Here is a 230,686-nt window from a genome sequence, read left to right on the forward strand (position 1 = left end):
GATGCACATAAAAAAGTAAATTTAACATTGTCTTTTAAAGGCCCTTATGTTATAATGTCAAAGGTATGAAAACACACCCGATGACGAGTGCGTTGAAGTTGCCGAAAGGTCTCTTCGTACGATGACTGTCGGGGCGGTTAAAAACAAATTTTAGGAGGAAAAAGCATGTCAGTAGTATCAATGAAAGAATTGCTTGAAGCCGGTGTACACTTTGGTCACCAAACGAGAAGATGGAACCCGAAAATGGCTGAGTACATCTTCACAGAAAGAAACGGTATTTACATTATCGACCTTCAAAAAACAGTTGGTAAAATTGATGACGCTTACAACTTCATCAGAAGTGTAGCAGAAGAAAACGGTACTGTTTTATTTGTAGGTACAAAGAAGCAAGCTCAAGAAGCAATCGAAATGGAAGCTAAAAGAGCAGGCATCTACTATGTTAACCAAAGATGGTTAGGTGGTATGTTAACCAACTACAAGACGATTAAGAAGAGAATCGACTTGTTGTTCAAATTAGAAAAAATGGAAGAAGACGGCACATTTGAAGCGCTTCCAAAAAAAGAAGTTCTCAAATTAAGAGCCAATAAAGAAAGATTAGAGAGATTCTTAGGCGGTATTAAAGAAATGCCTAAATTGCCAAGTGCAATTTTCGTGGTAGACCCTAAGAAAGAAAGAATTGCGATTAAAGAAGCTAAGACATTAGGTATTCCAGTTGTTGCAATCGTCGATACAAACTGTGACCCGGATGAAGTTGATTACGTAATTCCTGGTAATGACGACGCAATCCGCGCGGTTAAATTAATTGCAGGCAGAATGGCAGATGCTGTAATCGAAGCGCGCCAAGGTGAGCAATTAGAGCCTGCTGCAACTGAAGAAGAAAACGCTTAAGGTCAAGTCATATAAAAGAGAGGTAAGAGTGCGCTCTTACCTTTTTTAAAACGATTTTTAAGGAGGAATTACAATGGCTATTACTGCAGCTATGGTAAAAGAGCTAAGAGAAACAACAGGCGCAGGCATGATGGACTGTAAAAAAGCGCTCGTTGAAAAAGAAGGAAACATGGAAGAAGCGGTGAAGTTCTTAAGAGAAAAAGGCATTGCTAAAGCCAACAAAAAAATGGACAGAATCGCAGCTGAAGGTATTGTTGCCTCATACATCCACGGCGGTAGAATCGGCGTTATCGTAGAGATTAACTCTGAGACAGACTTCGTCGCTAAAAACGAAGAGTTCCAAGAGTTTGCAAAAGACGTTGCAATGCAAGTTGCAGCAGCAAACCCTCAATATGTAAAAATCGAAGAAGTACCGCAAGAAGCGATTGAAAAAGAAAAAGAAGTTCTTAGAAACCAAGCGCTTAACGAAGGCAAACCTGAAAAAATCGTTGAAAAAATGGTTGAAGGTAGAATTGCAAAATACTACAAAGAAGTTTGTCTGTTAGAGCAACCGTTCATCAAAGATCCAGACAAGACTATCGATCAACTTTTAAAAGAGAAAATCGCTAAGATCGGCGAAAACATCTCTATCAGAAGATTTGCAAGATTTGAAGTCGGCGAAGGTTTAGAGAAAAAATCTGAAAACTTTGCTGAAGAGGTTGCGAAGCAATTACAAAGCTAATAAAAAGCACCAAGTGGACACGATGTCTTAGGGCGATGTGATTTCACACCATACTTGCAAACGACAACATTTTGTGTGTTAAGACACTTGAGTTCATTGCATTTTGCTTCTAAGTGTTGCGAAATGGTTTTGAGCTCAAACCTTGTTGTTTAAATAAGAGAGAACACAGCTGTGTTCTCTTTTTTAAGGAATAGAGAATCTTTCTTGAACGTTTATGAAAGTTGCTGTAAAATAGAATAAGGAATGGAGGGTTTATTTTGGATCTTAAATATAAGAGAGTCGTTCTTAAGCTTAGTGGAGAAGTCCTTGCAGGCGGAAAAGGCTTTGGTATTGACGGCGAAATGGTCAACCGCATTGCCACGCACATCAAGACGATGACAGAAAAGGGCGTGGAAGTGGCAGTTGTCATTGGCGCAGGTAATTTTTGGCGCGGCAGAAGCAGTCAAAATATGACGAGAACGACCGCCGACTACATGGGCATGATGGGAACAGTTATGAATTCCCTCGCTATGGCGGATGCGCTTAAATACAACAATGTCCCCAATGTGGTTATGAGCGCTATAGCTATGACGCAGTTGGCAGAATCTTATAATAGAGAACGTGCGGTGTCTTATTTGAGTGAAGGCAAAGTCGTGCTGTTTGCAGCCGGTACAGGCAGTCCGTTTTTCTCAACGGATACCACAGCGGCATTGAGGGCGGCGGAGATGGACGCAGAGCTCATATTGCTGGCTAAGCGCATCGACGGTGTGTACGACGCCGATCCAATGATAAATCCAGATGCTAAAAAATACGACAAACTAGATTACTCAGAAGTGCTCAATAAAAAACTTGCGGTTATGGATTTCACGGCCATTACGTTGTGTATGGACAATTTGATTCCAATCGCAGTCTTTGACTTGAATCAGCCTGAAAACATTCTTAAAGCGTGTTCAGGTGAAAATGTAGGTACTATAATCGAGGAGGCAAATTGATGAAAAATTCAGTTCACGTTCAACTAGAAGAGAAAATGAACAAGACCGTTAGCGTGCTAAAAGATGAATTGACACACATTAGAGCCGGTAGAGCCAACCCGCTTATTTTAGACAAGGTAAAAGTTGAATACTATGGCGCAGAGACGCCAATCAAACAATTGGCGAGTATTTCAGTGCCGGAACCTAGAATTCTTCAAATCCAACCTTATGACGCCACAGTGCTCACCGATATTGAGAAGGCGATTCAGATGGCCGACCTCGGTATTAACCCGGCAAACGATGGGAAAGTCATTCGTTTGGTTATCCCGATGCTCACAGAAGAACGTCGTAAAGAGCTCACTAAAACAGTAAAAAAACTTGGCGAAGATTCGAAAATCGCTTTGAGAAACGAGAGAAGAACAGCCATCGATCAGCTTAAAAAAATGGAAAAATCAAAAGAGATTACCGAAGATGAGTTGACTTCAGGAGAAAAAGATATCCAGAAGATGATTGACGAAAAGGTTGCTGAAATCGATACATTGGTTTCAACTAAAAGTGAAGAAATATTAGAAGTGTAGTAAAAGGGAATGGTTTTCGTGAATAGCAATTCGGAAAACCATTCTTAATTAGGAGAAGTTAGCCTATTGTAACGTCTATAGACTTTACCGCCCATGTCAAATGATGCAAGTTGGCGCTTGAAAAAACACGTGGCACTGAGCATTTGTTGAATAAGTCACCATATGGGGCATTTAAAGCTACTGGACGTGCAGCACACGCGTGTCGGCGACACTTTGAGGTGATGTATGTTTTTTAAAAAAAAGAAAAGTGTGCGCTTGACAGAACTGCCAAGACATGTGGCTTTTATTATGGATGGCAACGGTCGGTGGGCGAAAAAAAGGGGCCTCCCCAGACTTTTCGGACACAATGCAGGGACAGAAGCGCTGAAGAAAATCGTCATTGAGAGTCAAAAACTCGGAATACCCTATATCTCCTTTTATGCTTTTTCGACGGAAAACTGGCGTCGTCCTGCTGAAGAGGTGGAGGGGTTGATGAAAATTTTGGTCAAGTTTTTGCGCTCTGAAATCGATGAAATACATGAAAATAACGTAAAGATCAACATATTGGGTGATTATACCAAACTGCCGGCTTTTCAAGTGGGTGAAGTCGAAAAAGCACTTGAAAAGACAAAGAACAACGACGGTATGAACTTTAATATTGCCTTGAACTACGGGGGGAGAGATGAGATATTAACGGTGACAAAGGCAATTGCGGCCTCTGTTGAAGCGGGGGAAGTGGATGTAGAAGCCATTGACGAAGCGCTGTTTGAATCCCATCTCTACACAAGTGGCATGCCTGAGCCGGACTTGCTTATACGGACAAGCGGCGAACAGCGCCTTAGCAATTTTATGTTATGGCAAATGGCGTATACCGAGTTTGTCTTTGAAGACGTTTTTTGGCCGGACTTCACACCAGAAGTCTATCGAAAAGCACTTGAGAGGTATGGGGGACGGCATAGGCGCTTTGGTGGCGTTTAGATAGGGGAGTAGAATGAAGACACGTATCGTATCGGCTTTGGTGGCACTGCCATTGCTGTTTATTGTATTGATTAAGGGCGGCACTTATTTGCTCGTGGCAACAGTGCTGCTGAGTCTGATCGGATTGCACGAGTACCTTAAAATTTTCACAGACCAAAGAGTTGCTAAAAAGTTACCTATGGCGACGACACTTTTATGGTTCGTAGGACTTTACATGAACTGGGGAGAAGCTTATTTTACATTTCTTATTACATTCTTAGTGCTCTTCCTCATGGGAATGACTGTGTTTGACCGCCTTTCATTGACTGGTGTGGCTTTGACCTTGCTCGGCTTTTTTTACGTCGTCTTCAGTTTGGCACACATTGTTAAGATAGACCGTGTGGGTGACAACTTCTTCTTGTGGTACCCATTCATTATTGCTTTTGTTTCCGACACCTTTGCTTATTTCACGGGCAAACTCATTGGCAAAACGCCGCTTATTAAAAAGGTCAGCCCTAATAAAACCGTGGAAGGCTCTGTAGGGGGTGTTGTATTTGCAACACTTGCTAGTGGCATCTACGCTTATATTTTGAATCCGGATTTTTTAGTATATGCCGTCGTCCTCGGATGTTTCGGTAGCATCCTTTCACAGATGGGCGATTTAATGGCTTCAAAAATTAAACGCGTCTATCACATTAAAGACTTTGGCACAATTATGCCCGGCCACGGCGGTGTGCTCGATCGTTTTGACAGCATAATTGTCACCATGCCACTGGTGTACTACACCATGGTATTGTACATGACTTTTACGGCGTAACATTTTTGAACGGATGTCAAGAAGCGCGTCAGAACGTCATGGGTTGCTTGTTGTTCGTCAACAACATTTGCCCCACCTACGGTGTATCAAAGCGCGTTTCGCTGACGTCTTCACGCGTTAAACACTCGCGAGAAGACTTTTGGCTCAACGCTTGTTGTTCGTCAACAACATTTGCCCCACCTACGGTGTATCAAAGCGCGTTTCGCTGATGTCTTCACGCGTTAAACACTCGCGAGAAGACTTTCGGCTCAACGCTTGTTGTTCGTCAACAACATTTGACCCACCTACGGTGTATCAAAGCGCGTTTCGCTGACGTCTTCACGCGTTGAACACTCGCGAGAAGACTTTCGGCTCAACGCTTGTTGTTTAAAAGTTTAAGATAAAGTTACGTTATGAATAGAGAAAAGAATGGTATAATAAGAGCAAAATTGTTATGCCTCAGTTAGTTGTGTTGTTGTAAAAGTCGATATGTGACTTGTTGCAGCAGTCTTCTTGCCACTGTATTCTAAGTGGGCTGAGCGCATAGTGTTGTGCTCTTTTTATGTATTTAGGATAAATGAAATGAGAGATAAAATGAAAAAGATAGTCGTATTAGGTGCGACGGGTTCCGTCGGAACTCAAGCGCTTGAAATTATTGAAGAAAGTGCGCGCTATGAGATCTTTGGCATCACTTGTTACAATCGCATAGAGCGCGTTATTGAACTGGCAAAGCGTTACAAGCCGAAAGTGGTTGTCGTCTATGATGAAAATCAGTACGAGGCCCTCACAGAAGCCTTAAAAGGTCTGGGGATTACCGTTGCCGCCGGGCTCAACGGAATTCTGGAGTTGGTTGCACACGAGGCTGTAGACGTCGTGGTAACGGCGATTGTAGGAAATGCAGGTTTGCTTCCTACTGTTAAGGCCATTGAAGCCGGAAAGACCATAGCACTGGCAAATAAAGAGACACTGGTAACAGCGGGGCATCTGATTATGCCTATGGCACAAGCTGCAGGCGTTCCTGTGATTCCTGTAGACAGCGAGCACAGTGCCATCTTCCAATGTTTAAATGGCGAACCGCCTGAAGCAGTGGATAAAATCATTCTCACGGCGTCAGGTGGGGCGTTTAGGTCGTTTACAAAAGCCGAAATTGCCCAAAAGACTTTTCGAGAAGCATTGAAGCACCCCAATTGGTCCATGGGCGCTAAAATCACTATTGATTCGGCGACGATGATGAACAAAGGCCTCGAGTTTATAGAAGCGCGCTGGCTCTTTAATGTACCCCCTTCTCAAATAGAAGTGTTGGTACACCCACAGAGCATCGTCCATTCGATGGTTCAGTTTAAAGACAGTGCTGTGGTGGCACAACTCGGCGTACCGGATATGCGTTTGCCTATTATCTATGCCTTGGACTACCCAGAGCGGCATCCCAACAGCATTCCCAAACTGGACTTTGGGACGATGGGTGCTTTGACGTTTGAACGACCGGATTTTGAGCGCTTCCCGTGTTTGAGCTTGGCCATTCAGGCCATATCAGAAGGCGGTGCACTGCCAACGGTTCTCAACGCGGCCAATGAAGTGTTGGTCGAGGCCTACTTAAAAGAACAAATCGGTTTTTATGACATTGCAACCGGGGTAGAAAAAGCGATGACCCGTTATGAGACGAAGTCGTGGCCGTCCCTTGAAGAAATACTTGAAATCGACGCCGAAGTTAGAGCGTACACAAAAAGACAAATAAAGTAGAATAGGAGAAGCTTATGATATTGACCTTAGTGAGTTTTGTCATTATATTTTGCATCCTCGTCATTGTCCACGAGTTTGGACATTTTATAACGGCGCGGTTATACGGGGTTCGCATTCACGAATTTTCAGTGGGAATGGGACCGGTAGTTTTGAAAAAGCAAGGCCCTGAAACCTTGTACGCTTTAAGGGCTATTCCTCTTGGCGGTTACGTCAAAATGGAAGGTGAAGATGAAGAATCGACAGACGAACGCAGTTTTAGCAATAGAAAACCTTGGCAGCGTTTGATTATCTTGGCGGCTGGTGCCATTATGAACTTTGTACTGGCCTTTGTTTTGCTTCTGATTTTAGGCATTGCCATCGGCGCGCCGTCTAATACGGTAGGGGCCGTTGTTCCCGATGCACCTGCCGCTGCTTCGGGCTTGGTTGCCGGTGACAAAATCACTTCCGTGAACGAGATTCCCGTCGACAGCTGGGAGGGGTTAACAGAAGCGATACAAACTTCAAAGGGCGAGGGGCTCGTACTGGATGTGGTAAACGGCACTGAGCGTAAAGTTGTGGAGATACAGCCGGAAAAGGATGTCAACGGTCGCTATGTTATCGGTATACAGGCCAAGTACGAAAAAGATTTTGGAAAGGCATTTGAAAATGCCGGTAAACAGTTTAAAACGTTTTTTATGGGCATTTTTGAATTCTTATCCCGTTTAGGTGAAAAAGAAATTAGAGAAGGCGTTTCAGGCCCAGTGGGTATTGTAAGTGCCATTGGTCAAGCCTCTAAAATGGGCATCTTAAATTTAATCCTCGTAGCGGCGTACATTTCTGTGAACTTGGGCATCTTTAATTTGCTCCCATTTCCAGCGCTAGACGGCGGCCGCATTGTGTTTGTCTTAATAGAAATGATTAAAGGCAAGCCCATCGATAGAGAAAAAGAGGGGTATGTTCATTTTGTCGGCATCGTCCTGTTGCTGATGCTCACCGTATTCCTGACTTTTAGAGATATTCAGAGATTTTAACAGGGGGCAATTATGCGTAAAACTGTAACAGTGGGCAATGTGGCCTTAGGTGGTGGTCATCCAGTTGTCATTCAGTCTATGACCAATACAAAAACGGAGGATGTTAAGAGCACCGTTGCACAAATTTTAAGACTTGAAGAAGCGGGGTGTGAACTCGTTCGCGTCGCCGTCCCCAATATGAAAGCTGCCGAGGCCATCGGCGAAATAAAAAAACAGATACACATTCCGCTGGTAGCGGACATCCACTTCGACCATCGCTTGGCCTTAGCGGCAATTGAGCAGGGCGTCGATAAAATTAGGATCAATCCGGGTAATATCGGTAGTGAAGAAAAAGTAAAAGCGGTTGTCGACGCTGCGAAGTCAAAAGGCATTCCCATTCGAATCGGCGTCAACGGCGGTTCTTTGGAGCGCAGCATCTATGAAAAATACGGCGGGGTTACAGCTGAAGCGCTGGTTGAGAGCGCCCTTTATCATGTGCGCATCTTAGAAGCACTGGATTTTGAAGACATTGTTATTTCTATTAAATCTTCTGATGTTCGAATGACAGCAGAAGCCTACCGGATGCTTCACAAAGCGACGACGTACCCGCTTCACTTGGGCGTCACTGAAGCGGGCACTGTGTTTACGGGGACCATTAAGTCTGCCATTGGCATCGGTATCCCCCTGTACGAAGGCATTGGCGATACGATTCGCGTCTCCCTCGCCGGGGAACCCGAGCGAGAAATCGATGTGGCCAAGCGCATCCTCGAAGTGCTGGACATTCGCCAGTTCGGTGTAAAGGTTATCGCCTGCCCGACTTGCGGGCGTACACAAGTCGATCTCGTGACCATTGCAAACCTCGTCGAAGAGCGCGTTAAGCACATTGACAAGCCGCTGACAGTTGCTGTTATGGGCTGCGCGGTCAACGGGCCGGGTGAAGCCAGAGAAGCCGATATCGGCATCGCCGGCGGAAACGGGGAGTTTCTGCTCTTTGAGAAAGGCATGGTCATCAAAAAAGTAAAAGAATCAGAAGTTGTTGAGGCCCTTTTAGAGGCCATTGATAAGTACACTATAGAAAGGTGAGCGTTTTGAGTAGAATGCCCTTTGATCAATTGATCCAGAAAAATTTAAAAGTCAGCAGTTACGAAGTGCATCGAATACAGTACGAGGAAGCCTCGCGACATCTCAATATCCAACTCAGCTCAGATCAGATTATCCCGTCTGCCAATGTGACGCGCTTTAAAAACACCATTCTTAAACATCTCTCTTTTGTGAATACCTGCGACGTGCGCGTGGACTTCACCGGGGAACCCCTCGGGGTCGGCGCCTATTGGGACAGTATTTTACAAGTTGTCAGACGTAAAAACCCCGCTGTGGCCAGCATATTAAAACGCTCTGAAGTTTCTTTCCCAGAGGGGGGCATTCACATCGAGTTTGAAGACCAAGGGCTTGAAAACACCTTTCATCAATACGATACGGAATCGCTGATTAATACGATTTGCGAGAAAAATCTCAACCGGAAATACGCCATTACCACCTCGTCAAAACACGCCGATGTAGACGGTCTTAAAGCCTATGAAGAAGCTCGTGAAGAGGAAATCAAACAATTGGTTAATGAGAACACTGTAGCACAACCGGTACCTTCACCCGCTAAGTCGACGTCATCTGCCTCGGACCGTCCAAAGGGCAATGTGTTGTATAAGAACAAAATCAAGCGCGGTACGACGCCTGTTGACGATATTTGCTTAGAAGAAGAAACCTATGCCATTGAAGGCAAGCTGCTCGCCTATGAGTCGCGTGAGATTAAAGGCGGCAAGTTTATTTTAAAGCTCTTTCTCTCAGATTTGTCCAACGCCATTGCCTGTAAGGCTTTTTTAAAGAAGAAAGACTTTGAGTCCATTGAATCGGAGTTAGTTAAGGGCAACTGGTACATTGTGGAGGGCGTCAATCGATACGATGCGTTTGACAAAGAGCAGGTGCTCAACATCTTGTCGATAAACAAGGGACATGAAGAAATTCCGCGTGTGGATACCGCAGAAGAAAAGCGCGTTGAACTGCATTTACACACGAACATGAGTGAAATGGACGGGATGACGTCGGTTAAAAAAATTGTCAAACGCGCCATTGAGTGGGGGCATCCTGCTATAGCGATTACGGATCACGGTGTCTTACAGGCTTTCCCGGATGCTGCAGATGCCGCAGGGGACGACATCAAAGTCCTGTATGGCGTAGAAGGCTATCTTATTGACGACGTCACCGATATGATCGCAGATGCCGACGGGTATGCCCTCGACGAGACCTATGTGGTATTCGATATCGAGACTACCGGGTTTTCCTATTGCAACCATACGATTATTGAAATCGGTGCTGTAAAAATCCATAAAGGGGCCGTTATCGATCGCTACAGTCAGTTAATCGACCCGACGTACAACATTCCGTCTAAGATTACAGAACTCACCGGTATCACCGATGAAATGGTCAAGGGGATGCCGACACTTGACAAAGTGTTGCCTGAGTTTATGGCCTTTGTAGACGGTGTCCCCGTCGTCGCACATAACGCGACTTTCGACTGCGCGTTTATCAGACATTATTGTGGTGTTTACGAGATTCCCTTTACTTCTAAGATTCTCGACACATTGGCACTGAGCCGACTGTTGTTAACGGCCATAAAGAAACACAATCTAAAAGCGGTAACTAAGTTTTTGAAGATTCCTTTACACGATCACCATAGAGCGGTTGCCGATGCAGAAGCGACAAGTCGCGTGCTCGTCAAGTTTTTCGAAATGCTCAAGGAAGCTCAAGTAGAGACACTGGAAGGTATCAACGCGTACGCCCGATTGAACTTCCCCTATCAAATGCGCGATATGAATCACATTATTATTTTAGCCAAAACGCAAGTCGGGCTAAAGAACCTTTACGAAATGGTTTCGCATTCCAACTTGAACACGTATTATCGAAAGCCGCGTATCCCGAAGAGCCTTCTCATTGAAAAAAGAGAGGGACTTATCTACGGCAGTGCTTGCGAAGCGGGGGAGCTGTATAAGGCGATGATGAACAATCTGCCGGAAGCGCGTGTGCGTGAAATTGCAGACTTCTACGATTACCTCGAAATACAACCCCTTGAAAACAACGGATTTATGGTGGCAAACGGTCGCGTGCGCGGCTACGATGAGTTAGAGGCAATCAACAAGCGTATTCTAGCACTTGGTGACGATCTTGGGAAACTCACAGTGGCCACTTGTGACGTCCACTTCTTAGAACCGGAAGATGAAGTGTACAGGCGCGTACTCATGGCGGGGAACGGCTTTAGTGATGCAGACAATCAGGCGCCGCTTTATTTTAGAACCACCGATGAGATGCTGGCGGCATTTGACTACCTTGGCGACCGTGCAAAAGAAGTCGTTATAGACAATCCCAAGCGCGTGAGCGAATGGTGTGATGCCATTTTGCCCGTGCCAAAGGGCACATTCCCACCAGTCATCGAAGGGGCTGATGAAGAGTTCAGAACCATGTGTGTGGCGAAAGCCAAGCGTATCTACGGGGAACCCCTGCCGGAAATTGTCGAAAGTCGTTTGGAGCGAGAACTGACTTCTATCATCGGCAACGGTTACGCCGTTATGTACATCATTGCGCAAAAGCTTGTTACAAAATCGTTGGAAGACGGTTTCCTCGTCGGATCGAGAGGGTCCGTCGGGTCGTCATTTGCGGCGACAATGAGCGATATTACAGAGGTTAACCCTCTGCCGCCGCATTATATTTGCGATCACTGTAAATTCTCAGAGTTTATAACCGACGGTTCATACGGTGCCGGTGTCGATATGCCGGATAAAATTTGTCCGTCTTGTGGCAAACCACTTATCAAAGAAGGACACGACATACCGTTTGAAACCTTCCTCGGCTTCGACGGCGATAAGGAACCGGATATCGACCTTAACTTCGCCGGAATTTATCAGGCCAACGCACACAAATACTGTGAGGTGCTCTTTGGTAAAGGGAAGACGTTTAAAGCGGGCACCATTGGCACCATCGCTGAAAAGACTGCCTACGGCTACGTTAAAAAATATTTTGAAGAGCGCAACATCAATGTCCACCGCTATGAGGTCGAACGTCTGGCACAAGGACTCACCGGTGTCAAGCGAACGTCGGGGCAGCATCCCGGCGGGATTATGGTCGTGCCGCAGATAAACGACATACACGAGTTCTGTCCGATTCAATACCCGGCCAACGACGTGAACTCCGACGTCATTACGACGCACTTCGACTACCACTCCATCAGTGGCCGCCTGCTGAAACTGGATATACTGGGACACGATGTGCCGACGATTATTAAGTACCTGGAAGAGCTTACCGGCGTCAATGTATTTGATATTCGTCTAGACGATCCCGATACCATGGCAATATTTACAACCACCGAAACTCTTGGGATTCAGGATGATACGTACAGCATCGACATCGGCAGTCTCGGCATACCGGAGTTTGGAACGAAGTTTGTAAGGCAAATGCTCAAAGATACAGAACCCAAGACTTTTTCAGACCTCGTGCGCATCTCGGGGCTATCGCATGGTACAGATGTATGGCTCAACAACGCACAGGACTTGGTGCGCAACAACGTCGTAACCATTAAAGACGTTATTGCGACGCGAGACGATATTATGAACTACTTGATTTTAAAAGGCCTCGAACCGCTGACGTCGTTTAAAATTATGGAGAGCGTTCGTAAGGGCCGTGGTTTAAAGGACGGAGACATTGAAGTGATGAAGCAAAACAACGTGCCGGATTGGTACATCACGTCGTGTCAAACCATCCAGTACATGTTCCCCAAGGCACATGCCGTCGCTTATGTCATGATGTCTGTGAGAATCGCTTATTTTAAAGTGCACCACCCGCTGGCGTTTTATGCGACTTATTTTACCACTAAAGTCGATGATTTTGACGCTGATCTCATCTGTAAAGGCGCAGAGGTGATTCGCGCCAAGATGAAGGAGCTCGAACAGCTTGAAAAGCCGACGAAGAAAGAACTCGATCTATACGGTATTCTCGAGATTTCAGACGAAATGTACTCGAGGGGGCTGTCATTTATGAAAGTGAGCATAGAGCACTCGCATGCGACGCAGTTCAAAATACACGAAGGGAAGATCTTGCCGCCGTTCTTGGCGCTTCAAGGCGTCGGCGCATCTGCGGCAGAAAGTATGATGGAAGTGATTAAGGAGAATCATGAGTTCTTGTCAATCGAAGACTTCAGACGCCTGACCAAAGTATCCAAAACGGTTATCGAAGCAATGAAAGTACATGGCTGTTTTGACGATCTGCCGGAGGACAACCAGTTGTCGCTATTCTCATTTGCATAAAAGAAATGGGTATGTTATAATAAAACGGTGAATAGATGTGGCAACAAAGAGTGGGCTAAAATCCCACTCTTTGTTATTGTAAATACCTCTCGAGCGCATTGAGAGATGAAAACGATTCAACAACGATGTTATGTGTTAAAGATAAAGATTCAATTTATAGAGAAAGAAGGTGTGCACAGTTATGAAGAAGAGGAGAGTCGTTGATATTGTCGAAGACATATTAGCACCTTACGTCAAGACGCAAAGTATTGAACTCGTCGACGTGGAATTTGTCAAAGAAGGGCCCTATCGTTATTTAAGAGTAACTATTGACAAGGAAGAACCGGTGACGCTAGACGATTGTCAACTGGTCAGCCAGTATTTAAACGGGAAGCTGGACAAACTCGATCCCATTGAGGAACAGTACTTTTTAGAGGTGACTTCCCCAGGCGTAGAACGCGTTTTAAAAAAGGACTCAGACTTTGAGAAGTTTAAGGGGAAAGAAGTTCAACTTAAACTGTTTCAACCGTTTGACGGCCAAAAAATGATAACGGGCGCGTTAGAGGGATTGGTAGACGGTCATGTCGTTGTTACACATGAAACCATGGGCAGAATTGAAATACCTAAAAGCAAAGTTTCTGTGACAAAACTTGTCGTCCATTTTGATCAAGAGGAGGGAGAACTGTGAAGACAGAATTGTTACTCGCTTTAGAAGAGCTTGAAAAAGAAAAAGGTATTTCAAGTGAGATGCTGTTCGATGTCATTGAAGACGCAGTCGTAAAAGCTTATAAAAATAACTTTGGTGCCACACATAATGTTGAAGTTGAACTCAACAGAGAAACGGGTGAAATCAACGTTTACTCTGTTAGAATTGTCGCTGAAGAAGTGCTGGAGGAAGGGGTTCAAATAACGCTTGAAGACGCTAAAAAAATTGAACCTTTTTACGAGATTGGCGACATTGTAAAAGAAAAGGTGACGCCGAGAGATTTCGGTAGAATTGCGGCGCAATCGGCAAAACAAGTGGTCGTTCAGAAGATTAGAGAAGCTGAACGCGGCGTGATTTACGAGGCGTATTCCAATCGCGAATCTGAAATCGTCAACGGTGTTATTCACCGCGTTTCCAAAGGCATCGTCTACATCACATTGGGGAGAACAGAAGCGTTGATGGCGCAAAATGAACAAATTCCCAATGAACAGTATATCCAAGGTGCGCGTATTAAAACGGTTATTACAGAAGTTAAAAATTCCACAAAGGGACCACAGATATTCGTATCGAGAACACATCCAGCTCTTGTAAAGCGCTTGTTTGAGTTGGAAGTTCCCGAAATTTACGACGGTGAAGTCGAGATTAGAGGCATTTCCAGAGAGCCGGGGTCGAGAACAAAGATCTCGGTTTACGCGAGTAATCCAGACCTCGATCCGGTGGGGGCATGTGTCGGCCAAAAAGGCAGCCGCGTGCAGAACATCGTCGACGAACTCCAAGGTGAAAAAATCGATATTATCGAGTGGCATGAGAACCCGGCTATTTTGATTTCAAATGCGCTGTCGCCTTCTAAGGTGATGCGCGTTGAAGTCGATGAAGACGAAAACTCCGCCCTCGTAGTCGTTCCAGATTACCAGTTGTCACTTGCCATCGGTAAAGAAGGTCAAAATGCGCGTTTGGCTGCGAAGTTGACCGGGTGGAAAATCGATATTAAGAGTGAGAGCCAGTACATCGAGTATCTTGAAGCCGAAGAAGCTGAAGTATATGAAGAAGTTGACGTATACGAAGAAGCTGAGGTATACGAAGAAGACGAAGTGGATGGAGATGACGTGTAAATGAAAAAAATACCTATGAGGAAATGCATCGCCTGTGGCGTACAAAAGCCTAAAAAAGAACTTGTTCGCGTCGTCAAAAACAAAGAAAATGAAATCTTTGTAGATTACACGGGCAAGCAAAATGGCCGAGGCGCTTATATATGTGGCACAAAAGCTTGTTTTGATTTGGCAATTAAGAAAAACGCCTTCAATCGAGCACTTGAATGTAAAGTAGAAGACACAGTCTTTGAAGACCTCAAAGAAAGGTTAAAAGAAGATGCATAAAATTTTAACTTTGCTTGGATTTGCAAAAAAATCGGGCAGTCTCGTCTGTGGTGAAACCCTCTGTGCGGAAAACATCAAGAGACACAAGGTCTCTTTGCTTATTATCGCTGAAGACATTAATGAGACCACCCGAAATAAGATGGTACAGCTTTGCGAATCCGAACAAATAAGTTATAGAATTTTAGCTTCGAAGGAAGCGCTTTCCGAAGCAATTGGGAAGCACAACTATGGACTGTTCGGCGTGACAAACAAAAAATTTTCCAGAGCGTTGATAGAGAAAATTGACGCTCTATAATTCGGAGGTGAAGCTATGTCTAAAACCCGAATCCATGAATTGGCAAAGGCATTAAACATCAGCAGCAAAGAACTTATCGATACAGCTTCTAAAATGGGCATGGATGTGAAAAATCATCTGAGTGCCTTAGAGGACTCGGAAGTTTCTAAACTAAAAGGCAGATTTTCGCCTAAAAAGCCCGTTGATAAAAAGACAAATGGCGAAAAGAAAACACATAACAAAATTATTTACGATCGTACAAAAGAAGTAAAAGCGGAAGAACGCAACAGAAACCAGTCTAACCGCAATTACAAGAATAGGTCGCAAGGGGATCGACCACAAGGCGATCGTCAGCAGAACAACCGTTCGCAAGGCGACCGTTCTCAAAGCAATCGCCCGCAAGGGGATCGACCGCAAGGTAACCGTTCTTATAGTGATAGACCGCAGGGCGACCGATCACAAGGCAACCGACCACAAGGCAACCGTTCGCAGGGCAATCGCTCATATGGCGACAGACCTCAAGGCAATCGACCGCAAGGTAACCGCTCGTATGGTGACAAACCACAAGGCGATAGGCCTCAAGGCAACCGTTCGCAAGGGGACCGTTCCCAGGGCAACCGCTCATACGGCGACAGGCCTCAAGGCAGCAGACCGCAGGGGAATCGTTCGTATGGTGACAGATCAAAGCCTCAAGGGGATCGTCCTTACAACAACGACCGAAACAAAAGTGGTGGTTACAACAAGGACAACAAAAAAGACTTTAGAAAAGACACGCGCAACACTAAGAAAAAAGATGAATTTCCAACGATTGAGATCGCTGAAAAGACACCGAGCAAAAAGAAAATGGCCAAAAAGGAAAAAACAGTGGTCACTTTCGACAAAGACCGCTTAGAAAACAAGTCTAAAAAAGCGACGAAGATCAAGAAGGAGCAAATGACCTACAGCAACGATTCAGATAGACGCAAGAAGTTCGACTTCGGCAAAAAGAAGAAGCAAAAGAGCGGTAAGTACAAAGACAAAAGTGAAAAAGAAAAGTTGGAACGCTTAGAAGAAAAACTGACGCGAGAAACCATCTTTGTGCCGGCTGAAATGACGGTCAAAGACTTTGCAGAGGTTATTCATAAGCAACCGAATGACATTATTATGAAGCTGATGGGCATGGGCATTATGGCCACGCTCAATCAAAACATCGACTTTGATACAGCGGCACTTGTGGCACTGGAGTACAACATCACACTGGAAGTAGAAGTCATTGAAGAAGAGAACCACGTCGAGGCGTACGATCTCGAATTCGAAGACGATCCGAAAGATTTGGTGAAACGTGCCCCTGTAGTAACGGTAATGGGCCACGTCGACCACGGTAAGACATCGCTTCTCGACGCCATTCGTCACACGGGTGTGGCCGATGGCGAAGCCGGCGGTATCACGCAACACATCGGTGCGTCAGAAATCGTTCACAACAACGAAAAGATCGTCTTCTTAGATACACCGGGTCACGAGGCCTTTACATCGCTACGTGCACGCGGCGCAAAGGTAACAGATATTGCGATTCTCGTAGTGGCAGCAGACGATGGTGTTATGCCTCAGACCATTGAGGCCATTGACCACTCTAAAGCAGCTGGTGTCCCGATTATCGTCGCGATTAACAAGATGGATAAGCCGGGTGCCAACCCCGACCGCGTGAAGCAAGAACTCGCTGACAGAGGCATTGTTATTGAAGAGTGGGGCGGCGATGTCATCGCGGTACCTGTATCGGCTAAAACAGGAGAAGGTCTTGAAACCCTGCTTGAAATGGTCTTATTGGTATCCGAAATGCTTGAACTCAAAGCCAATCCGGAGCGTTTGGGTATCGGTACAGTTGTCGAAGCCAAAGTCGTTAAGGGTAGGGGAACCGTATCGACCATTATCCTCGAAAAGGGTGCCATGTCTGTGGGCGACCCAGTTGTCGCCGGTACAACCTACGGTAAAGTCAAGGCGATGTACAACGACCGAGGTAAGAAAGTCAAGAAAATCGGCCCGTCTTCAACAGTTGAAATCGACGGCTTGACGGACATCCCACAAGCAGGTGAAAAGATTTATGTAACGCCTGATGAAAAAATAGCGCGTTTAATTTCTGAGAAGCAAGCAGCGGATTACAGAGAAAAAACGCTTAACAAAAACATGCACGTTACACTTGAAGACCTGTTCTCTAAAATACAAGAAGGGGTTATTAAAGACCTTAACATTATTATTAAAGCAGATGTCCATGGTTCAGTTGAAGCCATTAAGCAGTCGCTTCTGAAACTGAGCACGGAAGAAGTACGCGTAAACATCGTTCACGCCAACGTCGGGGCCATTTCAGAATCTGATGTCATCTTGGCCTCCGCTTCAGACGCGCTCATTATCGGATTTAACGTCAGACCGTCTGGAAACGTTATGGCAACTGCTGAGCAAGAAGGGGTCAACATCCGTACGTACAGCATTATCTACGAGGCCATCAACGATGTTCAAACAGCGCTTAACGGTATGTTAGATCCTGAGTTTAAAGAGGTGGTTCTGGGTAGAATACAAGTAAGAGCAACCTTTAAAATTCCTGGCGGTGTCATCGCAGGTGGCTACGTCCTCAACGGAAAAGTGCCTCGTAACGCAAGTGTTCGCGTTATTCGAGACGGTATCGTCATTCACGAAGGCAAAATTTCGTCTCTAAAACGCTTTAAAGACGACGTTAAAGAAGTGGCGACCGGTTACGAGTGCGGCGTCGGCATCGAAGGTTTTAACGACCTCATCGAGAACGACGAAATCGAAGCATTTGTACTCGAAGAAATCAAACGAGGCTAAAGATTTATTTGAAAGAAGGTGTACTTATGTCAGCAGGACGCACTAAAAAAGTAGCTGAAGAGATAAAGAAAATTGTAAGTACCTTGATGCTGCAACAAATTAAAGATCCTAGAATTTCTAAGTTGTCGTCGATTAATTACGTCGAGGTAACCGGTGATTTTAGGTATGCAACCATTTACGTGAGTTGCTTTGATCCAAAACACAATGTGGATATGACCATTGCCGGACTCAACAGCGCAAAGGGCTTTATCAGAAAGGAACTCGGTAAAAAGCTTAAGTTACACTACACGCCGGAACCTATCTTTAAAGCGGATCACTCTGTGGAGCACGGTATGCACATCAACGATATTTTAACTTCTCTCGACATCAAGCACGATGAAGAAGAGAGCGAGGAAGAAAAAGAGGATTAAAGTATGCAATCAAACGAGAGAATAAAGGCTCTTGTCCAGTCGGTTTCAAACGCTTCCGACGGTGCGATTTGCATCTTACCGCATTGCTTTCCAGACGGCGACACTTTGGGCTCTGCCATCGCCGTCTGTGAATGGCTTAAACACCACAATAAAAAAGGGTATATCGTCTTAGAGGACGCTATACCCTCTAATTTATTGTTTTTGTTCGACGGGTTGGAAACGCCGATGACTGTGGAGGCTGCAAAGTCGAAAGAATGGGCGCTTGCCATTGCTGTGGACTGCGGTGAAACGAAGCTCTTTTACGACAGATTGGACATTTACGAACGCGCGGCTGTTAAAGTCGCCATCGACCATCACTTAACACATTCAGATTACGCCCCGCTTGCCATTGTAGACGCTTCTGCGTCATCTACCGGTGAAATCGTCGCGGGCATGTTTGAAACCTGTGGGTTCCCTTTTAACGAGACGACTGGCAAAGCACTGTATACGGCTATTGTAACGGATACGGGGAACTTTAGATATTCCAATACAAAGCCGTCTACATTTAGAATTTGTGCAAAGTTGATGGAGAGCGGTTTCGATTTTAATGCAGTCAATGTAGCGCTCTTTCAAAACAAATCATTTGAGAAAGTGACCTTGCTGAACAAAGTCTTTGAGACCCTCGAACTTCATTACGACAACCGACTGGCTTTGGTCGGTCTGGAAGCGTCATTGATGGAAAAACTCAGTTACGATACCTATGACACAGATGGCATCGTCGAATACGTGAGAGATATCGCCGGCGTTGAAGTCGTCGTTTTTATCCGGTACATTGGCGGAGGCAGCCACAAAATTTCAATGCGTTCTAAAAACGACATTGATGTCAGTGCAGTTGCACAGGCTTTCTCAGGTGGTGGGCACATGAAAGCGGCGGGCTTTAAATCGGACAACTCTTTTGAAACGATTAAGACGGCGCTGATTTCACATTTTGGAGATGTATTTAAATGATTCAATTAAATGGCGTCCTCGTTATCGATAAACCTCAAAATATGACGTCTCACGATGTCGTCGCCATTTTGAGAAAGCAGTTGAAAACGAAAAAGGTCGGGCACACGGGGACACTAGACCCAATGGCAACCGGCGTTTTGCCCATCTGCATTGGCAAGGGGACTAAAATCGTCGATTTCCTTACAGATCAAAAAAAGCGCTATGCGTGTACAATGGCACTTGGAGCAATGACCGATACGCAGGATGTGTGGGGGACGGTGCTCAAAATGGCGCCGACGGCACATATTGATGCGTCGACTTACAAAGAGGCTATCATGAGTTTTGTCGGCGATATCCTGCAAGTGCCGCCGATGTACAGCGCCCTTAAAGTCGGCGGAGAAAAACTCGTTGATTTGGCACGCAAAGGCATCGTTGTGGAAAGGCCCCCTCGGCCGCGCACCATATACGCTATAGAAAATATCACGATTTTCGGCGAACGGGCGCAGTTCGATGTGACGTGTTCAAAGGGAACCTATATACGCACTTTGTGCAACGACATTGGTGAAAAACTTGGTACACACGCCCATATGACAGCGCTCAAACGCTTGGCATCGGACCCATTTGAGCTGGAAGATGTCATAGACGTTGAAACGGTGAAAGGCATGACTTACGAAGCGCTCACGGCAAAAATAGTTCCAGTAGATAAAGCGCTTTCCTTTATGGGAACGGTTGAAGTGCCGTCAGATCCTGTGTTTGTCAAGAAGATTGCCAATGGCGTGAAAGTGAATCTTCAACCGTTTTTGAAGCGAGACGGTTTGAGCACTGAGCGGTTTTACCGCGTGTATGTCGACGGGACCTTTTACGGCATCGCCGAAAAGACGTCGTCCGGCATCTATATAAAGAAACTGATGGTGGGATAAAAATGAAACTGTATTTTGAACTCGAGGCAATTGAAAGAGATGAAAAAGGGACTTCGGTAGCTTTGGGCACTTTTGACGGCTTGCACATTGGACATATGGAGATTATCAAAGATACCATTGCCGTGGCAAAGGCCCGCGACCTCAAGTCTTTTGTCTATACCTTTTCCAACCACCCGAGAGCACTTTTGACGCCGAACAATCCCCCGGCTAAGATTATGGACATAGACGAAAAAGTTCAGATTTTCTCACATGTCGGTCTGGATTATTTGGCGCTTCTAAAGTTCGACGACTTTCAGATGACCATTGAACCGGAGCGCTTTGTCAAAGAAGTACTCGTCGATAAGCTCAATATGAAACATCTCACTGTGGGCTACGATTACCGTTTTGGCAAAGAAGCGCGTGGAAATGTCGATATGCTTTTGGCGCTGGGCGAGCAATACGGCTACAGCTGCGATATCGTCCAGCCCATTATGCGCAACGATGTACGCGTGTCTTCGACGTTAATTCGAAAGTTGCTCGAACAGGGGCGCGTGGAAGAAGCCAATTTCTACTTGGGTAGGCGACACTTTATCAAAGGCAAAGTCATCCGCGGAAAAGGCAAGGGCAAGACATTTGGTTTTCCAACAGCCAATATGCAGATTAAAGAAAATATCAGTACGTTGTGTTCTGGGGTGTATATTACTGAAACGCTGATTCAGGGAACCTTTTACCCAAGTGCGACCAATGTCGGCTACAACCCGACGGTTGAGGATACGGGACTTCACATGGAGACTTTCGTCTACGGCATCGACCGACCGCTCTATGACGAACACATTGAAGTCCACTTTATCAAGCGCTTGCGCAACGAGATGAAGTTCGAGTCTGAACAGGCTTTAATCGAAGCCATGCAAAACGATGTGGCACAGATGAAAGCGTATTTCGACTTAAAATAACCGTTTACTTTCGTAGCAGAATATGGTACTATAGTGTAGTTGATAAACGACCAATCGCTTTGTTCACCGTGACGCCAACGGTTTACTAGGCTTTTGGCTAAAATTAAAATGGAGGCGAATTAAATGATTACTAAAGAAGTAAAAACCGGCATTATTGAAAAGCACAAGACACATGCAACTGATACGGGATCAGCAGAAGTACAAATCGCAATCTTAACGCAAAGAATCAATGAGTTAAACGATCACCTTAAAATGCACAAGAAAGATCACCACTCAAGAAGAGGTCTTTTAAAGATGGTCGGTAAGAGAAGAAATCTTCTCAACTACCTCAAAGATAGAGATATCGAAAAGTACAGAGCGCTACTTGTAGAACTGAACTTAAGAAAATAATGACTGCAAGGACTTGGATTTCTCCAAGTCCTTTTATCTTGCAAACATGGCAGTTCAAGCAGGTAATATTGTAGAAAAGATGTGGATTTCGCTTTAACTTTACCTGTAACTTTAGTATAATAGTAAAGGACGTTCAAATTTATCTTCAAATCCTACTTATTTGAAGTGAGGGCTTTACAAAGCGCTGACTTGAAATAAGTAGGATAAATCTGAACGCCGCATTTTAAAAGATTTAGGAGGCACTATATGAGTGAAAAGACAATGAGCGGCGACAATCGACGCGTGTTTGAAAAAGAAATCGGCGGTAGAACGCTGAAAGTTGAGATCGGTAAATTTGCCAATCTCGTCAACGGTTCAGCGATGCTACACTATGGCGATACAACAGTACTCGTCACGGCAGCAGGCGTTAAGAAGCCAAAAGAAGGCCTGGACTTCTTCCCGTTGACAGTAGAATATGAAGAAAAACTGTATGCAGTCGGTAAAATCCCAGGTGGTTTTATCAAGAGAGAGGGTCGACCGTCAGAACGTGCGACACTTACAGCACGTTTAATCGACAGACCGATTAGACCGCTCTTTCCAGATGGCATGAAAAACGAAGTTCAAGTGGTGGCAACTGTTATGTCTGTCGACCAAGACTGTTCGCCGGATACAGTGGCGATGAACGGCGCGTCTATTGCCTTGGGAATCTCGGATATTCCGTTTAACGGTCCTGTTGCCGGTGTAACTGTTGGTTATATCGACGGCGCATACGTCATCAACCCAACTGTGGCTCAGAAAGAGCAATCGACGCTTAACCTCGTGGTTGCCGGTACAAAAGATGCCGTCGTTATGGTTGAAGCCGGCGCGGAAATCTTACCGGAAGAAGTTGTTTTAGGTGCGATTATGTACGGCCATGACGTCATCAAAGAGATTTGTGCGTTTATGGAGATGATAAACAACGAGCTGGGTAAAGAAAAGTTCGCGCTCACATTACCGGAAGTCGATGCGGCATATGTCGCTGAGATCAGAGCGTTTTTAGAAGAGAAAATGGACAAAGTCGTGCGCATCGAAGGTAAGAGCGAAAGAAACGACGCCCTTTCGGAGCTTAAAGACGCCTTAATTGAAGCGTTTATCGAAGCGCATCCAGATGACGAAGGCTTCCTCAAGGATCAATTTAAAGCCGTTGAGAAAGACGTTGTGAGAAAGATGATTATAAAAGAAGCGGTACGTCCTGACGGCAGAGGCCCGAAAGACATTAGACCGATTTCCTGCGAAGTTGATTTGCTTCCGAGAACACACGGTTCAGGACTCTTCCAACGCGGTTTAACGCAAGTTCTGACAGTGACGACACTTGGCGCTCTCGGAGAAGCACAGCGCATCGACGGTCTCGGACTGGAAGATACGAAGCGTTACATGCACCATTACAACTTCCCGCCGTTTTCTGTTGGTGAGCTCGGGTTTGCTCGCGTCAACAGACGTGCCATCGGTCACGGCGCTTTAGGCGAACGTGCTCTATTGCCGGTATTGCCGTCTGAAGAAGAGTTCCCTTATGCCATTAGATTGGTTTCGGAAGTGTTGACATGTAACGGATCGAGCTCACAGGCTTCTATCTGTGGCAGTACGTTGTCGTTGCTTCACGCCGGTGTGCCGATTAAAGATTCTGTTGCCGGTATTGCAATGGGCTTGATTCAAGAAGAAGGCGACATCTCTATTCTAAGTGATATTCAAGGGATGGAAGACGCTTTAGGCGATATGGACTTTAAAGTGGCAGGTACTAAAGAAGGCATCACTGCCCTACAGATGGATATTAAAGTCGACGGTCTCAGCAGAGAACTTCTCGAAGAAGCGCTTGAACAAGCGCGTATCGGTCGTCTCCACATCCTCGGCTGCATGAACGAAGTGATTTCAGAGCCAAATGCGGAAATGTCCCCATACGCACCGAGAGTCTTTACCCTTAAAATCGATCCTGATAAAATCAGAGACGTCATTGGACCTGGTGGTAAAGTTATCACGAGAATTACAACAGAGCACAATGTTAAAATCGATATTGAAGACGACGGTACGGTGCTGATTACAGCTGTTGACGGCGAAGGCGGCAAAGGTGCTCGTGAAGAGATCGAAAATATCGTCAAAGTGCCTGAAGTGGGTCAAATCTATACGGGTAAAGTAACGCGCATATTGAAGTTTGGTGCATTTGTAGAAATAGGCCCGGGAAAAGAAGGTATGTGTCATATTTCACAACTGGATACAAAGCGTGTCGGAAAAGTAGAAGATGTCGTCAACATCGGCGATGTCATCACAGTTAAAATCATCGAAATCGACGATCAAGGTCGCGTGAACTTGTCGAGAAAGGTTTTACTCGATAACAAGGCGTAAGACGGCGCACCCCATTGCGTCCATTTCGAATAATTATCAGTGGCAAGTGAGAGAGTACACCTGTACTGTCTCATTTGTCATATTGTAGAAAATTAAAGACGGGGTGAAAAATTGCATCATAAATACAAATTAGACAACGGTTTGACTGTTGTCCATCAGCCACTTGCGGGCTATCAGTCGTTGACAGTGGGCGTGTGGATAAAAGTTGGCGCGGCCAATGAAACCGAAGCGAACAACGGTATTTCTCATTTCATTGAACACATGTTGTTCAAGGGGACTGAAACGTATTCTGCAAAGGAAATTTCGCTGACCATTGACAAAATCGGCGGTGAAATCAACGCTTACACGGCAAGAGAGTGCACGTGCTATTATACCAAGACTTTGGGAGAACACATTGAGACAGCGTTTAAATTGCTTTCGGACATGGTGTTCTTTCCAACGTTTAAAAGCGCGCACATCGATGTTGAAAAAGTCGTTGTTGAAGATGAAATCAACATGTACGAAGACGCTGCAGAAGAACTCGTCGCCGATGTGTTACAGGCGATTACTTTCAAAGAACATGCGCTGGCCATGCCGATTCTGGGTACAAAAGAGAGTGTTAAGCGCTTCGATAGAGAGGGCATCTTGTCCTTTTATCGCACGCATTATCGTCCAGAAAACATGGTGCTTGCCGTAGCGGGTCAATACGACCCCGAGGAACTGGAAGCCCTTGCACGACATTATTTTGATGTAGAGCGCCTAGGTGACGGTCAGGTGTTTACACCGGAGGTGCCGACGTTTAACAGTGGTTGCACTTGTGTCTACAAAGAAAATGAACAAGTTCAAGTCTCGATAGACTTCCCGGGGATTCCGTTTGAGGATCCGAGGAGTTACGATATGACGTTGTTGAGCAATGTGCTGGGTGGAACCAACTCTTCGCTGCTGTTTCAATTGGTGCGAGAAGAAAAGGGACTGACCTACGGCATCTATTCAGAGCCGAGTTTTTACGATCAAATCGGTACGTTGAACATCTCTTTTGGCGCCAGCAAAGAAAATGTTATGCCTATCGTCGAGGCCATTGCCGAGACCATTGGCACACTAAAGGAAGCGCTCACAGCGGAAGTCGTGGAAAACGCCAAAAACCAGCTGAAGGGCAGTGTGATGCTCGGCCTGGAAGGCAGTGAACACGTGATGGAATGGATTGGTCGCGTCGAGATGTTTGCACATAAAGAAAAAGACTTGGAAGCGGTTATTGAAAAAATAGACGCTATAGAATTGGACAATGTAAAGAACTTGTACCATCAGCTTTTTGAAACGGGACAATGTGCCATGGCCGTTGTCGGAGAAATGTCTGAATCGGAAGTACAAGCGCTCTATGAACGAATTGTAAGAGGAGAAACACATGAAAGTTAAAATCGTAAATCAATCAAAGAACCCTTTGCCGGAGTACAAAACGTTGGGGGCGTCAGGACTGGATCTGCTCGCAGACAACGAGACGCCCATCGTCTTAAAGCCGATGGAGAGAACACTGGTGCCGACGGGACTCTTTGTTGAAATCCCCGTGGGTTATGAAGGACAAGTGAGAGCTCGAAGCGGACTTTCTATAAAAAACGGCATTACACTGGCCAATTGTGTAGGGACTATTGACAGCGACTACCGCGGCGAGCTTAAAATCCCGGTAATCAATCTCGGCGATGCTGCGTTTACCATCGCTCGTGGCGATCGTATTGCTCAGCTGATTATCGCCAAGTACGAACGGATAACATGGGATGCTGTGGAAACTGTAGAAGATACTGAAAGAGGGGCTGGGGGATTTGGTTCCACCGGTGTCTAGCGTTAGGTTCTAAATGAAAGGGGGCAGATGTGCAGAAAAAAAGCGTAAAAAAACCGACGAAAAAGACACCGCCGAAAAAAACGCCTCCGAAAAAGAAAAAGACGACAGGGGCTAAGACGCAAAAAGAGCATCTTAAAAACTACAAAATCAAGTATGAGCTTAAAATTATCGGCCTTATTGCCTTTACTTTGTTTTTAATGTTGTGTCTCTATACCAGTGCGGTAGGCGCGTTGGGGATTTGGGTAAAAGAAGTGCTCTTCGGCTTTTTCTCCTATGTCGCGTATGTGATGCCGCCAGTGGTTTTTGCCTTTGTCTTTGTACGGTTAAATCCGAATTTTAAACCTGCTGTAAAGCGGATTACCATCGGCACAACCCTTGTGCTCGTCGGCATGGTACTCGCCGCTACGTTAATTCAATACCAAGACGATTACCGTCAACTGCTGAACACGACGCCTTTTTATACATTTGAACACTTAAAGACAGTGTACCAAAGCGGTGTCGCCTATGAGGGCGGTGGCGTCTTTGGTGAAATGTTGACATACGCTTTTTTAAAAGCCGTCGGCTTTGCGGGAACGGTGCTGTTTATACTGGTGGCATTTATCGCCGGGTTTATTGTGTTTACCAAGGTTTCTCTTCAAGAGCTTTGGGAACATAAACGACAGCAGATGCTTTCTAAGCGCGCTGAAAAGGCAGCGAGCCGCGAGGAAATGGAGACGTTGTTGAAGCAGGAAAAAGAGGCAGAACGGCTGATGCTGGAATCCATGCAGGCTGAAAAAGCCCTTGAAGAAGTGAAGACAACGGTTAAGAAAAAAACAACGCCTTCTAAAGAAAATGATTCAACGCAGTTTTTAGCGAAATTGGATTTGGCCAAAAAAGCGTCTCGAAAAAAAGATGTCAAAGTTTTCGACTACGATTATTATGAAGGTAAAGAGACTGTTAAAGAAACGCCTTCTCAAGAACCTGTTGAAACACCAATAAGTAGAGACCCATTGCCATCGGAACCTGCAGTGGTAGAGCCCGCTGAGGCAGAACCTGCACCTGTTCCTCAGGAGGCTTTTGAAGAGACTGAAGCCATAAGGGCGCCTGAAACACCAGCAGTAGAAACACCGCCTCAAGAACCTGCTAAAAAAGCGCAAAAGCAAGCGGATGAAGAGGTGGTCGACGAAGCGCAAGTACAAGAAGAAATCGAGTCTGGAAGCAAGCGGGTCGTTCCGGAGTACGTGTTGCCACCGATGGGTCTTTTAGCAGACCCCAAAGGCGGTGCCGCCTCAGAAGACCGTTCTGAGTTTATGAAGATGGCGAAACGTTTGGAAGAGACCCTTCAGAACTTTAATGTGGATGCCAGTGTGGTTTCTGTCAAACAAGGGCCCTCTATTACGATGTTTGAAGTTCAGCTGAGTCCGGGGATTAAAGTGAGCAAAGTCGTCGGCCTGAGTGAAGATATTGCTTTAAACCTCGCAACCAGCCAAGTGCGTATTGCACCGATTCCGGGGAAAACTGCTATTGGAATCGAGGTGCCCAACAAGACCAAGTCCATGGTAGTGATGAAAGAAGTGCTCGAATCAGAGGCCTTTAAACAATCGTCGTCAAAGCTTTCGGTGGGCTTGGGTAAAGACATCTCGGGGAATCCGATTATCGGCGACTTAGCCAGTATGCCTCACTTGCTCATTGCAGGTGCTACCGGCTCCGGGAAATCGGTGTGCGTCAATACGATTATCAGCAGTATCCTACTAAATGCCAAGCCCGATGAGGTCAAATTTTTAATGATTGACCCTAAGGTCGTAGAACTTAGCAACTACAACGGGATACCTCATCTCATTCTCCCTGTGGTTACGGATTCAAAGAAAGCGGCCATTGCCTTAAACTGGGCGGTGAACGAGATGACCCGTCGCTACAAGCTCTTCGCCGATTCTTCGTCGAGAGATATGAAAGGGTACAACAAAAAAGCTGAAAAAACAGGTGAAGAATTGTTGCCTCAAATCGTGGTTATTATCGACGAGTTGGCCGACCTCATGATGGTGGCGCCAAATCAGGTGGAAGATGCCATCTGCAGATTGGCCCAAATGGCCCGTGCAGCGGGGATTCACTTGATTGTCGCCACGCAAAGGCCGTCTGTAGACGTCATTACGGGCCTTATTAAGGCCAATATCCCGTCGCGTATTGCATTTTCTGTTTCTTCGGCGGTGGATTCCAGGACGATTATCGATATGGGCGGCGCTGAAAAGTTGCTGGGCAAAGGGGACATGCTCTACTACCCTGTGGGTGCGTCAAAACCCAAGCGCGCACAAGGGGCGTTCATGTCGGATGAAGAAGTTGAAGGTTTGGTGACGTTTATAAAAGAACAGTCGATTGAAGTTCAGTACAGGGAAGAAATCTTGGATGAAGTGCCGAAAGGCGTTGCTGAAGGGCAAGAGGTCGACGAGTACTTAGAACAGGCCATAGAGTTTGTGGTCACTTCTGAGCAGGCGTCTGCATCTCTTTTACAGCGGCGATTTAGAGTGGGTTACAACCGAGCGGCGCGTTTGATTGAAGCAATGGAGGAACGCGGTATCGTCGGCCCACCTAGGGGGAGCAAACCAAGAGAAGTGCTTATTACAGCGGAAGCGCTAAATGAAGCGCCTGACGAAGCTGCTGTTGCTGAGGAGACGGCGGTAGAAGCGACGGTAGAGGCGACAACGGTGCAAGAAAATGAATTGGAGAGTTAGGTGAAAGAGGTAAGATGAAGAAAATTTATATTGAAACACTGGGGTGTTCTAAAAATGTTGTGGATAGTGAGCAAATGCTCGGTTTGTTGGATGATTCGTTTGCGCTTTCAGAAACGCTTGAAGAGGCTGAAATTGTCATTGTCAACACGTGTTCCTTTATCAATGATGCAAAAGAAGAGTCTATCGATACGATTTTAGAGATTTCCGAACTGAAGCATACGGGCAATCTTGAAAAACTTTTGGTTACCGGCTGTCTGTCGCAACGCTATCCGGAAACGCTTCTCGACGAAATTCCCGAAGTTGATGCCGTTGTGGGAACAGGAAGCTTTTTTAAAATTGTCGAAGTCATCGAGGCGCTTTTAAGTGGGAGTACGCAAAAAGTCTTTATGGAATCTGTGGATTTGGTCGTGCCAGAAGACATACCGCGCATCTTGACGACGCCTAAGAACTACGCGTACTTAAAGATTGCCGAAGGGTGTGACAACCGATGTACGTATTGCATTATTCCAAAATTGCGCGGCAAGTACCGTTCGCGCGAGATGGATGAAATCGTCAAAGAAGCTGAAGACCTCGTGAAGATGGGCATCAGCGAGTTGATTGTCATCGCTCAAGACACGAGCCGCTATGGCGTCGATTTGTACGGAACCTCTCAACTGGATGTCCTACTGACAAAGCTTTCGGCTGTGGAAGGCGTCAAATGGATTCGCGTTCACTACGCGTATCCCGATATTTTGGACGAACGGCTTATTGACGGCTTTTTCAAAAACGAAAAAGTGGTCAACTACTTCGATATTCCCGTTCAACACGCGAGCAATGCCGTGTTAAAGCGCATGAACAGACGGACATCCCAAGAAGACATCAGACGCGTGGTCGACCTCATCCGATCGAAAGATGCTGACGCCTGTATTCGCACGACGGTTATTGTCGGATTTCCTGGAGAGACTGAGGAAGACTTTAATGAGTTGCTCCGTTTTGTAAAAGACATTCGCTTCGATCGTCTCGGTGCATTCGGCTACTCAGACGAGGAAGACACACCGGCTGAAAAGTTGGACGGTAAGTTAGACGAAGAGGTCATTGCGGAGCGCAGGAATGCCCTTATGGCGGCGCAAATGGAAATTTCTGAAGCGCTTTCTTTGAGCAAAATCGGTAAGACTTACGAGGTAATCGTTGAAGAAGTAGCAGACAATTCCAAAGAAGAAGGCTTTATTTACGTTGGGCGGACCGCTTACGATGCGCCTGAAATTGACGGTGTGGTATATGTGCACACTACAGAAGAACTGCCGTTGAACGACTATGTTAAAGTGCGCGTAACCGATGCACTTGAATACGATTTGATTGGGGTGGTAGTCGATGAAAATGAACATTGCTAATCAGTTGACGATTTTAAGAATTCTCTTGATTCCTTTTTTCATTTACTTTTTGCTAGAGGGACAGATGGTGGTGGCGGCACCGATTTTCATCATCGCCTCTCTAACGGATTCATTAGACGGGTATTTGGCGCGCAAGTACAACTTGATTACGAATTTCGGTAAGTTTATGGACCCACTTGCCGATAAACTTCTCGTAACCAGTGCGCTCATTGGCTTTGTGCAACTTGGTAAACTCAGTGCTTGGGTCGTTATCATCATTTTGTCCAGGGAGTTTATCGTCAGTATATTCAGAGCCATCGCCGCTTCAGAAGGTATTGTTATCGCCGCGAGTTGGTGGGGAAAAGCCAAAACCATCTCTCAAATGGTGATGGTCATCTTGCTGTTAATCGACAACATCCCTTTTGCGTGGGTGAACATTCCAATGGATCAGATTTTCATCTATCTTGCAACGGCGCTAACGGTTATTTCAGGGGCGGACTACATTATTAAAAACAAGGCGGTATTGACACAAGATACGTAACCGACCGGATGAAGATACGATAAAAGTTGACTTTATGTCAACTTTTTTTGGAGGGTATTATGAAAGCAGGAATTTTAGCAATAGGAACAGAGTTACTGATGGGACAAACCGTGAATACCAATGCCTCTGAGCTCAGCAGGGCACTTGCTGAATGCGGTGTCGGCGTCTACTATCACTACACCGTGGGCGATAACGAAGAGCGGATGGCCGAACACCTAAAAGCGCTGATGCGCACATGCGATCTCGTGGTGACCACCGGCGGCCTAGGTCCGACGCAAGACGATATAACCAAAGAGGTGTTGGCAAAGGTACTGGGCGTCGAAATGGTTTTAGACGCGGCGTCACTGGCGCATGTCAAAGCGCGTTTTAAGAAGTTTAACCGAACCATGCCCAAGAGCAATATTCGACAAGCGTATTTTCCAGAAGGCGCTATTGTGCTTGAAAATGCCAAGGGGACGGCGCCGGCGTGTCTCGTAGAGGCAGAGGGATGCACAGTTGTGGTCTTGCCGGGACCGCCGAGGGAGATGCGCTATGTTTTAGAGACCCATCTCGTGCCCTACCTTAAAGCAAAGACGTCGCAGCAGATGTATTCAAAGTATTTGAGCATCTACGATATGGGGGAGTCCACTGTCGAGGAACAGCTGATGACTTATATCGAGTCTCAGACAGATCCGACTTTGGCCACTTACGCCGGTGACGGGAAGGTGTTGCTCAGGGTGACGGCTTCAAGTGGCGATTACGATGAAAATGTCGCAGCTGTCGAGGCGATGGTTGCAGGTGTTAAAGAGCGTATCGGCGCATATGTGGTCTCTGATAGCGGCGCTTCTCTTCAAGCCGTACTTATTGAAAAACTCCGCGCAAAAGGACAGACCATAGCATTTGCCGAGTCGTGTACCGGTGGGAAAATTACCGCTTCGCTCATAGAAAACAGCGGTGCCTCCGATGTGGTTCACTCCGGTGTGGTCAGCTATTCAAACGATGCTAAAATACGCTTCTTAAACGTTCCAGAAGCGCTTTTGTCTCAATGCGGTGCCGTTAGTCCGGAAGTATGCAAAGCCATGGTAGAAGGCGTTTTAAAAGCAACTGGGGCGACAGTCGGCGTTGCAGTGACGGGGATAGCGGGACCTGGAGGTGGTAGCGAAGAAAAGCCTGTGGGACTGGTATACATTGGCGTCGGTACTGCAGAGCGCATTGAAGTATCTGAGCACCGCCTCTACGGCGACCGGGTTCAAATTCAAGACCGCGTAGTGGTCAGAGCGTTAAAGCAGGTCTATGACACACTTGTTTAAAATACGAGTTGACATAAAATACCAAATAAGTTATCCTATTTTTAAGTTGAAAAACGGATGAGATATGGTATAATAAAACAGAACAAACGTTCTATAAAAGAAAGCAGGTGTATGATGACGGAAAGAAAAAAAGCGCTGGACAGCGTATTGGGACAAATTGAAAAGCAATTCGGAAAAGGCTCTATTATGAAACTCGGTGCAGAGACGAGAATGAATGTTGAAAGCATTCCAACGGGGTCAATTGATTTAGATATAGCTCTTGGCATCGGCGGTATTCCAAAAGGCAGAATCGTCGAAATTTACGGACCGGAATCTTCAGGTAAAACTACGGTAACCCTGCATATGATTGCCGAATGTCAAAAACAAGGCGGTGTTGCAGCTTTTATCGATGCTGAACACGCCCTCGACCCAGTTTACGCCAAGAGCATTGGCGTCAATATCGAAGAACTTGTCGTATCGCAACCGGATACAGGTGAACAGGCACTCGAAATTGTGGATGCCCTTGTTCGAAGCGGTGCCGTCGACATCGTCGTCGTCGACTCCGTTGCGGCGTTGGTGCCTAAAGCGGAGATTACCGGCGAGATGGGTGACTCTCACATGGGCCTTCAAGCGCGCCTCATGTCTCAGGCACTGAGAAAATTGACGGCTATTATCAATAAATCACACTGTACGGTTATCTTTATCAATCAGCTGCGTATGAAGATCGGCGTGATGTTTGGAAATCCGGAGACGACCACCGGTGGAAACGCGCTGAAATTCTACTCTTCTGTTCGATTAGACGTTAGAAGAATTGACTCTATTAAAAAAGATTCAGAAGTTATCGGCAACAGAACCCGCGTTAAAGTTGTCAAAAATAAAGTGGCGCCGCCGTTTAAGCAGGCAGAATTCGATATTATGTACGGCGAGGGGATTTCCAAAGTCGGCAGCATTCTCGACGTGGCGGTTACAGCGGATGTGGTAAAGAAATCTGGATCGTGGTACAGCTATCAAGACAACAAAATCGGGCAAGGTCGCGAAAATGCAAAAGAGTTCTTAACGCAGAATCCTGAGATGTGTGAAGAAATAGAACGTACAATTCGAGAAATACACAGTTTGAATAAAGCGGCTGAAAGCACTGAGCAAGAGGGTTAATCCGTCGTTCATAAGCCTTGACATCCCCCTGAAAAAAATATAAAATGAAGTGTATAAGTGTATGTATTTGCTAAGTGTAAGACGTTTATGGAATACTTTCGAAAATCATGCTTTATTTAACATTTTTTACAATCAATTACATTTTATAACAAAAGTGTTGATAGAGGGATTTTCTTCTCAATGGAACATGAAGTAAACCGTTGATATTAGCTTACGTTTATACTTGAAAATTAAAAGTTGAACATTGGAAACAGTGAATAAGGCAAGGGGGTGAACGACATAAACGTACCAGTTATTGTTACTGTACTCATTACTGGCGCTGCTCTTGCAGTTGGTGTAGGACTTGGTTATGTTTTCAGAAAGAAAACCGCTGAAAAAGTCATCTTAAGTGCTGAATTTAAAGCAAAGGAAATCATAGCAGAGGCTACAAAAGCTGCTGAGTCTGTAAAAAAAGAAAAAGTTTTAGAGGCGAAAGAAGAAGCGCTACAAATTAGAAAAGAAATTGACAAGGAAACAAAGGACAGACGTGCTGAAATTCAAAAGTTAGAGAGAAGAAATCTTCAGAAAGAAGAGTCGCTCGAGAGAAAGTCGAGCAACTTGGAGAATAAAGAAGAAAAGCTCTCGGCAAAACTGAGAAAAATTGAAGTACGTGAAGCCGAAGCGGAGTCGCTCTACGAAAAGCAGATTGCTGAACTCGAGCGCATCTCTGAACTCACAACAGATGAGGCAAAATCGCAGTTGCTTGCAGATGTCGAAAAGGACATTAAGCACGATGCGGTATTGCTCATAAAAGACATAGAGGGAAAAGCAAAAGAAGAGGCGACGAAAAACGCCAAAGACATCTTGGCATATGCTATTCAAAAATGTGCTGCCGACTATGTCGTTGAAAACACCGTTTCATTGGTGAATTTACCAAATGATGAGATGAAAGGTCGAATCATCGGTAGAGAAGGTCGTAACATTAGAGCGCTAGAAACGCTAACAGGCGTCGACCTCATCATCGACGATACGCCGGAGGCGGTTATTCTATCGTCATTTGATCCGGTGAGAAGAGAAATTGCACGATTAGCACTGGAAAAATTAATAATCGATGGCCGTATTCATCCAGCTCGAATTGAGGAGATGGTGGAGAAGTCTAAGAAAGAAGTCGATCAGTTGATTAAAACGGAAGGTGAGAACGCCACATTTGAAGTGGGTATTCACAACCTACATCCGGAGTTAATCAAACTCGTAGGACGCTTAAAATACCGTACAAGCTATGGTCAAAACGTCTTGAAACACTCGATTGAAGTGGCACATTTGGCGGCGTTAATGGCGGCTGAAATAGGCGCTGACGTCAAAATAGCAAGACGCGCCGGCTTGTTGCACGATATTGGAAAAGCTGTAGACCGCGACCTCGAAGGCACGCATATTGAACTCGGGATGCAAATCTTGAGAAAGTATCGCGAATCAAAGGCGGTTATACACGCCATGAGCACACACCACGGCGATTATGAGCCAGAATCAATTGAAGCCGTTCTCGTTACAGCAGCAGATGCTTTATCAGCCGCTAGACCAGGTGCAAGAAGAGAGGCGCTAGACACGTATATCAAACGCCTTGAGTCCTTAGAGGGGATTGCAAATGGCTACGATGGCGTTGAAAAATCATTTGCCATTCAAGCGGGTAGAGAAATTCGCGTCGTGGTTATTCCAGAAAAAGTCGATGACGACAGTATGGTTTTACTGGCTAGAGAAATGAGTAAAAAAATCGAGTCGGAGTTAGATTATCCTGGACAGATTAAAGTCAATATTATCAGGGAATCTAGAGTGACTGATTACGCAAAATAATGATATAGAGTTATTGACGAAAACAAGAAGAATTCATTCGTGGATTCTTCTTTTTAATTTAACAACATTAGTAATGCCGGAGGCGTTACTAATGTTGTTGTCCACTTTGATGCGATTCCATTTTAACAGGTGGCAGCGTTAAAAAATCCCCTTACTGCCTAAGCAATAAGGGGATTCGCAAACTGTGCAGAGGGGGACTCTACAAGTCTGTGTGACATTTAATCAATTCGAGTACCAGCTGTGAAGCCGCTACCAAATCTTTAATGTGTAGATGTTCCTCAAGGGTATGTGGCTTACGCTCGCCAATGCCAAAGTTAACAGCGGTGATGCCGTTGGCGTTGAGGATGTTGGTATCGCTACCGCCGCCAGAGGCTTTGGTAAACGGCTTCAAACCGGCATTTTCGCAGGCTTTAAAAGCGACTTTTACAATGTCAGCCTCTGGATCCACGTGGAATGCAGAGTACATGCGCGTTACTTCAGCTTCGACTTTGCCGCCGAAGAACGTCGCTGCTTCTTCAAAGCAAGCCACCATGTGGTCGGATTGCTTTTGAAGCTTATCGTTGTCTAGGCTTCGCGCTTCTGCTGCAATGGTCACCTCTGGCGTGACGATATTGGTTGCGCCACCGCCTTCGATTTTACCAATGTTGGCAGTGGTTTCTTCATCGATGCGAAGCAATGTCATGCGGTCGATGGCTCTTGAAGCAATCATAATAGCGCTGATGCCCTCTTCAGGACAGACGCCGGCATGTGCCGGCTTGCCGAGCACTTTAAAGTTCAACTTATCTTGCGCCGGGCCGCTGATAATAACTTCCCCAGGGTCGCCGCCGCTGTCTAGGACAAAGGCGCGCTTGGCTTGGAATTGACTGTAGTCGAGGTTTTTGGCACCGTGTAAACCGCCTTCTTCGTAAATGCTGAAGACGACTTCCAAATCGGCGTGGTCGATGTTGTTTTCTTTAATAACTCGAATGGCTTCTACGATGGCTGCGATACCTGCTTTGTCATCGCCACCGAGAATGGTTGTGCCGTCGCTGTAGATCGTACCGTCTTTAATGTGCGGTTTGATATCGACACTTGGAGAAACTGTGTCCATATGACAGCTGAATAAAATTGGTGTACCGGCTTTTGTGCCCTTGAACCTTGCAATGACGTTACCTGAGTCGCTGCCAACTTTTGAACCGGCATCGTCCATAGTGACTTCTGCACCGAGTTCTTTTAAAACCTTAGTGATGTAGTCGGCAAATTTGCGCTCGTGTTTCGTCGGGCTGGAAATTTGGACGTAGGCCATAAAGGCGTCGACCACTCTGTTTTGATTAATCATATATGCCTCCTTAACGTATTAGTGACTGTGCTACATGTATTATAACATAGATGAAAGCTTCATCTGCAACGAATGCGGATGAAGCTTTTGTAATGTCTGGATTAGTGCATAAATGCGCCTGGTCCAATTGGAAGCCCTGTTACGTACCAAACGATCATCAAAGCAATCCAACCGACTAAGAAGACGAGGGTGTACGGCAGCATCGAAGAAATCAATGTACCGATACCGGCATCTTCATCGTACTGTTGTGCAAACGTTACAATAACGGCAAAGTACGACATCAGCGGCGAAATGATATTGGTTGTGGAGTCACCGATTCTGTAGGCGAGCTGTGTGAACTCAGGTCTTAAACCGAGTTCCATCATCATTGGAATGAAAATTGGCGCCATAATGCCCCATTTAGCTGATGCAGAACCGATAAAGAGGTTGATAAAACCTGCGACAATGATAAAGCCAACCATCAACGGCAAACCTGTAAAGCCGATGGACTCAAGGAGTTCTGCACCGTTAACCGCTAAGATAATTCCGAGGTTCGTGTACGTAAAGTAAGCGATAAACTGCGCTGCTGCAAAGGCGAGTACCATGTAGCCACCCATGGAGGACATCGCCTTGCCCATGCCTTTAACGACGTCTTTGTCGTTTTTAATGGAACCGGCGAAGATACCGAAGACGATACCCGGAACTAAGAACATAATCATAATGGTTGGAACGAGACCGGCGTGAATGTAAGCGTCTAATGTCATTTGACCTTCTGCATTCATCGATCTTAAAACACCTGATTCTGGGAACGCCATAAAGCCAAATATTGCTGCAACAACGAGAAGTGACAGACCGGCAGCTTTAAGGCCACGGCTTTCTTCTTTAGTAACTTCCATAGACTGTTTCTTGGCAGCACCTTTGTATTCGCCAAGTCTTGGTTCGACAATCTTATCGGTTACAATACCACCTAAGAATGTGAGCAAGAATGTGGAAGCAATCATAAAGTACCAGTTGGCAGTAGGTGCAATGGTTACTGTAGAACCGCCAATTTTAATCGCTTCGTTGGTGATACCCGCTAAGAGGGGATCGAGTGTCCCTAGTGCTAGGTTGGCAGAGAAGCCTGCAGAAACACCGGCAAAAGCAGCCGCAAGACCTGCAATTGGGTGACGACCGAAGCCCATAAATACCAGTGCGCCTAATGGTACAAGTACAACGTAACCGGCATCTGAAGCGACATTTGACATAATACCGGCAAAGACGACGACATATGTGATAACCGATTTAGGCGTAGAAAGAACCAACTTCTTAAGTGCTGCACCGATTAAGCCTGTACTTTCGGCGACGCCGACACCGAGCATAGCGACCAACACTGTACCCAGTGGCGCAAAACCAGTGAAGTTTGTAACTGCTGAGTTAATCATGTAGCGTATGCCTTCAGCGTTTAACAGCGAGATGGCTTGTACAGACGTTTCAGCTTTTGCCTTTGCGTTGTAGAAAGTGACGTTCCAATCCAATCTTACACCCAGCTCAGAAATTAAGATAACCGCCAGAGCCAGAATGAAGAAAATGGTGACTGGATGTGGGAGCCTATTGCCCGCGCGCTCCACAAAGTTTAGAAAGCCACCAAAAATACCTCTTTTTTGATTCGTTTCTGTGTTCATTAATTACCCTCCCCGTAAATATTAGAGACTGTCGTCTCATTTTCACACGACTCTTAATTAGCGAATAAATCAAAAACCGGTGAAAAGAATTTAGAAATTTATCAAATTCTTAATTTCTATTATAACGGGAAAGCGCTCTTGTATCTTTTTTTTAACTTTTTTCTCTGTTTAAATAACGGTATTTATTTTTCGGTCGTCCGAGAGAACCGTAGACGGGAATCACCTCGATATGTTCGCGTTCCAACAGAAACTGTACATAACGGTGAACTGTCTGGTAGGCGAGGCCCACAGCTTTTGACAGACCGTCTATTGTAAACTCTTCTTCAACACTGCGCAAGTGCTTTTCTATAAGGTCTAACGTGGCAGAAGAAATCCCTTTTTCAACAAACATATTCTCTTGTCTTTTCAGCAACTCGTATTGTATTTCAGAAATTTTAAGATTGACGTTTATCCGTGCGATGAGATCCGGTGCTTTAATGGGTTTAATGGCGAAGTCCGTAGCGCCGGTTTTGATAAACTCGTCGGCGATTTCTTGACGCTCGTCTACTGTGAGCACTAGAACAGATACGTGTTTGTTCACCGACCGAATTTTCTTGAGTGTGGTTAAGCCGTTCCACCCCGGCATATGGTAATCCATTATAACGAGATCGTAATGGCGTTCTTTTAACTTCGCAAAACCTTCTTTGCCACTGGGAGCCGTTTCACCTTCCAAACCTGCAAAGCTACAAATTTCGCTGATGGTAAACAGGATGTCGCGATCGTCGTCGATTATTAATACGTTTTTATTAGGCATGTTGTTCCCCTTCGTTGTAAATTGGTAGTTTTATTTCAAAGCAGGTGCCGCCGACGGCACTCTTTTTAAGTGTCAGTTGACCCTCGTGGTCTTCTATAACTTTCTTGGCAAAGGCGAGCCCGAGGCCGGTTGTCCCCTTTGAAGAAAAGCCGATTTCAAATATTTTGTCTTGGATGCTCTCCGGTATGCCGACGCCGTTGTCCTCAATAGCCACGTTTAACGTTTGATCAGTGGTTTCTGTACGAATGACGATTTTCTTCTCAGCCTCCAAACGCTCTACCAAAATGGCGTTTTCCACAATGTTGATGAACGCTCTGACAATCCGTACTTTATTGACCCAAAGTGTCACCGGCTCTTCAGGGAGAAGCAGAGCGAAGTCCAGTTCTTTATCGTGAACGGGCAACTGTGCCCGCAAGGTCTCAAAGAGTTCTTGTATCGTGAGTTTTTGTCTAAAAGTATCGTAGAGAAAGCTCGAAATCATATCGGACATTTTGATGGTGGCGGATTCGATGCGGTCGGCATACAGCGTGATTTTTTCACCATCTTTTGAGAGGGCAAGCAATGAGGCGAGTCCCTGAATAGTTACCAATGGCGTCTTCAAATCGTGTGTCAATGCATTGACTTCTTCAAAGACGCGGTTCTCCAGTACCTTTGCGCGCATTATTTTTTCATTTTCGAACTGGCGCTTGCTGACCCTCAGATAGCGGTCAAAACTGACAAAGAGCACAACCGTCAAGAGGGAAGAGCCCAAAAGGCCTAAAAAGAAAGAGAGGCCTAGAAAATCCAATATAAAATCGTTTTCGAGATACAACGCAACGCGCTTGATACTCGTCGCTGTGTCAGTGCTTCCAAAACCGAAGCGCGCCAGTACGGAGATGACGTTGAGCCACTGAAAGGCAAAGAAGATTTGTAGGGTCAGAATAAAATTCTTTAAAACCGACTGGGTCAACGACTTGCTCCGAGTGGGGAGTGTCATAATGAGTAAGACGGCAAAATACTGTGTTAACCAATCGAACTCGAGATCGTGAAAAGTATAAAATCCAATTGCAAAAACAGCGTAAAGTGCCAAAAGTACAATGTAATGGTGGAGCTTTGAAAACGGGTGTTTAAACAAGCAATAGAGACTGACAAAGGCACACATAAAAATCAGCGTATTGACCATGGCGTTAATAACAGTCAACATGGCAGAAGCTATAATCAGCGGACCGCTGTCATGGGTGTGTACCGCGTCTCGAACCTTGACCATCATGTCGAACCAGTAGCCGTCGAGGAAGAACCCCAGTGTGAACACAAACGCTGAAAAAACCAGCAACAATCCGATAAGCAGTGTTTTTTTCTTCATTAGTGCCCCCTTTATCTAAAAATACTGGCGAGGGGCTCGCTCACATTTTTAACGTCGTCACAACGGGTGATAGGGCGGCCTGCTTCTTGAGCTAGGGTGTATAAAAATCGGTCTTCATCGCCATCGACTGTGGTGATGATGTAGTCGCTTATGGGCAATAGGGCAGACAGCATGGCGTCTGTCTCCGTACCGCGTCTGTTCTTTCCGCCTATAAAGACAGTTGTAATCGACTGACCGCCGGATTTGGCGCTCTTGATAAGGGCGCGTACGCGGTCGATTTCCTCTTCTGCTGTAAAAGTGTTGAGTTTATCGCTGGTGTGGCTGTAGCCGACGACGACAATAACCGATTGCGTTTTGGTTAGATCAGCTTCTGTGGCGGTTGGCATAAAGTAGTTGTGAATAAGCAACTCGTTGGCCATGTCTTTAACGATATAGGTGTCCATGCTTTGGCCGGCAGAGGTAATGAGCACCGTTTCTTCCCCAATGGGTTGGGGGAGTGACGGGATGGTGTCCAACATTTCAGAGGAGGCTGTTTGGGCGCTCAACACGAGAATGTAAACACTGATGATTAAAATAATGATAAAAAAGAGTCTATTGTTCATCGTCGCTCCTTAAATCGATATCGTAGAGCCAATGGTGTCCAATGGCATTGGGCCTGTAGTTCAGTACTTCGTAGTAAACGGCTGTTAAACTCATTGTGTGGGCCAGCGGTATGCCGACAGCATCTGTTTTTATGCGTTCTTGGATGTCTCTATAAAGCGCATTTCTAAAATCGTCGTTAAGTGTGTGGCGCGCTTGTAAGAGCAACTTGTCCATCTCATCATCTCTGTAAAAAAAGTAGTTGAGCGCAATTTCCCGTTTGGCGTTTTCTGAATGAAACAATGTGAAGAGAAAATTGTCGGGGTCAGTTGTATCGCCGTTCCACCCTGTGAGCACCATGGGGTGTTCGCCCGTTTTTATTTTTTCTAGAAACTCAGCCCAGGGGAATACTTTTACAGTGACGTCAATATTGGCTTTGGCCAGCTGTTTCTTTACGGCGTAGGCCGTACTTACAGGGTTGGTTAAGTAGTCTCTCGATGTGGCGCTGACCCACAGTTCGGTTTCAAAGCCGTTGGGATAACCGGCATTTTTCAATAGGCGTTTAGCTTCTGCAACGTCTACAGTTGCCAGGTCGATGCCTTCGTGATAGCCACTGGACTGCGGCGGTAAAAAAGTCGATGCGGGCTTAGACAGCGGGGTCAACGCTTCTGAGATAATGCGCTCTCTATCAATCAAGAGGTCGATAGCTCTGCGCACTTCAAGTGCATCAAATGGCTCGACTTCGTGATTGAGGCCTAGATAGGCGATGTTGGAGAGCGGTTTGTAGCGCAACAGCACCTTGTCCATAGCCTCGACTGTCGTTTTGTTGTCCCAGTGGACGCCTTCTATAATATGGACTGCCCCGTTTTCCAGTAAGTTCATTTCGTCGCTGTTGTCGTCTATAACGATGAAGTCAATGCTGGACACCTTTGCAGGTGTATTCCAATACGCTGTATTTCGCGTTAAGTGAATGCGCTTGCCCATTGACCACGACTCGAAGACAAAGGGACCTGTCCCCACAGGATGCGCCCATAGGGTATCGTTGTATGTTTTAATGGTTTCCGGACTGGCGATGCCAAACGGCGGGAGAGACAACACCCCTAGAAACGGCGCGTAAGGTTCGTTCAATGTAATCTCCAGTGTGTAATCGGAAAGGGCGACAACGCTTTTGACTATGCCGGGGAAACCACCGAAGCTGTGATTCCAGTAACTGAATTGTCCGGTGTGGTAGAGGTTGTCCTCATTCATCCAACGTTGGAAGTTAAAAGCAATCGACTCAGCTGTGAGTGCTGTGCCATCGTGAAAAGTGACATCCTTCCTAATTTTGAAGAGCCAGGTTAGGCCGTCTTCACTGCTGCGCCAAGTTTCTGCCAATCCCGGGAGGATGGTTTTGCCGTCGCCATCGAGGCGTACAAGGGTTTCAAATATATTGACTGTTACTTGGAAAGATTCAGAATCAGTAGCTATGGAGGGGTCTAATGTTAAGGCGTCGGTGTAGCGCCCCACGACGAGTGGTTTATCGAGCAATTCGGACGTCGACGTGTCTAAACGGCTGTACAGGCTGATACTGAGAAAAACGATGACAAGTATAAGGCCGGTTAAACCGGCTCTCTTGATGTTGGGGTTCATAAGCAGCTCCTAAAATAGAATTTACATTAACCATTATACCATTGTCCGTTAAAATATGTAGGCGTAGAAATGAAAAGAGTCACTTTGTAGACGTCTGCGTTTGCTGAACACTTGCAAAAAGGTTTGAGACTCAACGTTCGTTGCTGAAACAACATTCGCGGTAAGCCTTTCGGCTCAAATCTTGTTGTCAAACAACATTAGTAACGCCTCCGGCATTACTAACCGATTTTCGCTGACGCCTTTCCGCGCTGAACATTCGCGGTAAGTCTTTCTGCTCAAATCTTGTTGTCAAATCAAAAAAGAGACGCGTGTTTGCGTCTCTTTTGAAGCTGATAGCTGTTATGACTGTACGGTACATTACCCTTGGCGCATAGCGCTGAGGAACCAGATGTGTTTGTTGTAGCTGGCAATGTGATCTTCAAACATCGCAACGGCAATAGGGTCACCAGATTCATCTGCGACTTGTCGGATGTCAAGTGCGAGCTTGCGCATTTCACCGAGGTCGTCGATTAAAATGTCGAGAACTTCCTTAGCGCTGAACGCCTTTGGCTCAATTTCTTTGAGAGTTGCGTGCTCGAGATAATCCGCGATTCGGCTAAGTGGCATTTCACCTGACATTTTCAGATGCTCTGCAACGGCGTCAAACGATTCGAAAACTTCGTCATAAAGAGACTCGGTAAAGTTGTGGATAGCCACGAAATTGATGCCGACGACGTTCCAGTGCAAGTTGTGTAATTTGGCATTGAGTACAGATAGGTTGGATAGGTACGTGTTCATTGCTTGTAAATGTTTCATAAATAAGCCTCCTTTAATAAGAATAATTATTATTTTCAACGTCTAGGTGTTTACCTTTGCCCTTATTATATGCTATACTCAAAACTACAAAAAGACACAAATTTGTTACTTAACATTGCCTTGTAAAAATACAAAAGTGGGGTATGTATAACTATCTTGGAGGTCAACTGTGAAGAAAAAGACGACGACTAAAATGACGGAAGGGTTTCATATGATTCACGATATGGTTAAACTTAGATGGGTGCCGGAAATTGTCGCTTCTATCCATCAGGGGAACCATCAGTTCAACGATATTTTAAGATCGATTAACTATTTGAGCAACACGGAGCTCTCTAGAAAACTTTCGGTGCTCGTAGAAAGGAACGCCGTTTTCAAAGAGGCTTCTGAGGATCCTTTCGCCGGCTATTTTTTAACTTCATTTGGCGAAGATCTCGAGCATATTTTTCACCATTTTGAAGAAATGAGCGAAAAATATCTTGTTAAAAAAAACGCATAAAAATTAGTTGCTTAATTAAAGGTTAAGTGATATAATTAGTTCAGTACAATGGCGTGCTAGAAAAGCGAGAGCATCGAAGCTTGTGGTATCTTACGGGATAGCTGCAAGTTTTTTTTGTTGTAGGAGGCGTCAGTGGAAAAAGAAAAACAAAGAATGGTACAAGAGTATGTCCCTGGAAAACAGGTGACGTTGGCTCATTTAATAGCGAACCCGAGAAGGGATGTCTGTCAGAAACTCGGTCTTTCTGAAGAGCACACAGGTGCTATTGGCATCTTGACGATTACACCAAGTGAAGCGGCTATTATCGCCGCTGACGTGGCGACGAAATCGTCAGGTGTGAGCATCGGCTTTTTAGATCGCTTCAGCGGTTCACTCGTACTCGTCGGCGATGTCGGCAGTGTAGAGGAAGCCCTCAAGTCGGTTCTGGGGATGCTCAGCGGCATATTGAATTTCACGCCTGCTGTGATTACGAGGTCCTGATGAAGGGTATTATATTCGTAGGCAAGCAGGGGGCGGGGAAAACGACCCTCATACAGGCCCTATTAAATGAAGAGCTTAAATATAAAAAGACACAAAGTGCTGAGTTTTATGGTAAAATGATTGATACACCGGGGGAATACATTGAAAATCCACGATTTTACAATGCCATCATCACACTTTCGTTTGATGCGGACCTCGTCGCACTGGTACACGATGCGTCGAGTGGGGACAATTATTTTCCGCCTGGATTTGGTACGATGTTTAACAAAAAAGTGATTGGCATAGTGACTAAAGTAGATGTAGAAAATGCCGATCCGGAGCGCTCCAAAGCTTGGCTGAAAGCGGCGGGTGCTGAAACGATATATGAGGTAAGCGCTTACGCCAATGAGGGTGTGGAGCACATTGCCGCATTAATTGCATAGCATGAAATAATGGAGGAACAATATGCGTAAGAGGATAGTCATCGCTGACGATGAACCGATTACTAGAATGGATGTTGCGGAGATGCTCGAAGAAGCGGGCTACGATGTCGTAGGCAAAGCTTCAGATGGGTTTGACGCAGTGGAAATGTGTAAAAAAAGTCGACCGGACCTCGTGATTCTCGACGTTAAGATGCCGCTCTTAGACGGTTTGATGGCGGCGAAAATCATCAGTGAAGAGAGTTTGGCCGGGGGGATTGTTCTTTTGACGGCTTACAGCGGTCAAGAGTTTGTTGAAAAGGCTAAAAATGTCGGGGTGATTTCCTATCTCGTCAAACCGGTTACAAAGCAGGCTTTGTTGCCCGCTATTGAAATCGCTATGCACAAGGGTAAAGAGATTATCGACATTAAAAAAGCGCATCAAAAAACCAATGAACGCCTAGAGGCACGCATTGTCATCGATCGCGCTAAGAGCATTCTCATGACGCGAGACGGCATGGATGAAGAAGAAGCTTACAACTACATTCGAAAAATGAGCATGGACAAACGTTGTACGATGAAAGACATCGCCAACATCATATTGATGAGCAAAGAGGCTTAACTATGATTAAGAAACTTTGCAAGGAATACACGTTTTTAAAAGACGCCGATATTAAGCAACTTGAAGAAGTGGCGTCTCAGATTCAGGTGATGGCCAACTTGACAAGGTCGGATATTTTTATCGACGTCATGACGCGAGAAAACGGTATCGCAGTCGTTGTGGCAGAAGCCAACCCCTTTTCTTATCAGTCGCACTACAAAGACACTGTTGTAGGGGAGTTTGCCTATAGGCACAATGAACCCGCGGCTATTCGAACGCTGGAGTTGGGCATGCCGACGCGTGACCTCAGAGCGATTACGCAAGAGGAACAGATGGTGCGTCAAAATGTCGTGCCGATAAAAAACGCAGACGGCAACACCATTGGGTGTCTGATTATGGAAAGTGACGTGTATGAAGCGGAACAAGAGCATGCGAAAATACAGATGCTCACAGAAACCGCAGAACATTTGTCCGAGTCGCTTATGGGCAGTATGCATGAAGAAATTTTACTTCAGCCCTATCTCAACGATGGGATTGTCATATTCGATAAATACGGGGTTTCACAAAGCCTCAACCCAATCGCTTCTCAAATGTACAGACGTCTCGGCTACCTCGACGAGCTCGTGGGCATCCCGTTTGACAACTTGGTGCTCGACGGCAAGCGCTTTGAGGAAGTGAGCAAAACGTCTAATGTCAAGATTTCAGAAGTCAGCATTGGAAATATGACTTTAAAAGTAAAATACGCCACTCTGTCGTTTAAAGACTCAGGCTTAGTAGGACTTGTAATGGTTATTAAAGACATCACAGATGAAAAAGCAATAGAGAAAGAACTGATAACCAAATCGATGGCAATGAGAGAAATTCACCATCGGGTTAAAAATAATCTTCAGACCATAGCGAGTTTGTTGCGGCTTCAGTCGAGGCGGATTTCTTCAAATGAAGCAAAACGCGCATTCTCAGAAAGCATCAACCGCGTGGTCAGTATAGCGGTCACCCACGAAATATTGGCGCAAAACGGCGTCGATGAAGTGGAGATTAAGACCATTTTAGAACGCGTTGTGTACAACGCCATGAGCGTGCCTTATGAAGACTGTCGAGTCAATCTCGAAATTACAGGAGACACGTTTGAAATCAGCTCCGACCTCGCCACGTCTATTGCGTTGGTTGTGAACGAGTTGGTTCAAAACAGTATGCAATACGCATTTGTCGGTCGTAGTGAAGGCCGCATTGAAATTAAGATTGAAAAAGGTATACAATATTCGAACGTCTTCGTCAAAGACGACGGCGTCGGGTTTGATATAACAAACACACGAGCGGGAAGCCTTGGAATGAGCATTGTCAAAAGCATTGTAGAAGACAAACTCAAGGGGTGCTTTTCACTTGAGTCCGGTCAAAAGGGCACTAAAGCCATGTTTGACTTCAGGATGAAAAAAGAATAAACCTTCGCACGAAGAGGTGCGATATGATTTTAACAAAGACGTTAAAAAAGCTCTGGAAAGGGTTTTTTTAGCGTTATTTTTTTTGAAAGGGGCATGAGAGATGGCACAATCTTTGATGAGTGTCGGCATCGATATAGGCACCAGCACCACACAACTTGTCTTTTCAAAGATTTACGTGGAGAATACAGCGTCGGCTTGGACGATCCCCACGGTGAAAATTGTCGGAAAAGAAGTTGTCTATAGAAGCGAAATCTACTTTACACCGCTTTTAAGTCCTACGGTCATCGACGCCAAGGCACTGAGAAATATCGTAGAAAAGGAATACATTAGAGGGTATATGACGCCGAGTTCCATCGATACAGGCGCCATCATTATAACCGGCGAGACCGCGCGTAAGGAGAATGCTAAAGAGGTACTGAAAATGCTCAGTGGCTTTGCAGGGGACTTCGTCGTCGCCACAGCTGGACCGGATTTGGAAGGCATTTTGGCCGGCAAAGGCTCCGGTGCTTGCGCGTATTCGAAAGAGCACAGTGCAACTGTTATGAATTTCGACATGGGTGGCGGAACGACAAATATCGCCGTGTTTAAAAACGGCAAAGTTGTCGACAGCGCGTGTTTCGACATCGGGGGACGTCTGATTAAACTTGAAAAAGACGGTACCGTCCACTACATTTCTAAAAAAGCACAAGCCCTAATTGAAACCCTTGGACTCGATATTCGCATTGGCGCAAAAGCGGCCAAACGCGACTTGGAAGTGTTTGTGGAAGCCATGGCGAAAGCGGTTGTGGAAATAGCTAATACGGGCTCTGAAGACCCAATTTACAAACTTTTAATTACCGATCACGACATGCGTATGACCCATAAAGTCGACGCCGTGTTCCTATCTGGCGGCGTGGCGGACTGTGTGGGCAACGTAGAAGCGGATTGGCTCAAATACGGCGATATCGGCATTTTACTCGGTAGTGCCATTAAAGAGGCACTGGCGGCGACAACCCATCGCGTTATCGCAGGTGAAGAGACCATTAGAGCCACAGTCGTCGGTGCGGGGAATCACACAACAGACATCAGTGGCAGCACTATCCACTACGACTTGAATCAGCTGCCGATTAAAAACATCCCCATCGTACACCTGACGACTGAAGAAGAAGCACAAACGGGGACCGAAAGACAACAAGCCATTTCGAGCCGTATCGACTGGTTGGTAGAACAATCCGATACACCGCTCGTGGCTCTTGGATTAAAAGGCGAACGCGGCTACGGCTTCGATGCCATAGCGGCATTAGCCGACGATATTATCGTCGGTATGAAAAAGATGGTCGATCAAAAATTACCTTTGATCGTGCTCATCGAAAGTGATTTTGCCAAATCACTCGGGCTCTGCTTGAGACAAAAGCTCAAGGCAGATGAACCCGTGATTTGTATAGATTCTGTCAGCGTAGACAACGGCGACTACATTGATATTGGGGTTCCAATTGCCGGAGGGCAGGTTGTACCAGTGGTGATCAAAACGCTGCTGTTCGGCTACTAAAAAGTAATGAGAGGAGTACAATATGAGACTTAAGACTTCACTATTTGGACAAGTTTACTCGTTCAACAGCGTGAAAGAAGTATTGGCAAAAGCCAATGAAGAAAAGTCTGGTGATCGTTTAGCTGGTGTAGCGGCAGAAACGGTAACAGAACGTATTGCGGCTAAAGAAGTACTTAGCCACTTAACACTTGAGGACATCTACAACAACCCTGTAGTGCCTTATGAAGAAGATGAAGTAACGCGTATCATCTACGATGACCTCAACATGAGCATCTATGGTGAAATGAAGCACTGGACCATTTCACAACTCAGAGAGTGGATTTTAGACGAAGAGACAACAGGCGACATGATAAAAAGAGCCTCTAGAGGTTTAACTTCTGAGATGGTTGCCGCTGTCACTAAGTTGATGAGCAACATGGACCTCGTACTCGGGGCACAGAAGATTGTTATTACAGCACACTGTAACACGACAATCGGTGAACCGGGCGTCCTCGCATTTAGACTTCAACCTAACCATACAACAGACAACCTCGACGGTATCATGGTGTCGTTGATGGAAGGCTTAACATATGGCGCAGGCGATGCCGTACTCGGCCTCAACCCTGTTGTCGATACAGTTGAAAGCGTCGGCAACGTCTTGAAGATGTTCGACGAGTTCAAACGCAAGTGGGAGATTCCAACTCAAACATGCGTTCTCGCACACGTTACAACACAAATGGAAGCTATCAAAAAAGGCGCGCCTTCAGATTTGATTTTCCAATCTATTGCAGGTTCTGAAAAAGGAAACGAAGCCTTTGGTTTAAGTGTTAAGACATTAGAAGAAGCACAAGAATTGATGATGAGACACGGTACAGGTACTGGTCCAAACGTCTTCTACTTTGAAACAGGACAGGGTTCTGAACTTTCAAGTGACGCGCACCACGGTGCAGACCAAGTGACAATGGAAGCGAGATGCTACGGCCTCGCAAGACACTTTAAACCGTTCCTCGTCAACACAGTTGTCGGCTTTATCGGTCCTGAGTACCTCTACGACAGTCAGCAAGTCACACGCGCCGGTCTTGAAGACCACTTCATGGGCAAACTTTCAGGTATTCCTATGGGCGTTGATGCTTGCTACACCAACCACATGAAAGCAGACCAAAACGACATTGAGAACTTAGCGGTTCTTCTTGCAACTGCCGGCTGTAACTACTTCATGGCGATCCCTGCAGGCGACGACATCATGCTGAACTACCAGTGTACAGGTTACCATGAAGCGCGTTCGCTCAGAGCGATTTCTGGTAAGAAGCCGATTAAAGAATTTGAAGCTTGGCTTGAAAAAATGGGCTTCATTAAAGACGGCAAATTAACAGAGCGTGCAGGCGATGCATCTGTATTTATGAAGTAGAGAGGAGGTGTCTAGTATGAATGAAAATCAACTGAAGTCTATAATTGAAGAAGTTTTAAAAGAGCTTGGCTCAAATGAAAAAGCCCCTGCGGCAAGTGCTGTAGCGGCAGCAGTAGAAAAAGTCAACGTGGAAGAAACTTACGATGGCAAGAGCATTACCGATTACGAGATGGAAGACTATCTTGCAGTTCCAAATCCTGAAAATCCGGATGCTTACAAAAACTACAAGAAATCGACACCGGCGCGTGTTGGTATCTGGAGAGCTGGTCCGAGATATACCACAGATGCAATGCTCAGATTTAGAGCAGACCATGCCGTCGCTCAAGACGCTGTTTTCACAGACGTACCAGACGAGTTTATCGAGTCAAAAGGTTGGCCGAAACTTCAAACGGTTATTCAAGATAAAGACGAGTATTTAACACGCCCTGACCGCGGCAGAATCTTAGATGAGGCATCTGTTGCCAAGTTGAAAGAGTTGACGCCAAAAGCGCCAAAAGTACAAGTTTATATTTCTGATGGTCTGTCTTCAACAGCTGTTGAAACCAATGCTTACGATGCGTTTAAAGCCATTGAAATGGGCCTTAAAAACCACGGCATTGAAGTCGGCGCACCTTTCTTCGTGAAGTATGGTCGCGTGCCTTGTATGGACCATGTTTCAGAAGTGACAGGCGCAGAAGTTACAGCGGTTCTCATCGGTGAAAGACCTGGTCTTGCAACAGGTGAGTCTATGAGCTGTTATATGATATACAAAGGTAAAGTCGGTAACGCAGAATCACTTAGAACCGTTATCAGTAACATTCACAAAAACGGTACGCCAGCCGTTGAAGCCGGAGCACACATCGCAGATATCATCAAACGTATTTTAGATGAAAAGAAAAGTGGCGTCGATTTAAAATTATAGGAGGCAGTCATGAGATACGATCCATTGAAGGTCAGTGTATTAAGTGTCAAATTAATACCAAATGTAGACGAAGGTATGCGCAAGCACCTAGGACTTCCAGACAGTCACCGAGCAGTCGGCATGATTACAACAGATTGTGATGACGTCGGCTACACGGCACTCGATGAAGCGACAAAAAAAGCCGATGTTAAAGTGGCTTATGCAAAGTCATTTTACGGTGGTGCAGCTAATGCCAATACCAAACTCGCCGGTGAGTTTATCGGTATTCTTTCAGGTCCGAGCCCGGCAGAAGTAAAAAGCGGTCTAAACGCAGCTATCGATTTCATTGAAAACGATGCGTGCTTCTACAGTGCAAACGACGATGATTCTATTGCGTACTATGCGCACTGTGTTTCAAGAACAGGGTCTTACCTTTCTGAAGTTGCAGGCATTAAAGAAGGCGAGGCAATCGCTTACCTGATCGCACCGCCGATTGAAGCGATGTACGCTTTAGACGCGGCGCTTAAAGCGGCTGATGTTGAACTCGTAGCGTTTTACGGCCCACCATCAGAAACCAACTTTGGCGGCGGTCTTTTAACGGGCTCTCAATCTGCTTGTAAGGCAGCTTGTGATGCGTTTGCAGACGCTGTTATTCAAGTTGCAGACAACCCAGTGAAATACTAGGTGCCGCTTATGGGGAAATCTATTGGACTTATAGAAACCCATGGCATGGTGGCAGCTTACGAAGGTGTCGATGCGGCACTTAAGGCAGCTGCAGTCACTTTAGTATCTAAAGAACTTGCCACAGGCGGTCTCGTGACCATGACCTTTGAAGGCGATGTCAGCTCGGTTAGAGCAGCAGTAGACGCAGGCGTTGCCGCTGTGAAGAGACTGAACCGTCCGGTAACGGGCCATGTTATAGCTAGGCTGGCTGATGGCTTAGAAGACATCATAAGTGGGGATTCTGTAGAAAGTGTCCCAGAGCGCGTTGAAACGCTTACGAAAACAACCGAAGCGATTGAGCCGGAAGCAGAAATAGTCGTAGAAGTCGAGGCCTCCGTTGAACCGGAGCAAACAGTAGAAGTAGATAAAATTCTAGAAAATGGTGAAGCCATTACTTTTAACGGCAAAACGTACTCGGTATTTAAAAAGGGCGGTATCGACCGATTAAAAGTCGTCCAGTTGAGACAACTGGCAAGAGAATTAAGGATAGATAGCATGGACAGAAGCAAAATTAAGTTCGCCAACAAAACAGAACTGATAAGTGCTATTAGGAAACACATGAGAGGAGGCGAATAGCGTTGACATTAGTAGATAAAGATTTGGCATCGATACAGGAAGTGAGACATCTTGTACACGACGCTAAAGTTGCACAAAAGGATTACGCTAGATTAACTCAAAACCAAATTGACGCTGTCGTAGAACAACTGTACAAAGCGGCATTTGCACACGCAGAACGGTTGGCCAAACTCGCCAATGAAGAAACCGGTTTCGGTAAGTGGCAAGATAAAATGGCTAAAAACGTTCTCGCAAGCGAAGCGCTTTGGGCATCGATGAAAGACGTTAAAACCGTTGGTATTTTAGAAGAAGATACAGTAAAAAAAGTGGTAAAAATCGGCGTGCCGATGGGCGTGGTCGCAGGTCTTATCCCGTCGACAAACCCGACATCTACCGTTATTTACAAGTCGCTGATTTCGTTAAAAGCGGGGAACAGTATTGTTTTCAGCCCACACCCATCAGCACTTAAGTGTATCACTGAGACGGTTAATGTACTGAAAGACGCGCTGGAAAATGCCGGCGTATCGAGAAACCTCATCGGTTGCATCAGCTTGCCGACAATGGAAGCAACTAGCGCACTGATGAAACACGACGACGTCAATATGATTATCGCAACAGGCGGATCCGCTATGGTAAAGGCGGCGTACAGCTCGGGAACACCTGCGCTTGGCGTCGGTCCGGGCAACGTACCGGCCTTTATCGAAAGAAGTGCCGATATCGAAGATGCTGTTGAAAAAATCTTTAGATCTAAAGGCTTTGACAACGGTACAGTCTGTGCTTCTGAACAGGCGATTGTTACAGAAGCGTGTGTAGAAGCACGTGTTAGAGAAGAAGTTGCAAAGCGCGGCGGGCACTTCCTGAGAGGCGAGGCACTTGAAAAAGTGAAGCGCGTGATGGAAAGACCAAATGGCGGCATGAACCCTGCAATTGTAGGGCGTTCAGCAGAGTATATCGCAAAGCTTGCGGGCATTGAGATACCTGCCGGAACGACACTGCTTCTCAGCGACGAGCCAGGCGTCGGCAGAAACTTCCCATTCTCAAAAGAGAAGTTGACACAGCTCATGGGCTTTTACGTTGTCAGCGATTGGGAAGAAGGCTGTCAGCTTTGCTACAAGTTGCTTGAAAACGGCGGTTTAGGTCATACGCTCTCAATCCACTCAAACAACGAAGCGATTATCAGAGAGTTTGCACTTAAAAAGCCCGTGTCTAGATTTTTAGTGAACACGCCGTCGACACACGGCGCCGTCGGATTGAGCACCGGTCTTGCACCGTCGTTCACACTCGGCTGCGGTACAGTGGGTGGCAGTGCCACAAGTGACAATGTAACGCCTCTCCACTTGATCAATACAAGATGGATGGCTTACGGTCTTGAAGAAAAGAAAACGCAACAAGCTTGTCAAAACACTTCAGAAGAAGCGGTTGACATCGAAAAAATTTGTGAAATGGTTGTAAACCAACTTAAAAATTTAAACGTATAAATTAGGAGGATTATCTTATGGCAACTTTAAATGCACTTGGAATGATTGAAACTAAAGGTTTAGTAGGCGCTATCGAAGCAGCAGACGCTATGGTTAAAGCGGCAAACGTCGTATTACTCGGTAAAGAAAAATCAGGCGGCGGTCTTGTAACTGTTCTCGTTAGAGGTGATGTAGGCGCTGTTAAAGCAGCTACTGATGCCGGTGCAGCTGCAGCTGAAAGAGTGGGCGAGCTTATTTCTGTTCACGTTATCCCACGTCCACACAACGAAGTGGAAGTTATTTTACCAAAAGGTAACGTTGCTGAGTAATCGGTAAACTGTGTAGGAAAGGCTGGGCGTCCTTTGACGCTTAGCCTCAACTCAAGATGTCACTCGATGCGTGTGCGTCGGGAGGACGGAAGAAGGAAGGCGTCATACGATGAGTTTAATTACTGAGGCGTCATTACGAGAGCAGTTTAAAAAAAATCCAGACTTCGTACCTGAGATGACGTCAAAGGACATCATCACCCCTTCGGCGCGGCAGTTTTTACGTGAGAAGGGCATTGAGATCAGCGTCGATAGAGCGCCGAAGAAAGAGGCGACACCGAAAGTTGAAGCTCAAAAGTCCGAGACAAAAGTGGTGGAAAATCACTACAAGCCGTTTGAGACGCTCGAAGGTCAGTTTAAGCCTAAATTCGTGTCGAATTACGATGGGGGCTTCTACGAAGTCAAGCCGGAGTACATGACGCATTTAAAGGGCAATCGTCTGGTTTTTAAAGACGATCAGCGTATTGTTTTTAGAGGTAAGGTCGACAGCCTACAAAGCTTGATATTAGAAATTCAATGGCAGTTAAAAGAGTCGCCTCACAAAGGCCTGATCGAAGACATCGGTGCATTACTCGATGTGTCGAGAAACTTGCTGAGAGCAGAAGTGTTAGAAGAACCTTATCAAATAGGCACCCTTTTTGGACTCGACGATGCCGCTTTGCGCGCGCATTCACACGATCCTAAAACGCACTACGGCGTCGCACATTTCTTGCCAAATGTTGAAATGGGCTATGAAGTCGTCCTCCTCAACAAATTGAGAACGGCTGTTCGCGAGCTCGAATTAACAGCAATGGCAACTTTTAGACAGGGCGCTGTTGTCACCAGAGAAGACCTCGTAAGAGTCCTCAACCGGATGAGCAGTGCAGTGTATATCTTAATGTGTAGAATTAGAGGGAATTACTATGGATAAGTCGATTATAGAAACAATAGTAGCAAAAGTACTGGAGCAGCTTAAATCGGAGAGCAGACGCTTTATGGTGGAGGCTTCAGGTAGACATGTGCACCTCAGCAAAGAAGATGCTATTGCACTCTTCGGCACAGCTGAGTTGACACCTGTGAAAGAACTGTCACAGCCCGGTCAGTACCTTTGCAAAGAAAAAGTGCGTGTCATCGGACCGAAGGGCGACTTTAAAGATGTTGCTGTACTCGGACCGGTAAGAGGCAAGACGCAAGTTGAAGTGTCGATGACTGATGCACGTGCGCTAGGCGTTAAGGCACCGGTTAGAGATTCAGGTGACACTGAAGGCGCACCAAGTGTGTGGATTCAAAGTGGTGACACGATGCTCGAAGCAAAAGCATCGACTATCGTCGCAAGACGTCACATTCATATGTCGGAAGACGACGCGGTGAAATACGGCGTGAAAAACGGCGATGAAGTCAATGTACGCGTGCACGGCTCGCGCAAGGTCACTTTTGAAGATGTACTGGTTCGCGTTAACCCACGCTATGCACTGAGCATGCACATCGATTACGATGAGGCCAATGCCGTTGGTCTGGGTAAAGATGCCTTTGGAGAAATCCTGTAAGGTGCAGCAGTAGAGCAAGACATTGTAACACTAAAGGAGGAAATCGTGAATCTAGAGATTGATGCGATTGTCAAAGAAGTGCTTTTTAGACTCGGTCATACAACCAAAACGCATGTCATACAAGGTATGACATATCCCGAGATTGACATTAAAGACTTTGGTTATACGCAGTGGATTGCATCTAGAGAGGCGCTCGAAAAAGGAATGATTTTATGGCTTCCCGGATTGACCGGTCCGCAAATGATGAGCGTGGCCGCCGGCATGCCGATAGATGAACTCAGTACGTGGTGTTTAGAGGCCCTTTTAAAGGGCGTCGAAGTGCATGTTAAAAAAGAGCGACTCGGATTTAATCCCGATGCGTGTGTGCCGTCACCACTTGTGAAAAAGCACGTCGAAGCTTTGGCGCTCCTCATGAACAGCGGCTTAAAAGTTGCTGAGGACGTCCAGCGCGGCACGGCGACAAAATATTACGACGGCAGCTTGCTCTGTGAAAAGGAAGTTTTGAACTGGAGCAGGGCGTCTGTTGAAGAAGTTGTTCTAAGTAAGCACACATTGCTAACCCCTGCTGCAATGGATGCCCTTAGAAGCGAAAAGATAAAATGGCGTAAGGAGTGATGGGATGTTTATAGGAAAAGTGATCGGAAATGTCTGGGCGACGCGAAAAGAACAGTCGCTCAATGGCCTTAAAATGTTGGTAATTAAACCCGTAAACCATCACGCCGGCGCGTCTAGACCGGAAGTTGTGGCAGCGGATGCCGTCGGCGCAGGCGTCGGCGACGTCGTGCTCGTGGCAACCGGAAGCTCTGCTCGCAGAGCACTTGATAGAAAAGACAGTTCGGTCGATGCCACTGTTGTAGGCATCGTGGACGAAGTTGAAGTCAATGCGCAATTAGACGATTAGGAGGACTCATGGCGTTTTTAGATACAGTTAAATCCTCAGGAGTTGTCGGTGCCGGCGGTGCCGGATTCCCGACACATGTCAAATTGAATGCACAGGCGGAGACTTTAATCATCAATGGTATTGAATGTGAACCCCTATTAGAGACGGACAAGTACTTGATGCGCCACGAAGCTGACGCACTGGTCAGCGGCGTTATGGCTATCGGAGAGGCCATTGGCGCAACGCGGAAAGTCATCGCCATTAAAGGTAAAAATAAAGAAGAAGTCAAGGCCGTTCAATCGGCTATAGAAAGAGCGGGCGCTGCAATCGAGGTTTTTGAAACCGGCAACTTCTACCCCGCAGGTGATGAGCAGATGCTCCTCAGAGAAGTGGCTGGCGTAACGTTGTTACCGGGACAGATCCCCCTTTCAGCGGGAATTGTCGTGACAAATGTCGCAACGGTCATCGACGTCGACAGACAAAACCCCGTGACGCATAGACTCGTAACGGTGACAGGCGCAGTTTCAAACCCTACCCTAATTCGCGTTCCTGTCGGAACACACCTCAAGGCTTGCATAGAGCTCGCCGGCGGTGCAACCGTTCCAAAATTCAAAGTGATACAAGGCGGCCCTATGATGGGAAAGCCTTGTGAAATGAGTGAAATTGAATCAAAAGTGATTACCAAGACCTCTGGTGGTTTGATTGTATTGCCTGAAGACCATGTGATTTTAACAAGACATGCGCTTTCGGTAGATCATATTATGAACCGAGCTGCCAGTGCTTGTATTCAGTGCAGAATGTGTACAGACCTCTGCCCGCGTTTTTTAAACGGACACCCACTTTACCCGCATAAAGTGATGCGTGCCGTGGCCGCAGGCGACAAAAGTGCCGATTCTTGCATGAGTGCGCTTCTGTGCTGTGAGTGTGGGGTCTGTGAACTCTACGCCTGTCCGATGGGGCTTTCGCCAAAAACCATCAACCAGCATGTAAAAGGCGCCTTTATGAAAGCCGGTGTCAAATGGCAGAACCCAGAAGGGCTGATTTGCGACGTCCATGAGATGAGAGACTATAGGAAAGTACCAACTGACCGCCTAATTAAACGTCTTAATCTTTCAGATTATGTGACGCATGGCCTGGAAACGGTCATTGCCTACGAGCCGGAAAGCGTTAAAGTGCCGTTAAAACAGCACATCGGTGCACCTGCCGTCCCCGTTGTAAAAGACGGAGATTTGGTGGAAATCGGTACGTTAATCGGCGCCATTCCGGAAGGCAGCTTAGGTGCCGCTGTTCACAGCAGCATCGCAGGCGTCGTTCGGTTAAATGGCGACAGCATAGAAATTGTGAAAGAAAGATAGTGGAGGGGTTATGATTAGAACATTAGGACTTATAGAACTGAACAGCATCGCAAAGGGCTACGATGTAGCAGACGCTATGTTAAAAGCAGCCGATGTGACACTGATAAAAGCCCACTCCATCTGTCCGGGCAAGTTCATTGCGATGGTTAGCGGCGATGTCGGTGCTGTTAAGGCTTCTGTCGAAGCAGGGCTTGAAATCGGCAGAGAGCACGTTGTAGACGAACTGGTGCTTCCGAATCTGCATCCCGGGATTATACCCGCTATCACCGGAACGACAGAGGTGACACCAGAGGATTCCCTCGGCGTACTCGAATTTTTTGCAGTGGCCAGTGCCATTGTTGCAGCGGACTACGCGGCGAAAGCAGCTGATGTCCAGCTAATTGAACTCAGACTCGGCTTCGCAGTCGGCGGCAAGGCATTTGTAACCTTAACAGGTGATGTCAGTGCCGTGACGGCGGCAATTGAAGCCGGCGCAGAGTCAGCGCTTAAAAACGGTCTATTAGTGAACAAGTCCATTATTCCTAGACCGCACAGAGCGTTGATGGATGTGATTTCCTAGAAAGGGGTGATTGCTATCGGAAAGATACTTGTAACGGTTAAAAATATCGCGTCTTACATGGAGGCGGGCTCGACGGATTTCGTCCTCAAAAAAGACATGATCCTCTCACCGGGTGCAAAAGATTATCTTAGAAATCGTAGCTACACCATATGTTACGAGGGGGACGTCAAAGTACCTCTTGAAAAGCAGATTACCAATCTTTTAATAAGAGACTATGGCTTGACCGATGCAAATCAAATCGCAACGGTAGTCAAAGCCGTCATTAAAAAGCTTAAGGGCTAAAATTTAGGAGGGGCTATATGAGTATTAATGATATTATTCTTTATATCATGGTTGTATTTATGGCGTTGGGTGCGCTTGACAAAATTATCGGTAATAAATTTGGAATGGGTGAAAAGTTTGAAGAAGGTATTATGGCAATGGGTGCACTTGCAGTGGCAATGGTGGGGGTTATCTCACTAGCACCAGTACTGGCCGATTTGTTAGCGCCGGTTGTCGTACCTGTTTACGAAGCACTTGGTGCTGACCCGTCGATGTTTGCGACGACGTTACTTGCAAATGACATGGGCGGTTACCCGTTGGCGATGGAACTTGCAAAGACACCAGAAGCAGGTCTATTTGCCGGATTAATTCTAGGCGCTATGATGGGGCCAACGATTGTCTTTACAATTCCTGTGGCACTGGGCATCATCGATAAAAACGATCACAAAGCCCTTGCTCAAGGTATCTTAGCAGGTCTTATCACGATTCCATTAGGTTGTTTTGCAGGTGGTTTAGCTGCAGGTTTCGACCTTTCTATGATCTTAGCTAATCTTGTACCAATCATCATCGTGTCATTAATTCTCGCAGTAGGTCTCGCAGTAATTCCTGAAAAAATGATCAACGGCTTCGTTTGGTTCGGTAAAGGTGTTGTCGCGGTTATCACATTTGCATTAGCGGCAATCATTATCGAAACATTGACAGGTCTTGTGATTATCCCTGGCATGGCGCCGATTTCAGAAGGTATCGAAATCGTCGGTTCTATTGCCATCGTACTGGCGGGTGCGTTCCCAATGGTACACTTCATTACAAAAGTATTCAGCAAGCCGCTTATGAAACTCGGTAAGCTTTTAGGTATGAACGACGTATCTGCAGCAGGTATGGTTGCAACGCTCGCAAACAACATTCCAATGTTCGGCTTAATGAAGGACATGGATGAAAGAGGTAAAGTTATCAACGTCGCTTTCGCTGTTAGTGCTTCGTTCATTTTAGGTGACCACTTAGGCTTTACTGCCGGTGTTGCCAAAGAGATGATTTTCCCTATGATCGTAGGTAAATTCGTCGGTGGTGTTACGGCTGTTGTCGTTGCGATTGTTTTCTTAAACCTTATCAAGAAAAAAAGCGCAAAAGCATAGGCCTTTCGTGAAAGGAGCTCGACATGCAAAATATTACGCATCAAATGATCGAAGAAATTGTTAAAAAAGTCGTTGCAGAGCAAATGGGCTCTGCAGTTGACCAAAACAGACACGTGGATCCAAGTGGCGTTATCAGTGTTAAAGCCGGCAACATCGTTGCCGAGCCTTTTGACACAGGCAAAGCAGGAGATAAAGTAGGGTTAACAGATCTGTTTTCACTAGGAGAGAGTCCTAGACTCGGCGCCGGTATGATGGAGCTGGATCACACGACTTTCGACTGGACGCTCAACTACGATGAAGTGGATTACGTCATCGAAGGAACGCTTGAAATCATTATCGACGGTAGAAAAGTTGTCGGTCATGCAGGCGACGTCATTATGATTCCGAAGGGATCGACCATTCAATTTTCTACACCTGACTTCTGTCGTTTCTTATATGTTGTATACCCTGCAAACTGGGCAGAACAAGCTTAGACTGGAGGCATAGTATGCACACTTTCGCAATGAAAACCAAGATTTTATCAGGAGACGGTAGCCTTGACTTTGTCAAATCGCTCAAGGCCGACAGTGTATGTGTCGTCACAGATGTGACGATGAGAAAAATCGGCGTCGTGGACGAAGTAACTCGCGTGCTAGAAGAGGCCGGTATCCCTTACCGTCTCTTTGACAGTGTCGAGGCAAACCCTAGCCTTGAAACAGTACAAAAGGGACTTCACCACATTATAGAAAACAAACCGGAAGCGTTAATCGCTGTGGGTGGGGGCTCTGTTATTGATGCAGCCAAAGCCATTATGTACTTCTGCATCAAGACAAAAGAGGAACTCGTCCATAAAACAGAGATTCATAAACCCCTGTTTATAGCCATACCGACGACAAGTGGTACGGGCTCTGAAGTAACTTCGTTCTCTGTTATAACGGACCATCAAACCCATACGAAAATCCCGCTTACAGATGAGTTAATGCTACCGGATGTGGCGATTTTAGACGCGCGCTTTACCCTGAGTGTGCCGCCGTTCGTCACTGCCGATACGGGCATGGACGTTATCACACACGCACTTGAAGCGTATGTGGCAACAAGTGCCAACCCGTTCTCAGATGTCTACGCAGAAAAGGCACTGGACCACGCATTTAGAAGTCTTTTAAAGGCGTTTGAATCCGGTGATGATATCGTTGCAAGACAGAGCATGCACGACGCTTCGTGTATGGCGGGCATCGCCTTTACCAACGCAGGATTGGGCATCAACCACAGTTTAGCCCATGTGATTGGCGGGCGCTTTAGAATCAGTCATGGCCGTGCCAATGCGATTCTTCTGCCACATGTTATCGCCTACAACGCCGGCGTTTTAGACGGCTGTGAAGACACTTACGGCGAGCGTTACGACGCAGTTGCAATACGACTTGGCTTAAATATGCCGACGAGAAAGGCACGTGTGCTTGCGCTTATTGAGCTGATCAAACGTTACAATGAGAAGCTTGAGATACCCTCTACATTCAAAGCATTTGGTTTAGCGGAGGAAACATATATGAACGGTCTCGAAGAAATGGCGACCATCGCCCTTTCCGACGTGTGTACCGGATCAAATCCTCGTCGAGCGACGCGTGAAGCGCTTGTTCAAATTCTAAAGAGTGCTTATTAAAAAGCTGTCTCTTTTACAGCGCGTTTAATTTATCAAACGTCACGCCACGCCATGGCGAGGTCGACCCCCATTTCTGATGAAGTGGGGGTTGTTTTATTTAACAACATTAGTAAGCAAGCGTTGAGCCCAAAGGCTTCTCGCGAATGTTCAACGCGAGAAGTCATCAGCGAAAGGCGTTTTGGTGCGCTGAAAGCGAACCAAATGTTGCCAGCAAGCAAGTATTTTCTGCGGTTTGTATGCAAGAAGGCGAACGACAGTTGACAGAGTGGCTACAACTGTATAGTGTAAGGATATGGCTTGTTAAAAATAGCGTTATGCCGGTTAAGAAGTTTTAATTTACATAGGCTGTTTTAATCTCATGACTTTTGTACTATAATAGTAGGAGTGACTATAGGATTGGAGACAAATATGAGTTTGAGTTTTGAATCATTTAATTTAAGAGCCGAGTTATTAAAGGCGATAGAAAAAATGGGGTATACGAGCCCGACAACGGTTCAGGCGGAGGCGATCCCAATTGTACTGGGCGGTCGCGATGTCATCGTTAAGTCCAAGACGGGCAGTGGCAAGACGGCTGCTTTTGGAATACCGCTGTTAAACAGGCTGACGGGGGAAAGTGGTCAAAAACCACGAGCACTTATTATTACACCTACGCGGGAACTCGCTGTACAAGTCGATGGTGAGCTCGGGAAACTGTCGCAGTGTTTGCCGTATAAAACGACGGCAGTGTACGGACAGCACAATATTAATAAAGAGTACGAGGTGCTCCAAAAAGGTGTGGACATCGTAAGCGGTACTCCGGGACGCGTTATCGACCACATCAAGACGGGGAACCTTCTAACGGAAGAAATCGAATATTTTTGCATTGATGAAGCCGATAAAATGCTGGATATGGGCTTTATCGATCAAGTGGTAACGATTATTGAAGCGTTGCCTAAAAAGCGTATGACTTTGCTGTTTTCAGCGACAATGCCTTTAGAGATTCAGCACATTTGCAAGCAGTATATGAACGCTCCTGAGACCATAGCTATCGCGTCTGAAACAGAGACTGTGGATGCCATTGAGCAAATATACCACCGCGTGGAAAGAGATGAAAAACGCACCCAGTTAAAGCGCGTTTTGTCGGCTGAAAAGCCACGCAGCTGTATGGTGTTTTGTAACACGCGCTACGCTGTGGATCGGGTATGTGAAGATTTAAAGCGAAGAGGGTATGCAGCGGCACCGCTCCACGGCGCGATTTCGCAATCGAAGCGCCTTCACACCATCAACGATTTTAAAAAAGACAAATTTTCTGTTTTGGTAGCAACTGATGTTGCGGCGCGCGGTATTCATGTAGATGACTTGGCGCTTGTAGTCAATTACGATGTTCCGGTGGAAAAAGACAGTTATGTCCACCGTATAGGCCGTACAGGTAGAGCCGGTAGTGGGGGAAAAGCCATAACTTTAGTTACTAAGGATGATTTGATGTCTCTTTACGAGATTGAAGAACATATTGGCGTTCTAATTGAAGAAGTGGCCCTACCGAAGCCAAAGGCAAAACCGAGACCTACGTCTCATCAAGTCGGCAACAAAACCGCCAAGCAACCGAAAGCGTCCGGCGACATCAAGCGACAGCCCAAACAGAAGCCTAAACACAAGCAACAGAGAGAAGCGACGCCGGCTGTTTCAAACTTTAAGCCTCAACGAGTTGTCACAGTAGATCCCTCTGCGCCTGTTGCTGAGACGAAGGCACCGGAAGTTGTTGTGGTTAAGCCGTGGTACAAGCGCCTCTTCAGCTGGATTAAAAAATAACATTATTGACTGGTGCTGAATTTTGCACCCTCATCAGTTTACAGAACACTAAAAGCAGAGCGCTCTCTGCTTTTTTCTTTTGCTCTAATATGACTTGCCTTTAAAGAGATGAAAGAGCCTATGGGGCATTGTTAATTAAATCTCACGAGACAGTACACTGGAGTCACTACCTGCAAGCTCCCACCTCAAAATATAGAAATATTGTGACATTTCAGAAAGTATGGGTACAATATTAGTGTGTCACTTGTATGTACAGAATGAGGAGGTATTGAAAAATGATCATTAAGCACCCTAAAGGAAAATATGAGCTCAAAGTAGATCAAAAGAGACGGATAGTCTACGAGAGTTTCGACGGCTTGCTCAAGCCAGAAGACATTAATCAAATGCACGACGATTACTTAAAGAAAATTTACCCGATGTTTAGAGGCAAGCAGTGGACAAAGTGCTCGGATTTGAGGAATTACCAGACGTCTCAAATTGTAGATGAATCGGACAAACACTTACACTGGTGCCACGACAACGGTATGGTGCCAGGCGCTATCTTGGTAGACAGTACCATTGTTAAATTTCAGATGAAACGCGTTTCAAAAGACAACGATTTAATGCCAACACCGTTTTCCAGTATGGAAGAGGCAGAAAACTGGCTGAAAGGACAAGGATTTTAATAAGGCTTTAAACCGACCTCTGAGGGGACTCAGGGGTTTTTTTGACTGATGAGGTGAAGAGTAATGTACGAAACCATAGAATCTGTATTCCACAAAATCGAACAGTTGGCACCCCTTGATGAAATCGCGTATCTCGCCATAGAAGGCGGCGAGCTGATTCCGGTCTATAAACGCGATACGACGGCGCTAACTAACGCAGATTGGCGGGCGTTTCACAGTGTATATCGATCTTTTATAAAGGACAGCCCCTTTCTTGAACGCATGGTTGCCACCGGCGAGCCGGCAATTATAGAAAATACCGATGCGCTGTCCCAGAAACCCATCGAGTTTCAAAAGCTCGATATTAAAAGCATCTACTTGTTTCCCGTTTATAGGGGAGAGGTGGTGGTGGGGGTGCTCGATATGGCGTATCGCTTGAGGACACATCGGCTTCCAAAGGAAGTGATAAGCGCCATTACGGCACTTGTGCAGCGCGAAGGCGCTTTACTGGAAGGAGGCGGTCATGAGAGTTTGTGATGCAATAACGGCGTACCTCAGCGCCAATGGTGTGACTTGTGCCTTTGGCTTGCCTACGGCTCAAATATCGGGGTTTAACGACGCGCTGAACGATTATCCGATAGAATATGTTGTTGTGAAAAATGAGGCAGCTGCCAGTTACAGTGCGGGGCGTTACGCAGAAGTCTCCGGTGCTTTAGGTGTCTGTATCATCGGTGGGTGCGTCGGTGTCAACAACGCCATCAACGGTATTGCCGATGCGCAGCGCAACAAGTTACCGGTGTTGGTTCTAAGCAGCGTCGTGTCCGAGGCGCTCCGTGGAAAAGGGGCCTTACAAGAGTTGGAAACGGTGCCCATTACGGCATCTATTACAAAGTGGTGTAAGACGGTAACTCCTGAAGATGATCCCGTCATGCTGTTAAAAGAGGCGCTTGTGGCAGCTTTGACACCGCCATTTGGGCCCGTCCATTTGTCGGTGCCTATAGACGTTCAAAAATCACTTTACACTGGTGCGTTGCCTGATCCTATAATACGCGAACATCTGTCTATCACAGGAGATGAGAAGGCACTGGAGGATGCTGCAAAACTGATGGCGACATCGCAGAGGGGGCTCGTCGTCGTCGGGCGAGGTGCTAAACCGTACGCCGATGCTGTGCGCCAGTTATGTGAGCATCTCGATTGGCCTTTGGTGACGACGCCCAATGCCAAAGGAACAATCGCATCAGATTACAAATACCACCTGGGGAACTACGGGTGGTGTACTGTGGAAGGCGCTTGCGACTACGTCGACACGGAGGCTATAGACACGGTGTTGGTATTGGGCTCTTCTTTGGGCCAAATGGCGACACGTGCGTACAACGAGGCGCTTGTGTCGGGACGAAAAGTCGTGCATATCGACTGGGATGAACAGGTGTTCAATCGTGTTTTTAAAGCCGATGTTGCCGTACGTTACCCATTGGAAGGCGCACTTGACAAACTTGTAGCACAGCTTCCTAAGCGCACTCAAACATTTTCTAAACCTGTGAACCAAGTGCCCTATACAGGCAACCACACGGGGTTGTCCCTCAAGCGGTTTTACGAAGTATTGAGTAATTACGTCCCCAAACGCACGTGTTTTATTCAAGATATGGGGGAACATATGAACTTTGCATTTAAGTACTTGACTTTAAAAGAGGGGATGGATTATGTAACAAGCATTCACTATGCTGCCATGGGGACGGCAATAGGCGGTGCAGTAGGGGCATACTATGCGGACAAATCCAGGCGCTATGTCGTTCTCGCCGGCGATGGCTCATTCTTTATGAACGGTTTAGAAGTGCTGACGGCTCGCGAGTACAACTGTCCCATAGTCTATATCGTCGTCAACAACAGCATGCTCGGTTTGGTGGAGCACGGCGGCGAATACGTTTACGGTAGAAGGCATAAGGGGCGAAACAGTTTTAAACGCGTCGACATTGCAAAGATGTGTGATGCCATGGGGATTTATGCGATTCAAATACGGTCGGAGGCCGACTTCTGCAAGTTAAATGACGCCTTTGATCAAGCTGGCGGCCCTGTTGTCGTCGAGGTCGTAACGGACGGTAGCGAGGTGCTGCTGGACACCGATCGATGGCAAAAACGCAAGTAAGTCTCGTTGTTCTGTCAAGCTGTGAAGGCGAGGTACTCAGCCAAAACTGAATGTTGTTGAATTAAAATTCGGCCTCTTGATTACAAGAGGCCGAATCGATTGGAATAAGGCATGAAGCCTATGATGGTGTGTTTGCCGTTTTGACTTCCATAGAAGTATTGATTTGACTTGCGTATCGACCCCATAGACCAAATGCAAGGGATAAAACCAGTGCCGGCGTAACCCATGCAAATCCGAAACTCGCCATCGGCAAGTGGTCGACAAGGTTGTAGACCGGTTGAAGGGTTGCGTTAATTGCCTCGAAATTGAGTGCTTTAACGGCATCTACTGCACCGATTAGGCCCGCACCTAGAACGGCACCCTTGTACGCCGCTGCGTGTGGCAAAAAGCGGTCGACTAAGTTAAATACAATCAGTACCATGGCGATTGGGTAAACAAGCACCAATAGAGGTACTGCAATTTCGACGATGGTATCGACACCGACGACGCTCATCACAGCACTGAACGCACAGACGAAAATAACGGTTGCCTTGTAGGGAATTTTCCCACCGGATACTTTTTCGAAGAAATTGCCGACAATAGCCGTAAGGCCGATAGAAGTGGTTAAACATGCAGCGGAAACCGCTATAGAGATAACCAACAAGCCGTTGGGACCTAAAATAGATTGTGTAATTTCCAGTATCAACGCCGTTTTTCCAATATCCTGTGCGACATTTGGGCTGATGGTCGCCCCTAAGAACAATAGGCCGCCGTATATCAGCGTCAGAATCGTACCTGACATCAGACCAGCTACTGTGGTCATTTTCATTTGCTTTTTAGGATCGTTATAGCCTTTCTCAATTAAAGCGGCTAAGATAATCCCGCCCATTACAATTGCACCTAATGTGTCCATTGTTTGGTAACCTTCTAAGAATCCGAAAGAAAAAGCGCTTTCGAGTTTGGAAACAATAGGTTGTGCAATTGGGTGGACAATGCCTGAGACAATGACAGTACCAATTACCAGCAATAAAATAGGCGTTAAGACTTTTCCGATTTTGTCTACAATCCCCGAAGGCTTGATAACAAAGAAAAGCGTAACAGAAAAATAGATGACCGATACCAACAGTGGGTTCACAGACCCGAGAGGTGCGACGCCTATTTCGTAGACAGTTGCACCTGTTCTTGGAATCGCCAACAACGGCCCAATGGCCAAAATGACAATCGTACTAAACACCAATGAAAATTTAGGACCGACTTTGTTTGCAAACTCGCTGATGGTGCCACCGGCTTTAGAGACCGCAAGTACTCCGAGCACAGGCAGACATATACCTGTAAAGAAAAAGCCGATTAAGCTGAATAGCCATTTATCCCCGCTGGCTAAACCGATTGCAGGTGGAAAAATCAAATTACCTGCACCAAAGAACATCGCAAACAATGCTGCACCAAGTACAATAGAATCCTTCATTTCTCGCTTCATAAAATACCTCCTCCTCATCGTGCTCTATATAACTGCAAAACACGTGCCAAACTAAAGTGGCAGTGGGAAATAATATTCGCACGTCTATTTTTCGTTAATAATATCACAAGACAAAAGCCCTGTATAGGGCTTTTTTTTGAATAAATTATGATGAAATCGAAACAGTTATTTCGGAAAAGTAAAAAGGTTTAGACAATTCGGAAAAGCTCTAATATCAATGGTTTTGGGTTGTTTTAACACGATAAAAAGCCTTGTCAATAGAAAAAATAGTGCATCTTATTGAAGTGGTTGTAGGATTGTATACATGTATTATCGTTAAAAACATCACAAAATATACAAAAAGTTTATAAGTTTAATCTGTTCTTTACAAATAAAAAGCGCGAAATACATTTCGCACCATTCGGAAATATATTTCGCGCTCTATTTTTTTTCGATCTCAAAAAGTTTGATTTTGTTTTGAAGTTGTCGTCGGGTAATGCCGAGAACTTCGGAAGTTTTGGTGACGTTGTACTGATTTTTTTCAAGGATAGAAGTGATGTACCGCTTTTCCAGAGCGTTTCTAAAGTCTTTGAGCGTTTGGTCGCCGGCATCGGTAGAAAGGGCATCGTTTTTTAAAAAGAGATGTTCCGCGTTGATAATGCCGTCGTCGCTGAAAACAACTAGGCGTTCCATAATGTTTTTGAGCTCCCGTACGTTGCCCTTAAAATCATATGCGGTAAGGTGTTCCCAAACTTCCTCTGTAATGGTATGGACGGGCTTGTGCATTTGTTTTGAAGCGCTGTGCACAAAGTGTTCTGCCAAGGGACGAATATCTTCCTTTCGTTCTCTTAGAGGCGGAATTTCAATTTCCACAGTATTAATGCGATAATAGAAGTCTTCTCTAAACTTGCCACTTTGAACCATCTGCTTTAAAGAGCGATTGGTGGCTGTAATCAGTCTAAAGTCCACGGGAATGTTGGTGTTGCTGCCGAGTTTTTCTATTGAACGCGTTTCTACGACGCGCAGGAGCTTTACTTGGATGGAAAGCGGCAAATCGGCAATTTCATCGAGGAAGAGCGTCCCGCCATCGGCGGCTTCGAATCGGCCGACACGCTCTTCTGTAGCACCGGTATAGGCGCCTTTTTTATGGCCGAAAAGCTCTGATTCGAGAACGCTTTCCGATAGGGCCTGACAGTTGACGGCTACAAACGGCTGTTCTGAACGCTCGCTTTCTTGGTGAATCAATCTGGCAAACACTTCTTTCCCAGAGCCCGATTCACCGATGAGCAGTATGTTGACAGGGGTTTTGGCTGCTTTAACCGCCATATTGATTGCCGCTTGATAGGCTTTGTTGAGGGTTTTAACCATTGGGCTGTAGGGCGAGTTAATGGGACTTTCGATTTTAAGAATGGCCTTGATTTCCTCAATGAGAGACTCTACGGGATTGCCTTTGACGTAGTAAGACGCCGCACCGATTTTCATCGCTTTCACAGCGTTTTCAACAGTGGCATACGCGGTCATTAACAGCACTTTCGTTCCGTAGTGATTGGCTTTAATGGCTTCCAGTAGCGCAATTCCGTCCATTTTTCCCAGCATGAGGTCCGTGAGGACTAGGTCGTAGAGGTTTCTAGAAAGCCGAACCAGCGCTTCTTCGGCGGAATGGGCGATGGTGACGGCGTACCCTTCCAGTTCCAATATTTCTTTTAAGCCCAAAGCGTAGTCTTTTTCATCTTCAACGACGAGGATTTGATGGTTCATGAGAAAGCTCCTTTTGTTCTGTAGTTAATGTCAATTTAAATTGCGTACCTTTTGTACTGGTGGCCTCTACTTTGATATGTCCACCGATTTTTTCTGCTTCATTATAGGCGATGTACAGTCCTAGCCCTGTGCCCTTTCCTTGAGGTTTTGTTGTGAAAAAGGGATCGAAGACAGTGTCTACATGCTCGGGAGCGATACCGCCCCCCGTGTCTTTCACCCTCAAAATAAGTAGGGAGGGCCCTGTTTCAGCAGAGAGGGTCAATGTGCCACCACTTGGCATGGCGTCTTTAGCGTTGTCAATAAGATTGATGAGAATATGTTTTAAAGGCTCCGCAAAAATAGGTCGCTCAAGTGTAGGATCTATGTCTAGGACGACGTCGATGTCGTTGTCCTTAAAACCCTTTTCATTGAGTTTAACGATATTAGATACAAATGCGCTGACGTTTAACGACATTTGCTCGTAGTCTGAAATTCTAGAGAAGTTCAGGAGGTTGTCGATAATTTTGTTGGCGCGCGTCGTGGCATTTTCGATTGTTTCCACAGAGTTCAGCGCTTTTTCGTCTGAGGACATGCGCTTTAACAGGTAAGCGGAGTTTCGTATAATTCCCAGTGGCGTGCGCACCTCGTGTGCGATACCCGCAGAAAGCTGTCCTATGGCCGCCATTTTACTCGACTGTCTCAACTGGCGTTCGGTTAACGTGCGTTCTGTAATGTCTTCGAACATCAACAAAATGCTTTTTCGCCTATCAATATCCGGTTCGAGTGGGTAAGCCTGTACAGTAAACAGCTTGTTGTTGAATTGAATATCGCGTATGCGGATGTCTTGTGTTTCAAAGCAGTTTTTAATTAGGCAATCGGTACATGATGACCCGAGGAGGCCCTCGACTTCATGACAGTGTTTGCCGATGACCTCTTGGCGCTTAAGTCCTATTAAGCCACAAAAAGCGTTGTTGGCTTCTACGACGTGACAGTTTTCGTCGACGAGTAAAAGAAGGTGGTTGGTCAATCCGTTAAAAGTGGTTTCCAGTACGTTGTTTGACTGCCGTAGGGCAAAGGTCTGACGGGAGACTTCTTTTTTCAATTCGATGTTCCACAAATAAAAAAATAGACTGATGGCAACGGCGATGAGAACTGTGTAGAGTACCAACTTGGTGACCGCTTGTGTCCGGTCGCCTTTTGTAATCAACGGTGACCACTTGTTATTGATGCGATTCATCGTTTGGTTGCGCTCGAGGTTGCGGATACTTTTGTTTAAAATGCTGAGTAAGATCTCGTTGCCTTTTTGAACGCCGAGAACGGCTTCACGCTCGTATAGAAAGGCATCGAGCAGTTCAAATCGGTTGGCGAGGTTTTCGTTGACGATAAAATAGTGCATCACGGACTCGTCGCCGAGGACGGCGTCAACTTCGCCTTTGGAGAGGGCTTCGATGGCTTGTTTTAGATCAATGTGTTCCCGAATCTCAACCTCTTTGTAAGTCGCTTTGACATGTTCGATAACGTAGTCGTCTTTTATAGCGGCGATGGTCACGCCTTCGAGGTCGTCGGGCGTCTGAATGCGTTTCTGTGAGCGGTTGACCAATACGGCACCGCGCTGATGGTAGATTGGGATCGTGAAATCAAAGTATTCTGAACGGGCTTTTGAAGGGTGCATATCGCAAAAGTCGATCTGGCCGTTTTTCAACGCTTCCAGCGCCTCATGCCAAATCATCGGTTTTGTTTCAATATTGGTGCCGAGCTCGAGTGACAAAGCATTGAGATAGTCAATGACGATGCCCTCGTATTGGCCGGTGGCGTCGTTGACACTTCTAAGCGGTGGTGCGTTGTAATCGGCACCGTAGGTCAGCGCCCCACGTGTTTTTAAGTAGGCGACTTCCTCGTCGGTTAGCTTTTGGTTGTCAAAATAGTAGCCGTATAGGCCGACACCATATTCTACAGTATAGTAGCTGTTAACTAGCAAGAGAACAATAAGTCCAGCCAGTGCCATCATAATCCCTTTTTTGATCATATAAAGTGCTCCTTCGCATGTGGTCATGCTTATCATATCAAAAAAAGTGTTTAATGCCTACTGATAAAAATGTGGTTGTACTATTAACACAACGGGTATGAAACAGTCAGAGTTTGGAGGTGCGTCATGATAAAAAGAAGGCTGTCCTATAGGATATCTGTTTATATACTGTTGATGTTGGCACTGGTATTTCTCTTCGTCGGTGTTCAAACATATCAGAAGTTAAAAGCGCAAATGCTGGAAAATGCACTGGATGAAACGGCACTTCAGGCTGAAAATGTCTCAATACAAGTGCGCTACATATTTGACAAGGCGTCTCTCTACGCGTATCAAATGGCGCTGAACCCCGACATCGTAGCGTATTTGAGCGATGTGTCCGAACGCTCGGACATTCGGACACACGAGAAGTACGAAGCGGTTTACGCCTACTTGATTCAGATCAAAGAAAGCAGTGAGTTGCATTATCTGGCATGGATTGCCAATGAAAAAGCCAATTTTTATCTCGACAGCAACGGCGTCGTTCCGGAAGAGGGCTACGACATCGCTAGTCGGCCTTGGTATGAAGCGGCCATGACACACGGCGGCGCTGTATTAACCAAACCTTACATCGAATGGTCGTCGAAGCGCCGAGTGATTTCATCCATCTACCCGGTAACAGTAGCCGATGCTGTAAAAGGCTTTACAGTTGTCGACCTCAAACTCGATACATTGCCGCTGATTTTAGAGGGCTCAAAGTCCAACCCGAGAGACTTGAGTTTTCTCGTAAGTCAAGATGGCGACTATCTATACCATCCCGACAATGTCAATGTGCTGACAACACGGATTAATGATCAACAAGACGATTTATCAAAATACCAGCACTTGGTTTTTTCGGATACAGGAAGCCCGGAGAGCATCGTCTACAAAGGCAAGGCGTATTACTTGATGAGTTATGGTATCGATCCTGTCGATTGGCGGTTGGTCACTCTAATCGACAAGAAAGTTCTCCACGATGAAGTGAACCAGATGATGTTGATTATCGTGACGATTATGTTGATGGCGTTTATTACCACTGGTGTTTTTATCGTTTGGCACGTGGATAGGGAAACGGCGCCATACAAGCTGTTGGTGGACTTTGCAGAGCGCATAGAGGCCGGTAATTATAAACAAAATATACCGGAAGATTATTTAAAGCGAGAGGATGAAATGGGCCTAACTTGTCAATCGTTCCAACGTGTTATCGACCGATTTTCAGAAGAGCACGAAGAAATGGAAGACAAACTCAGCGATCAGAGCAAAGAAATCGAGCGCCAGTACGCGCACATCTACGAAACTGAAAAAGCCGTATTGCTCGGGCACATTGTCGCAGGTGTGGCACACGAAATCAACACGCCACTGGGCATCGGCATTACTTTGACGTCGCATCTTGAAGAATCGACGGCAAAAAGTGCGCGTAAGCTGGCCGATGGCACCATGACGAAAAGCGATTTGGAGAAACATTTTTCTGCTTTAGACGAGTCTTTGCCACTTTTGGGGCAGAATTTAACACGTGCGGCTGATCTCGTCAAGAGCTTTAAGAAAGTTGCTGTAGATCAGTTTAGTGAATCTGAACAAACATTTGGTCTCAGGGAGGTGCTCGATAGTGTTATTCTCAGCTTGAGAGCCGAGTATAAGCGTCGGCCGATTCGCTTTGAAATCGATTGTGCCCCAGAGCTCACTGTTGTTAGTGAACCGGGGATCTTTACGCAGATATTTACCAACCTTATTATGAACGCCATCGTTCACGGCCTCGACGAAACGTCGGACGGTGTCGTGCACATTTGCTGCTTCAAAAATGATGAGCGCCTCACTGTCGTCGTGGAAGATAACGGCAAAGGGATTCCGGAAGCCATGTTGCCGCAAATTTTCGACCCGTTCTTTACAACGCGTCGTGAAAAAGGGGGAAGCGGCCTTGGAATGAGCATTGTTTTAAATCTCGTTGAACAAAAGCTTCAAGGGCAAATGCGCATTGAAAGTGAAGTCGGCGCCTACACGCGTTTTGTTATCGAAGTGCCGGTTACACCAAATTGACACTTGTTTAACAACATGGTATTATGAGAATGATTTTCACAAAATACTATTTTGATCTACAGGAGGCAACGATATGATAGCAAAACGTTTGGGCGTACTGGTGCTCGCACTTCTGCTCATCTTCGCATTTACAGCGTGTGCAAAGCAAGAGGTCGAGGACAATCCCGTTGTTGAGAACGACGTAACAGTAGGCGGCGATACTGTCGAGCCGGAAGAGACGGCGGCCACTACTATGCGCATAGGCACTCTCAAGGGACCGACGGGGATGGGAATGGTCGAAATGATGTCTGCTGCAAAAGAGGGCACTGCGCGTCACGATTATCAGTTTGAAGTCGTGGGGGCACCGGATGCGCTCGTCGGAAAAATTGTAAACGGCGAACTCGATATCGCAGCAGTACCGTCTAATATGGCACTTCTTTTGAACAACAAGACAGAAGGCGCGCTGCAACTCGCGGCAGTGAACACACTGGGCGTTCTCTATGTACTGGAGAACGGTGAAAGCATCGATAATTTTAACGCCCTCTCTGGGAAGACGCTTCACGTAAGTGGTAAAGGTGCAACGCCGGATTACATTATTCAGTACCTTTTAAAGGCCAATGGCGTGACAGATGTGACGCTTGACTACGCTTTGGAACATGCGGACCTCGCTGCAGCTATGGCATCAGGTGATGTGACACTGGGCTTGTTGCCGCAGCCTCACGTAACCACTACGTTGATGAAGAACGCCGAGGTGCGCAGCGCACTGGACATTACCGAAGAATGGGCACGTGTGCAAGGGGCGGACAACGTTCTCCCAATGGGCGTTGTGGTCGTGCAAAAGGCCTTTGTCGAAGCACATCCCGAAGCGTTTGAGCAATTTTTGGAAGACTACGAAACATCCGTTGCGTTTGTCAACGAGAATCGAGAGGAAGCAGGGGCTTTAATAGAATCATTTGGCATTCTTCCAGCTGCAAAAGTTGCTGAAAACGCAATTGAGGCGTCGAATATCGTATTTTTAAGAGCGGCGGAAGCGCGACCGGCTTTGGACGCGTTCTATCAAGTGCTCTATGACTTCAATCCTAAAGCTATTGGAGGCAAACTTGCAGAAGAAGGGTTCTATTACAAAGAAAAAGCTGAATAACGGGCATCGATTGGCCATTGCAGCGTTTTGGCTGTCAATGTGGCAGTTGGCGTATCTTCTGGTTGGACGGGACATTTTTGTCCCGTCTCCTTTCATGGTGGGGCAGTCGTTGGGAGAACTCGTGCGGGAGCCGTTGTTTTGGCAATCGGTAGGTTTTTCGATTTTAAGGGTGTTCATCGGCATCGTCCTCTCTACAGCAGCGGGACTTGTTCTAGGCGTTCTAGCCGGTCTTAAAGCGCCTGTATACCATGTGTTGAACCCTTTTGTGACGGCCATTAAAGCCACGCCGGTCATGAGTTTTATCATTGTGGCACTGGTGTGGTTCAAATCGGACAATGTGCCTGTTTTCATTTGTTTTCTCATGTGTTTTCCAATTATTTGGACCAATGTGGTGGCGGGCCTTCAAGAAGTCGATGACAAATTGTTGGAAATGGCATCAATTTATGGTGTCCAAGAGCGCCATGTCTTGCGCTGGATTTACCTGCCTTCGATGTTGCCCTATTTTAAGGCGGGATTGACGACGGCCTTAGGGCTCGGCTGGAAAGTCAGTGTGGCCGCAGAAGTCCTCAGCCATCCGCAGTATGCCATAGGCAGTCAACTTCACAGTGCAAAAGTCTACTTGGACACGCCGGCGCTTTTTGCCTATACAGCAGTAGTTATCGCGCTGAGTTTTGCGTTTGAGAAGGTGTTCAGGTGGGGGATTCAAAGGAGGCCAGTAAATGAGCGTTAATATATCACATGTCTATAAGGCATTTGAGACTCTGAAGGTACTCGATGACTTCTCAATAGCGTTTGCTGAAAAAGGGGTGCACTGTCTCTTTGGACCCTCGGGGTGCGGGAAGACAACTGCGCTAAATGTTCTTTCGGGACTGCTCGAACCGGATGGGGGGACGGTGACGCTTTCTGAGGGGGAGAAGCTCGCTTTTGTCTTTCAAGAAGAGCGCCTTCTGCCTTGGTGCACCGTCTACGATAACGTGGCTTTTGTGCTAAAGGGCCTCTCGCACGACGAGCGACACAGACGTATTACAGAAGCCCTAGAAGTTGTACAACTTGAAAAATTCCAAGGGTACTACCCTCAGTCGCTTAGCGGCGGTATGCGCCAGCGGGTGGCATTGGCGCGCGCCTTTGCCTACGGTGGTACGACACTCGTTATGGACGAACCCTTCAAGGGACTGGACCGAGGCTTGAAACTGCCCTTGATGGAACTGGTTAAGGCGTATGCTGAAACATCAGGTAGGCAAGTTATCTTTATTACACACGATGTTGAAGAGGCGCTATTGATAGCGACGGACATCTACCAACTCGCAGGGCCACCACTTCGTATTGAGGCGCATTATAAACTCGGTGAGGCAGCTGATCGCAAGCGCGCCGCGAAAGCACTAAAAATTTAGGCTTGCATTTTCAGTTGTTTTCGTATAAACTATCTTAGAGTAAGTCAGACGATCGCGTGCTTTGGCACGAGGAAAGTCCGAGCTCCATAGAGCAAGGGTGCTGGGTAATCCCCAGTGGAGGCGACTCCAAGGCAAGTGCAACAGAAATAGACCGCCTCGCAAGAGGTAAGGATGGAAAGGTGAGGTAAGAGCTCACCAGCGCAATGGCGACTTTGCGGCTCTGTAAACCCCATCTGGAGCAAGACCAAGTAGGGCTATAAAAGGGAGCTGCTCGTTCCCGCCCGGAGGTAGGTTGCTGGAGCCCATTGGTAACAATGGGCCTAGATAGATGATCGTCCAATACAGAACTCGGCTTATAGACTTACTCATTTTAACTTGTTATAAACACTCACTGTTGTGGGTGTTTTTTATTTAAACAACACGCGCACGACCTTTAGAAAAGGAGCAAACCGGTTGCTGCAACCCCTCCTGAGAACAACAGAGTGACGACACAATAGCCCATGATATCCTTTGCAGAAAGGCCGGCGATTCCGAGCGCTGCAAATACAAATGGGTCAGGTAAATATTTGCCCATCACATGGACGCACCCATTGGTGAATTTTTTAAACATAAGAAACCTCCTCTGGTGATTAGTGTGTAGAACAGTCGCTATAATTTTACTTTAAATAACCTGTTGAGAACACGGAATAATATGCTGACTTTGGATGTGTTCAATAGGTAAAAGAGATGCTGTTCTAGAGTGGAAAAGGGCGAAGCAAAGGTGTACATAGACTAAATCCTTTTTGTTTATGCGAAAGTTTGATAGTATATGAGAAGGCATACGGTAGACATTGTCTTCCAATAGGTATGTGTGCGTTCATTGCGAAGCGGTGTTTAAGAGAGCGCACGAAACCAAGCAAGATAAAAAAAGGAGAACAAATTATGATAAAAGTTATGTTTGTTTGTCACGGCAATATCTGCAGAAGTCCTATGGCGGCTTTTGTGCTGGAAGATATGACGCGTGGGCAAGCTTTTGAAATTGCTTCGTCTGCAACCAGTCGTGAGGAAATCGGTAGACCGGTACATCCAGGGACGCAAAAAAAGTTGGCAGAGATCGGCATAGTCTGTGATGGCAAGAGGGCAGTACAGTTTGCGTCTTCGGATTACGCGTATTACGACTACATTCTCTGTATGGATGATGAAAACGTTCGCAATCTCCTTAAACTGACAGGTGGTGATCCCGATGGCAAAGTACAGCGTCTGTTGGCGTATACAGAAGTGCCGCGAGATATAGCGGATCCTTGGTATACAGGTGACTTTGAAACGACGTATCGCGATATCGTCGAAGGGTGCAAAGCTTTTCTCGAGGCGGTGACTGTATGAATGAAGTCGTCATTGGAGGCATCTACAGACATTTTAAAGATGGCCTTTACAAAGTGCTCAATACGGGACGCTGTAGTGAGACAGAGGCAGAGATGGTTATCTACATGAAGTTGTATGGCGATTACAGTGTCTGGGTACGGCCGTTAGACATGTTTGTCGGAACAAGAGCAGTCGATGGGGTTGATGTAAAACGATTTGAACATGTAACACCATAACCGCTGCGGGTCGTGGTATAATAGAAGCAATAAACTGAACCAATGGAGGCGCCTGTGAAAAAAATCGACCAAGTCTACCGCACATTGTGTGAAATTGAAAATGAAAAAAATGCAGGTGTAACTGCGTTGGAAATATGCGCTTTTTTAAAAGACGATCGCTCAAATGTCAGTCGCCTATTGAACCAACTCTATAAAAAGCAGGCGGTAACCAAGTATGGCAGTCGCCCGGTTTACTACAATTCAACTGCCTTCTACGCCATGCAACAGAACGATCTCGCCGATTTTATGTCCTTCGACGAACTCTTTGGCAGCGACGGCTCGTTGAAAGAAGCGATACAAAAGGCAAAAGTGGCTCTTAAATACCCGCCATATGGGCTACACACACTGCTCCTTGGCAGAAGGGGGACGGGCAAAATAAAGTTTGCCGAAGCCATGTATCATTTTTTGAGAGCACAGGGAATTTTCGATGGGGATTCTCGATTTCAAGTAATCGACTGTTCAGAGTATAGAGACCGTATCGATGCCCTTTTAAATGAGTTGAAGCCAACCTATCAGGTTCAGACGCGCGTGGTGAGGAAACAAGATCGATTGATTTATCTAAAAGAAGTAGAAGAACTGGAAGACGCCGAACAGAGCACAGTACTCAACGCCATATCGGACAAGGCGATTTTGGCTTCGAATCAAGTGCGAACACTGGTGGTTCTCGGGGTATACGCACTGGATACTTCCCCGTATCTAAGGCACTTTCCCCATGCCATTGAGTTGCCGAAACTCGCCGATTGGTCGATGCTCGAGCGGTACAGACTTGTGGAAACCATTCTACAAAGAGAAGCGACGCGATTAAAGCAAGCCCTTTACATCGAAAAAAAGGCAATGGCCTGTTTTCTGCTCTATGAACCTGAGGGCAACGCGACCCAGATGGAGACCGATTTGCAGTGGACGGTGGCAAAAGCTTATCTCAACGGGGTGAAAGAGGGGCTCGACTACGTTCTCGTACGCTTTAGCGATCTTGCGAAACACCTTGCCATAGGCATTTTTAACGAAGAAGTATATAAAAACACCCTCGATGCCGTTTTGGCGGCAAAGTCTCCGATTATTACCATTGGTGTAGGTGCCGGCAGCGTTGCTTTTGAAAACCATTTTCTCGAGCAAGTTTTTGAAGCTGAGGTGTCGGGCGGTAGTGACAATGCCTCAGTAAACGCGGCACTTTTAGAGGCGCTGGAAGAGACCTTGCAAGTGTATGGCGCAACACCGGTTCGCGACGACAGTTCAATGACGGAAGTGCTGCAAAGCGTATTGGAGGCGGTGTCCGATTCCGGCGAGTTTGCGAAGTGGTGCCAGGGAGAGCGTCGAAATCGATTTGTTGAGACGCTGAAACAATTGCTTTATAGACGTCGCAAGGGCATCGACATCGTATACCCCAAAACAGCTTATGTTCTGCTCAATCTCACTGAAGCCGTGTCGAGGGCACAAGCGCTAGGACGGCTATTAAATACTGTAGCAGATTGGACATTAAGTGACGATGAGTTAGCGCTCTTAGCAGTCCTTTTTGTATCGGAGCCCAATGAAGTTTTAGAAGCTTCAGAAAAAGTAAATGTACTTATCGTCTGTCATGGTGTTGGAATTGGCACGGGTATGAGTGCCTACGTTAATGCAGCATTTGGAAAGACCATTGCCGTAGGCTTGGACCTCGGGGAAAATGAACCTTTTAAGCGGGCCTATACGCAAATAAAAGAACAGATTACCGTATTGGACGAAGGCATGGGGGTCTTGCTCTTAGTCGACATGGGGCGTTTGACTCAGCTGGGGCCACTCTTAAATGAAGAGACGCGTTGTCGTGTTGAAACCGTTTCAAAAGTCAGTTTGCCCATGGCGTTAAAGGCGGGGCAAATGGCCTTGGAAGGGTATAAACTACAGACAGTTGCAGAAGCGTGTAAAAGTGTATAGAAATTCTAAATTAAAAATTGACAAAATAGTCTAAAAGAAATTCAGCGCATAAATTGCGCTTTTTTCTTTACTTTTTGAGTGTAACCGTGTATTATTGAAATGAAAGTGCTTGTAAGTACTGTTGAACCGTGTAACAATTCGCGATTTTGAACACAGAAAAATAAGAAGAGTGGAGGTCGTATATGAAGGGGTTTATCGCTTGGATGGAGAAGTATTTTGTGCCGATTGCTGCAAAAGTCGGGTCTCAAAAGCATCTCGTCGCCATCAGAGACGGTTTTGTCGTGATTATGCCGTTGATTATTCTGGGGTCGTTTGGGGTTTTAATCAATTACATGCAGTTTTCATCAGATGTGGCTACGTGTCCGTATCAAAATTTTATGGCGCGTACATTTGGTGAAAATTGGCAAATGTTTGGGACGCTTTTATCGACGGCGACCTTTGGGATGTTGTCGCTGATTGTCACCGCTTCAGTAGCGTACAATTACGGCAAACGCTATGACAACGGCATTGCCTCGGCTGTGGTGGCCATTGTGTCGCTTTTCGCCGTGACCAATGTCGTCGACGGCGGGTTGCCGCTATCGTGGATGGGTGCCCGTGGACTTTTTGTCGCTATTTTCGTATCGCTTGTGTCGTCGGAAGTGTTTAATCGATTAATGGGGAACAAGCGACTGCTTATTAAAATGCCCGAAGGGGTACCGCCGGCAGTGGCCAAATCGTTTGCATCGCTTTTGCCGTCGTTTATAGTGGTTATTCTGTTTGCACTTTTAAAAGTCATCACAGTGAAGTTTGGCATTTCCGATATTCATCAGTTGATCTACGACGGGATTCAAGGACCGCTTAGCGGTTTGAGCAACACTGTTGGAGCGGCTGCATTTCTCGTCTTTTTGAACTCGTTGCTCTGGTCTTTCGGATTACATGGTGCGAATATTTTGTCACCGGTAATGGGCAGCTTATTTTTACCGGCATCTGAAGCCAATCTCGCCGCTTATCAGGCGGGGGTTACTGCACCGAATGTGGTGACGCTACAGTTCTTTGAAACTTTTGTCTACATCGGCGGTGCCGGCGCGACATTTTGTTTGGTGTTGGCGCTTCTCGCTTTCGCTAAAAAACCGGAACACAAATACATCGGCAAGTTGGCCGCTGCGCCGGGGGTGTTTAACATCAACGAACCGGTGATGTTTGGCCTGCCCATCGTGTTAAACCCCGTATTTATCATACCATTTATTGTAACGCCAATTGTCTTGACGTTTACCACGTATTTTGCCATTGCCAGTGGTCTAGTACCTAAGACCATTGCCATCGTGCCGTGGACCATGCCGCCTATTTTTTCAGGGTACTTGGCCACAGCTTCCATTAGGGGGGCGTTGCTTCAAGTGGTCAACATCGCCATAGGCGTCGTTATCTACTTGCCGTTTATTAAAATCGCGCAGCTGCAAGCGCTTCAAAAGAAGGTTGAAGGTGGGGCATCATGAGAAAGTTAGGGCTTTCCATATACCCTGAACACAGTGCTGAAGCCGATATTATAACTTATCTTGAACGCGGCGCCGCCTACGGCTTCAGTAAGTTGTTTACGTGTTTGCTCTCAGTGGCGGATCGGCAATCGGCGTTGGCTAAGTACAAGCGCATTTTTGAAAAAGCACGTACTTTGGGATACGAGATTATTGTAGACGTCAACCCCGCAGTTTTTAAAGCGCTGGGTGCCTCGTACGAAGACCTCGGTGTGTTTCATGCACTTGGCGTTCACGGTCTTCGCATAGACGAGGGCTTTGGCGGAAAAGAAGAGAGCGACATGACCTACAACCCCTACGGCCTTAAAATTGAACTCAATATGAGCTGGGGGACGCGGGTGTTGGAGCAGATTCTCTGTCATCAGCCGAACAGCGCTCAACTGGTAGGATGCCACAACTTTTACCCACACGAAGGCACCGGCCTAGGCGAAGCCTTTTTCAAAACTTGTTGCGAGCAATTTAAAACACATGGTTTGCGAACAGCCGCATTTGTAAACGCGCCATCGGCAACATTGGGGCCTTGGCCGTTGTCAGAGGGGCTGTGCACGCTAGAAGATCATAGGTTTCTGCCGATTGATGTACAGGCCAAAGCGTTGTTTCAGACACAGCTCATCGACGAAGTCATCGTGGCCAATTGTTTTGCCAGCGACGCCGAACTCAAAGCCCTTGGAGACATCGAACGCAACAGACCGGAACTCAGGGTGCAGTTAGAAAAAGAGCTGCCGGAGGGGCTGCGTGCAGTGGCGCTCTTCGACGGACATTTTAGGCGCGGCGATTTGTCCGATCGAGTGGTGCGCGCCACAGCGTCTCGCACGTTGGCGGAACAGTACGCGCTACCCCTTTTTAACGCTTGTGAAATCACTGTTGGAGACGTGTTGGTAGACAGCGACGCCTACGGTCGCTATGCAGGCGAACTGCATATTGCCTTGAAAGATCGGCCGAACAATGGTAAAATCAGTGTCATCGGCAAAGTTGTTTCTGAAGATTTGCCTTTGGCTGCTACGATTAGACCTTGGCAGAAATTTGTATTAAAATCAATTGACGATTCTGAATAGGGTAACCCTATTGAGATAGAGGGGGCGCAAGCGTCCCTTTGACCCCTTGAATAGAGAAAAAGTGTGTTCTCCCAACGGATTTGCGGTTTATCTGCGCGCGTCGGCGCAAAGGACTTTAGCGTCAAAGTCACCGCCCGTTGGGGTGAAGACGACATCACAGTTAAGCAAAAGCGCATTCAAATGAACGCGCTTTTTCTCTTATATAAACCTAAGAAGTGATAGGGACACTGTGCTATAATAATAGAAAATCAATGAAGAGGTGGAAGATGTACTATGTGGGAATAGAAGGTGGCTTACACAAATCAGTTGCCTATTTGAGCCAAGACATCAGCAAAGTAATGCATTCCATAGAAGTTGGCCCTATGAACTACCATGTTTACGGCGTAGAAGCAACGCAACGCGAAATTGAGAAGGCCCTTCAAGTGCTTATGCTTGAAGCGGACATAGAACTAGAAGCTGTCGGCGGCATTTGTTTTGGCGGCGGCGGTGTGCACGCAGGTGCCGATCGGGTCATGTTTAAAGAAATCTTTAGGCGGCTCGGTTTCACGGGGCATTTGTACGTTTGTAACGATGCAGTGGTGCGCTTGGCATCTAGTGGCGCGTTGAAAAATAGAGCCATACTCTTGGCGGGTACAGGGTCTATTTTATACGGTTACGATGTCGACGGACAGTGTCATACCGTGGGGGGTTGGGGCATTGCCATAGGCGACCCGGGGAGTGGATACGAGATTGCCAAGAAGGGCATCGTCGCCGCCATTAATGCCGCTGAAATGAGAGGCCCTGAAACGGTTTTAAAAGCTTGGTTTTACAACCGTGTGAACGCAAGATCTATTGAAGAATTGGTCAATTATTTTACCAACTACACACTGGGACGGACCATGATATCGGCGCTGACGCCATTGGTGTTTCGTGCGGCTCGAGAAGGCGATGCCGTTGCAAAGCACATCGTAGACGAAGCAGAGGGCGAATTGCTTAAATCGATACAGGCGCTGGCCCGGAAAATGAACAGCACCTCGTTCGAGTTGGTGCTGAACGGCAGCATCTTTGTCAACAACGACGCTTTTGTCAGCGCGCTGCAAGAGAGCGTGCGCCGATGGAATCCCGATGTGAAGGTGTCGTTTCAAATGCTGAACGGCGCACTAGGGGCTCTAAAGTTGGCGCGTCCAAAAGACGTCAAATGACGAAAGGCGGTGTGAGATGAAACAATTTCCAAAGGACTTTTTATGGGGGGCGGCGGCATCGGCGCCGCAGTATGAAGGTGCCGATTTAAAAGGACAACCGGTGCATACCGTTTGGGACATGTGGCATGCGCAAGAGCCCGAACGTTTTTTCGGCGGTGTTGGCCCGAAAGCTGGAGCGGATTTTAATAGGCGTTTTAGAGAAGATATTGAGACAATGCAGGCGACGGGGTTCAACTCCTTTAGAACGTCTATTTCTTGGGCGCGTCTTATGCCGGATGGTCTAGCAGTCTGTGAAGAAGCCGTTGCTTTTTACCGAGAGGTCTTTCAGACCATGCGTTGTTATGGCATCGAACCGATTGTAGGGTTGTTTCATTTTGACACGCCGAGTTGGCTCTATGCCCGTGGCGGATGGACACATCCGGAGAGTGTGTCCATGTTTGAACGCTATGCGGCCACGTGTTTTCAGCGTTTTGGCGATGTGGTGCACCGATGGGTGACGTTTAACGAGCCTATTGTACCGGTGGAGATGGGGTATTTGAACACTTACCATCTTCCGGGAGTAAAGGATATGCGGCAAGCGGTACAAGCTGCCATCCACACGGCTTTGGCGCATAAAGCGGCTGTCAAAGCATTTCGAACGCTCTCATGTGCCGGTACCATCGGCATTGTTTTGAACTTGACGCCGACATACCCGAGGGTTGCGACACCTGAGGATGTTTACGCGGCAAAAGTCGCCGACGGCTTCTTTAACCGTTTCTTTTTAGATGTTGCGGTAAAAGGACGCGTGCCTGAAATTTGTGTGGAAGTGCTTAGACAAGAAGGCCATCTACCCGAGTGCCCAGAAGACTTGGCGGAGACGTTTGCGGGATTTCCAGTGGATTTTTTAGGCGTCAATTACTACCATCCCCGCCGCGTTGCCGCCGGTGACGGGGTGAGTGATTTTAACCGGGGATTTGCTAAATACTTTACGCCTTACCAATGGCCGGAGGCCGTTATCAACCCCTATAGAGGATGGGAAATCTATCCGAAAGGGCTTTACGATATTGCCATTGATATAAGAGATCACTATGGCAACATCCCGTGGTATGTATCTGAGAACGGCATGGGGGTTGAAGATGAAGCGCGCTTCAAATCAGGAGAGGGTGTGGTCGATACGTATCGAATCGACTTTTACAAAGCACATCTCGACCAACTTTACAACGCGATAGAAGCAGGGGCTAATTGCTTTGGCTACCACGTCTGGACTTTTGTCGACAACTGGTCGTGGCTCAACGCTTATAAAAATCGCTATGGGCTCTATGAAAAAGATTTGCAGACTTTTGAGCGCCACCCTAAGTGCAGTGCACGTTGGTTTAAGACTTTGGCGGAGAGCGGTTGTCTCGAAGACGGCGATTAAATGAGGTTTTAGAACACTTGGCTACATTTTTGTATTCAAGTGTTTTTTTATGCAATATTTTAGCGCGTCAATCGTCTATAGAGCATAAAAGCGCGCGCATTCGGTATAACTATAGGGAGGGGGGATGTCGATGACGAAAGAAAGGCTCGGGGAGTTCTTAGAAAAAAACTACAGATTTTTTCAACGCTATCTCATCGAGCGTTTTCATACACTGAGCACATACGATGCCGAAGACATCGTTCAGCAGACTATAGTGAAGTTGCTCTATAAGGATGCAGACACGCTGAGCATTCGGCATTTGTCGGCTTATATGAACACCGCTTTACACAACGGCGCTGTAGATCACTTTAAAAAGAACAGTCGCTTGGTATACGGTTTAGATGACAAAGAGGTACAGCAATTGACACCTGAGGACGATGTGTTGCGCTTAGAAAGACAACAGTTGCTTTTCAAAGCGCTAGCAGCTCTAGATGAAAAATCGCGGTACATCCTCGTTGAAACAGAATTTAAGGGGCGCAGCTACGAAGCCTTGATGGCGGAAACCGGTGAAAAACTGGGGACATTGCTTTCACGTAAGAGCAGAGCCAAGAAAAAGTTGTATGATCTATTGGAAGTGTACATGGAGGAGGGGACATATGAAAAGAAATAAACGGAGCGTTTTTCAAGCGCATTTAATTGTAAAAGTCGTCGGTATGCTCATGCTGGGTGCATTTGTCGTAGGCGCCTTCGGTTTTGTGGTCTATATGTTATGGAACGCCTTGATACCGGAAATTTTTGGACTGAAAACCATCGGCTACGGACAAAGTGTCGGGATTCTCATTCTCGCCAGAATTTTATTTGGTGGGATAGGGAGCGATTCCAGCAGCGGCAATCGTAAGTCTCGAAGTTCAAAGGCGGCTACTGCGGAGGTGTGTGACCCTAGTGAAAAGCTCTACGACAGGTGGTGGGATAAAGAAGGCGCATCGGCTTTTGAAGCCTTTTTAAAAAGCAGTCAACAGAGGCCTGAAGAGGAAGGCGCCCGGTATGAAAGAGAATCGTAAAGTCGGTACCCTCTATGGCCTATTGCTGCTGAGTGCCATTGTTTTCGGCATATTTTCATCAGTGCCTGCGCTGGAAAAACCCAACTATTTATCTGTTTTGCCTCGAAAAAAGCCACAGGTCTTTTTTGCAGTGGTTTGTCAATTTGCCATGGCGACAGTTTACGTCGCAAAAGCCGCTGTGCTCCATCCGATGATAAAGCGTTACAACAAGACGCTTGCCACAGGTATCCTCCTGCTTAGAGGCATCGCGGCCACTGTTTTGTACCTCGGTTCCATAGCACTTTTGATGTTGCTGTTTGTCAGCGAACAAGCACTTGAGCCGAATGTGCGTTTCGTCGGGGAACTCATTAGAAGAGGACGGGACTGGACCAACCACGTTGCGATGATATTGCCGTGGAGTATAAGTGCCGTGTTGCTGTACAGCTACTTCTTAAAAGCCAAGCGCATCGCCGGTGGTTTAGCTGTATGGGGCATCTTTGGAAATGTGCTGACTTTTGTATCGACTTGGCTTTTGACTTTTGGAGCGATCAACATCGTTTCGCCCACTTATTTTATCCTCAATATGCCCACGGCTTTTTTTGAGCTGACACTGGCGATTGTGCTTATTTCAAAAGGGTTTAGAGAAAAAAATCCAGAGGATAATCTCATATAATCGTCGACAAGCTTTCCGTTTAAGCATATAATTAAAGGACAGGTGTAACCGCGAGTTGAAAGGAGAGCGAGATGGCTTATATACCCAATTACAGTCAGGCCTTAGAGTTGTTGAAAACATATAACAAAGAACCTTTTCATATTTTACACGGCGAAGTCGTGGCAGGGGTGATGCGGTATTTTTCGGAAAAGCACGATCCCAAAAACGTCGAATTCTGGGAAGTCGTCGGCTTGCTTCACGATTTGGACTTTGAACTCTATCCGGAGGAACACTGTGTGAAACAAGTAGCGCTTATGCGCGAACACGACATCGACACCTCTGTCATACAGTCGACAATCAGCCATGGCTACGGTATGACCGGTTCAGAGGTCAAACCTGAAAAGATGATGGAGAAAATCTTGTTTGCTGTAGATGAACTCACGGGAATTATAGGAGCGGCGGCTCTTATGCGCCCTTCGAAGAGCGTTTCGGATATGACGGTGAAATCTGTAAAGAAGAAATTCAAAGACAAATCCTTTGCTGCAGGCTGTTCTCGTGACGTCATCATCAAAGGGGCGGAAGCACTTGATTGGGATATGGAGCGTTTGATGTCTGAGACGCTCGACGCGATGAAATCACTGTCAGACAAGTTGGCGATATAGGCGTTTCGCAGTGTTATGCGATGATTTTATCAACAGCACAAACTGTTGAGCAACATGAAAATCGGTAGGAAATACATTTTGAAGGTCTGCCATAGTGCGACCTTTTTTTCTAAGTGTAAAAAGTTTATGCGCATTAATTTTGGAGGCTTGCATGCTGTTAAATGGGATTACCCTGTACTTTTTTGCAGGGATTGTCGTCACCTTGTATTTGCTTATGTACTTAATCGCCAACGGCAAATCGATTTATTCAAATCTAATGGCTGCTCTCGCTTGCTTTATCAGTATTTATACATTTGGTTATATGATGGAGCTCCACAGCAGAACGATTGAAGATGTTATGTTTTGGAGCCGATTTGAATATCTGGCGCTGCCGTTTCTCAACGCTACATGGTTGATGCTGGCACTTGTTTATGCCGGCGTATTTGAAAAAGTGACACTAAAGACCGCCCTGTGGCTATACGCAGTGCCGGTGGTGACCTTCTTTATGAGAATGACCAATCCGGTACATCACTTGTATTACAAATCGTATGAGTTGGTAGAACGCTTTGGCCTCACGGTGCTCAAAACTGAGAAAGGCCCTTGGTATTTGGTTCAGTCGGGCTATATTTTGTTGACGACATTTGCAATTGTCGCCGTTTTCTACCGCGTGTACTACAAGAGCACGCCGGGGCATCGAAAGATGTTCCGACATCTGTTGGTAGCTAGTGTTTTACCTGTAATGGGGCTAGTTCTTCAAATCTGGAATCCCTATGGCTTGTCACTGGATTACAGCGTCTTTATTTTACCGTGGGTGGTGGCTGCGATTGCATTTGCCGTTATTAAAAACAATTTCTTAGAGATGCGTTCACTGGCGCGTGCTGAAATCTTTGAAAACAGTCCCAATGCTGTACTTGTTGAAAATAGAAACGGGCGTCTTGTCGATTACAATCTCAAAGCGGTGGCTTTTTTTAAGCTGCATGGTATTGAGTTGGCTCAGGCGCCGTTGGCAGTTCTATGTGAAGATTGCCTCGAGCTCTATCAACAGCTGAAATCTGAACAAAGCATTGTACTTTATAACCTAAAGGGGACAAATCGATACTGGGATATAAGTAAACGCTCTATTCGAGATCAGAACGACTTGTGCATTGGACGCATTTTATTAATCGACGATGTAAGCGATAAAATCAAAGTGCAAAAGAAGCTGGAGTATCAGTCAGAAACAGATGTCTTAACGGATTTGAATAACCGACGTGCCTTTATGACAAAAGGCAGTGCACAGTTGAATGCGAGGGGAGCCGGAGCGCTTATGATGCTGGATATCGACTTTTTTAAGCGGATTAACGACACCTATGGGCACCTTGAAGGGGATGCGGTTCTCAAAAAGTTGGGACAAATGCTGCGGACCTTTTATAGAGACGGACATATCGTAGGTCGATTTGGCGGAGAGGAATTTGTGGTCTTGTCGACGGGGGTTAGCAAAGCAGAGGCGGTAAAGATGGCTACCGAGTTTAAAACGTCTGTCGAACGTACGGCTTTTTTGCCAGCGGTGCCTGACGACGCCATGACGGTGAGCATCGGTGTCGCTGTTTATGAAACGGACGATACGCTTGAAATGCTCATCCAAAAAGCCGATGAGGCACTCTATGCGGCAAAGGAAACGGGGCGCAACAGGGTCGTCTCTCGTTAAACTGAACATAGATAAAGGCGCCAAAGCCGTTGAACTTTGGCGCCTTTTTTCATTTAATTAACAAGCCTTTCCCTGTAAGATATGAGGTCAAGTCTTATTTCATTAGATATTTTAAAGTGAACGGTTTGCCGCTAATGGCTTCAAACAGTTCGGGGTATGGACGTCGACCGGAAGGTTTAATGACGTTTTCATAGAGAAAGTCACCAAAGGCCTTAGGGTCTTTTTTTAGTGCGTCTTCGCCATGCTGCTCGGCAAAAACTTCTTTGAGCATGGCACAAGTCACGTCTCCCATAAAGTAGTTGTGTAAGTAGATGGGGTGGGTTGTGTGGTGAATGAGAAACGCCCATGGTGGGTTCTCACAGAAAGGTGCTTCGCCAAAGAGGTCTTTATAGAGTGACCAGTAGAGCGCTTCAATGTCGTCGTGCGACTGAAGATCGTTTAAATAGAGCTGTTGGTCGAAGAAAATCCGATGTATAGCTCTAAAACTATTTATTTTTTGCCATTCTTTGAGGTCTTTAAACGCGGCCTCTACATCGGAAGCTTCAAAGAAATCCGAGTAAAAGAGAGGATCGGTTAAAAAACCGCCGAAAAGATTGGCAATACCTTCTGAGATGATGCCACTTATGCCTAGGTTGAGCAGTATTTCTTCAGGATTGGACATAAAGGAGTGAACGGCGTGCCCCGTTTCGTGCAATAGAACGCCGTACTCGTTGTAGCGGTCTTTAACATTGGCGAGAATACGAGAGTCTTTACCGGTCTCAATGGTAAAATTATACCCCCATTCCGATTTATTGGCTCTGGAAAAGACATCGTAAGTAATGTTCATTGTGCTGATGTCGATGCCGAATTTTTCAAAGAAATTTTTGAGAACTGAGTAATAGGCGGTCATGTCTACTTTTTCTTTTAGAGGTGGGGCCAGTTTCGAAGTGATGTAGCTCTCGTCCCAAGGCATAACAGTGTCGTCGTCTAGGTACTTTTTAGCGTATGCTGTGCGCAGTGCTTTCATTTGCGGTCGCATTGCGGCGACATCGTCTTTCCAAGAGGCAAAAAGAGACGGCTCGAGTTCGTCTTCTTCCAGTTGCAGTGCAACGAAGCTTTCTTTTCCCATGCGTTTCGCCAAGTCTTTGCGAAGGGCGATGAGCTCTAAAAAACCCGCATCTACTAGGGCTTGATTGACTTGATTTTTCGCCATATACGCTGCTTTTCGTCGCTCTCTGTCGTCGTCTTTTGCAAGGATTTGCGCCAAATCAACACTGGAAATTGGCTGGCCTTCAAATTGTACGCGGTGGGTGTTGAGAACCATTGAGAGCTCGTTGGTTTTCTGTGTAATCTTCTGTTTTAAAGCGTTGATGTCGTCGCTGAGATGAAACGGCTCAAATGCCTTGTAAAGCAACTCTACGCGCCGTTTGTCTTCAGGGGATAGCGGTGCCTTAAGTTGGGCTTTGACGGTTTCAAAATACGATTTGTTTTCGATGACTTCTAGCATGGCTTTGTAAGCGTCTTCGATTCCGAGGTCGAAACCAACGGTGTACTGTACCCACGAGAGCTTGCTGTAGTGGGTTTGTCTTTCGGTAAGTTCTCGGGCTATTTTAAAGATTTGTTCCATATGAGGACCTCCTTTTTAATTCGTGTGTCTAATTATATCATACGAAAAATCGTCTGACTATATGTTTTTGCAAGAGTCAGACGATTCAGGATTACAGCATTAGATCGCGTTTTGGGTAGATGAAAAATGTTCCGGCAGCGGCGACGAGCGTTACGGCTATGGAGATGCCGAGGTACATGGAATCCAGCGACATGTTGCGGAGAATGTCGGCAGACTCGAAGTACTTAAACGGCGTTACATATTTTAGCACATCCAGTTTATCGCTGATGTTGACCACCATGCTGATAAAGTAGGTGCCGAGCACAATAGCCACTGAAACCATGCCCGATTTTTTATAGCGTTTAAGCGCCGCAGCTACGAAGAAACCAATGGAGAGAAAGAGCACTTCTATGAGGAAGAGCGCCAATGCCGTGAGCCCCATAAAGTCAAAAAAGGTGGCGTCAGGTGAATAGCGCAGTGACGCAATTATCAGCGTCCCCATTGTCACGGCTAGAAAAATCAAACAGTGCAACAGCCCTGCAACAGTTTTTCCGGCGAGTATGGTCTCACGCGATATGGGCAACGTCATAAAGAACTCCGCTGTCTTATCGCGTTCTTCCTTAGACAACAGGCTGCTGCCGAGCATAATGGCAAAAGCCCCCGCCAGAATGTAGAAATAAAGACTGGCTATGCTGACAAAGCCTTCGAGTGTCGTCAGGTTAGAGCCGTTGAGTGCAAAGGCATCCATAAGGGCTTGCGGCATCATCTCCAGGATATCCGCCATCTCCGGGTTGTTGTAGTAGGCGGAGAATTCCGACATCATCATGACGATAATCAGCACGATAACACCGCACCAAATTAAGGTGCCTTTAAGGTGTGCTTTGAGCTCTCTTATTACAATTCGCATAATTGACCACCTTTCTACAATGAGGGAATGTCTTTTTTCGTATAGCGCTCCATGGCGACGAAAAAGCTGAGGACAATGGCGAGGACGCTGATAAACGTCAAACTGAAATCCAATTTCCCCGCAGTGAGCACCGTTGCGCCGTCAAAGTGGTAGTAGGGCGTTAGGTAGCCGAGCAAATCGCCGCCGATAATGGCGCGCAATGCGTTGAGAATATACAGGCCGAAACTGAAAGCCATTGAATACGCTATAACACTTCGAACGCGCTTGACGAGCATGGAAATGGCCAGTGGCACGACGAAGAAAAACATTTGAAAAATAGCAGTACCCCCAAGTAGTATGGCGATTTTTTGAGCATCGTAGCTGTTGCCGTCGTTGAACAACTCCAGTGACAGAAAGGTAATGCCCCAAAAGGCGATATGGGTGATGAACAAACTCGTCAACCCGGCAAAGAGCTTTGATAAAAGCAAATGACTTCGACTGACGGGCTTGGACATTAGAAAGTCGGCGGTAAACTCGCGTTCTTCAATAGACAAGATGCCAAACCCGTAGTTGGATGCCTGAATGGCGAGACAAAGCTGCAAAAAGGTAAAGACAAATGCGTAATAACCGAGAACAGAGGAAAGGGGGAGTCCCGTACTCATACCAAATGCTTTTAGAAGTGCCTCGGGATAGTTTTCCAAAAGTTTATCGACGGCTTCGGTTTCATTGCTGAAAGAGGGGTAGAGTGCCATAAACAGGAGCGTGAGTAGCAACAAGACGACACACCAAATGGCAATGGACGTGCGCTTCATTTTAAGTTCTTGCTTAAATACAGTCATAGCGGTCCCCCTTACGCGTAGTAGTGCATAAAGATTTCTTCCAGTGTCGGGTCTTCAATGAGCACATCTTCTACTTTTGCTCTGCTTATCATGTGCATTAGGGCATTCATATCCCCGTTGTAATAGAATTTAATTTTCCCGTCTTCTTCAATTTTCTGAGTGACAGTGTCTTTTTCTAGCTGATTCCACTCAAAACCCGCACCAGTGAGCCTTACTTTTTTATAGTTGTTCTCACGAAGTGTTTTGATATCGTCCGTTCGAATGATTTCCCCCTCTTTGATGATGGCGACGCGGTTGCAGAGTTCCTGAACTTCAGAAAGAATATGAGAGGAAAAGAAAATGGTGGCGCCTTTTTTATTTTCCTGCTGGATAATATCGAAGAATTTTTTTTGCATCAAGGGGTCGAGACCGCTTGTGGGTTCATCGAGTACGATGAGTTTCGGTTCGTGTAAGAGCCCTTGTACGATCCCCACTTTTTTCTTGTTGCCGTAGGAAAGGTCTTCTATGCGGCGGTCGAGATCGAGCTCCATGGTGTCGGCCAACTCTCTGAGGCGCGCACGACAGTCTTTTTTATAAAAGCTCGCACTGTAGGTTAGGAGCTCGCGGACTTTCATTTTTTCGTAATAGAAAACTTCCGACGGCAAATACCCAACGTCCTTTCGGACTTCAGGGCCGTACTTTATACAATCTTTGCCGAAAACGTGACAAGAGCCGCTCGTTGGGAAAATGAGTCCCATCATCAAGCGAATTGTCGTGGATTTGCCGGCGCCGTTCGGTCCAATAAACCCGAAAATCTCGCCTTCGTTGACGGCGAGGTTGACGTTTTTAATCCCCCTCGCTTTGCCGTAGTACTTGGTCAAATTGTTAAATTCTAATATTGGTTGCATACGCACCTCCTTATATCACTTTTATTATACCCCATCAATTGCCGCGTTTAACCTATAAGAAAAAAGGTATATTGTAAATGTTATCATGCTATGAAGGAGGGAGCAACATGTTGCATATGACTTATGGAAGTGTCATAATGGCCTTGACGGAGGCATTTGACCTTTTAAATGTACTGCTGAAAAATCACCACCGGCGCGTCGCCGTCATGAGTTACCACATTGCAAGAGAGATGGGGCTGAGCGGACAGCTTCTTAAAAATACTGTGGTGGCGGCATCGCTTCACGACTTAGGGGCGCTAAAGGCATAAGAGCGCGACGAACTCATACATCTCGATATGCTGTAAATTCTCAAAAAACATCGTCGCGGGCTGTAACGAGGTGCTATACGATGCGATAGAACGCAATTATGACCACTTTTACACGGTACGCTGAAAATCAGAGCAAATAGCCAGCGCCTTTTACTACTTGGTTGCCTAATCAGTTCTCTCCAAGGGTTAATTGAATGTTAAGAATTTTTTTATAAATTTAGGGTAAACTATAGTAGATAGAATTAAAAATACAGCATGACGAAAAGGAGGCGCTATGGAACGGTGCGCTTGGGTGAACCCAGACAATCCCCTTTATGTAAAATACCACGACGAAGAGTGGGGAGTTCCGGTTAGAGACGATAGAAAGCTCTTTGAGATGTTGATACTAGAAGGCGCTCAAGCAGGTCTTTCTTTTGAGACCATTTTAAAAAAGCGAGAGACTTATCGTCGCGCTTTTGACGACTTTGATCCGTCGGTCGTCGCCTCTTACAGCGAAGAGAAAGTGGCGGCTTTGCTTCAAGACCCCGGTATTGTGCGCAATCGCCTCAAAGTGCGCTCCGCAGTGAGCAACGCCAAGGTCTTTCTCGAAATTCAGGAGGCGTATGGGTCGTTTTCGGCTTACTTGTGGGGATTTGTAGACGATACCCCCATTATTAATCACTATGAGACCATAGATGATGTGCCGGCTACTACGGCGCTTTCAGAAGCGCTGTCGAAAGATTTAAAAAAGCGCGGCATGCGCTTTGTAGGGCCCACCATTATTTATGCATATATGCAAGCAGTCGGCATGGTCGACGATCATGTCAACACATGTTTCAAAAAAGGGAGGTAACCATGCATTCATTTAAGAAATGTTTCAGCGTGTTTCTGGCGACGGCGTTAATCGCCGGCGGGTCATTGACCGCATTTGCCCAAGAGAACGGCGCTGAACAACCACTGAGAACTGTCGTAGAAGCCCTTGGCGGAAAAACGGAATGGGACGGCAAAACCAAAGAGATCACTTGTACATTTGAATCGGGAACTTACATTTGGTCTTATGAAGATCAAAAACTTTACAAAGACGGTGTTGAAATGCCGGAGTCGTACACCATTGCCCTCAGGGACAATGTCAGCTACATTTCAGAACCATTTGCGAGAGATGTCTTCAATGCCAATGTGGCATTTGTAGAATCGGGCATTGAAGCTTCCGTTATTCCGCAGTCGCTTGAAATGGCTTTGACCAATGCGGAAGAGGAGACGAAGAAAGCTCTTTTAGAATACCTCGCCTTTGAGTCCTTGTACGGCAATTTAAGCGGCCAAGTGTTGATTTCAAAAGACGATAGAGTCCTCGTCCACCGCGCGTACGGAGAGAGCAGTTTGAAGACTGGTGAAAAGGCATCGGTACTGGACACCTATGCCATCGGTTCCATGACGAAACAGATGACAGCCCTCGCTGTGATTCAGCTGGAAGAAAAGGGCATGCTCGATTTTCAAGACACGGTGGACAAGTACATTCCAAATGCACCTTATGGCGATAAAATCACTTTACATCAGTTGTTGACGCATACATCTGGTCTTTACAACTATACAGAATCCTTTGAATATGAGACAGTAGAAGATATTTACAAGGCAGCGGCGGAAAAACCGCTCTTGTTTGAACCGGGAACGAATTGGTCTTACTGCAACACGGGATACTATTTGCTGGGTAAGGTCGTAGAGAGCCTCACGGATAAGACGCTTTACGGGTATTTAAACGAGATGGTCTACGTGCCAAACGTCATGCTCGATACGTATCCAGCCTACGATGGCGACACTAAGAATATGACGACACTTGGCAGCCTTCATGGCGATGTGGAGACGTCCGAAGTACTGGATAAAATGCTCCTCAACATTGCGGAGGGTGCCGGTTACATCGCTTCGTCCACAGAAGATATCCTCAAATGGAATGAGGCGCTGTACAACGCAACATTGATTTCTGATACTTCATTGGCGGTTATGAAAGGGCAAGAGCCCGTGTCGCCGTATAACTACGGTTACGGCCTGTTTTTCGTAGAGACACCGTATGGTCTTGAAGTCGGCCATGGTGGGAATACTGTGGGATACACTTCGCTGAATACGTACTATGAAGATATGGACACACATGTTTTGATTCTCTCGAATAAAGGCTACGCAAACTTAGAGGGGATTAAAAACAACCTTATTAAAATTCTCAACGGCGAGGCTGTAGAGATGGAAAAAGATACAGTCATCGACCTTGAAGCCTCTGCATTAAAGGCATTTGAAGGCGTGTACAACATCCCGGACATCTTAAAAATCGAGATATTTGTCGAAGATGGCGTCTTGATGTTACAAGGTGAAAATCAGGGGGCAGTACCTCTAAATGCTGTTGGCGAGAAGACGTTTGTCAACAAAGACGTCGATATCAAAATTGATTTCGACCAAAGTGAAAATCCGACCTATTTTATTTTGTATCAGGCCGGCGCTGAGTTAAAAGCAGAAAAGCTTACCAAATAAAGAAAAAAACCGCGTTCTCGTGAATGCGGTTTTTTTCTTTTAAAAGCAATGAGGGGCGTTTTTAAGTCCATGTTAATTGCTTTGAAACAGGCGATTTTACGTTTGATTAAAGAGGTAATATGTAATATAATATCAACGACTAGAAGTATGGATTAGAAGTTGGGTAGTTTTATGAAAAAAGACAGATTTGGCGATAAGAACTTTATAATGAACTGCGATATGCCGTCGGACATTTTTACTGTGCGCGGCATAAAGAGTGAGTATCGAGCCCTTGCAAAGATATGGCATCCGGACATCAACGCTTCAAAGGAAGGCCTTTACATGATGTCTAAGATTAACGCGCTTTATAATGAAGGCCTTAAATTGATTGCTGAAAACAAATTTTATGAGAAAGACCGGTTGCTCAACGGTAGGCGAAAGTCGAAGCCTCCTGAGCCCGAGGCGTCGCCTGAGCCTGCGCCCAAGGTCAACAAGCGGAGCAAAAAGAAGCGCACGATAGAACTGAAGACGGCAGCGGGTAAATGTGTTCGATTTAAATACCTCAAACGGGTGCTGATTGAACTGGGGTTTATGTATGTTTCTGAACAGTATGTCATGCTCGAAATTACAAAACTGAAACGTCGGATTTTTGTCGACGCTATTGAGACGATTCGCCTTTCAAACAATGGGTTTTTGAAACTGGACATGCCGATAATTGTCGACAGTTTTGAGACTCAAACTCACGGGTATGTGGTGATAAAAAAGCAGAAAGGTGTTGAACCTATTCGCGTTCTGGAGAATTTCTCAGGGTACCTCAAGCCCTTGGCTTCCCGAAAAATATGTGAAGGCCTATTCTACGATATGACGGTGCTCAAACACATGGGACTTACTTCCAGCGGCATCGACAAAGACCTGTTGTTTATCGATGTGTGCAACGGCAAGCTCCACAACTACGGGCTTTATTTTTATCTTCACGAGTTTAACGCCTCTATTAAGCGTGCGCCAAAGGTCATTTCAGAGCAAATGCATCACATTAAGTCGAAAAGTGGCGAAGGGCTGATTATCGAGTTGGTGAAGGACAATGTCGAGCAGCTCAACGAGAGCAGTGGCGGCGTCGTGGATGATTTTTTCAACTGGATTAAGACGTTGAACTGCGAGTCCTTAGAAGTATCTCTTGCAGAGAGTCAAGTATTCAATCGCGCCATTGCGTCGGTAACCAATCACGGTTTTGATTTGGAGCATTATTATACGGCGATGTCGTCGTGAGCAAAGGAGGGCTTTTGAGTAAACCAACATTTCATTGTATCGGTTCCGCCTGTTACGACAACTGTTGTATCGGATGGGACGTCGACATAGACAAAGCGTCGTACAGACGTTATACAAAAGAAAAAAATAGTGAGATAGCGCCTATTGTAGAGCGCTATCTTTATGTTAAGGCCGCTTATTATGACCCTGAGGTGGATTACGCGGCGGTGGAACTTTTAAAAAATAAGCGCTGTCCATTTTTAAACGAAGAAAATCTTTGCCATATACAGAAAGCGCTGGGAGAACAGGCGCTTTCAAATGTCTGCAAATCCTATCCTCGAATTTACAATAAAATAGACGGGATCGCCGAGTGCGCCTTATCCCCGTCGTGTCCTGAAGCGGCGCGACTAATTCTCTATGAAGGGTACAGCGCATCGGGGAAAGGCGCGCCTTTTTACACAGTGCGTCACGACGGTCGGAAAGCCAAAGGGGCGTTAAAGGCTGTAAAAACCACGCGTCAAAAGTGTATGGACGTGATGGGACATTGCGCGTCGCTGGTAGAAGGACTCAATGCTCTCTGGACGGAAGTGACGGCTTTAGACGGCCGACGGTCGACAGGGGACATCGATTTTGAAACACTGTACACCTTAGGTGCATGGTGTACAGCGCGTTTAAAAAGTGACCGAAAACTTGCTGGGACACGCTATGAAGGTTATTTAAAAAGTGAGGCCTCTCTGGAAATGACCAATTTTATTGAGTGCCTCGAAAGCGATGCTTACACCTTTGTGTACAGACGCTATTTTGAAAACGATTTTTTTCAATCGGTGTTTCCGTTCACTGGCGGTGAAACTTATGAAGAAGCCCTTCGGTGGTGCGTGGTGCGTGCGGCAATCATGGCCTATCAGTTGGCGCAACATCGGCCAGAAGACGCTGAAGCGGTTGTGCGCTACGTTAGTGCCTTTTCGAAAGCAGTGGACCATCATCACGCGTTTAGAGCGCTCACGGTGAAAAAGAGTTGGGAGGTGATTTAATGAAATTTATACACACGTCAGATTGGCATATTGGCAAACTGGTCTGTGGCTTGCATATGACAGAAGATCAGAATGTCCTATTAGAACAGTTGGCAGAATACCTCGCTAAAACAAAGCCCGACGCACTTCTTATTTCAGGAGATATTTACGACCGAACCATCCCACCTGTAGAGGCTGTTGCCGTACTCAACCGGTTTCTTAAAGTTGCCGTCAGCGATTTAGAAATTCCGGTCGTTATGACTTCGGGCAACCACGACAGTGCTGAACGCCTTGGCTTTGGCAGCGAACTCTTAAAGTCGCAGGGACTCTATGTGGTGACCTCTCTCGCTGAGGCTTTGGAGCCGATTGAGTTAGGGCCGTCTGTAGAGGTTTTCGCCATCCCTTATGTAGAACCGCTGACAGCGCGCTATTTTTTCGACGACGAGAGCATACAGACGCAAGCGGACTGTTTTGAAGCACTTGTAAAAGTCATTCAGACGCGCTCAGACAGCTCCAAGCGTCAAATACTCATGGCCCACGGCTTATTTCTCGGCAATGTGGCACCGGAGATGTCGGATTCAGAGCGACCGCTTTCAGTAGGCGGGTTGGATTACGTCGATGCTTCTACAGTGGCCGGATTTGACTATGTGGCGCTGGGCCATCTTCACAAGGCGCAGCAAGTGGGGGCCCCACACATTCGTTACGCGGGCTCTCTAATGAAGTACTCTTTTTCCGAAGACCGTCATGAGAAAGGTCTTTTGGAAGTTACATTGCCGTCCGCCGGCGCCCCGACAGTTGAAAAAATACGTTTCACACCGCCACGGGACTTGCGTACCATTCAGGGCGACATTCGGCACTTGTTGTCTGAAGACGTGTACAAACTCGGGTGTCGCGAGGACTATTTACGCGTTGTATTAACCGATGAAGGCGCTGTATACGATCCTGTTGCACGTTTGCGTAGGGTCTACCCCAACCTTTTAAAGCTGGAGTATGCCACAAAAGTAGCAAGACCATCTACACAGCAATCCATCGCTTATAAAAAACACAGTCCCTACGAACTGTTTGAAGCCTTTTTTGAACACGTGACAGATACACCGCTATCTGACGCCCAAGAAACTTTTGCAAAATCGGTAGTCGAGGAGACGATAAAGAAGGAGCGTGTACTATGAAGCCGCTTTATTTGGAACTTTCGGCCTTCGGTCCCTACGCCAAAACAGAAAAAGTGTCGTTTGACACTTTAAATGCCGCAGGCATATTTCTTATTTCAGGGGCAACAGGTGCGGGAAAGACGACTTTGTTCGATGCCATCAGCGTGGCGCTGTACGGCCATACAAGTGGCGCCTACCGCCAACAGGAACACTTGAGAAGTCATTTTGCCGAAGCGTCGACAGCCACTTCGGTTGTTTTTCATTTTTCCCTTCGGAACAAGCGCTATGAAATTACACGTATGCCTAAGCAAATGCGTCCCAAGTCGAGGGGAGAGGGCTTTACTGAGAAACCTGCAACTGCCGAACTGCTTATCTTCGATGCGTTAGAGGCTACAGAGCCGGAGCAAGTTTTGTCTGGAGTGCAGAAAGTCGATGCGAAAATGATTGAAATTCTAGGTGTAGATGTCGATCAATTTCGACAGATTATGATGATTCCGCAAGGGGCGTTTAGAGAGATGCTCACAGCGTCGAGCAAGGAGCGCGAAGAAGTCCTGGGCAGTCTCTTCAGAACACAGCTCTACAGGCATATAAGAGAAGCTTTTGCAGAGAAGGCTAAGACCGTAGAAGAGACTATAAAGTCTATAGAACAAAAACAAGCGCTGTTGATGAGCGGCTTGTCTCCGGAACATAAAGCGTCGTTGACGTCTGAGACACTTACGGTGGAAGATCGAAATCGTTATTTAGAGCAGGTGTTAAAGCATATCGAAGCGCGTATTACAGAGTTGAATACGGCACTATCTGATGTGGACAGCGCTTACGACGTCCAATTTAAGCAACTGGAAAAGGCAAAAGAACAGCTTGAATACAGGCGTAAGTTAAAAGCGCTGGAAGAGGAGCGAAAAGTGCTTTTTGAGCGGCGCGGAACTGTAGAGGAGTTGAAAAACGCTCTAAGGCGCGCAGATGAAGCACGACCGCTCCTAGAGTTTGAGAGCGCGTCTAGACAAGCTAAAAACAAGCGCCGCGAGTTGGCGGCTTCTAAAGAGGCTTCTGAAGCTTTACTGAACACCCAACGAGAAGCTTTAAAAAAAATAGAACCCGCTTATGAGACGGCTATTTCTGAAGAAGCACAGGAGCGGATAGAACAGAGAAAAGCGTCTATTAGAACGCTTGAAGAAGCGATTGACTGCTATCAACGCGCTGTAAAACTCGGAAAACAGATGACGGATCTCTCGCGTTTGCTCGACGATGAACAGTCTAAGCTGGAAAGCCTTGAAGAAGTGATTAAAAAGAACGAACAGCAGATTGAGGCTATGTCGCAGCGCATTGAGCAGTTAGGGGATACAGGAGCTAAGACAGACCGGGTTCGGAGTGAGTTAAATCAAACAAGGGCGATTCGAGAGCGGCTGGAAGAGGTGTCGGAGCGCCTCGATGCGTTGCAACGTTTTGAAGCTGAGGCAGTCGGCTACAAAGCCGAGGTGGAGAAAATACGTGTAGTGGTTGACAGACAGTCCGCACACTATAAGACGCAACAGATGCACTATCACTTGGGTCAGGCGTACGCACTTAGTCTAGAACTAACAGAAGGCGCGTCGTGTCCGGTATGCGGGTCGACGGCACATCCTTTAAAAGCGCAGGAGCCGGAGGTGTTTGTTGAAAAACAAACGCTTGAAGCATTGGCTGAAGCCTTGGAAGTTGAACGCTCAAACCTCAGAGAGAAAGAAGCTGTTCTACAGAAAAAGGTTGCTGAAGCACAAGGGCTTTATGGTACTTTAGAAGGGCTTTTAAAGGCTGCTGGAGCAGCGCTTCCAAAGGAAAGGAAGTCCTCGTCTTATCGAGCCGTAGCCGCCGATGAAGCCATTGGTGTGGCACAGGCGTTAGACGTTTTGGAAGCTCTACTGAAAAGACATCAATCAGAAGCCGATGAAAAAGCACGTCTTTTAAAGGAGCAGAAGTCGATGCGCGAGACGGTTCGCGATACGAAAGTTCAAATTGAGGGCATGCGAAATGCACTGGCTCTGAAACGCGACGAGGTATCGGCGATGAAAGGACAGCGTGCGGCGCTACTCGACCAAGTTCCTGAAGAGTTCATGGGGGTGACTGCTGCGCAAGCGACAATACAAGGGTTGACGGCGACGGTTTTAAAAGAAGAGAACACACGACGAGAACTGACGGCATCGGTCCAGTCGACTCGAGAAAAGATTTCAGATGAGACCGGACGGTTAGAGATTTGGAAGAAACAATTGGAAACGGCAGAAAAGGACTTCAGTGAAAAGGCGCAGGTGTTTTTAGAGGCACTTGAGGCATCGGCATTTGAATCGTATGAGGCCTATAAGGACAGCAAGATGGCTGAAGAAACATATGAAGCGTATAAAACCGAAGTTGAGGGCTATGCGACACGCTGTGATCAAGTCGAGAAACGCGTAGAAGCGGTTAAGGAATGGCTGGATCCCACAGTGTCTGTAGACAGCGATGCATTGGAACAGGCGTTAAAGGCTACTCGAGAAAAACGCACGGCACTATTTGAACAGCTAAAGGGCGTAGAACAGTCAAAAAGTGAGATTGTAAGTGTACAGACACAGTTGGAAGCCCTGGATAGAGCATCGGCATCGGCATATGCCGAGTACGAAGTAATAGGCAAAGTCAGCCGTGTGGCCAAAGGGCAGAACGCACATAATTTGACTTTTGAGCGCTTTGTCCTCGGCTACTTGCTCGACGACATTGTCGCAGCGGCCAACCAGCGGCTGTCTAAAATGACTGAAGGGCGATATGAACTCTATCGAAGTGAAGTCGTCGTAGATAAGCGTGTGGGGAGTGGCCTCGACTTGGAGGTTTTCGACTTCTACACCGGACGCGGCCGTTCGGTCAAAACGCTCTCAGGTGGCGAGATGTTCAAGGCGTCGTTGTCCTTGGCGCTGGGGCTGTCCGATGTGGTACAGAGTTATTCCGGCGGCGTACAGTTGGAGACACTCTTCGTAGACGAGGGGTTTGGAACCCTCGATCAAGAGTCTTTAGATCAAGCCATCAACTGTCTCTTGGATCTGAAGCAAAACGGAAAAGTCGTGGGGATTATCTCTCATGTTGCAGAACTAAAAGCGCGCATTGATAAGAAAATCCTTATTGTCGCCGCACAGGGGGGCAGTGAAATCAAAGTACCGTAAAGTTGTAGGACGTTAAATTTTTATTTAAAATTGCTGTGTTGTGGTATAAGTAGAGTAAGGAGGGCAAATATATGGACAATTATTCTAAGAAAATTATTGAAAAGGATGGCATTTCCTACGCCTATGCCGACATGGCATCTGAGTACGGTTCTATGGCGTTGATTTTGCCTTATAGGAAACATCGCGGTAAAAAAGAGTACCTTTTAGAGCGCAATTGGTTGCCCGGCTGGGACGCTTCTGTAGACATTTGCGGCATTGCGGTGTACGGTTCTGAAACTGAACTGGAAGCGCTGCTAATAGAAAGATTAAAAGACGTCATAGGGGTTCAGGTTATCGCCGACGAACTCCAATACCTAGGTATATGCGGCGCAGATCGCCATACCAACACGGTATGTAAACTGTACGCCGTCGATATGTCGCAGTTTAAAGAGCACGATGCTTTTTTAGATGAAGAAAAAACCTCTGTGTTTTGGACCGATGCAGAGTCGATTATTGAAAGTTTGGACCCTCAGCTGCATGCGGCTTACGCTTCGCATCAGTATATTTTCTTGTAGGGCAACTGTCGACAGTCGATACAAAGAATTTTGGGCGCGGGAAACCGCGCTTTTTTCGCGCTTTTATCTGTTGATGTATGGGCTAATTCTAAAGGAAATTTAATCAAATAGTAATGCAAAAGCACTTAAAACAGTGGTATTATAGTGACTAGAGAGGTGAACTATGAAAAAAGCAATCATTCGTATACTTGTAACAACAGCATCTTTTTTACTGGCGGGAAATTGGATAGCTGGTTTTCAAGTTGTGGATTGGCAAGCGGCCTTTTTTGCCGCTTTGGTTTTAGGCGTCCTCAACGCTATATTAAAACCGATTTTAAAGGTGTTGGCGTTACCGATTACGCTATTGACGTTAGGGCTGTTTATATTTATCATCAATGGTTTCTTACTGACTCTGATAAGTGATATAGTCAGTGGTGTCCATGCAGTTGATTTCTCTACGGCGATTAGGGCGTCTCTGGTGGTTTCGGCGGGTTCATTTATTGCGAACGCATTAACAAAAGAAGATTAATAGAACTTAGGAGGCTAAGATGAAACGATATCTAGGGGTGTTGCTCGCTTTAATGCTTATCGTCGTTGGATGTTCTGGCAATAAGGTAGAGCCAAAACCGGAAGTTCCTGAAACCGGGTCGGAGGTTGAAACGGACGAGCCGACGACACCTGATAACAGCGGTGACGATGTGACGACGGATAAACCTGAAGAAGACTACTCAAAATACCCTCAGGCGACCATAACGATGCATACCGGGGAAACGATGGTACTGGCATTGATGCCTGAGAGCGCGCCAAATACGGTTAATAATTTCATCGAACTCGCCGAGAGCGGCTTTTACAACGGGTTGACTTTTCATACGGTTATCGAGGATTTTAAAATTCTAGGTGGCGACCCCCTTGGAAACGGCACCGGCGGTCCAGGCTATACGATAAAGGGTGAGTTTTCAGAAAATGGTTTTGAAAACAACTTGAGTCACAAGCGCGGGACGATTTCCATGGAACGATTAGGCGATGTGGACTCTGCCGGTTCACAGTTTTTTATCTGTCACAAAGACAGCCAGTACCTTGACGGTCAATATGCGGCGTTCGGCGTTTTAATCGATGGGGAAGAAACTTTGGATCGAATTGCGATGACACCGGTAAACAGCAACAATGTACCGAAATCTCCAGAGCAAATTAACAACATCAGTATTTTGAGAAACGGTTACGAACTCGCTACAGTTGAAAAGGTGATGAAGCAAGATACAAAAGACCTTGAATCGAAGATTGAAGCCGGCTTACCGTTTGCCATAGGCACTCAAATGATTGAAGTGGTGGAATCTTGGGGGGAATACAACAGCTACGATTATTTGTTAGGTGGCCTGTATTACATGTACGATGACAAATATACCTTGTTCTTTTCCAACGGATACACCACGGACAAAGGCGTTGAGCTGGGAGAAATCATAGGCATTGCCTTCTTTGAGGAGTCCGATTTCTTAGGCATTTCTATCGGAATGGCCTTTGAGGAAATACAATCCACACTGGGTGAGTCGAAGCAAATTGCTTCACCGGAAGAAAATGAAAACAGCGAACTCTACGGTGGTGGCTGGACGATGACTTATGAAACGGATTTGTATCAGGTGGTCTTTAGCAGTACAGGCGACGAGCAAAAAGCTGACAGCATTTACATCTTTAAAAGATAGTGGTAGAATGACAGAGCATACTTTGAGTATGCTCTTTTTTTAGACAACAAGCCTTGAGCCCAAAGCTTTCTCGCGAATGTTTAGCGCGCGAAAGGGTCAGCGAAAGGCGGTTTGATGCGCCAAAGGTGCACTTTATGTTGTGAGTACGGAAGCTTTCTTCAAAGTTTGCAGTGGAGGGATGTTGGCAAAAATCGATTGTTTTGTAAAAGATGACTCCGGCGAACGGTATTCGTTGGACTTGAATAAGTGAGGCATTAATGGCGATTTATATAAAAAATAGAAAAACAAATGAACTCTATGAAGAAAAAGTAGAAGGGGAGCGGTTTTTAAAGTGGCTTTATGACAAACCGGCAGGTGTTTTGGCCTCTGAGGCGTTGGTTAAGCGCAAATGGTTGTCGCGCTTGTACGGTAGAATGCAAGATACCAAGCGAAGCGCCAAGAAAATCGAGCCATTTGTCGAGCGACATGCTATCGATCTATCAGAATCTGAAAAAATGACTTTTGAGACGTTTAACGATTTTTTTACCCGTAGACTAAAACTTGGAACACGCCCTATAGAAGGCGATGAAAATCGTTTGATTTCTCCGGCGGATGGGAGGCTTTTGGCCTTTGAAAACATCGATGTCGATTCAGTTGTTCAAATAAAAGGAATGGTGTATCGGTTGGCTGATTTATTTGAAAGCCCTGAACGTGCGGCATTGTATCAAAAGGGGACGCATATTGTCGTGAGGCTTTCACCTGTAGATTATCACCGATTTCATTTTCCAGCGAGGGGACGCGTCAAGTCCATTTCCGAGGTAGACGGACGGTATTATTCGGTGAATCCTATTGCCTTAAAGAAGAAGTTTAAGCTTTATGTTGAAAACAAGCGCACATTGACCACTGTTGAATCCGACGTATTTGGCGACTACGAGATGGTTGAAGTCGGTGCGACATTTGTGGGGAGCATTGTACAAAATGTGACCGCAGGTGTCGCGGTGAAGAGAGGCGAAGAAAAAGGGTTTTTCAAGTTCGGCGGGTCAACAGTGATTCTTTTTTTTAGAGAGGGGCAGCTTCAAGTAGATGCCGATATTTTGCAAAATTCTTTAGAGGGATATGAGACGAAAGTACTTATGGGAGAAGGGATTGGTTTTAAAAAATAATTGAAAATGATTATCAAGTATTGACATCCTTAAAATTATTTATTAAAATATCACATGCAAATGGTTCGCATTTGCGTCAGTGGGTAAACACTGTAGTAAATAAGCATATAAGAGGAGGTCTTTATGAGTCATATACACTTGCCGGATGGCATGATTCCCTTTCCTATTTGGTTGAGCGCTTTTCTACTCACAGCCTTATTGCTGGGGGTTTCAATTCGAAAGATGCAACAGAAAGATTTACGTCGTATTTTACCGTTCACAGGAATTGCCGCAGCACTCATGTTACTCGGTATGTCCGTCCCTATCTTAATCATCCCGGTGCATTTGAGCTTGGCCGTATTTACCGGGATACTGCTTGGACCTTATATGGGGTTTGTAGTGGCTTTTGTCGTAATGACAATACTCGGTTTATTCGGTCATGGCGGTGTCACATTAATTGGGTTGAACACGCTGATTATGGGGCTCGAAATGACATTGGGATGGTTTGTATTCTATCGCTTGAAAACTCAAAAGCGTTTTGTTAAGGCTTTTGTGGCCACTGTGGTGGCGTTAACTTTCTCGATGTCTGCAATGATTACTGTCGTTGGAAGCGCTGTTGGCTTTTCTTATGTAATGCCGCACGATCACGCCCATGAGGAGGAAGTCGACCACGACCACGCCCATGAGGAGGAAGTCGACCACGACCACGCCCATGAGGACGAAGTCGACCACGATCACGCCCATGAGGACGAAGCCGACCACGACCACGCGCACGAAGATGAAGCCGACCACGACCACGCGCACGAAGATGAAGCCGACCACGATCACGCACACGAAGATGAAGCTGATCACGACCATGCACATGAAGGCGACTTCGAAAACGCTGTAGAAAATGTAACGTACTTATCGTTTTCAGGCCTTGCGGCTCTACTGGTTATTTTAGGCATCGGTTTGATTCTCGAAGCTACTGCAACAGGGTTACTCATTAATTATTTCGGGAAAATACGACCGGAGTTACTTGAAAAGGAGTAGGACATCATGCACATTGCTGAAATCGATCGTCTTTCGGTATCGACAAAAAGCAAATTTCATACATTGAGCGCGTCGTCTAAAGGCATCTTTGCATTGACGGCGCTCTCAAGCATCATCATCGCAAACACTTTTTGGGTGGTCTTAGCGATTATAGGTATTTTAATGGCGCTTATCGCGTCGAGTCGCGTGCCACTAGGGCGTGTGCTACATCTCGCCATGTACCCGGCGTTTTTCAGCCTTTTATTTGCCGTGATGTCTCTTGGAAATGGCCTTGCCGCTGCTGTGACAATCGTTGTAAAAGCTGTCGGTGCAGCACTTGCCATGCTCTTTCTCATTACGACGACACCGTATGTAGATTTGTTTGCGCTTTTTTCAAAATTTATGCCGGCTCTTTTAGTAGATGTTTTTTTTATGACCTACCGTTCTTTTTTCATCCTGCTCGAAAAGATTGAGCACCTTTTGGTCAGTGTCAAACTGCGGGGCGGCTACAAGCCGTGGCATTTGTTTTTAAATTTGAAAACCGTCGCATCATTAATGGGGACATTGATTATCCAGTCCATTGAAATGAGCGAACGCATGTATAAAATCTATGGATTACGGGGATACAACGGCAAAATGCCTACCGTATCCACTAAAAAGTTCAATCTTAAACGCGACGGCGCGCTTATCGTCTTCGGCATCATTATTTTATTAGGAGTTATATTATGGCAGAACAGCCCCTTATTAAAGTCAATTGCTTAAAACACATCTATCCGGACAAAACGGAAGTCAGTCTCTGTGGGCTGGAGTTTCTCGTGAACAAGGGCGAACGCATAACGTTGCTCGGCCCAAACGGCTCTGGCAAAACAACACTTTTGTCACACATCCTTGGGCTGTTAGAGCCTGTAGACGGTACTGTGGAAGTGATGGGTGTAGAGCCGTATAAGCACTTTAACAAGATTAGGAAACACATTGGCGTGGTTTTTCAAAATGTCGACGAACAGATTATTGGACCGCGCGTATACGACGATATCGCCTTTACACTTAGGAGCGACGGGCATCCGCAAGCGGAAATTGACCACAAGGTGATGACTGCGGCGCAGACGCTGAGGATTGAACCGCTTCTTGAGAAGATTCCCCATTATTTAAGCGGCGGCCAAAAGAAAAAAGTTGCCCTTGCTGGCGCATTGGCGGTTATGCCTGAGATCATCATCTTAGACGAACCCTTTGATGCGCTGGATCCAAAATCTAAAAAAGAGATGATTGATATCATTAATCATCTCAATCGAACACATGGTGTCACCATTATCACCACCACACACGACATCGATATCGTGCCTCAAATTGCAGATACCATCTACGTTTTAAGCGAGGGAATGATTGCCGCAAAAGGGACGCCGAAAAAGGTTTTTTCTGATTTAGAACTGCTTGAAAAAGCGCATCTCGAGCCGCCGACACTTACGCGGTTGTTTACCAATCTCAATAAAAAAGGCCTCTCACTTCAAATACCGACGACGGTAGAAGAAGCGGAGGCGCTTTTGCTAAATTTAATAGAAGAGAAGTGATGATGCAAACTCGGGGTCACATGTGATTTCGATACCGAGGTTGCGGTAAGTTTGCTCATTGGCTGCGGCGACTATCGTAGTCGAGTGCGCTTGGCAGCTTTGCAGTCTAAACAAGTTGTCCATAGCCACTTGAACAATAGGGTTGAACGCTGCGCTAATGCTCAGTGCAATAAGAACTTCTTCGCAATTTAAAGCGACATTTTGACAATTGAAATGTTGCTTTTTTAATAGAATAATTGGATCTAAAATTGCCGGAGAGAGCAGGTGGATGTTTTCGTCGATGTTGGCGTGGTGTTTTAAGGCGTTGATAAGCGCGGCTGCTGTGGCATCCATAATGGCACTGGTCTTTCCGGTGATAATGGCGCCGTCATCTAGTTCCAACGCCACGACCGGCGTCCCTTTTACTTCTGAAGCCGTCCGAGCAGGGGCGACAACTTTGCGATCCGTCGGCTTTAAATAGAGTTCTTCCATAATGAGTTTGCTGCGGTTGTAGGTGTCGAGGTCGACATACCCTTTTTTGTATTCGCAACCCGTTTTAAAATAGCGTCTTATAATTTCTTGTTTAGACGCTTCTTGTACGACGTCATCGTCGATGATGCCGAAGGCGATGCGGTTGACCCCCATGTCTGTAGGAGACTGGTACACACTGGCCTCTTTTGTTATTTTCTCTATGATGCGCTTCAGCACTGGAAATGTTTCAATGTCTCGGTTGTAGTTAACCGCAACTTCATTGTAAGTTTCCAGATGAAACGAATCGAGCATGTTCACATCTTTTAAGTCCACAGTTGCCGCTTCATAAGCGATGTTCAGTGGGTGCTTAAGCGGCATGTTCCAGACGGGGAAGGTCTCAAACTTGGAGTAGCCGATGTTGTTGCCCTTCTTGTGCTCGTGGTAGAGCTGATTCAGGCAGGTGGCGAGCTTACCGCTTCCAGGGCCGGGTGCCGTAACCACGACGATAGGTTTGGTGGTTTCGATATACGGATTTTGACCGTAGCCTTCGTCGCTGACAATCGTATCGACATCATTTGGGTAGCCCTTTGTAGAGCGGTGTGTGTAGACCTTTATCCCCTTGTGCGTCAACTTGTTGATAAAAGTCTTTGAAGACGGCTGGTCGTCAAATCGCGTGATGACGACGCTGTTTACAGATAAATCATAAGCTCTTAAGTCGTCTATCAGCTTAAAGACGTCCACGTCGTAAGAAATGCCGAAGTCACCTCTTATCTTATTGCGCTCAATATCGCCGGCGTAGACACAGATGACCACTTCGGCTTTATCTTTCAACTTGTGAAGCAATTTGATTTTAGCATTTTCATCGAAACCGGGGAGAACGCGTTTGGCGTGCATGTCAAAAAGCAATTTTCCTCCGAATTCCAAATAGAGTTTGTCATAGTGATTTACGCGTTCTAAAATGTATTTTGACTGTTCTTCCAAATACTTCTCTGCATCAAAACCCTTTTTCATATTTCCTCCAGTTCGTACTATACCTCGTAACAACAAAGCCTATTGTATCATGTTTTTGAGTGTAGAAACACTCTTGACACGATAAAAAGTTTTGCTTATGCTGAGAGTGAACCCCTTAAAATTCAAAGGTGGGCGGGGTGAAAATCAAACCGCTACAGCGGGTGATAAAAAAAGGTGAGAAAGTGCTTTTGATGGCTTTATAATGTAAGAAAAAAGCAACGATATAATTTATTATTTTATAAATGATATGACTTTAGAACGCTCCGGTTATTTTTTTAACAAAAACGCAAAAAACGCAAGATTTCTATTGCATTCTGTCGGTTTATTATGTAGAATAAGACCTGTAAGATAAATCGATGTAATACTCTTATTATTTTGATTAAAAAATTATATAAAAGCTGTATGATGAGTAAAAGAGAGCGCATTATAATGCCGCCGAAGGGACAAGTTGAAGTTTGCCAAAATTTTAATGAAATTCTCAGGCTAAAGGATTTTATTTCGGACAGAACTCTGGAGACAACAGGGAAAACGGGGGCGCGTTTTTCCTGTTTTTTTTAGCGGAGTTAGAGTGAAAGAAGAAATAAGTAGGCTGATTCAATGCCGGCTGTTGCTGGAATTGTTATTGAATAATAGGCGTTCTTTCAGACGGTTCAAATCACAAATTTGAGCGCTTCGGTCATAGGGCAAACGACGAGGCACACGCTACTGAAACGCCTGTGTTATTTCGAGAGGTTATATGTTTATAGTCACTAACAATCCAAAGGTAAAAGATTACTACGAAGCGGAAAATATCCAATTTGTAGAAGGGAGTTATTACGACGTGCTCGTGGCCATTCGCGACCTAATTCACGTCAATCACAAGCTCCTGACGCATCCGCTTTCAGGCAGCATTAAGCCGAATGAAACCCCGTATAAATCCGTTGCGGTCGAGCCGTCGAATGTATTTGATATGGAAGGGCTTCATCTTATAGAGAAGGCAATAGAAACGTACCGCAAATTACAAAAGGACAGTGCGACGCCAAACTGGACGCCGCGCATTAAAGAGGATTTCATGGTGATTGATTACGACTTAATCAAAAATGCCATTAGAAAATAACGATATAAAGGAGAGTTACCATGTCAAAAGTATACGATTTAGTCATCATCGGTGCAGGCCCTGCCGGATTATCTGCAGGTCTCTATGGTGCTAGAGCTATGATGAGCACATTGATTATCGAGAAAGACAAAACAGGCGGCCAAATAGTAACAACTGATGAAGTTGCCAATTACCCGGGTTCTATTCACGAAGCAACCGGCCCAAGTCTAGTTGCGCGCATGGCCGAACAGGTAGATGAGTTTAAGGCTGAAAGAGTTAAAGATTCAATTGTAGACTTTGATTTTACAGGTAAAATTAAAACCCTCGTCGGCGAAAAGGAAACGTACAAAGCGAAGTCGGTTATCATAGCAACCGGTGCTGTTCCTAGAAAGCTCGGCGTACCGGGAGAAAAAGAATTAACAGGTAAAGGCGTTTCTTACTGTGCAACATGCGACGGCGCATTCTTTACTGAAATGGAAGTCTTCGTCGTAGGTGGCGGCGACTCAGCAGTAGAAGAAGCTATTTTCTTAACTAAGTTTGCAGACAAAGTCACAATCGTTCATAGAAGAGACGAACTCAGAGCGGCAAAATCTATTCAAGAAAAAGCATTTGCCAACCCTAAGATCGACTTTATGTGGGACACAAAAGTCGCTGAGCTCAAAGGCGACGGCATCTTAGAATCAGCGGTATTTGAAAACGCAAAGACGGGCGAAAAAACAGAGTACTTTGCAGATGAAGACTTCGGCACTTTCGGCATGTTCGTCTTCACTGGCTACTTGCCGTCAACGACGCTTTTCAATGGTAAAATCGATATGAACGAGCAGGGGTACATCGTTACAGACGATCAGATGCGCACCAACATCGAAGGCGTATTTGCTGCAGGCGACTGTAGAGAAAAAGTATTGAGACAAGTGATTACAGCAACGGCTGACGGCGCTATTGCAGCTGTTGTCGCTGAAAAATATATTGAAGACACAGATTTTGAATAAGTTTGTCATCCGGCGTACAATGATGCGCCGGCATCACATATAATCTTAAGGAGGCACATTATGTTAGCGGTAGATAAGTCTAATTTTGAAGAAGTGGTATTAAAAAGCGAAGGCGTTGTTTTGGTAGATTTCTGGAGCGAAGGTTGTGAGCCGTGTAAAGCGCTTATGCCGGATATCGAAGCTTTAGAAGCAGCTTACGGCGATGTGACGTTCACAAAGTTGGATACTGCTAAGAACAGAAGATTAGCGATTAAAGAACGCGTTTTAGGTCTTCCTACCATAGCAGTCTACAAAGGCGGTCAAAAAGTTGACGAAGTAACAAAGGAAGATGCTACAAAAGCCAATGTAGAAGCTATGATTAAAAAATATATCTAGTAGTTAAATCTATGAGAGGAGGTGACTCTATGCGTCTTGAGATTGGAAATATCTTTATTAAGGACATCCAGTTTGGTGAGGTGACATCTGTTAAGGATGGTACATTGTTCATCAACAAAGAGGAGATGATCAAAGAAATTTCTAACGATGACCATATTAAGTCAATTGATATCGAGCTGGTGAGACCTGGCGAGAGCGTAAGAATCACACCGGTGAAAGATGTCATTGAGCCTAGAGTTAAAGTTGAAGGAAACGGGGGCTTGTTCCCGGGCTTCTTAAGTAAGGTGGATATGGTAGGCGAGGGTCGTACGCACGTATTAAAAGGTGCTGCAGTCGTCACTACTGGTAAAATTGTTGGTTTCCAAGAGGGGATTGTCGATATGACTGGCCCTGGTGCTGACTACACGCCGTTTTCAAAAACATGCAACGTCGTTGTGATTGCTGAGCCGGTAGACGGTTTAAACCAGTATGAGCACGAAGAAGCTGTCAGAATGGTGGGCTTTAAATCTGCCAAGTATTTAGGTGAAGCGGGTAAAACAGTAGAACCGGATGAAGTGAAAACTTATGAAACAAAGCCGATTCTGGAGCAAGCGAACCAATACCCTGAACTGCCTAAAGTTGCCTATGTGTACATGCTTCAAACACAAGGCCTTCTTCACGACACGTATGTTTACGGCGTCGATGCGAAGAAGATTATCCCAACTTTGATTTACCCGACAGAAGTTATGGACGGTGCTATTGTTTCAGGTAACTGTGTTTCAGCCTGTGACAAGAACCCGACTTACGTGCATCTCAACAACCCTGTAATTCACGATTTGTACGAAGCACATGGTAAAGAGATCAACTTCCTCGGTGTCATCATCACAAATGAAAACGTCTACCTGGCAGACAAAGAGCGTCATTCTAATATGACGGCGAAATTGGCTGAGTACTTGGGTGTCGACGGCGTTATCATTTCTGAAGAAGGCTTCGGAAACCCAGATACAGACCTGATCATGAACTGTAAAAAAATCTCTGCTAAAGGGATTAAAACAGTTATTTTGACAGACGAGTACGCAGGTAGAGACGGTGCTTCTCAATCGCTTGCCGATTCAGATCCGTCAGGAGATGCTTGTGTAACCGGTGGTAATGCAAACATGACAATTGTATTACCAAAACTCGACCGCATCATCGGTCACATTGATGTTGTAGACGTTATCGCAGGTGGTTTCGACGGTTCGTTAAGAGCAGACGGAAGCATTGAAGTTGAAATTCAAGCCATCACAGGTGCAACCAGTGAAGTTGGATTTAACAAAATGACTGCGAGAACTTACTAATTACAATTAAAAAACTAAAATAATAATAGGAGGCAATACGATGAGCCGTTACTCAGGAAAAAAAGTAATCATCATCGGTGACAGAGACGGTATTCCGGGTCCAGCGATCCAAGAATGTCTCGAATCGCTTGATTGCGAAGTCATCTTTTCATCAACAGAATGTTTTGTCTGAACCGCCGCAGGCGCGATGGACCTTGAAAACCAAAAGCGCGTTAAAGACGCCGTAGATAAATACGGTGCTGAAAACGTCGTGGTAATCATAGGTGCAGCGGAAGCCGAAGCTGCTGGTCTAGCAGCTGAAACAGTAACAGCAGGCGACCCTACTTTTGCAGGCCCTCTTGCTGGTGTAGCTTTAGGATTAAGCGTTTACCACTCTTGTGAACCAGAATTCAAAGACGAGGTAGATGCAACTGTATATGATGATCAAATAGGCATGATGGAAATGGTTTTAAATGTTGATGAGATTATCGAAGAAATGCAAAGCATTAGAAATGAATTTTGTAAGTTTAACGATTAATTAATTAAGGAGGGATGCACCGATGGGTAAAACTAAGGTTGTCCACTATATCAACCAGTTCTTCGCAGGCCTCGGCGGTGAAGAAAAAGCGGATATCGAGCCACATGTGCTTAATGAACTTCCTCCAATATCAGCTCAGCTGAATACAAAGTTGGGCGATGATATTGAAATCGTAGCTACAGTCGTTTGCGGGGATTCCTACTTCAACGAAAACTTGGAGAAAGCTCAAGCTGAAGTGCTGGAGTTAATCAAGGCTAATAATCCGGACTTAGTCATCGCTGGTCCTGCATTCAATGCCGGTCGTTACGGTATGGCATGCGGTAATGTAGTGAAGATGGTTCAAGAAGAGCTCGGCGTTAAGGCGTTCACTGCGATGTACGAAGAAAACCCAGGTGTAGACGTGTTTAAAAAGGACATCTACATTATCAGTACAGCGAATTCAGCTGCCGGTATGAGAAAAGCTATTCCTGCAATTTCTAAGTTTGCAGTTAAGTTCATTAACAATGAAACACTTGGTACACCTGCCGAAGAAGGCTATATAACACGCGGTGTACGCGTGAACCAATTTACTGAAGACAGAGGTTCTACGAGAGCGGTTAAGATGTTGGTTAAGAAGTTGAAAGGCGAGAGCTTTGAGACTGAGTACCCAATGGCTGTATTCGACAGAGTAGATCCAAGTCCTGCGGTAAAAGACATTACAAAAGCGAAAATCGCCATTGTAACGTCAGGCGGTATTGTACCAAAGCACAACCCAGAGCGTATAGAGTCTTCATCTGCGTCTAAATACGGGAAATACGATATTTCTAAATTAGACACAATAACTGAAGCAGATCATGAAACAGCACACGGTGGTTACGACCCTGTTTATGCAAATCAAGATCCTAATAGAGTAATTCCTGTTGACGTTCTCCGCGATATGGAGAAGGAAGGCAAAATCGGTGAATTATTCGGTTACTTCTACACAACTGTCGGTAATGGTACGTCTGTTGCAAACTCTAAGAGCTTTGCAGCTGAAATTGCTAAGGATTTGAAAGCCAACAATGTTGATGCTGTCATCCTTACCTCAACCTGAGGCACCTGTACGCGTTGCGGTGCAACGATGGTTAAAGAAATAGAAAGAGCCGGATTCCCAGTTGTACACATGTGTACAGTTGTACCGATCTCTTTAACAGTTGGCGCGAACAGAATCGTTCCGACAATTGCAATCCCATACCCACTTGGGGACCCATCTTTAGAGGCGAAAGAAGAGAAGTCAATTCGTAGAAAAATGGTTGAGAAGGCACTCGTTGCTTTCGAAACTGAAGTTGACGGACAAACAGTCTTTGAAGACTAATGACGTCGTGACCTCTTTAGAGCTTTAAAGAGGGGGAGAAAACTTCGCCGTCCGGTGAAGTCTTCGAGCAGCACGCGTTGTGTTCATAGAGTCCCGGCTGGACAGTGTGTTCAGCTGGGACCTTTATAAGATTGAAAGAAACCTTTCATAGGATGACTTTATAGAAAATAATTGCGTTCAAAACGCTCTTAGGCATGAACCCTAAGAGTTGTGGACAAATTCTTTTGGAGGTGCTTTATGACTAAGCCAGTTTTGAAAAATGCAAGTTATATTCTCGTGCACACGCCGGATATGATTGCACATAACGGAACAACAGCAGTTGTTGAAAAACAAACCAATCCACATTCAGAATACCTAGGAAAAATTAACGACGCGATTCGCCCTTATGAAGAAGTGATCACTTATGCACCGAATCAAGTCTATATCGGCAATCGTCAACCAGAGTCGTTAAATGCAATTGAAATGCCTTGGTGTGCACATCCTGTAGAAGGTGGCCGCTATGGTAAGTTCGGTGAGATTATGCCTCAAGAAGAATTTATCGGCATGTTAAAAATTGCGGATTCTTTCGACCTCGTTATGTTGACAGAAAGCTTTACCGCATCTGTTGTCGAAAAGCTTACCGCCAATGAAATGTTCTCTGAAAAAGAACTTGCAGTTTTTAAAACAGGCGAATCAAAAGAAGCGGTTATCGCGCAAATCAGCGACCACCACGCTGAGGCGCTTTACCATGCTGGTGAGCTCGTCGGTTGCGTTAAGAAGGCGCATGACGTCGACACCAACTTGACCGCACACATCATGTTTGAAAACCTCGTTGTTAAAGCTTCAGGTGTATTAGCGGTTAAGCACCTTATGAAACAAACAGAAGTCAATCCAGATGAAATCGAATACGTTATCGAGTGTTCTGAAGAAGCTTGTGGCGATATGAACCAAAGAGGTGGCGGCAACTTCGCTAAGTCGATTGCTGAAGGCTGTGGCCTCGTCAATGCAACGGGTTCCGATACAAGAGGTTTCTGTGCAGCACCGACACATGCTTTAATTAACGCCAGTGCACTTGTTAAGTCCGGCGTATTCAAGCACGTTGTCGTTGTCGGCGGCGGTGCAACAGCGAAACTCGGTATGAACGGTAAAGACCATGTGAAAAAAGGCCTTCCGATTTTAGAAGACACAGTGGGCGGTTTTGCCGTTCTCGTATCTGAAGACGATGGTGTATCGCCATACGTGAACACAGATCTCATCGGTAGACATACTGTGGGCACAGGTTCTTCACCTCAAGCGGTTATCACCTCTTTGATTACACAGCCACTGGATAAGGGCGGTCTCAAAATCACAGATGTCGACAAGTATTCTGTGGAAATGCAAAACCCTGACATTACAAAACCTGCCGGTGCAGGCGATGTCCCAGAAGCGAACTACAAGATGATTGCAGCACTTGGCGTTAAGCGTGGCGAACTCGAGCGCTCTGGCCTTAAAACCTTTGTTGAAGAACACGGTATGCCTGGCTTCGCACCGACTCAAGGCCATATTCCATCGGGTGTTCCTTACATTGGATTTGCCATTGACGCGATGAAAAACGGTGAAATAAACCGTGCGATGATCGTCGGTAAGGGCAGCTTGTTCTTAGGACGTATGACAAACCTATTTGACGGTGTCTCTTTTGTAGTGGAAGCAAACAAAGGCAAAGAGGATGCTGTTCAAGCCGGTTTCGATGAAGATAAAGTCAAATTGATGATAGCAGACGCAATGAGAAAGCTTGCTGAAAACCTATCTGAATAGAGAGGAGGCATACTATGGAACTCAACAAAATCGTTGGAAATGCCTTTTTAGAAATTGCCGATGCTATTGAGACAGGTCAATTTGGAAATACAAAAAAAGTGGCATTGACGACATTGGGCAGTGAACACGGCGAAAAAACCCTTATTGAAGGGGCTCTGTTGGCCAAGAAAATGTACCCGGATATGAAACTTGTTCTTATCGGACCTCAAAATACATCGGGGATTGAAACACTTGAAGCCAATACTGAAGAAGAAATGTACAAAATTATGGAATCGCATTTGGATTCCGGCGAAATTGGCGCATGCGTTACCATGCACTATAATTTCCCCATTGGCGTTTCCACAGTAGGACGCGTTGTGACGCCGTCAGCAGGTAGAGAACTCTTTATCGCCACGACGACGGGAACATCTGCGACCAACCGTGTAGAAGCTATGACGAAGAACGCTATCTACGGTATTATCGCTGCAAAAGCGGCGGGCATTGAAGCACCTACAGTGGGCATCTTAAATGTCGAAGGCTCTAGAACTGTTGAAAAGATTTTGAAAGAAATCGCTTCAAAAGGTTATGACATCTCTTTTGGTGAATCTCAAAGGTCAGATGGCGGCACGGTGCTCAGAGGCAACGATCTCTTACTAGGCGCTGTAGATGTAGCCGTTACAGACAGCTTAACAGGCAATATTTTAATGAAGATGTTTTCATCGTTTACAAGCGGTGGTCAATACGAGACGACGGGATTCGGTTACGGTCCTGGAATCGGCGAAGGTTACGACCGAAATGTCCTCATCTTATCGAGAGCATCTGGTGCACCGGTTATTGCAAATGCGTTGAGATACGGTCATGAAATTTCTAAAAACAAGATTAACGATATTGCCAAAGCAGAGTTTGCAAAGCTTAGCAAGATCGGTTGGACGGACATCATCGCCAAAGCCACAGAGAAATCTGCGCCAAAAGACACTGAAGACGTTAAAGCACCTGAAAAAGTCGTCGTCACAGGTTCGATTTCAGGGATCGATATTATGGATCTCGAAGATGCTGTTAAAGTCCTTTGGAGAAACGACATCTACGCCGAGAGCGGAATGGGCTGTACGGGACCGATTGTCCTCGTACCTGAACATTTAACGGCAAAATGTCAAGAGCTTCTTGCAAAAGCGGGCTTTGCTTCAATGGGTGGCGACATCTGTTAGTAAGATTCTAGGCGCATCGGCCCAGTGTGGTCGATGCGCTTTTCTATTGAACGAAGGGGCTATTCGCCTGCAATTTCCAGGGAGCATTAAACGCGATAGGCCGTATGGGGGCTCAATCGATAGATGGAAACAGTCGATTGTCAAACAATCTTTTCAAAAACCCTTGACAAAGGCCATAATCTCTTTATAATTAAATTTAATAGTGTAAGCGATAATGAGGAAGAGTAACCTACTTTAAGTTTTCAAGAGAGAAGCACGGTGCTGAAAGTGCTTTAAACACTGTATGTGAACACTAACCTCTAGCTGTGGTGGAGTAGCCTTTGTCAAAACACCGCCGGATGGGAACCGATACAGTCCCTAAGAGTGGCCTACGGGCAATTTGGGTGGAACCGCGATGAACATTCGTCCCTTTTTAGGATGGGTGTTTTTTTTATTGGTATAAAAAGTTAAGCCCTAAGACTTCGGCAAGTGTTTCGCACGAGAAGTTCTATCGGCGAAAAGCGGTTATGTCCTCGTTAAAGAGACAAAAAAACAGTTTAGACGAGCAAGGAGGTTTCAATATGATAAAAGTAACTTTAAAAGACGGTTCAGTAAGAGAAGTGGCGTCGGGCATCAGTTTGTATGAACTGGCAAAATCCATTAGCGGACGTTTGGCTAAAGAAGCCATGGCGGGCAGTGTCAACGGCAAAGTCGTGGATATTCGCACAATCCTTACTGAAGACTGTGAGGTCAATCTCTATACTTTTGACGACCAAGAGGGCAAAGACGCGTTTAGACACACCAGCGCGCATATTTTGGCACAAGCAGTAAAGCGCCTGTATCCCGAGGCAAAACTCGCCATTGGCCCTGCAATAGACCGTGGTTTTTACTACGACTTCGACGTTGAAAAACCGTTTAAGCCGGAAGATTTAGACGCCATCGAAAAAGAAATGATGGCTATCGTCAAGGAAAAGTACGAAATCACTTTTAGTGAAATGCCAAGAGAAGAAGCCTTAGCATTCTGTAGCGCTCAAGGCGAGACTTATAAAGTGGAGCTCATTGAGGATTTGCCTGAAGACGAGGCGTTGACTTTCTACAGTCAGGGAGAGTTCACAGACCTGTGTGCAGGCCCACATCTTAGATCCACTGAGTTTGTTAAGGGTGTCAAGCTCTTATCGGCTACAGGTGCCTACTGGAGAGGTGATGAAAACAACAAGATGCTCCAGAGAATCTACGGTGTGAGTTTCCCTAAGAAATCGCAGTTGGAAGCCCATCTTGAAATGCTCGAAGAAGCGAAGAAACGCGATCACAACAAAGTGGGCAGAGAACTCGAGCTCTTTACATCGGTCGATGTCATCGGTCAAGGGCTTCCGCTCTTAATGCCTAAGGGCGCTAAAATCGTTCAACTGCTTCAGCGTTTTGTAGAAGATGAAGAAGAGTCGAGAGGGTACCAGCTGACAAAGACGCCGTTAATGGCAAAAGCGGATCTTTATAAGATTTCAGGACACTGGGATCTCTACAGAGACGGTATGTTCGTCATACCTAATGGTGAGTCGGAAGACGAGGCGTTGGCACTAAGACCGATGACTTGTCCATTCCAGTTCTTCGTATACAAGGCAAAACAGAGAAGCTACCGCGATTTACCGGTGCGATTGGCAGAGACCTCTACGCTGTTTAGAAACGAGTCGTCAGGCGAAATGCATGGTTTGATTCGCGTGAGACAGTTTACCATTTCAGAGGCGCATCTCATGGTGACACCGGAGCAACTTGAAGCCGAATTCAGAGGGGTTGTTGATCTCGTCAACTTTATGATGAACACATTGGGCATCGCTGAAGACGTCAGCTACCAGTTCTCGAAGTGGGATCCAAACAACAAAGCGAAGTACGTCGGCGCGCCGGAGCAATGGGAGAAAACGCAAGAGACCATGAAGAACATCTTGGACCATCTTGAACTCGATTACAAAGAAGTCGAAGGCGAAGCTGCTTTCTACGGCCCTAAACTCGACATTCAGTTCAAGAACGTCCACGGTAAAGAAGACACCATTATAACTGTTCAAATCGACTTCTCACTTGCCGATCGTTTCGACATGTCTTACATCGATTCTGATGGTGAGAAAAAGCGTCCGATTATTATTCACAGAACATCTATTGGCTGCTACGAACGTACCCTTGCGATGTTGATTGAAAAGTATGCAGGTAAGTTTCCGACTTGGTTGGCACCGGTGCAGGTTAAAGTACTGCCGATTTCCGACCGTTTTAACGACTACGCAGCATCTGTTGAGCAAGCACTTAAGCGCATTGGCGCACGTGTAGAACTCGACGACCGCTCAGAAAAAATAGGCTACAAAATTAGGGAAGCACAGCTTGAAAAAGTCCCTTATATGCTCGTCGTCGGCGAGAAAGAAGTCGAAGGTGAACTCGTATCGGTGAGAAGCCGTTCTGAAGGCGACCTCGGTCAGTTAAAACTAGATGACTTTAAAGCGCGCCTCTTAAAAGAAGTTTCGGAAAAGGTACTCAATTACAAGTAGGTTGACAGGCTTTTTATTAAAGAGAGACATTTTGAGAAAAAACAGCCAGTACGTTTTTTGTACTGGCTGTTTTCAGCTTTCTTAAGTGAAAAACATCTTGTTTATGGTCAAATGTCTATCAGTCATGTATAATGGTTAAGGAATTTAAATATCTGTAAACGTAAAGTACTTTAAGTTTGATCGGAGGATGAGATGAAAATTAAGTACGCAGTGCTGATTTTAGCAGTAATTATCGCGGTAACAGCGTTCAGCACGAAAGAAAAGAACCACTTTACAGATGTCGTCATGGAGGACATTGAACACGATACAGCTGTTCTATTGAGCACAACGCAATCGGAAGAAGTCAGTGCCTATTTGAAAAAAATGAACAGTGAGGGCTTTATCAATCCGAAGTTTAAGTCTTTTTATGCCGAAGATGAAAGACGTCAGTACATCTTGGTGGAAACTCAGAACACGTCACTGGGGGGAACGGGGTTCGCCTATATTGTCGTAACATATGACGCAAAAAATACCGTGGCAGATGTTTTGACCTCCAGTTGGGTCCGCATTGGCGACGATAAAAAGAACTTTTAGGAGAAGCTATGAAAACAGCTGTTAAAAAAATTGAAAAGTGGTACATGCTATTGTTGATTGTAGCGATTATCGCGGTCATCTTTCTCACCACAAGTGTCTTTGAAACGCTGTTGGAGGCACAACAAGTTGATGAATTGGAAGAGATTGCGCTTATTATAGGCAACGCAATAGATACTTCAATCCATTCTGAAAATTTGATTCAATCGTTTTGGATTGATAAGCTCGAAGGGCTGTCACAAGAAATTGAGGTGTTAATTGACCCGAACACCATCACCAGTGAAGAACTAGAAACCATACGCGAAACATTTCATTTATCCGGCATTGCGCTGTTTAAGGCGACAGAGGAGACCATCGTCATAGAGAAGTCGACGACGGCTTCAGAAATCGGCTTGGAGACCAAGGAGTGGGGCTTTTGGCACGAGGCGTTTCAATCGCTCATCGACGGCCGACCGGTGACGATTGATCGCGGCGTTTCACGCGGCAAGTTCTGGGCGGGGCCGCGTTCGCTGTCACTCAGTCAAGAGGGTTTTTACTTGTTTACTTACTACGCTTTAGAAGGCACGCCCTATTTGCTGAACTTGTATGTGGACGACCAAGAGGCGTTTGGACTGTTGAAAGAAAGCGACCCCAATCGTTTAATCGACGATATCATACAAAAGTACGATTACTTGAGTGAGCTCGCCGTCGTCAATGTAGAAGCTTGGAACGATCGTTTTTTAGAAGAAAACCGCTTTAAGCTACAAGATTTCACCATACACTATGGCCAGTACAGCAGTTTTGCACCTGAAGACACCTATTACTTAAATCGCGCCAACGATGGCGAAGTGGGGGGCACAGTAAGGACAAGGCAACTCGATGGTAAGGTTAAGCTCTATAAAAAGATTGGCGATCACACAGTGGTTATCCTCTTGATGAATCAAGAGAATATTGCTGTTTTAAAAAACAGTATGATGCTGACGATATTGTTGGGTCTTTTGAGCATTATTTCCATTGGGGTTTTGCTGATTAAAGTCTACACCAACCGCTACTCGGAGTTGCTTGAAATCGAACGGCTACGCCTTGAGACGGCGGAGCGGTATAAGCAGACTGTCAAGCTCTTGCCAAGCATTGTTTTCAGGTTTGAAGTCGAGGGGACGCGTTTAAAAATCGTCCATTGTGAGGGGAAGGCCATTAGCGTACTCGGCGTTGACTCCACCCGAGCTCAGGAATGCTATATTGAAGACGTGTTACCGAAAAACTACTGCGACGCCATACAAGCACATCATCCTGACGACGCATTTGAAGAGTTTGAACTGACTCTGGAAGACAAAGTCTTCCATCACCATATGGAAAAAGTGGGCATCAACGAGTATGGCAATACAGAAATCTTGCTCTTTGCAAACGATGTCACGCGATTGAGAGCCTCTGAAGAAGAAGCGCGCTACTTAGCGTACCATGACAGTTTAACCCAGCTTCCCAACAGGCTGTACCTTAAAAGCGTCCTCGAAGAACGCATAGCGGAGGAAAAACCGTTTTCAGTAGCGTTTCTAGACATGGACGGCTTTAAAGAGGTTAACGATACAGCTGGACACGATGTGGGAGACGATCTCATTATCGAAGTGTCCAGAAGAATTTTAACCGTCCTTCAGCCCGCTGATTTTTGTGCCCGTATGGGCGGCGACGAGTTTGCGATTATTGTTGCACACGATTCAGGTGCAGAAGATGTTCGACGCACAGCTTGTTTCGAGGCCTTAAAAGAGGTGCTCTCAAAGCCTTATCGCATACGGTCTTACGCGTTCACGTTAACGGCAAGCATGGGGATTAGCGAATTTCCAAAGGACGGTCGAGCCTTTACGACCCTTCTCAAACACGCCGATATCGCGCTCTATAAAGTGAAGGACGCGGGAAAAGACGGTTATCAGTATTATCTATAAAAAAATAGACGAGGTGTCTTGACTGGGCATCTGATTATTGCTATACTTTATAGGTTGTTAAAAATTTATAAATTAATTTATGGGGAGGGAGCACGATTACGTGCTAATGAAGATTATGAATTTAAATGAAAAACAAACTGTGCAAATTAAAACGGGAGATCCCAGTGCGCTTGGTCTGTTCGGCCTTGCAATGGTAACACTGGTTGCGTCTTCTCAGAAATTGGGCCTGACAACAGGCGTGGCCTATGTCATTCCTTGGGCGTTGTTTTTAGGTGCATTTGCACAATTGTTCGCCAGTATTTTGGATTTTAGAAAAGAGAATGTTTTTGGTGGCACTGCATTTGGTGGCTACGCGTTTTTCTGGATGGGTGTTGCAACCAGCTGGTTGATGAAACTCGGATTCTTCGGTGAGAACATCGTCCAAGACATCGACGGTAAACAACTTGGCGTGGCTTTCGTAGGCTATCTTATTTTCAGCTTGTTTATGACAATCGGTGCGACTCAAACCAACAAAGCATTGTTTTTGATATTCGTGCTCATCGATTTTCTATTTATTGGTTTGGCGTTGAGTACATTTGGCATTATGCACGATGCCATGCATCAAATGGCAGCGATTTCAGAACTGTTAATCGCACTTGTATCATTCTATTTATCGGCTGCCAATGTCCTGAACCATCAGTTTAAAAAAGTGGTTCTGCCTATTGGCAAACCTTTCGGTTTGAAATAGAGAGCGCTTTGCCCTATGAGTAAATTACAAAGAACTGCCGCTAGCGCAATACGCGTTAGTAGCAGTTCTTTTTGTATGACAGTGTCTTTGAAATGTGTACGGGCATTCTGTAATGCGAACTAAAGCGCGGGGACGGCAGTGGATAAGGCCAGTCGCCGCATATTTTTTTGAAACATAAATGGCGCTTTAAGGCGTTTGACTGAGAGCTTCAGCGCCATTTTTCTTCCGAATTCTGCGTAGTCAGTACCCTCTGTAAGACTGTGATAAAGGGCATTAGCCGTTTTAAAAGCAAAGCTGAAGCCTTCAGAAGAAGTCGGGCTGATGGCGCCTGCGGCTTCGCCGATGCAGTAGCCTCTTGACGGCGTTCCTGAACCGTCTTCTTTGTTAAAAATCCAGTTGAAATCGCCTCGAGTGCGAGGTCTATATAAAAAACCCCCTTCTGTTTTAAATGGCGTTCCGAGATCGACACCAACATGTTGGCGGAGTGCACTTATTAGCGTATCAAATTGTTGGTGAATCGGTGTGCCGGTAGGCATGAGACTTCCGAAGATTAAGCCGCCGGCCTTCGGTATGGTGTAGCTGTAGTAGTCGGTAACCGATTTGTCAAAAATAGCGGTGTAACGGTTGGGAAGGCTATCGGTTTTATACCATTTTTGTACGGCGAGGTAGGGGGGCTTTTTTTCAGTAAGCTTTTGGGTAAACAGGTGCGCCCCAGACGCGACGACAAGTTGTTTCGCTTTGAGAACATCGCCTTTCCCCTTCATAGCAATATGCCAAACGCCGTTGTAGGGTTGTGCAGACAAAACTGACGTACCGGACAAGCGCGTCACTTGCTGCGGAATGAGCGCCCACAAGTAACGGTCAAAAGCTTCACGATCCATGTTGAGGTAGTGTTTGTTATAGCGTTTTTTTAAGTTGTTGTCAAAGTCTAGGGTCTCCACTTGAAAAAACTGCTTGTCGTCTAAAATATTTTGAGGAAGTGAAAGGTTGAGAGCCCCCATTTCACTTTGTGCGTCTTCAGATAGCAGACCGCCACAGGTCTTCGTGTAAAATGACGTTAGTTGATTAAATTGGCGTCTTTCAATTATAGCTACTTTTTGACATGTCTTTTCACCCAGTAGTCGCGCCAATGTGCTTCCCGACGGTCCTGCGCCGACGATACATATATCGAACATGTTTGTACCTCCTAAAGACAATTTAACACGAAGTATATCGAAAGTCAATAAATAAAGATTGAAATGGGATAAAATTATATTGATTTATATTTTTGAATGGGACTGTTTACTTATGGTAAATGCTTTGTTTTTATGTTAAAATAGAGGTCACTTATAAGAAAGAATACCTTGATAGAGGAGGCACCCCATGCGCGTCAGCTGTTTAAATACACGACTGGAAATTGAAAAAGATAGCCTTGAAAGCCGTGCGGTTGTCGTCATAGATGTTTTACGAGCGACGACGGTTATGGTAACGGCTTTTGAGAACGGCGCCTGCGCCGTACATCCTGTAGAAACCATAGACGAAGCACGCCAACTTAAGGCGAAGGGACTGGCGACCCTTTTATGCGGAGAACGTCATGCGGTGCCGATAGAAGGCTTTGATCTGACGAACTCCCCACTGGCCTATACGAAAAACTGTGTCGCCGGGAAGACTTTGGCCATGACGACGACAAACGGCACACAGACCATTAAAGCGTGTGAGGAGGCTTCAGAGATTTACATCGGGTCATACCACAACGCGGAAGCTTTGGCGACACAGCTCATCGCTTTGGGACGCGATGTCGTCATTGTGTGCTCGGGCACTTATAAAGAAGCGTCAACAGATGACATTGTCTGTGCCGGTAAACTCATTCACCAGTTGAAGCAAAAAACAGAAGTCTCATTGACGGATATGGCTTTTATAGCTGAACACCTGTACTTGAGTTTTGAGCCGACATTGCATGCGTCACTTGAAGTGGCGGCGAGTCATTATAAGAGGTTGATGGACAAGGGAATGGAAGAAGATGTGGCCTTTTGTTTTTCCGATTGTACCACGTCTGTTGTTCCCATTTACAGAGATGGCGTCATCAGAGTTGAGGAGGCATTACATGAAAATCGTATTGTCGCCGAGTAAAACTCAGGCTGTGGAAAAGGGGGCGCAGCGAAAAGTAATCGTTCCACTATCCAAGGCATATGGGCAGCTACATGCGGCCATTCTCGCTCTGGATAAAGCGGCACTTGGAAAAGCGTTAAAAATAAAAGGCGACATGCTCGAACGCGTTTACGACTTGTATCACAACTCACTTCCCGCCGTTCCTGCACTGTCTCTATACACCGGACCTGCATTTAAGTCCGAGGCATGGCCTTCAGGCCATCCCGAGGGTCCGGAGGTATGGGTCTTTTCGGCGCTGTACGGTATTGTCAAGGCCGATAGCTTCATTAAACCGTACCGTTTGGACATGACGGCAAAAGTGCCCGGGTTTTCATTGTACGCTTATTGGAAAAAGCCAATTGAAACGGTACTGACACCTGGCATGCAGGTACTGGACTTGGCTTCTCAGGAGTTTAGTCGCTTGATTCCGGAGCACTGCGAGGTTTTGAAAGTGACCTTTTTAACAGAGGCTAAAGATGGGCGTAGAAAAGCCGTTGGTTACCACAACAAAGTGGCCAGAGGCACCTTTGCGCGATGGGTTCTTGAAAAAGGCTGTTCTAGTTTTGAACAGCTGACCGATTTTAGTGCACTTGGCTATAAGCTGGATGCCGCCGCCTCAGAAACCAATCAATATGTATTTGTCAGACCTGCAGATTAGTGTACGATGTGGTTTACTTATCAACTTTGCATGGATAGAACTTTCAACTGGGCCTCGACGAGAGGCTATGCAAAGGTGTGCCTTACAAAAATGTCACGCTATTGTAAGGCCTTTCTAAGGTAACTGTGGCTTTCAATCGGTATAATAGCTATATAAAGAGGTGTTGTATGACAATTAAAACCGTGATGAAAAGAGTGTTTCTCAGCATCGTTATTCTGCTGTTTATCGCCGGTCTGGCCATTTCGCCAATTTTGGTGCGGGGCTTTAAAATGTATCAGAATGCGGTGGGGAACATGCCGATTGAAGACAAAATAGAGCAGATTCGTTCCAAAGAGGATTTTGTCGCGTACGATGAAATCGATGAGGATTTTTTTAAGTATTTGGTACTGGAAGAAGACCACAGATTTTACGACCACAGGGGGTTCTCAATTGTTTCAATAGGCAGGGCCTTTGTTGCCAACTTAAAAGCAGGTGCAAGGGTAGAAGGCGGCAGCAGCATTACGCAGCAACTGGCTAAAAACCTTTATTTCACTTTTGAGAAAACGTATGAACGCAAACTAGCGGAACTCATAGTGGCACTCCAGTTGGAAAATCAATTGACGAAGCACGAGATATTAGAACTTTACAGCAATGTGGTTTATTTTGGTGAGGGGTGCTACGGTATAGAAGCGGCTGCTGTTCACTATTTTGGGAAATCCGCAAAGGACTTGACCGACGAGGAAATCATTTTGCTTGTAGAAACGTTAAAAAGCCCCAATACGCGAAATCCCAATGCGCGGCAAGCGCTCTATGTGACAATAAAAATCCCAAAGACCCGTTGTGAAACGAGGTATTTGGGATTTTTATACGATGGGTTTAAAACGGCAGTGCTATTTGCCGTCTAAAAGATTGCCAAGGCCGCCGAGGATACTGCCTTCTTCGGAAGACTTCCCACCATGTGACCGCGCGTTTTCAAGGATGCGATCGGCCATTCTCGAAAACGGCAACGATTGTAGCCAAACGCGTCCTGGACCTCTTAATGTTGCAAAGAAGAGGCCTTCACCCCCAAAAAACGCCGTTTTGACGCCTTTGACCATTTCGATGTTGTAATCGACATCGCCGGTAAGTGCCACAAGGCAACCGGTGTCAACTTTTAAAACTTCTCCGTGTTCAAGGCGCTTTTCCACCACCATACCGCCGGCGTGAAGAAATGCCAAACCATCGCCTTCAAGCTTTTGCATTATAAAACCTTCGCCACCAAAGAAGCCTGTCCCGATGCGCTTTTGGAAGGCGATACCGATGGAGATACCCTTGGCTGAGCAGAGGTAGGCATCTTTTTGAGCGATGAGTTTGCCGCCCATACTGCTGAGGTCGATGGGAATGATCTTTCCCGGATACGCCGCGGCAAAGGCGACGTTTTTAAGCGCGCCGGAGGGGTTGGTAAACTGTGTCATAAAAAGACTTTCGCCGGTGAGTACCCGCTTGCCGGCGCTTTTTAACTTGCCCATAAAACCGCCACTGGTCTCGCCGCCGTCTCCAAAGATGGTGTCCATCTCCACGCCGCCGTCCATATACATCATAGCACCGGCTTCTGCAATAACGCTTTCGCCCGGATCCAGTTCTATTTCGACGAACTGCATGTCATCGCCGTACACTTTGTACGCTACATCATCTGAACGCATAGTTACCTCCATTTAATCGTGTTATAAACTGAGTATACCATTTGCCGGTCAATCGAACCTTAAGATTCTATTAAAATTTCTGAAAAGGACTTTTTTAGGTTGAAGAATCTATTATAATAGGGGAGTAGCATTAAGACGATTATTTGACATAAGACGTAGGAGCACGATACATGAACATTGAAATTTTGTTTGAAGACCCACATTTACTCGTGTGTGTTAAGCCGCCGAAGGTGCCTTCCCAAAAAGATCCGTCAGGCGACCTCGATATGTTGACCTATCTCAAAGAACATTTGAAAAAAGCCTATCCAAAGGCTACCGACCCATACATTGGTTTGATTCATCGATTGGACCGACCGGTTGGCGGGATAATGGTTTTTGGTAAGACAAAAGAAGCAACGGCTCATATCTCGAAACAAATGACGACGAAGACCTTTAAAAAGCGCTACCTTGCGGTGACGACGGGCATCCCCAAAGCGGCGTCTGGTGTTATGACGCACATGCTCTACAGGGTTGCCTCGAAAAATGTTTCAAAGGTGGTCGATCAGGAGAAAAAGGGCGCCAAGCGAGCCGTTCTCGCTTACGAAACATTGGAAACATCAGAGGCAAACGGTTGGGCGCTTTTAGACGTCGATTTGAATACCGGACGCCATCACCAGATTCGGGTTCAGCTTTCGCACGAAGGCTATGCCATTTGGGGGGATACCAAGTACAATGACGCTTACAAGCAAGTGCATAAGTGGTATCAAATTGCGTTGTGGTCTTATAGCATCGCCTTTAATCATCCTAAAACCGGCAAGCCTATGCACTTTTCGTACTATCCTAAAGCACAGGAACCATTTAATCAGTTTAACTATATAAAAGAGGTGAGGTATGAAGCTAGAAGTTAAAAATCTAACGAAGCGCTTCGGTGAAACCGAAGTGCTTCACGGCATCACTTTTGACGTTGAAAGCGGCAAAGCACTTGGCTTACTCGGCCGCAACGGCGCCGGAAAGACGACGACCATTCGCATTATTATGGGACTTTTCGAGCCGAACTCAGGGGAAGTTTTGCTCGATGGCAAGCCGTTTCAGCCAAGGAATGTTCACATCGGATACTTGCCCGAAGAACGCGGTTTGTATCCGAAAAAGAAAATTATCGATCAGTTGATTTATTTAGGTGAGCTCAGAGGCTTGTCAAAAGGTGTCGCTAAAAGGAATGCAGACAAGTGGTTAGAGCGCTTGGAAGTCGCCCAGTACAGAGATAAGAAGCTGGATACGCTTTCTAAAGGCAATCAGCAGAAAGTACAGTTGGCGTCGACTTTTTTATGCGACCCAGACATTGTCATATTGGATGAGCCTTTCAGTGGTTTGGATCCTGTAAATGCACAAGTGTTAAAAGATGTTATCAGGGAGCAGATTGAGGCCAACAAACTCGTGATATTTTCAAGTCATCAGATGAGTTATGTCGAGGAGTTCTGTGAAGACATCGCATTGGTCAATTCAGGCGACATCGTCTTGACCGGCAACTTAAAAGCCATCAAGAAAGAATATGGGAGAGACCGTTTCGTCTTAAAATCAGAGCAAATGATGCCTTCAGACGTCGCAAACTATTTGCAGGTACATCTCGGTGATTTGGTTGAAAAGACCGATGTCAAAAAACAGGAGACCGTTTTGTTGCTCAAGAACCCGGAGATGTGCCATGAGTTTTTACAGCGTCTGGGGAACTTGCGTTTTGACGTCGAGTGTTTTGCTAAATACCATCCGAGTTTAGCAGATATCTTTATCGAAAGGGTGGGTGATCATCATGAAGGGATTTAGGACGGTTTTAAAATTTGAAATCATGCACTATTTTAAAAATAAGGCCTTTGTAATTACAACGACACTGCTCGTGGTGCTTATCTTAGGAGCGCTGTCAATACCGACGATTATGGATTTGGTCAACTCCGGCGACGGTGAGGCATCCGGGGGCACTGAAGAAGTCGCGTTGTACGGCTTATACGACCCACAGGGGGCAATAAAGGCGATAGATAGACTCCAGGCAGAGTTCCCTGCAGGAGAGCTGGTCTCCGTCGACAGCGAAGACGCTTTAAATGAAAAAGTGCTCAGTGGCGAGTTTACTGCAGGCTACCACATTATAGAGCCGATGCGTTACGACTACGTCGTCGTCAACAACGAGATGTTTGATAGAGGCGGTGGGCCTTTTGAATACGCCTATCAAAAAGTATATCAATACGAGCAATTTGAAGCGAAGGGCATCTCTTATGAAGACGTTGAGGCCATCGTTTATCCGGAGATTACGTCAGGGGTTCAGGTGCTGGGAAAAGACAGCGCTCAGAATTACCTCTACACCTACATCTTGGTGTTTGGCCTGTACTTTATGATTATTATGTACGGTCAGCTGATTGCCACCTCAGTAGCGAGTGAAAAGTCCAATCGTACAATGGAACTGCTCGTCACGAGCACTAAGAGCACCCATTTGATCTTCGGAAAGGTCATTGGAGGTGCCATCGCCGGTGCTATTCAGTTCGGTTTGCTCATCGGTGCAATGAAAATCGGTTATGCACTCAACGCAAAAGCTTGGGACGGCGGGCTCGATTTCTTGCTTAACATCCCCGGTGAAACCTTGCTTCAGTTCAGTTTGTTTGGCATTTTCGGCTATTTGTTCTACGCCTTTATCTACGGCGCATTAGGGGCTCTCGTGTCCAGAACAGAAGATGTAGGTGCCAGTGCGACGCCGATTACACTCATCTTCGTGGCGGTCTTTATGGTATCGATTATGGGGATGCAAAACACCGAGAGCCTTGTGCTCAAAGTGGCGTCGTTTATTCCGTTCAGTTCCTTTATGGCGATGTTTGTAAGGATATCAATGGGCAGTGTCAGCACTGTGGCCGTTGTCTTTTCCCTAGTGCTTCTCGCCGTCTCGACGCTGTTTATCGGCTGGATTGGTGCAAAAATCTACCGCATGGGTACATTGATGTACGGCAACCCAGTTAAGATTAAAGACATATACAAAGTTATGAAAAGTCAATAGGACGCTTTAAATAGGGTGTACGATTAAAGCAGATGTCTCTTCGAGGGCATCTGTTTTTTTGAGCCGTAGTGACCGGTGCCGCTCCGTCTATAAAGGCCGAATCGATAAGTGTTTTCACTAATATTGCATATAAATTAAAAATTTATTTCGGGTTGATGTTTCTTAGGACAAACGGACAATTTACGTATACAATGATAGTGACAAAATAGAAGGGGAGGCATCTATGAAGAAAGTAATGTTATTGGTGCTGTGTCTGTTGCTCGTCATGCCGACGACAGCTCATTTTGCCGCAACACCGGCTGATGAGGACACATTTCGCGCCGTATGGGTAGCGACAGTTTTAAATCTCGACTACCCATCAAAGCCGACGACGAACTCCGTAACGCTCAAGGCGGAAGCTGATCGCATTTTGGATTACGTTGAAGAAACCGGTCTCAATGCAGTCGTCCTGCAAGTGCGTCCGTCTGGAGATGCGTTTTACAAAAGCGCCTTATACCCGTGGTCTAAGTATTTAACGGGCACCCAAGGGACTGCACCTGACCGGGAATTTGACCCATTGGCTTATTGGGTTGAAGAAGCGCATAAGCGCGGTATTGAAGTGCACGCATGGCTCAATCCGTATCGCGTCACTAAGAAAACATCGAAAGAAACAGCCCATGATTATGGCCAGTTGAGTGCTGACAATCCTGCGGTTCAAAATCCCGACTGGGCTGTGGCTCATAAAGACGGCAACTTGTATCTCGATCCGGGCAATCCCGAGGTTACTGCGTATATACTTGACGGGGTAGAAGAGATACTTGAGAACTATGCCGTCGACGGTATTCACTACGACGATTATTTTTACCCATCTAAAGATTTTGACGATGCGGCGACGTATCGCAAGTACCGCGAGTCCGGCGAAGGTCTTTCAGATTTTAGAAGGCGCAATACCGACGAACTGGTACGCCAAACCAATGAAGTCGTCAAGGCTTACAACTCAAAGAACGACGCATCGGTTGTGTTTGGCGTCAGTCCGTTTGCCATTTGGGCAAACAAGTCCTCAATGCCGGAAGGCAGTGACACCGCCGGATTAGAGAGTTATTTTTCGCATTATGCAGATACGAAAAAGTGGGTAGAGTCTCAGTGGCTCGACTACATTGCCCCGCAAATCTACTGGGAAATCGGGTTTAAAATTGCCGATTACAAAACGCTTTTGGCGTGGTGGACTGATGTGGTAGAGGGCACCGATGTGAAATTGTATGTCGGTCAAGCGCCTTACCGAATCACCTATAAGGACAAAGACAGTCCGTGGTACGGTCACGAAGAAATTATGCGTCAGCTGGACTTAAACACTCAGTACGGTACAGATGGCTCAATTTTCTTTAGATACGCTTTTATGGCACAAAATCCGTCGTTGACCCGTGCGCTTCAAGGCGCTTACGGGGTGCCGATTACAGACACATATCAGTCACTTGCGGTAACACTGCCCGTTGAAGACAAACTGTCGACGACATCAAAAGGGTACTATATCGGCGGTGTCTCCGATATGCGCGCGCCGCTTACTGTAAATGGTGAGACTGTTGTCAAGCGGTCTGGAAAGGGCTATTTCGGTTACTTTGTCCCGCTTGAAATCGGCACCAATCGCATTGTTGTTCAAAATGGCGGTACAAAAGTCGTAAAAACCATTGTTCGAAACAAGCCTTCTACAGGTGGTGGAGGAACTTCGTCGTCTAAAGACCGCGTAAAAGCGCTTAACGACCCGACGAAATACGCCGTTGTCAGCAACAATATGACAGGGGTCTACAGCGAACCATCAACGCGGAACGGCGCTGTTACTTTTGTCGACAACGGTATGAAAGACAGAATTGTCGCCTATACAAAATACTATTATCAGTTGAACTCCGGCTACTGGGTTAAGCGCGATGACGTTTCCGTTGTTGTGGACAAGGCGCATACACCGACGATAAAGTCGGCAGAGCATGGTGTAGACGGTCGGACGGAATCGCTGGTGTTTGAAACGGCATCGTCGACATTTGTCAAAGCGGCTCTTGTTGGAGATCGACTGGTCATCTCCTTTCCTAACGTTAAAAGTTTGCCGTACCTGAATCCGTCCGCTGGCTCCGATTTCTCTAAAATAGCACGTGTCGGCTCGTCATATGAGATCGACTTAGGCGACGCGGTCTATAGGGGCCATCGCATCGTAAAGACTTCGACAGGTTATGCAGTAGAGGTCTTTAAGCGCTTTGAAGCAGGTGTTGGCACCTTGCCTCTCGAAGGGGCGACGATTATGATCGATCCCGGTCACGGCGGGCGAGACACCGGTGCATTGGGGCTTTTAGGAGCGTTGCATCCCGAGAAAACAGTGGTGCTCAATACGGCGCTAATGTTTAAAAAAGCGCTTGAGGCGCAAGGTGCAGAAGTGGTCATGACACGTGACGACGATGCCTATGTCAGCTTAAAAGACCGAACGACGGCCTCTAGAGAACTGGCACCGGATTTGTTTGTTTCGATTCACGCCGACAACGCTTCAAGTACCATCGACCTCTCTAAGGTCGAAGGCTTCAGCGTATTTTACGAAAACGAACAGTCGCGTGAACTGGCACAGCGTGTACAAGATGCCACAATCGACCGCGTAGGGCGCGTCAATCGCAAAGTGAAGAAGATGAACTTCTACGTTATTCGCGGCACTTGGTCGCCGGCGCTACTCCTTGAAACCGGCTTTATGGCGCATCCGACAGAATTTGAGTGGCTTACTGAAAAAGCAGAGGCCCAGAGACTTGTAGATACTTGGACAGATGCCATTGTAGACTATTTTAGCAGTTAATTGTCAAGACCGATTTTTTCGGTCTTTTTTTTATGCCATCTAGTGAGTCCGGTGTCTTTTTTTTATAAGCGTGAGATTAAAGAAAGGAATATAGGGTAGAACATAACCAGAATCTAACATCGAAAAGCGATGTGCCAACGGTTGCACAACAGATTGTAAACATCTAGTGCAAATTTGTTAAATCTCTGTTGATTATGTTACAGATTAGTTGTATAATAGCGAATATAGAGATTTTTCAATATGTTTTGTGTGCAAACGTGTGCGCAAATGTTTTTCTCAAGCAACGACAATTAAAAGAGATGTAGGAGGAATCAAGATGAAAAAGTTTATGAGCTTGTTGCTCGTCATGCTGTTGATGTTTACGATGGTGGCGTGTGGCAGCAAAAAGGTAGAGGACGTAAGTGCGACGATTACCGTGCAAGCGGAATCCGAGTGGATGGATTACTACAAAGCGGCGGCAGAACGCGTTATCGCAAACAATCCGAACGCAACCATCAACTTCATTGAGTCTGGTGCATTTGACCACATCGATGTTATTACGTCTACAGACATCACCAACGAAGACGTAGCAGATGTATTCTCGTTTCCTGCAGACCGATTGACCGGCTTTGTGAGTAACGACGTGCTCGCTGCAATCGATGCAAAGACCATTGCAGATAGAACTGGCGGGTACTCAGATTATGACGGCGGTTTAGGCGGCCTGTTTAAAATCGAAAACGACTACTTTGCTTTCCCGATGAACATCGAGACGCTGGTAAACTTCGTCAATGTTAAAAACGCTGAGACATTAGGTCTCGATCTTGAAAATCCCATTGAGTTTACGTCAATTGATGCTGAGGCGATGCTCGTACCGGTATGGAACGCTTGGTTTGGTGTGGCGTTAACCAATACGGTTAATCTCGAACTGCTTGGAAAAGACGAAGAAGGCAACTTGTTCTCCGATTTAACAAAAGACTTTTCAGAGTTGACGGAAGAACAGCAAGCGCTCTTTACTGCGATGTTTAATTACTGGAAAGCTCATAACGAAGCCGGTACAGCCCTTTGGGACAACGCAGCGGCTTGGGGGTATATGGACGGCGAGTTCTCTACCGGCGGCAAAACGGCTATCCGCTTAGACGGCCCTTGGAGCACCGGTTCGCTGTCTGCACTTGCTGGTGAAGGGGCAGACCTCGGTTTGATGCCTATCGGCAACGTCACAGTCAATGGCGCCAACATGAGTCACTGGCAAGGCGGTTGGGGAATTGGTGTCAACGCGAGAGTTGAAGGCGACGAGCAAAAGATGCTCTTAGCAGAAGCCATGATCCAAGAAATCGTCAACCCAGAATTCGCCATCGACTTCTTTGAAATTTCAGGTAAAATCTTACCGAACGTCGATCCAAGTGTCTATGCGGAATCTACTTTAAACGATACAGACAAAGCCGTTATCGATTCGGTTATCAAATCCTATGAAGACGCGCCGGCAAGACCGCTTTTCCAAGAGTGGGATCAAGTGTGGCCGACGTGGGAAAACTCTATGCTTTCATGGGCAGCGGTACAACCGGCTGACGTAGAAGCGGCCTATGCGGAAGTGCAAGCGGCCTTTAAAGCCATGATGATGAATTATTAATCGACTCTAAACAGGGGGAAGAAGGTGTACCTTCTTCCCCTAAATTGCTGAAAGGATATTTGATGAATAAAGCGGTATCGTTGCCAAGGCGGTACGTGTTGTTGTACTTGTCTCTAGCGGCAGCTATTATTTTCACAGCCTCAATTGAAGTGCTCGCCGCTGTTAAAGACAGCGCGCGTTTTCTTCAGTGGCAGGCAGTCGGAGGCGTGTCTGGACCTGAGGCGCTGGACACTTACATCGCGTTGAATTTAGGGGCGTATTTTACAAAGGTGCTCATGCCGATTGTCTTTAGTTTTTACGTTTATTTGGCTTATAGAAAGTTTGGCGTCAACGTCTTATTCGTTTTTATTTGGAGTGTACTGGGCATTGGCAATCTCGCCTACAGCTTGACCAATGTCGCGCCGCTGAGCGGCTGGTTTTGGTGCTACTGCGTGTTGTACGCCTGCCTCGTCATAGGCATGGTTTCTCTGGTTGGGGTTATAAAAGAGTTGAGAAAATAGCAAAGGTGGGATGAAATTGAACGAAAACAGGGTGTATCTTTACGATGAAATCGGCAACCGATTTGAGCGAAAAGACGTGTATTTAAAAGAGCTTTATACACTTAAAGAAGCGGCAAAAAAAGACCCGAGTAAAAAGGCGCAGTACAGGGCGCATCTTAAGCAAAAAAAGACACATCCTTATCGCGTGTCCTTAAAAGCGTTTGAAAAAGCAGAAACCGATTTTTTGAAAACGCTTAACGGCCAACGATCGGCTTTTATGCAAAAGCTTGATCGCGTGTTGCCGAAACGGTTAAAAGCACTCAAATGGCAATACCATATGAGTGTACAGAAAACAGCTTTTTACAAAAAATATACGGAGCTGTGCTATGCTGCAGAACTGGCGTACGAACGAAGTGTCGTTATAAATGACCAACTGCCTGAAATTATCGAAAATTATGAAGCCGCTTTTAAAGCTTACCTCGAAGCAAAAGAGGCTTATCGTCATATAGATGCTCAAAAACAAGCGACGACGCAACAGGCGTACGATGCTTTTAAAGTTGCTCAAAACGAAGCCTTTGAGGTCTCTAAAGCGCATATTCTCAAGCAAAAGCGCAAGGGACAGATTTCTTCTAAAGCGCTCAAACAAGGGATTGAAGAGTTAAAGATTCAAAAAAAAGAAATGCTCAAAGTGAAATCGTATGAAATTGAGAAAAACGCGTTGCGCGAGGAAGTTCGCAACCTCAAGTACCAGTTGACGAAGGGGATAGACAAACAGTTGAAGGTGCTCAAATCCAATTGTTCTGATATCCGACGTCGCCTGCCTATAGAAACTGCTCAGCAGACGCATTGGCACGCCTATGCCGGTGTATTGATTCCAGGCGTCGGTCAACTATTGAACAAACAGTATTTTAAAGCCCTCTTCTTTTTGATAGCGACGGTTTTTATTTACGCTGTTGCGTGGCCGTATGCACTGGGTTATGGCAACTACCAAGGGGATGGTGTCATGGGGCTCTTTACGCTTGCAGAAGGCGGTTTGCGTATTGATAAGTCTTTGATTTTTATGATAGAAGGGATTATTGCGGTATTTCTAATGGTATTTGCTTTGATGCTCTACCTGTTTTCGTTTTTAGATGTTAAGCGCGTAGAGGCAAAAATGATTCAAGGCATCCGGCCGAAAGACAAGTTTGAGTTGTTGCTCTCTCTTGAAACGGAAGGCTTTCCGTATATGGTTTCTCTACCGGCGTTGATTTTGACCGTATTCGTCGTTTTGGTGCCCATTACCACAGCGATTTTACTCTCCTTTACGGGGATGAACCCACAAAACCAATCGAAGTTTCCGTGGGTTGGCTTTGACAACTACGCTTTATTAATTAAAGGTGAGGGACTTGCGGGCTCGGTCTTTTATTCAATTTTGTTGTGGACGATTATATGGACGGTTGTCGCCACGACGTTGGCGATTTTGCTCGGGTTCTTTTTGGCGCTTATGGTGAACAACAACCGTATAAAGGGCAAGACGTTTTTTAGAGCGGTATATTTATTGCCATGGGCGGTACCAGCGTTTATCACGATTATGTTCTTCTCGATTATGCTCTCTCCCGATGGGGTTTTGACTGCGCTTTTAGAGTCGATTACAGGGGCGAAAATACTGGTGAAAAACAGCACGTTGTACTCGAGAATTACATTGATACTCATTCAAGCGTGGTTGGGCAGTTCGTATGTCTTCCTGCTCTCGACGGGTGTCTTGCAAGCAATCCCTGAAGATTTGTACGAGGCGGCGCAAATCGACGGCGCCACAGCTTGGCAACGCTTAAGGCGCATTACGCTGCCGATTGTGTTGTTCCAAACGGCGCCGTTACTCGTAGGTCAGTACACGTTTAACTTTAACAACTTCTCAATTATCTTTCTATTCAACTCCGGGGGGCCGTTTAATCCGACGAAGTACGGCAACTTGGCGGGGAGTACCGACTTGTTGATCTCGTATATATTTAAGTTGACGACACAAAATCAATATCAGGCAATTGGTGCGGCGATTACCATCGTCATCTCCATGGGGCTTATGCTCTTTGCCTTTATCGGTTTTAAAAACTCGAAAGCGTTTAAAGAGGAGAGATTGTGATGTTTGGAAAGAAGAGAAAAGACAAATTGTACCTCTCCGATAAGCAGCCTCTAAGTTTTGTGGGGGCGCTTGGGGTACTCTTGACATACCTTTTGCTTATCGCTTGGGCCGTCGCCATACTCTGGCCATTGATTCAAATGGTGATTTCGGCATTTAACGGAAAGCAGCAACAGTATTTAATCGCCGGAGAGGTTTTTGAGTTCTCCACACGACACTTTAAGTACCTCTTTGAAGAAACGCTGTATTTAACTTGGGTCAAAAATACGTTGTTTATCGCCGGGGCAACAGCGGTACTGACGTTGATCGTCGTTTCGTTCACTGGGTTTGCGTATTCGAGATACCGCTTTAAAGGGCGTAAGCCGTCGCTGATGGCCATAATGCTGATTCAGACCATTCCGGCATTTGCGGGGATTACCGCTTACTTTACAATGCACTCAATAGTCAGTTCGGTGGCGCCGTGGTTTACAAGGCAAATGATGCTGATTCTCATATACTCCGGTGGTGGCATCGCGGGGAATACGTTCATTTTAAAAGGCTATTTGGATTCGATATCAACAGAACTCGACGACGCGGCGCGAATCGATGGCTGTAGCAGCATTCAGGTGTACAGACTCATTATTATGCCCATTGCAAAGCCAATGCTCGCTATTATTGCCCTCTGGTCGTTTATAGGCCCTTTTATGGACTTCCTATTGCCGAAAGTTTTGCTCACCAGCCCGGAATCGTATACACTTGCCGCAGGGTTGTTTACGCTGATAAGCGATTTTAGAACAATGAACCAGCCGGCGTTTGCCGCAGGCGGGTTGTTGACCGCAGTGCCGATTGTCGCGCTCTTTGTGGCACTTCAAAAACAGTTGGTTTCCGGCCTTGCAAAAGGGTCTGTAAAAGGATAATAGGAGGCAGAGATGAAAGTATCTTTAAACAATATCGGAAAAAAATACGAAGGGAACCAAGAGTTCACCCTCAGAAATATCAACCTCGAAATCGAAGAAAAAGATTTTTGTGTCATCTTAGGGCCTTCAGGTTGTGGTAAAACGACTTTGCTTCGCATGATTGCAGGGCTGAACTCTATTACAGAGGGCGATTTGGTTTTTGGAAACAAACGCATGAACAAAGTCCCGTCAAAAGATCGCGACATCGCGATGGTTTTTCAGTCGTATGCGCTTTACCCGCATATGACCGTGTACGACAACATGGCCTTTTCTTTGACGATGCGTAAAGAGCGCAAGAAGATCATACACGACCGCGTAATGGAAGCCGCGGCGCTTTTGCAGATTGAAAAGCACCTTTATAAAAAACCGTCTGAAATATCCGGTGGGCAAAGGCAACGTGTGGCACTAGGGCGCGCCATGGTGCGCAAGCCGGCTGTTTTCCTTATGGATGAACCGCTCTCTAACCTCGATGCAAAGTTGCGCGAGCATATGCGCGTCGAGTTGGTAAGGCTTCATAAAGCGCTGGGGACGACGAGTATTTACGTCACCCACGATCAAACGGAAGCCATGACTATGGCCACTAAGATTGTGTTGATGAACGATGGCAAGATTCAACAGGCAGGACCGCCGGAAGGGTTTTACAACAAACCTGCCAATATCTTCGTCGCCAAGTTTATCGGCTCGCCGACGATGAATATCATCGAAGGGACTTACACAGATGGGAAGTTTGTCTCCGACCACGGGCTCATTCAAATCACCCCTTGCAAAAAGGACAAAGAACATTTAAAATCTTATGAAGGTAAACCTGTTTCTGTCGGCATTCGCCCTGAGCGCTTTGAGAGTGGTGACGATTTTGAAGACGTCTTTTCGGCAACAGTGGACGTCGTGGAAATGCTCGGGAAAGAAAAGATTCTGTACGCGCGTTTGAGCAACAACTCAGAGCTCGTTATTTCAACACCGGGACACTACGAATACAGTGAAGGGGAAGTGCATTACTTTGGTTTCGACACAGAGTCGATTCATTTCTTCAGCACTGAAACAGGCGAGCGGATTAATTAAGAGTAAGGAAGTGGTGTAATGGCGACAACGATAAAAGATGTAGCAAAACTCGCCGGCGTCTCGCCCTCGACGGTTTCTAGGGTAATTTCTAACAACCCGAGGATTAGCGACGCGACGAAAAAGACGGTATACGAGGCAATGCAGACGCTGAAATACACCCCAAATGCCAGTGCGAGAAATCTGGCAAAGGCGACGACGAAAACCATTGGCTTAATCATTCCCAATAAAGACGAAAATTTGTTTAAAAATCCGTTTTTTATATTGGCTATGCGCGGCATCAGCTTGTATGCGCAAAAATGCCATTATAAGATTATGTTCAACTACAGCCCAAATCCCGAGGCCGATCTCAATTTTGTCAGGGAGTTTGTACACTCGAAATGGGTGGATGGCATCGTGTTGTTAACGGCTTATGAAAACGACCGATGTATCGACTACCTCAGTGAAAACAATTTTCCGTTTGTGGTTATTGGTCGACCTGAAAACACGTCGGATATTTTGTGGGTAGACAACGACAACTTTGAAGCGACGTATTCACTTGTGAACAGACTCGTGGAAAAGGGGTACCGAAGAATAGGTTTTCTAGGTGGTCCGAGTCGCCATGTTTTTTCCAAGGATCGATTGGAAGGGTATAAAAGAGCACTTAATATGCGGAGCTTTGGCGTCGATGACACACTGGTGGTCGAGGCGGATGATTTTACGGCTGAGCACGCTTATGAAGCGATGAAACGCTTCCCGCAGGAGGCCATGCCGGAAGTCATTGTAACTACAGATGACCTTTTGGCTTTTGGCGTACTGAAATACTGTAGGGCACATGGGCTCGACACTAAAGTGACGGGGTTTAACAACACGACGTTGTGTGAGTACCAGACGCCGCCGCTGACTTCGGTGGACATTCAGGCGGAGTCCCTTGGCTATCAGGCGGCGAAACTTCTAATTAAGAAAATAGAAGGCAAACAGTTGCTGACCAATCATCATATAGTGGGAACGACTTTGATAGAACGCTAAAAGGAGGCCGATGGGCCTCCTTATCTATTTCATGAGTTTTCCGATGGTCTTTAGCATTTCGTCGATGATTTCGTAGTCGCCGTTTTCAACACGGTGAATCATACATGTGTGCATGTGGTGTTCGAGCAATGATTTGCTCAAGCTGCTTAATGCCGATTGTGCAGCGGCAATCTGATTGAGGATGTCATCGCAATAGGCGTCCTTTTCAATCATGCCTTTAATCCCTCTGATTTGTCCTTCGATTCGACTGCATCGATTGGTCAAGTTTTTTTTCAATTGATCTCCGCGTTGCGTGCTTCGCGAGCAGTTGACGCATGTGTTTTTATCCGTGTCCATTAAAGCCTCCTGTTCTCATAAATTATTATAAAGACTCGCAAACTTTTTGTAAAGGTCTCTCGTCTTACGGATGGATGACAAATAGGATTGGAGAAGTGTGTGAAGCGTAAATTAAATGCTCTAGAAGCGTATATAATGGAAAATAAAGAAAATCATTACCGATTTGCTTACAGTTATGTTAAAGATCCTAACGACGCACTGGACGTCGTACAGGAGAGTATCTTAAAGTCAATGGAAAAAGTACATCAGTTGAGAGACGAAAAAGCTATAAAATCCTGGTTTTATCAAATTATCGCGCGTACGGCGCTGGATTTTATCAAAAAAGAACAGCGGTGCACTGCTTCTGAACTGTCTGTAATCGAATACCGTTTACCGTCTTACGAAGATCGGTATGAAGATTTGGATTTAAAAAAGGCATTGGCTTTCTTGCCTTATGAATACCGCGTGATTGTTCATCTCAGATTTTTTGAAGCGTTCAAAATAGATGAAATTGCAGGGATACTAAATCTCAATATCAATACCGTAAAGACGCGGCTTTATTCTGCGCTGAAGAAGCTGAGAATTGAGTTAGAGGAAGGGTGTTATTATGAATAAAATCGATGATTTGAGAGAGGGTATAATGGACGTGACAATTCCGGAGCGACTGGATGCGGTTGTAGAGAATGCATTGTTGGCGGGGAGGCGACGTCATAAACTTAGAAAAATCAAAATCCGTCTCGTTGGAGTGGCGGCATCGCTCGCGGTGGTCGTAGGGGCGGCGAATCTCAATCCGGTAATCAGCAATGCTTTAAGCGAACTGCCTATTATCGGCGAGTTTGTAAAAGTCATCACCTTTAGAGATTGGCATATTGAAGAGGGAACGATGGCGCTAAACTTGTCGGTACCCCATCTAGACGGCATTGGAAACAGTGCTTTAGAAGCGGAGCTCAACGACAAATATTTGAAAGAGTATGAAGTGTTGTACGAAGCGTTTGTAGAGGATATGAAAGCGTTAGAAGGTACCGGTGCACATTTGGGTATAGACGCCAACTTCTTTATCGTCACCGATACACCGCGTGTTTTTACATTGGGACGCTATTACGTCAATACCGTAGGCTCGTCGTCCACAACGATTGCCTACGATAACGTCGATCCCGAGCTCGGGATTCTGTTGAAACTGAGCGATTTCTTTACAGACGACAGCTATATTGAGGTTATCAGCGGAGAGATCCGGCGACAAATGGGGATTCAGATGGCTACGGACTCTCAAAAAGCGTATTTTACAGATGAAAATGGCAAGCTGTATTTTGAAAGAATTAAGAGCGACCAGGCGTTTTATATTACGGCTGAAGGGCGTTTGAGGATCTCCTTTAACAAATACGCTGTCGCGCCTGGTTCAATGGGCGTGGTAGAGTTTGAAATCCCTTATACTGCACTCAAAGGTCTCCTAAGAGACCAAGTGTATATACGGCCCTAAAAAAGGGCCACTCCAGTTGGCGTGGCACCTGTTTTTTTGGTGCAAACGTTTCCTCGTTTTTACTGAGATTAACAATTTATGCTATTAAACTCTATGTATTGGGGTATAAGCCATCCTAAGGGGAGGAGTTTTCCGTATGAAAATTGGTTTTAAAAACAAGGAGATGCGTTTAGGTTCGAATCTGTTGTTTTTTCTGGTGATTGTAGTAGCGGTTAATTTACTGCTTTCGCTGTTTTTTAGATACATACGCTTTGAAGAAATTAATGAACTAAAAAAACGTCAGGAAATTACAACTGAGATTACGGATTTTTTTGTTACGGACAGTTTTAAGGATGTTTACGAGTCGGTAATGGTATTAAGGGATACAGCGGAAATTCAAAATTTTATTGAGAAGAAAGGCGCTACACCGGTTCACGATATAGAAAAATTGTTCTACCGATACGCTGAAACGCATGAGAGTCTTACGCAAATTAGGTTGATTTGTCCCAATGGGTTTGAACTGGCACGTATCAATCGAAAGGGCGATGTCATAACGGTCGTGGATGAAGAGGCGTTACAGGATAAGTCGGAGCGCAATTACTTTATCACTGCTTTGGCCCTGACGCCGGATCAAATGTATATTTCGGACTTTAACTTGAATATTGAAAATGGACAAATTGTCGAGCCTTTTGAACCGACCATTCGATTTTCGGTAAAAGTGTACAATCAGTCGGGTGACTTTTCGGGGATGCTGGTTTTGAACTACGACGGCGTCGATTTCTTGAGTGTTATACAGGAACTAGAGAAGACCGGTGTGAGTTCTATAGAAATTGGCCTGCTCGATTTAAACAATTATTGGTCGCTCACGCGTTTAAACGACTCGGCGTACATCAAACTGAATATGGAGAGCGGCACGTCAGGTGTAATGCGCCATATACTCGATGAAGCACTTGAAAAAAGCTTGGAAAATGAGGCTTTTGGCTACTTTGAGAGCGAGGGTGCTTATTACTATTATCGGCGTTTAGATGAAAGTCACAATGAAAACTACATCTTTGAGGGAGATGGTTACAGGTGGTATTTTATCAGTGCCTTTCAACTGAAAAAAGACATCGTCCACGGGCACCCGATTCTCGATAACAAAGGGGGCATACGCGTTGCCCTGTCGTTTATCGCCTTGGTTCTGGCTGTTGGTTTTGCGGAATTTATGAAAAAACGCGCCGCTAAAAATCTCATGCTTTTGACGTCGACGTATATTTCAAACAATACGCACGATGGCATTGTCATCGTAAACGATAGAAAAGAAGTGGTCTTTAGCAATCGTGTTTTTGAGGATATTTTTGGGTACGATAATTTAACGCGTTCAAAGCAGGACATCCGCGAATTGTTCGACGGTAAAATTGATACCAATGAAGAGACTGGGTTGCAAGATACCCTTTGGGAAGGGAATGTTTGGAATCGCTCTAAATCGGGGTACTTAATCTGTAAACATCTATTGATTAAAGCGGTACGCGATAAGAAGAACAGAGTGGTATATTATATAGGTATTTATTCAAATCCCGTTGAAACCATCGCTCCGCGCTATGTGCTGGACAGCATAAAGCAACTGTCTGATTCCGAGATGACGATTGTGTCCAGAGGGGTTGACGATGCTGTGGCTTCTGAAAATTACTTTGTCGTCGCTGTGCAGTTAACGGGAAAGCTCAAACACGTTTTAGGTGCCAGTCAGTCGTTACAGGGGAAGTTTGTCGATGTTTGCGTCAATGAGGTTGTTACGGACCCAGTTCTAAAAATAATAGCAATGCCTCAGCCGGATTTGTTGTTGTTGGCTTCGCCGTACAGTGATACTTATATCAAGCAGGACGAAGGGCATCTTTATGAAATGTCTTTAACAGAACGGATCGTTAAAGAAATAGATTATTTGCTGAAGAAAGCGGTTATATTAATGTCGCTAACGAGTATCGATCTCGAATATATTTCGGGATTGGCCTTTAAAATGACGGGTGATACATCCAAGACAGTGGTTGAAAATTCGATGATTGCTTTGGAGGCGCTTGAAAAACTCCATACGTCTAAATATTTGATCTACGAACCGAGACACAAACAGTTTGTTCGCGAGTTGAACCTCATAAGGGGTAAATTGAAACACGCTTTCTTAGACAACGAGTTCTATGTCCTCTATCAACCGCAAATTGACTTTGAAACTGACGAGGTGTTTGGTGTCGAAGCTTTGGTACGGTGGCGCAATAAAGACATAGGCGACGTACCACCAGGACGCTTTGTCAGCGTTTTAGAAGAGACGGATGACATCCTGAAGCTGGGGAAGTTTGTTGTCAAGCGCGTGCTGACGGATTTCTCTAAGATGGCGTTAACAAAACCACTGCGCCTATCGATCAACTTGTCCGGAAAGGAATTTGTCAACGACGAAGTCGTCGAGTACCTCATGCGCTTAATAGTGGAGAACCCAATTGAAAATATCAGCTATTGCTTTGAGATAACGGAGACGACATTGGTGCGGAATCTCGAGATTGCCAATGGGGTTATTGCACGGTTAAAAGATGCGGGGATAGAGATTGCCATTGACGACTTCGGCACTGGGTACTCATCACTGGGCTATTTAAAAGCACTTAATGCAGACGAGTTTAAAATCGATCGCATGTTTATCAAGGACTATCCAGACGAAGACGACGGCAAAATATTAAAAGCCATTACGAGGATGGTTTCGGAAATCGGCGTTTCTATTATTGTGGAAGGGATTGAAACAGAGGCGCAGTATGGGTTTGTCAAAGCGCTAGGCTGTCAAGGGTACCAAGGGTATTATCGATCTAAGCCGCTTGAGTTTGAAACGTTTAAAGACATGTTAGAAGGAGGGGGTTAAGGAGAGTTGGGTAGAAAGGGCAACTGCGAAACGGTTGTGAGGTAAAGAGGATAAACCACCTGTGGACAGGGTGGTTTGTTTCTTTTGAGAAAAGTGGTTATTGCTCATCGGCATTTGATGCACTGAGAACGCAAACAACATGCGTAATGCCTTCGGCATCACGAACCGCTTTTCGCTGACGGCTTTCCGCGTTGAATAGTCGCGGTAAGCCTTTTGGCTCAAATCTTGTTGTCAAATAAAAAACGGACAGGTTTTCTTAAGAAAACTTGTCCGTTTAGCTTGGTGCCGAAGGCGGGAATCGAACCCGCACGCTCCGAAGAGCTCTGGATTTTGAGTCCAGCGCGTCTGCCAGTTCCACCACTTCGGCTTGGCACTCCCTTATATTATCATAGACTTAATACTTTGACAAGAGGTTTTATCAAAAAAGGTGCATGTATTTTGAAAATATGCGATAATGGAACTAATTCACGGGACATTACGTCTAATTACTAAACACCTATTCGGTGTAAATAGGAGAAAGGGGAGCGCTTATGGAATCTAAGCTCATTGCTGAGAGCATTAGCGGAGATGTGGCCAGTTTCGAGAAACTGATCGAGCAGTACAATCGCTATGTCTACAACATCGCGTATCGTATGATGGGCAACGAAGAAGATGCTAAGGACATGGCTCAAGAAGCGTTGATAAAAGCTTACAAACATATAAAAACGTTTAAGCAAGAATCCAACTTTTCAACATGGCTTTACAGAATTGTAATCAATGCCTGTAAAGATGAACTCAGAAAGAGACAAGCTTCTGCCATATCGCTGGATGCAGAAATTGGGGAAAACAGCAGAGTCGGCGATGTTATTGAAGATAAAAATCACAGTGTCAATCCCGTTATCGTCTACGAACAATTGGAACTCAGAAATGAAATACAAAGTGCACTGGATACATTGTCGGAAGACGCTAAAATAGTAGTTGTATTGAAAGATATCATGGGTTATTCGTATCAAGAAATCGGAGAGATACTTGAAATCCCTATAGGAACAGTGCGCTCGAGACTCAACCGAAGTCGACAGAGTTTAAAAGCGCAATTGAGTTTGCAACTGTCCGATATTTAGAAAGGGGGAACCGATATGAAGTGTACAGAATCCATGTTGCTTATGAATGCCTATATAGATGGCGAAATAAGCGAACGAGAGCTTAAGCGACTCGAAAGTCATCTCGCTTCCTGTGAAGCGTGTACTGTCGAGTTTGAAGAATTAAAATTTATGAAGAGTACGATGGAGGAGATGCCGATGAAAGCCCTTCCTGTAGGTTTTGAGGAAGAACTGCACTTTAATTTATTGCGCGTCGCCAGTTCCGATTTGGCCAATGCCGTCGTACAAGAAGAGACGGTGTGGCATAAACTAAAGCGATTTTTAACAGACCGAAGGGTTTTGGTCGGTGTTGCAACATTTGCGGTCATTGGATTTGCCTTTGTTTTTAAAGGTGGCCTACCTGTAAGCGATTTGGATATGGCTTACGAGGAAAGTGATAGGGCGCCACGGGAGATGATGAAAGAAACTTTGACCATGGGTGAGGACAAAGGTGAAGATGCCGACTATGGTGATATCACTGCCGATGCAGAAGGTGCGACTGTTGCCAATGTAGTGGCGGAAGAAGCGCCGGTGTCGACTTCGACACGAGATGCGGCGTACCTGTATAGGACAGAGCGCATGATTATTCGAAATGCCTCAATTGGCCTTGAAGTTGAAGATTACGATGGTGTCAAGTGGTCTCTAGTGGAGAAAGTCGACGAGTTAGGCGGCTATGTGGAAAACGAAGAGACGTGGCGTACGAAGTTTGATGCTTATGAGCTCAAACACGGTGAGATGCAGTTGCGTGTACCGGTAGAAAGCTACGATGTCATACTAGAACTCGTTAAGAGTCTTGGGCGTGTCGACTACGAAAATGTCAGTGCCAATGACATTACCAAGCAGTATCGAGACACGGCGGGGTTGATTGAGAACCTTAAAATCACGGAGACCCGATTGCGTGAACTCTTGAAAGAGGCGGTATCCGTAGAAGATGTCTTGACCATTGAGAACGAGTTGACGCGTATACGCAGCCAAATTAACGGTTACGAAGTTCAAATGAAGAATTGGGAAACGTTGGTGGACATGACGACAATCCACCTTCAAGTTCAAGAAGTCAAATCGCTGGAACCGCGTATCAACCCGATTGACGACAACATTTGGAAAAAAGCCACAAAAGGGCTTTATCAGACGATTAATGGCATTAAAAGCCTCTTCGAAGAGTTTATCATCGCCGTAGTCGCGTATTTTCCTATTTGGCTTCCTGTACTCATTGTCGTCGGCGGGAGTGTAGTTGTTTGGAAAAGAAAAAAAGTTAAATAGGAAACCCCGTAAAGGTGTAGGCGTTGGTCTGCACCTTTTGCATTGTGTAAAAAACTTGAGCCATCGGTACCGCCCACTCGTGAACTCGTGTAAATACGCTGTAGTTATGCTATAATTTAAAGAGAGTGAAGAGAAGGGAGAATTTAGATGGACAACAAGACAATCGTTATCGTAGACGGTAACAGTTTAATAAATAGAGCTTATTTTGCCATGCGTGAATTGAAAAACTCTAAAGGGGTTTATACAGGCGGTGTTCACGGCCTGATGTCGATGGTTCTCAATCTACAAGAACGCTTTGAGCCCAGTCATTTTTGTGTGGCATTTGATTTGAAAGGCCCCACGTTTAGACATCAAACGTATGAGGCTTATAAGGGGACGCGTAAAGGGATGCCAGACGAACTGGCAATGCAAATGCCGATTGTGAAGGAGTTGCTCGATATTCTTAAATTACCGCGCGTAGAGTTTCAAGGGTTTGAGGCGGATGATCTCATCGGTACCATCGCCTGCCGTTATCGGTCTGAAGGCTATGCGGTACACGTTATTACAGGGGACAAAGATGCGCTGCAACTGGTGGCGCACGGCGTCGACGTCTATATAACTAAAAAAGGCATTAGCCAACTGAAGCACTATACCGATGCAGACGTTTATGAAGAGTTAGGCGTTCATGCCAATCAGGTCATCGACTTTAAGGGGTTGAGTGGCGATACTTCCGACAACATTCCCGGAATTCCCGGTATTGGCCCTAAAACAGCTTCTAAATTGCTCGAAACCTTTGGGACGGTGGAACAACTGATACAGTCCAGTGATGCCATAGAAAATAAACGTCAACGGGGATTGGTGGAAACCTATGAAGAGCAGGCGCTTTTAAGCAAACGCCTTGCAACCATCTGTACGGAAGTCCCTATTGAATACACATTAGAGGATTTTCAAATTGGTGAACCCGATTACGCAGAGGTGGTGGAACGCTTTGGCTATTACGAGTTGAAAAGTTTGATGCAAAAGGTCCAAGGTGAGCAATCTGAAGCCCTTCAAACAGAAACAGTGGATTTCAAATGCGTTGAGGTGGACACTTTGGCAGCGCATTTGGCGCAGGCGTCGGAAGTCGTGGTTTCTGTTTGTGCCGACGGTAAGTGGCAAGAAGCTTTTGAGGTGCAAAGTATTGGTTTTAAAACCAAAGACGCTGTGTACCTTTTAGAAAAACCGTCGCGGGAAGCGCTTTGTACGCTAAAGCCTCACTTTGAAAACGAGGCGCTTAAGAAGTACGCTTTTGACGTCAAGCCGCTTTATTTGTATTTGATGGCCTTGGATATTGAGCTAAAAGGGGTTGTCTTCGACGGTACGATTGCATCGTACCTACTGGAACCGGATCAAAAGACGTATGCTGTAGACGACATCTTCTTAAATTACCTCTCCGGGCACATTTTATCGGAGGAACAACTGCTTGGAAAAGGGGCAAAGAAAAAAGCGTATGGCGATATTCCGAAAGAAGAACTTGCCGCTTATAACGCGTCGGTGTTGTGTGCGGTAGACGCGCTCAGAACGGTGTTAAAGGAAAAGCTGGAAGAAAAGGGCTCGTACAAGTTGTTTGAGACTGTCGAAGTGCCATTGGTGAAAGTGCTCGCAGAGGTGGAGTTCAACGGGTTTAAAGTCGATACACAGGCACTGGACGAAATCGATACTCAGCTGAAGGAGCAGATTGGCACCATCGAAAAGACCATCTACGATTTAGCTGGACGCACGTTTAATATCAACTCGCCAAAGCAACTTGGCGTCGTGCTTTTTGAAGAACTGGGGTTAACGCCAATTAAAAAGACGAAGACTGGGTATTCCACCAGCCATGATGTGTTGGAAAAGCTTATGAAAGACCACGCCATTATCGAGGAGATTATCGAGTACCGAACCTATACCAAACTGAAGTCCACTTATGTGGACGGTTTACGCGAAGTCGTGGTACCGGAGACGCACAGAATTCATACCTCGCTTAATCAGACCGTTGCCGCCACTGGGCGTTTGAGCTCAACAGAGCCTAATTTACAAAATATTCCCATTCGCTTGCCTTATGGGCGCAAGATACGTAAGTTCTTTGTCGCCGATGCAGACAGCGTGCTCGTCGCTGCCGATTATTCGCAAATTGAACTGCGCGTGTTGGCACATTTGTCAAAAGACGAGACACTGATAAACGCGTTTATGAACGATGTTGATATTCATACCTTGACGGCCTCCCAAGTATTTGGCATCGCCAAGGAAGCCGTTAACGGCGGACAGAGAAGCCATGCAAAGGAAGTCAACTTCGGTATCGTCTACGGCATGGGGGATTTTGGACTTTCTGAAAGCCTGCGCATTACGCGAAAGGAAGCTAAGAATTATATTGAGAGTTACTTTAAGACCTACCCGCGGGTACAGGCGTTTATGGATGAGGTCATCGCCGATTGTCACGAAAAAGGTTACGTGTCCACAGTGCTTGGCCGGACGCGTTCGGTACCTGATATCAACAACAAGAACTTCATGATTCGATCGGGTGCGGAGCGGGTTGCGCGCAATACGCCGATTCAAGGTTCAGCTGCGGATATTATTAAACTGGCGATGTTGAAAGTGCAGTCGGCTTTAAAAGAAGGCGGGTATAAGAGTCGAATGATTCTTCAGGTACACGATGAGTTGATTCTCAACGTTCTGGAATCGGAGAAGCCCTCTGTGGAAGCACTCCTCAAAAACTGTATGGAAGAAGCTTACCAGTTGGAAGTACCTTTAAAAGTCGATGTCAATTCGGGTAGGAGTTGGTATGATGTTAAGTAACAAAACGCTTTTTATAGGACTAACAGGATCTATCGGAACGGGTAAGAGCACCGTGACTCGCTATCTGAAGTCAAAGGGGCTGCCGGTTATCGATGCCGATGTATTGGCTAAGCGCTGTTTGGAAGTAGGCGCTGCCGGGCATGTAGAAGTTGTGGAAATATTTGGCGCCTCTTATTTGGCTGCCGATGGGACAATTGACCGCGTTAAGCTTGGGCAACGCGTCTTTTCAGATGAAAGCGCCAGGGTGAAACTGAACGCCATTGTACACCCCAAAGTGCGCGCAATGATGTGGGAAGCGTATGAAGCGCTTTCGTCGGAACACCCGGTTGTGTTTGCAGATGTGCCGTTGCTGATCGAATCGGAAATGACGTCTATCTTTGATTCGATTTGGGTGGTCTACGCCACTTACGAGCAGTCTTTGAAACGCATTATGGCGCGAGATGGGTGCTCGACGACATTAGCGGCACAAAAGCTCAACGCACAAATGTCCATAGAGGATAAAATAGCTTTTGCCAACACAGTTGTTTACAACGATACGACAACAGATGAATTGTATGAGCAAATTGATCGACTTTTAGCAGCTCTCGCATTAAACATAGATTGAATTTACTTGTCAAATTGCGTATAATGATATGGACTAACATCTCTAGGAAGGAACGTAACCAATGAAGGAGCTAAAGCATTTAAAGGACATTGACGACATAACCGTAGATGAGCAGCGCGTTATGCACAGTGCGACACATGAAGAAATCATCTCGGGACGTACGACAGATGTGTATTTCCTGAGAACTTTGGATATATTGAGTGAGCTCGAGCTCGCTGATGCACAAGTTGTCGCTGAAATATTTCCGAGAAAACCCGGGGTATTGGCGGGAATGGATGAATGTTTGAATTTGTTAAAGGGCAAAAATCTCAAAGTTTGGGCGCTTGAAGAAGGGGAAACTTTTGAAAAAAAAGATACTGTCTTGCGAATAGAGGGCGCTTATAAGGATTTTGCAATATTTGAAACGACGCTGTTGGGGATGCTCGCCAGTGCTTCGGGATGGGCAACTGCATCTCGTCGTGTGAAAGAAGCTTGCGGGGACAAGTTCTTCTTGTGCTTTGGCGCCAGACATGTGCACCCGGCAGTAGCGCCTGTAATGGAGCGGGCTGCTGTTGTAGGTGGCGCCGGTGGTGCCAGCTGTATCTTAGCGGCCAAATTAAGTGGCATTGAGCCCTCTGGAACGGTACCGCATTCTGCAATGCTCATTGGAGGCGACACGTTGCGCGTAGCGGAAGTGTACGATCGCATTGCCGACCCGGCGCACAATCGAATCGTCTTGGTGGATACGTACAAAGATGAAGTGGAAGAGGCTATTAGAGTGGCTGAAGCGTTAAATGGTAAACTCTATGGCATTCGCTTAGATACGCCAAGTGAGAGAGGTGGCGTGTCGGAAGGGCTTGTCAAGGAAATGCGTGCTAAGCTGGATTTGGCGGGATTTGAAGCGGTTAAAATATTCGTTTCAGGTGGTTTAACACCTGAGCGCATTGAATTGTTAAGTGTGGCCGGTGCTGACGCCTTTGGTGTCGGTAGCTATATTTCAGCAGCATCGCCGATTGATATGACAATGGATGTCAAAGTGGTAAATGGTAAGCCTGTAGCCAAACGCGGCAGGATACCGGGGGTTGTAGAAAATCCTAAGTTAAAACCGATTGACGTGTAAGCGGCGTTGATTTTAAACTAAAGCGTGAGCAATCACGCTTTTTTAAGTGGTCTAGGAGGAGAGCGCGTGGGCAAATTAAACTATTTGGTTTCGAGAATTTTTCGAATGAATTACAAACAGTTTTTTAGTAAAATTGATGACATGCATCGTGTGTCGGGAAAGTCTAGAGGAAGGCTTTTTTTGGATGTGGTTTGGTGCGGTGTTAGGTACTCTGCAGGGTATATGGACTACGCTTTGTTTGAGTTTTATCTTTTAGACAGCGCCAAACGCAAGACCTATCTCACACGTGGCCAGAACAACGCGTTGGTAAAGAAGATCAATCATGCGGAAGACGCGCGCGTTTTTACAAAAAAAGCCCGTTTCTTAGAAGCCTTTAGGCCTTTTATCGGTAGAGAATGGCTTGATTTTACTGCGGTGGACGCGGAACAATTTAACCGGTGGTTGGTGAACAAAGACGCTATTTTTGTAAAACCCATGAGCGGTTGCGGCGGCAGCGGCGTTGCGCTTTTAAAAGACGAGGCGCTGAGAGTACCAGACCTCTATACGCGTTTAAAAAAAGACGGTGTAGGCGTGGTGGAAACACCTCTCGTTCAGCACGACGGGATGAGCGCGTTAAACGCGTCTTCTATAAACACCCTTAGGATTGCCACAATGGTGGGCGACGACGGGCGTGTAGAAGTGTTGTATACTTTCGTTCGCATGGGGAGAGGTGCGGCGGTAGATAACTTTAACGCAGGGGGGATGACAGCCAAAGTCGATTCAATTACCGGTCAAGTGATCACCGATGCGGTGGATAAAAGTGGACAACTCTATGCGCACCATCCTGTAACAGGGGTTGCCCTTAAAGGGTTTCAAATTCCGCTTTGGCAAGAAGCTGTAGCGCTGGCGAAGACCGCGGCGCTACAGTTTCCCCGAGTACGCTATGTGGGATGGGATGTGGCGGTAACCCCATCTGGGCCGGCGCTTGTGGAAGGCAATGAATACCCTGGGCACGACCTCCCTCAAATGTCAATTTTTTTGACTGACAACGTGGGGCTGTTACCGATGTTTAAAAAGTATCTGTAGGACGTTCTGCACACCTGAGCGGTTCTCAAAAGTATAAATTTCCGGCAGAAGTGTGTGGCTGCCGGGTTTTTATGCGCTATAAACACAATAAAAAAGCCATCTACGAGAGTCGAATCTCATAAATGACTTTTATTGGTGCAGATGATGGGACTTGAACCCATACGAGCCTAAGCTCACTACCCCCTCAAGATAGCGTGTCTGCCATTCCACCACATCTGCGTGTATGTCTTGGTGCCTTGCGACTTTTTTATTATATTAGTATTAGGAATAAAAGTCAACAGTTTTTTTTAAAAAAGCCAAACTTTTTTATAACATCGCCAAGACGACGCACTTTGAGTCGTGAAAAACAACTGTCAAACGTAGGCGTTATTGAGCACGCTACTCATCTTCGTCTAGACGCCGTTCTATTTTTTCTTGTTTTCTCATGTTGGCAAGGTATACGAGTTTCAGTACGATAAAGGCCATCAGCGTAGCGCTTATAAAGGTTATTCCCGCTACTAAGAAGGTGTTGAGGCCAATGGGGAGAGGGGTGGCGTCGTTGTACTTTGCGTAGTTGAGAACCGTATTGATAACGGCAACAGTAAGACCACAGACGAGGCTGTTGGTCTTGTCCTCTTTTTTTAGTGGCGAAGAGCGTGTTACCACTTAAAAGGTTGCGAAACACAATGTAGAGTGATGAGGCGACAAACAGAACGACTTCTACTGCATATTGCGCGAAGGAAGCACTAAATAAGTATTGCTGAACCAAAACAGAAATGAGCAATCCGATCCAAACGATGTTAAAAGCGTCGCTTCCGATTTTTCTTTTTTGTGCCAATACCCGTTCATCTTGTTGTACACGTTTTTTTATAGTGATTCCTCCCAAAATAAATCGTTTAGTGTTTTACCAAGTGCCCTGCATATTGCTATGCATAAATTTAGAGTCGGGTTGTAATCGCCGGATTCTATTAAACCAATTGTCTGTCGAGTGACACCGACGGCTTTCGCCAAGTCATTTTGCTTCATATCGCATTCTATTCGAGCGATTTTCATTCGCTTATTTTTCATGTATGACCTCCTTATAGTGCATGGTATAATAAATAGATTGCATTATGTCAGATATATATTGCATTTATCTCGAAAAAAGTACAGCCTTCTCAAGAGGGCTGTTGTAAATGATAGCCTGCATATCCGGTTGCTAAATAAAAAAATCATGCTTGGGCTCAAAAGCTCAAACATGATTTCTATTGGTGCAGATGATGGGACTTGAACCCATACGAGCCTAAGCTCACTACCCCCTCAAGATAGCGTGTCTGCCATTCCACCACATCTGCAAATGTGTTCGGCGCGTCTTGCGACTTTTTTATTATATTAACATTGGCATTGAAAGTCAATAGTTTTTTTGAAAAAAGAAAGATTTATTTCTCAAGTGTGTTTTGTCAGTAGGTAAATGGGGAATAAAAACAAGAAGAGCGGCCTACAATTCAGCTAAAATTAGGAGGGATTCTATTGGGAAAAAAAGTTTTAGTCGTCGATGACGCAATGTTTATGCGGAAGATGATCAGCGACATTCTAACAAAAGCCGGATACGAAGTCGTCGCTGAAGCGAGTAATGGCGACGAAGCCTTTGCTAAATATAAAGAGCATCAACCCGATTTGGTGACGATGGACATCACCATGCCGGATGTTAACGGCATAGAGGGGGTAAAGAAAATCGTAGCGGCTTATCCGGAAGCAAAGGTCTTGATGTGCAGCGCTATGGGGCAGGAAACGATGGTTATCGAGTCGGTAAAGGCCGGTGCCAAGGGGTTTCTGGTTAAGCCTTTTGTCGCTGAAAAAGTGTTGTCAGAAGTTGAAAAATTATTAGGTTAGTGAAAAAAACCGCTTTGTTGCGATGCAATATGGCGGTTTTAACGCGTTTGAATACACGCAATAGTTCGAATAAAAAAACTTTGTCGATATTGACATGGAATTAACAGTTTGCCTGGTATGATTTGGCAAACTTTTTAACCGTTGATTATGAAAAAAATAGAAAAGTATAGGTACTTTCCTGTTCTTTTGATTACAAAAGTATTATAATATAGGGAGCATTAGACGGAGCACGCCCACTTCAGCTGTCGATGAACTGTGCGTTTTTTTCATTGCATTCACTGTTAAAAAATTAACCAGTGGAGTATTAGAATCATTGGAATTTCAATGATTGTTAATTGACCTCACTCTTTTATTGTAGTAAAATGTTAGTTGGAGTGAGTGAAATTGTATACAGTATCCTAATGCAAAACCTAAACGATGCCCGTCTGGACACGTATGTGAAAGGCTTGGCAATTTTTTAGGTGACGACAATTTCTTTTAATGGCTAAAATCTAATAAAGGGGTGAGTATATGGGACTTCTAACTTTTAATGGCGGTATTCATCCACCACATGCTAAAAAATATACAGAGCATTTGGCAATCGAAAACTACTTGAATCCTCAAGTCGTTGAGATTCCACTGAGACAGCATATTGGTGCGCCATGTGAACCCATAGTTAAGAAGGGTGACGCTGTAAAGGTAGGACAGCGCATCGGATCCAGTGAGTCGTATGTTTCGGCTCATGTACACAGTTCGGTTTCTGGTGTTGTAAAAGATGTGAGACGACAATTTACAGCATACGGTAACGACATTTGTGTCATCATTGAAAACGACGGAGAAGAGACACCACACGAGAGTGTCGTGCCGAAGCCGGACTACAAAACGTTGTCGGGCCAAGCCATCGTCGATATTATCAAAGAAGCGGGGATTATCGGTATGGGGGGTGCGGGCTTCCCAACACATGTCAAATTGTCTCCGCCAAAAGAAAAACCTATTGACACCATTGTTCTCAATGGTGCGGAATGCGAGCCGTATTTGACCTGTGACCATCGTCTAATGCTTGAAGACAGTGCTTCCATTGTACATGGGCTTCAAATACTTATGCACGCATTGGCGGTGAAAAAAGCGTTTATCGGGATTGAAAACAACAAACCAGATGCGCTTGAAAAAATGACTTCTGCCGCAAAGGGAACGGGCATCGAAGTCGTGGCACTTAAAACCAAATACCCTCAAGGGGCTGAAAAGCAGTTGATTTATGCGTGTACTAAAAAAGAAGTGCCTTCAGGCGGCCTGCCGATGGATGTCGGCGTGGTGGTCAACAATGTGGCGACTGCGGCTGCAATCAGCACGATGTTTAAAACAGGTATGCCTTTGGTGGAACGCGTGTGTACTGTCACCGGTGGGGCGATAGCTTCTCCGAAAAACATTCGATTTAAAGTCGGCACAGTTATTTCGGAACTGATTCAATTTGCCGGTGGCTATAAAACAACACCGGGTAAAATCATTTTCGGCGGTCCTATGATGGGTGTGGCACAGATTTCAGATCAACTGCCTGCGATGAAAAATACGTCGGGTATCCTCGTCTTTGACGCAGAGGAAGCTAAGATTCCGGAACCACAACTCTGTATCAAATGTGGCAAATGTGTCAGTGTGTGTCCTGCAAATCTCTTGCCTATTCAAATCAGTGCTTATGCAATAAGCCATCACTATGACAAAGCAGAATCACTCAATGCACTCGACTGTATTGAATGCGGCTCGTGTGCGTTTATTTGTCCTGCTAAGCGACCGTTACTTGAGTCAATTCGAGTTGCCAAGCGAGAGATTCTCGCACGTAGAAGAAAATAGGGGGAGCGAAAAATGGAAAATATACTCAAAGTATCCTCATCGCCTCATATACGTTCGAACGACTCGAACAAAAAGATTATGAGGGATGTAGCAATTGCGCTGACACCTGCTGCTGCGTTCGGCGTGTACAACTTCGGCTTTAGAGCGCTACTTGTTCTCGTCGTCTCTATTCTGTCTGCTGTTGCAACAGAATGGGCCTGTCAGAAACTGCGCAAGGTGCCTGTGACGATTGATGACTTCAGTGCCGTTGTAACAGGGTTGCTTCTCGGTATGAATTTGCCGGTGTCGGTGCCGATTTGGTTGCCGGTAGTGGGCAGTATTTTTGCTATTGCCATTGTGAAGCAAGCCTTTGGCGGACTTGGACACAACTTTATGAACCCGGCACTGGCAGCGCGTGCGATGCTCGTAGCTTCATGGCCGGTAGATATGACTACGTGGACGGCAGTTAAAGCTGACGCCGTTTCCACAGCGACGCCACTGGGCATTTTAAAAGAGGGTCTCGATGTACAGTTGCCTTCGTTGGGCGATGCCTTGCTCGGTACTGTCGGCGGTTGTATCGGTGAGACATCTGCTATTCTATTAATTTTAGGTGGTGTTTACCTTATTTTCAGAGGGGTTATATCGCCGAGAATTCCATTGATGTATATAGGAACGTTTGGCGTTTTGGCCTTTTTCTTTACGGGGTTTAACGCCTATGAAACAATGCTCCACCTGTTTACTGGCGGCTTGATGATCGGTGCCTTTTTCATGGCAACAGATTATGCGTCTTCTCCAATTTCTGCAAAAGGACAGTACATCTACGCCTTTGGCATTGCGCTTTTGACGGCGATTATACGTTTTCACGGTGGGTTTCCAGAGGGCGTTTCGTACTCAATTCTCATTATGAATGTCGCTGCACCGCTTATTGACCGTTATACAAAACCTAAAGTGTTTGGAGGTGCCAAGTAATGAAAGAGATTCTTAAATTAGGCTTGGTATTAGCGCTGGTTTGTATGATTGCAGCGGTAGCGCTTGCCGGAACGAATGAACTGACAAAGGACAAGATTGTGGAGCAACGCTTCTTGGCCAATGAAAAGACAAAAAAAGAAGTGTTGGCAACAGCGGAACGGTTTGAAGACCTCGCTGAAGACCAACTGTTGGCTTTGCAAGAAACACACCCTGAAGTTGTAGAAGTCTCTATTGGGAGAGATGCCGGCGGCACTGCAGTGGGCTATGTGATCAAGGCGTTATCCAATGGGTATGGCGGCGCTGTTGAGATTATCACGGGCATCGACAGTGAAGGCGTCCTATCCGGTGTACGTGTCGGCAATCACCAAGAGACACCGGGACTCGGTGCTAAGGCAAAGGAAGCGTTTTTCTACGATCAGTACACGGGTCTTTCTGCCGATGAAAAACTTGGAACGGATGCTGTAGACGCTATTGCCGGTGCAACCATTACGTCAAATGCGGTAACGCGAGGCGTCAATTTTGCTGTAGATGTCTATGGTGAAATTGTTTTAGAAGGGGGGCAATAAGCGTGAAAAAGACGAGAATTTTTTTAAACGGGTTAATAAAAGAGAATCCGGTATTTATACAGTTGCTGGGCATGTGTCCGACATTGGCGGTAACGACATCTGCCAAAGACGGTATCGGTATGGGCCTTGCGACAACTGCGGTGCTTTTATGTTCCAATTTGGTTATCGCTTTGCTTAGAAAAGTCGTACCTTCTAAAATTAGAATTCCGATTTATATCGTGGTCATTGCCAGCTTTGTAACGATGGTTGGGATGTTAATGGAAGCTTTTGTGCCGACGCTCTTTAATTCGCTCGGACTCTTTATTCCACTCATTGTCGTCAACTGTGTCATTTTAGCGCGAGCGGAATCCTTTGCTTCAAAAAACAAGGTGTCCGATGCGTTTGTAGACGGACTGGGAATGGGACTTGGCTTTACATTGGCGCTCGGTTTATTGGGTGCTGTAAGAGAGCTTTTCGGAAATGGGTCAGTTTTCGGATTGAGCCTCTTCGGTGCTGCTTACAAGCCGGCTCTCATTATGATTCTCCCGCCGGGCGCTTTCTTGGCACTTGGTCTGTTGTTGGCACTTTTCAACGCTATTGCGCTTAGAAAAAAAGCGGATGCTGAATAGGAGGAAACGTTTTGGAAAATGCGAGCTTATTTGTCATTATGGTCAGCGCCGTTCTGGTCAATAACTTTGTTCTATCGAGATTTTTAGGGATTTGTCCATTCTTAGGTGTTTCAAAGCAAGTTGAAACTGCCGTTGGCATGGGGATGGCGGTGACGTTTGTAATGACCATCGCCGGCCTTGCCACTTACTTGGTTCAAATATATATTTTGCAAAAGTTCGGTCTTGAGTTTTTACAGACGGCGGCTTTTATCTTGGTTATCGCCTCTTTGGTTCAGTTTGTTGAAATCGTTCTTCAAAAGTTGAGTCCGACGCTTTACCAAGCTCTAGGCGTGTTCTTGCCTCTAATTACGACAAACTGTGCTGTATTGGGCTTAGCGCTTTTAAATATTCAATACAAGTTTAATTTGATGCAGACAATGGTACACTCTTTCTTTGCCGCAATCGGCTTTTCGTTGGCGATTATCCTTCTGGCGGGTATCCGAGAGAAGTTAGAAACATCAGATGTTCCGGCGCCTTTTAAAGGGTTTCCTATTACACTGATTACCGCCAGCTTGATGTCAATAGCCTTTTTAGGTTTTCAAAATTTGGTTTAGTAAAGGGGAGCGACTATGGATACAAACATCATATTAAAAGCGGCGCTCAGCCTCAGTGGTTTGGGGCTTGTCTTCGGTGCTGGGTTGGCATTGGCGTCACAAAAGTTTGCAGTTGAAGTCGACCCGAGGGTGTCTGCAGTGCGAGAGGCCGTCCCCGGCGCCAACTGCGGTGCCTGTGGATTTCCGGGATGCGACGGCTTTTCGGTTGCCGTTGTCGACGGCAGAGCGCCGGTTAACGGCTGTCCTGTCGGCGGTGCTGAATGCACAGCTAAAATAGCAGAAATCATGGGTCTTTCGGCTGAAGCCGGCGTGAAGAAAGTGGCGCGCGTCAAGTGTGAAGGTCACCTTGACAATTGTCAAAATCGTTACGATTACGACGGCTTTGACAGTTGTGTGGCGGCGAATATGCTCAACGGTGGCCCCAAACAGTGTCTGTATGGGTGTATGGGGTTCGGCACCTGCGTACAGGTCTGTCCTTTTGATGCCATCTTTATCAACCACAAAGGCTTGGCTGAAGTGGATAAAGACAAATGTACTGCGTGTAACAAATGTATTGAAGCCTGTCCGAAAAAAGTGATTGAACTCGTGCCGTACGATCAATTGACCATCGTCAATTGTAACAACAAAGAGCGCGGCGGTCACGTTAAAAAGAACTGCAGTGTGGCGTGTATCGCCTGTGGGCTCTGCGAGCGCAATTGTCCGCACGACGCCATTCACGTGGTCAACTTATTGGCGGAAATCGATTACGATAAATGTACCAACTGTATGATTTGTGTAGAGAAGTGCCCGACCAAAGCAATTGAAGGCGATTTAACACTGAGAACAGTTGAACAAGCAGAAGCGTAAATGAATAGACTCTCTAATGCCTTACAGGAATGTAAGGCATTTTCTTTGACAACTAGTTGTATTTGAAGGCTTTAGATGCTAAACTAATAGATAGGTTCAAAGATAAAAAAATGTAAAATTTAGGATTTTGAATTGTAAAATTGTGGTATAATAAAGGGGTAGTTATGAGAGCGAAAAGCAATGGGCTGGTCTTATTGGTTTTATTATTGGTCGGTGCTGTCTTCGGCAGTATAATAGGTGCGGCGCTTGGCGACGTTATTCCGATACTCAACGTCGGGCGAACCATAGGGGTTAAACCCTTTGTGGTGGACCTCAGTGCCATCGTTGTGACCTTTGGTCTGTCGTTGAGTTTGAATCTCGCCAGCATTATAGGCACTATTATCGCCTTTGTGGTATACAAGAAGCTATGAGAATCATTTTAGCTTCGGCGTCTCCGCGACGCATCGAGTTACTGAACCAATTTGGCATAGCTTTCGAAACAATCCCCAGTCACATTGAAGAACAAACCGCTGTTGGCGATGCGCCTGAAAAAACAGTGATGGCCTTATCTTTCTTGAAGGCAGACGCCATTTCAAAGGCACATCCCGATGCCCTCGTTATTGCAAGCGACACGATTGTGTACGATTACGAGGCGCTGGGGAAACCCGGCGACCAAGAGGCTGCAATTGAGATGCTTCGCCGACTAAGCGGTAAGGCGCACTGCGTGTATACAGGCGTTGCTTTGTTGCACCGGGCATCCGGCAAAAAAGTCGTATTTTATGAGAAGACGACAGTTGTCTTTAATGAGCTGTCAGAGGCTGAAATCATCCGCTACGTCGATAAGGCGAAGCCTCTTGATAAGGCGGGTGCATACGGTATTCAAGGGATTGGCGCGCTTTTGGTCAATGCCATTCAAGGTGATTATTACACGGTTATGGGATTGCCGCTCTCACATTTGAATCGACAGCTCAAAGACCACTTCGGGCTTGAGCTTCTGTAAATGGAGGAGCCGTTAAATGCTAAAAAAATTACCCTTGGAAGAGCGTCCTAGAGAAAAGATGATGCACTTAGGTGCTATGGCGCTTTCCAACTCTGAACTGTTGGCGATAATTATTAGAACGGGAACGCGCAACACGTCGGCTATTGACGTTTCGAGAAAGGTACTGGGGACGCTTGAAGGCGATTTTTCAGAGTTGTCTCAAGCGACTTTGGAAGAACTTTGTGCCGTCGACGGTATTGGCGAATCTAAAGCTTGCCAAATACTTGCGGCGATTGAACTCGGTAAACGCCTCAATACCACTGCGCTAAAGCGAAAAGTGCGGTTGGCGAGTCCAAGAGATGTCATTCGATATTTTTCAGCAGAACTTTCTCAACTCCGCGTGGAAAAGTTTATTGGTGTTTTTTTGAATACGAAAAGTGAAGTGATCAATTGGGACGTGATTTCAGTCGGCACACTCAATGCCGCTATTGTCCACCCGAGAGAAGTCTATTCAAGGGCTTTAAAACGCTCTGCGGCTTCGCTTTTGGTTTTGCACAACCACCCCTCTGGGCATCCGGCACCAAGTCGAGAAGACCGTTTGATAACAGAGCGGCTGGATGAAGTGGGTAAAATTATGGGGATTCCCCTAATTGATCATATAATTATAGGGTATAACGATTATTACAGTTTTAAGGAAGAAAATCAACTTTAAGCCAAAAGCACCTCGCGGTCTTTTTGAGCTTTGTGAAAGGATAAGCTTATGAAATTTGGAATGTTTAGCAAACACTTGGGTATTGACCTGGGGACATCGAACACATTGGTTTGTGTTAAGGGGAAGGGCATCGTCGTTAGAGAGTCTTCCGTTGTTGCAATTAACGACAGGGGACAAGTTTTGGCTGTAGGTAGCGAAGCGAAAGAAATGATAGGGAAGACACCGGGACAGATTCGTGCCATAAGACCCCTTAAAGACGGCGTTATTGCGGATTTCGATATCACGCAAAAAATGATTAAATACTTTATATCAAAGGCACTTCCCAATATGGGATTGCTTTCAGGTGCCAAAGTGGTTGTCGGCATTCCATCCCAAATAACAGAAGTGGAGAAGCGCGCTGTTTTTGAGGCCTCCTATTCTGCTGGCGCGAAGGAAGCGTTTCTCATAGAAGAGCCGATGGCCGCTGCCATTGGGGCCAGTTTGCCGATTACTGAGGCGACGGGGAGCATGATTGTCGACATCGGTGGCGGGACAACTGAAATTGCCGTCATCTCTTTGAGTGGCATCGTTACGAGTCGCTCTATTCGAATAGCCGGCGACGAATTGGACGATTCGATTATCAACTACGTGCGTAAAAAATACAGTTTGATGATTGGCGAACGCACGGCAGAACGCATTAAGATGAACATCGCTTGTGCCCTTCCGCCAAAACAAGAAATGCAATACGAAATCACAGGTAGAAATTTGGTGACCGGTTTGCCGAACACCCTTGTGTTGACATCTTCGGAAGTCTATGAAGCCATTAGAGAGCCAATCCAAGCTATCGTAGAGGGCATTAAATCCACCCTTGAAAAAACGCCGCCTGAGCTCGCTTCAGATATTTACCAGTCGGGTATTGTACTCGCCGGCGGCGGTGCGCTATTGCATTATTTGGATCAGCTGATTATCAACGAGACGGGAATGCCGGTACGTACAGCTGAAGACCCACTGGATTGTGTTGCCATTGGCACGAGTAAGGCCGTTGAGAACTTTAACGACCTCAGAGAAGTCTTTATAACCTCGAAGAACCTATAAGCGTATAGAGACGGTGCCCAATGAATGAAAAATATAAAAAAGGGATTGTCATTGTTGTAAGCCTTTTGCTGTTGGTGCTCATGTTGATTTCTTTCGGCGGACGTGAACGCATATCGTCAATTGAAGGGCTTCTAGGCTCGGTGCTTATGCCGGTTCAAAAGGGGTTGACCTCAATAGGCAACTTTATCGACGAAAAGACAGAGCCGCTGCTAAATGTGTTAAAATACAAAACTGTCAACGAAAGTCTTTCCAAGGAAAACGCTTTGTTAAAGGAACAAATTGTGGATCTCACCATGAATGAAAAGGCCTTTAATGAGCTCAAAGCTCTTAAAAAAGCGTTAAATTACGTTGAAGACACACAGACGAATGAGTTTATATCTTGCGATGTCATTGCGAAAGACTATGGCAATTGGTTCAGTATGTTCACCATTAATGTCGGTGAAAAACAAGGTGTAACCAAAAATAGTGCTGTTATCAATGGCAGTGGTCTAGTGGGCCTCGTCTATGAAGTCGGTCCCAACTGGTCGAAAGTCATCTCCATTATCGACAATCAGTCGACAGTGGGGTTTGAGATGTTGCGGGCGACAAATGATTACAAAGGCGTCCTCTACGGCACGACAGACAATGAACTTATCGGCGAACTGTTTGACCCTCAGGCGGAAGTCAATGAAGGGGCGTATATTGTAACGTCCGGACTCGGTATTTATCCCAAGGGTATCCTCATTGGACAAGTCTACGAAGTCATTGAAGACCGAGATGCGTTCTTAAAGCGTATAAAAGTAAAATCCGTGGTGGATTTTAAGAAAATTGATAAAGTCATGGTGTTGCCGTATCGCGAAGAAACGGCAGAAGAAGTGGAGGTGCGCGTTGAAGACTAGGATCATCGTTTTAATTGCCTTCCTCAATTTCATACTTTCCAGCACACTGCTTCAAGTGGTGAGAATCAATGGTGCAATGCCGAATCTTTGCATCATTTTTTCTATACTTTTACTGGTTCACTACGACGAGAAATCGGCTTATGTCTTTGCGGTTTTAAGCGGTGTGTTACAAGACGTGTTTCTCGGACGACTGTTAGCGGTTAACGTCATTGCTTATATTGCTGTTGTTTACTACGCTTCATGGATTATTAAGACGCTGTTTAAAGGCAATTACCTCACGCCAATATTTATCGTCACAACAGGGACGCTCGTCTACCATTTTGTTCTCAGTGTGTTGTATTTCTTCTTTCAAATCTCTTTACCACTCGCCATTATTGCGCCACGTGTCATTACAGAAGTGGTGTACAATTGCGTCATTGGATTTGTTTTTTACGCTTTTTTGTTCAAAAAAGTCAATGGGTACAAGTTAGGAGACTACAATGCTTAAACTATTAAAAGACAGGCGCTTTCACATTCTGGTGGCGTTTATTGCCATCTTTGTTTTCCTGGGCTACAGTTTGTACGACTTGACTATTGTAAACGGCGATTACTACCATAAGCGCTCGATTTCAAACCGCGTTAAGAAAATCGAAATCGTTCCGAAACGCGGTGAAATTCTCGATAGAAACGGCGAAATTCTTGCGACTAATGAGGTCGGGTATTCCGTCAAACTCAACAGCGCTTTAATTCCCTATCAGTCATTTAACGACATCGCCATAAAATTGTACGAGTTTTTTGATGAGCGGGAAGAAGATCAGCTGGAGTTTCCCATTGTCATTGAAAACGGGCAATTTTACTACAGTTTTGACCAAAATATTAAGAAGTGGCTGACGTATAACGGGTATGAAGAAGGGGTTACAGCGCGTCAAGTGCTGGACGATATGCGCGCTGCCAACTACATCGACGAAGCACTTTCAGATTCGGAAGCGTACCGCATCCTCTACAACCAAGGCAAGTACTTGCCAATCTCCACGAGACAAATGCTTTTTCTAGAGGAAATTTACAAGAAGAACTTCTTAAAAGAGTACAGTTTAGAGATCGATGTCTCGGCGGAAGAAGCGTTTAAGAAAATTCGCAAGCGCTCGGATTTTAACATCCCCGATACATTGAGCGACGAAGATGCCTATAAAATCTTAGTGTTGCGACATGCAATAAAGGACCAGGGCTTTTACAAATACGTTCCCATTACAATAGCCAATAGTATTTCACTGGAAACAGCGGTTACGATACAAGAGCGCAACTACGAGTTCCCGGGAATCAGTGTGGATTACGAAACTGTACGCTCCTACCCGAGCGCCGATACGGCAGCGCATATATTAGGGTATTTAGGACCCATTGCCACCGAAAGCGAAATTGAAAAATACGTCAATGGACTTAAATACAACCGCAATCAAATCATCGGTAAGACGGGCATAGAGGGCGTGTATGAAACGCGCCTTCAGGGAGAGCGCGGCTACAAGTATATTGAAGCCGATGTTTACGGTCGCTATGTCGCCGATGTAGATGAAAAGGCGTATGGGCTGGAAGTGAAGACGCCTAAAGCCGGTGAAGACGTCTATTTGACCATTGACTTAAAGCTTCAAAAAGCACTTGAGGACATCCTCGAGAGGGGAACGAAGGCCATTCAGTCCGGAAGTACCTACAAAAGCCCTTGGGGCGATTACAAATACGAAGCTTATCCCAATGCGGAGACCGCGGCGGGGGTGGTTGTAGATGTCAAAACGGGGGAGGTGCTCGCTATGGCCAGCTATCCGGCGTACGATGTCAACCTCTTTGCAAAGGGCATCAGTCAGGAGAGCTGGAACAATTTAAACCCAGTGAACAAGCGGAATCCCCTTGTGGCGCGTCCACTGTATAACACGGCGACGATGATGGCCGTTCAGCCGGGGTCCGTTTACAAAATGATGACGGGGTACGCGGCACTAGAGCAAGGGCTCAATCCGGCGCAGAAACTTTATTCTGCCGGTCATGTAGAGATTGGTAATCAGCGTTTTGGCTGCTGGCTTTGGAACGATTACGGTCGCGTTCACGGTCCGACTGACCTCTACAAAGCGCTTGAAGTATCTTGTAACTATTACTTCTTCAACATCTCCACGGGGAAGGATTACTACCGAAACGGCCTTCTGAATTTTGATATGAATGCGTCTATTTTGACGGCGTCGTCTGAGCAATTCGGTTTCGATGAAAAGACGGGGCTTCAAATACCGGAAGTCAATTTTGGCCTACCGGACCCAGATCGAAAGAAACGCACTATTGAAGCGCTTTTAGGTGCACGATTGAGAACAGAACTCAAAAAATATTTTCCCGAAGAACAAGTGACAAATGAAGAATCTTTAAATGAGTTGGTTGCTACGATTGTCGGTTGGTCCGATGAGAACCCTTCTCGGGGAAAGTTGATCGATCAACTTATAGAGTTGGGCAGCAATCCCGACTATACAGTCACTGAAGACCTTGCCGACCTCATCAAGTACGACTACTTCAACTTGATGAAATGGTATGAGAGCGATACGTTAAACTTGTCGATTGGGCAGGGGGATCACGCCTATACACCGGTTCAAATCGCACGCTATGTTATGGCGATAGCCAACGGTGGTTATCTGCACGAACTGTCGTTGGTGAAGCAGGTGGGGGAAGAAAAGATTCAAAAGACGCCAGATACGACGACTTTGGATGAAGAAGGGTACCTCAAGCACATTCAACAAGGGATGTACCAAGTGACTAAAGGCACACAGTCGAGCTCGAGACGCATTTTCGAAAAGTTTCCGGTAGATGTTGCAGGTAAGACGGGGACAGCTCAGAAAGAGGGCTTGATTCCACCGCTTGATGAAGTGGCTTATCTGACGGAATACCTCGATGAGTTTGCGCCGGAACTGGATGTCGAAACGGTGGAAGCGGAGACGTTGAGAATTTTAAAAGCGCGCAGCGAGGAGTTGGCAGAACTTGAAAAGTTAAAACTCAGTGCTGAAACAGAAGAAGAGAAAGAAAAGTACCACTCAAAATTCGACTCTTTAATCAACCGCGATTACCTCAATAAGGGCTCGGCAATGCGCGCGGCAATAAAATCCCTTTCAGGCGGAACGCTCACCGACGAAATGATCAACCGTTTTCGGTTGCCATACGACAACTATTCGTGGTTTGTCGGGTACGCGCCATACGACAAACCGGAGGTGGCTGTAGTGGTAATGATTCCACAAGGTGGATCGGGCACGTATTCAGCGCCGTTGGTTCGAGATATTTTAGCGGCGTACTTCGAGCTGGAGGCGCCGAGTGAAAATAGTGAAAAATAGCCGGAAATTGCTTGAAATGCACGATTTCCAGTTGTTAAAATCGTCAAAGTACGTTACAATATTAAAAGATAATGTAATAATTCTATGAGACAATAGATTTTACTTGGATGGTGAAAAAATGTCGCTAAAAAACTCAGTTGCCTTTAAAGGCACTTCCAATGGCCTCTTTATAGAAATTGACGAAGACCTGACTTTTGAAGAAATGATAGACGTCATCAAAGGCCTACACAAACAGTCGGGACAGTTCTATAAGGGGGGGACCGTTATCGGTCTCGTTGGAAAAGCGTTGACCTATAGAGAAAAGGGCGCTCTCGAGGAAATTCTCGTGGAACAGTTTGCGTTGAAAATCGAGAGCCTTGAAGCACCGGCGGCCAAGAAGTCGTCTAGACCTAAACCGGAAAAAAAGCTTGAAAAAGAAGTCCCCGTTGAAAAAAAGCCGGTACTTCAAAAGGTGGAGAAAGCGCCAGAACCGGTACCGCCACCTGTATCAGAACCGATTGTCAAGACGCATTATGTATTCGGTACGATGCGCTCGGGCCAATCGGTGGAACACCGCGGTGATGTCGTCGTCATTGGCGATGTCAATCCGGGGGCACAAATTATAGCGGAAGGCAATATCTTTGTCATGGGGAGAGTGCTTGGATTTGTTCATGCGGGCAGTGCAGGAGACGACACAGCTTTTGTCGTAGCTAATTTGCTAAAGCCGACGCAGATACGCATCTCTAAGTTTATCTCGGTTCCTCCAAACGAGGACGTCACCACTCAGAGCGCAACACCTGAGAGAGCTTATGTCAGTGAGGGCATTATAAAAATTGAAAAAACACATTAATTGTAATGGAGATATGGAGGAACAGTATATGGGTGAAGCTATCGTTATAACATCCGGAAAAGGCGGCGTCGGCAAAACGACCACTACGGCTAATATTGGAGCTGCCTTGGCGCTTGAAGGCAAAAAAGTTTGTGTGATTGACGCCGATATCGGCCTTAGAAACCTCGATATCGTCCTGGGACTTGAAAATAGAATTGTATACGACATCGTCGACGTGGTGAGTGAAAATTGCCGCGTCAAGCAAGCGCTGATTAAAGACAAGCGCTTTGACAACTTGTATTTGTTGCCCGCTGCTCAAACGAAAGACAAAGATGCAGTGAAGCCCGATCAAATGAAAAAGCTCATTGCCACATTGAAGGAAATGCACGATTATGTGATTGTCGATTGTCCCGCCGGCATCGAGCAAGGGTTTAAAAACGCTATTGCCGGTGCAGATCGCGCCATCGTTGTGACGACGCCTGAAATTTCTGCCGTTCGCGATGCCGATCGAATTATCGGATTGCTCGAGGCTGCAGAAATCAACAACCCAAGGTTGATTGTCAACCGTTTGAGAGTCGACATGGCAAAGCGTGGAGAGATGATGAATGTCGAAGATATTGAAGACATACTTGCCGTGGATCTCATTGGCGTCGTGCCGGATGATGAAGAAATCGTCATGAGTACGAACCGTGGTGAACCGGCAGTGTTTAAAGAGAACGCGCTCTCGGGTATGGCGTTTAAAAACATTTCAAAAAGGATTATAGGAGAAGATGTACCTTTCCTTGAATTCGATGTTCAAGAGTCGTTCATGGATAAGCTAAAAAGAGCTTTTTCCTTCGGTAGATAGCAAAAGGGAGGCAACATGTTTGATTTCTTTGGATTATTAAAAAATAAGCAGAGTAGTAAGAATGTCGCGAAAGAGCGTTTGAAACTCGTTTTGGTTAATGATCGATCCAACTGTTCTCCTGAGCTTCTAGAACTCATTAAGAAGGACATCTTGTCGTCGATTTCAGAGCACGTTGATTACGATGTCGATCAGCTCGACATCAAAATCACAAAGACGAGGGACAGTTCCTCTGGAAATCCTGTCCTCGTAGCCAATATACCGATTCGTAATTTAAAGCGATAAGTAAAAAAGGCCCTTAGGGTCTTTTTTTAAGTCAGGAGGCGCTTTTGAATTTAAAGAGAATGTTTAAGCAGTTTGACTATGTGCTCTTGGGCATTATTTGCATGATTTTTGTCCTTGGGATTGTCACCATTGCCAGTGCAACAGACGCTGTTAACATCGGTGTGACGCGAGAGGTTAAAATGCAGATTGTTTCTTTTTTCCTCGGACTGAGTGTCATTTTTGTGTTACAATTTATAGATTATGAAGTGGTGGGTGAGTTTTACAAGCCTTTGTATGTGCTTGGGATTGTCTTGATTCTCATGGTCTATGTTCCGGGGCTGGGGATTGAAAAATTTAATTCAAGACGCTGGATCAATTTGATCGGCATTAATGTCCAAACCAGTGAACTCGCTAAAATCACTTATATTCTATTTTTTGCAAAGTTTCTCGAACGCATTGGCGGTGTTAAAAAATTTACGGACATCTTGAAGTGTGGTCTCGTTATGGCGCCATATTTTCTCATCGTTCTAAAGCAGCCGGATCTCGGCACATCCTTGGTCTTTGTCTTTGTCACTTTCGGAATGATGCTCGTTTCTGGGCTGAAATACCGTTACATTGCGTTGGGCTTAGCGGTACTGATGATAGCGACCCCAATCGTCTACCCGCACCTCAAGCCACACCAAAAGCTTAGAATTGAGGCGTATTTAAACCCAGATGACATGTCTTATAAAGGCAATTATCAGGTTCTTAACTCCAAAGTGACCATAGGCTCGGGACAGATGTACGGCAAAGGTGTTTTTAAAGGGGTCTACCATCGTCTGAACTATCTGCCTGTGCAGGAGAGCGATTTTATCTTTCCCGTATTTGTGGAGGAGACGGGATTTGTCGGGGGCATCGCCTTAATTGGGCTGTACCTTTTGTTTCTGATGCGGCTGATTGCCATCAGTTTTAAGGTGAAAGATGCTTTTGGCACTTACATTGTTATCGGTTTTACTTTTATGTTTGCATTTCAAATTATAGAAAACATCGCCATGACCATGGGCAAGTTGCCTGTAACAGGGATTACACTGCCGTTTTTCAGCTACGGCTCGACGGCGCTGGTGACGAGCTTGACAGTCGTCGCCATTGTAGAATCCATTCATATAAGGCGTAAAAAGGGCGCTTTTTCAAGTAATAGTTTTTAGGAGGCACAATGAATTTAGAAGCACTGCTGAGGCGCGTGGAAAAACCGACGCGTTACATCGGCGACGAAATGAACACTTTTAACAAACCTCTCACAGAAGAGCTTATCCGCTTTTGTTTTGCATTTCCGGATGTCTATGAAGTGGGAATGAGCCATCTTGGTATGCAGATTATCTATCGGTTGCTCAACGGCATTGACGACGTTTTTTGCGAACGCGTTTTTGCCCCTTGGACGGATATGGAAGCTCTTATGCGCGAACGCAAGGTGCCGCTGTTCACACTGGAGAGCAAATCGCCTGTTGGCGAAGTGGACATCCTCGGCTTTACACTCCAGTACGAGTTAAGCTATACAAACATCCTCAATATGATGGATTTGTCGGGCATACCGCTGTTGGCTGCCGAGAGAGATGAAAGGCATCCGCTCATTGTCGCAGGTGGCCCATGTGCGTACAACCCCGAGCCGCTTGCCGATATCGTCGACATGTTTTTAATCGGTGAAGGCGAAGAGCTGAATGTCGATTTTATCGACTTGTACCGAACGTACAAACGCGGTGCCATCGATAGAGAAACGCTCTTTGAAAAGGCGATGGCTATTGAAGGGGTTTACGTGCCTAAGTTCTACCGGCCGGTATATGGTGCAGCCGGTGTTATCGAAACCGTCGAGCGTCACGAAAAAGCCCCTGAAAGGGTAAAAAAGCGCATTGTTAAAGATTTTGATAAAGGCTATTGCCTCGATTCAATGATTGTACCGTTTAACGACATTGTACACGATCGGGCCATGCTCGAATTGTTTAGAGGCTGTACAAAAGGTTGCCGTTTTTGTCAGGCGGGGATGCTCTATCGGCCGATTCGAGAACGATCAGAGGAGACGCTTGTCGAGAGCATCGATAAAATTTTGAGCACGACGGGGTACGAAGAGCTGTCTCTGACATCGCTGAGTACTTTGGACTACAGCCGAATTAAGCCGCTGGTAAAGACATTGGTTGAGAAGTACGAGAAAGACAACATCGGCGTTTCGTTGCCGTCGCTTCGACTCGACAGCTTTTCAGTAGACGTTTTAAAAGAAATTCAAAAAGTGAAGAAGACGGGCTTGACATTTGCACCGGAGGCGGGAACGCAGCGACTGCGCGACGTCATCAACAAAGGTGTCACCGCCGAGAATATTCAAACGACTTTTGAAAGCATCTTCTCTTTAGGGTGGCACCGCGTCAAGCTGTACTTTATGATCGGATTGCCAACGGAGACTTTCGAAGATCTCGACGGCATCAACGACATCGGGAATCTCGCCACTTATCTGTTTAAGCAGAACAAACCCGAAAATATGAAAAAATCGGTACAGGCGACTGTGAGCACATCGTGCTTCGTGCCAAAGCCTTTTACACCGTTCCAGTGGATGCGACAAGATACCATTGAAGAGTTCAGAGAGAAAATCGCTTATCTCAGACAAAAGATTACCAATAAAAAGCTGGTTTACAATTATCACGACCCTGAAACAAGTATTTTAGAAGGCGTCTTTGCCAGAGGGGACAGGCGTCTGGGTGCCGTGTTAATTGAAGCGTATAAAAACGGTTGTCGTTTTGACGGGTGGCAAGAGTACTTTGACTTCGATCAATGGATGGCGGCTTTTGATAAACTGGGCGTCGACCCCGCTTTTTATACACACCGCCAACGTGCGTATGACGAAGTGTTGCCGTGGGATGTTATCGATCCAGGTGTTTCAAAAGCATTTTTGCAAAGAGAAAATGAAAAGGCGCGAAACGCCGAGGTGACGGAAGACTGTCGCGAGACATGTACCGGTTGCGGCGTCAATGTCAATATCGTAGGTGGTGCATGCTAATGAAGACGCTTAGAATTAAATATACCAAAACAGACTATATGAAGTACCTCGGGCACCTTGAGCTGATGAAACTGTTTGAGCGCGTTTTTAGATATGAAAAGATGCCGCTTAAGTACTCGGAGGGCTTTAACCCCATACCGAAGTTGACGTTTGCAGCACCTTTGAGTGTCGGATACGCCAGCGAAAGCGATATTATGGAGGTTCAGCTGGTAGAAGAAGTGCCCCTAGATAAAGTGCTTGGCATCAAAATGCCGCGCGGCATTGTCCTATTAGACGCGCGGTATGTGACCTGTAAGAAGTCGTTAATGGCAGGTGTCGAGTACGCGGCGTACGATATTGTTGTCAAACGCGAAGATGGCGCGCCTCTGGGGGTCGGTCGAGAGGCTTTTGAAGCGTTTGTCGGTCAAGAGGAAATCCTCTATGAGAAAAAGACGAAGAAGGGCAAAACCAAAATGGTCGACATGCGCGAACAGATGGCGACGGCATCGGTTGTCGAAGCGTCTGAGGGACGGCTGCACGTAAAGGCCGTTCTCATGTGCAGCAGCGCCGGTAGCTTGAACCCCGACCGCTTGATTCGAGCTTTTTTAAGTGACTGCAGCGTCGAAGGGGATGTCGAGATGGATGTGACGCGCAGTGGGCTCTTTTATATGAAGGACAGCAAGATGACCGATCTGTTTGCTCTAGAGGACGGAGAGCAGTCATGAGACTCTTTACACTAGACAGGTCGCCTTTTTTAACGGCGGCCTTTTTCTACGACAACACGTCTAGAACCATTGTGGATTGGGTGATTGACAATCCGAAGAAAAATCAAATACTGGACGATGTGTACTATGGTAAAGTCCTGCGCGTCGTCCCGCATTTGGGAGGGGCTTTCGTAGACATCGGTTTGAGCAAGGACGCCTTTTTAAAAACTAAGAGAAAGATTAAAGCCGGCGAGCACATCGTCACCCAAGTGGTGAAAGAGCCCTATCAACGGAAAGGGGCACAGTTGTCGGAAGACATCACTCTAGGGGGGCGGCATTGTGTCTACATGCCTTACGGGAGTGGTCTAAAGCGCTCAAGCAAACTAGAGGACACCGAAGAGGTCGAGGCACTTTGTAGTGCCCTTGAAGCTCTCCTCGATGCTGAAGACGGCGCTATTGTCCGCACAGAGGCGGGCGCTTTTCCCAAAGAAGCCGTGGCAGAGCTCAAGGAATTGAAAGAGACGTGGACGGCGCGCATCCAACGGGCGACACTTGAAAAAAAAGCGGTGTGTCTATGGTGTAGCAGCGATATTCAAAGAGTACTCGCCGATAAAATCGCTCAGTTTTCACCGGAAAAATGCGTAGTAGGTGACGGTGAGGCTGTTAAATGGCTTAAAACACTCGGCGTTGAAAGGGCAAAAATCGAATTGTCTAATTCGGGGCTCTCGAGTGCACAGGCAGTACACGTCCCCGTCGACTACCTTTTAACCGACGCGGTGTATAAAGATGACAGCGGTGTGAGTATCGTCGTAGACGAGCTGGAGGCGTTTACAATTGTAGATGTCAATTCTGAGCACTACGACGGCGGCAACGCGCCTTCGTGGAACACAAATGAAATCGCCATAAGGCTCGTAAAGCGCGTGCTTGAACAGAGGCGCATCGGCGGTGTGGTGCTTGTCGATTTGCTGACACTATCCCCACAGGATAAGGAGCGGTTTATAAAATCGGTCGTTGCGCCTACTTTCGGCAAGCGCGAAGGGTACCGCGTGATGGGGTATACAGCGCTCGGCCTGTTGGAATTGTTGCGGTATCGTCGAGAGATTTCTGTACGCGACAGCCTCAGCATCGATTTCAGAGCGCGGGATTTGTCCTACTGGAAGCTACATGAACTTTACTTTGAACTCTTGAGACTCGAACGGCACACCAACACGCGAGCGGTAACGCTGTCTGTTTGTGAACCGCTTTACGAACTGTTGAAGCAGAAGTCGTATTTTGATGCGCTTTCAATGGATGTCAAGCTCAAATTGCTCAAGCCCGTAGAGACAGCGTATAAAATTAAAACGCTTGACACGACTAGTGAATTGTGATAACATTTATCGGGTAGCCGCACAAATAAGGTTATAAATCTGTCCAGAGGACAGTACCGACGTTTGGCGAGAAAGGATAGAGGAGGTGCGATATGTACGCAATTATTAAAACAGGTGGCAAGCAATACAAAGTTGAGCAAGGCGATGAAATCTTCGTAGAAAAGTTAGCAGTAAACGAAGGTGAAAGCGTTGAATTCAGCGAAGTATTAGCTGTCTCAAACGACAACGGCTTACAAGTGGGAGCGTCTTTAGCTTCTGCGAAAGTTACAGCGTCTGTAGTTAAAAATGGTAAAGGTCCTAAGGTAATCATCTACAAGTACAAAGCAAAGAAAGATTACAGAAAGAAACAAGGCCACAGACAGCCATACACCAAAGTTAAAATCGAAAGCATTACGTTATAGAAAATGGTAAAGGTCATTTTTGAAAAAAGCGGCGAGCACTTTATCGGCCTACATGTTTCAGGACATGCGTATTCAGATGAACCCGGACGCGACTTAGTGTGTGCAGGCGTCTCGACGTTGGCACAGACATTGGTCAACGCTGTTGAGGCGTTAGGCGGTGTCTCTGAAGAAGATATCGATTGTTCCGTTGAAAGCGGCTTTTTGGAAATGCGCATAAAACCATCGGATGCAAACGATGTGATCGATATTGTTTTTAAAACGATGATAATCGGAATTGAAGGCATACAAGGTACTTTTCCAAAGTACGTTAAGCACAGAATTAAGGAGGTGCATGGAAATGTTTAAATCATTTAACTTACAGTTATTCGCTAGTAAAAAAGGGGTAGGTTCTTCTAAGAACGGCCGTGACTCACGATCGAAAAGACTTGGTGTTAAGAGAGCTGATGGACAGCCTGTTAGTGCTGGTAGCATCTTAATTCGTCAAAGAGGCACAAAAATTCACCCTGGTTCAAATGTAGGTAGAGGCGGAGACGATACTTTATTTGCATTGGTAGACGGCGTTGTAAGATTTGAACGTAAAGGCAGAGATAAAAAACAAGTGAGCGTTTACGAAGCTTAATTGCAGATTAAAATGTCCATCAAGTGCGATGGACATTTTTATTTAGAGAACAAGCGTTGAGCCTGAAGCAATTTGGAGACGCAATAGTTGTTTTGTCTTTTTTTGGATACCGTCTCCTGTCGCAACTAAAAGCGACGGCAAGACGACAGCGCCCTCAAGAGGGCGTTGCATGCGTTTGTTTAAAAAGATATAGACCTGCACAGCCCACTGAGAGGTGGGCTTTATTCGCAGATTGAGTAATCGACCCGGCACTATCGAAACTGAGTGTATGTTTTTGCTGTGAAAATGGTATAATACAGTTAGTTTAAACGCATTGTGTTCAATGGCCGGCGTCGAATAAAGGAGAGATTGAATATGTTTGTAGATAGTGCCAAAATATATATAAAAGCTGGTGACGGCGGCAACGGTCGCGTCAGTTTTAGGCGCGAGAAGTACGTTCCGGACGGTGGGCCAGATGGCGGGGATGGCGGCAAAGGCGGCAATATCGTCGCAGTAGTTAACCCCGGGATGCGCACCTTGATGGACTTTAGGTATAAGCGCAAGTACGTTGCCGATTCCGGCGAGGACGGCGGTAAGAAGAAGATGACGGGCGCATCTGCTGAGGACTTGATTATCGAGGTGCCGGAAGGGACGATTATTAGAGATCAAGAGAGTGGCAAAGTCATCGCAGATTTAAAAGAGCCAGGTCAAAAAGTAATTCTGGCAAGTGCCGGACGCGGCGGTCGCGGTAACACCCACTTTAAATCCAGCACGAGACAAGCGCCGAACTTTGCCGAGCAAGGGACCAAAGGCGTTGAGAGAACCGTGCTTCTAGAGTTAAAAATGTTGGCAGACGTCGGCCTTTTGGGCTTTCCAAACGTTGGAAAATCGACGTTTTTAGCGACGACGACCAAAGCGAAGCCTAAAATTGCCAATTACCATTTTACCACGCTTCAACCGAACTTGGGGGTGGTGGAAGCCATCAAAGGCAAGAGTTTTGTGCTTGCAGATATTCCCGGACTGATTGAAGGGGCTAAAGAGGGCGTTGGTCTAGGTCTTGAGTTTTTGCGCCATGTTGAGCGAACCAAACTCCTGATTCACGTTTTAGACGCTTCTGGCAGTGAGGGCAGGGTCCCGCTTGAGGATTTTGAGACCATAAACAACGAGGTGTTTTCATACAGCAAGCGACTTTCGACGCGAAAGCAGGTTGTCGCAGCCAATAAAATCGATTTGATAGAAGACGACGCTGAACTCAATGCATTGGTGGACACATTAGAAGAAAAGGGGTACAAAGTATTCCCAATTTCTGCTGCAACAGGTGAGGGCGTGGACGCGTTGCTCAACTACGTGACCACATTGCTGGATACGATTGAAGAGGAGCCGCTCGTAGACGAAGACGATTACTTCGTAGAGCCGATTAACAGAGAAGATCCCAATGAAGTTAAGTACTTCAAAGACGAAGACGTGTACTGTGTTGAAGGGAACTTTGTTGAGCGCGTTCTGTATTCGACAAATCTCGACGATATCGAATCTCTGAGACGCTTCCAAAATGTTTTGAAAACTCGAGGTGTTTTTGATAAACTGAGAGAAATGGGTATAGAGGATGGCGATACAGTGCGCATCTTCGATTTAGAATTTGAATTCTACGATTAGGAGTATAGAATAGATGTTGACTGGAAAACAGAGAAGTTATTTAAAAGGTCTCGCGCACAATGAGAGACCGATGTTGCAGATTGGAAAAGAAGGTATTTCAGAAGGGGTTATCACCCAGTTAGACGCCTTGCTCGAACGGCATGAACTCGTCAAAGTTCACGTGTTGGACAACAGCCTAGAGGATGCTAAAGAGGCGGCAAACGCTTTGGCGGAGCCTTTAAAGGCAGAGTTTGTACAAGCTATTGGCAGCAAGTTTACCCTCTACAGACAATCGAGAGAAAATCCGACGATTATTATCCCTGGCGGCGACAACACGCGGGTGTATAAGAATCTTAAAAAGAAGCAAGGTACGGGGAAAAAAGAAGAACGCTTGAGCAAACGTGGCGGTAAAATTTCAAAGCCGGGTAAAGGCAAGCGTATTAAGAAAGAACGTCAAACGTCGAGTAAAAGGAACGGGTAGCTATGAAGCGTATCGTTACGGCCAAGCGCATAGGGATTATGGGGGGGACTTTTGACCCCATTCACTATGGCCATCTTATGTTGGCTGAACAGATTAGGAACAGTTTTTATTTAGACGAAATCGTTTTTATCCCTGTGGGCATTCCGTCGCATAAGTCTGACGACACCGGTGCAACTAAGGCCGATAGACTCAAAATGACGAAACTTGCGATTAAGTCCAATCCGTATTTTACAGTTTCCGATATTGAAATACGACGGGACAAGCCGACCTATACCATCGATACTTTAACTGAACTCAAAAACAGCATTTACGCACACGATGCGCTGTTTTTTATCACAGGTGCCGACGCCATTCTCTATTTGGACAAATGGAAGAATTACAAAGAACTCATCCATATGGTGACGTTTATCGGCGCTTCTCGTCCGGGCGTCGACTTCGATGTACTCGATGACAAGCTGAAGGCGTTGAGACGAGACGGTGCTCAGGTTGAAATTTGTCACATTCCGGCGCTGGCGATTAGCAGTACGGATATTCGGGCGCGTATACGCAATGAGCGCAGCATCAAGTACCTATTGCCTGAAAGCGTCGAACACCATATTGAGAAGAAGGGCTTGTACAGACCCCATCATCCTCAGTATGCGGCAATGCGGCGGTATCTAAAGCGACATCTGTCCCCCCATCGATTTGAGCACTCTGTGGCAACGGCTCAAGTGGCCCGGAAGTTGGCGTATCGCCATGGAGAATGTCCGGAAAACGCCGAAATGGCGGGGCTGTCGCACGATTACGCCAAAGAGTTTGACAATCGAGAGACTTTGGCGCTCATAGACGCCTTCGGCATAGAACGCGAGCCCTGTATCGTTGAAAATCCCAATTTAGCGCATGGGGAAGTTGCAGCGGTTTTGTTGCAGCGCGACGGGTGGATTGAGGAAACCGCCATTTTAGACGCCATCCGTTGGCACACCTATGGGCACCCTGAAATGAGTGTGCTTGCAAAGATTATTTATTTGGCAGATGTCATAGAGCCTAGTCGAAACTTTGAAGGCGTGGAAACCATCAGGCATTTGGCTATGGAAAACTTAAACCAAGCGATTCTTGAGTATATACGTCAAAGTACGGCGTTTTTAGGAGAGACGCATAAACCCATGCACAAAAATGCGATGCGGCTTAAGCGTGCTCTATTAGATGAGGAGGCTGAATGAAAGCACTTAAAGATATAGTGGTGGCGCTTTTAGAAGACAAAAAAGGCAGAGACATTCGCGTCATAGATTTAAAGGGCATCAGTCCGATTGCAGATTATTTTGTCATTGTAACCGGTGGTTCTTCAACACAGATTCGCGCTCTTGTGGAGCATGTGAGCAAAGAACTGCACAAAGTGCACGGTGTAGACGTCAAACGCGAAGGCAAAGATGAAGGCGGCTGGATTCTCATTGATGCCGGTGATGTGGTGGTCCATGTTTTCAGTGAAACAATGCGCGAGTACTATGGTCTTGAAAGCGTGTGGAGTGACGCCTCTATTGAAGCTGTAGGGTAATGGGAGGACGAAATGGCTAAAAATATGCACATCAATTTAAAGCCTTTTGTTTCAGTTGCAAGGGGAATTGCCGAGACTTTTGGCGCCAACTGTGAAGTGGTCCTACACGATTTTTCGAATTTAGACGCTTCAATTGTCGCCATTTTTAACGGTCATGTTACCGGACGTACGGTTGAAACAAAGATGCGTGAGTCCATTATTGAAAAAATAAACCTGCAACAAGAAGGGAACGACGTCTACAACTACACGGGCAAAAGCACCCTTGGTCGAGAACTGAAATCGACGACGACGTTTATCCGCGACGGCGGTGATGAGATTATCGGCTGCATGTGTATTAACTTTGATATAACGGATATGATCAGTGCCCGAAACATTATGAACGACTTGTGCCGTGTGGACGAAAAGGAAGTTGAGGCCATCGGCGAAATCAACAAAATCAACGATGTGCTTTACGATATCGTGGAGAACGCCATCCACACTTTTGGCAGACCTGTAATTTACTTAACCAAAGATGAAAAAGTCTGTATTGTGAAAGACTTGGAAGACAAAGGGGTATTCCTTGTCAAAGGAGCTATCGACTATGTCGCCAACGCCTTACAAGTCTCACGTTATACAATATACAATTATCTAGACGGTATTAGAGAAGGAAAATAGGAGGTTGTTATGTTAAAACCAGTTTCAACAGACAAAGCACCAGCAGCAGTAGGTCCTTATTCTCAAGGTATGGAAGCGGGCGGCTTCATCTATGTGTCCGGTCAATTGCCAATGAATCCGGCGACAAAAGAGTTGGTGGCAGGCGATATTAAGAAGGCGACTGAGTGGTGCCTTGAAAATGCTAAGGCCATTTTAAATGCCGCAGGTGCAGACCTAGAAAACGTCGTGAAGGTGACGGTGTTTTTGCAGGATATCGGCCAATTTGCAGAAATGAATGAAGTTTATGCGCGTTATTTTGAAGCACATAAACCGGCAAGAGCTGCTTTTGAAGTTGCCAAACTGCCTTTAGGCGCCGAAATTGAAATTGAGATGATTGCCTATAAAGGATAGATGTCCCACAATGCCCTAGTCAGGGCATTTTTTATGTTGTTTAATAAAAGCCCTGAAGTTGTGAACTTCAGGGCTTAAAAAGTATTTTTGACAATAGGGCAACGCCGGAGACGTCTTAATTTCGGTTGGCGGTCTTCGGATTTTTTCTAAAGCGCTTTGTCGTGGGGGTTAAACGAATAACTGTCATTAACCCGCGCCATACAAATAGGGCTATGAAACCTCTGAAGAGGAGAAAGCGCCAAAAAGACAGTCGAAACAATAGAAACTTTTCTTTTGTATAATAGTACGTTTCTTTGCTTAGGAGAATATCCCCGACGTAGTCGTCATCGGCTACTAATTTTTTTTGTAAAATCATTTGACCTTTGAAAAAATAGTCCACGGTGCCGAGGACTTCGCCTTTGGCAACTGGCAGTTCAATATTGTTGTTCACGACAATTTTTTCTTCAACGGCTTCAGGGGTCGCCTCTAGAGGTAAGTCGACGGAAACGCCACCTTCTGCAACGGTGTTGATCATCGTCCCCTTTTTGTTCTGCATGGGAATGGTGTGGAGTACGCTCTTAGAATCGTGTACAGCGTAAGTTTTTGTGGCGTTAAACCCGTAGTTCATCATGCGCCGAGTATCTTGATACATGGCATCTGCAGTGGATTTAAGTACGACTGTTATCAAGCGCCTATTGTCTTTCACGGCTGAGCCGACAAAACAGTACTGAGCGTCTTCAGTGTAACCGCGTTTTATCCCGTCGGCGTATTCGTAAGCGGTTTGCTCGGACTGGCCGTTTATGTCAATGTTCTTGTTTGAGCCCGCCATCCCTTGAAACAAAGAGTTCGTACTGTTTAAATAGCGAATTTCAGGCTGCTTGTTTGTCGGTGCAATTTCGTATCGACGAGTGGCGACAATGTTTTTAAACGTCTGGTTTTTCATCGCGTGTTTGGCGATCATGGCGAGGTCGTATGCCGTGGTCAAATGCTCGGGGTTTGGAAGACCGTGCGGGTTGACAAAGTTGGAGTTAACCGCGCCCATTGTTTTGGCGCGTTCGTTCATCACTTTGGCAAAATTTTCAACAGAGCCCGAGTGGTATTTGGCCAGTGCCACAGCAGCGTCGTTGGCACTGGCGATCATTAAAGCGTTGAGCAAATCTTTCACAGATACGAGTTCTCCCGGGACGAGGGCAACATGGCTGCCACCTGCTCGAGTCGCTTCTGCATCGATTTCCACCATATCGGTGAGTTCCAAGTCTTCTATGGCGATGATGGCCGTGAGAATCTTCGTCGTACTCGCCGGAAACATCGGAACGTGTGCGTTTTTATTGTAGATGATTTGGCCGCTGTCCCCATTGATGAGAACCGCGGTTTCTGCCGTGAGCGCCAGATCGATGGTTTCACCGTAAACAGGAACAGACAGTATAAAAAGGATACAAATTGTAAGTGCAATAAGCCATTTATTTTTCAAGAGATCGCCTCCGAACTTTTTTTCTATAATACCCATTATAATGGATGAACCGGTTTTTTAAAAGTGACAATATATGGTATAATGGAAAAAATTACATAAAGGAGGTTTTTATGAAGAAATTATTGGGCTTGTGGCCATTTGTTTTGCTGACAGTGATTGCGTTAATGCGCTTTCAAGTGGAAGCGCCAAAACTCGTCGAAGTGCCTGTTACTGATGCAACGCCCTCTGCCTTTAAAAGCGAAGGGGGAGGCGTGGCTGAAGACGCGGTTGAGAAAAAAGAGGGCGTGAAAGTACGAGGGGAGAAAGCGGCCGTCGTTGGGGAGTCGTCAGCGGTTTCGGTAGAAAGTTCAGGGGTTTTAAAGGCAAAACATCCGGAGAAGGCGGTCTACTACGACATAGCGGCGTTTTCCCAACTGGATAGAGCGACATTGACCGCTTTTAAAGGGATCGGCGAGGTAACCGCCGACCGAATTATTTCCCACATTGAAGAAAATGGCCCCTTTAAAAGTTTTGAAGAGCTTATGGGGGTCAAGGGTATCGGGGAGAAAAAGCTGGAGCAAATTTTAGAAGGGGCACGTGTTTTCGAATAAAAAGCGCCACACCTTTGACACAAGTGGACAAAACAGGGTATAATGACTTTGATTATGTATTGTATATATTTATAGAACTTCTTTAAATAGATGAGGGAGGTTGGCGTATGACCGATGTTCGTTTGACACAGTATACGACAAGCGCTGGCTGAGGCGCCAAAATAGGTCCTGAGACCTTGGCACAAGTTTTGTGCAATTTACCGAGTTTCACCAGTGATAAACTGCTCGTGGGCTTTGATTCGTCTGATGATGCCGCTGTGTATCAACTCAACGATTCGCAGGCATTGATACAGACACTGGATTTTTTCACTCCAATTGTAGACGACCCCTACTTATTTGGGCAAATTGCGGCGGCAAATGCGCTGAGCGACGTTTACGCCATGGGCGGCGAGCCCGTACTCGCCATGAACATCGTCGGCTTTCCAAGCTGCTTGCCACCGGCTGTTTTAAGTGACATTATGCGTGGAGGTGCCGATAAAGTAAAAGAAGCGGGCGCTCTGCTCGTCGGCGGGCACTCGATTGAAGACAAAGAGCCTAAATACGGTCTCTCTGTGAGCGGCCTAGTAGCGCCTGAGCGCATTTGGGCCAACAACGCCGTTCGCGAGGGCGATGTATTAATTATGACCAAGCCGCTGGGAATCGGCGTGTTGACCACTGCTTTAAAAGAAGCGCTGTTGACACCGGCGTGTACCCAGACCGTTATTGATACCATGCGCTTCTTAAACAAATACGCCAAAGAAGCGATGGCGACTTTTGATGTAAGTGCTTGTACAGATATTACCGGATTCGGCTTATTGGGACACGCACTTGAAATGGTCAACGGCACTGAATTCGCCGTTAAAATCGACCACAGAGAGGTACCGTTTATCGAAGAGGCCAAGGCGATGGCAGAGATGGGGATTATCCCCGGAGGCGCCTATCGAAATTTTGAACACATTGAAGAGGCGGTGTGTATAGCGCCTACAGTTGAACAAGTGTACATCGATTTGTTTTGCGACCCACAGACGTCCGGCGGGTTGTTGGTTGCCGTCGCAAAGGCAGATGCCCTTCGCGCGCTCTCTGAAATGAAGGCGCACGGTGTTGAAGTCAGTGCCGTCGTCGGAGAAATTGTTAAAAAGACAGACAAGCATTTGGTTGTCGTATAAGGAGGATTCATGCTGAACCAGCTGCTCAGGCAACTCCCTAAGATGGATGCCTTGGTTGAACGTTTTAGTGAAGAGCCTATTGAGCCCGCTCTTCTCAAGAAAATCATACAGAGCGCTTTGGATGCAGAGCGTTTGGCGATTCGAGAAGGATCGCGTAAGAGCTTTGACGAAGCGCGTTTTATAAACGGGGTCGTACAAGCCATCGGCAGATACAAGACGCCGTCTTTTAAGCGGGTGGTTAATGGCACCGGGGTGGTTCTCCACACCAACCTCGGCCGCGCGGTGCTGTCAGAGGCTATGGTGGAAGCCATTAAACCGGCGCTTTGCGGATACAACACGCTGGAGTACGATGTCGTTCAGGGGCGCCGCGGGTCGCGCTATGCACATGTTGAAGATAAAATTAAGCTGATTACAGGGGCGGAGGCGGCACTTGTGGTCAACAACAACGCCGCTGCTGTTATGTTGGTGCTCAGCACACTTGCCAAGGGCAAAGAAGTCGTGGTTTCCAGAGGAGAACTCGTGGAAATAGGCGGCTCTTTTCGCGTGCCGGATGTGATGACCTCTAGCGGCTGCAAGTTGAAAGAAATCGGTACCACCAACAAGACGCATTTGAGAGATTACGAGTCGGCTATTGACGAAGAAACGGCGATGCTGATGAAAGTTCATACAAGCAACTATAAAATCGTAGGGTTTACTCAAAGTGTGGAAGCAGAAGAACTGATGCCGCTTTCTGAAAAATACGGGCTGCCGGTGTACGAGGACTTGGGCTCTGGTTTGATGGTCGATTTAGAAGGCGCAGACGAGCCCGTCGTGGCGGAAAAGGTACAAAAGGGCATCGATGTTTTATCGTTCTCCGGCGACAAGCTCTTCGGGGGTGCTCAGTGCGGTGTGATTATCGGCAAGGCCGCCTATATTGAGCCGATGAAGAAAAATCCGCTGCTGCGCGCGTTTAGAATCGATAAGATGACCCTTGCGGTCTTAGAGCACTCACTTATAGCTTATTTGAACAAAACACATGCAGTCGCTTCAATTCCAACGCTTGAACGCATTTGTATGACAGCAGAGGATGTCAAGGCTTCTGCGCAGAAGTTTATCGACGCGTACGGCGAGCGCTTTACCCAATGGGGGCTCTCTCTTTCGCTGGTCGAAATGGCTTCTGAAGTGGGGGGCGGCGCGTTACCGGATGTTGCGTTGCCGTCTTACGGCGTTGCCGTATCTGGCGTTGTTAAGACGGCGCAGGTACAAGAACGCCTTCGCAGGTGTACAGTGCCGGTCATTGCCATTTGCTCAAACGAAGTATTGATGCTGGACTTTAGAACGCTGTTTGATGGCGACGGTCCGCTTATTGTCAAGGCGTTTGAAGAGATAGTGAAAGAGGGGAAGCATGCGTAAACACATTATTGTCGGGACTTCCGGGCACATCGATCACGGTAAGACGGCGCTAATTAAGCACCTCACAGGTATTGACGCCGATCGATGGGAAGCGGAAAAGAAGCGCGGCATCACCATTGATATCGGTTTTGCTCACGTGCCGATTTCAGAAAATCGCGTCATCGGTTTTATCGACGTGCCGGGACACGAACGTTTTATTAAAAATATGTTGGCAGGTGCTATGGGGATGGACATGGTCTTGCTCATCGTCTCTGCGGAAGAGGGGTTTAAGCCGCAGACATTGGAGCATCTCCAGATTCTGAAGCACCTCGACATCGAAAAGGGCGTCGTCGTCTTTACTAAGAGCGATTTGGTCGACGAAGAGACACTGGAACTGGTAAACATGGAAGCCGACGATTATTTAAAGGGCACTTTTCTCGAGAACGCCCCTAGAGTTGCATACTCTATCTACGACGATTCAAAACGCGAAGGCTTGTTAAAACATATTGAAGAGAGTATCGACACCATGAGCGCGCCGCCGGCACATCCGTCGTCCAGATTGCCTATAGACAGGGTCTTTACGATAAAGGGGCACGGCACGGTTGTAACCGGTACTTTACTCGAGGGCAAAATTCACGTTGAGGACAAACTGTACCATTACCCATCTAACGAACAGGTTCGTGTAAAGAGCATTCAAGTGTACGGGGAGAAAGTTCCTGTGGCATATGCGGGGCAGCGCGTGGCGCTGAACTTATCGTGCGACAAATCGATGCTGAACAGAGGGGATGTGCTCACCTCGTTTGGCGGCTGGGAAGCGTCGCATATTGTGGACGTGTCGATGACCGTGGACAGCGGGCCGCTTAAACACTGGCAGCGTTTGCGCCTTTACCACGGCACCGACGAGATTCTGTGCCGCGTGGCGACGCCTCACCAGGAGAGCATTGGGGAAGGGGAAACGGCAACAGTTCAGCTCAGACTGGAAGCACCGATCCGATGTAAGGTGAACGATCGGTTTGTCGTTCGTAATTTTTCGCCGCTCTATACCATTGGAGGCGGTCATATTGTTAATCCGAAGGCAATTAAACACGCTGTTTCAGAATCGTCGGAGGGCGATTTCCTAGTAGACGATACACTTGTAAAACATTTTGAGTCCCTGTGGCATCCTTTTGCCTACGAGAACCGTTTGTTTGAACACATGCCTTTTGAAACAGCGGCTTGTGAAGCGGCTTGGGCGCGTTTATTAGAGGCGGGCCAAGTGGTGGGGATTGAAGAGCAACTCTTCGTTAGCTTTGCCTATCTGGAAAGCCTTGAGCAGACGGTTCTCGAGCTGCTAATTGATTTTCATCAGGCGAATCCTCTCAAAGTCGGTATAGAGCGAGAAACCCTTCGATCGAAACTCAACAAAATGCTTTACAAAGGCAAGCCTAAGAAACTCAGTGCTGTAGAGTTTAATGCGGTGATGGCACATTTAACCGCTTCAGGTAGAGTAGCAGTCGATGGACATTTCGTCAAAGAGCCGACGTTTGAAATCGTCCTGTCGAAAGAGGCGGAAAACATTAAACGCACATTGATTTCCGATGTTAAACAGTCCGGTGTGAAACCCGTTGCGATTAAAGAGATTGTGAGTAAAGACCCAAAGAGAAAAAAACTTATTGAAGAGGTACTTTACTATTTGATTAATCTTGAATTTCTTGTTAAAATTAATGAGGAAGTCGTTTTGCACAAAGTGCCTTATCAGGCGTGCAAAAATGCACTTATTGAGTACTTAACTTCACATCCGTCGATCACGGTAGCAGAATACAGAGATTTGATGGAGATTTCTAGAAAAGCAAGTGTCGAACTTTTAGAGCACTTTGATCGCATCCAAGTGACCAAGAGAGTTGAAAACACGCGCACTTTATTAAACCAATGATTGGAGTGGAACTATGGCTGAAAAGATTTTAGTGGTTGATGACGAACCGATACTGTTAAAAGGTTTGAGATTTAGTCTGGAACAAGAGGGGTATGAGGTGGAAACTGCCGTCGACGGAAAGGAAGCTTTTGATAAAATTTTATCAAATACTTACGATGCCGTTATCCTCGATCTCATGTTACCGGGAATGGATGGCCTTGAGGTATGTAAAAAGGTAAGAGAGAAGTCCATGGTGCCGATTTTAATGCTCACAGCAAAGGATGACGACTCGAGTAAGGTATTGGGGCTTGAATACGGTGCTGACGATTACATTACGAAGCCTTTTAACATGCTGGAGTTGAAGGCGCGCATTAAAGCTATCTTGAGACGGGTGCACGTCAGTGATCAAACGACGGCTTCCAATGTTATCAACATGGGCGAGTTCAGTGTCAATACACTTGGTAGAAAAGTGATGATCAACGGTCAGCAAGTTAATTTGACAGCGAAGGAGTTCGACCTCTTGTTGTTGCTCATTATGAACGAGGAAAAAGTATATTCACGTGAAGAACTTCTTGAAACCATTTGGGGTTATGAGTATTTTGGCGACGTCAGAACCGTAGACGTACATATCAGACGTCTCAGAGAAAAAATTGAAGCCAATTCTTCGCAGCCCGATTACATTTTAACTAAATGGGGAGTGGGTTACTATTTTAAAAATAAAAAGAAAAGAACTGTTTAAAACGATTAGGTGGAAACTTGTTTCCACCTATTTAATATTAATCACTTTTGTCATGGTGTTGACGATTATTTTTGTCAAAGATTTTTTGATTAAAAGCAATGTGGAAGAGGCCAAAAACAACTTGATTTTACACAGTGGCAATATTGCCACGCAACTGGCTCCTTTTCTCATTAACTTTGATAACCCGTCGACCAATCGGTATGTCGAGGACTTAATCAAGCAGAGCAGTTTCGAGTTTCGCGCTCGAATCATTATTACGGATACCGATAAAAAGGTGCTTATCGACTCATACGATCAGTTGACAGATGACGCTGTTAACATCGTGGAAATCGACAGAGCTATTAGCGGCTATGATATGACCAACATCTACATGTACGAGGGGCAGCATATTTTGTATGCCGCCGTGCCTATTATCGACAGAAATGTCGTCGTAGGCGCTGTGTTCATGTCGGTGGAGGCCGATGAGATTTTTGACAGTGTCAATCAAATTATAGAGAATCTTCTGTTGATTTTTTCTGCCGCCGTCTTAATTTCTTTTTTCATTAGTTTTATCTTTGCACAGATTATTTCAAAGCCGGTTGAACGGCTTACAGATTCGGTTAAAACGATTACACAAGGTAAGTACGATACCAAAGTGGAAATTATGGGTGACGACGAAATAGGAGCGCTTAGCGAGGCGTTTAACATCATGACGACGAAGCTGTCTCAAGTGGATGAAATGCGTAAGAAGTTTGTTTCCAACGTTTCACATGAACTCAGAACCCCTATGACCAGTATGAAAATCGTGTCGGACACACTTCTGTCCTCGCCGAGCTGGGACGAAGCGGTTTACAGGGAATTTATGCAGGACATCAACACCGAAATCGACCGACTCAACAAGATTATCGACAGCTTGCTTTACTTGGTGCGCATTGAAAAAGAAGACTTGGAGCTCGACTACAGCCAGACGTATATCAACTACATCTTGGAGTGGGTAATTAAAACGATTAACCCTATCGCCACATCTAAAAACGTCAAACTCGACCTCGTTGCCAATCAGAAAGTGCAAATGAATTTGGATCAGGACAAAATGCAGCAATGTCTTTTAAACATCATTGGAAATGCTGTTAAGTATACACCGGAAGGTGGCCGCGTCTGGATTGAACTGGAAGCGACAAAATCGGAGGTGCGCCTCTATATTAACGACAACGGCATCGGCATCCCTGAAAAAGACATTCCTTTTGTGTTCGACAGGTTCTATCGCGTGGATGAGGCCCGTGCGCGAAAAACCGGCGGCACTGGGTTGGGCTTATCGATTGCGCAGCAGATTGTCCAGTTGCACAATGGCACCATTAAAGTGAACAGTGAGGTGAACAAGGGGACAACCGTGTGCATCTATCTGCCGAAATAACGAGAAAGGTAGGCGTCTTGTATTTATGAAATTTCCATACCGACTCATGGCGTTGATGTTTGTCATTTCGATTATTTCACTGATAACACTGACATCGAACTCGCCGTATCCGAAAATAGACGATGAACAGTTTATCGCCCCTTCGCAGGGGGCCGTACGCGTATCGACACGCCTTTACTTCGTGTACGATAACGCACTTTATACAGAAGTTCACCGCGTTGTCGTCGAAGACGGCAATTATGAAACTGCCGTAGTAGAGGCGCTTGAAGCCGGTGCGGCAAATGAGCGTTTTAAGTCGATTTTCGACTTGAGGGTCGATGTCGCATCTGTTGAAACCATTAACAATACTTGCTATGTCAATTTGACAGGCGACGGTCTCAGCACGTTGCTCAAGCGGGAAGACAAGGCCAATCTCTATTTGTGGTCAGTGGTGAACTCTTTGACAGAACTCAAAGGTGTTTTAAAAGTTCAGTTTATGTACAACGACAAACCGCTTACTTACGCAACTTCCGGATTTGATTTTACCAATCCCGTACCTCGGGTTTCGACATACGATGTTCAAAACGAATCAGGCGCTAAAAATACAGTTCTCGAGTTTGTAGAGTATCTGCGAAGAGGACGCTTTGATTTGGCCTACAACTTGCTTTCGAGCGGCACTCAAAAGCAGATGTCTTATTTGGAGTTTATCGATTACGCGCAACTGTTGATTAAAAGTATCGATGGGTACGACCAGACGACGAGTCTAACCAAAGTGTATACGTGGGGACAGCGTATTTATTTGAGGTTTGAAAAGTACAGTAAGGAGACCGATGCCATTTTGAGAATCTATCAACGGTTTGATGTGAAAAAGGAAGGTACAGCCTACCGAATTGACATCAAAGAACTGTTCAACGACTTCGATGCACTTGAAGTTTAATATCTAACACAGTATTGTAATGTGGCTGTTATATTAGGGCAACATGAGTGTACTATAATGAGAAAAAGGAAAGTTGGAGGTTTTTATGAAGCAGTGGAAACGGGTATGTGCACTTTTGATGCTCGTTGTTCTTTTTTCTCAAAGTACCTTCGCGGCGACGCAGCACTGGGCGAAACCGCTTGAAGAGGCATTGCGTACACAAGGTGTAATCGATGAACTTCCAGGTGCTTATGGGACTCAGGTAACATATGAAGCGTTTGAAAAGATGTTTTTAAGTGTAGGACTTAGAGTCAAAGGTCCGACGTCATTTACGCCTAAGCATACAGGCAACGACCAAGTGATAACGCGAGTAGGGGCACTGGAACTTATGCTGGAGCATTTGGGGTTAGCTGCTTTGGTGGCTTACAACCAAAATGCCAAACTGGTTTACAACGATGTCGAGGCACAGAAAGGTGTCGTGTATTTGGCGTATCGATTTGGCTGGATTAGCAAAAGTCCGACGCTTATGTTTAGGCCAAACGATCCCCTGAAGGTAGAAGAGGCGCTGGCGCTTCTCTACAATGTTTTGAACAAAAATTCCGCAGGGTTTGACCGATTGCACAGTTACTACGCGATTAAGTCTTTCGATCAAGCCGGTTTGGCGGCGGATTTAACCGACTTAAGCTATGGGTGGAGTCGCTTGGAACTCGGAGAATCTGGAGACGTCGTCGTGAACATGTCCAGTCAGAATCAAAATGAGTACCGTGTTCCAATGGGGTATCAAGAGGCCATTAAGCAAACCGATCACACGGCGCTCAATCAGTACTTGATGGTATTTGTCAAGGATCAGGTTGTCGCAGAAGGGGACACCAAGCTGTCCTTAACAGAGTATCTCATCTCGACCCCCACTCTTCGAAATCAAACGGTGGAGGCCATCGTCGAGAGTGTGCGAAAGTACCGCTATCAAATGGATTTTGAAGGGGTTTTAATCGACTTTGAAACACTGCGTGGCGAAGTGAATGCCAAGCGATTCAATCAGTTTTTAATACGACTAAAGGAATCGCTGGATACTTACGATTTAAAACTCATAACGGCGGTGCATCCCGCGCGTAAGAACAATCAAGCCTATTACGACGGCTACGATTTCAAAACGATAGGAGATGTGAGTGAGTACGTGGTACTTATGGCACACGACTATTACCCTAAGCGTTTGACAGAAGACGAGATGCTTTCGGCGATTACGTTAACGCCCCTGACACCTATCAATGAGATTTTCGATGCGTTAGATATTTTGACAGATCCTAAGACCGGTGTGACGGACCCTAACAAGGTGTTGTTGCAGCTTTCGATGGATGCTATTCAGTGGAAGATTGTAGACGGCACCATTGTCAATGCGACCCCTTACAGACCGCGTTACAGCACGATTTTATCTCGGATTGAAAACGGTGCTGTACTCAACTATTCTGAGAAGCTTCAAAGTGCTCAGTTGGTTTTTGAAGACAAAATAGACAACTCGAGAAATATCATTTGGTATGAGTCGGAGAAGAGTGTGGCGGCAAAACTGCGTTTGGCTCAGAATATGGGTATTGGCGGCATCTCTGTCTGGCGACTGGGTCTCGTGCCGGATGTGGTCTCGGAAAAAGAGAAGATACAGCTGTGGGATGTGATTCTGTCTTTTAAAGAACCCGCGGCGCCCATTGACCAAACCATAAAAAGAGAATAGACTTTTTCAAAGCCCTCACCATTGGTCGAGGGTTTTTGAATACATTCTAGATAGCTGTTTTATTGACAAGTGCATACTTTGACTTCAACGCTTGTCGCTTAAAAAGAAAAAGCCCTCGGCAATCGCCGAAGGCTTTTTGTCTTATAGTATTGGCGGGGACACGTGGGAATCGAACCCACCCGGGAAGCTCCTAACCCCCCGTGCTGATTTTGAAGATCAGAAGGCACACCAGCACCCCTCTGCCCCCAGACACTATAATATAATATCATAATCTTTGTGTTTTGAAAAGCTTTATTTATGTTTCTTAAAAGACAATCTGTTTTCATTACCTTTTAGTAACCTTTTGATGTTGGCGCGGTGTTTGTAGGTGGCAAAGGCGCCTAAGAGTACAGAAAAGAGGATGTACGACCTAGGGTAGTGGAAGCCCCAGACCCAAAGGGGCAATGTCAGAGCGCTCAAAATTGAAGCGAGAGACATGTAGCGGGTCGTCAAAATCACCGTAAACTGTAAGATCAGCAACGCTAAAAAGACCTTGGGAACTAAGAAAAGCAAAACGCCGGCAGAGGTTGCGATGCCCTTGCCGCCTTTAAACTTGAGCCACACACTGTAACAATGGCCTAACACAGCGGAACCACCTGCCACAAGTGCTGCCTCCGGGGTGACGTATCTAAGGGCGATGAACACGGGGAGCACGCCTTTTAAAAAGTCGCCGATAAACGCCAGTACAGCCACCTTAAAGCCAAGTGTTCTGAGAACATTGGTCGTGCCGGTGTTTCCGCTGCCGTGCTCGCGAATGTCTATGCGACCGAAGAACTTTGGAATCAAATAAGAAAACGGAATGCTCCCAAGTAGATAAGAAGCCGCGCAGATAAGCAAATACTGCATGAATACCTCCATAAATAATAATGTGCTCTTTATTTTATCATAAAAAAACTCAGAGTTAAAATAAATCTATAAAAGTGTTATAATATCCTCATAAAAACGATATAAGTGAGGTGACACATGAAGAAAGAGACATATGTGCTGGATTCTTATGGCGAGGTTAAAATTCACGGTTACAAGTGGTTGCCTGAGTCCGCACCTAAGGCAGTGGTGTTTATCGCCCACGGCATGGCAGAAACCATTGAACGATACGACCCATTTGCCGCGTTTTTGTGTGACAATGGGTACGCCGTCTACGGGCACTCGCATAGAGGGCATGGTAAAACGGCAGGCAGTTTAGAAAACCTGGGAATATTGGGCGACATGGGGTGGATGAAGACCAAGGAAGACATTCGCCGCGCAGTGGAGATGGCGAAAACCGAAGTTCCAGACGTGCCGTGTTATGTGCTCGGTCACAGCATGGGGTCTTTCTTAGTTCGCGATTTTTTGCTGGATTATTCCAGTTTAGTGGACGGCGTCGTCTTGTCCGGAACGGGGTTTAAGCCAAAGGCCTTGCTTGTAGTAGGACAGTTGGCGAGTGGTGTCGTAATGAAGGTGAAAGGACGTCGCTATCGCTCTAAACTGATCGATAACCTTTCCTTCTTCGGCTATAACAGCCGTTTTAAGCCCGTTAGAACACAACACGACTGGTTGTCGAGAGATACCGAACAGGTAGATGCCTATGTGGCTGATCCCTACTGTGGGGAAATACACAGTGTCGGCTTTTTTCACGACTTTTCCGAGAACCTCTTGAGAATCAAGTACGCACCGGTATTTGAACATAAAAATCAAGGGCTGCGGATTTTTGTTTTGTCCGGTGACGAAGACCCTGTTGGCGACAAGGGGAAAGGCGTTCGAAAGACTGCTGACTACTATAAGTCTGAGGGCTTTGATACACAGCTCAAGCTCTATCCAGGGGGCCGCCATGAAATGCTCAACGAAATCAATAAAGACGAAGTTTATCGGGATATTTTAAACTTCTTTGAAAGTCTTCAATAGACAAAAGCCCCCAACTTTAGCGACGGGGGCACCTCTTCCACACAAGAGGTTTTGGAAAGGAGGGCGACCAGTGTCCTGTCCTGTTCACAATTAAAAAACGATTGATCTACGCCGTAACTTTGCGGCATTAAAATCTCTCGACAAAGTCCCATCGTGTCGAGAGATTTTGTCTTGCACGGGTTTAAGCCTTTCTATTAACGCCTCAACGAGACAGCACATCAGGCCGTCGAATTTTTTGGGGCGGATTATATTAGCCGTCAATTAGGTCTTCAAGTTGTTTGGCGAATTTGGACAGTGTGCCGCCGAGAGCGACTTCAGCGGCACATCCGCCCTGTGCCATGTAGGCGTTGCCACCGCCCTTGACGCCGGCCGCGGTCAACTCGGATTTGAACAGGTTACCAAGGTGTATATCCGGGGCAATCCCCTGTGACTTGCCTATTACCACATGTTGCTTTGTACCCTCCACGGCGTGTGCCAGCACGACACATGGACGTTTGTTTGTAAGCAGTTGTACTTTTGTTCTCAGCCACTGCATCGGGAGTGTTTCGTCTCTTAAAATGACAAGGGTTTCGTCTGAGGTGGCATAGACTTCACAAGCCTGTTCAATATGTGTTTGCATCAGATGATCATAGGCCTTTTGCAGGTCGTTTAACCGATGGGTCAGATGTTCAACATGAGCGCACACATCGTCCGGCGCAATGGCGTGTTCGCCGGCAAGTGTGTCGAAAATACGGGTATACTTAGACAAAAGTGCGTGTTCGTAGAGACCGAACAACAGCGTGAGACGTACACCGCTTTTATAGGCCTCTGCTTTTTTCAACAGGATGCCGCCGATTTCACGTGTATTTTGAACATGGGTGCCACCGCATGGTGAAAAATCGTAGCTTTCAATTTCGATAATCCGAATGCCGGTTTGCACTTTGGGTTGCTTCCTCAGGGGGTATTGGTTGAGGGTCGCTGGCTCTGCCCAATGACTTTTAATGTCGGCGCCGTCTACAATGGCTTGCTGGGTTTGCCGGACGAGTTCGGCGACAGCGTCTGCACTGAGTTTGACGTCAAAGTCCACCGTGGTATACGTATCGCTAATGTGGAGCCCCACGGTGTTGGCGTTGAAGTGCTTATAGGCGATAGCTGAGATTAAGTGTTGCCCGCTGTGTTGTTGCATATGACCAAAGCGCCTTTTGGCGTCAACCGTGCAATGAACCAGTGTGCCCACGGGAACGGGCGCACTGGTGTAATGGACGACTGCGCCTTCTTCCAAGTGCACAGCAGTGACGTCGACCTCGCCTATGCAACCGATGTCATAAGGTTGTCCGCCGCCTTCAGGATAAAAGTACGTTGCGTCGAGAACGATGCCACCGTCTTCTCTGATACTTTGAACGCAGGCATCAAAAGTGTATCGATATGGGTTTTCGAGATATTTTCTGTTTGTCATGTCTTGACCTCCTGTCTGTGTTATAATATAGTATATTTTATGTAATATCAAGGTAGTGCTTTAGCAGCGACAAGAAAGAGAGTAGATGAGATGAATTACGAAGCTTTTTACGAAGATGTTTTGGCCTATAGTGTGCGCAAGGGCGTTCACGACCAAGTGGCACTGGCCAGAGACATCTTTTTTCAATACACGCAAAATGAGGACGGCATCGGCTTCGACGAGTGGTATGTCTTTAGTTATCAAATGCCGGAGACGCCAATGCACCTTTACTTAGAGGCGCATCCTGAAGTGGACAGTTTCGGTGTTGAGCGTTCCTTTAGAAGTTATTTCGAAGTGAGTATCCAGCGGGGAAACGTCTTCTTCAAAGATCTTTTTACCGGAGAAGACTTTAAAGTTTCCGGTCGTTTTGAAAGTTCAGACGCCATTGTATCGGCGCGCCTCGTCGAGGTTCCCAAAGAAGGCACTTATGCAATTTTAGGAGAAGTATACGTCTTTGAAAGCCATTACAAAGACGTGGTTAAACGCCATGTTCTCGAACAGTACAACCGATTTGTAGAGGCCTACGAGCCGGTTTCCGTGCGAACATTTTTATTGAGAGAAGGGCATGTTCTCTACAGCGCTCTCAACGTCATTGAACACATCGTCAACGAAGAGGCCGGTGAAGAAGCCATGATGATGCTCTATCAAAGCAGCTATGCCTTTAAAGGCACTGCAGAAGAACTCGTCGATTTGTTGGCGGCACTGCCGTATAAAATTGTTTCCGACGAAGAGGAGATTGATGTTCTCAAGGTTTTCAATAATGAAGTGGTGTTGGCTGAGATCGAAATCGCTCTGCCTAAGGTTTATGTGTTGTGCAACAGCGAAGCTCATGGGGCACAGATGAAAAAATCGATGGAGAGCATAGAAGGGGAGCGCCTCGTTTACATGACTTCTGAGACGTTGACTATGGACGATATTATCTTACAACTTGATGACAGATGTTGACAAGTCGAAGGCAGTAGTAGTAGAATGTAACTAAGAACTAACTTTGTATATGACTTAACGAAAGGAGTAATTGATTTATTATGGAACTTGGACCCTCGGATGTTCCCGAACCGGATTATCCCAACGAGACCTTACACATGCAGGATGTGTTAAGTGATTTGCGCACTTTGCTCAATCAGCACGACAACCCTGTAAAAGAATTGCAAAAGTATTTATCAGATGTGGAAACAAAGATTAAGGATGCACATGTCAAGCAACTGGAAAGCGTCGACAAAAACGCAGTACAGGCGTTGATAGAAAAACATCCGTATTTTAAGAACCCGTCAACTTATCACATACGCTTGATTACAATAATGAAGTATCTAAAGAAGAAGGGTGTTGACATATCGATTAATGATTTTGATTTATTGGTCGATGAGATTATTCAGTCCATTGAGGGCGTTGAAAAAATCAGTTACGGTAAATATCGACGTAAAAGATTTTAGTGTTTACACTAAAATCTTTTTTTAATACCACCAATAGACCCATCAAAAGGAGAGCGGTTTTGGAGAAAAATGAGACTTCTGTTTACATTCATGAAAAAGTCTTTTACGAAAACACCCAGTGTCCCGATGGAACCGTGTATACACCGGATCACATCGCGCAACAGCTCGTGGATTTGGCGCTTTTGCGCTATGCGACACAACACGAGACAGAAGTGGGAACTGACGCATTTGTAAAGCGTCTTTTAAGCGCACAGATTATAGATGTGGCCTGTGGCACAGGGCAATTGATACTGGCTTTGTTACGAACGGTAAAGCAGTGGTTGACCGCGACTCAGTTAAAAACCTTTATCAGCGGACAAATTTTTGCTGTGGACATCGATCCAAGGGCGCTGGCGGTCTTAGAGGATGCGGTGCGAACGCTTTACGACGTAGATGTATCACCGCACCTCGCAATGCGCGATGTCTTGCTAGCCGAGTTGCCTTTTGAAACGCAAGTTTTTGACATCGTACTGGGTAACCCACCTTACATTGGTGAGAAGGGGCATAAGTCGCTTTTTGATGAAGTGCGGCAGACGGCAATAGGCGCTGCTTACTACGAAGCGCGTATGGACTACTTTTATTTTTTTGTATACAGAGGCCGTCATTTGCTGAAAGCAGATGGTGTGCTCTGCTATGTGACCACCAATTACTTTTTAACGGCGGATGGGGCTCGTAAATTACGCAGATTTTTAAAAGAGACGTTGTTTGTCTGCGACTATTTAGACCTTTCTGCCGTAGATGCCTTTAATGGCCGAAAGCTCCATGCCTGCGTGTATACCCTCGTCAAAGAGAAACCTAAAGCAGTGGCGTACCGTTTAAAACCGCAAGAGATTTCGCGCGAGATTCCGTACGAAGCACTTTTTGATGAAATCGATAACATTCGCTTTAATTGTAAAAGCGATATTGTTGAAAAGATGATGGCACACCGCGTCTATCGGCTAGGGGAGGTCTATCATATCGCACAGGGGATTGTATCAGGCGCCGATCGCGTAAAAGGCGCCCCGTGCTTTGTCTATACGAATGAAGAACGTCAAAGGCTATCAGGGGCGTTAAACGCATTGGTAAAGCCCTTTTATAAGAACAGCCAAATTAAACACTACTACCATGAACCGACTTCGAACTATTTTTTGTTGTACGCTGTTAAGGGGACTTGTACGGAGGCTATTGAATGCGTGTTAAGTCCTTTTAGAGCTCAATTAGAGAAACGCAGAGAAGTTCAAAAGGGGGTTCGAAAATGGCATGAACTCACATGGCCGAGAAAAGCGTCGCTTTTTACAGGTGAAAAAATTGTGGTGCCGCAGCGTGCGACAGACAATCGGTTTGCCTACTCAAATGCCCCTTTTTACGCCTCAGCAGATGTTTACTTTATTAAGTCGACGCCGCAGTCGCCGTACTCGCTGCTGGTGCTGACGGCACTCTTAAACAGCGCATATTACTACACATGGCTTTACGAAATGGGTAAACGAAAGGGGCAACTGCTTGAGCTCTATGCGACACCCCTTAAAAACATTCCCTTGCCTGCGATTTCCCCTGCGACAGCTGAGTTGCTGGAGCGTTCTGTACAGGCGATTTTGGCACATAGAACGGCGGCGGAAACTGAAAAATACCATGCGGTAATCAATCGGCTGGTCAAGAAAATATTCGAAAAATAGAAAAAAATAACTGTAAAATATTGTAAATTTCCTGAATTTTCTATATGATAGAATCGGGAGGTGACGCGATGAAACGTTTTTTACTTTTGTCGGTCTTGGTCTATACGGTACTTTGCATTGTCTTGGCCCCATTGGCCTACAAGGGACGTGTTCAAGAACTGAAACTGCGCTACAGACCGCAAACCGTTAAAAAAGCGCCCACTGTTTTAAAAGGGCGCATAGTCGGTATTCAACAAAGCAAACAGTCGTTTGATTTTAAAACGTCCGAAGGTGCCCTATACAAGATAAAGTATAAAAGCCCTGAAACAATGCGCGGCATTTTAGACGCTGGAACATTACATTTGGAGGTGCTCGTCGACGCGGGGAAGATGCCTCTAAGTGCGCCTAAGAACTTTAAGGGGTTCGATTACGATGCGTATCTGTACGGTCAAGGCTTTGACGGGCGCTACAAGTTGCTCGATATTGTTGGCGCAGAAGGGCGCCAGTGGTGTTTGTCATGCGTTCGAGTGCGTGCCAGAGTCGCCTTTGAAGCCGCTGTAAAGAGGTGGTACAGCGACGAGACGGCGGCTTTTCTCTCTGCCTTGTTTCTTGGGGACAAAAGTGACTTTGAGGCCTTTGATACGTTTAAATCTTTAGGGTTGGCACATTTGTTCGCGATTTCCGGCTTGCACTTCGGTCTGTTGTACATCGGTCTGAAAAAAGTCATTTATACAGGGCACCACTTGGTACAGTCCGGAATCGTGGTAGTGTTTTTAGCAGCTTTTCTGTTTTGGGTAGGAGACAGTTACTCGGCGCAGCGTGCTTTCGGCATAATTTTGTATTACGAGGCGGCGCGGATTTGGCACCGAAAGCCGGACTTGTTTGTGGCGTTGGGCTTTTCGTGTGGCCTCATTCTTTTGCGCGCGCCATACGCCGTCCTGTCGTCTGCCTTTCAACTCTCTTTTTACGCGTACTTTATGGTGGCGGTGGCGTTGAGGGCATTTGATTGCAAGCGCGGGCTCTTAAGCAAAATAAAAGCGGCATTGGCGCTCCAACTCTTACTTTGGCCTTCTGCGTTGTATTTTTTTAATGAAGCACAGGGACACAGCTTTGTGGTAAATTTGCTCTTTGTACCTCTTATGGGGGTTCTGTTGCCAATGGGTATACTGGCGGTGGTACTCAGTGCTTTTTCCGCGACATTTCACGTTGCGATTTTTGAGGGGTATGTAACCGCTTTTACGACATTGGCTTCCCAAGTGCCTCTGTGGCCTATTGAGGGCGTTTTTTTTCGGCATTCAGATTATTACGCTACATGGGTGGCGCTAATAGGGGTGCTTACGGCGTATGCGTTTAATTGGACGTCTTATCGCATTCGACGCGTTACTTTGATAATTCTCTGTACATGTGGCTTAGTCGTGGCAGGGGGGACCATGAGCGAATGGCTCTCCGATAGAGGGTACATTCACTTTGTCGATGTGGGGCATGGCGACTTTGTCGTGGTACAGTTTGACGATGTCGTCGTTCTCAGTGATTTAGGCGATGGCTTTTTAGATGTGGGCGATTACCTTCGTGCATCGGATGTGCACCGCGTATCGCTCGTCGTCTTATCGCATGCGCATAAGGACCACCACGGCGGCTTAGAGGGGCTCCTAGAAGCTGTTCGCGTAGACAAAGTCCTTTTGAATGCTGAAACGTACGAGCGTGTGGCACCGCTTCTAGCGGCTGCGGGAACATCTTATGAAATAGTACGCGATTCCGCCGTCTATCAATACGGCGACTTGCATCTGGAAATCTTTCCGACATTTTCTGATTCCCAGACCAACGACAACGGCTTAAACACTTTTGTGTCACTCTACGGGACTTCCGGTTATCTGCTGGGGGATTTACATAAAGAGGGGATGGCCTCTCTTGAACTGAAACCGTCTTTTCAATTTTTAAAAGTGCCGCACCACGGATCGGATACTTCCTATTCCGAATCGTTTTACACCGGTTCTACTATTGAGATAGCCATTATTTCCAGTGGATTGAGGTATGGCTTGCCGGACGAAAATGTGGTATCTTTATTAGAAAGCGTTACAAATCGAGTCTACAGCACTTACGACTCCGGTGAAATCGTTATGACGGTGACGCCGAGGGGGTACCGTATTCAAACTTACTTGAAAGCAGGAGGGTAAATGTCGTTTAAAGAATTCTACAAAATGCTCACAAATGGAGAACTACCAAAAATAACGGTTATCAAAGGCCCTGAGGTCTATCTTATAGAGCACACCATTAAGCACATACAGCAATCGTTTTTAATGCCTGAGTACCAAACGTTTAACTACACGCTTTACGAGGGCAACATCGACATGGACGCAGTGGAGATGCACAGCGAGACCATGCCTTTTTTTGACGAGCGCCGCGTGGTGGTCTTCCAGAAAACCGGTATTCTAAAAAATGCTAAACCGGAACAAGAAGAAGTGATGCTCAAACTCATAACGTCCATGCCCGATTTTCTCAATATCGTGTTTTATGAAGAAGCGTTTGATATGCGCAAGAAACTTGGGAAGACCTTAAAGAAGACAGCCCATTGGGTGGAAATCGAGAAGCTTAGCCGCCACGAACTGGGAAAGTGGATTGCTAAAAAATTTAGTGAAAGAAACCTCGAGGTTTCAAATGCGGCAATTAATTATCTCATTGATCGAATAGATTATTTGGATGAAGAAAGCGAAAAGAATTTGTACGATGTCGAAAATATTGTGAAGACGCTTGCCGATAGGGCGGCGGTTGTCAACCAAGCGGCCATTGACCAGTATGTGCCCGTCCCCATGGAGCACAATATTTTCAAGATGATGGATGCCATTAGTGAAAAAAGACTGGATGCTTCGCTAAAGATACTCAACGACTTTATCAATGCCGGGGAATCGCCAATTAAGATATTTGCACTGATTTCTTCGCAATACCGCAATATGATTAAGGTCAAACTGTTGATGGACGCGGGGTACAACAGTAAAGTGGCCGCTTCAAAGCTCGATATTCACCCGTTTGTGGCTAAGAAATCAGCTCATCATGCGGTGAAGTATAGCGAAGCGACACTTCGGCGTATTATCGACATTGTGGAAGACACGGATACGCTGTTAAAATCGTCAGGTGTTAAAGGTCAATGGCTTATAGAAAAGGCCATTGTGGATATGGCGTCAGCTACTTAGCCGGCTGCAAAAAAGACTAAAAAAAGCCCGGCAAAAGCCGGGACAAAAAAGGACGAAAGCGTACTTAACTTGTACGCTTTTTTAATATTTGATCAAATATTAAATTGACACGGTCGTCTTTTTTATCGGGGATAACCAAGTGTTAAACTATTACTCAGCCGCGTTTAACTTCTTAGTTAATCTTGAAACTTTTCTAGCAACCGCGTTATTGTGGTATAAACCTTTTGTAGCACCTTGCTTCATTTTCTTTTCGAATGTTCTTAAGTTAGCAGCAGCAAGTTCTTTATCGCCAGCTTCTAACGCCAATAAGAATTTCTTCTCTGCAGTTTTGATCGCAGATTTTCTAGATTTGTTTAAAGCAGTTTTTTTGCTAATAACGCTGATTCTCTTTTTTGCTGATTTAATGTTTGCCATATTTTTCACCTCCCCCGAAAAATTTCAACAGTCTTATTGTATCACGCTTCCTAAAATAAATCAATAAAAAGATGGTAAGTCAGAAAAATAAAATTGTGTCCCCTTAGTGCTTGTGATATAATTGATGGTAACTGTTTCGAGAAAGAGTGTCAGAGTTCTTCTCTGGCTTGTAATATAAGGAGGCACACATATGTCGAGTGAAAGGCAAAAGTACATTCGAAATTTTTCCATTATCGCACATATCGATCATGGTAAATCAACACTTGCAGACCGTTTAATTGAAAAGACGGGTTTGCTGACGCAAAGAGAGATGAAAGAACAGATACTGGACAGCATGGATCTTGAACGCGAGCGCGGCATTACGATTAAATTGCAGACGACGCGTTTGGTCTACAAGGCCAAAGACGGCCATGAATATTTACTCAACTTAATCGACACCCCAGGTCACGTCGATTTTACTTATGAAGTCTCCCGCTCATTGGCGGCATGTGAAGGGGCGATTCTCGTCGTCGATGCGACGCAAGGGGTAGAGGCGCAGACGCTTGCCAATGTGCACCTTGCCGACGAACAAGGGCTGACCATAGTGCCGGTGCTCAACAAAATTGACTTGCCAAGTGCGCGACCTGAGGAAGTTATAACTGAAATTGAAGACCTCGTAGGGGTTATCGCTGAAGATGCACCGCGTGTTTCAGCTAAAGAAGGCCTGAATATAGAAGACGTTTTGGAGAAAATTGTCGCCGATGTGCCCGCGCCTGATGCCGACGAGACGGCGCCGCTTAAGGCGTTGATCTTCGATTCTTACTACGACAGCTATAAAGGTGCGGTTGCTTTCGTTCGAATCGTCGAAGGCACTGTTAAAAAAGGTGATAAAGTCTTGATGATGGCCACCGGGAAAAAGTTTGAAGTCGTCGAAGTCGGCGTCAACGTACCGGGACCGCTGCCGGTGGATGAGCTCAGAGCCGGCGATGTCGGCTACATCACTGCGAGCATTAAGAATGTAAAGGACTGTCGCGTGGGGGATACCATTACACAGGCGCAAAAACCTACAGATGAACCGTTACCGGGCTACAAAAAGGCGACCCCAATGGTGTATTGTGGGATTTACCCTGCAGAAGGTGAAAGCTACGACGAAGTGCGCGATGCACTTGAAAAGCTTCAACTCAACGACGCCGCCTTGTCATTTGAACCCGAGACGTCTGTAGCCTTGGGCTTTGGTTTCCGATGTGGCTTCTTAGGACTTTTACACCTGGAAATCATCGAGCAACGTCTCGACCGAGAATTCAATCTCGACATCATCGCAACAGCACCAAGTGTTATTTACAGAGTTACGAAAAACGACGGTGAAGTACTTATGATTCAAAATCCGAGCAATTTGCCGCCGCTTACAGAAGTCAAGCAAATGGAAGAGCCGATTGTTAAGGCAAATATCATTGTACCCAACGAGTATGTCGGCAACATTATGGAACTGTGTCAGAACAGGCGCGGAGACATGGTGCACATGGATTATCTCGATCCGAAACGGGTCGTCTTACACTATGAGTTGCCGTTGAATGAGGTTATTTACGACTTTTTTGACGCTTTAAAATCCAAGACGCGGGGCTATGGGTCACTCGACTACGAGTTCCTCGAGTACCGGGTGTCGGATCTCGTTAAAATGGACGTCCTCTTAAACAAAGAGGTTGTCGATGCCTTCTCGATGATCGTTCATCAAACGAAAGCGGTTTCTAGAGGGCGCGTTATCTGTGAGCGTTTAAAGGAAGTCATCCCGAGACAGATGTTTGTTATTCCGATTCAAGCGGCTGTGGGCAATAAGGTAATCGCACGCGAGACCATTAGCGCTATGCGTAAAGACGTTCTTGCAAAATGCTACGGCGGCGATATCAGCCGTAAGAAAAAATTATTAGAGAAGCAAAAAGAGGGTAAAAAGAAAATGCGACAACTCGGTACCGTAGAAGTACCACAGCAGGCATTTTTATCCGTTCTCAAGTTCGATGATAATTAAAATGAAAGCCGACAGAAGTGTCGGCTTTTCTTTATAGATGATAGAACAGCTCAATGAGAACTTATACAATAAGGAGAGAGTTATGCAAGAAGTAGCGGTTTACGTCCATATCCCATTTTGTGCTTCCAAATGTCTTTACTGCGATTTTGCCTCAAACGCAGTAAACGCTTCTAAAGTTTCTCAAGAGGCCTATATTGAAGCGCTCCTCAAAGAAATCGATCTCTATGAGATGACTCTTCAAGACGTCGTTATAAAATCGGTGTTCTTTGGCGGCGGCACCCCTTCTGTTTTAGAGGCGACGGCTATAGAGCGCCTATTGAGCCGTTTAAAGCGGTATGCTGAGATTAAACCCTCGGCGGAGATCACGTTAGAGGGCAACCCGGAGAGCTTAACGCCGTTAAAGCTGTCGGCGTACAAGGCAATGGGCATCAATCGCCTCAGTATTGGCCTACAGGCCACTGACGACGATGTGCTTAAAACCATTGGCAGGGTGCACGATTACGCGACTTTTAAACGTGCTTACAGCGCTGCGAGAGCTGCCGGGTTTGAAAACATCAATGTGGACTTAATGTTCGGTCTCCCGGGGCAAACCGCTTTGCAATTTCAAAAAACATTGGAGACGGTTATCGATTTAGAGCCGGAACACATTGCGTCGTACAGTTTGAAAGTAGAAGAAGGCACGCCGCTTTTTGATATGGAGAAAGCGGGCACCTTCACCGCGATGGACGATGCAACAGAACGTGCTCTTTACCATCAAATGATAGAGGTGCTGGGGAAAAACGGCTATGCACAATACGAAATTTCAAACTTTGCCAAGTCGGGTTTTGCTTCAGAGCACAATTTGACTTATTGGCACAATGCGCCGTACTTGGGGTTTGGTGCATCGGCACATGCGAAGTTCAGCGATTGCCGCTACGCCAATTTCAGAGATGCTGAAATTTATGTTAGTGAAATTGAAAAAGGGGAAAAACCCATTTGTGAGAATCAGTTTATCGATCGAGAGGAAGAATTGTTTGAGACCATTATGCTGACGTTACGCCTTAATGAAGGGTTGGACTTCCAAGCGTACAACAAGCGGTATGGGGTGGACTTTATGGCGGCGCATAGCAAAACGGTAGAGCGGTTGGAGAAACAGGGGCTTGTATCCGTTACTGAAGAACGTCTCAAGTTGACGGCACTTGGTCGCGACTTGTCCAATCAAGTGTTTGTGGCTTTTTTGTAAACGAAATGCAAATAAACAAAAACCCCATTGACAAGTGCCCTGGGGTTGCGGTATATTATTTATAGAAATTAGCACTCATTAATTTCGAGTGCTAACAACCGCCTAACAACGAGGTGATGCTATGATTTCTGAAAGACAACTTAGAATACTCGAGGCGATTATCAGCGATTTTATCACCACGGCACAACCGGTGGGTTCTAGAACCATCTCGAAGAAGTACCCGCTGGGGATTAGCTCGGCGACGATTCGAAATGAGATGGCCGATTTAGAAGAACTTGGCTATCTGATGCAGCCACATACTTCAGCGGGACGGATTCCGTCGGACTTGGGCTATCGACTTTATGTCGACGCTATGCTCAACGAGCATACCATCGGCATTGAGGAAAAAGAAACGATACAGTCTTTGCTCTTGAGCCGAGTGATAGAAGCCAACGACATCGCCCATCAAGTCGCCAAGATTTTATCTGAATTTACGCAGATGGTCGCAGTGGTGAGCATTCCTAAGTTTAACAAATGCAAACTTGCGAACTTGAAAATGATTAAGGTGACTGATCAGCGCGTTTTACTGATTATCGTCACGGATACCGGCGTCGTTAAGAATATTCAACTCGCCATATCCAATGCAGATCAAATCGTTCTCGATAAAATAGCGGATACGCTCCTCATGTTTCTCGTTGGAGAGACCATTGAAAAAATTGATGTGAGAGCGATGATTAAAATTAAAGAGCGGATGCAGCATTACGGCAATTTCGTCGATTATTTGATTCCGATATTGAGAGACGCACTCAAATCGCTCAACGGAACGGAACTTTATGTGGACGGCCTTACAAACATCCTCTCCAAACAGACCCACAGCGATCCGGAAAAGAGCAAAAGGGTATTTGAGTACTTAAAGACTCATGAAAACCTCGAGTACATGCTCGAAGGCGTCCCTTCAAATAAATTGACCATTAAAATCGGTTCGGAGATTGGCGTCGACTTGTTGGAGGACTGTAGTGTCATCAGCTCTTCCTACAGGGTGGACGGCAAGAGCGACGGTAAGATTATGGTCATAGGACCGAAGCGAATGGACTACGGCAACGTGGTGTCCATTGTGAACTACATTAGCAACACGTTATCAGATGTTTTCTCAGGTATTAGTTTATAAGTGATTAAGGTGCGTGAGATTATGAACAAACGACAATATAAAAAAAGAAGAAAAAAAGAGGTTGAGATGGAGACGAATGAGAAGTTAGAACAAGACATCTTGGAAGAAAATGCTGCCGAAACAGAGACGACGCCTCAAGAGGAAGAAAAGTCGACAGAAAGCCCTGAAGCGGCACTGGAAGCCATGAACGACAAGTATTTGAGGCTTAACGCAGAGTTTCAAAATTACAAGCGTCGCGTAGAGAAGGAAAAATCAGATCTCGTCAAGTACGGCACAGAACGCCTTGTGGAGGATTTGCTGCCGATTATCGACAACTTTGGTCGAGCACTGGCTGTAGAGACAGCTGATGAAAAACTCGTCGAGGGCTTAGGGATGATTCAAAAGTCTCTAGAGGAGTTTATGAGCAAAAACGGCGTTAAGAAAATTGAAGCCAAAGGCGAAGCTTTTGATCCGCAAAAACACCATGCCGTGATGACCGAAGCGGTAGAGGGCTGCGACAGTGAAATCGTCGTCGACGTCCTTCAAGAAGGGTACACGTTGAACGACAAAGTCATTCGACCAAGTATGGTTAAAGTATCTTGTTAACGAGTAAAATAAAATAGAAAAGCGTAATTAAGGAGGCTTATTATTATGAGTAAAATTATCGGTATTGACTTAGGTACAACAAATTCATGCGTGTCTGTATTAGAGGGCGGCGAAGCCGTCGTTATCCCTAACGCAGAAGGGAATAGAACCACACCGTCTGTAGTTGCTTTTACAAAAGCAGGCGAGAGACTTGTCGGCGAAACGGCAAAACGTCAGGCGATTACAAACCCAGACAGAACCATTATCTCAATTAAGAGAGAGATGGGTACAGATCATAAAGAGGAAATCGACGGCAAAGTGTATTCACCACAAGAGATTTCAGCGATGATCCTTCAAAAATTAAAAGCGGATGCAGAAAGCTATTTGGGCGAAAAAGTAACAGAAGCAGTTATTACTGTACCAGCTTACTTTACGGATGCTCAAAGACAAGCGACAAAAGACGCTGGTAAAATCGCCGGACTCGAAGTTAAGAGAATTATCAATGAGCCGACAGCAGCTTCTCTTTCTTACGGCCTCGACAAGACAGACAATCAGCACAAAATCATGGTATTCGACCTCGGCGGCGGTACATTTGACGTTTCTGTCTTAGAAATTGGCGACGGCGTCTTCGAAGTATTGGCGACAAACGGCAACAACCACCTCGGTGGCGACGACTTCGACAACGTGGTTATGGATTTCCTTGCTGAAACTTTTAAATCTGAACACAATGTCGATTTGAGACAAGATAAAATGGCTCTTCAAAGACTTAAAGAAGCTGCTGAAAAAGCGAAAAAAGAACTGTCTTCTACACAGTCTACAAACATCAACTTGCCGTTTATCACTGCGACAGCTGAAGGCCCACTTCACCTCAACATCGACTTGACAAGAGCGAAGTTTGAGCAATTGACCAAACACCTTGTGGAGCAGTCTATGGAGCCTACGAGAAAAGCGCTTAAAGATGCCGGCCTAAATGCAGGTGACATCGAGCAAGTTATCCTCGTCGGCGGTTCTACGAGAATTCCAGCGGTTCAAGATGCGGTTAAGAAATTCATCGGAAAAGACCCACATAAGGGCATCAACCCTGACGAATGTGTTGCTCTTGGTGCAGCTATTCAAGGTGGCGTTCTCTCAGGTGATGTAAAAGATGTCTTGCTTCTCGACGTTACGCCGTTATCACTTGGGATTGAAACGCTCGGTGGCGTTTCAACGAAGTTAATTGAAAGAAATACAACAATTCCAACAAAGAAAAGCCAAATTTTCTCAACCGCAGCTGACAACCAAACAGCTGTTGACATCCACGTTTTACAAGGTGAGAGACAAATGGCAGCTGACAATACGACACTCGGTAGATTCCAACTGGACGGCATTCCTGCTGCTAGAAGAGGCGTGCCACAAGTTGAAGTTACATTTGACATCGACGCCAACGGTATTGTAAACGTCAGTGCAAAAGACCTCGGTACTGGTAAGTCACAACACATTACAATTACGGCGACAACAAACCTTTCAGAAGACGAAGTCGAAAAGAAAGTAAAAGAAGCAGAGCAATTTGCAGAAGAAGATAAAAAGCAAAAAGAACTCATTGAAGAACGCAACAAAGCCGATAACATGATCTATGAAATTGAGAAATCACTTGACGATTTAGGGGAACAAGCTACAGAAGCTGAAAAATCAGAAGTTGCTGCAAAGATTGAAACCCTTCGCGAGTCTATGAAGGCCGACGATGTGGAGAAAATCAAAGCGGACTTTGAAGCCCTTACAAAAACGTTCCAACCCCTTGCAGAACGTCTTTACGCACAAGCTCAAGCACAAGCGCAACAAGCTCAAGGCGGCGCTGAGGCACAAGCTGATGGCGATGATTCAGTTGACGAAGCAGACTACGAAGTGGTAGACTAATAAAAGTCACAAGGCACCTTAACGGTGCCTTGTAAGTTTCAAGACCAAAAAAGAAAGGCGGTTTTAGCGTGAGTAAAAGCGACTATTATCAGTTGCTTGGCGTAGAAAAAAATGCTGATGAAAATGAACTCAAGCGAGCGTATCGCAAGCTCGCTATGAAATATCATCCTGACAAAAACCCAGATAACCCTGAAGCAGAGGCCAAGTTTAAAGAAATCAACGAAGCATACGAAATATTAAGCGATCCGGAAAAGAGACGTTTGTACGACCAGTTCGGCCATGCCGGCGTCAATCAGAATGCCGGCGGTGGCGGTGGCTACGGTGGTTTCCAAGGATTCGGCGGCTTCGAGGACATCATTAATGAAATGTTTGGCGGCGGCTTTGGCTTTGGTGGTTCAGGCAATCGACGCAATGCGCCAAGAAAAGGGAAAGACGTCCATGTAGACGTTGCTTTGAGCTTTGAAGAAGCGGCTTTCGGAAAGAAAGTCGATATCGAATATTTGAGAACGGAAGAGTGTACCCACTGTCACGGCAAAGGCAACGAGCCGGGGACAAAGACCAATACGTGTCCAACCTGTGACGGCAAAGGTGAAGTGCGTTATGCACAGCGCTCTCTTTTCGGCGAAACCATTAACGTAAAGGTTTGTAGTACCTGTAAAGGCAAAGGGGAGACTTTTGAAAAAGCGTGTTCTGTCTGTAAGGGCAAGGGCATCGTCAAGAAGCGTAAAAAACGCGAAGTCGAGCTTCCGGCAGGTGTTTTCCACGGTGCCAACCTACAGTTGAGAGGCGAGGGCGACCTCGGACAAAATGGCGGGCCGAGAGGCGATTTAATTGTCATTATCCGAATTAAGCCCCACAAAGAGTTTAGACGTGAAGAAAACGATGTCTACTATGACCTTTGGGTGTCTTATGCAGATGCTGTACTCGGCGCCGAGGTAATGGTGCCGACACTAGACGGCAAAGTAAAGTTCACCATTCCCGAAGGGACGCCGAGTGGTAAGCAGTTTAAGCTGCGCGGCAAGGGGATCCCGGTATTAAACGGCTACGGTCGTGGCGACCAGTATGTTAAAGTGCTCGTCGACATTCCTAAGAACCTAAATAAAAAGCAGAAAGAACTGCTTGAAGCCTTTGAAGCGGAGCTTACCGGAAAAAAGAAAAGCGACATCGTGGAGCAACCGAAAAAAAGCAAGAAGAGTAAGAAAGACGATAAGAATTTTTTTGACAAAATGAAAGATGCACTCAGTTAAAATACTGCATTAAGCCTACCTCTGCGTAGGCTTTTTGCCGTTGGCAAAAAAGTGCGGACAAGATCTTAAATGAGAAGAGGAAATAAGATGAGTTGGTATGAAGTTAATGTCAATACAACAGCGGTGTGTATAGAAGCCGTCAGCAATTTGTTTACGCGACACGGTGCCGGCGGCGTTCAAATTGTCAACCCGGACGACCCCGATTTAAAGGGCAGCGCGTCGGGGACATGGGATTATTTTGAGCCGGATAATACGCAACTCGATTTTGAAGGCGTTATGGTCACCGCTTATTTGGATAGAGAACCGGAGGCTATAGAGGCGACGGTAGCTGCTCTTAAAGAAGAAATCGGGCGATTTCAAACCTATGGGCTGGACCCAGGGACGTTCTCCGTCAGCTACAAAGAAGTACACTCTGAGGACTGGGAGAACGAGTGGAAGAAATACTTTAAGCCTTTTAGGCTGGGAAGACACATGGTGGTTAAACCGTCTTGGGAGCATTTTGAAGCAGAACCCGACGATATTATTATCGAAATCGATCCGGGCAACGCTTTTGGCTCCGGTACACATGAAACGACGTCGATGTGCATTGAAACGTTAGAGCGTTTTCTCAACAAAGGCGACAGCGTTATAGACGTGGGGTGTGGCAGTGGGATTCTCAGCATTGCAGCAGGTCTGCTGGGTGCCGGTACGGTGACGGGTATCGATATCGATCCCACGGCGGTGAGAACGGCGCGGGAAAACGTTAGCCACAATGGCCTTAGTGAAAAGACGACGATTCTAGAAGGGGATTTAATCGATAAAATCAATGCTCCGGCAGACATTGTCGTCGCCAATATTATCGCAGAGATTATCGTCAACCTCGTAGACGATGTCAAAACGGTTTTAAAAGAAGGCGCTTTGTTTGTGGCTTCCGGCATTATTACAGACAAAATTGAGCTGGTAACCAATAAGTTGAAAGCATCGGGGTTTGAGGTTTTAGAAGTTATAGAAAAGGGCGAGTGGGCCGTTGTGGTTTCACGTCCCAACTTCTAGGAGGCCACATGCATAGATTTTTTTTATCAGGAGATGATCGCGTTGAGCGACCGAAAATTTGTATAGAACATCAAGAGAGTTACAAGCATCTAGTGAAGGTGCTTCGTGCCAAAGTCGGCGAAGCGGTGGAATGCGTCGGTGAGAAAGTCTTTACTTGCGAAATCGCATCGATAGAGGGGCAAACGGTGATCATGGACATACAGTCCGAGCGGGAAAGCGACCACGAGAGTGCCGTTGCCATCGACCTCTATCAATGTCTGCCGAAAGGGCCTAAGCTCGAGTGGATTGTACAGAAGAATGTAGAACTGGGTGTTCGCGATTTTTACCTCGTGGCATCGGACCGGTGTGTGGCCACTTGGAAAAACAAAGATGTAGACAAAAAACTCGAGCGTTATGAGCGCATCGCCCAAGAAGCGGCGAAGCAGTCAAAGAGAGATTATGTCTCGTCGGTCAACGGCTTGTTGCCTTTTGAGGCAGTTTTGAAAGCGGTTGAGACCTACGATTTGTTTTTGGTTCTTTATGAAAACGCTTCGGGATTTGGCCTTAAAGAGGCGCTTCGGACATTTGAAGGACAACATATTGCGGTTCTCGTCGGGCCGGAGGGTGGTTTTTCTGAGGCTGAAATTGAACGGTTACGCGAGAAAACAGCGGTGGTTACACTGGGCAAGCGTATCCTCAGAACGGAGACGGCAGGGCTTGCAGCGGTGACGTGTATTCAATACGAACTCGGTGCAATGTCTTGAGTAAAAAGCGCTTTCGAAGGGAAGCGCTTTTTGCTTGCTAAAGAGCCTGTTATTTGAACAGCTAGTTTATACGACTGTTTATGCTATAAATCCTATTTTTGCATGCATTTTGATAAAATTTCTTTCTTACTTTTCAAAACTGTATTTTACAATGAAAAAACCGACCTCCAAAATGTTAGATCTTATGTCTAACTCATTGGGGTCGGTTTAAACTAAGACCATAAAAATTAAAGTTTACTCGACATGGATATTAGTGTCGCAACAATGAAGAATAACAGGATTCCAAGGCGTAGTTCACAACTGTGGATGTACGCGATAAGGTGTTTAGAGCTGTCGTCGTTTTCCGCTGCTTTCAGCGCTTTTTCGTGGCTCTTATAGCTCTTATAGAAGAGGACGACAAAGAGTGCATAGGAGACTATTTTCATAAAGCTTGTATTCATTGATAAACGCCTCTCTTTCTAAGATTTAGTAAACGCCAAGATAGTCGATAGAATTTAGTTTATCTCCGTAAAATCAAACGGTGCCTTCATCCCAAGTACACATTTCTGTACAAATACAGTTCACAAAACAAGCGAACGCTTTTTAGTGTTGCTGAGACATTCCGTGCAGCCTCTATATATAGAACGAATTCAAAGAATCATATCTTACACAAGTTAAAAAATCTTAATATTTTATTGGGATCAAATCTAAGTTGAAGACGAAGGGGTATCAGAAATAAGGAGAAAAATTTCCCTTAACGATGGACATGGCTCTAAAGACACCAGGGAAACGTACGCCAGCAACAAAAGCCCTAGGATGAGCATACGACGTTAAAGCAGCGAGTAGTGATTGTAAATAGTGTGAAGGCAGACTTTTACGTGTCTGTGTATTACGAGGCTTACGGCAGCAAATTTGATGGTTATGCCCCCCTCATAGATTTAAGTGTTATGGGATTTTGGTAATGACAAGAAGGGTTGTGGAGAAGAATTTATAAGATGGCAATTGACTGTCTAGTATGGTAAAATAAAATTCATTTTAACGCGAAAGGAAGAAGTAAAATGGAAGAAGAAAAAGTTGACATAGCACTTTCGAGTGAAGAGTTTTACCAAAAATATGGGCGTAAAAAAATCATATCTACATTAACTCTTGGCTGCAAAACCAACCAGTACGAGACCGATGCCATTATGGCGCTGTTTTCAAAAGAAGGGTATGAAGCCGTCGCATTTGACGAGAGAGCCGATCTCTATCTCGTCAACACCTGTACCGTCACGGCTGTGGGCAATAAAAAATCGAGACAGATGATTCGACGCGCTAAGAAAATATCACCAAATGCTCTCGTTGTGGTGATGGGGTGCTATGCTCAAGTGTCCACTGAAGAAGTGGCCCAACTCGATGAGGTCGACATTATCTTGGGTACCAATGCGCGAAACCGCATACTGAGCTATATAGAGACGTATATCCGTGAAGACCAAGCGGCACCGGTAATTCATGTGGACGATATTATGCAGGTAAAAGAGTTTGAAGACATGACGCTTGGCACAGAACTTAAAAAGACCCGTGCGTTTATTAAGATACAAGAAGGCTGTAATCAGTATTGCAGTTACTGTATTATTCCCTATGCTCGCGGCCGTGTAAGAAGCCGTCAACTGGACAGCATTGTCTCAGAAATTGAGACACTTGTTGCGTCGGGGTACAAAGAATTTGTTCTCACAGGTATTCACATCGGTTCTTACGGTCTCGATTTTGGCAATGTGCAGTTAATTGACCTCTTAGAGGCTGTCGATGGCATCACAGGTGTTCACAGGGTGCGTCTAGGCTCAATTGAACCGAGGTTGATTACGGAAGACTTTGTAGCGCGTATCGCACGTCTCGAGCACTTGTGTCAGCACTTCCATCTTTCGCTTCAAAGTGGTTCAGAGGCGGTGCTGAGACGTATGAATCGCAAGTATACCCCTGAGGCGTATGAAGCAGCTGTAGAACGCCTGAGAGCGTTCTACGGTGAGCCGTCTATAACCACCGATATTATCGTCGGTTTTCCAGGGGAGACTGAAGCGGAATTTGAAGAGACTGTGGCCTATGTAAAACGCATTGGGTTTAGCGAAATTCACGTGTTCCCGTATTCCATCAGAGAGGGGACGCCTGCGGCGACGATGCCGAATCAAATCGAAGGACCGACAAAAAAGGCGCGTGTAGAACGGCTGAGCGCTGTAGGACAACAGCTGAAAATCGATTATATGACCGCCCATATCGGCCAGACGCTGGAGGTCATTTACGAAGAAGACGACGGCACATTTGCGGTGGGGCATACCCGCAACTATTTAAAGCTCTATTGGCCAAAGACCTCGGAAGTTTCAGGCGGTCTATACGCAGTGGCAATTGAACGCGTTGAAGATGACACACTATTCGGTCAACGTGTTAAATAGTCGTAGTCAGCGCGTAATAAATCTGTTATAATAAGAATGTCAATAAGAGATGAAAGGAGGTGTTGAAATGGATTGTTTATTTTGTAAAATCGTCAATGGTGAAATACCGTCAAAAATCGTTTATGAAAATGATATTTTGCTGGCGTTTGAAGACATTGATCCAAAGGCACCGCATCACGTCTTGTTGATACCAAAAAAACACATTGGTTCTTTAAACGAAGCCGATGCATCGGATCTTGCATTGCTTGGACGCATGCAGCTTGCTGTGCGAGAAGTCGCCGAGTGTTTGGGTGTCGATGCGTCCGGCTATAGGTTGGTGACCAACGTCGGAGAAGACGGTGGTCAGACTGTGGGACATTTGCATTACCACTTGTTAGGCGGAAGGTCGCTCCAATGGCCTCCGGGTTAATGGATTAAAAAAATTATTTATTTCACAACAGAGGTATTGATTTATTGTGCCAATTCATGTATAATAATTGAGTATGTTCTAGGTACATTCCTCTGTACTTTTAAAGAATCTATTAACGGAGGGAGGGAATGTGAATGTCTGGCATCAAAGTAGGAGAAAACGAAAGCATCGATAGTGCTTTAAAAAGATTCAAGAGAGAAACTTCTAAAGCTGGTGTAATGGCGGAGATTAAAAAAAGAAGACATTACGAGAAGCCTAGTGTTAAGCGTAAGAAAAAGTCTGAAGCCGCTAGAAAGAAAAAGAAGAAGCAATATTAGTGAAAGGGTGATACGGTGTCACTTAAAGCTCGTTTAATGGATGATTTGAAAATTGCCATGAAAGAGAAAGACAAAGTACGCAAGTCCGTTGTCACGATGCTTCGTTCTGCCATCAAGCAAATTGAAGTAGATCAGCGCTGTGACCTTGAGGACGATGCTATTGTCGACATCATCGCAAAGCAAATCAAACAGAAAAATAACGCCATAGAGGAATTCCAAAATGGCGGGAGACCTGATTTGGTTGAAGAAGCTCAAGAGGAAATACGAATCCTAAAAACATACTTGCCGGAACAAATGACTGAAGAAGAAGTCAAAGCAATTGTCGATAAGGCCGTTGCCGATACCGGTGCAAGTTCCATGAAAGACATGGGAAAAGTTATGGGAATCGTAACGCAAGCGACCAAAGGACGTGCAGACGGCAAAACCGTTTCTGACATCGTCAAAGCTGCACTAAATCAATAGGTGAGCATCCTATGAAAATAACGGTATGTCCAACTGGACATACCGTTTATTTTTTGATATGAAACACAAATTATGCTAAAATAAAAATATCAAAACATTGGAGGTCATATGTCAAAAAACGAAAGTTGTAAAATAGCACTAGGCGACTTTACGGCCTTGCCGATTTTGTTCGGTCCGCTTGACGAAAACACGCGTATTGTAGAAAAAGCACTCCAAGTGCGCATTACATCGCGCAATGATGAAATAAATATCACTGGGGAAAACGCCTCAGTGGCAAAAGAAGTTCTCGAATCTCTAATGCAGGCGATTGAAAACGGCGAGACGCTGGATAAACAGAAGGTCACTTACACGATTCAGACGTTTCACGAAGGGGAAGGCGCGCAACTAAAATCCTTGGGACAATCGTACATCTGTGTTACGGCGCGGGGAAAGTACATCAAACCCAAGACCCTAGGTCAGAATCAGTACATTAAAACCATTGACAAAAAAGATGTGGTTTTCGGCATTGGGCCAGCGGGGACGGGGAAAACTTTTCTCGCTGTCGCCATGGCCATTAAAGCTTTTAAAAATCACAGCGTTAGTCGAATTGTCATTACGCGCCCTGCAGTTGAAGCTGGGGAGAGTTTGGGGTTTTTACCGGGAGATCTTCAAATGAAAGTCGATCCGTACCTCAGACCGTTGTACGACGCGCTGTACGATATTTTGGGAATGGAGACATTCAACACATTTAAGGAAAAAGGCCTTATTGAAATTGCGCCGTTGGCGTATATGCGGGGCCGTACGCTGGACAATGCGTTTATCATTCTCGACGAAGCTCAAAATACGACGAAAGAACAGATGAAAATGTTCTTGACGCGCTTTGGCTTCGGTTCGAAAGTCGTTATAAACGGCGATATTACGCAAATCGACTTGCCGAAAGGCAGAAAATCAGGGCTTATTCACGCACTGGATGTATTAAACGATGTAGAAGAAATCGGTGTTGTACGCTTTTCCGGGCGAGACGTCGTCAGACACGAATTGGTGAGAAAGATTATTGAACGGTACGACCTTTACGAGAAAAAGGATAAGGGAGTGTCTCAAAATGAAAAAAAAGAAGCCCAAGACCTCTAGGGTCAAGAAAACATGGCAGGTGTTTAAGCACTCGCCGCTTTTAGTAAACGCGACAGTATCGCTGGTCGCTTTTTCTATTATTTTTGTGGTTTTAATCGGATCGATTTTTTCAGGGCGGTACCGATACGAATCCGGTCATGTAGCCAATGAAAACATTTACTTGGAAGAGGACATTGTAGACGAAGAAGCCACTAATCAGCTTTATGAAAAGCGTCGGGCAGAAGTAACGCCTGTGATGTACGTGGATTTTTCCAAACTCGTCAACTCAAAAAAGGAGCTTACCGACTTTTTTGGTAGACTTCGTGAAGTCAAAGTGACCTACAAAGACGAAGTCGACGTAATGAAGCGCATTTACGCGGGCATCGAGCGCAAAAACAGCTACAAGTTTACTGAATCCGAGCTGATGGAGTTGGCCGGTTACAGTACAGAGCGATTGAAAACCATCGAGAACTACGCCGTTGACATTACGTCTCAAAAGATGATTTCGGGGATTACTAGAGCCCAGATTGAAGAGAGTTACCAAGACATTGAGCAGTACATGCAGTTGCAAGAACTGCCTGAAAACGACAAGTTGTTTGTCCTCAAATTTATCAAAGGGGCTTTAACTGAAAACCTGCTCATTGATGAAGAGAAGACGGCGGCTAAGGTCGACGAAGCGCTTGAAAAAGTAGAGCCCGTAAAACTCAAGGCGGGTACGCTAATCGTCAGCGAAGGACAGGCGATTACAGACAAAACATACGCTCTTTTGAAGGAGAGCGGCATGCTTATCGAGTCCTCTAAAACCTATTGGTCGACAAACTTTATTTTGCTGGCTTATCTGCTCGGCCTTTGGTTGGTATTGCACTTTTTCCTTTGGGGATTCGATCCGTCGACACTAAGGCAAACAAAACGCTACGGCATCTTGATGAGTTTGTTTATCTTCGCTTTTTTAACATCGGGATTTTTTTATAATTTATCGCCATACGCCATGCCGGTGACGACCTTTATTATGCTTGTGAGCATTATGCTCTCACCAGTTGTCGCATTTGGCTCCGGCACCATGCTTCTAATTTTAATACAGGCGTGGAACGGGCTCGATGTCTCCTTGACGTTGGCCTATTTGGTCACCTTGTTTTTTGGGGCTATTTTAATGCGCAACATCAAACAGAGGACGCAAATCATGGCCTGTGGCCTTATGAGCGCCTTAGTTTTGGCCTTGTTTTCACTGATGCATACCTTTGTGCTCGAAGGCAGTTTTAGCATCGAAGGGCAACAGTTGCTTTACGCGCTGTCCAACGGGGTTATCAGCGCCGTGCTCACCATAGGGATCATGCCGTTTTACGAAGTGTTTTTCGGCGTGTTGACACCGTTTAAACTGCTCGAACTGTCCAATCCCAATAAACCGCTTTTGAAGCGCCTGCTCATAGAAGCGCCGGGGACTTATCATCACAGCATTTTGGTGGGGAACTTGGCGGAGACAGCGGCACATGATATACACGCCAACAGCTTGCTCACACGTGTGGCCGCTTTTTATCACGATGTTGGAAAACTGGATCGACCATTTTATTTTAAAGAAAATCAAATTTCAGGTGACAACCCTCACGACAAGTTGCCACCGCAAGTAAGTGCCAATATCATACGGGAACACATGACTCACGGCGTCATGCTGTGTGAAAAGAACAAGCTCCCCAAGGAGATTGTCGATGTTATTAAGGCGCATCACGGCACATCGTTAATTAAGTACTTTTATTACGAAGAGCAAAAGAACAACCCCGATGTGGACATTTCGAAGTTTGTCTATCCGGGGCCGAAACCCAAATCCAAGGAGGCGGTAATTCTCATGCTGGCGGACTCCACTGAAGCCGCGGTTAGGACGCTGGAGAATCCGACTCGTGAAAAACTGAGTGATTTAATCGACAAGATTGTCGCTCAGAAAATTGAAGAAAAGCAGTTTACAGAAGCAGTGATTTCACTTAAAGAAATAGAGGTTGTGAAAAGTGCGTTTATTCATGTGCTCAACGGAATTTTTCACGAGCGCATCGTCTATCCTGAAATCGACCTGAAGAACATTTCCAAAGCGTCTTTTGACGAAGCAAAGGAGAACCAATGATAGAACTCGATATTCTTAACGAACAGGGCATTGTTTTGCCCACAGAACTCGTTGAGCAACTTAAAAGAGCTGTAGAAACTGTATTGGAAAACGAAGCGATTGCCGCTGAGTGCGAGCTCAGCCTAACACTGACGGACAACGCACACATTCGTGAACTCAATGCCGAATACCGCGGCAAAGACGTACCGACAGATGTGCTTTCTTTTCCTCAATACGATTGTCTGGTGGATGAAAGACCTGAAGACCCATACCTCTATATTGGAGACATTGTCATATCGGTTGAACAAGCGACGGAACAAGCTGAGAGGTATGACCACTCGTTTGAACGGGAAATGACGTATTTAACCGTACACAGCGTCTATCATCTCCTCGGCTACGACCATATTGAGCCGTCAGACAAAGTGATTATGCGTGAAAAAGAAAAGTCAACTCTCAAACAACTTGGGGTATTTAAGCAATAGGCCCCTCAAGGAGGCTTTATGAAAATGCGGAGATTATGCGCGGCACTGTGTTTGTCGGCTCTCGCTTTCGTCAACGGGTGTGCGCGGCAAGACGCGGCGTCGACCCGCGTCCAAAAAGTGTACACGCTGGAAACGGCAACAGTCCAACAACTATTGAACGAGTGGCATAAAAATTACCGCGCGGCTTTTGAAGGGTTTACGCCGGCTGATATCGTCACTGGTGAGGCCCTAAACCCATTAACCGGTTTAGGCGTCTCTGGAGAAGTTTTAGAGAGGCGTCCCCTAGTGGTGCAACTGGATAATTTCTATTCAGCTAGACCCCAGGCGGACCTCGGTAAAGCGGACATCGTCTACGAGATTTTGGCAGAGGGTCAAATCACACGGTATATGGCGGTATTTTACAGCACGTACCCGACTCGCGTCGGACCGATACGCAGTACAAGACCCTATTTTGTCTTAAAAGCACTTGAGTACGACCCCTATTACGTACACGTAGGGGGCTCTATGGCGGCGCTGTCAGATGTGAAGACTTATGGAATGGCCGATATAGATGCCCTTTGGAGCAACGCCTTCTATAGAGCATCTCATAAAAAAATGCCGCACAACATGTACAGCGACGCAACAGACCTGTTAACAGCCGCTAAAAGCAGACAGTATGATACGAAAGGGGACTTTACCTATCTGGCGTTTAACAGCGCCTTTACGCCTATAGACGGTATAACCGCAGAAGAGATTGTGTTTAGATACAAAAAACCGACTCAGGGAGACCCCGTGGGGTATGCCACTTCGTATAAATATGACAAAGAGACACGCCTTTATAAAAGGTATACTAATGGAGAGGCACATGTCGATGAAAACGACCAAAAACAGCTGACCTGTACCAACATTTTGGTGCAGTACACAGACACCAAAGTAATTGACAACGAAGGCCGACTTTCTATGACGCTTATAAGCAGCGGGAGTGGCCGCTATTATACCGGCGGTTCAGCTATCGACGTTACGTGGGCAAAAAAAGACGCGCGTAGCAAAACACAGTTCTATCAGTTGGACGGCACACCGTTAAAACTCAACCCAGGTAAAACATGGTATCAAATTATGCCTGTGGGCACACAAGAAGAAATTAAATGAGGTGAAAAAGATGACCTATAAAGAACTTGTACAAAAAGCGTATGACGCAATGACGTTTGCGTATACGCCTTATTCCAACTTTAATGTCGGCGCGGCACTGCTCACGGCAACAGGCAAAGTGTACACCGGATGCAACATCGAAATCGCATCTTACGGTGCGACAAACTGTGCTGAAAGAACGGCGTTATACAAAGCCATCTCCGAAGGAGAAAAAGACTTTAAAGCCATTGCGGTGGTTTCTTCGAGCAAAGACTATACTTTTCCCTGTGGCATTTGCCGTCAAGTAATTGTCGAGTTTGGAAAAGACATCGACATCGTCGTCGCGAGAGACGACGCTTATGAAGTATACAAAATTGACGATTTATTGCCGCATTCGTTTACGGGCATCGACATCAAATAAGGAGGCATCATGGAATTTAGATCGGGATTTGTGACCATTATCGGTCGCCCAAATGTGGGGAAGTCAACGTTACTCAACCAAATAGTAGGTGAAAAAATCGCTATTATGTCGTCGAAGCCGCAGACAACGCGTCACAAGATAACTGCAATGTACAACGATGAGACGTCTCAAATTGTCTTTGTGGATACGCCTGGAATGCATCGACCCAAAAACAAACTGGGCGATTACATGGTGAACAGTGCTAAAAGCGCTGTAAAAGATGTGGATGTCGTTGTGGTGATGATGGACCATTCGGAAAAAATCGGCCCCGGCGACCAGTATATTTTAGATTTTATTAAGGAAGCAGGCGTCAAGGTGATCTTGGTTATAAACAAAGTCGATTTGCTCTCGCCTGAGGCTTTTAAAGCGGTATACGACACGTATGAAGCATTTGATTTTATTGAAGAGATCGTCGGTCTTTCCGCAATTCAGGGAAAAGGGGTGGCGGACTTAATTAAAACGATTAAACGCAGACTTCCCGAAGGGCCTAAGTTTTTCCCTGACGACCACTTGACCGATCAGACGGAGCGCGTTATCGTCGGCGAAATGATTCGCGAGAAGATTTTAACGTACATTGAGCAAGAGATTCCCCACGGCGTGGCAGTGGAAGTTCAAAAAATGAAAAAACGCCCCAATCAGGGCCTGTACGACATCGAAGCTGAAATCATTTGTGAGAAAAAGACCCACAAGGGCATTATCATTGGCAAAGAAGGTCGCAAGCTCAAGGGCATCGGAAAAAGTGCGCGTCAAGACATTGAGCGCTTTTTAGGTGAGAAAGTCAATTTACAGCTTTGGGTAAAGGTGCGCGAGGGGTGGCGAGACAACGCCAACCAATTGAAGCAGTTTGGGTACAAAGAGTAGATGTTTTTCAAAACCGACGCCATTGTTTTAAAGGCGAACAGGAGCTACAACAACGACGTGTTCCTCACGCTTTTTACGGAATCGGGAGGTAAGATGTCCGTGGTAACAACTTATCAAAAAAAAGGCCAGACGCCGCCAATGCGGCCTTTTTTAACAGGGGAGTTCGTTATCAATACGAAGAACAAGACGCCGCGCCTCGTTTCCAGTGATGTGAGCGACAGCCACTTTAAGCTAATGGACGATTTAGACAAACTCAGTTACGGCAACTATTTGCTCGAACTGTGTAGGCTTACCACTTTTGAACACGTCGTGGACAAGGGGCATTATCAGCTGATAACGGCCCTTGTGGCGGCGCTGGACAGCGTTTCAGTGGCACAGTTACCGCTGATTCGCCTTATGTATCTCGTGAAGGTGGCGGCATTGTCCGGCCATGCCCCCAACCTTTCGCCGGCGTGCACTGTTTGCGGCACAGAGGAAGAGGTGCTCTATTTTGACCTCGTACAAGGCCAACTGTTTTGTTCTGAGCACGCTCACAAAGCCTCGGCGACCCGCGTTAAGAAAAACTGGCTAAGCCTTATTGCTTTTATACAGACACAGCCTGTCGAGGTGCTCTTAAAAACTAAGATTCATCCCGGTTATATGCCGCCGTTGATTCAACTCTACGAACATTTCGTGATGCATCATTTTCAAATTCATGCGATTCATTCCAAGACGTTTATCGACACTTTGTTGTAACAGTTACCCGTAAAGCCAGTGGTGCTCTACGGGTATTTTAACAGAAATAGACCACCGGGTTCTCTTTTTTCCAATCGCCTCACGCACGTCGCCCTTGAACCTCAAATAAAACAACTGTTTATTTAAAATAAAGGGGCGTTTTATCTACATGAAACTGTCAGTTTTCGTAACTTAATGGGTATGAATATTTTATGAAGACTTCAAAAAATACTTAAAGGGGGCAGTGTATGAAAATTAAGATGAGCTTTAGGACAAAGCTGATACTGACGTTCGTACTCGTAATTGCTGTACCGATAGCCGTTTTAGGGGGCGTCGTGTACAAGCTTACATACGATGGTTATTACGACAATCTGAAGAGTACCAGCGAACAGGTATCTGCTCAAATCAACACGGGGATTAAAAACTACATGAATATCTACGGGCAGGCAACCGAATTGCTCAGTAAAGATCCCAATGTCGAAAATGCAAAAAGTGATGTGTCGAGCAGAGAGTGGCTCTACAAATCTTTTGAGGCGTTTATCGAACAGTACGATGTGGTTAGAAACGTCTACGTGGGTTACGACGATCTCAGTTTTTATATTCACCCCACCGTCGATTTGCCGTCGGACTACGATCCGACTATTCGCCCTTGGTACATAAAGGCGTCAGAAGAAAATAGACAAATCTGGACAGATCCTTATGAGGATGCCACTGAGGGAAATCCACTGGTCATTTCCGCAGCGAGTCCGGTTTATAATGGAAGCAACTTCCAAGGTGTAGTGGCCATTGACCTCGACATCAGTGAAATCAGTCGCGTGGCCAACGGCGTTACCATTGGTGAAAACGGCTACATCGTTTTGTTTGACAGCAACAACGTGACGTTTACACATCCGAACCCCGACAACGTAGGTAAAGACATCCCCATTCCCGAACTCAAAGCGTTTGTGGAGAACAATGCAAGCGGCGTCTTTGAGTACACTTATGAAGGCGAAAAGCGCATTGCATTGCTCAGTACCATAGAGGGGCTGGACTGGAAAATACTCGCAACAGTAGATGAGAACGAAATCTTTGCGCAGACGCGGAGTTTGCTGTTTAACATCTTACTCATCGGCGTCGTCCTCATCTTAATTGCAGTGGCCATCGCCGTGGTCTTTTCCAATGCGATGCTGAAAAACATCAAAAATGTCAGTACGGCAATTACCCATATGAGTGAAGGCGATTTGAGCCAAACGGTACACGTTCATACAAAAGATGAGTTTGGCAAACTGGCGGATGATCTCAACCATATGATTGCATCGATTTCTGGTCTGATTGGGAACGTCCATCACGCGACGCAAAATGTCTTGAGTTCTTCAAACGATTTGGTCGGGCTTTCAGACCGCGCCAGTATTGCGGCGAGAGAAGTTTCGGGTGCTGTTGAAGAAGTGGCGACAGGGGCGACGCGACAAGCCCAAGATAGTGAAAACAGCAGCCGAGTCGCCAAAGAAATGGGTCAGAACATCAAGACGCTGACGGACAGTGTGTTCAACATGATTGGCATGACTAAAAAGGCCACTGAAATCAATTCCAGCAGTCAGGCAGCGGTAATGACGCTAAAGGAAAAGAACACTGAAAACAACGATGCCACTGAAAAGACTGAAGAAGCAATTTTGGACCTGGAAAGACAGTCTCTAACCATTGGCGATTTTGTACAGACCATTAGCACCATTGCCGAGCAGACGAACTTACTGGCGCTCAATGCCTCAATTGAAGCGGCCCGTGCCGGCGAACACGGCAGAGGATTTGCCGTGGTTGCAGATGAAATTCGAAAGCTCGCCGAAGAATCCAGCAAAGCGGCAGATGAGATTAAGAACATCGTGTTGACCATTCAAAAGGGCAGCAAAAACACAGTGACTATTATGCAAGAAGTCAAGTCGCGTTCACACGAACAAAACGATGCCGTTGAGCGCGTTGAAAACGCATTCTCAGACATCTTTAATGCCATTAACGGCATCCAAAATGTCATCGATACCGTTTCAGGAGACATCGAAGTTCTCGATGTCAGTAAAGTGGAAATTCTCGACAGCATAACGAGCATCGCCAGCGTATCGGAAGAAGCTGCTGCCGCTTCTGAAGAAGTGAGCGCCTCTATGGAAGAGCAGACAGCTGTCGTCGAGCAAGTCGCCATTGCCGCAGATCAGCTTAAAGGTCTAGCCGATGAGCTGGAAGCCAACATCAATAAGTTTAAAATTTAAAACGGTCTGTTATAAATTTTAAAATAATGATATAATGGCTGTAGTAAACAAATGAAAGGGTGATGCTATGACTATTACACTTGAAATGGTGGATGCCGTAATTAAACGGACAAATGTCGGTTATAAAGCGGCGCAAGAGGCACTTGAGCAAACGGGCGGCGATATTCTAGCGGCAATTATTGAACTCGAGTCCAAGCAAACGACAGGTGCGGAAAAGGGACATTACCATTTGGGACATCAGATTTCCGAATGGCTGAAGTATTTGATTAACGAGGGATTGATTCGTCAGTTGACCATTGTTAAAAACGATAAGATCGTTTTGGATATCCCCATTATGGCAGGGGCTATTGCAGGTGTGCTCTTTACCAAATCCACCATGGCGGCAATTATTGCGGCGGTGGCCACAGGGTGTGACCTCAACGTCGTGAAAAAGGATGGAGAGGTGATTAACTTGAACTCTCTGACGATTGAGACTTTTGAGTCTCTTAAAGCCTTTTTTAAATGTGAGGGAAAAGAAGTAGAACCATCTTTACAGACAGATGAACCTGTGGTACAATCTTAAGCATTACTTGGGGCATAATTCAGCCCTTTAACTGAATAACGAATGGCGATGAAGAAGAAAAGTAATTTGTCGAGCTGCTTAAAGAGAGTCGGTGGTGGTGAAAACCGATAGCGGTGATAAGTGAAGGCACTTTGGAGCGATATTGTTTAAAGAGGGTCCTTTGGACCAATTAGGGTGGAACCGCGGAATAACCTTTCGTCCCTGCTTCGGCAGAGATGAAAGGTTTTTTTATTGAATCGACAAACGTTTAGTTGTGGGCGCAACACATGTTGTCGAATTAAAAAAGTCGAATCAAAAAAGAGTGCGCTGTAAAACTTGTCGCGCAAAAGCTATTTAAAGTAGGGGAGGACATTATGAGTCAAGTTACTATGGAAAAAATCGTTTCACTTGCAAAATCCAGGGGCTTTGTTTTTCCGGGGTCAGATATTTACGGGGGTTTGGCAAATACTTGGGACTACGGTCCGCTAGGGGTGGAGCTTAAAAACAACGTAAAAGCAGCTTGGTGGAAAAAATTTGTGCAGAGCAACCCGTACAATGTGGGCATCGACAGTGCCATTCTTATGAACCCTGAAGTTTGGGTAGCATCGGGACACGTCGGTGGCTTTAACGACCCACTTATGGACTGTAAATCGTGTAAGACGCGTTACAGAGCAGATCAATTAATCGAAGAACATATGACGGCAAATGGTGGAGAACCGGAAGCTATTGACGCCTGGCCAAATGAGAAAATGGAAAATTATATCTCAGAAAACGGCATTGTCTGTGCCAGCTGCGGCAGCAACGACTTTACTAAAATTCGACAGTTTAACCTCATGTTCAAAACTTTTCAAGGGGTTGTAGAAGACTCGTCAACGGAAATCTTCTTAAGACCGGAGACGGCTCAAGGTATATTCGTCAACTTTAAGACCATTCAAAGAGCGTCGAGAAAAAAGGTGCCGTTTGGCATCGGGCAAATTGGTAAATCTTTTAGAAATGAAATTACACCGGGGAACTTCACTTTTAGAACGCGTGAGTTCGAGCAGATGGAACTTGAGTTTTTCTGTAAACCTGGCGAAGACCTAGAGTGGTTCAAATACTGGAAGGCATTTTGTATGAACTGGCTCCTAAAGCTTGGCATGACAGAAGATAAAGTGAAGTTTAGAGACCATGACGAAGAAGAACTTTCACACTATTCCAATGCGACAACGGATATTGAATACCGCTTCCCATTTGGTTGGGGAGAACTTTGGGGGATTGCAGACCGTACGGACTTCGACCTCAAGGCCCATATGAACCAATCTAAGTCGGACTTAAGCTATCAAGACCCGGTGACAAATGAGAAATATGTACCATATTGTATTGAACCGTCACTTGGTGCGGACCGCGTTACACTTGCCTTCCTCGTGGATGCGTATGAAGAAGAAGTTTTGGAAGACGGTAGCTCGAGAACAGTGATGAAGTTCCACCCGGCACTTGCACCGTTTAAGGCTGCGATATTCCCGCTTTCAAAAAAGCTCAACGACGAAGCGACAAAGGTTTATGAGTTGTTGGCAGAGCACTTTAACATCGATTACGACGATGCCGGCAGTATCGGCAAACGCTACAGAAGGCATGATGAAATCGGAACCCCGTTCTGCATCACTTACGATTTTGAATCTGGTGAAGATCAAAGTGTTACTATAAGACATCGCGATACGATGGCACAAGAACGTATTAAAATCGAAGACCTCGTAGAATATATTAGAGAGCGATTAAGATTTTAAGAATTGGATATAAATGAAACAAGTATAGGAGGGACCATATGGAGCAGGAATATCAAATCATCATCATGTCCGATTCTCTCGGTGAGACGGCTTCACATGTTGCCAGAGCAGCCATGAATCAATTTACGGGAAAAGAATACGTCGTGAAGAAGTACAATTATGTGCGCGACATAGAAGCTGTTGAAGAAATCGTTTCAAAAGCTTCAAAGCAGCCTTCGATTGTTCTGTTTACCACCGTAATAGACGAATTGACCAGGGGCATTATCGAGACATGTGCCCGATATGACGTGCGCTGTCATGACATTTTAACACCGGTGTTGGATCAGTTTTCAGACTTTTTTAAAGACGTCCCTGCACAGAAGCCCGGTACGATGTACAAACTGGACGATGATTATTTTGATCGCGTCGCAGCGATAGAGTTTGCTGTAAAATATGACGACGGCAAGGATTTAAAAGGCCTTAAACACGCCGACGTGGTGTTGCTCGGTATCTCTAGGACTTCTAAGACGCCGCTTAGCATGTATTTGTCGCACAAGAACATTCGCGTGGCCAACGTGCCCTTGGTTCCGGAAATTCCCGTGGCCAAAGAAATCTATCAAGTGCCTAAAAACAAGCTGATTGGTTTGACAAACTCTCCTGAGAAGTTAAATGAAATTCGCGTTGAGCGCCTAAAGGCTCTCGGCTTGTCGGCGAACGTCGAGTACGCCAACTACAGCAGAATACTAGAGGAATTGGATTACGCAGATAAAGTATACAAACAGCTAGGCTGTCCGATTATTAACGTGGCCAACAAAGCCATTGAAGAGACGGCAAGTATTATCATGGAAATCACTGGACTCAACATGAAACTCAAGTAGACAACGAGGTAATGACCCACAGCGCATTTGCTGTGGGTTTTTGAGCATATCGCGTAAGCGAAGTTCTCGTGTACTGTATCGTTCACCATTAAAAACGGCTATTCTACAGTCGGATACGAATGATTCGGCATTTTAATGAACGCTCAACGAGGCGGTACACTAATAAAGCAGTTATTGATTACAAAAGGTGAGGTATGCGTTATGAGAAAATTTGTTTATGCCTTTGAAGAAGGCAGCAAAGAGATGAAAGGGTTACTTGGAGGGAAAGGAGCGAACTTGGCTGAAATGAAGAAAATCGGTCTCCCCGTTCCCAACGGATTTACAATTACCACTGAGGCGTGCAACGCTTATTACGATGCACAGAAAGTTATTTCAGATGAGGTTATCGCGCAGATTAATGAGGCCCTGGCCAAGTTAGAAGCAAAAACGGGCAAGAAGTTAGGCGATCCTCAAAACCCACTCCTTGTTTCTGTAAGATCTGGTGCCTTTGTTTCTATGCCGGGAATGATGGACACGGTCCTCAATCTAGGGCTCAATGAGCAAACTGTAGAAGGCCTCGCACTCTTAACGGAGAACAGGCGTTTCGCCATGGACTGTTACAGACGATTTATTCAAATGTTTGGCGATGTGGTGTTGGAGATTCCGAAATACAAATTCGATAAAGTATTTGACACGAAGAAAACGGAAATGGGCATTACAGAAGATACGGCACTTACTGAAGCCGATTTAGAGGCGATTATCGTCGGCTATAAAAAGCTCGTTAAACGGGAGAAGGGGTTCGGGTTCCCGGAAGAGCCGACGCATCAATTGGAGATGGCTATTGAGGCGGTATTCGGTTCTTGGAACAACGACCGCGCCATTGTCTACAGAAATCTTCATGAGATTCCGCACGACCTCGGAACGGCAGTTAATATTCAGGAAATGGTATTCGGCAACATGGGTGAAAGTTCCGGTACAGGGGTGGCTTTCACACGGAACCCTTCTAACGGCGACAACGTGCTTTTTGGCGAGTTCCTAATGAACGCACAAGGTGAAGACGTCGTCGCCGGCATCCGCACGCCGCATACCATTGCCGAACTCGAAAAAATACAACCGGAAGTTTTCAAAGCGTTTAACGACGTCTGTAAAACACTTGAGAACCATTACAAAGACATGCAGGACATTGAGTTTACTGTGGAGCGCGGAACGTTGTATCTCCTTCAAACGCGCTCTGCAAAGCGGACGGCATTTGCCAGTGTCAAGGTAGCTGTCGACATGGTTGAAGAAGGGCTGATTACACGTGAAGAAGCGTTGATGCGCATAGAACCTGCAAAACTCGACGAACTGCTCCACCCGATGTTCGAACCTCACGCCCTAGCTGTAGCAGTTCATATTGCCAAGGGCCTTCCGGCGTCACCAGGTGCGGCGTTCGGTAAAATTTATTTTCATTCAGAAGATGTTATTAAGGCGAAAAACCGCGGAGAAACCTGTATTTTAGTGCGTACAGAGACGTCTCCAGAAGACATTGAAGGCATGGTGCACGCAAACGGTATTCTCACTTCAAGAGGTGGGATGACTTCTCATGCCGCTGTCGTGGCGCGTGGAATGGGCAAGTGCTGTGTCGCAGGCTGTAGCGCATTAACTGTAGACGAAGACGAACGCGTCCTTCACACGCCGAACGGCACATACGACGAGGGCGATTTTATCAGTCTCGACGGGATTACCGGCAATGTGTATCAAGGCAAGATCGATACAACTGATGTGGCGTTTAGCGACGCATTTAACACGGTGCTTTCGTGGGCAGATGAAGCGCGTAACTTGGGGGTACGGGCCAATGCCGATACACCTAAAGATGCGAAAAAAGCTCTGGAATTTGGCGCATCCGGTATCGGTCTTTGCAGAACGGAACACATGTTCTTTGACGCTGAAAGAATTATCGATGTGAGACGAATGATTTTATCTGAAACTACAGAAGAACGCTTAACGGCGTTGCAATCGCTTCTCGTACACCAGCAAAAGGACTTTGAAGCCATCTTTGAAGTCATGGGGGCACATCCTGTTACAGTGCGTTTGCTCGACCCGCCGTTACACGAGTTCTTACCGGTGGAGGAAAACGATATACTCGCACTTTCCAAACACCTTGACAAGTCGGCAGACACCATTCGCCAAACCGTCAAGACATTGGCCGAGTTCAATCCGATGTTAGGGCACAGAGGCTGTCGCCTTTCAATTACATTCCCTGAGATTTACAACATGCAGATTAAAGCCATAGCTCGTGCCGCAATTCTCGTCTCTGAGAGAAGCGGTGTTAAAATTGAACCGGAGATTATGGTGCCGCTCGTCGGACATTTAAAAGAGTTTGAACTGGTTAAAGAGCAGATTCTTAAAACATTGCAAGACGTTATGCAGGAAATGGGCGCATCGCTTGACTACAAAATCGGCACGATGATTGAGGTGCCGAGAGCAACGCTTATTTCCGATGAGATTGCGGAAAACGCCGAGTTCTTTTCATATGGCACCAATGATTTGACACAGATGACACTGGGCTTTTCAAGAGACGATGCCGGAAAGTTTATTGGCGCATATGTGCAAAAAGGCATTTTTGAGAAAGACCCTTTTGCCAGCCTCGATCAGAGAGGGGTCGGTCAGTTGGTTAAAATGAGCGTTGAAAAGGCGCGTCAAACGCGTCCAGAGATTAAATTGGGTATTTGCGGAGAACATGGTGGGGATCCGAAGTCGATTGAATTTTTCAATGCTGTAGGCATCGACTACATTTCGTGTTCGCCTTTTAGAGTGCCTATTGCACGTTTGGCGGCGGCACAAGCGGCGATTCGCAACCGAGACCAAAGTAAATAGATTGATTATATAAGGTGTATTTCTACTGAAGCGTTGAAAATAAAGGGTTTAGAGCTAATTAGTTAAATTAATGTATGGGGTGTAATCTTAGTGCAAATTGAGATTACACCTTATTTTTAGTTGGAAACTCGATAAGAATTTTAAAACAGAGTCGAAAATGGGCTGTTATGGAACACTTATTGAAAATCAAATGAGTGCAGGTGGATTGGCATTGACTGCTGTAGTTTTTGTTGGTGGGAAAATACTTTTTGGCAATCAATGCGATTGCTGAAGCCACTTTCAAAGTATTTAAAACAGAGTTTTCAAATCGGTATATATTCAAGTCGCTAGATGAACTTAGCATCGAATTGGCAAATTATATAAATTGGTATAATAACATAAAAATCCACTCAACACTAGGCTATCTGACGCCTGTAGAATTAAAAAAATACCCTTGAGAAAATAGTTTAATAAAGCGTTGACAATCCAAAATTACGTTTGATTACTTAAGACATTATCACATGTGAATCATAAACATTTGGAATACATCTAAACTGATTGTTGACAAATTATTTGTAGTTTAGTAGTATTAGTTTAAATCAATATTGAAAAGTTATCTAGGGTTCCGTAGCACATGCTAGTCTGGTCCAAGAGATAACGCACTGAATTGTGTACACGGAAGGATAAAAGCCTGGGAGATATATTATTATATATTTCTTGGGCTTTTTTGTATTCATAAAGAGTAATAGTATATCTCCTCAGCTAGAAAGGAGTATATGATACATTGGTTTTACTTATTATTAGCGGGTATATCTGATATTATGGGCTGTTGGTATTAAATACACACATGGATTCACGAAATTGTCACCAAGTATTTTGACAATTGCATTTATATTGTTAAGCGTCGATTTTCTCACTTTGTCATCTGAAAAAATATCGTTAAGCACTGCTTATGCTATTTGGACAGCTGTTGGAACAATCGGGACGGTTTTATTAAGTGTTAAATTGTTCAAAGAAGTAATCTCACTGTACAAGATGATCAGTATGTTTTTTATAGTAATTGGTGTAATAGGTTTGAAACTAAGTAATTACAAGGAGGCATAATTATGAGAAAATTTATTATTGAGGATTCGTTTTGGGAGTTGTTTCCACAAGCTAAAATAGGAGTAATAGTTGCTAAGAATATTAACAATGTTTACAATAGCAAGCAATTATACTTAGATATGTTGACTGATGCTCAGAATCAAGCATTAAATCATTTAGAGTTGGAAACATTGAGTGATAACAAAGTAATTAAAGTATGGAGAGAAGCATTTCAAAAATTTCCAACCAAAAAAGGTGCACGTTCTTCAATTGAAGCTTTGTTAAAAAGAGTTAGCAAAGGTAACCTAGTTGGTAATAT

The 230,686-nt window shown here is 45.8% G+C and carries 215 protein-coding genes, 4 tRNA genes, 1 other RNA gene, 1 pseudogene, 2 riboswitches and 2 other annotated features (1 of these 225 cut by a window edge); of the genes and pseudogenes, 191 read left to right on the forward strand and 30 right to left on the reverse strand.

Features of this window, described 5'->3' with window-relative positions; translation table 11 throughout:
• The first annotated feature begins 165 nt into the window (after positions 1–165).
• The 29 genes from rpsB (at position 166) to rny (ending at position 34,726) form a co-directional block, all read left to right on the forward strand.
• A complete protein-coding gene (gene rpsB, locus ACR6HW_RS00005; protein ID WP_455729122.1) occupies positions 166–888 on the forward strand; it encodes a 30S ribosomal protein S2 in 723 nt (240 codons plus the stop codon).
• A gap of 73 nt (positions 889–961) precedes the next feature.
• Positions 962–1,609 (forward strand): translation elongation factor Ts, encoded by a 648-nt coding sequence (gene tsf / locus ACR6HW_RS00010; RefSeq protein WP_455729123.1) that lies wholly within the window; start codon positions 962–964, stop codon positions 1,607–1,609.
• Positions 1,610–1,863: 254 nt separating this feature from the next.
• Positions 1,864–2,580, forward strand: coding sequence for a UMP kinase (gene pyrH / locus ACR6HW_RS00015; protein ID WP_455730913.1), 717 nt, complete (start codon positions 1,864–1,866; stop codon positions 2,578–2,580).
• Entirely contained in the window at positions 2,580–3,137 is a 558-nt protein-coding gene (frr, locus tag ACR6HW_RS00020) for a ribosome recycling factor (protein WP_455729124.1), read from the forward strand. Before pyrH ends, frr begins: the two co-directional genes overlap by 1 nt.
• 225 nt (positions 3,138–3,362) lie before the next feature.
• Positions 3,363–4,094 (forward strand): isoprenyl transferase, encoded by a 732-nt coding sequence (locus tag ACR6HW_RS00025; RefSeq protein ID WP_455729125.1) that lies wholly within the window; start codon positions 3,363–3,365, stop codon positions 4,092–4,094.
• Between the two features lie 13 nt (positions 4,095–4,107).
• Complete coding sequence (locus ACR6HW_RS00030; RefSeq protein ID WP_455729126.1) at positions 4,108–4,890, forward strand: phosphatidate cytidylyltransferase; 783 nt, start codon at positions 4,108–4,110, stop codon at positions 4,888–4,890.
• A gap of 573 nt (positions 4,891–5,463) precedes the next feature.
• Positions 5,464–6,609, forward strand: coding sequence for a 1-deoxy-D-xylulose-5-phosphate reductoisomerase (locus tag ACR6HW_RS00035; RefSeq protein ID WP_455729127.1), 1,146 nt, complete (start codon positions 5,464–5,466; stop codon positions 6,607–6,609).
• Positions 6,610–6,623: 14 nt separating this feature from the next.
• Positions 6,624–7,619, forward strand: coding sequence for an RIP metalloprotease RseP (gene rseP / locus ACR6HW_RS00040; protein ID WP_455729128.1), 996 nt, complete (start codon positions 6,624–6,626; stop codon positions 7,617–7,619).
• 12 nt (positions 7,620–7,631) lie between these two features.
• Positions 7,632–8,681 (forward strand): flavodoxin-dependent (E)-4-hydroxy-3-methylbut-2-enyl-diphosphate synthase, encoded by a 1,050-nt coding sequence (gene ispG, locus ACR6HW_RS00045; protein ID WP_455729129.1) that lies wholly within the window; start codon positions 7,632–7,634, stop codon positions 8,679–8,681.
• A gap of 14 nt (positions 8,682–8,695) precedes the next feature.
• Positions 8,696–12,946 carry a PolC-type DNA polymerase III gene (locus ACR6HW_RS00050; protein ID WP_455730914.1) on the forward strand — a complete coding sequence of 1,417 codons (4,251 nt, stop codon included), beginning with the start codon at positions 8,696–8,698 and terminating at the stop codon, positions 12,944–12,946.
• A gap of 181 nt (positions 12,947–13,127) precedes the next feature.
• A complete protein-coding gene (locus tag ACR6HW_RS00055) occupies positions 13,128–13,613 on the forward strand; it encodes a ribosome maturation factor RimP (protein WP_455729130.1) in 486 nt (161 codons plus the stop codon).
• The gene (gene nusA / locus ACR6HW_RS00060) at positions 13,610–14,743 is read left to right on the forward strand and encodes a transcription termination factor NusA (RefSeq protein ID WP_455729131.1); all 1,134 of its coding nucleotides are present in this window, start codon (positions 13,610–13,612) and stop codon (positions 14,741–14,743) included. The genes ACR6HW_RS00055 and nusA overlap by 4 nt, the downstream gene beginning before the upstream one ends.
• Positions 14,744–15,007, forward strand: coding sequence for an RNase P modulator RnpM (gene rnpM / locus ACR6HW_RS00065; protein ID WP_455729132.1), 264 nt, complete (start codon positions 14,744–14,746; stop codon positions 15,005–15,007).
• The gene (locus tag ACR6HW_RS00070; RefSeq protein WP_455729133.1) at positions 15,000–15,302 is read left to right on the forward strand and encodes a L7Ae/L30e/S12e/Gadd45 family ribosomal protein; all 303 of its coding nucleotides are present in this window, start codon (positions 15,000–15,002) and stop codon (positions 15,300–15,302) included. The genes rnpM and ACR6HW_RS00070 overlap by 8 nt, the downstream gene beginning before the upstream one ends.
• Before the next feature lie 15 nt (positions 15,303–15,317).
• Positions 15,318–18,098 (forward strand): translation initiation factor IF-2, encoded by a 2,781-nt coding sequence (gene infB / locus ACR6HW_RS00075; protein WP_455729134.1) that lies wholly within the window; start codon positions 15,318–15,320, stop codon positions 18,096–18,098.
• Positions 18,099–18,124: 26 nt separating this feature from the next.
• Entirely contained in the window at positions 18,125–18,508 is a 384-nt protein-coding gene (gene rbfA / locus ACR6HW_RS00080; RefSeq protein ID WP_455729135.1) for a 30S ribosome-binding factor RbfA, read from the forward strand.
• Positions 18,509–18,511: 3 nt separating this feature from the next.
• A complete protein-coding gene (locus ACR6HW_RS00085; protein WP_455729136.1) occupies positions 18,512–19,495 on the forward strand; it encodes a DHH family phosphoesterase in 984 nt (327 codons plus the stop codon).
• Positions 19,492–20,394, forward strand: coding sequence for a tRNA pseudouridine(55) synthase TruB (gene truB / locus ACR6HW_RS00090; protein WP_455729137.1), 903 nt, complete (start codon positions 19,492–19,494; stop codon positions 20,392–20,394). Before ACR6HW_RS00085 ends, truB begins: the two co-directional genes overlap by 4 nt.
• A 2-nt stretch (positions 20,395–20,396) precedes the next feature.
• The gene (locus ACR6HW_RS00095) at positions 20,397–21,326 is read left to right on the forward strand and encodes a bifunctional riboflavin kinase/FAD synthetase (protein WP_455729138.1); all 930 of its coding nucleotides are present in this window, start codon (positions 20,397–20,399) and stop codon (positions 21,324–21,326) included.
• Positions 21,327–21,452: 126 nt separating this feature from the next.
• Complete coding sequence (gene rpsO / locus ACR6HW_RS00100) at positions 21,453–21,716, forward strand: 30S ribosomal protein S15 (RefSeq protein ID WP_455730915.1); 264 nt, start codon at positions 21,453–21,455, stop codon at positions 21,714–21,716.
• 246 nt (positions 21,717–21,962) lie between these two features.
• Positions 21,963–24,071 (forward strand): polyribonucleotide nucleotidyltransferase, encoded by a 2,109-nt coding sequence (locus tag ACR6HW_RS00105; RefSeq protein WP_455729139.1) that lies wholly within the window; start codon positions 21,963–21,965, stop codon positions 24,069–24,071.
• Between the two features lie 111 nt (positions 24,072–24,182).
• Entirely contained in the window at positions 24,183–25,463 is a 1,281-nt protein-coding gene (locus ACR6HW_RS00110) for a M16 family metallopeptidase (protein WP_455729140.1), read from the forward strand.
• Positions 25,453–25,884 carry a dUTP diphosphatase gene (gene dut / locus ACR6HW_RS00115; protein WP_455729141.1) on the forward strand — a complete coding sequence of 144 codons (432 nt, stop codon included), beginning with the start codon at positions 25,453–25,455 and terminating at the stop codon, positions 25,882–25,884. Before ACR6HW_RS00110 ends, dut begins: the two co-directional genes overlap by 11 nt.
• A gap of 29 nt (positions 25,885–25,913) precedes the next feature.
• Positions 25,914–28,589, forward strand: coding sequence for an FtsK/SpoIIIE family DNA translocase (locus ACR6HW_RS00120; protein ID WP_455729142.1), 2,676 nt, complete (start codon positions 25,914–25,916; stop codon positions 28,587–28,589).
• 14 nt (positions 28,590–28,603) lie between these two features.
• Positions 28,604–29,959 (forward strand): 30S ribosomal protein S12 methylthiotransferase RimO, encoded by a 1,356-nt coding sequence (gene rimO / locus ACR6HW_RS00125; RefSeq protein WP_455729143.1) that lies wholly within the window; start codon positions 28,604–28,606, stop codon positions 29,957–29,959.
• Positions 29,946–30,479 (forward strand): CDP-diacylglycerol--glycerol-3-phosphate 3-phosphatidyltransferase, encoded by a 534-nt coding sequence (gene pgsA, locus ACR6HW_RS00130; protein ID WP_455730916.1) that lies wholly within the window; start codon positions 29,946–29,948, stop codon positions 30,477–30,479. Before rimO ends, pgsA begins: the two co-directional genes overlap by 14 nt.
• A 59-nt stretch (positions 30,480–30,538) precedes the next feature.
• Positions 30,539–31,768 carry a competence/damage-inducible protein A gene (locus ACR6HW_RS00135; RefSeq protein WP_455729144.1) on the forward strand — a complete coding sequence of 410 codons (1,230 nt, stop codon included), beginning with the start codon at positions 30,539–30,541 and terminating at the stop codon, positions 31,766–31,768.
• Positions 31,769–31,882: 114 nt separating this feature from the next.
• The gene (recA, locus tag ACR6HW_RS00140) at positions 31,883–32,899 is read left to right on the forward strand and encodes a recombinase RecA (RefSeq protein WP_455730917.1); all 1,017 of its coding nucleotides are present in this window, start codon (positions 31,883–31,885) and stop codon (positions 32,897–32,899) included.
• Positions 32,900–33,178: 279 nt separating this feature from the next.
• Positions 33,179–34,726, forward strand: a complete 1,548-nt coding sequence (rny, locus tag ACR6HW_RS00145; RefSeq protein WP_455730918.1) for a ribonuclease Y — start codon at positions 33,179–33,181, stop codon at positions 34,724–34,726.
• Positions 34,727–34,925: 199 nt separating this feature from the next.
• On the opposite strand, the gene ACR6HW_RS00150 is transcribed toward rny, so the two are convergent.
• From ACR6HW_RS00150 to ACR6HW_RS00180, 7 genes are all read right to left on the reverse strand, one after another.
• Positions 34,926–36,044: a M20/M25/M40 family metallo-hydrolase gene (locus tag ACR6HW_RS00150; RefSeq protein WP_455729145.1), complete on the reverse strand. Its 1,119-nt coding sequence runs from the start codon at positions 36,042–36,044 to the stop codon at positions 34,926–34,928.
• A 101-nt stretch (positions 36,045–36,145) separates the two neighbouring features.
• Positions 36,146–37,684 (reverse strand): AbgT family transporter, encoded by a 1,539-nt coding sequence (locus ACR6HW_RS00155; protein WP_455729146.1) that lies wholly within the window; start codon positions 37,682–37,684, stop codon positions 36,146–36,148.
• 151 nt (positions 37,685–37,835) lie between these two features.
• Complete coding sequence (locus tag ACR6HW_RS00160; RefSeq protein ID WP_455729147.1) at positions 37,836–38,477, reverse strand: response regulator; 642 nt, start codon at positions 38,475–38,477, stop codon at positions 37,836–37,838.
• Entirely contained in the window at positions 38,470–39,819 is a 1,350-nt protein-coding gene (locus ACR6HW_RS00165; RefSeq protein WP_455729148.1) for a sensor histidine kinase, read from the reverse strand. The genes ACR6HW_RS00160 and ACR6HW_RS00165 overlap by 8 nt, the downstream gene beginning before the upstream one ends.
• A gap of 11 nt (positions 39,820–39,830) precedes the next feature.
• Positions 39,831–40,421 (reverse strand): DUF6305 family protein, encoded by a 591-nt coding sequence (locus ACR6HW_RS00170; protein ID WP_455729149.1) that lies wholly within the window; start codon positions 40,419–40,421, stop codon positions 39,831–39,833.
• Positions 40,411–42,027 carry an ABC transporter substrate-binding protein gene (locus ACR6HW_RS00175; RefSeq protein WP_455729150.1) on the reverse strand — a complete coding sequence of 539 codons (1,617 nt, stop codon included), beginning with the start codon at positions 42,025–42,027 and terminating at the stop codon, positions 40,411–40,413. The genes ACR6HW_RS00170 and ACR6HW_RS00175 overlap by 11 nt, the downstream gene beginning before the upstream one ends.
• 357 nt (positions 42,028–42,384) lie before the next feature.
• The gene (locus tag ACR6HW_RS00180) at positions 42,385–42,822 is read right to left on the reverse strand and encodes a Dps family protein (RefSeq protein ID WP_455729151.1); all 438 of its coding nucleotides are present in this window, start codon (positions 42,820–42,822) and stop codon (positions 42,385–42,387) included.
• Positions 42,823–42,991: 169 nt separating this feature from the next.
• Here ACR6HW_RS00180 and ACR6HW_RS00185 point away from each other — a divergent pair, with 169 nt between their 5' ends.
• The 26 genes from ACR6HW_RS00185 to ACR6HW_RS00310 all read left to right on the forward strand — a co-directional run bounded on the left by ACR6HW_RS00185 (position 42,992) and on the right by ACR6HW_RS00310 (position 65,017).
• The gene (locus ACR6HW_RS00185) at positions 42,992–43,318 is read left to right on the forward strand and encodes a winged helix-turn-helix transcriptional regulator (RefSeq protein WP_455729152.1); all 327 of its coding nucleotides are present in this window, start codon (positions 42,992–42,994) and stop codon (positions 43,316–43,318) included.
• A 153-nt stretch (positions 43,319–43,471) separates the two neighbouring features.
• Complete coding sequence (locus ACR6HW_RS00190) at positions 43,472–43,798, forward strand: BMC domain-containing protein (protein ID WP_455730919.1); 327 nt, start codon at positions 43,472–43,474, stop codon at positions 43,796–43,798.
• Positions 43,798–44,220 (forward strand): EutP/PduV family microcompartment system protein, encoded by a 423-nt coding sequence (locus ACR6HW_RS00195; RefSeq protein ID WP_455729153.1) that lies wholly within the window; start codon positions 43,798–43,800, stop codon positions 44,218–44,220. Before ACR6HW_RS00190 ends, ACR6HW_RS00195 begins: the two co-directional genes overlap by 1 nt.
• A gap of 22 nt (positions 44,221–44,242) precedes the next feature.
• Positions 44,243–44,818 (forward strand): ANTAR domain-containing response regulator, encoded by a 576-nt coding sequence (locus ACR6HW_RS00200; RefSeq protein WP_455729154.1) that lies wholly within the window; start codon positions 44,243–44,245, stop codon positions 44,816–44,818.
• A 2-nt stretch (positions 44,819–44,820) separates the two neighbouring features.
• Complete coding sequence (locus ACR6HW_RS00205) at positions 44,821–46,236, forward strand: sensor histidine kinase (RefSeq protein ID WP_455729155.1); 1,416 nt, start codon at positions 44,821–44,823, stop codon at positions 46,234–46,236.
• 100 nt (positions 46,237–46,336) lie between these two features.
• A complete protein-coding gene (gene eutA, locus ACR6HW_RS00210) occupies positions 46,337–47,764 on the forward strand; it encodes an ethanolamine ammonia-lyase reactivating factor EutA (protein WP_455729156.1) in 1,428 nt (475 codons plus the stop codon).
• Positions 47,765–47,786: 22 nt separating this feature from the next.
• Positions 47,787–49,151 (forward strand): ethanolamine ammonia-lyase subunit EutB, encoded by a 1,365-nt coding sequence (locus tag ACR6HW_RS00215; RefSeq protein WP_455729157.1) that lies wholly within the window; start codon positions 47,787–47,789, stop codon positions 49,149–49,151.
• Between the two features lie 16 nt (positions 49,152–49,167).
• Positions 49,168–50,052, forward strand: coding sequence for an ethanolamine ammonia-lyase subunit EutC (eutC, locus tag ACR6HW_RS00220; RefSeq protein ID WP_455729158.1), 885 nt, complete (start codon positions 49,168–49,170; stop codon positions 50,050–50,052).
• A gap of 9 nt (positions 50,053–50,061) precedes the next feature.
• Positions 50,062–50,715 (forward strand): ethanolamine utilization microcompartment protein EutL, encoded by a 654-nt coding sequence (gene eutL, locus ACR6HW_RS00225; protein WP_455729159.1) that lies wholly within the window; start codon positions 50,062–50,064, stop codon positions 50,713–50,715.
• Positions 50,716–50,724: 9 nt separating this feature from the next.
• Positions 50,725–51,330: a BMC domain-containing protein gene (locus ACR6HW_RS00230; protein WP_455729160.1), complete on the forward strand. Its 606-nt coding sequence runs from the start codon at positions 50,725–50,727 to the stop codon at positions 51,328–51,330.
• 2 nt (positions 51,331–51,332) lie between these two features.
• Positions 51,333–52,787 (forward strand): acetaldehyde dehydrogenase (acetylating), encoded by a 1,455-nt coding sequence (locus ACR6HW_RS00235; protein WP_455729161.1) that lies wholly within the window; start codon positions 51,333–51,335, stop codon positions 52,785–52,787.
• A gap of 17 nt (positions 52,788–52,804) precedes the next feature.
• Positions 52,805–53,095 carry a BMC domain-containing protein gene (locus ACR6HW_RS00240; protein WP_455729162.1) on the forward strand — a complete coding sequence of 97 codons (291 nt, stop codon included), beginning with the start codon at positions 52,805–52,807 and terminating at the stop codon, positions 53,093–53,095.
• A gap of 109 nt (positions 53,096–53,204) precedes the next feature.
• Positions 53,205–54,002, forward strand: coding sequence for an ATP-binding protein (locus ACR6HW_RS00245; protein WP_455729163.1), 798 nt, complete (start codon positions 53,205–53,207; stop codon positions 54,000–54,002).
• Positions 53,995–54,618 (forward strand): phosphate propanoyltransferase, encoded by a 624-nt coding sequence (pduL, locus tag ACR6HW_RS00250; protein ID WP_455729164.1) that lies wholly within the window; start codon positions 53,995–53,997, stop codon positions 54,616–54,618. Before ACR6HW_RS00245 ends, pduL begins: the two co-directional genes overlap by 8 nt.
• 45 nt (positions 54,619–54,663) lie before the next feature.
• Positions 54,664–55,233, forward strand: coding sequence for a hypothetical protein (locus ACR6HW_RS00255; protein WP_455729165.1), 570 nt, complete (start codon positions 54,664–54,666; stop codon positions 55,231–55,233).
• 4 nt (positions 55,234–55,237) lie between these two features.
• Positions 55,238–55,519, forward strand: a complete 282-nt coding sequence (locus ACR6HW_RS00260; protein ID WP_455729166.1) for a EutN/CcmL family microcompartment protein — start codon at positions 55,238–55,240, stop codon at positions 55,517–55,519.
• 8 nt (positions 55,520–55,527) lie between these two features.
• Positions 55,528–56,853 (forward strand): 4Fe-4S dicluster domain-containing protein, encoded by a 1,326-nt coding sequence (locus ACR6HW_RS00265; protein ID WP_455729167.1) that lies wholly within the window; start codon positions 55,528–55,530, stop codon positions 56,851–56,853.
• Positions 56,854–56,863: 10 nt separating this feature from the next.
• On the forward strand, positions 56,864–57,412 hold the full coding sequence (locus ACR6HW_RS00270; protein ID WP_455729168.1) for a BMC domain-containing protein: 549 nt from the start codon (positions 56,864–56,866) through the stop codon (positions 57,410–57,412).
• A 6-nt stretch (positions 57,413–57,418) separates the two neighbouring features.
• Entirely contained in the window at positions 57,419–57,694 is a 276-nt protein-coding gene (locus ACR6HW_RS00275; RefSeq protein WP_455729169.1) for a hypothetical protein, read from the forward strand.
• A gap of 17 nt (positions 57,695–57,711) precedes the next feature.
• A complete protein-coding gene (eutH, locus tag ACR6HW_RS00280; protein WP_455729170.1) occupies positions 57,712–58,806 on the forward strand; it encodes an ethanolamine utilization protein EutH in 1,095 nt (364 codons plus the stop codon).
• A 23-nt stretch (positions 58,807–58,829) separates the two neighbouring features.
• Positions 58,830–59,279 carry a cupin domain-containing protein gene (locus tag ACR6HW_RS00285; protein WP_455729171.1) on the forward strand — a complete coding sequence of 150 codons (450 nt, stop codon included), beginning with the start codon at positions 58,830–58,832 and terminating at the stop codon, positions 59,277–59,279.
• Positions 59,280–59,293: 14 nt separating this feature from the next.
• Positions 59,294–60,442 (forward strand): 1-propanol dehydrogenase PduQ, encoded by a 1,149-nt coding sequence (locus tag ACR6HW_RS00290; protein ID WP_455729172.1) that lies wholly within the window; start codon positions 59,294–59,296, stop codon positions 60,440–60,442.
• 408 nt (positions 60,443–60,850) lie between these two features.
• Positions 60,851–62,230, forward strand: a complete 1,380-nt coding sequence (locus tag ACR6HW_RS00295) for a DEAD/DEAH box helicase (protein ID WP_455729173.1) — start codon at positions 60,851–60,853, stop codon at positions 62,228–62,230.
• A 275-nt stretch (positions 62,231–62,505) separates the two neighbouring features.
• Positions 62,506–62,895 carry a hypothetical protein gene (locus tag ACR6HW_RS00300; RefSeq protein WP_455729174.1) on the forward strand — a complete coding sequence of 130 codons (390 nt, stop codon included), beginning with the start codon at positions 62,506–62,508 and terminating at the stop codon, positions 62,893–62,895.
• A 63-nt stretch (positions 62,896–62,958) separates the two neighbouring features.
• Positions 62,959–63,411: a GAF domain-containing protein gene (locus ACR6HW_RS00305; RefSeq protein WP_455729175.1), complete on the forward strand. Its 453-nt coding sequence runs from the start codon at positions 62,959–62,961 to the stop codon at positions 63,409–63,411.
• Entirely contained in the window at positions 63,398–65,017 is a 1,620-nt protein-coding gene (locus tag ACR6HW_RS00310; protein WP_455729176.1) for a thiamine pyrophosphate-binding protein, read from the forward strand. The genes ACR6HW_RS00305 and ACR6HW_RS00310 overlap by 14 nt, the downstream gene beginning before the upstream one ends.
• Positions 65,018–65,135: 118 nt before the next feature.
• Here the strand turns inward: ACR6HW_RS00310 and brnQ are convergent, their stop codons facing one another.
• The 3 genes from brnQ to ACR6HW_RS00325 all read right to left on the reverse strand — a co-directional run bounded on the left by brnQ (position 65,136) and on the right by ACR6HW_RS00325 (position 70,215).
• Entirely contained in the window at positions 65,136–66,473 is a 1,338-nt protein-coding gene (gene brnQ, locus ACR6HW_RS00315; RefSeq protein WP_455729177.1) for a branched-chain amino acid transport system II carrier protein, read from the reverse strand.
• A gap of 420 nt (positions 66,474–66,893) precedes the next feature.
• Positions 66,894–68,210 carry a sigma-54-dependent transcriptional regulator gene (locus tag ACR6HW_RS00320; protein WP_455729178.1) on the reverse strand — a complete coding sequence of 439 codons (1,317 nt, stop codon included), beginning with the start codon at positions 68,208–68,210 and terminating at the stop codon, positions 66,894–66,896.
• Positions 68,185–70,215 (reverse strand): transporter substrate-binding domain-containing protein, encoded by a 2,031-nt coding sequence (locus ACR6HW_RS00325; RefSeq protein ID WP_455729179.1) that lies wholly within the window; start codon positions 70,213–70,215, stop codon positions 68,185–68,187. The genes ACR6HW_RS00320 and ACR6HW_RS00325 overlap by 26 nt, the downstream gene beginning before the upstream one ends.
• A 126-nt stretch (positions 70,216–70,341) precedes the next feature.
• Here ACR6HW_RS00325 and ACR6HW_RS00330 point away from each other — a divergent pair, with 126 nt between their 5' ends.
• The 5 genes from ACR6HW_RS00330 (at position 70,342) to rnpB (ending at position 75,147) form a co-directional block, all read left to right on the forward strand.
• On the forward strand, positions 70,342–72,264 hold the full coding sequence (locus tag ACR6HW_RS00330; protein ID WP_455729180.1) for a sensor histidine kinase: 1,923 nt from the start codon (positions 70,342–70,344) through the stop codon (positions 72,262–72,264).
• Between the two features lie 73 nt (positions 72,265–72,337).
• Positions 72,338–73,384: an ABC transporter substrate-binding protein gene (locus ACR6HW_RS00335; RefSeq protein ID WP_455729181.1), complete on the forward strand. Its 1,047-nt coding sequence runs from the start codon at positions 72,338–72,340 to the stop codon at positions 73,382–73,384.
• Positions 73,344–74,114, forward strand: coding sequence for an ABC transporter permease (locus ACR6HW_RS00340; protein ID WP_455729182.1), 771 nt, complete (start codon positions 73,344–73,346; stop codon positions 74,112–74,114). The genes ACR6HW_RS00335 and ACR6HW_RS00340 overlap by 41 nt, the downstream gene beginning before the upstream one ends.
• Positions 74,104–74,775, forward strand: a complete 672-nt coding sequence (locus ACR6HW_RS00345; RefSeq protein ID WP_455729183.1) for an ABC transporter ATP-binding protein — start codon at positions 74,104–74,106, stop codon at positions 74,773–74,775. The genes ACR6HW_RS00340 and ACR6HW_RS00345 overlap by 11 nt, the downstream gene beginning before the upstream one ends.
• A gap of 36 nt (positions 74,776–74,811) precedes the next feature.
• An RNA gene (gene rnpB / locus ACR6HW_RS00350) (RNase P RNA component class A) lies at positions 74,812–75,147 on the forward strand.
• A gap of 61 nt (positions 75,148–75,208) precedes the next feature.
• On the opposite strand, the gene ACR6HW_RS00355 is transcribed toward rnpB, so the two are convergent.
• The gene (locus ACR6HW_RS00355) at positions 75,209–75,385 is read right to left on the reverse strand and encodes a TIGR00366 family protein (RefSeq protein ID WP_455729184.1); all 177 of its coding nucleotides are present in this window, start codon (positions 75,383–75,385) and stop codon (positions 75,209–75,211) included.
• Between the two features lie 311 nt (positions 75,386–75,696).
• Between ACR6HW_RS00355 and ACR6HW_RS00360 the strand changes: the two genes are divergently transcribed.
• The 12 genes from ACR6HW_RS00360 (at position 75,697) to ACR6HW_RS00415 (ending at position 87,438) form a co-directional block, all read left to right on the forward strand.
• Entirely contained in the window at positions 75,697–76,137 is a 441-nt protein-coding gene (locus ACR6HW_RS00360; RefSeq protein ID WP_455729185.1) for a low molecular weight protein-tyrosine-phosphatase, read from the forward strand.
• A complete protein-coding gene (locus ACR6HW_RS00365) occupies positions 76,134–76,352 on the forward strand; it encodes a DUF1653 domain-containing protein (protein WP_455729186.1) in 219 nt (72 codons plus the stop codon). Before ACR6HW_RS00360 ends, ACR6HW_RS00365 begins: the two co-directional genes overlap by 4 nt.
• Before the next feature lie 54 nt (positions 76,353–76,406).
• A complete protein-coding gene (locus ACR6HW_RS00370; protein WP_455729187.1) occupies positions 76,407–78,299 on the forward strand; it encodes a PTS sugar transporter subunit IIA domain-containing protein in 1,893 nt (630 codons plus the stop codon).
• A gap of 182 nt (positions 78,300–78,481) precedes the next feature.
• The gene (locus ACR6HW_RS00375; protein WP_455729188.1) at positions 78,482–79,771 is read left to right on the forward strand and encodes a PTS sugar transporter subunit IIC; all 1,290 of its coding nucleotides are present in this window, start codon (positions 78,482–78,484) and stop codon (positions 79,769–79,771) included.
• Positions 79,768–80,862, forward strand: a complete 1,095-nt coding sequence (locus ACR6HW_RS00380) for a DUF871 domain-containing protein (RefSeq protein ID WP_455729189.1) — start codon at positions 79,768–79,770, stop codon at positions 80,860–80,862. The genes ACR6HW_RS00375 and ACR6HW_RS00380 overlap by 4 nt, the downstream gene beginning before the upstream one ends.
• A gap of 266 nt (positions 80,863–81,128) precedes the next feature.
• The gene (locus ACR6HW_RS00385) at positions 81,129–82,043 is read left to right on the forward strand and encodes an N-acetylglucosamine kinase (RefSeq protein WP_455729190.1); all 915 of its coding nucleotides are present in this window, start codon (positions 81,129–81,131) and stop codon (positions 82,041–82,043) included.
• A gap of 16 nt (positions 82,044–82,059) precedes the next feature.
• Positions 82,060–83,439: a glycoside hydrolase family 1 protein gene (locus ACR6HW_RS00390; protein WP_455729191.1), complete on the forward strand. Its 1,380-nt coding sequence runs from the start codon at positions 82,060–82,062 to the stop codon at positions 83,437–83,439.
• 130 nt (positions 83,440–83,569) lie between these two features.
• On the forward strand, positions 83,570–84,088 hold the full coding sequence (locus tag ACR6HW_RS00395) for an RNA polymerase sigma factor (protein WP_455729192.1): 519 nt from the start codon (positions 83,570–83,572) through the stop codon (positions 84,086–84,088).
• The gene (locus ACR6HW_RS00400; RefSeq protein ID WP_455729193.1) at positions 84,075–84,479 is read left to right on the forward strand and encodes a hypothetical protein; all 405 of its coding nucleotides are present in this window, start codon (positions 84,075–84,077) and stop codon (positions 84,477–84,479) included. The genes ACR6HW_RS00395 and ACR6HW_RS00400 overlap by 14 nt, the downstream gene beginning before the upstream one ends.
• Positions 84,463–85,131, forward strand: coding sequence for a DUF4386 domain-containing protein (locus ACR6HW_RS00405; RefSeq protein WP_455729194.1), 669 nt, complete (start codon positions 84,463–84,465; stop codon positions 85,129–85,131). Before ACR6HW_RS00400 ends, ACR6HW_RS00405 begins: the two co-directional genes overlap by 17 nt.
• 71 nt (positions 85,132–85,202) lie before the next feature.
• On the forward strand, positions 85,203–85,772 hold the full coding sequence (locus tag ACR6HW_RS00410) for a hydrolase (protein WP_455729195.1): 570 nt from the start codon (positions 85,203–85,205) through the stop codon (positions 85,770–85,772).
• Between the two features lie 151 nt (positions 85,773–85,923).
• On the forward strand, positions 85,924–87,438 hold the full coding sequence (locus ACR6HW_RS00415; RefSeq protein WP_455729196.1) for a histidine kinase N-terminal 7TM domain-containing diguanylate cyclase: 1,515 nt from the start codon (positions 85,924–85,926) through the stop codon (positions 87,436–87,438).
• 94 nt (positions 87,439–87,532) lie between these two features.
• On the opposite strand, the gene ACR6HW_RS00420 is transcribed toward ACR6HW_RS00415, so the two are convergent.
• The 4 genes from ACR6HW_RS00420 to ACR6HW_RS00435 form a co-directional block, all read right to left on the reverse strand.
• Entirely contained in the window at positions 87,533–89,044 is a 1,512-nt protein-coding gene (locus tag ACR6HW_RS00420) for a M3 family metallopeptidase (protein ID WP_455729197.1), read from the reverse strand.
• A 91-nt stretch (positions 89,045–89,135) separates the two neighbouring features.
• Positions 89,136–89,930, reverse strand: a complete 795-nt coding sequence (locus ACR6HW_RS00425; protein WP_455729198.1) for an ABC transporter permease subunit — start codon at positions 89,928–89,930, stop codon at positions 89,136–89,138.
• A gap of 14 nt (positions 89,931–89,944) precedes the next feature.
• Positions 89,945–90,748 (reverse strand): ABC transporter permease subunit, encoded by an 804-nt coding sequence (locus ACR6HW_RS00430; protein ID WP_455729199.1) that lies wholly within the window; start codon positions 90,746–90,748, stop codon positions 89,945–89,947.
• Between the two features lie 11 nt (positions 90,749–90,759).
• Positions 90,760–91,635, reverse strand: coding sequence for an ABC transporter ATP-binding protein (locus ACR6HW_RS00435; RefSeq protein WP_455729200.1), 876 nt, complete (start codon positions 91,633–91,635; stop codon positions 90,760–90,762).
• A 107-nt stretch (positions 91,636–91,742) separates the two neighbouring features.
• On the opposite strand from ACR6HW_RS00435, the gene ACR6HW_RS00440 reads away from it, so the two are divergent.
• The 14 genes from ACR6HW_RS00440 to ACR6HW_RS00505 all read left to right on the forward strand — a co-directional run bounded on the left by ACR6HW_RS00440 (position 91,743) and on the right by ACR6HW_RS00505 (position 106,903).
• Entirely contained in the window at positions 91,743–91,943 is a 201-nt protein-coding gene (locus ACR6HW_RS00440; protein WP_455729201.1) for a hypothetical protein, read from the forward strand.
• Between the two features lie 274 nt (positions 91,944–92,217).
• Positions 92,218–92,775, forward strand: coding sequence for a DNA-3-methyladenine glycosylase I (locus tag ACR6HW_RS00445; protein WP_455729202.1), 558 nt, complete (start codon positions 92,218–92,220; stop codon positions 92,773–92,775).
• Positions 92,776–92,777: 2 nt separating this feature from the next.
• Complete coding sequence (locus ACR6HW_RS00450) at positions 92,778–94,436, forward strand: serine hydrolase (protein ID WP_455729203.1); 1,659 nt, start codon at positions 92,778–92,780, stop codon at positions 94,434–94,436.
• 171 nt (positions 94,437–94,607) lie between these two features.
• Complete coding sequence (locus ACR6HW_RS00455; protein ID WP_455729204.1) at positions 94,608–95,681, forward strand: J domain-containing protein; 1,074 nt, start codon at positions 94,608–94,610, stop codon at positions 95,679–95,681.
• A gap of 14 nt (positions 95,682–95,695) precedes the next feature.
• A complete protein-coding gene (gene fliB / locus ACR6HW_RS00460; protein WP_455729205.1) occupies positions 95,696–96,691 on the forward strand; it encodes a flagellin lysine-N-methylase in 996 nt (331 codons plus the stop codon).
• Positions 96,691–97,839, forward strand: coding sequence for an exonuclease SbcCD subunit D (locus ACR6HW_RS00465; protein WP_455729206.1), 1,149 nt, complete (start codon positions 96,691–96,693; stop codon positions 97,837–97,839). The genes fliB and ACR6HW_RS00465 overlap by 1 nt, the downstream gene beginning before the upstream one ends.
• Entirely contained in the window at positions 97,836–100,976 is a 3,141-nt protein-coding gene (locus ACR6HW_RS00470; protein WP_455729207.1) for an AAA family ATPase, read from the forward strand. The genes ACR6HW_RS00465 and ACR6HW_RS00470 overlap by 4 nt, the downstream gene beginning before the upstream one ends.
• A 71-nt stretch (positions 100,977–101,047) precedes the next feature.
• Positions 101,048–101,530 (forward strand): hypothetical protein, encoded by a 483-nt coding sequence (locus ACR6HW_RS00475; RefSeq protein WP_455729208.1) that lies wholly within the window; start codon positions 101,048–101,050, stop codon positions 101,528–101,530.
• Between the two features lie 163 nt (positions 101,531–101,693).
• Positions 101,694–102,038: a phage holin family protein gene (locus tag ACR6HW_RS00480; protein ID WP_455729209.1), complete on the forward strand. Its 345-nt coding sequence runs from the start codon at positions 101,694–101,696 to the stop codon at positions 102,036–102,038.
• A 19-nt stretch (positions 102,039–102,057) separates the two neighbouring features.
• Positions 102,058–103,206 carry a peptidylprolyl isomerase gene (locus tag ACR6HW_RS00485; RefSeq protein WP_455729210.1) on the forward strand — a complete coding sequence of 383 codons (1,149 nt, stop codon included), beginning with the start codon at positions 102,058–102,060 and terminating at the stop codon, positions 103,204–103,206.
• Between the two features lie 257 nt (positions 103,207–103,463).
• Positions 103,464–104,348 (forward strand): phosphatidylserine decarboxylase, encoded by an 885-nt coding sequence (locus ACR6HW_RS00490; protein WP_455729211.1) that lies wholly within the window; start codon positions 103,464–103,466, stop codon positions 104,346–104,348.
• A gap of 123 nt (positions 104,349–104,471) precedes the next feature.
• Positions 104,472–105,359, forward strand: a complete 888-nt coding sequence (locus ACR6HW_RS00495; RefSeq protein ID WP_455729212.1) for an energy-coupling factor ABC transporter permease — start codon at positions 104,472–104,474, stop codon at positions 105,357–105,359.
• A gap of 6 nt (positions 105,360–105,365) precedes the next feature.
• Positions 105,366–106,100 (forward strand): energy-coupling factor transporter transmembrane component T family protein, encoded by a 735-nt coding sequence (locus ACR6HW_RS00500; protein ID WP_455729213.1) that lies wholly within the window; start codon positions 105,366–105,368, stop codon positions 106,098–106,100.
• Positions 106,064–106,903: an energy-coupling factor ABC transporter ATP-binding protein gene (locus tag ACR6HW_RS00505; RefSeq protein WP_455729214.1), complete on the forward strand. Its 840-nt coding sequence runs from the start codon at positions 106,064–106,066 to the stop codon at positions 106,901–106,903. The genes ACR6HW_RS00500 and ACR6HW_RS00505 overlap by 37 nt, the downstream gene beginning before the upstream one ends.
• On the opposite strand, the gene ACR6HW_RS00510 is transcribed toward ACR6HW_RS00505, so the two are convergent.
• Complete coding sequence (locus tag ACR6HW_RS00510) at positions 106,886–108,364, reverse strand: DUF1846 domain-containing protein (RefSeq protein ID WP_455729215.1); 1,479 nt, start codon at positions 108,362–108,364, stop codon at positions 106,886–106,888. The genes ACR6HW_RS00505 and ACR6HW_RS00510 overlap by 18 nt on opposite strands.
• Before the next feature lie 402 nt (positions 108,365–108,766).
• Positions 108,767–108,868, forward strand: a riboswitch (glycine riboswitch).
• A gap of 232 nt (positions 108,869–109,100) precedes the next feature.
• Here ACR6HW_RS00510 and ACR6HW_RS00515 point away from each other — a divergent pair.
• The 12 genes from ACR6HW_RS00515 to ACR6HW_RS00570 all read left to right on the forward strand — a co-directional run bounded on the left by ACR6HW_RS00515 (position 109,101) and on the right by ACR6HW_RS00570 (position 122,646).
• Entirely contained in the window at positions 109,101–109,460 is a 360-nt protein-coding gene (locus tag ACR6HW_RS00515; RefSeq protein ID WP_455729216.1) for a GrdX family protein, read from the forward strand.
• Between the two features lie 20 nt (positions 109,461–109,480).
• On the forward strand, positions 109,481–110,428 hold the full coding sequence (gene trxB, locus ACR6HW_RS00520) for a thioredoxin-disulfide reductase (RefSeq protein WP_455729217.1): 948 nt from the start codon (positions 109,481–109,483) through the stop codon (positions 110,426–110,428).
• Positions 110,429–110,488: 60 nt separating this feature from the next.
• Entirely contained in the window at positions 110,489–110,803 is a 315-nt protein-coding gene (gene trxA / locus ACR6HW_RS00525) for a thioredoxin TrxA (protein WP_455729218.1), read from the forward strand.
• Between the two features lie 29 nt (positions 110,804–110,832).
• Entirely contained in the window at positions 110,833–112,119 is a 1,287-nt protein-coding gene (locus ACR6HW_RS00530; protein ID WP_455729219.1) for a glycine/sarcosine/betaine reductase component B subunit, read from the forward strand.
• Positions 112,120–112,159: 40 nt separating this feature from the next.
• On the forward strand, positions 112,160–112,636 hold the full coding sequence (grdA, locus tag ACR6HW_RS00535) for a glycine/sarcosine/betaine reductase complex selenoprotein A (protein ID WP_455729220.1): 477 nt from the start codon (positions 112,160–112,162) through the stop codon (positions 112,634–112,636).
• Positions 112,637–112,658: 22 nt separating this feature from the next.
• Positions 112,659–113,969 (forward strand): glycine reductase complex selenoprotein B, encoded by a 1,311-nt coding sequence (grdB, locus tag ACR6HW_RS00540; protein ID WP_455729221.1) that lies wholly within the window; start codon positions 112,659–112,661, stop codon positions 113,967–113,969.
• A 237-nt stretch (positions 113,970–114,206) separates the two neighbouring features.
• The gene (gene grdC, locus ACR6HW_RS00545; RefSeq protein ID WP_455729222.1) at positions 114,207–115,742 is read left to right on the forward strand and encodes a glycine/sarcosine/betaine reductase complex component C subunit beta; all 1,536 of its coding nucleotides are present in this window, start codon (positions 114,207–114,209) and stop codon (positions 115,740–115,742) included.
• 14 nt (positions 115,743–115,756) lie between these two features.
• On the forward strand, positions 115,757–116,926 hold the full coding sequence (grdD, locus tag ACR6HW_RS00550) for a glycine/sarcosine/betaine reductase complex component C subunit alpha (RefSeq protein ID WP_455729223.1): 1,170 nt from the start codon (positions 115,757–115,759) through the stop codon (positions 116,924–116,926).
• A gap of 202 nt (positions 116,927–117,128) precedes the next feature.
• Positions 117,129–117,339: a binding site (T-box leader), on the forward strand.
• 147 nt (positions 117,340–117,486) lie between these two features.
• On the forward strand, positions 117,487–119,433 hold the full coding sequence (gene thrS / locus ACR6HW_RS00555) for a threonine--tRNA ligase (protein ID WP_455729224.1): 1,947 nt from the start codon (positions 117,487–117,489) through the stop codon (positions 119,431–119,433).
• 192 nt (positions 119,434–119,625) lie between these two features.
• Positions 119,626–120,006 (forward strand): hypothetical protein, encoded by a 381-nt coding sequence (locus ACR6HW_RS00560; RefSeq protein ID WP_455729225.1) that lies wholly within the window; start codon positions 119,626–119,628, stop codon positions 120,004–120,006.
• 8 nt (positions 120,007–120,014) lie between these two features.
• Complete coding sequence (locus tag ACR6HW_RS00565) at positions 120,015–121,919, forward strand: diguanylate cyclase domain-containing protein (protein ID WP_455729226.1); 1,905 nt, start codon at positions 120,015–120,017, stop codon at positions 121,917–121,919.
• Positions 121,920–122,034: 115 nt separating this feature from the next.
• A complete protein-coding gene (locus ACR6HW_RS00570) occupies positions 122,035–122,646 on the forward strand; it encodes an acetate uptake transporter (RefSeq protein WP_455729227.1) in 612 nt (203 codons plus the stop codon).
• Between the two features lie 119 nt (positions 122,647–122,765).
• Here ACR6HW_RS00570 and ACR6HW_RS00575 read toward each other — a convergent pair whose 3' ends face one another.
• Positions 122,766–123,821 (reverse strand): Rossmann-fold NAD(P)-binding domain-containing protein, encoded by a 1,056-nt coding sequence (locus ACR6HW_RS00575; protein ID WP_455729228.1) that lies wholly within the window; start codon positions 123,819–123,821, stop codon positions 122,766–122,768.
• A gap of 187 nt (positions 123,822–124,008) precedes the next feature.
• Here ACR6HW_RS00575 and ACR6HW_RS00580 point away from each other — a divergent pair, with 187 nt between their 5' ends.
• The 3 genes from ACR6HW_RS00580 (at position 124,009) to ACR6HW_RS00590 (ending at position 126,315) form a co-directional block, all read left to right on the forward strand.
• On the forward strand, positions 124,009–124,755 hold the full coding sequence (locus ACR6HW_RS00580; protein WP_455729229.1) for a 2-phosphosulfolactate phosphatase: 747 nt from the start codon (positions 124,009–124,011) through the stop codon (positions 124,753–124,755).
• A complete protein-coding gene (locus ACR6HW_RS00585) occupies positions 124,730–125,431 on the forward strand; it encodes a YaaA family protein (RefSeq protein ID WP_455729230.1) in 702 nt (233 codons plus the stop codon). Before ACR6HW_RS00580 ends, ACR6HW_RS00585 begins: the two co-directional genes overlap by 26 nt.
• Before the next feature lie 167 nt (positions 125,432–125,598).
• Entirely contained in the window at positions 125,599–126,315 is a 717-nt protein-coding gene (locus ACR6HW_RS00590; RefSeq protein ID WP_455729231.1) for a transglycosylase domain-containing protein, read from the forward strand.
• Here the strand turns inward: ACR6HW_RS00590 and ACR6HW_RS00595 are convergent.
• Entirely contained in the window at positions 126,301–127,092 is a 792-nt protein-coding gene (locus tag ACR6HW_RS00595) for a TIGR00266 family protein (RefSeq protein ID WP_455729232.1), read from the reverse strand. The two genes, ACR6HW_RS00590 and ACR6HW_RS00595, sit on opposite strands and share 15 nt — an antisense overlap.
• 170 nt (positions 127,093–127,262) lie before the next feature.
• Between ACR6HW_RS00595 and ACR6HW_RS00600 the strand changes: the two genes are divergently transcribed.
• The 10 genes from ACR6HW_RS00600 to ACR6HW_RS00645 all read left to right on the forward strand — a co-directional run bounded on the left by ACR6HW_RS00600 (position 127,263) and on the right by ACR6HW_RS00645 (position 140,102).
• On the forward strand, positions 127,263–127,979 hold the full coding sequence (locus ACR6HW_RS00600) for an RluA family pseudouridine synthase (protein ID WP_455729233.1): 717 nt from the start codon (positions 127,263–127,265) through the stop codon (positions 127,977–127,979).
• Complete coding sequence (locus tag ACR6HW_RS00605; protein ID WP_455729234.1) at positions 127,963–128,889, forward strand: ABC transporter ATP-binding protein; 927 nt, start codon at positions 127,963–127,965, stop codon at positions 128,887–128,889. The genes ACR6HW_RS00600 and ACR6HW_RS00605 overlap by 17 nt, the downstream gene beginning before the upstream one ends.
• The gene (locus ACR6HW_RS00610; RefSeq protein WP_455729235.1) at positions 128,876–130,102 is read left to right on the forward strand and encodes an ABC transporter permease; all 1,227 of its coding nucleotides are present in this window, start codon (positions 128,876–128,878) and stop codon (positions 130,100–130,102) included. Before ACR6HW_RS00605 ends, ACR6HW_RS00610 begins: the two co-directional genes overlap by 14 nt.
• 223 nt (positions 130,103–130,325) lie before the next feature.
• The gene (locus ACR6HW_RS00615) at positions 130,326–132,905 is read left to right on the forward strand and encodes a family 10 glycosylhydrolase (RefSeq protein WP_455729236.1); all 2,580 of its coding nucleotides are present in this window, start codon (positions 130,326–130,328) and stop codon (positions 132,903–132,905) included.
• A gap of 316 nt (positions 132,906–133,221) precedes the next feature.
• On the forward strand, positions 133,222–134,511 hold the full coding sequence (locus ACR6HW_RS00620) for a sugar ABC transporter substrate-binding protein (RefSeq protein ID WP_455729237.1): 1,290 nt from the start codon (positions 133,222–133,224) through the stop codon (positions 134,509–134,511).
• A gap of 44 nt (positions 134,512–134,555) precedes the next feature.
• Entirely contained in the window at positions 134,556–135,011 is a 456-nt protein-coding gene (locus ACR6HW_RS00625) for a hypothetical protein (RefSeq protein WP_455729238.1), read from the forward strand.
• A 10-nt stretch (positions 135,012–135,021) separates the two neighbouring features.
• On the forward strand, positions 135,022–137,106 hold the full coding sequence (locus tag ACR6HW_RS00630) for a carbohydrate ABC transporter permease (protein WP_455729239.1): 2,085 nt from the start codon (positions 135,022–135,024) through the stop codon (positions 137,104–137,106).
• Entirely contained in the window at positions 137,106–137,999 is an 894-nt protein-coding gene (locus ACR6HW_RS00635; protein ID WP_455729240.1) for a sugar ABC transporter permease, read from the forward strand. The genes ACR6HW_RS00630 and ACR6HW_RS00635 overlap by 1 nt, the downstream gene beginning before the upstream one ends.
• Before the next feature lie 12 nt (positions 138,000–138,011).
• A complete protein-coding gene (locus ACR6HW_RS00640) occupies positions 138,012–139,097 on the forward strand; it encodes an ABC transporter ATP-binding protein (RefSeq protein ID WP_455729241.1) in 1,086 nt (361 codons plus the stop codon).
• Between the two features lie 18 nt (positions 139,098–139,115).
• A complete protein-coding gene (locus ACR6HW_RS00645) occupies positions 139,116–140,102 on the forward strand; it encodes a LacI family DNA-binding transcriptional regulator (RefSeq protein ID WP_455729242.1) in 987 nt (328 codons plus the stop codon).
• A gap of 24 nt (positions 140,103–140,126) precedes the next feature.
• Here ACR6HW_RS00645 and ACR6HW_RS00650 read toward each other — a convergent pair whose 3' ends face one another.
• Entirely contained in the window at positions 140,127–140,438 is a 312-nt protein-coding gene (locus ACR6HW_RS00650) for a metal-sensing transcriptional repressor (protein WP_455729243.1), read from the reverse strand.
• Positions 140,439–140,537: 99 nt separating this feature from the next.
• Here ACR6HW_RS00650 and ACR6HW_RS00655 point away from each other — a divergent pair, with 99 nt between their 5' ends.
• The 3 genes from ACR6HW_RS00655 to ACR6HW_RS00665 all read left to right on the forward strand — a co-directional run bounded on the left by ACR6HW_RS00655 (position 140,538) and on the right by ACR6HW_RS00665 (position 144,748).
• A complete protein-coding gene (locus ACR6HW_RS00655; protein ID WP_455729244.1) occupies positions 140,538–141,032 on the forward strand; it encodes an RNA polymerase sigma factor in 495 nt (164 codons plus the stop codon).
• Positions 141,025–141,894, forward strand: coding sequence for an RsiV family protein (locus ACR6HW_RS00660; protein WP_455729245.1), 870 nt, complete (start codon positions 141,025–141,027; stop codon positions 141,892–141,894). Before ACR6HW_RS00655 ends, ACR6HW_RS00660 begins: the two co-directional genes overlap by 8 nt.
• Before the next feature lie 136 nt (positions 141,895–142,030).
• On the forward strand, positions 142,031–144,748 hold the full coding sequence (locus tag ACR6HW_RS00665) for an EAL domain-containing protein (protein ID WP_455729246.1): 2,718 nt from the start codon (positions 142,031–142,033) through the stop codon (positions 144,746–144,748).
• Positions 144,749–145,028: 280 nt separating this feature from the next.
• Here the strand turns inward: ACR6HW_RS00665 and ACR6HW_RS00670 are convergent.
• Positions 145,029–145,115 (reverse strand) — tRNA-Leu (locus ACR6HW_RS00670).
• A gap of 163 nt (positions 145,116–145,278) precedes the next feature.
• On the opposite strand from ACR6HW_RS00670, the gene ACR6HW_RS00675 reads away from it, so the two are divergent.
• The 6 genes from ACR6HW_RS00675 (at position 145,279) to ACR6HW_RS00700 (ending at position 152,687) form a co-directional block, all read left to right on the forward strand.
• The gene (locus ACR6HW_RS00675) at positions 145,279–145,848 is read left to right on the forward strand and encodes an RNA polymerase sigma factor (RefSeq protein WP_455729247.1); all 570 of its coding nucleotides are present in this window, start codon (positions 145,279–145,281) and stop codon (positions 145,846–145,848) included.
• Positions 145,849–145,863: 15 nt separating this feature from the next.
• Entirely contained in the window at positions 145,864–147,126 is a 1,263-nt protein-coding gene (locus tag ACR6HW_RS00680) for a DUF4349 domain-containing protein (RefSeq protein WP_455729248.1), read from the forward strand.
• 147 nt (positions 147,127–147,273) lie between these two features.
• Positions 147,274–149,919, forward strand: coding sequence for a DNA polymerase I (gene polA / locus ACR6HW_RS00685; protein WP_455729249.1), 2,646 nt, complete (start codon positions 147,274–147,276; stop codon positions 149,917–149,919).
• Complete coding sequence (gene coaE / locus ACR6HW_RS00690; RefSeq protein ID WP_455729250.1) at positions 149,906–150,523, forward strand: dephospho-CoA kinase; 618 nt, start codon at positions 149,906–149,908, stop codon at positions 150,521–150,523. Before polA ends, coaE begins: the two co-directional genes overlap by 14 nt.
• Positions 150,524–150,584: 61 nt before the next feature.
• Positions 150,585–151,622 carry a nicotinate phosphoribosyltransferase gene (locus ACR6HW_RS00695; protein WP_455729251.1) on the forward strand — a complete coding sequence of 346 codons (1,038 nt, stop codon included), beginning with the start codon at positions 150,585–150,587 and terminating at the stop codon, positions 151,620–151,622.
• 66 nt (positions 151,623–151,688) lie between these two features.
• Entirely contained in the window at positions 151,689–152,687 is a 999-nt protein-coding gene (locus ACR6HW_RS00700) for a sugar-transfer associated ATP-grasp domain-containing protein (RefSeq protein ID WP_455729252.1), read from the forward strand.
• 133 nt (positions 152,688–152,820) lie between these two features.
• Here ACR6HW_RS00700 and ACR6HW_RS00705 read toward each other — a convergent pair.
• The 4 genes and pseudogenes from ACR6HW_RS00705 to ACR6HW_RS00720 all read right to left on the reverse strand — a co-directional run bounded on the left by ACR6HW_RS00705 (position 152,821) and on the right by ACR6HW_RS00720 (position 154,000).
• Positions 152,821–152,906: transfer RNA gene (locus tag ACR6HW_RS00705), tRNA-Leu, on the reverse strand.
• A gap of 159 nt (positions 152,907–153,065) precedes the next feature.
• Positions 153,066–153,552 (reverse strand): annotated as a pseudogene (locus ACR6HW_RS00710) (DUF6773 family protein).
• Positions 153,534–153,734: a helix-turn-helix transcriptional regulator gene (locus tag ACR6HW_RS00715; RefSeq protein WP_455729253.1), complete on the reverse strand. Its 201-nt coding sequence runs from the start codon at positions 153,732–153,734 to the stop codon at positions 153,534–153,536. The pseudogene ACR6HW_RS00710 and the gene ACR6HW_RS00715 overlap by 19 nt, the downstream one beginning before the upstream one ends.
• 180 nt (positions 153,735–153,914) lie before the next feature.
• Positions 153,915–154,000: transfer RNA gene (locus tag ACR6HW_RS00720), tRNA-Leu, on the reverse strand.
• 175 nt (positions 154,001–154,175) lie between these two features.
• On the opposite strand from ACR6HW_RS00720, the gene ACR6HW_RS00725 reads away from it, so the two are divergent.
• The 30 genes from ACR6HW_RS00725 to ACR6HW_RS00870 all read left to right on the forward strand — a co-directional run bounded on the left by ACR6HW_RS00725 (position 154,176) and on the right by ACR6HW_RS00870 (position 179,543).
• A complete protein-coding gene (locus tag ACR6HW_RS00725; RefSeq protein ID WP_455729254.1) occupies positions 154,176–154,538 on the forward strand; it encodes a response regulator in 363 nt (120 codons plus the stop codon).
• A 510-nt stretch (positions 154,539–155,048) separates the two neighbouring features.
• Positions 155,049–156,362, forward strand: a complete 1,314-nt coding sequence (rsxC, locus tag ACR6HW_RS00730) for an electron transport complex subunit RsxC (protein ID WP_455729255.1) — start codon at positions 155,049–155,051, stop codon at positions 156,360–156,362.
• A 12-nt stretch (positions 156,363–156,374) separates the two neighbouring features.
• Positions 156,375–157,310 carry an RnfABCDGE type electron transport complex subunit D gene (locus ACR6HW_RS00735; RefSeq protein ID WP_455729256.1) on the forward strand — a complete coding sequence of 312 codons (936 nt, stop codon included), beginning with the start codon at positions 156,375–156,377 and terminating at the stop codon, positions 157,308–157,310.
• A complete protein-coding gene (locus ACR6HW_RS00740) occupies positions 157,310–157,876 on the forward strand; it encodes an RnfABCDGE type electron transport complex subunit G (RefSeq protein WP_455729257.1) in 567 nt (188 codons plus the stop codon). The genes ACR6HW_RS00735 and ACR6HW_RS00740 overlap by 1 nt, the downstream gene beginning before the upstream one ends.
• 2 nt (positions 157,877–157,878) lie before the next feature.
• On the forward strand, positions 157,879–158,484 hold the full coding sequence (gene rsxE, locus ACR6HW_RS00745) for an electron transport complex subunit RsxE (protein WP_455729258.1): 606 nt from the start codon (positions 157,879–157,881) through the stop codon (positions 158,482–158,484).
• An 11-nt stretch (positions 158,485–158,495) separates the two neighbouring features.
• Positions 158,496–159,077 (forward strand): electron transport complex subunit RsxA, encoded by a 582-nt coding sequence (gene rsxA / locus ACR6HW_RS00750; protein WP_455729259.1) that lies wholly within the window; start codon positions 158,496–158,498, stop codon positions 159,075–159,077.
• A gap of 15 nt (positions 159,078–159,092) precedes the next feature.
• Entirely contained in the window at positions 159,093–159,923 is an 831-nt protein-coding gene (locus ACR6HW_RS00755) for an RnfABCDGE type electron transport complex subunit B (RefSeq protein WP_455729260.1), read from the forward strand.
• A gap of 164 nt (positions 159,924–160,087) precedes the next feature.
• Positions 160,088–160,333, forward strand: coding sequence for a DUF4321 domain-containing protein (locus ACR6HW_RS00760; RefSeq protein ID WP_455729261.1), 246 nt, complete (start codon positions 160,088–160,090; stop codon positions 160,331–160,333).
• Positions 160,330–160,902, forward strand: coding sequence for a Maf family protein (locus ACR6HW_RS00765; protein ID WP_455729262.1), 573 nt, complete (start codon positions 160,330–160,332; stop codon positions 160,900–160,902). The genes ACR6HW_RS00760 and ACR6HW_RS00765 overlap by 4 nt, the downstream gene beginning before the upstream one ends.
• Positions 160,903–160,918: 16 nt before the next feature.
• Positions 160,919–161,593, forward strand: coding sequence for a RadC family protein (gene radC / locus ACR6HW_RS00770; protein ID WP_455729263.1), 675 nt, complete (start codon positions 160,919–160,921; stop codon positions 161,591–161,593).
• 48 nt (positions 161,594–161,641) lie between these two features.
• Positions 161,642–162,667 carry a rod shape-determining protein gene (locus ACR6HW_RS00775; protein ID WP_455729264.1) on the forward strand — a complete coding sequence of 342 codons (1,026 nt, stop codon included), beginning with the start codon at positions 161,642–161,644 and terminating at the stop codon, positions 162,665–162,667.
• A gap of 20 nt (positions 162,668–162,687) precedes the next feature.
• Entirely contained in the window at positions 162,688–163,545 is an 858-nt protein-coding gene (gene mreC / locus ACR6HW_RS00780) for a rod shape-determining protein MreC (RefSeq protein ID WP_455729265.1), read from the forward strand.
• A complete protein-coding gene (mreD, locus tag ACR6HW_RS00785; protein ID WP_455729266.1) occupies positions 163,535–164,032 on the forward strand; it encodes a rod shape-determining protein MreD in 498 nt (165 codons plus the stop codon). The genes mreC and mreD overlap by 11 nt, the downstream gene beginning before the upstream one ends.
• Positions 164,025–166,871 (forward strand): penicillin-binding transpeptidase domain-containing protein, encoded by a 2,847-nt coding sequence (locus ACR6HW_RS00790; RefSeq protein ID WP_455729267.1) that lies wholly within the window; start codon positions 164,025–164,027, stop codon positions 166,869–166,871. The genes mreD and ACR6HW_RS00790 overlap by 8 nt, the downstream gene beginning before the upstream one ends.
• 118 nt (positions 166,872–166,989) lie before the next feature.
• Positions 166,990–167,700, forward strand: coding sequence for a septum site-determining protein MinC (gene minC / locus ACR6HW_RS00795; RefSeq protein WP_455729268.1), 711 nt, complete (start codon positions 166,990–166,992; stop codon positions 167,698–167,700).
• Positions 167,701–167,728: 28 nt separating this feature from the next.
• Positions 167,729–168,526, forward strand: coding sequence for a septum site-determining protein MinD (gene minD, locus ACR6HW_RS00800; RefSeq protein ID WP_455729269.1), 798 nt, complete (start codon positions 167,729–167,731; stop codon positions 168,524–168,526).
• Between the two features lie 15 nt (positions 168,527–168,541).
• A complete protein-coding gene (minE, locus tag ACR6HW_RS00805) occupies positions 168,542–168,808 on the forward strand; it encodes a cell division topological specificity factor MinE (protein WP_455729270.1) in 267 nt (88 codons plus the stop codon).
• 44 nt (positions 168,809–168,852) lie between these two features.
• Complete coding sequence (locus ACR6HW_RS00810) at positions 168,853–169,971, forward strand: FtsW/RodA/SpoVE family cell cycle protein (protein WP_455729271.1); 1,119 nt, start codon at positions 168,853–168,855, stop codon at positions 169,969–169,971.
• An 8-nt stretch (positions 169,972–169,979) separates the two neighbouring features.
• Positions 169,980–171,806 (forward strand): TIGR03960 family B12-binding radical SAM protein, encoded by a 1,827-nt coding sequence (locus ACR6HW_RS00815; RefSeq protein ID WP_455729272.1) that lies wholly within the window; start codon positions 169,980–169,982, stop codon positions 171,804–171,806.
• The gene (locus ACR6HW_RS00820; protein WP_455729273.1) at positions 171,806–172,510 is read left to right on the forward strand and encodes a TIGR03936 family radical SAM-associated protein; all 705 of its coding nucleotides are present in this window, start codon (positions 171,806–171,808) and stop codon (positions 172,508–172,510) included. Before ACR6HW_RS00815 ends, ACR6HW_RS00820 begins: the two co-directional genes overlap by 1 nt.
• Positions 172,507–173,856: a ribonuclease E/G gene (locus tag ACR6HW_RS00825; RefSeq protein ID WP_455729274.1), complete on the forward strand. Its 1,350-nt coding sequence runs from the start codon at positions 172,507–172,509 to the stop codon at positions 173,854–173,856. The genes ACR6HW_RS00820 and ACR6HW_RS00825 overlap by 4 nt, the downstream gene beginning before the upstream one ends.
• A gap of 92 nt (positions 173,857–173,948) precedes the next feature.
• Positions 173,949–174,257 (forward strand): 50S ribosomal protein L21, encoded by a 309-nt coding sequence (gene rplU / locus ACR6HW_RS00830; protein WP_455729275.1) that lies wholly within the window; start codon positions 173,949–173,951, stop codon positions 174,255–174,257.
• Between the two features lie 3 nt (positions 174,258–174,260).
• The gene (locus ACR6HW_RS00835; RefSeq protein ID WP_455729276.1) at positions 174,261–174,602 is read left to right on the forward strand and encodes a ribosomal-processing cysteine protease Prp; all 342 of its coding nucleotides are present in this window, start codon (positions 174,261–174,263) and stop codon (positions 174,600–174,602) included.
• Entirely contained in the window at positions 174,595–174,876 is a 282-nt protein-coding gene (rpmA, locus tag ACR6HW_RS00840; protein ID WP_455729277.1) for a 50S ribosomal protein L27, read from the forward strand. The genes ACR6HW_RS00835 and rpmA overlap by 8 nt, the downstream gene beginning before the upstream one ends.
• A gap of 354 nt (positions 174,877–175,230) precedes the next feature.
• Complete coding sequence (obgE, locus tag ACR6HW_RS00845) at positions 175,231–176,508, forward strand: GTPase ObgE (protein WP_455729278.1); 1,278 nt, start codon at positions 175,231–175,233, stop codon at positions 176,506–176,508.
• A gap of 13 nt (positions 176,509–176,521) precedes the next feature.
• Entirely contained in the window at positions 176,522–176,968 is a 447-nt protein-coding gene (yhbY, locus tag ACR6HW_RS00850) for a ribosome assembly RNA-binding protein YhbY (RefSeq protein ID WP_455729279.1), read from the forward strand.
• A 2-nt stretch (positions 176,969–176,970) separates the two neighbouring features.
• Positions 176,971–178,167, forward strand: a complete 1,197-nt coding sequence (gene nadD, locus ACR6HW_RS00855; protein ID WP_455729280.1) for a nicotinate-nucleotide adenylyltransferase — start codon at positions 176,971–176,973, stop codon at positions 178,165–178,167.
• On the forward strand, positions 178,164–178,499 hold the full coding sequence (rsfS, locus tag ACR6HW_RS00860) for a ribosome silencing factor (protein ID WP_455729281.1): 336 nt from the start codon (positions 178,164–178,166) through the stop codon (positions 178,497–178,499). Before nadD ends, rsfS begins: the two co-directional genes overlap by 4 nt.
• A 12-nt stretch (positions 178,500–178,511) precedes the next feature.
• Positions 178,512–179,153, forward strand: coding sequence for a helix-turn-helix transcriptional regulator (locus ACR6HW_RS00865; protein WP_455729282.1), 642 nt, complete (start codon positions 178,512–178,514; stop codon positions 179,151–179,153).
• Between the two features lie 9 nt (positions 179,154–179,162).
• Entirely contained in the window at positions 179,163–179,543 is a 381-nt protein-coding gene (locus ACR6HW_RS00870) for a RidA family protein (RefSeq protein WP_455729283.1), read from the forward strand.
• Between the two features lie 115 nt (positions 179,544–179,658).
• Here ACR6HW_RS00870 and ACR6HW_RS00875 read toward each other — a convergent pair whose 3' ends face one another.
• Entirely contained in the window at positions 179,659–180,993 is a 1,335-nt protein-coding gene (locus tag ACR6HW_RS00875; RefSeq protein WP_455729284.1) for a D-alanyl-D-alanine carboxypeptidase family protein, read from the reverse strand.
• Positions 180,994–181,103: 110 nt separating this feature from the next.
• Between ACR6HW_RS00875 and ACR6HW_RS00880 the strand changes: the two genes are divergently transcribed.
• From ACR6HW_RS00880 to ACR6HW_RS00915, 8 genes are all read left to right on the forward strand, one after another.
• Complete coding sequence (locus tag ACR6HW_RS00880; protein WP_455729285.1) at positions 181,104–181,583, forward strand: ComEA family DNA-binding protein; 480 nt, start codon at positions 181,104–181,106, stop codon at positions 181,581–181,583.
• A gap of 107 nt (positions 181,584–181,690) precedes the next feature.
• Positions 181,691–182,728 (forward strand): selenide, water dikinase SelD, encoded by a 1,038-nt coding sequence (gene selD, locus ACR6HW_RS00885; RefSeq protein WP_455729286.1) that lies wholly within the window; start codon positions 181,691–181,693, stop codon positions 182,726–182,728.
• A 9-nt stretch (positions 182,729–182,737) separates the two neighbouring features.
• A complete protein-coding gene (gene selA, locus ACR6HW_RS00890) occupies positions 182,738–184,120 on the forward strand; it encodes an L-seryl-tRNA(Sec) selenium transferase (protein ID WP_455729287.1) in 1,383 nt (460 codons plus the stop codon).
• A complete protein-coding gene (gene selB / locus ACR6HW_RS00895; RefSeq protein ID WP_455729288.1) occupies positions 184,113–186,011 on the forward strand; it encodes a selenocysteine-specific translation elongation factor in 1,899 nt (632 codons plus the stop codon). The genes selA and selB overlap by 8 nt, the downstream gene beginning before the upstream one ends.
• Before the next feature lie 13 nt (positions 186,012–186,024).
• Positions 186,025–186,729, forward strand: coding sequence for a response regulator transcription factor (locus ACR6HW_RS00900; protein WP_455729289.1), 705 nt, complete (start codon positions 186,025–186,027; stop codon positions 186,727–186,729).
• A gap of 85 nt (positions 186,730–186,814) precedes the next feature.
• Positions 186,815–188,119, forward strand: a complete 1,305-nt coding sequence (locus ACR6HW_RS00905) for a sensor histidine kinase (protein WP_455729290.1) — start codon at positions 186,815–186,817, stop codon at positions 188,117–188,119.
• Between the two features lie 25 nt (positions 188,120–188,144).
• Positions 188,145–189,035, forward strand: a complete 891-nt coding sequence (locus ACR6HW_RS00910; protein WP_455729291.1) for a GerMN domain-containing protein — start codon at positions 188,145–188,147, stop codon at positions 189,033–189,035.
• Between the two features lie 85 nt (positions 189,036–189,120).
• Positions 189,121–190,737 carry a glycosyl hydrolase family 18 protein gene (locus ACR6HW_RS00915; protein WP_455729292.1) on the forward strand — a complete coding sequence of 539 codons (1,617 nt, stop codon included), beginning with the start codon at positions 189,121–189,123 and terminating at the stop codon, positions 190,735–190,737.
• A 150-nt stretch (positions 190,738–190,887) separates the two neighbouring features.
• Here the strand turns inward: ACR6HW_RS00915 and ACR6HW_RS00920 are convergent.
• Both ACR6HW_RS00920 and plsY read right to left on the reverse strand, forming a co-directional pair.
• Positions 190,888–190,984: transfer RNA gene (locus ACR6HW_RS00920), tRNA-Sec, on the reverse strand.
• 44 nt (positions 190,985–191,028) lie between these two features.
• Positions 191,029–191,622: a glycerol-3-phosphate 1-O-acyltransferase PlsY gene (plsY, locus tag ACR6HW_RS00925; protein WP_455729293.1), complete on the reverse strand. Its 594-nt coding sequence runs from the start codon at positions 191,620–191,622 to the stop codon at positions 191,029–191,031.
• A gap of 117 nt (positions 191,623–191,739) precedes the next feature.
• On the opposite strand from plsY, the gene ACR6HW_RS00930 reads away from it, so the two are divergent.
• A complete protein-coding gene (locus ACR6HW_RS00930; RefSeq protein ID WP_455729294.1) occupies positions 191,740–192,657 on the forward strand; it encodes an alpha/beta hydrolase in 918 nt (305 codons plus the stop codon).
• Between the two features lie 250 nt (positions 192,658–192,907).
• Here ACR6HW_RS00930 and ACR6HW_RS00935 read toward each other — a convergent pair whose 3' ends face one another.
• Positions 192,908–194,092 (reverse strand): alanyl-tRNA editing protein, encoded by a 1,185-nt coding sequence (locus tag ACR6HW_RS00935; RefSeq protein ID WP_455729295.1) that lies wholly within the window; start codon positions 194,090–194,092, stop codon positions 192,908–192,910.
• Between the two features lie 90 nt (positions 194,093–194,182).
• Between ACR6HW_RS00935 and ACR6HW_RS00940 the strand changes: the two genes are divergently transcribed.
• From ACR6HW_RS00940 to holA, 5 genes are all read left to right on the forward strand, one after another.
• Positions 194,183–195,076, forward strand: a complete 894-nt coding sequence (locus tag ACR6HW_RS00940) for a hypothetical protein (protein WP_455729296.1) — start codon at positions 194,183–194,185, stop codon at positions 195,074–195,076.
• An 80-nt stretch (positions 195,077–195,156) separates the two neighbouring features.
• Entirely contained in the window at positions 195,157–195,561 is a 405-nt protein-coding gene (locus tag ACR6HW_RS00945) for a hypothetical protein (RefSeq protein ID WP_455729297.1), read from the forward strand.
• Positions 195,562–195,620: 59 nt separating this feature from the next.
• Positions 195,621–197,252, forward strand: a complete 1,632-nt coding sequence (locus ACR6HW_RS00950) for an Eco57I restriction-modification methylase domain-containing protein (protein ID WP_455729298.1) — start codon at positions 195,621–195,623, stop codon at positions 197,250–197,252.
• A 68-nt stretch (positions 197,253–197,320) separates the two neighbouring features.
• Entirely contained in the window at positions 197,321–199,405 is a 2,085-nt protein-coding gene (locus ACR6HW_RS00955) for a ComEC/Rec2 family competence protein (protein WP_455729299.1), read from the forward strand.
• Entirely contained in the window at positions 199,406–200,419 is a 1,014-nt protein-coding gene (holA, locus tag ACR6HW_RS00960) for a DNA polymerase III subunit delta (protein ID WP_455729300.1), read from the forward strand. It begins immediately after the preceding gene.
• Between the two features lie 150 nt (positions 200,420–200,569).
• Here the strand turns inward: holA and rpsT are convergent, their stop codons facing one another.
• Positions 200,570–200,833, reverse strand: coding sequence for a 30S ribosomal protein S20 (gene rpsT / locus ACR6HW_RS00965; RefSeq protein ID WP_455729301.1), 264 nt, complete (start codon positions 200,831–200,833; stop codon positions 200,570–200,572).
• A 190-nt stretch (positions 200,834–201,023) separates the two neighbouring features.
• Here rpsT and lepA point away from each other — a divergent pair, with 190 nt between their 5' ends.
• The 8 genes from lepA to ACR6HW_RS01005 all read left to right on the forward strand — a co-directional run bounded on the left by lepA (position 201,024) and on the right by ACR6HW_RS01005 (position 210,683).
• The gene (gene lepA, locus ACR6HW_RS00970) at positions 201,024–202,835 is read left to right on the forward strand and encodes a translation elongation factor 4 (RefSeq protein WP_455729302.1); all 1,812 of its coding nucleotides are present in this window, start codon (positions 201,024–201,026) and stop codon (positions 202,833–202,835) included.
• A gap of 82 nt (positions 202,836–202,917) precedes the next feature.
• Positions 202,918–204,057 carry a radical SAM family heme chaperone HemW gene (gene hemW, locus ACR6HW_RS00975; protein ID WP_455729303.1) on the forward strand — a complete coding sequence of 380 codons (1,140 nt, stop codon included), beginning with the start codon at positions 202,918–202,920 and terminating at the stop codon, positions 204,055–204,057.
• Positions 204,058–204,178: 121 nt separating this feature from the next.
• On the forward strand, positions 204,179–205,204 hold the full coding sequence (gene hrcA / locus ACR6HW_RS00980; protein ID WP_455729304.1) for a heat-inducible transcriptional repressor HrcA: 1,026 nt from the start codon (positions 204,179–204,181) through the stop codon (positions 205,202–205,204).
• 21 nt (positions 205,205–205,225) lie between these two features.
• Complete coding sequence (gene grpE, locus ACR6HW_RS00985; RefSeq protein WP_455729305.1) at positions 205,226–205,789, forward strand: nucleotide exchange factor GrpE; 564 nt, start codon at positions 205,226–205,228, stop codon at positions 205,787–205,789.
• Positions 205,790–205,834: 45 nt separating this feature from the next.
• Positions 205,835–207,661, forward strand: coding sequence for a molecular chaperone DnaK (gene dnaK, locus ACR6HW_RS00990; protein ID WP_455729306.1), 1,827 nt, complete (start codon positions 205,835–205,837; stop codon positions 207,659–207,661).
• 68 nt (positions 207,662–207,729) lie between these two features.
• On the forward strand, positions 207,730–208,908 hold the full coding sequence (gene dnaJ / locus ACR6HW_RS00995) for a molecular chaperone DnaJ (RefSeq protein ID WP_455729307.1): 1,179 nt from the start codon (positions 207,730–207,732) through the stop codon (positions 208,906–208,908).
• A gap of 87 nt (positions 208,909–208,995) precedes the next feature.
• Entirely contained in the window at positions 208,996–209,940 is a 945-nt protein-coding gene (gene prmA, locus ACR6HW_RS01000) for a 50S ribosomal protein L11 methyltransferase (protein WP_455729308.1), read from the forward strand.
• Positions 209,941–209,948: 8 nt separating this feature from the next.
• Positions 209,949–210,683 (forward strand): RsmE family RNA methyltransferase, encoded by a 735-nt coding sequence (locus ACR6HW_RS01005; protein WP_455729309.1) that lies wholly within the window; start codon positions 209,949–209,951, stop codon positions 210,681–210,683.
• Between the two features lie 227 nt (positions 210,684–210,910).
• On the opposite strand, the gene ACR6HW_RS01010 is transcribed toward ACR6HW_RS01005, so the two are convergent.
• A complete protein-coding gene (locus ACR6HW_RS01010) occupies positions 210,911–211,123 on the reverse strand; it encodes a hypothetical protein (RefSeq protein ID WP_455729310.1) in 213 nt (70 codons plus the stop codon).
• A 597-nt stretch (positions 211,124–211,720) separates the two neighbouring features.
• Here ACR6HW_RS01010 and mtaB point away from each other — a divergent pair.
• The 19 genes from mtaB to ACR6HW_RS01105 form a co-directional block, all read left to right on the forward strand.
• A complete protein-coding gene (gene mtaB, locus ACR6HW_RS01015; protein ID WP_455729311.1) occupies positions 211,721–213,085 on the forward strand; it encodes a tRNA (N(6)-L-threonylcarbamoyladenosine(37)-C(2))-methylthiotransferase MtaB in 1,365 nt (454 codons plus the stop codon).
• Between the two features lie 67 nt (positions 213,086–213,152).
• Positions 213,153–213,494, forward strand: a complete 342-nt coding sequence (locus tag ACR6HW_RS01020; RefSeq protein WP_455729312.1) for a histidine triad nucleotide-binding protein — start codon at positions 213,153–213,155, stop codon at positions 213,492–213,494.
• A gap of 134 nt (positions 213,495–213,628) precedes the next feature.
• Positions 213,629–213,811 (forward strand): 30S ribosomal protein S21, encoded by a 183-nt coding sequence (rpsU, locus tag ACR6HW_RS01025; RefSeq protein WP_455729313.1) that lies wholly within the window; start codon positions 213,629–213,631, stop codon positions 213,809–213,811.
• Between the two features lie 36 nt (positions 213,812–213,847).
• The gene (locus tag ACR6HW_RS01030; RefSeq protein ID WP_455729314.1) at positions 213,848–214,273 is read left to right on the forward strand and encodes a GatB/YqeY domain-containing protein; all 426 of its coding nucleotides are present in this window, start codon (positions 213,848–213,850) and stop codon (positions 214,271–214,273) included.
• Between the two features lie 108 nt (positions 214,274–214,381).
• The gene (locus tag ACR6HW_RS01035; RefSeq protein ID WP_455729315.1) at positions 214,382–215,383 is read left to right on the forward strand and encodes a PhoH family protein; all 1,002 of its coding nucleotides are present in this window, start codon (positions 214,382–214,384) and stop codon (positions 215,381–215,383) included.
• Positions 215,355–217,472, forward strand: coding sequence for an HD family phosphohydrolase (locus ACR6HW_RS01040; RefSeq protein WP_455729316.1), 2,118 nt, complete (start codon positions 215,355–215,357; stop codon positions 217,470–217,472). The genes ACR6HW_RS01035 and ACR6HW_RS01040 overlap by 29 nt, the downstream gene beginning before the upstream one ends.
• A complete protein-coding gene (ybeY, locus tag ACR6HW_RS01045; protein ID WP_455729317.1) occupies positions 217,469–217,933 on the forward strand; it encodes an rRNA maturation RNase YbeY in 465 nt (154 codons plus the stop codon). Before ACR6HW_RS01040 ends, ybeY begins: the two co-directional genes overlap by 4 nt.
• 24 nt (positions 217,934–217,957) lie before the next feature.
• A complete protein-coding gene (locus tag ACR6HW_RS01050) occupies positions 217,958–219,061 on the forward strand; it encodes a DUF3048 domain-containing protein (protein ID WP_455729318.1) in 1,104 nt (367 codons plus the stop codon).
• Between the two features lie 10 nt (positions 219,062–219,071).
• The gene (locus ACR6HW_RS01055) at positions 219,072–219,461 is read left to right on the forward strand and encodes a cytidine deaminase (protein WP_455729319.1); all 390 of its coding nucleotides are present in this window, start codon (positions 219,072–219,074) and stop codon (positions 219,459–219,461) included.
• A 9-nt stretch (positions 219,462–219,470) separates the two neighbouring features.
• On the forward strand, positions 219,471–220,361 hold the full coding sequence (gene era, locus ACR6HW_RS01060; RefSeq protein WP_455729320.1) for a GTPase Era: 891 nt from the start codon (positions 219,471–219,473) through the stop codon (positions 220,359–220,361).
• Positions 220,362–221,096, forward strand: coding sequence for a DNA repair protein RecO (gene recO / locus ACR6HW_RS01065; RefSeq protein WP_455729321.1), 735 nt, complete (start codon positions 220,362–220,364; stop codon positions 221,094–221,096). It abuts the gene before it with no gap.
• A gap of 227 nt (positions 221,097–221,323) precedes the next feature.
• Entirely contained in the window at positions 221,324–223,309 is a 1,986-nt protein-coding gene (locus tag ACR6HW_RS01070) for a methyl-accepting chemotaxis protein (protein ID WP_455729322.1), read from the forward strand.
• A 67-nt stretch (positions 223,310–223,376) separates the two neighbouring features.
• Positions 223,377–223,871 (forward strand): DUF4342 domain-containing protein, encoded by a 495-nt coding sequence (locus ACR6HW_RS01075; protein ID WP_455729323.1) that lies wholly within the window; start codon positions 223,377–223,379, stop codon positions 223,869–223,871.
• Between the two features lie 39 nt (positions 223,872–223,910).
• Positions 223,911–224,077: a binding site (T-box leader), on the forward strand.
• Between the two features lie 144 nt (positions 224,078–224,221).
• Positions 224,222–225,613: a glycine--tRNA ligase gene (locus tag ACR6HW_RS01080; protein ID WP_455730844.1), complete on the forward strand. Its 1,392-nt coding sequence runs from the start codon at positions 224,222–224,224 to the stop codon at positions 225,611–225,613.
• A 38-nt stretch (positions 225,614–225,651) separates the two neighbouring features.
• Complete coding sequence (locus ACR6HW_RS01085; RefSeq protein ID WP_455729324.1) at positions 225,652–226,470, forward strand: pyruvate, water dikinase regulatory protein; 819 nt, start codon at positions 225,652–225,654, stop codon at positions 226,468–226,470.
• A 201-nt stretch (positions 226,471–226,671) separates the two neighbouring features.
• The gene (gene ppdK, locus ACR6HW_RS01090) at positions 226,672–229,305 is read left to right on the forward strand and encodes a pyruvate, phosphate dikinase (protein ID WP_455729325.1); all 2,634 of its coding nucleotides are present in this window, start codon (positions 226,672–226,674) and stop codon (positions 229,303–229,305) included.
• A 233-nt stretch (positions 229,306–229,538) separates the two neighbouring features.
• Complete coding sequence (locus tag ACR6HW_RS01095) at positions 229,539–229,742, forward strand: IS3 family transposase (RefSeq protein ID WP_455729326.1); 204 nt, start codon at positions 229,539–229,541, stop codon at positions 229,740–229,742.
• Positions 229,743–229,890: 148 nt separating this feature from the next.
• A riboswitch (guanidine-I (ykkC/yxkD leader) is annotated at positions 229,891–229,984 on the forward strand.
• 176 nt (positions 229,985–230,160) lie between these two features.
• A complete protein-coding gene (locus tag ACR6HW_RS01100; protein ID WP_455729327.1) occupies positions 230,161–230,388 on the forward strand; it encodes a DMT family transporter in 228 nt (75 codons plus the stop codon).
• Between the two features lie 119 nt (positions 230,389–230,507).
• A protein-coding gene (locus tag ACR6HW_RS01105; RefSeq protein WP_455730845.1) for a B3/B4 domain-containing protein crosses the window boundary here: on the forward strand, positions 230,508–230,686 show its beginning. It continues 310 nt past the right edge of the window; the window shows 179 of its 489 coding nt (coding positions 1–179); it begins with the start codon at positions 230,508–230,510; the stop codon falls past the right edge of the window.

This window comes from Fusibacter sp. JL298sf-3 (assembly GCF_053842995.1).

Coding starts and splice junctions, on each gene's coding strand:
- rpmA (WP_455729277.1), top strand. CDS start 174,595: ATGTTTAAATCATTTAACTTACAGTTATTCGCTAGTAAAAAAGGGGTA.
- ACR6HW_RS00580 (WP_455729229.1), top strand. CDS start 124,009: ATGCGCGTCAGCTGTTTAAATACACGACTGGAAATTGAAAAAGATAGC.
- ACR6HW_RS00915 (WP_455729292.1), top strand. CDS start 189,121: ATGAAGCAGTGGAAACGGGTATGTGCACTTTTGATGCTCGTTGTTCTT.
- ACR6HW_RS00470 (WP_455729207.1), top strand. CDS start 97,836: ATGAAGCCGCTTTATTTGGAACTTTCGGCCTTCGGTCCCTACGCCAAA.
- ACR6HW_RS00660 (WP_455729245.1), top strand. CDS start 141,025: ATGAATAAAATCGATGATTTGAGAGAGGGTATAATGGACGTGACAATT.
- ACR6HW_RS01085 (WP_455729324.1), top strand. CDS start 225,652: ATGGAGCAGGAATATCAAATCATCATCATGTCCGATTCTCTCGGTGAG.
- ACR6HW_RS00385 (WP_455729190.1), top strand. CDS start 81,129: ATGTACTATGTGGGAATAGAAGGTGGCTTACACAAATCAGTTGCCTAT.
- ACR6HW_RS01030 (WP_455729314.1), top strand. CDS start 213,848: ATGGATGATTTGAAAATTGCCATGAAAGAGAAAGACAAAGTACGCAAG.
- ACR6HW_RS00445 (WP_455729202.1), top strand. CDS start 92,218: ATGGAACGGTGCGCTTGGGTGAACCCAGACAATCCCCTTTATGTAAAA.
- ACR6HW_RS01055 (WP_455729319.1), top strand. CDS start 219,072: ATGACCTATAAAGAACTTGTACAAAAAGCGTATGACGCAATGACGTTT.
- ACR6HW_RS00170 (WP_455729149.1), bottom strand. CDS start 40,421: ATGAACAATAGACTCTTTTTTATCATTATTTTAATCATCAGTGTTTAC.
- ACR6HW_RS00345 (WP_455729183.1), top strand. CDS start 74,104: ATGAGCGTTAATATATCACATGTCTATAAGGCATTTGAGACTCTGAAG.
- ACR6HW_RS00070 (WP_455729133.1), top strand. CDS start 15,000: ATGCATAAAATTTTAACTTTGCTTGGATTTGCAAAAAAATCGGGCAGT.
- ACR6HW_RS00480 (WP_455729209.1), top strand. CDS start 101,694: ATGAAAAAAGCAATCATTCGTATACTTGTAACAACAGCATCTTTTTTA.
- ACR6HW_RS00600 (WP_455729233.1), top strand. CDS start 127,263: ATGAACATTGAAATTTTGTTTGAAGACCCACATTTACTCGTGTGTGTT.
- mtaB (WP_455729311.1), top strand. CDS start 211,721: ATGGAAGAAGAAAAAGTTGACATAGCACTTTCGAGTGAAGAGTTTTAC.
- rplU (WP_455729275.1), top strand. CDS start 173,949: ATGTACGCAATTATTAAAACAGGTGGCAAGCAATACAAAGTTGAGCAA.
- prmA (WP_455729308.1), top strand. CDS start 208,996: ATGAGTTGGTATGAAGTTAATGTCAATACAACAGCGGTGTGTATAGAA.
- rsxC (WP_455729255.1), top strand. CDS start 155,049: ATGGGACTTCTAACTTTTAATGGCGGTATTCATCCACCACATGCTAAA.
- ACR6HW_RS00610 (WP_455729235.1), top strand. CDS start 128,876: ATGAAGGGATTTAGGACGGTTTTAAAATTTGAAATCATGCACTATTTT.
- eutA (WP_455729156.1), top strand. CDS start 46,337: ATGGCACAATCTTTGATGAGTGTCGGCATCGATATAGGCACCAGCACC.
- ACR6HW_RS00740 (WP_455729257.1), top strand. CDS start 157,310: ATGAAAGAGATTCTTAAATTAGGCTTGGTATTAGCGCTGGTTTGTATG.
- ACR6HW_RS00160 (WP_455729147.1), bottom strand. CDS start 38,477: ATGCCTAATAAAAACGTATTAATAATCGACGACGATCGCGACATCCTG.
- ACR6HW_RS00930 (WP_455729294.1), top strand. CDS start 191,740: ATGAAGAAAGAGACATATGTGCTGGATTCTTATGGCGAGGTTAAAATT.
- ACR6HW_RS00155 (WP_455729146.1), bottom strand. CDS start 37,684: ATGAACACAGAAACGAATCAAAAAAGAGGTATTTTTGGTGGCTTTCTA.
- recA (WP_455730917.1), top strand. CDS start 31,883: ATGACGGAAAGAAAAAAAGCGCTGGACAGCGTATTGGGACAAATTGAA.
- ACR6HW_RS00230 (WP_455729160.1), top strand. CDS start 50,725: ATGGGGAAATCTATTGGACTTATAGAAACCCATGGCATGGTGGCAGCT.
- rpsU (WP_455729313.1), top strand. CDS start 213,629: ATGTCTGGCATCAAAGTAGGAGAAAACGAAAGCATCGATAGTGCTTTA.
- ACR6HW_RS00180 (WP_455729151.1), bottom strand. CDS start 42,822: ATGAAACATTTACAAGCAATGAACACGTACCTATCCAACCTATCTGTA.
- radC (WP_455729263.1), top strand. CDS start 160,919: ATGCTAAAAAAATTACCCTTGGAAGAGCGTCCTAGAGAAAAGATGATG.
- ACR6HW_RS00590 (WP_455729231.1), top strand. CDS start 125,599: ATGACAATTAAAACCGTGATGAAAAGAGTGTTTCTCAGCATCGTTATT.
- ACR6HW_RS00495 (WP_455729212.1), top strand. CDS start 104,472: ATGAGTCATATACACTTGCCGGATGGCATGATTCCCTTTCCTATTTGG.
- ACR6HW_RS00640 (WP_455729241.1), top strand. CDS start 138,012: ATGAAAGTATCTTTAAACAATATCGGAAAAAAATACGAAGGGAACCAA.
- holA (WP_455729300.1), top strand. CDS start 199,406: ATGTCGTTTAAAGAATTCTACAAAATGCTCACAAATGGAGAACTACCA.
- thrS (WP_455729224.1), top strand. CDS start 117,487: ATGATAAAAGTAACTTTAAAAGACGGTTCAGTAAGAGAAGTGGCGTCG.
- ACR6HW_RS00435 (WP_455729200.1), bottom strand. CDS start 91,635: ATGCAACCAATATTAGAATTTAACAATTTGACCAAGTACTACGGCAAA.
- ACR6HW_RS00025 (WP_455729125.1), top strand. CDS start 3,363: ATGTTTTTTAAAAAAAAGAAAAGTGTGCGCTTGACAGAACTGCCAAGA.
- ACR6HW_RS00050 (WP_455730914.1), top strand. CDS start 8,696: ATGCCCTTTGATCAATTGATCCAGAAAAATTTAAAAGTCAGCAGTTAC.
- ACR6HW_RS00945 (WP_455729297.1), top strand. CDS start 195,157: ATGGAACTTGGACCCTCGGATGTTCCCGAACCGGATTATCCCAACGAG.
- minC (WP_455729268.1), top strand. CDS start 166,990: ATGTCGCTAAAAAACTCAGTTGCCTTTAAAGGCACTTCCAATGGCCTC.
- selA (WP_455729287.1), top strand. CDS start 182,738: ATGCTGAACCAGCTGCTCAGGCAACTCCCTAAGATGGATGCCTTGGTT.
- grdD (WP_455729223.1), top strand. CDS start 115,757: ATGGAACTCAACAAAATCGTTGGAAATGCCTTTTTAGAAATTGCCGAT.
- ACR6HW_RS00485 (WP_455729210.1), top strand. CDS start 102,058: ATGAAACGATATCTAGGGGTGTTGCTCGCTTTAATGCTTATCGTCGTT.
- ACR6HW_RS00400 (WP_455729193.1), top strand. CDS start 84,075: ATGAAAAGAAATAAACGGAGCGTTTTTCAAGCGCATTTAATTGTAAAA.
- ACR6HW_RS00500 (WP_455729213.1), top strand. CDS start 105,366: ATGCACATTGCTGAAATCGATCGTCTTTCGGTATCGACAAAAAGCAAA.
- ACR6HW_RS01020 (WP_455729312.1), top strand. CDS start 213,153: ATGGATTGTTTATTTTGTAAAATCGTCAATGGTGAAATACCGTCAAAA.
- eutL (WP_455729159.1), top strand. CDS start 50,062: ATGAGATACGATCCATTGAAGGTCAGTGTATTAAGTGTCAAATTAATA.
- nadD (WP_455729280.1), top strand. CDS start 176,971: ATGAAGCGTATCGTTACGGCCAAGCGCATAGGGATTATGGGGGGGACT.
- ACR6HW_RS00425 (WP_455729198.1), bottom strand. CDS start 89,930: ATGCGAATTGTAATAAGAGAGCTCAAAGCACACCTTAAAGGCACCTTA.
- ACR6HW_RS00620 (WP_455729237.1), top strand. CDS start 133,222: ATGAAAAAGTTTATGAGCTTGTTGCTCGTCATGCTGTTGATGTTTACG.
- ACR6HW_RS00285 (WP_455729171.1), top strand. CDS start 58,830: ATGCAAAATATTACGCATCAAATGATCGAAGAAATTGTTAAAAAAGTC.
- ACR6HW_RS00360 (WP_455729185.1), top strand. CDS start 75,697: ATGATAAAAGTTATGTTTGTTTGTCACGGCAATATCTGCAGAAGTCCT.
- ACR6HW_RS00320 (WP_455729178.1), bottom strand. CDS start 68,210: ATGAACCATCAAATCCTCGTCGTTGAAGATGAAAAAGACTACGCTTTG.
- pduL (WP_455729164.1), top strand. CDS start 53,995: ATGGATAAGTCGATTATAGAAACAATAGTAGCAAAAGTACTGGAGCAG.
- ACR6HW_RS01075 (WP_455729323.1), top strand. CDS start 223,377: ATGACTATTACACTTGAAATGGTGGATGCCGTAATTAAACGGACAAAT.
- minD (WP_455729269.1), top strand. CDS start 167,729: ATGGGTGAAGCTATCGTTATAACATCCGGAAAAGGCGGCGTCGGCAAA.
- ACR6HW_RS00765 (WP_455729262.1), top strand. CDS start 160,330: ATGAGAATCATTTTAGCTTCGGCGTCTCCGCGACGCATCGAGTTACTG.
- ACR6HW_RS00265 (WP_455729167.1), top strand. CDS start 55,528: ATGGCGTTTTTAGATACAGTTAAATCCTCAGGAGTTGTCGGTGCCGGC.
- ACR6HW_RS00030 (WP_455729126.1), top strand. CDS start 4,108: ATGAAGACACGTATCGTATCGGCTTTGGTGGCACTGCCATTGCTGTTT.
- ACR6HW_RS00870 (WP_455729283.1), top strand. CDS start 179,163: ATGTTAAAACCAGTTTCAACAGACAAAGCACCAGCAGCAGTAGGTCCT.
- ACR6HW_RS00585 (WP_455729230.1), top strand. CDS start 124,730: ATGAAAATCGTATTGTCGCCGAGTAAAACTCAGGCTGTGGAAAAGGGG.
- selB (WP_455729288.1), top strand. CDS start 184,113: ATGCGTAAACACATTATTGTCGGGACTTCCGGGCACATCGATCACGGT.
- ACR6HW_RS00200 (WP_455729154.1), top strand. CDS start 44,243: ATGCGTAAGAGGATAGTCATCGCTGACGATGAACCGATTACTAGAATG.
- ACR6HW_RS00150 (WP_455729145.1), bottom strand. CDS start 36,044: ATGATTAATCAAAACAGAGTGGTCGACGCCTTTATGGCCTACGTCCAA.
- ACR6HW_RS00615 (WP_455729236.1), top strand. CDS start 130,326: ATGAAGAAAGTAATGTTATTGGTGCTGTGTCTGTTGCTCGTCATGCCG.
- ACR6HW_RS00135 (WP_455729144.1), top strand. CDS start 30,539: ATGAAAGCAGGAATTTTAGCAATAGGAACAGAGTTACTGATGGGACAA.
- ACR6HW_RS00825 (WP_455729274.1), top strand. CDS start 172,507: ATGAGACTCTTTACACTAGACAGGTCGCCTTTTTTAACGGCGGCCTTT.
- ACR6HW_RS00260 (WP_455729166.1), top strand. CDS start 55,238: ATGTTTATAGGAAAAGTGATCGGAAATGTCTGGGCGACGCGAAAAGAA.
- ACR6HW_RS00410 (WP_455729195.1), top strand. CDS start 85,203: ATGGCTTATATACCCAATTACAGTCAGGCCTTAGAGTTGTTGAAAACA.
- ACR6HW_RS00935 (WP_455729295.1), bottom strand. CDS start 194,092: ATGACAAACAGAAAATATCTCGAAAACCCATATCGATACACTTTTGAT.
- ACR6HW_RS01010 (WP_455729310.1), bottom strand. CDS start 211,123: ATGAATACAAGCTTTATGAAAATAGTCTCCTATGCACTCTTTGTCGTC.
- plsY (WP_455729293.1), bottom strand. CDS start 191,622: ATGCAGTATTTGCTTATCTGCGCGGCTTCTTATCTACTTGGGAGCATT.
- infB (WP_455729134.1), top strand. CDS start 15,318: ATGTCTAAAACCCGAATCCATGAATTGGCAAAGGCATTAAACATCAGC.
- frr (WP_455729124.1), top strand. CDS start 2,580: ATGAAAAATTCAGTTCACGTTCAACTAGAAGAGAAAATGAACAAGACC.
- mreC (WP_455729265.1), top strand. CDS start 162,688: ATGAATGAAAAATATAAAAAAGGGATTGTCATTGTTGTAAGCCTTTTG.
- obgE (WP_455729278.1), top strand. CDS start 175,231: ATGTTTGTAGATAGTGCCAAAATATATATAAAAGCTGGTGACGGCGGC.
- ACR6HW_RS00575 (WP_455729228.1), bottom strand. CDS start 123,821: ATGTTCGATATATGTATCGTCGGCGCAGGACCGTCGGGAAGCACATTG.
- ACR6HW_RS00390 (WP_455729191.1), top strand. CDS start 82,060: ATGAAACAATTTCCAAAGGACTTTTTATGGGGGGCGGCGGCATCGGCG.
- truB (WP_455729137.1), top strand. CDS start 19,492: ATGATTCAATTAAATGGCGTCCTCGTTATCGATAAACCTCAAAATATG.
- era (WP_455729320.1), top strand. CDS start 219,471: ATGGAATTTAGATCGGGATTTGTGACCATTATCGGTCGCCCAAATGTG.
- ispG (WP_455729129.1), top strand. CDS start 7,632: ATGCGTAAAACTGTAACAGTGGGCAATGTGGCCTTAGGTGGTGGTCAT.
- ACR6HW_RS00475 (WP_455729208.1), top strand. CDS start 101,048: ATGGACAATTATTCTAAGAAAATTATTGAAAAGGATGGCATTTCCTAC.
- ACR6HW_RS01035 (WP_455729315.1), top strand. CDS start 214,382: ATGTCAAAAAACGAAAGTTGTAAAATAGCACTAGGCGACTTTACGGCC.
- ACR6HW_RS00300 (WP_455729174.1), top strand. CDS start 62,506: ATGATCATTAAGCACCCTAAAGGAAAATATGAGCTCAAAGTAGATCAA.
- ACR6HW_RS00455 (WP_455729204.1), top strand. CDS start 94,608: ATGAAAAAAGACAGATTTGGCGATAAGAACTTTATAATGAACTGCGAT.
- ACR6HW_RS00440 (WP_455729201.1), top strand. CDS start 91,743: ATGTTGCATATGACTTATGGAAGTGTCATAATGGCCTTGACGGAGGCA.
- ACR6HW_RS00165 (WP_455729148.1), bottom strand. CDS start 39,819: ATGAAGAAAAAAACACTGCTTATCGGATTGTTGCTGGTTTTTTCAGCG.
- ACR6HW_RS00630 (WP_455729239.1), top strand. CDS start 135,022: ATGAAATTGAACGAAAACAGGGTGTATCTTTACGATGAAATCGGCAAC.
- ACR6HW_RS00775 (WP_455729264.1), top strand. CDS start 161,642: ATGAAATTTGGAATGTTTAGCAAACACTTGGGTATTGACCTGGGGACA.
- rimO (WP_455729143.1), top strand. CDS start 28,604: ATGAAGAAAATTTATATTGAAACACTGGGGTGTTCTAAAAATGTTGTG.
- ACR6HW_RS00245 (WP_455729163.1), top strand. CDS start 53,205: ATGAGTTTAATTACTGAGGCGTCATTACGAGAGCAGTTTAAAAAAAAT.
- ACR6HW_RS00365 (WP_455729186.1), top strand. CDS start 76,134: ATGAATGAAGTCGTCATTGGAGGCATCTACAGACATTTTAAAGATGGC.
- brnQ (WP_455729177.1), bottom strand. CDS start 66,473: ATGAAGCGAGAAATGAAGGATTCTATTGTACTTGGTGCAGCATTGTTT.
- ACR6HW_RS00530 (WP_455729219.1), top strand. CDS start 110,833: ATGCGTCTTGAGATTGGAAATATCTTTATTAAGGACATCCAGTTTGGT.
- hrcA (WP_455729304.1), top strand. CDS start 204,179: ATGATTTCTGAAAGACAACTTAGAATACTCGAGGCGATTATCAGCGAT.
- ACR6HW_RS00355 (WP_455729184.1), bottom strand. CDS start 75,385: ATGTTTAAAAAATTCACCAATGGGTGCGTCCATGTGATGGGCAAATAT.
- rsfS (WP_455729281.1), top strand. CDS start 178,164: ATGAAAGCACTTAAAGATATAGTGGTGGCGCTTTTAGAAGACAAAAAA.
- ACR6HW_RS00105 (WP_455729139.1), top strand. CDS start 21,963: ATGAGTGAAAAGACAATGAGCGGCGACAATCGACGCGTGTTTGAAAAA.
- ACR6HW_RS00405 (WP_455729194.1), top strand. CDS start 84,463: ATGAAAGAGAATCGTAAAGTCGGTACCCTCTATGGCCTATTGCTGCTG.
- ACR6HW_RS00305 (WP_455729175.1), top strand. CDS start 62,959: ATGTACGAAACCATAGAATCTGTATTCCACAAAATCGAACAGTTGGCA.
- ACR6HW_RS01040 (WP_455729316.1), top strand. CDS start 215,355: ATGAAAAAAAAGAAGCCCAAGACCTCTAGGGTCAAGAAAACATGGCAG.
- ACR6HW_RS00310 (WP_455729176.1), top strand. CDS start 63,398: ATGAGAGTTTGTGATGCAATAACGGCGTACCTCAGCGCCAATGGTGTG.
- pgsA (WP_455730916.1), top strand. CDS start 29,946: ATGAACATTGCTAATCAGTTGACGATTTTAAGAATTCTCTTGATTCCT.
- ACR6HW_RS00900 (WP_455729289.1), top strand. CDS start 186,025: ATGGCTGAAAAGATTTTAGTGGTTGATGACGAACCGATACTGTTAAAA.
- rbfA (WP_455729135.1), top strand. CDS start 18,125: ATGTCAGCAGGACGCACTAAAAAAGTAGCTGAAGAGATAAAGAAAATT.
- rpsT (WP_455729301.1), bottom strand. CDS start 200,833: ATGGCAAACATTAAATCAGCAAAAAAGAGAATCAGCGTTATTAGCAAA.
- ACR6HW_RS00565 (WP_455729226.1), top strand. CDS start 120,015: ATGAAAACAGCTGTTAAAAAAATTGAAAAGTGGTACATGCTATTGTTG.
- ACR6HW_RS00910 (WP_455729291.1), top strand. CDS start 188,145: ATGAAATTTCCATACCGACTCATGGCGTTGATGTTTGTCATTTCGATT.
- ACR6HW_RS00055 (WP_455729130.1), top strand. CDS start 13,128: ATGAAGAAGAGGAGAGTCGTTGATATTGTCGAAGACATATTAGCACCT.
- eutC (WP_455729158.1), top strand. CDS start 49,168: ATGAATGAAAATCAACTGAAGTCTATAATTGAAGAAGTTTTAAAAGAG.
- ACR6HW_RS00215 (WP_455729157.1), top strand. CDS start 47,787: ATGAGACTTAAGACTTCACTATTTGGACAAGTTTACTCGTTCAACAGC.
- ACR6HW_RS00695 (WP_455729251.1), top strand. CDS start 150,585: ATGAAGGAGCTAAAGCATTTAAAGGACATTGACGACATAACCGTAGAT.
- ACR6HW_RS00570 (WP_455729227.1), top strand. CDS start 122,035: ATGAATTTAAATGAAAAACAAACTGTGCAAATTAAAACGGGAGATCCC.
- ACR6HW_RS00195 (WP_455729153.1), top strand. CDS start 43,798: ATGAAGGGTATTATATTCGTAGGCAAGCAGGGGGCGGGGAAAACGACC.
- ACR6HW_RS00085 (WP_455729136.1), top strand. CDS start 18,512: ATGCAATCAAACGAGAGAATAAAGGCTCTTGTCCAGTCGGTTTCAAAC.
- ACR6HW_RS00035 (WP_455729127.1), top strand. CDS start 5,464: ATGAAAAAGATAGTCGTATTAGGTGCGACGGGTTCCGTCGGAACTCAA.
- ACR6HW_RS00560 (WP_455729225.1), top strand. CDS start 119,626: ATGAAAATTAAGTACGCAGTGCTGATTTTAGCAGTAATTATCGCGGTA.
- ACR6HW_RS00395 (WP_455729192.1), top strand. CDS start 83,570: ATGACGAAAGAAAGGCTCGGGGAGTTCTTAGAAAAAAACTACAGATTT.
- ACR6HW_RS00595 (WP_455729232.1), bottom strand. CDS start 127,092: ATGCGTTCAGATGATGTAGCGTACAAAGTGTACGGCGATGACATGCAG.
- ACR6HW_RS00415 (WP_455729196.1), top strand. CDS start 85,924: ATGCTGTTAAATGGGATTACCCTGTACTTTTTTGCAGGGATTGTCGTC.
- trxB (WP_455729217.1), top strand. CDS start 109,481: ATGTCAAAAGTATACGATTTAGTCATCATCGGTGCAGGCCCTGCCGGA.
- ACR6HW_RS00205 (WP_455729155.1), top strand. CDS start 44,821: ATGATTAAGAAACTTTGCAAGGAATACACGTTTTTAAAAGACGCCGAT.
- ppdK (WP_455729325.1), top strand. CDS start 226,672: ATGAGAAAATTTGTTTATGCCTTTGAAGAAGGCAGCAAAGAGATGAAA.
- dnaK (WP_455729306.1), top strand. CDS start 205,835: ATGAGTAAAATTATCGGTATTGACTTAGGTACAACAAATTCATGCGTG.
- ACR6HW_RS00940 (WP_455729296.1), top strand. CDS start 194,183: ATGAATTACGAAGCTTTTTACGAAGATGTTTTGGCCTATAGTGTGCGC.
- ACR6HW_RS00680 (WP_455729248.1), top strand. CDS start 145,864: ATGAAGTGTACAGAATCCATGTTGCTTATGAATGCCTATATAGATGGC.
- ACR6HW_RS00190 (WP_455730919.1), top strand. CDS start 43,472: ATGGTACAAGAGTATGTCCCTGGAAAACAGGTGACGTTGGCTCATTTA.
- ACR6HW_RS00465 (WP_455729206.1), top strand. CDS start 96,691: ATGAAATTTATACACACGTCAGATTGGCATATTGGCAAACTGGTCTGT.
- ACR6HW_RS01050 (WP_455729318.1), top strand. CDS start 217,958: ATGCGGAGATTATGCGCGGCACTGTGTTTGTCGGCTCTCGCTTTCGTC.
- ACR6HW_RS00335 (WP_455729181.1), top strand. CDS start 72,338: ATGATAGCAAAACGTTTGGGCGTACTGGTGCTCGCACTTCTGCTCATC.
- ACR6HW_RS00675 (WP_455729247.1), top strand. CDS start 145,279: ATGGAATCTAAGCTCATTGCTGAGAGCATTAGCGGAGATGTGGCCAGT.
- recO (WP_455729321.1), top strand. CDS start 220,362: ATGTTTTTCAAAACCGACGCCATTGTTTTAAAGGCGAACAGGAGCTAC.
- grdC (WP_455729222.1), top strand. CDS start 114,207: ATGACTAAGCCAGTTTTGAAAAATGCAAGTTATATTCTCGTGCACACG.
- ACR6HW_RS00665 (WP_455729246.1), top strand. CDS start 142,031: ATGAAAATTGGTTTTAAAAACAAGGAGATGCGTTTAGGTTCGAATCTG.
- ACR6HW_RS00240 (WP_455729162.1), top strand. CDS start 52,805: ATGGCAACTTTAAATGCACTTGGAATGATTGAAACTAAAGGTTTAGTA.
- ACR6HW_RS00650 (WP_455729243.1), bottom strand. CDS start 140,438: ATGGACACGGATAAAAACACATGCGTCAACTGCTCGCGAAGCACGCAA.
- ACR6HW_RS00820 (WP_455729273.1), top strand. CDS start 171,806: ATGAAGACGCTTAGAATTAAATATACCAAAACAGACTATATGAAGTAC.
- ACR6HW_RS00270 (WP_455729168.1), top strand. CDS start 56,864: ATGATTAGAACATTAGGACTTATAGAACTGAACAGCATCGCAAAGGGC.
- ACR6HW_RS00295 (WP_455729173.1), top strand. CDS start 60,851: ATGAGTTTGAGTTTTGAATCATTTAATTTAAGAGCCGAGTTATTAAAG.
- rpsB (WP_455729122.1), top strand. CDS start 166: ATGTCAGTAGTATCAATGAAAGAATTGCTTGAAGCCGGTGTACACTTT.
- ACR6HW_RS00790 (WP_455729267.1), top strand. CDS start 164,025: ATGCTTAAACTATTAAAAGACAGGCGCTTTCACATTCTGGTGGCGTTT.
- ACR6HW_RS00490 (WP_455729211.1), top strand. CDS start 103,464: ATGGCGATTTATATAAAAAATAGAAAAACAAATGAACTCTATGAAGAA.
- ybeY (WP_455729317.1), top strand. CDS start 217,469: ATGATAGAACTCGATATTCTTAACGAACAGGGCATTGTTTTGCCCACA.
- ACR6HW_RS01005 (WP_455729309.1), top strand. CDS start 209,949: ATGCATAGATTTTTTTTATCAGGAGATGATCGCGTTGAGCGACCGAAA.
- ACR6HW_RS00880 (WP_455729285.1), top strand. CDS start 181,104: ATGAAGAAATTATTGGGCTTGTGGCCATTTGTTTTGCTGACAGTGATT.
- polA (WP_455729249.1), top strand. CDS start 147,274: ATGGACAACAAGACAATCGTTATCGTAGACGGTAACAGTTTAATAAAT.
- coaE (WP_455729250.1), top strand. CDS start 149,906: ATGATGTTAAGTAACAAAACGCTTTTTATAGGACTAACAGGATCTATC.
- ACR6HW_RS00325 (WP_455729179.1), bottom strand. CDS start 70,215: ATGATCAAAAAAGGGATTATGATGGCACTGGCTGGACTTATTGTTCTC.
- ACR6HW_RS00450 (WP_455729203.1), top strand. CDS start 92,778: ATGCATTCATTTAAGAAATGTTTCAGCGTGTTTCTGGCGACGGCGTTA.
- ACR6HW_RS00755 (WP_455729260.1), top strand. CDS start 159,093: ATGGATACAAACATCATATTAAAAGCGGCGCTCAGCCTCAGTGGTTTG.
- ACR6HW_RS00505 (WP_455729214.1), top strand. CDS start 106,064: ATGGCAGAACAGCCCCTTATTAAAGTCAATTGCTTAAAACACATCTAT.
- ACR6HW_RS00955 (WP_455729299.1), top strand. CDS start 197,321: ATGAAACGTTTTTTACTTTTGTCGGTCTTGGTCTATACGGTACTTTGC.
- ACR6HW_RS00735 (WP_455729256.1), top strand. CDS start 156,375: ATGGAAAATATACTCAAAGTATCCTCATCGCCTCATATACGTTCGAAC.
- eutH (WP_455729170.1), top strand. CDS start 57,712: ATGAGTATTAATGATATTATTCTTTATATCATGGTTGTATTTATGGCG.
- ACR6HW_RS00605 (WP_455729234.1), top strand. CDS start 127,963: ATGAAGCTAGAAGTTAAAAATCTAACGAAGCGCTTCGGTGAAACCGAA.
- grpE (WP_455729305.1), top strand. CDS start 205,226: ATGAACAAACGACAATATAAAAAAAGAAGAAAAAAAGAGGTTGAGATG.
- minE (WP_455729270.1), top strand. CDS start 168,542: ATGTTTGATTTCTTTGGATTATTAAAAAATAAGCAGAGTAGTAAGAAT.
- ACR6HW_RS00375 (WP_455729188.1), top strand. CDS start 78,482: ATGAAGGGGTTTATCGCTTGGATGGAGAAGTATTTTGTGCCGATTGCT.
- lepA (WP_455729302.1), top strand. CDS start 201,024: ATGTCGAGTGAAAGGCAAAAGTACATTCGAAATTTTTCCATTATCGCA.
- ACR6HW_RS00515 (WP_455729216.1), top strand. CDS start 109,101: ATGTTTATAGTCACTAACAATCCAAAGGTAAAAGATTACTACGAAGCG.
- ACR6HW_RS00510 (WP_455729215.1), bottom strand. CDS start 108,364: ATGAAAAAGGGTTTTGATGCAGAGAAGTATTTGGAAGAACAGTCAAAA.
- ACR6HW_RS00645 (WP_455729242.1), top strand. CDS start 139,116: ATGGCGACAACGATAAAAGATGTAGCAAAACTCGCCGGCGTCTCGCCC.
- ACR6HW_RS00815 (WP_455729272.1), top strand. CDS start 169,980: ATGAATTTAGAAGCACTGCTGAGGCGCGTGGAAAAACCGACGCGTTAC.
- ACR6HW_RS00175 (WP_455729150.1), bottom strand. CDS start 42,027: ATGAACCCCAACATCAAGAGAGCCGGTTTAACCGGCCTTATACTTGTC.
- ACR6HW_RS00865 (WP_455729282.1), top strand. CDS start 178,512: ATGGCTAAAAATATGCACATCAATTTAAAGCCTTTTGTTTCAGTTGCA.
- ACR6HW_RS00635 (WP_455729240.1), top strand. CDS start 137,106: ATGTTTGGAAAGAAGAGAAAAGACAAATTGTACCTCTCCGATAAGCAG.
- ACR6HW_RS00715 (WP_455729253.1), bottom strand. CDS start 153,734: ATGAAAAATAAGCGAATGAAAATCGCTCGAATAGAATGCGATATGAAG.
- ACR6HW_RS00760 (WP_455729261.1), top strand. CDS start 160,088: ATGAGAGCGAAAAGCAATGGGCTGGTCTTATTGGTTTTATTATTGGTC.
- ACR6HW_RS00330 (WP_455729180.1), top strand. CDS start 70,342: ATGATAAAAAGAAGGCTGTCCTATAGGATATCTGTTTATATACTGTTG.
- rseP (WP_455729128.1), top strand. CDS start 6,624: ATGATATTGACCTTAGTGAGTTTTGTCATTATATTTTGCATCCTCGTC.
- rnpM (WP_455729132.1), top strand. CDS start 14,744: ATGAAAAAAATACCTATGAGGAAATGCATCGCCTGTGGCGTACAAAAG.
- yhbY (WP_455729279.1), top strand. CDS start 176,522: ATGTTGACTGGAAAACAGAGAAGTTATTTAAAAGGTCTCGCGCACAAT.
- ACR6HW_RS00290 (WP_455729172.1), top strand. CDS start 59,294: ATGCACACTTTCGCAATGAAAACCAAGATTTTATCAGGAGACGGTAGC.
- hemW (WP_455729303.1), top strand. CDS start 202,918: ATGCAAGAAGTAGCGGTTTACGTCCATATCCCATTTTGTGCTTCCAAA.
- ACR6HW_RS00430 (WP_455729199.1), bottom strand. CDS start 90,748: ATGACTGTATTTAAGCAAGAACTTAAAATGAAGCGCACGTCCATTGCC.
- ACR6HW_RS00380 (WP_455729189.1), top strand. CDS start 79,768: ATGAGAAAGTTAGGGCTTTCCATATACCCTGAACACAGTGCTGAAGCC.
- ACR6HW_RS00835 (WP_455729276.1), top strand. CDS start 174,261: ATGGTAAAGGTCATTTTTGAAAAAAGCGGCGAGCACTTTATCGGCCTA.
- dut (WP_455729141.1), top strand. CDS start 25,453: ATGAAAGTTAAAATCGTAAATCAATCAAAGAACCCTTTGCCGGAGTAC.
- ACR6HW_RS01070 (WP_455729322.1), top strand. CDS start 221,324: ATGAAAATTAAGATGAGCTTTAGGACAAAGCTGATACTGACGTTCGTA.
- tsf (WP_455729123.1), top strand. CDS start 962: ATGGCTATTACTGCAGCTATGGTAAAAGAGCTAAGAGAAACAACAGGC.
- trxA (WP_455729218.1), top strand. CDS start 110,489: ATGTTAGCGGTAGATAAGTCTAATTTTGAAGAAGTGGTATTAAAAAGC.
- ACR6HW_RS00420 (WP_455729197.1), bottom strand. CDS start 89,044: ATGGAACAAATCTTTAAAATAGCCCGAGAACTTACCGAAAGACAAACC.
- ACR6HW_RS00095 (WP_455729138.1), top strand. CDS start 20,397: ATGAAACTGTATTTTGAACTCGAGGCAATTGAAAGAGATGAAAAAGGG.